General features: G+C 42.9%; 179 protein-coding genes, 2 tRNA genes, 1 other RNA gene and 4 pseudogenes (2 of these 186 running past the window's edge). 85 read left to right on the top strand and 101 right to left on the bottom strand.

Annotated elements, in window-relative coordinates; genetic code table 11:
- A protein-coding gene (locus BACHE_RS08450; RefSeq protein ID WP_013547285.1) for a Gfo/Idh/MocA family protein crosses the window boundary here: on the top strand, positions 1-368 show its 3' end. It extends 619 nt beyond the left edge of the window; only the last 368 of its 987 coding nucleotides appear in the window; its start codon lies beyond the left edge, outside the window; its stop codon occupies positions 366-368.
- A 24-nt stretch (positions 369-392) separates the two neighbouring features.
- Here BACHE_RS08450 and BACHE_RS08445 read toward each other — a convergent pair whose 3' ends face one another.
- From BACHE_RS08445 to BACHE_RS16640, 4 genes and pseudogenes are all read right to left on the bottom strand, one after another.
- The gene (locus BACHE_RS08445) at positions 393-2663 is read right to left on the bottom strand and encodes a monovalent cation:proton antiporter family protein (RefSeq protein WP_013547284.1); all 2271 of its coding nucleotides are present in this window, start codon (positions 2661-2663) and stop codon (positions 393-395) included.
- A gap of 233 nt (positions 2664-2896) precedes the next feature.
- Positions 2897-3391: an OmpA family protein gene (locus BACHE_RS17975; protein ID WP_321075683.1), complete on the bottom strand. Its 495-nt coding sequence runs from the start codon at positions 3389-3391 to the stop codon at positions 2897-2899.
- Positions 3377-4153, bottom strand: a pseudogene (locus tag BACHE_RS17970) (BT1926 family outer membrane beta-barrel protein); the annotation flags it as partial. The pseudogene BACHE_RS17970 and the gene BACHE_RS17975, both read right to left, overlap by 15 nt.
- Positions 4154-4189: 36 nt before the next feature.
- A complete protein-coding gene (locus BACHE_RS16640; RefSeq protein WP_148229826.1) occupies positions 4190-6088 on the bottom strand; it encodes a coiled-coil domain-containing protein in 1899 nt (632 codons plus the stop codon).
- Between the two features lie 886 nt (positions 6089-6974).
- Here BACHE_RS16640 and mce point away from each other — a divergent pair.
- The 7 genes from mce to BACHE_RS08400 all read left to right on the top strand — a co-directional run bounded on the left by mce (position 6975) and on the right by BACHE_RS08400 (position 15062).
- A complete protein-coding gene (mce, locus tag BACHE_RS08430; protein ID WP_013547280.1) occupies positions 6975-7391 on the top strand; it encodes a methylmalonyl-CoA epimerase in 417 nt (138 codons plus the stop codon).
- 66 nt (positions 7392-7457) lie between these two features.
- Positions 7458-9011 (top strand): acyl-CoA carboxylase subunit beta, encoded by a 1554-nt coding sequence (locus BACHE_RS08425; RefSeq protein WP_013547279.1) that lies wholly within the window; start codon positions 7458-7460, stop codon positions 9009-9011.
- Positions 9012-9037: 26 nt separating this feature from the next.
- Complete coding sequence (locus tag BACHE_RS08420) at positions 9038-9970, top strand: OadG family transporter subunit (RefSeq protein ID WP_013547278.1); 933 nt, start codon at positions 9038-9040, stop codon at positions 9968-9970.
- Between the two features lie 27 nt (positions 9971-9997).
- The gene (locus BACHE_RS08415; RefSeq protein ID WP_013547277.1) at positions 9998-10432 is read left to right on the top strand and encodes a biotin/lipoyl-containing protein; all 435 of its coding nucleotides are present in this window, start codon (positions 9998-10000) and stop codon (positions 10430-10432) included.
- A 1-nt stretch (position 10433) separates the two neighbouring features.
- Positions 10434-11594, top strand: a complete 1161-nt coding sequence (locus BACHE_RS08410) for a sodium ion-translocating decarboxylase subunit beta (RefSeq protein WP_013547276.1) — start codon at positions 10434-10436, stop codon at positions 11592-11594.
- A gap of 171 nt (positions 11595-11765) precedes the next feature.
- Positions 11766-13094: a tetratricopeptide repeat protein gene (locus BACHE_RS08405; protein WP_013547275.1), complete on the top strand. Its 1329-nt coding sequence runs from the start codon at positions 11766-11768 to the stop codon at positions 13092-13094.
- A gap of 117 nt (positions 13095-13211) precedes the next feature.
- Positions 13212-15062: a glycoside hydrolase family 13 protein gene (locus BACHE_RS08400; protein WP_013547274.1), complete on the top strand. Its 1851-nt coding sequence runs from the start codon at positions 13212-13214 to the stop codon at positions 15060-15062.
- Positions 15063-15123: 61 nt separating this feature from the next.
- On the opposite strand, the gene BACHE_RS08395 is transcribed toward BACHE_RS08400, so the two are convergent.
- Both BACHE_RS08395 and BACHE_RS08390 read right to left on the bottom strand, forming a co-directional pair.
- Positions 15124-16128, bottom strand: a complete 1005-nt coding sequence (locus BACHE_RS08395) for a class II fructose-bisphosphate aldolase (protein ID WP_013547273.1) — start codon at positions 16126-16128, stop codon at positions 15124-15126.
- A 281-nt stretch (positions 16129-16409) separates the two neighbouring features.
- Positions 16410-17420, bottom strand: coding sequence for an endonuclease/exonuclease/phosphatase family protein (locus BACHE_RS08390; protein WP_013547272.1), 1011 nt, complete (start codon positions 17418-17420; stop codon positions 16410-16412).
- A gap of 234 nt (positions 17421-17654) precedes the next feature.
- Here BACHE_RS08390 and BACHE_RS08385 point away from each other — a divergent pair, with 234 nt between their 5' ends.
- Both BACHE_RS08385 and BACHE_RS08380 read left to right on the top strand, forming a co-directional pair.
- Positions 17655-17906, top strand: a complete 252-nt coding sequence (locus BACHE_RS08385) for a type B 50S ribosomal protein L31 (RefSeq protein ID WP_013547271.1) — start codon at positions 17655-17657, stop codon at positions 17904-17906.
- Positions 17907-17996: 90 nt separating this feature from the next.
- Positions 17997-20372, top strand: a complete 2376-nt coding sequence (locus tag BACHE_RS08380; protein WP_041579751.1) for a transglycosylase domain-containing protein — start codon at positions 17997-17999, stop codon at positions 20370-20372.
- A gap of 120 nt (positions 20373-20492) precedes the next feature.
- On the opposite strand, the gene gcvT is transcribed toward BACHE_RS08380, so the two are convergent.
- The 5 genes from gcvT to BACHE_RS08355 all read right to left on the bottom strand — a co-directional run bounded on the left by gcvT (position 20493) and on the right by BACHE_RS08355 (position 29008).
- A complete protein-coding gene (gene gcvT, locus BACHE_RS08375; RefSeq protein WP_013547269.1) occupies positions 20493-21584 on the bottom strand; it encodes a glycine cleavage system aminomethyltransferase GcvT in 1092 nt (363 codons plus the stop codon).
- A 32-nt stretch (positions 21585-21616) separates the two neighbouring features.
- Positions 21617-22840 (bottom strand): peptidase T, encoded by a 1224-nt coding sequence (gene pepT / locus BACHE_RS08370; protein ID WP_013547268.1) that lies wholly within the window; start codon positions 22838-22840, stop codon positions 21617-21619.
- Between the two features lie 188 nt (positions 22841-23028).
- Positions 23029-24438 (bottom strand): amidophosphoribosyltransferase, encoded by a 1410-nt coding sequence (locus tag BACHE_RS08365; RefSeq protein WP_013547267.1) that lies wholly within the window; start codon positions 24436-24438, stop codon positions 23029-23031.
- A 94-nt stretch (positions 24439-24532) separates the two neighbouring features.
- Positions 24533-26653 carry a glycoside hydrolase family 97 protein gene (locus BACHE_RS08360; RefSeq protein ID WP_407707871.1) on the bottom strand — a complete coding sequence of 707 codons (2121 nt, stop codon included), beginning with the start codon at positions 26651-26653 and terminating at the stop codon, positions 24533-24535.
- 300 nt (positions 26654-26953) lie between these two features.
- Positions 26954-29008 carry an ATP-binding protein gene (locus BACHE_RS08355; protein ID WP_013547265.1) on the bottom strand — a complete coding sequence of 685 codons (2055 nt, stop codon included), beginning with the start codon at positions 29006-29008 and terminating at the stop codon, positions 26954-26956.
- A gap of 140 nt (positions 29009-29148) precedes the next feature.
- Here BACHE_RS08355 and crcB point away from each other — a divergent pair, with 140 nt between their 5' ends.
- Complete coding sequence (crcB, locus tag BACHE_RS08350) at positions 29149-29526, top strand: fluoride efflux transporter CrcB (RefSeq protein WP_013547264.1); 378 nt, start codon at positions 29149-29151, stop codon at positions 29524-29526.
- Between the two features lie 80 nt (positions 29527-29606).
- Positions 29607-30887, top strand: a complete 1281-nt coding sequence (gene eno, locus BACHE_RS08345) for a phosphopyruvate hydratase (RefSeq protein ID WP_013547263.1) — start codon at positions 29607-29609, stop codon at positions 30885-30887.
- Positions 30888-30954: 67 nt separating this feature from the next.
- On the opposite strand, the gene bglX is transcribed toward eno, so the two are convergent.
- The 7 genes from bglX to BACHE_RS08310 all read right to left on the bottom strand — a co-directional run bounded on the left by bglX (position 30955) and on the right by BACHE_RS08310 (position 44114).
- Positions 30955-33207 carry a beta-glucosidase BglX gene (gene bglX, locus BACHE_RS08340; protein WP_013547262.1) on the bottom strand — a complete coding sequence of 751 codons (2253 nt, stop codon included), beginning with the start codon at positions 33205-33207 and terminating at the stop codon, positions 30955-30957.
- Positions 33208-33228: 21 nt separating this feature from the next.
- On the bottom strand, positions 33229-34332 hold the full coding sequence (locus BACHE_RS08335; protein WP_013547261.1) for a family 16 glycosylhydrolase: 1104 nt from the start codon (positions 34330-34332) through the stop codon (positions 33229-33231).
- Between the two features lie 71 nt (positions 34333-34403).
- Positions 34404-35864, bottom strand: a complete 1461-nt coding sequence (locus BACHE_RS08330) for a PKD domain-containing protein (protein WP_013547260.1) — start codon at positions 35862-35864, stop codon at positions 34404-34406.
- A gap of 7 nt (positions 35865-35871) precedes the next feature.
- Complete coding sequence (locus BACHE_RS08325; RefSeq protein ID WP_013547259.1) at positions 35872-37398, bottom strand: RagB/SusD family nutrient uptake outer membrane protein; 1527 nt, start codon at positions 37396-37398, stop codon at positions 35872-35874.
- An 18-nt stretch (positions 37399-37416) separates the two neighbouring features.
- Positions 37417-40596, bottom strand: a complete 3180-nt coding sequence (locus BACHE_RS08320; protein ID WP_013547258.1) for a SusC/RagA family TonB-linked outer membrane protein — start codon at positions 40594-40596, stop codon at positions 37417-37419.
- Between the two features lie 463 nt (positions 40597-41059).
- Positions 41060-43945 carry a helix-turn-helix and ligand-binding sensor domain-containing protein gene (locus BACHE_RS08315; RefSeq protein WP_013547257.1) on the bottom strand — a complete coding sequence of 962 codons (2886 nt, stop codon included), beginning with the start codon at positions 43943-43945 and terminating at the stop codon, positions 41060-41062.
- A 95-nt stretch (positions 43946-44040) separates the two neighbouring features.
- Positions 44041-44114 (bottom strand) — tRNA-Thr (locus BACHE_RS08310).
- Between the two features lie 256 nt (positions 44115-44370).
- Here BACHE_RS08310 and BACHE_RS08305 point away from each other — a divergent pair.
- The 6 genes from BACHE_RS08305 to BACHE_RS08280 are packed head-to-tail and all read left to right on the top strand — an operon-like array spanning position 44371 to position 48770.
- Positions 44371-44913, top strand: a complete 543-nt coding sequence (locus BACHE_RS08305; protein WP_013547256.1) for a DUF4199 domain-containing protein — start codon at positions 44371-44373, stop codon at positions 44911-44913.
- A gap of 55 nt (positions 44914-44968) precedes the next feature.
- Complete coding sequence (locus BACHE_RS08300) at positions 44969-45922, top strand: glycosyltransferase family 2 protein (protein ID WP_013547255.1); 954 nt, start codon at positions 44969-44971, stop codon at positions 45920-45922.
- Positions 45923-45924: 2 nt separating this feature from the next.
- Entirely contained in the window at positions 45925-46410 is a 486-nt protein-coding gene (locus BACHE_RS08295) for a DUF6452 family protein (RefSeq protein ID WP_013547254.1), read from the top strand.
- Positions 46379-47140 (top strand): DUF6048 family protein, encoded by a 762-nt coding sequence (locus BACHE_RS08290; protein WP_013547253.1) that lies wholly within the window; start codon positions 46379-46381, stop codon positions 47138-47140. Before BACHE_RS08295 ends, BACHE_RS08290 begins: the two co-directional genes overlap by 32 nt.
- A 3-nt stretch (positions 47141-47143) precedes the next feature.
- Positions 47144-47725, top strand: a complete 582-nt coding sequence (locus BACHE_RS08285) for a manganese efflux pump MntP (RefSeq protein ID WP_013547252.1) — start codon at positions 47144-47146, stop codon at positions 47723-47725.
- 25 nt (positions 47726-47750) lie between these two features.
- Positions 47751-48770, top strand: coding sequence for an FAD:protein FMN transferase (locus BACHE_RS08280; protein WP_013547251.1), 1020 nt, complete (start codon positions 47751-47753; stop codon positions 48768-48770).
- A gap of 4 nt (positions 48771-48774) precedes the next feature.
- On the opposite strand, the gene BACHE_RS08275 is transcribed toward BACHE_RS08280, so the two are convergent.
- Both BACHE_RS08275 and BACHE_RS08270 read right to left on the bottom strand, forming a co-directional pair.
- The gene (locus tag BACHE_RS08275) at positions 48775-49143 is read right to left on the bottom strand and encodes a DMT family protein (RefSeq protein WP_013547250.1); all 369 of its coding nucleotides are present in this window, start codon (positions 49141-49143) and stop codon (positions 48775-48777) included.
- Positions 49140-49901, bottom strand: a complete 762-nt coding sequence (locus tag BACHE_RS08270; protein WP_013547249.1) for a PP-loop family protein — start codon at positions 49899-49901, stop codon at positions 49140-49142. Before BACHE_RS08270 ends, BACHE_RS08275 begins: the two co-directional genes overlap by 4 nt.
- Before the next feature lie 149 nt (positions 49902-50050).
- Here BACHE_RS08270 and BACHE_RS08265 point away from each other — a divergent pair, with 149 nt between their 5' ends.
- The 14 genes and pseudogenes from BACHE_RS08265 (at position 50051) to BACHE_RS08200 (ending at position 65768) form a co-directional block, all read left to right on the top strand.
- Complete coding sequence (locus BACHE_RS08265; RefSeq protein WP_013547248.1) at positions 50051-51481, top strand: tetratricopeptide repeat protein; 1431 nt, start codon at positions 50051-50053, stop codon at positions 51479-51481.
- A gap of 7 nt (positions 51482-51488) precedes the next feature.
- Positions 51489-51962: an NfeD family protein gene (locus BACHE_RS08260; protein WP_013547247.1), complete on the top strand. Its 474-nt coding sequence runs from the start codon at positions 51489-51491 to the stop codon at positions 51960-51962.
- A 30-nt stretch (positions 51963-51992) separates the two neighbouring features.
- Entirely contained in the window at positions 51993-52994 is a 1002-nt protein-coding gene (floA, locus tag BACHE_RS08255; RefSeq protein WP_013547246.1) for a flotillin-like protein FloA, read from the top strand.
- A gap of 98 nt (positions 52995-53092) precedes the next feature.
- On the top strand, positions 53093-53971 hold the full coding sequence (locus tag BACHE_RS08250) for a nucleoside phosphorylase (RefSeq protein WP_013547245.1): 879 nt from the start codon (positions 53093-53095) through the stop codon (positions 53969-53971).
- Positions 53972-54023: 52 nt separating this feature from the next.
- Positions 54024-55409: a tRNA uridine-5-carboxymethylaminomethyl(34) synthesis GTPase MnmE gene (gene mnmE, locus BACHE_RS08245; RefSeq protein WP_013547244.1), complete on the top strand. Its 1386-nt coding sequence runs from the start codon at positions 54024-54026 to the stop codon at positions 55407-55409.
- Positions 55410-55678: 269 nt separating this feature from the next.
- The gene (locus tag BACHE_RS08240) at positions 55679-56557 is read left to right on the top strand and encodes a helix-turn-helix domain-containing protein (protein ID WP_013547243.1); all 879 of its coding nucleotides are present in this window, start codon (positions 55679-55681) and stop codon (positions 56555-56557) included.
- Between the two features lie 115 nt (positions 56558-56672).
- Positions 56673-57788 carry a tyrosine-type recombinase/integrase gene (locus BACHE_RS08235; RefSeq protein ID WP_013547242.1) on the top strand — a complete coding sequence of 372 codons (1116 nt, stop codon included), beginning with the start codon at positions 56673-56675 and terminating at the stop codon, positions 57786-57788.
- A gap of 169 nt (positions 57789-57957) precedes the next feature.
- Positions 57958-58803 (top strand): hypothetical protein, encoded by an 846-nt coding sequence (locus BACHE_RS08230; protein ID WP_013547241.1) that lies wholly within the window; start codon positions 57958-57960, stop codon positions 58801-58803.
- Between the two features lie 87 nt (positions 58804-58890).
- A pseudogene (locus BACHE_RS08225) lies at positions 58891-59266 on the top strand (helix-turn-helix domain-containing protein).
- Positions 59267-59268: 2 nt separating this feature from the next.
- The gene (locus BACHE_RS08220; RefSeq protein WP_245530938.1) at positions 59269-60384 is read left to right on the top strand and encodes a hypothetical protein; all 1116 of its coding nucleotides are present in this window, start codon (positions 59269-59271) and stop codon (positions 60382-60384) included.
- Positions 60385-60396: 12 nt separating this feature from the next.
- Positions 60397-60924, top strand: a complete 528-nt coding sequence (locus BACHE_RS08215) for a hypothetical protein (RefSeq protein WP_013547240.1) — start codon at positions 60397-60399, stop codon at positions 60922-60924.
- Positions 60925-61051: 127 nt separating this feature from the next.
- On the top strand, positions 61052-62383 hold the full coding sequence (locus BACHE_RS08210) for an ATP-binding protein (RefSeq protein ID WP_013547239.1): 1332 nt from the start codon (positions 61052-61054) through the stop codon (positions 62381-62383).
- A 183-nt stretch (positions 62384-62566) separates the two neighbouring features.
- Positions 62567-63886, top strand: coding sequence for a DUF262 domain-containing protein (locus BACHE_RS08205; protein WP_013547238.1), 1320 nt, complete (start codon positions 62567-62569; stop codon positions 63884-63886).
- On the top strand, positions 63876-65768 hold the full coding sequence (locus BACHE_RS08200) for a DUF262 domain-containing protein (RefSeq protein WP_013547237.1): 1893 nt from the start codon (positions 63876-63878) through the stop codon (positions 65766-65768). The genes BACHE_RS08205 and BACHE_RS08200 overlap by 11 nt, the downstream gene beginning before the upstream one ends.
- Positions 65769-65829: 61 nt before the next feature.
- On the opposite strand, the pseudogene BACHE_RS08195 reads toward BACHE_RS08200, so the two are convergent.
- The 13 genes and pseudogenes from BACHE_RS08195 to BACHE_RS08135 form a co-directional block, all read right to left on the bottom strand.
- A pseudogene (locus BACHE_RS08195) lies at positions 65830-67215 on the bottom strand (virulence RhuM family protein).
- A gap of 7 nt (positions 67216-67222) precedes the next feature.
- On the bottom strand, positions 67223-68329 hold the full coding sequence (locus BACHE_RS08190) for a Fic family protein (RefSeq protein WP_013547236.1): 1107 nt from the start codon (positions 68327-68329) through the stop codon (positions 67223-67225).
- A 102-nt stretch (positions 68330-68431) separates the two neighbouring features.
- Positions 68432-68893 carry a hypothetical protein gene (locus BACHE_RS08185; protein WP_013547235.1) on the bottom strand — a complete coding sequence of 154 codons (462 nt, stop codon included), beginning with the start codon at positions 68891-68893 and terminating at the stop codon, positions 68432-68434.
- A complete protein-coding gene (locus tag BACHE_RS08180) occupies positions 68886-69746 on the bottom strand; it encodes a hypothetical protein (protein ID WP_013547234.1) in 861 nt (286 codons plus the stop codon). The genes BACHE_RS08185 and BACHE_RS08180 overlap by 8 nt, the downstream gene beginning before the upstream one ends.
- Positions 69747-69757: 11 nt before the next feature.
- The gene (locus tag BACHE_RS08175) at positions 69758-73366 is read right to left on the bottom strand and encodes a YobI family P-loop NTPase (RefSeq protein WP_013547233.1); all 3609 of its coding nucleotides are present in this window, start codon (positions 73364-73366) and stop codon (positions 69758-69760) included.
- Between the two features lie 13 nt (positions 73367-73379).
- Positions 73380-74609 carry a restriction endonuclease subunit S gene (locus tag BACHE_RS16955; protein WP_013547232.1) on the bottom strand — a complete coding sequence of 410 codons (1230 nt, stop codon included), beginning with the start codon at positions 74607-74609 and terminating at the stop codon, positions 73380-73382.
- Positions 74606-76957: a type I restriction-modification system subunit M gene (locus BACHE_RS08165; protein ID WP_013547231.1), complete on the bottom strand. Its 2352-nt coding sequence runs from the start codon at positions 76955-76957 to the stop codon at positions 74606-74608. Before BACHE_RS08165 ends, BACHE_RS16955 begins: the two co-directional genes overlap by 4 nt.
- Positions 76958-76973: 16 nt before the next feature.
- Positions 76974-80279, bottom strand: coding sequence for a type I restriction endonuclease subunit R (locus tag BACHE_RS08160; protein ID WP_013547230.1), 3306 nt, complete (start codon positions 80277-80279; stop codon positions 76974-76976).
- Positions 80280-80290: 11 nt separating this feature from the next.
- Positions 80291-80977 (bottom strand): M48 family metallopeptidase, encoded by a 687-nt coding sequence (locus tag BACHE_RS08155; RefSeq protein ID WP_013547229.1) that lies wholly within the window; start codon positions 80975-80977, stop codon positions 80291-80293.
- Between the two features lie 19 nt (positions 80978-80996).
- Complete coding sequence (locus BACHE_RS08150) at positions 80997-81203, bottom strand: helix-turn-helix transcriptional regulator (protein ID WP_013547228.1); 207 nt, start codon at positions 81201-81203, stop codon at positions 80997-80999.
- A gap of 91 nt (positions 81204-81294) precedes the next feature.
- Positions 81295-81906 (bottom strand): hypothetical protein, encoded by a 612-nt coding sequence (locus BACHE_RS08145; protein WP_013547227.1) that lies wholly within the window; start codon positions 81904-81906, stop codon positions 81295-81297.
- Between the two features lie 39 nt (positions 81907-81945).
- Positions 81946-83214 (bottom strand): type II toxin-antitoxin system HipA family toxin, encoded by a 1269-nt coding sequence (locus tag BACHE_RS08140; protein ID WP_013547226.1) that lies wholly within the window; start codon positions 83212-83214, stop codon positions 81946-81948.
- Positions 83215-83216: 2 nt separating this feature from the next.
- Positions 83217-83537 (bottom strand): helix-turn-helix domain-containing protein, encoded by a 321-nt coding sequence (locus BACHE_RS08135; RefSeq protein WP_148229824.1) that lies wholly within the window; start codon positions 83535-83537, stop codon positions 83217-83219.
- 406 nt (positions 83538-83943) lie between these two features.
- Here BACHE_RS08135 and BACHE_RS08130 point away from each other — a divergent pair, with 406 nt between their 5' ends.
- The 4 genes from BACHE_RS08130 to dsr2 all read left to right on the top strand — a co-directional run bounded on the left by BACHE_RS08130 (position 83944) and on the right by dsr2 (position 91543).
- Complete coding sequence (locus tag BACHE_RS08130) at positions 83944-85149, top strand: phage integrase SAM-like domain-containing protein (RefSeq protein ID WP_013547224.1); 1206 nt, start codon at positions 83944-83946, stop codon at positions 85147-85149.
- 224 nt (positions 85150-85373) lie between these two features.
- A complete protein-coding gene (locus BACHE_RS08125; protein WP_013547223.1) occupies positions 85374-86264 on the top strand; it encodes a site-specific integrase in 891 nt (296 codons plus the stop codon).
- Between the two features lie 304 nt (positions 86265-86568).
- Positions 86569-87834 (top strand): tyrosine-type recombinase/integrase, encoded by a 1266-nt coding sequence (locus tag BACHE_RS08120; protein WP_013547221.1) that lies wholly within the window; start codon positions 86569-86571, stop codon positions 87832-87834.
- Positions 87835-87871: 37 nt separating this feature from the next.
- The gene (gene dsr2, locus BACHE_RS08115) at positions 87872-91543 is read left to right on the top strand and encodes an anti-phage defense-associated sirtuin Dsr2 (protein ID WP_083808281.1); all 3672 of its coding nucleotides are present in this window, start codon (positions 87872-87874) and stop codon (positions 91541-91543) included.
- 923 nt (positions 91544-92466) lie between these two features.
- Here the strand turns inward: dsr2 and BACHE_RS08110 are convergent.
- The 13 genes from BACHE_RS08110 to BACHE_RS08050 form a co-directional block, all read right to left on the bottom strand.
- Positions 92467-93867: a sulfatase family protein gene (locus BACHE_RS08110; RefSeq protein WP_013547219.1), complete on the bottom strand. Its 1401-nt coding sequence runs from the start codon at positions 93865-93867 to the stop codon at positions 92467-92469.
- A 16-nt stretch (positions 93868-93883) separates the two neighbouring features.
- On the bottom strand, positions 93884-96490 hold the full coding sequence (locus BACHE_RS08105) for a DUF4962 domain-containing protein (protein ID WP_013547218.1): 2607 nt from the start codon (positions 96488-96490) through the stop codon (positions 93884-93886).
- A gap of 9 nt (positions 96491-96499) precedes the next feature.
- Positions 96500-97783 carry a sugar MFS transporter gene (locus tag BACHE_RS08100; protein ID WP_013547217.1) on the bottom strand — a complete coding sequence of 428 codons (1284 nt, stop codon included), beginning with the start codon at positions 97781-97783 and terminating at the stop codon, positions 96500-96502.
- Positions 97784-97797: 14 nt separating this feature from the next.
- The gene (locus BACHE_RS08095) at positions 97798-98727 is read right to left on the bottom strand and encodes an ROK family protein (RefSeq protein WP_013547216.1); all 930 of its coding nucleotides are present in this window, start codon (positions 98725-98727) and stop codon (positions 97798-97800) included.
- A gap of 26 nt (positions 98728-98753) precedes the next feature.
- On the bottom strand, positions 98754-100382 hold the full coding sequence (locus tag BACHE_RS08090; RefSeq protein WP_013547215.1) for a hypothetical protein: 1629 nt from the start codon (positions 100380-100382) through the stop codon (positions 98754-98756).
- Positions 100383-100397: 15 nt separating this feature from the next.
- Positions 100398-102008, bottom strand: a complete 1611-nt coding sequence (locus tag BACHE_RS08085) for a sulfatase family protein (RefSeq protein WP_013547214.1) — start codon at positions 102006-102008, stop codon at positions 100398-100400.
- A 13-nt stretch (positions 102009-102021) separates the two neighbouring features.
- Complete coding sequence (gene hepC / locus BACHE_RS08080) at positions 102022-104019, bottom strand: heparin-sulfate lyase HepC (protein WP_013547213.1); 1998 nt, start codon at positions 104017-104019, stop codon at positions 102022-102024.
- Positions 104020-104035: 16 nt separating this feature from the next.
- Positions 104036-105325 (bottom strand): DUF4995 domain-containing protein, encoded by a 1290-nt coding sequence (locus tag BACHE_RS08075; protein ID WP_013547212.1) that lies wholly within the window; start codon positions 105323-105325, stop codon positions 104036-104038.
- Positions 105326-105411: 86 nt separating this feature from the next.
- A complete protein-coding gene (locus BACHE_RS08070; RefSeq protein WP_013547211.1) occupies positions 105412-107082 on the bottom strand; it encodes a RagB/SusD family nutrient uptake outer membrane protein in 1671 nt (556 codons plus the stop codon).
- A gap of 22 nt (positions 107083-107104) precedes the next feature.
- Positions 107105-110302 carry a SusC/RagA family TonB-linked outer membrane protein gene (locus BACHE_RS08065; RefSeq protein ID WP_013547210.1) on the bottom strand — a complete coding sequence of 1066 codons (3198 nt, stop codon included), beginning with the start codon at positions 110300-110302 and terminating at the stop codon, positions 107105-107107.
- Positions 110303-110558: 256 nt separating this feature from the next.
- A complete protein-coding gene (locus BACHE_RS08060) occupies positions 110559-111002 on the bottom strand; it encodes a cupin domain-containing protein (RefSeq protein WP_013547209.1) in 444 nt (147 codons plus the stop codon).
- Between the two features lie 29 nt (positions 111003-111031).
- Positions 111032-112183, bottom strand: a complete 1152-nt coding sequence (locus tag BACHE_RS08055) for an aldose epimerase family protein (protein ID WP_407707868.1) — start codon at positions 112181-112183, stop codon at positions 111032-111034.
- Complete coding sequence (locus tag BACHE_RS08050) at positions 112170-116207, bottom strand: hybrid sensor histidine kinase/response regulator (protein WP_013547207.1); 4038 nt, start codon at positions 116205-116207, stop codon at positions 112170-112172. The genes BACHE_RS08055 and BACHE_RS08050 overlap by 14 nt, the downstream gene beginning before the upstream one ends.
- Positions 116208-116695: 488 nt before the next feature.
- On the opposite strand from BACHE_RS08050, the gene BACHE_RS08045 reads away from it, so the two are divergent.
- The 13 genes and pseudogenes from BACHE_RS08045 (at position 116696) to BACHE_RS07990 (ending at position 128629) form a co-directional block, all read left to right on the top strand.
- A complete protein-coding gene (locus BACHE_RS08045; protein WP_013547206.1) occupies positions 116696-118657 on the top strand; it encodes a sulfatase family protein in 1962 nt (653 codons plus the stop codon).
- Between the two features lie 56 nt (positions 118658-118713).
- The gene (locus BACHE_RS08040; protein ID WP_013547205.1) at positions 118714-119874 is read left to right on the top strand and encodes a heparin lyase I family protein; all 1161 of its coding nucleotides are present in this window, start codon (positions 118714-118716) and stop codon (positions 119872-119874) included.
- A 210-nt stretch (positions 119875-120084) separates the two neighbouring features.
- Entirely contained in the window at positions 120085-120270 is a 186-nt protein-coding gene (locus BACHE_RS16950) for a glycine betaine ABC transporter substrate-binding protein (RefSeq protein ID WP_321075677.1), read from the top strand.
- Positions 120271-120888: 618 nt separating this feature from the next.
- Complete coding sequence (locus BACHE_RS08035; RefSeq protein ID WP_013547203.1) at positions 120889-121692, top strand: TrmH family RNA methyltransferase; 804 nt, start codon at positions 120889-120891, stop codon at positions 121690-121692.
- A gap of 288 nt (positions 121693-121980) precedes the next feature.
- Positions 121981-123027, top strand: a complete 1047-nt coding sequence (locus BACHE_RS08030) for a beta-ketoacyl-ACP synthase III (RefSeq protein ID WP_013547202.1) — start codon at positions 121981-121983, stop codon at positions 123025-123027.
- Positions 123028-123098: 71 nt separating this feature from the next.
- Positions 123099-123569 carry a nucleoside deaminase gene (locus tag BACHE_RS08025; RefSeq protein WP_013547201.1) on the top strand — a complete coding sequence of 157 codons (471 nt, stop codon included), beginning with the start codon at positions 123099-123101 and terminating at the stop codon, positions 123567-123569.
- A 288-nt stretch (positions 123570-123857) separates the two neighbouring features.
- Entirely contained in the window at positions 123858-124649 is a 792-nt protein-coding gene (locus tag BACHE_RS08020; protein WP_013547200.1) for a M48 family metallopeptidase, read from the top strand.
- 28 nt (positions 124650-124677) lie between these two features.
- Positions 124678-125358: a glycine zipper domain-containing protein gene (locus tag BACHE_RS08015; RefSeq protein ID WP_013547199.1), complete on the top strand. Its 681-nt coding sequence runs from the start codon at positions 124678-124680 to the stop codon at positions 125356-125358.
- A 10-nt stretch (positions 125359-125368) separates the two neighbouring features.
- Positions 125369-125581, top strand: coding sequence for a hypothetical protein (locus BACHE_RS08010; RefSeq protein ID WP_013547198.1), 213 nt, complete (start codon positions 125369-125371; stop codon positions 125579-125581).
- Positions 125582-125588: 7 nt separating this feature from the next.
- The gene (locus BACHE_RS08005; RefSeq protein ID WP_013547197.1) at positions 125589-127238 is read left to right on the top strand and encodes an RluA family pseudouridine synthase; all 1650 of its coding nucleotides are present in this window, start codon (positions 125589-125591) and stop codon (positions 127236-127238) included.
- Between the two features lie 37 nt (positions 127239-127275).
- Positions 127276-127725: pseudogene (locus tag BACHE_RS17965) on the top strand (GNAT family N-acetyltransferase); the annotation flags it as partial.
- A complete protein-coding gene (locus BACHE_RS17960; RefSeq protein ID WP_041579744.1) occupies positions 127705-128274 on the top strand; it encodes a GNAT family N-acetyltransferase in 570 nt (189 codons plus the stop codon). The pseudogene BACHE_RS17965 and the gene BACHE_RS17960, both read left to right, overlap by 21 nt.
- 46 nt (positions 128275-128320) lie before the next feature.
- Positions 128321-128629 (top strand): nitrous oxide-stimulated promoter family protein, encoded by a 309-nt coding sequence (locus BACHE_RS07990; protein WP_013547195.1) that lies wholly within the window; start codon positions 128321-128323, stop codon positions 128627-128629.
- An 18-nt stretch (positions 128630-128647) separates the two neighbouring features.
- Here BACHE_RS07990 and nfo read toward each other — a convergent pair whose 3' ends face one another.
- The 3 genes from nfo to BACHE_RS07975 form a co-directional block, all read right to left on the bottom strand.
- Complete coding sequence (nfo, locus tag BACHE_RS07985) at positions 128648-129481, bottom strand: deoxyribonuclease IV (protein ID WP_013547194.1); 834 nt, start codon at positions 129479-129481, stop codon at positions 128648-128650.
- Between the two features lie 43 nt (positions 129482-129524).
- Positions 129525-129833 carry an MGMT family protein gene (locus tag BACHE_RS07980; RefSeq protein ID WP_013547193.1) on the bottom strand — a complete coding sequence of 103 codons (309 nt, stop codon included), beginning with the start codon at positions 129831-129833 and terminating at the stop codon, positions 129525-129527.
- 92 nt (positions 129834-129925) lie between these two features.
- Entirely contained in the window at positions 129926-130390 is a 465-nt protein-coding gene (locus BACHE_RS07975; RefSeq protein WP_013547192.1) for a MaoC family dehydratase, read from the bottom strand.
- 129 nt (positions 130391-130519) lie between these two features.
- Here BACHE_RS07975 and BACHE_RS07970 point away from each other — a divergent pair, with 129 nt between their 5' ends.
- Together BACHE_RS07970 and BACHE_RS07965 are read left to right on the top strand one after the other, a co-directional pair.
- Complete coding sequence (locus BACHE_RS07970) at positions 130520-131242, top strand: SDR family NAD(P)-dependent oxidoreductase (RefSeq protein WP_013547191.1); 723 nt, start codon at positions 130520-130522, stop codon at positions 131240-131242.
- 48 nt (positions 131243-131290) lie between these two features.
- Positions 131291-132271 carry a lytic transglycosylase domain-containing protein gene (locus tag BACHE_RS07965; protein WP_013547190.1) on the top strand — a complete coding sequence of 327 codons (981 nt, stop codon included), beginning with the start codon at positions 131291-131293 and terminating at the stop codon, positions 132269-132271.
- A 9-nt stretch (positions 132272-132280) separates the two neighbouring features.
- Here the strand turns inward: BACHE_RS07965 and BACHE_RS07960 are convergent, their stop codons facing one another.
- From BACHE_RS07960 to BACHE_RS07950, 3 genes are all read right to left on the bottom strand, one after another.
- Positions 132281-133054, bottom strand: coding sequence for a TIGR03915 family putative DNA repair protein (locus BACHE_RS07960; RefSeq protein ID WP_013547189.1), 774 nt, complete (start codon positions 133052-133054; stop codon positions 132281-132283).
- Between the two features lie 42 nt (positions 133055-133096).
- Positions 133097-134365: a putative DNA modification/repair radical SAM protein gene (locus BACHE_RS07955; RefSeq protein WP_013547188.1), complete on the bottom strand. Its 1269-nt coding sequence runs from the start codon at positions 134363-134365 to the stop codon at positions 133097-133099.
- Positions 134366-134460: 95 nt separating this feature from the next.
- On the bottom strand, positions 134461-134634 hold the full coding sequence (locus tag BACHE_RS07950; protein ID WP_013547187.1) for a histone H1: 174 nt from the start codon (positions 134632-134634) through the stop codon (positions 134461-134463).
- 363 nt (positions 134635-134997) lie between these two features.
- On the opposite strand from BACHE_RS07950, the gene BACHE_RS07945 reads away from it, so the two are divergent.
- Genes BACHE_RS07945 through BACHE_RS07925 form a run of 5 tightly spaced genes read left to right on the top strand, consistent with a single transcriptional unit; the run spans position 134998 to position 144511 of the window.
- Positions 134998-138045: a SusC/RagA family TonB-linked outer membrane protein gene (locus BACHE_RS07945; protein WP_041579274.1), complete on the top strand. Its 3048-nt coding sequence runs from the start codon at positions 134998-135000 to the stop codon at positions 138043-138045.
- Positions 138046-138068: 23 nt separating this feature from the next.
- Positions 138069-139511 carry a RagB/SusD family nutrient uptake outer membrane protein gene (locus BACHE_RS07940; protein ID WP_013547185.1) on the top strand — a complete coding sequence of 481 codons (1443 nt, stop codon included), beginning with the start codon at positions 138069-138071 and terminating at the stop codon, positions 139509-139511.
- A gap of 53 nt (positions 139512-139564) precedes the next feature.
- Positions 139565-140770, top strand: a complete 1206-nt coding sequence (locus tag BACHE_RS07935) for a DUF4929 domain-containing protein (RefSeq protein WP_013547184.1) — start codon at positions 139565-139567, stop codon at positions 140768-140770.
- Positions 140757-143618: a M16 family metallopeptidase gene (locus BACHE_RS07930; protein WP_041579272.1), complete on the top strand. Its 2862-nt coding sequence runs from the start codon at positions 140757-140759 to the stop codon at positions 143616-143618. The genes BACHE_RS07935 and BACHE_RS07930 overlap by 14 nt, the downstream gene beginning before the upstream one ends.
- The gene (locus tag BACHE_RS07925; protein ID WP_013547182.1) at positions 143615-144511 is read left to right on the top strand and encodes a ChaN family lipoprotein; all 897 of its coding nucleotides are present in this window, start codon (positions 143615-143617) and stop codon (positions 144509-144511) included. The genes BACHE_RS07930 and BACHE_RS07925 overlap by 4 nt, the downstream gene beginning before the upstream one ends.
- Positions 144512-144553: 42 nt before the next feature.
- Here BACHE_RS07925 and BACHE_RS07920 read toward each other — a convergent pair whose 3' ends face one another.
- Positions 144554-146230 (bottom strand): leucine-rich repeat domain-containing protein, encoded by a 1677-nt coding sequence (locus tag BACHE_RS07920; RefSeq protein ID WP_013547181.1) that lies wholly within the window; start codon positions 146228-146230, stop codon positions 144554-144556.
- A gap of 264 nt (positions 146231-146494) precedes the next feature.
- Here BACHE_RS07920 and BACHE_RS07915 point away from each other — a divergent pair, with 264 nt between their 5' ends.
- From BACHE_RS07915 to BACHE_RS07900, 4 genes are all read left to right on the top strand, one after another.
- A complete protein-coding gene (locus tag BACHE_RS07915) occupies positions 146495-147124 on the top strand; it encodes a hypothetical protein (RefSeq protein ID WP_013547180.1) in 630 nt (209 codons plus the stop codon).
- Positions 147125-147245: 121 nt separating this feature from the next.
- The gene (locus tag BACHE_RS07910) at positions 147246-149339 is read left to right on the top strand and encodes a KamA family radical SAM protein (protein ID WP_013547179.1); all 2094 of its coding nucleotides are present in this window, start codon (positions 147246-147248) and stop codon (positions 149337-149339) included.
- Positions 149340-149394: 55 nt separating this feature from the next.
- Positions 149395-149970 carry a uracil-DNA glycosylase family protein gene (locus BACHE_RS07905; protein WP_013547178.1) on the top strand — a complete coding sequence of 192 codons (576 nt, stop codon included), beginning with the start codon at positions 149395-149397 and terminating at the stop codon, positions 149968-149970.
- 75 nt (positions 149971-150045) lie between these two features.
- Positions 150046-150118: transfer RNA gene (locus BACHE_RS07900), tRNA-Trp, on the top strand.
- 66 nt (positions 150119-150184) lie between these two features.
- On the opposite strand, the gene BACHE_RS07895 is transcribed toward BACHE_RS07900, so the two are convergent.
- The 3 genes from BACHE_RS07895 to BACHE_RS07885 all read right to left on the bottom strand — a co-directional run bounded on the left by BACHE_RS07895 (position 150185) and on the right by BACHE_RS07885 (position 152081).
- Positions 150185-150730, bottom strand: coding sequence for a 7-carboxy-7-deazaguanine synthase QueE (locus BACHE_RS07895; RefSeq protein WP_013547177.1), 546 nt, complete (start codon positions 150728-150730; stop codon positions 150185-150187).
- On the bottom strand, positions 150717-151049 hold the full coding sequence (gene queD / locus BACHE_RS07890) for a 6-carboxytetrahydropterin synthase QueD (RefSeq protein ID WP_013547176.1): 333 nt from the start codon (positions 151047-151049) through the stop codon (positions 150717-150719). The genes BACHE_RS07895 and queD overlap by 14 nt, the downstream gene beginning before the upstream one ends.
- Before the next feature lie 156 nt (positions 151050-151205).
- The gene (locus BACHE_RS07885; RefSeq protein ID WP_013547175.1) at positions 151206-152081 is read right to left on the bottom strand and encodes a pyridoxamine kinase; all 876 of its coding nucleotides are present in this window, start codon (positions 152079-152081) and stop codon (positions 151206-151208) included.
- Positions 152082-152116: 35 nt separating this feature from the next.
- Between BACHE_RS07885 and BACHE_RS07880 the strand changes: the two genes are divergently transcribed.
- Entirely contained in the window at positions 152117-152476 is a 360-nt protein-coding gene (locus BACHE_RS07880; RefSeq protein WP_013547174.1) for a YbaN family protein, read from the top strand.
- A 101-nt stretch (positions 152477-152577) separates the two neighbouring features.
- Here BACHE_RS07880 and BACHE_RS07875 read toward each other — a convergent pair whose 3' ends face one another.
- The 8 genes from BACHE_RS07875 to BACHE_RS07840 form a co-directional block, all read right to left on the bottom strand.
- On the bottom strand, positions 152578-153162 hold the full coding sequence (locus BACHE_RS07875) for a 5'-methylthioadenosine/S-adenosylhomocysteine nucleosidase family protein (RefSeq protein WP_013547173.1): 585 nt from the start codon (positions 153160-153162) through the stop codon (positions 152578-152580).
- 85 nt (positions 153163-153247) lie between these two features.
- Positions 153248-153841: a hypothetical protein gene (locus tag BACHE_RS07870; protein WP_013547172.1), complete on the bottom strand. Its 594-nt coding sequence runs from the start codon at positions 153839-153841 to the stop codon at positions 153248-153250.
- Positions 153831-154301 carry an RNA polymerase sigma factor gene (locus tag BACHE_RS07865; RefSeq protein ID WP_013547171.1) on the bottom strand — a complete coding sequence of 157 codons (471 nt, stop codon included), beginning with the start codon at positions 154299-154301 and terminating at the stop codon, positions 153831-153833. Before BACHE_RS07865 ends, BACHE_RS07870 begins: the two co-directional genes overlap by 11 nt.
- The gene (locus tag BACHE_RS07860; protein WP_245530923.1) at positions 154301-155137 is read right to left on the bottom strand and encodes an alpha/beta fold hydrolase; all 837 of its coding nucleotides are present in this window, start codon (positions 155135-155137) and stop codon (positions 154301-154303) included. The genes BACHE_RS07865 and BACHE_RS07860 overlap by 1 nt, the downstream gene beginning before the upstream one ends.
- A gap of 70 nt (positions 155138-155207) precedes the next feature.
- Positions 155208-155492: a winged helix-turn-helix domain-containing protein gene (locus tag BACHE_RS07855; protein WP_013547169.1), complete on the bottom strand. Its 285-nt coding sequence runs from the start codon at positions 155490-155492 to the stop codon at positions 155208-155210.
- A 1-nt stretch (position 155493) separates the two neighbouring features.
- Entirely contained in the window at positions 155494-156066 is a 573-nt protein-coding gene (locus BACHE_RS07850; protein ID WP_245530922.1) for a hypothetical protein, read from the bottom strand.
- A gap of 218 nt (positions 156067-156284) precedes the next feature.
- Positions 156285-156896 carry a hypothetical protein gene (locus BACHE_RS07845; RefSeq protein ID WP_013547167.1) on the bottom strand — a complete coding sequence of 204 codons (612 nt, stop codon included), beginning with the start codon at positions 156894-156896 and terminating at the stop codon, positions 156285-156287.
- 59 nt (positions 156897-156955) lie between these two features.
- A complete protein-coding gene (locus BACHE_RS07840) occupies positions 156956-157330 on the bottom strand; it encodes a DUF2141 domain-containing protein (protein WP_013547166.1) in 375 nt (124 codons plus the stop codon).
- 548 nt (positions 157331-157878) lie between these two features.
- Between BACHE_RS07840 and BACHE_RS07835 the strand changes: the two genes are divergently transcribed.
- From BACHE_RS07835 to BACHE_RS07820, 4 genes are all read left to right on the top strand, one after another.
- Positions 157879-158172 carry a hypothetical protein gene (locus tag BACHE_RS07835; protein WP_041579742.1) on the top strand — a complete coding sequence of 98 codons (294 nt, stop codon included), beginning with the start codon at positions 157879-157881 and terminating at the stop codon, positions 158170-158172.
- A gap of 14 nt (positions 158173-158186) precedes the next feature.
- Positions 158187-158477 (top strand): cell division protein ZapA, encoded by a 291-nt coding sequence (locus BACHE_RS07830; RefSeq protein WP_013547164.1) that lies wholly within the window; start codon positions 158187-158189, stop codon positions 158475-158477.
- A gap of 127 nt (positions 158478-158604) precedes the next feature.
- Positions 158605-160143 carry a ribonuclease Y gene (rny, locus tag BACHE_RS07825; RefSeq protein WP_013547163.1) on the top strand — a complete coding sequence of 513 codons (1539 nt, stop codon included), beginning with the start codon at positions 158605-158607 and terminating at the stop codon, positions 160141-160143.
- 74 nt (positions 160144-160217) lie between these two features.
- The gene (locus BACHE_RS07820; protein ID WP_013547162.1) at positions 160218-160973 is read left to right on the top strand and encodes a copper homeostasis protein CutC; all 756 of its coding nucleotides are present in this window, start codon (positions 160218-160220) and stop codon (positions 160971-160973) included.
- 33 nt (positions 160974-161006) lie between these two features.
- Here BACHE_RS07820 and BACHE_RS07815 read toward each other — a convergent pair whose 3' ends face one another.
- From BACHE_RS07815 to BACHE_RS07800, 4 genes are all read right to left on the bottom strand, one after another.
- On the bottom strand, positions 161007-163685 hold the full coding sequence (locus BACHE_RS07815) for a transglutaminase family protein (RefSeq protein ID WP_013547161.1): 2679 nt from the start codon (positions 163683-163685) through the stop codon (positions 161007-161009).
- Positions 163686-163736: 51 nt separating this feature from the next.
- Positions 163737-164150, bottom strand: a complete 414-nt coding sequence (locus BACHE_RS07810) for a DUF2141 domain-containing protein (RefSeq protein WP_013547160.1) — start codon at positions 164148-164150, stop codon at positions 163737-163739.
- Between the two features lie 25 nt (positions 164151-164175).
- Positions 164176-166101 carry a TonB-dependent receptor plug domain-containing protein gene (locus BACHE_RS07805; RefSeq protein WP_013547159.1) on the bottom strand — a complete coding sequence of 642 codons (1926 nt, stop codon included), beginning with the start codon at positions 166099-166101 and terminating at the stop codon, positions 164176-164178.
- A gap of 159 nt (positions 166102-166260) precedes the next feature.
- Positions 166261-167163: a LytR/AlgR family response regulator transcription factor gene (locus BACHE_RS07800; RefSeq protein WP_013547158.1), complete on the bottom strand. Its 903-nt coding sequence runs from the start codon at positions 167161-167163 to the stop codon at positions 166261-166263.
- A gap of 301 nt (positions 167164-167464) precedes the next feature.
- Here BACHE_RS07800 and BACHE_RS17545 point away from each other — a divergent pair, with 301 nt between their 5' ends.
- Positions 167465-167605 carry a hypothetical protein gene (locus tag BACHE_RS17545; protein WP_187289293.1) on the top strand — a complete coding sequence of 47 codons (141 nt, stop codon included), beginning with the start codon at positions 167465-167467 and terminating at the stop codon, positions 167603-167605.
- 100 nt (positions 167606-167705) lie between these two features.
- Here BACHE_RS17545 and BACHE_RS07795 read toward each other — a convergent pair whose 3' ends face one another.
- From BACHE_RS07795 to BACHE_RS07775, 5 genes are all read right to left on the bottom strand, one after another.
- The gene (locus BACHE_RS07795) at positions 167706-168080 is read right to left on the bottom strand and encodes a YccF domain-containing protein (RefSeq protein ID WP_013547155.1); all 375 of its coding nucleotides are present in this window, start codon (positions 168078-168080) and stop codon (positions 167706-167708) included.
- Between the two features lie 81 nt (positions 168081-168161).
- On the bottom strand, positions 168162-169256 hold the full coding sequence (gene dinB / locus BACHE_RS07790; RefSeq protein WP_041579266.1) for a DNA polymerase IV: 1095 nt from the start codon (positions 169254-169256) through the stop codon (positions 168162-168164).
- Between the two features lie 30 nt (positions 169257-169286).
- Positions 169287-170633, bottom strand: a complete 1347-nt coding sequence (locus tag BACHE_RS07785) for an MATE family efflux transporter (RefSeq protein WP_013547153.1) — start codon at positions 170631-170633, stop codon at positions 169287-169289.
- Positions 170634-170717: 84 nt separating this feature from the next.
- The gene (locus BACHE_RS07780; RefSeq protein WP_013547152.1) at positions 170718-171431 is read right to left on the bottom strand and encodes a murein L,D-transpeptidase catalytic domain family protein; all 714 of its coding nucleotides are present in this window, start codon (positions 171429-171431) and stop codon (positions 170718-170720) included.
- An 85-nt stretch (positions 171432-171516) separates the two neighbouring features.
- The gene (locus BACHE_RS07775; RefSeq protein ID WP_013547151.1) at positions 171517-172554 is read right to left on the bottom strand and encodes a L,D-transpeptidase; all 1038 of its coding nucleotides are present in this window, start codon (positions 172552-172554) and stop codon (positions 171517-171519) included.
- Positions 172555-172717: 163 nt separating this feature from the next.
- Here BACHE_RS07775 and BACHE_RS07770 point away from each other — a divergent pair, with 163 nt between their 5' ends.
- Both BACHE_RS07770 and BACHE_RS07765 read left to right on the top strand, forming a co-directional pair.
- On the top strand, positions 172718-174676 hold the full coding sequence (locus BACHE_RS07770; RefSeq protein ID WP_013547150.1) for a heavy metal translocating P-type ATPase: 1959 nt from the start codon (positions 172718-172720) through the stop codon (positions 174674-174676).
- 9 nt (positions 174677-174685) lie between these two features.
- Positions 174686-175114: a Fur family transcriptional regulator gene (locus tag BACHE_RS07765; protein ID WP_013547149.1), complete on the top strand. Its 429-nt coding sequence runs from the start codon at positions 174686-174688 to the stop codon at positions 175112-175114.
- Positions 175115-175167: 53 nt separating this feature from the next.
- Here BACHE_RS07765 and ssrA read toward each other — a convergent pair.
- Positions 175168-175563, bottom strand: a transfer-messenger RNA (tmRNA) gene (ssrA, locus tag BACHE_RS16940).
- A gap of 307 nt (positions 175564-175870) precedes the next feature.
- Here ssrA and BACHE_RS07760 point away from each other — a divergent pair.
- From BACHE_RS07760 to BACHE_RS07750, 3 genes are all read left to right on the top strand, one after another.
- Positions 175871-178705: a glycoside hydrolase family 3 N-terminal domain-containing protein gene (locus BACHE_RS07760; RefSeq protein ID WP_013547148.1), complete on the top strand. Its 2835-nt coding sequence runs from the start codon at positions 175871-175873 to the stop codon at positions 178703-178705.
- Positions 178706-178894: 189 nt separating this feature from the next.
- Positions 178895-180004: a lactonase family protein gene (locus BACHE_RS07755; protein WP_013547147.1), complete on the top strand. Its 1110-nt coding sequence runs from the start codon at positions 178895-178897 to the stop codon at positions 180002-180004.
- 115 nt (positions 180005-180119) lie between these two features.
- Positions 180120-181172, top strand: coding sequence for a DUF4831 family protein (locus tag BACHE_RS07750; RefSeq protein WP_013547146.1), 1053 nt, complete (start codon positions 180120-180122; stop codon positions 181170-181172).
- A gap of 88 nt (positions 181173-181260) precedes the next feature.
- Here BACHE_RS07750 and BACHE_RS07745 read toward each other — a convergent pair whose 3' ends face one another.
- The 15 genes from BACHE_RS07745 to BACHE_RS07675 all read right to left on the bottom strand — a co-directional run bounded on the left by BACHE_RS07745 (position 181261) and on the right by BACHE_RS07675 (position 197091).
- Positions 181261-181614 (bottom strand): PqqD family protein, encoded by a 354-nt coding sequence (locus tag BACHE_RS07745; protein WP_041579741.1) that lies wholly within the window; start codon positions 181612-181614, stop codon positions 181261-181263.
- A gap of 23 nt (positions 181615-181637) precedes the next feature.
- Entirely contained in the window at positions 181638-183029 is a 1392-nt protein-coding gene (locus BACHE_RS07740) for an MFS transporter (RefSeq protein ID WP_013547144.1), read from the bottom strand.
- Between the two features lie 151 nt (positions 183030-183180).
- Positions 183181-183543 carry a preprotein translocase subunit SecG gene (gene secG, locus BACHE_RS07735; protein ID WP_013547143.1) on the bottom strand — a complete coding sequence of 121 codons (363 nt, stop codon included), beginning with the start codon at positions 183541-183543 and terminating at the stop codon, positions 183181-183183.
- Between the two features lie 4 nt (positions 183544-183547).
- The gene (locus BACHE_RS07730; protein ID WP_013547142.1) at positions 183548-184393 is read right to left on the bottom strand and encodes a hypothetical protein; all 846 of its coding nucleotides are present in this window, start codon (positions 184391-184393) and stop codon (positions 183548-183550) included.
- A gap of 5 nt (positions 184394-184398) precedes the next feature.
- Complete coding sequence (locus tag BACHE_RS07725) at positions 184399-184926, bottom strand: LptE family protein (protein WP_013547141.1); 528 nt, start codon at positions 184924-184926, stop codon at positions 184399-184401.
- Positions 184913-186169 carry a sigma-54 interaction domain-containing protein gene (locus tag BACHE_RS07720; RefSeq protein WP_013547140.1) on the bottom strand — a complete coding sequence of 419 codons (1257 nt, stop codon included), beginning with the start codon at positions 186167-186169 and terminating at the stop codon, positions 184913-184915. The genes BACHE_RS07725 and BACHE_RS07720 overlap by 14 nt, the downstream gene beginning before the upstream one ends.
- Before the next feature lies 1 nt (position 186170).
- A complete protein-coding gene (gene pdxA, locus BACHE_RS07715; protein WP_013547139.1) occupies positions 186171-187268 on the bottom strand; it encodes a 4-hydroxythreonine-4-phosphate dehydrogenase PdxA in 1098 nt (365 codons plus the stop codon).
- A gap of 1 nt (position 187269) precedes the next feature.
- Positions 187270-188328, bottom strand: a complete 1059-nt coding sequence (locus BACHE_RS07710; RefSeq protein WP_013547138.1) for a DUF4837 family protein — start codon at positions 188326-188328, stop codon at positions 187270-187272.
- Positions 188329-188396: 68 nt separating this feature from the next.
- Entirely contained in the window at positions 188397-189437 is a 1041-nt protein-coding gene (gene rlmN / locus BACHE_RS07705) for a dual-specificity RNA methyltransferase RlmN (protein ID WP_013547137.1), read from the bottom strand.
- A 150-nt stretch (positions 189438-189587) separates the two neighbouring features.
- Entirely contained in the window at positions 189588-191726 is a 2139-nt protein-coding gene (locus tag BACHE_RS07700; protein ID WP_013547136.1) for a SurA N-terminal domain-containing protein, read from the bottom strand.
- Between the two features lie 122 nt (positions 191727-191848).
- Positions 191849-193105, bottom strand: coding sequence for a hemolysin family protein (locus BACHE_RS07695; protein WP_013547135.1), 1257 nt, complete (start codon positions 193103-193105; stop codon positions 191849-191851).
- Positions 193106-193109: 4 nt separating this feature from the next.
- Positions 193110-193736 (bottom strand): LPS export ABC transporter periplasmic protein LptC, encoded by a 627-nt coding sequence (gene lptC, locus BACHE_RS07690; protein ID WP_013547134.1) that lies wholly within the window; start codon positions 193734-193736, stop codon positions 193110-193112.
- Positions 193737-193740: 4 nt separating this feature from the next.
- The gene (locus BACHE_RS07685) at positions 193741-195066 is read right to left on the bottom strand and encodes a tetratricopeptide repeat protein (RefSeq protein WP_013547133.1); all 1326 of its coding nucleotides are present in this window, start codon (positions 195064-195066) and stop codon (positions 193741-193743) included.
- 44 nt (positions 195067-195110) lie between these two features.
- Positions 195111-196373, bottom strand: a complete 1263-nt coding sequence (gene bamG, locus BACHE_RS07680) for a BamG family beta-barrel-assembly machinery protein (protein ID WP_013547132.1) — start codon at positions 196371-196373, stop codon at positions 195111-195113.
- Positions 196360-197091 carry a type III pantothenate kinase gene (locus BACHE_RS07675; RefSeq protein WP_041579740.1) on the bottom strand — a complete coding sequence of 244 codons (732 nt, stop codon included), beginning with the start codon at positions 197089-197091 and terminating at the stop codon, positions 196360-196362. The genes bamG and BACHE_RS07675 overlap by 14 nt, the downstream gene beginning before the upstream one ends.
- Positions 197092-197428: 337 nt before the next feature.
- Between BACHE_RS07675 and lnb the strand changes: the two genes are divergently transcribed.
- The 5 genes from lnb (at position 197429) to BACHE_RS07650 (ending at position 205465) form a co-directional block, all read left to right on the top strand.
- On the top strand, positions 197429-198649 hold the full coding sequence (lnb, locus tag BACHE_RS07670; protein WP_013547130.1) for a lipoprotein N-acyltransferase Lnb: 1221 nt from the start codon (positions 197429-197431) through the stop codon (positions 198647-198649).
- Positions 198646-200214, top strand: coding sequence for an alkaline phosphatase family protein (locus tag BACHE_RS07665; RefSeq protein WP_013547129.1), 1569 nt, complete (start codon positions 198646-198648; stop codon positions 200212-200214). The genes lnb and BACHE_RS07665 overlap by 4 nt, the downstream gene beginning before the upstream one ends.
- Positions 200215-200419: 205 nt before the next feature.
- A complete protein-coding gene (secA, locus tag BACHE_RS07660; protein WP_013547128.1) occupies positions 200420-203746 on the top strand; it encodes a preprotein translocase subunit SecA in 3327 nt (1108 codons plus the stop codon).
- Positions 203747-203829: 83 nt separating this feature from the next.
- Entirely contained in the window at positions 203830-204927 is a 1098-nt protein-coding gene (locus BACHE_RS07655) for a DUF6340 family protein (RefSeq protein ID WP_013547127.1), read from the top strand.
- A 91-nt stretch (positions 204928-205018) separates the two neighbouring features.
- Entirely contained in the window at positions 205019-205465 is a 447-nt protein-coding gene (locus BACHE_RS07650) for a hypothetical protein (RefSeq protein ID WP_013547126.1), read from the top strand.
- Between the two features lie 78 nt (positions 205466-205543).
- Here the strand turns inward: BACHE_RS07650 and BACHE_RS07645 are convergent, their stop codons facing one another.
- Complete coding sequence (locus BACHE_RS07645; RefSeq protein ID WP_013547125.1) at positions 205544-208228, bottom strand: valine--tRNA ligase; 2685 nt, start codon at positions 208226-208228, stop codon at positions 205544-205546.
- A gap of 285 nt (positions 208229-208513) precedes the next feature.
- Here BACHE_RS07645 and BACHE_RS07640 point away from each other — a divergent pair, with 285 nt between their 5' ends.
- On the top strand, positions 208514-209599 hold the full coding sequence (locus BACHE_RS07640; protein ID WP_041579739.1) for a DUF3810 domain-containing protein: 1086 nt from the start codon (positions 208514-208516) through the stop codon (positions 209597-209599).
- On the opposite strand, the gene BACHE_RS07635 is transcribed toward BACHE_RS07640, so the two are convergent.
- Positions 209560-210165 (bottom strand): DJ-1/PfpI family protein, encoded by a 606-nt coding sequence (locus BACHE_RS07635; protein ID WP_013547122.1) that lies wholly within the window; start codon positions 210163-210165, stop codon positions 209560-209562. The genes BACHE_RS07640 and BACHE_RS07635 overlap by 40 nt on opposite strands.
- Positions 210166-210358: 193 nt before the next feature.
- Between BACHE_RS07635 and mazG the strand changes: the two genes are divergently transcribed.
- Positions 210359-211150 (top strand): nucleoside triphosphate pyrophosphohydrolase, encoded by a 792-nt coding sequence (gene mazG / locus BACHE_RS07630; protein WP_013547121.1) that lies wholly within the window; start codon positions 210359-210361, stop codon positions 211148-211150.
- Between the two features lie 68 nt (positions 211151-211218).
- Here mazG and BACHE_RS07625 read toward each other — a convergent pair whose 3' ends face one another.
- From BACHE_RS07625 to BACHE_RS07595, 7 genes are all read right to left on the bottom strand, one after another.
- Positions 211219-211695, bottom strand: coding sequence for a hypothetical protein (locus tag BACHE_RS07625; RefSeq protein ID WP_013547120.1), 477 nt, complete (start codon positions 211693-211695; stop codon positions 211219-211221).
- Positions 211696-211724: 29 nt separating this feature from the next.
- Positions 211725-212090 (bottom strand): hypothetical protein, encoded by a 366-nt coding sequence (locus tag BACHE_RS07620; RefSeq protein WP_013547119.1) that lies wholly within the window; start codon positions 212088-212090, stop codon positions 211725-211727.
- A 47-nt stretch (positions 212091-212137) separates the two neighbouring features.
- Positions 212138-212692 carry an RNA polymerase sigma factor gene (locus BACHE_RS07615; protein ID WP_013547118.1) on the bottom strand — a complete coding sequence of 185 codons (555 nt, stop codon included), beginning with the start codon at positions 212690-212692 and terminating at the stop codon, positions 212138-212140.
- Between the two features lie 54 nt (positions 212693-212746).
- On the bottom strand, positions 212747-213661 hold the full coding sequence (locus BACHE_RS07610) for a ribonuclease Z (protein WP_013547117.1): 915 nt from the start codon (positions 213659-213661) through the stop codon (positions 212747-212749).
- A gap of 115 nt (positions 213662-213776) precedes the next feature.
- The gene (rpsA, locus tag BACHE_RS07605; protein ID WP_013547116.1) at positions 213777-215567 is read right to left on the bottom strand and encodes a 30S ribosomal protein S1; all 1791 of its coding nucleotides are present in this window, start codon (positions 215565-215567) and stop codon (positions 213777-213779) included.
- 136 nt (positions 215568-215703) lie between these two features.
- Positions 215704-216534 carry a type II pantothenate kinase gene (coaW, locus tag BACHE_RS07600; RefSeq protein ID WP_013547115.1) on the bottom strand — a complete coding sequence of 277 codons (831 nt, stop codon included), beginning with the start codon at positions 216532-216534 and terminating at the stop codon, positions 215704-215706.
- A gap of 62 nt (positions 216535-216596) precedes the next feature.
- Positions 216597-218846, bottom strand: a complete 2250-nt coding sequence (locus BACHE_RS07595) for a DUF5686 family protein (RefSeq protein WP_013547114.1) — start codon at positions 218844-218846, stop codon at positions 216597-216599.
- A gap of 301 nt (positions 218847-219147) precedes the next feature.
- On the opposite strand from BACHE_RS07595, the gene BACHE_RS07590 reads away from it, so the two are divergent.
- Together BACHE_RS07590 and BACHE_RS07585 are read left to right on the top strand one after the other, a co-directional pair.
- A complete protein-coding gene (locus BACHE_RS07590) occupies positions 219148-221337 on the top strand; it encodes a glutamine synthetase III family protein (protein ID WP_013547113.1) in 2190 nt (729 codons plus the stop codon).
- A 154-nt stretch (positions 221338-221491) separates the two neighbouring features.
- Positions 221492-222193: a Crp/Fnr family transcriptional regulator gene (locus BACHE_RS07585; RefSeq protein WP_041579262.1), complete on the top strand. Its 702-nt coding sequence runs from the start codon at positions 221492-221494 to the stop codon at positions 222191-222193.
- 69 nt (positions 222194-222262) lie between these two features.
- Here BACHE_RS07585 and trxB read toward each other — a convergent pair whose 3' ends face one another.
- Genes trxB through BACHE_RS07570 form a run of 3 tightly spaced genes read right to left on the bottom strand, consistent with a single transcriptional unit; the run spans position 222263 to position 226357 of the window.
- Positions 222263-223210, bottom strand: coding sequence for a thioredoxin-disulfide reductase (gene trxB, locus BACHE_RS07580; protein ID WP_013547110.1), 948 nt, complete (start codon positions 223208-223210; stop codon positions 222263-222265).
- A gap of 19 nt (positions 223211-223229) precedes the next feature.
- Positions 223230-223862 (bottom strand): outer membrane lipoprotein periplasmic chaperone LolA1, encoded by a 633-nt coding sequence (gene lolA1 / locus BACHE_RS07575; protein ID WP_013547109.1) that lies wholly within the window; start codon positions 223860-223862, stop codon positions 223230-223232.
- A gap of 20 nt (positions 223863-223882) precedes the next feature.
- Positions 223883-226357, bottom strand: a complete 2475-nt coding sequence (locus tag BACHE_RS07570; RefSeq protein WP_013547108.1) for an FtsK/SpoIIIE family DNA translocase — start codon at positions 226355-226357, stop codon at positions 223883-223885.
- 206 nt (positions 226358-226563) lie between these two features.
- Here BACHE_RS07570 and BACHE_RS07565 point away from each other — a divergent pair, with 206 nt between their 5' ends.
- The 5 genes from BACHE_RS07565 to BACHE_RS07545 form a co-directional block, all read left to right on the top strand.
- Positions 226564-227112, top strand: coding sequence for a DUF5063 domain-containing protein (locus BACHE_RS07565; RefSeq protein ID WP_013547106.1), 549 nt, complete (start codon positions 226564-226566; stop codon positions 227110-227112).
- 10 nt (positions 227113-227122) lie between these two features.
- Positions 227123-227785: a 3'-5' exonuclease gene (locus BACHE_RS07560; protein WP_013547105.1), complete on the top strand. Its 663-nt coding sequence runs from the start codon at positions 227123-227125 to the stop codon at positions 227783-227785.
- A gap of 39 nt (positions 227786-227824) precedes the next feature.
- Positions 227825-229006, top strand: coding sequence for a class I SAM-dependent rRNA methyltransferase (locus BACHE_RS07555; protein ID WP_013547104.1), 1182 nt, complete (start codon positions 227825-227827; stop codon positions 229004-229006).
- Between the two features lie 289 nt (positions 229007-229295).
- On the top strand, positions 229296-230558 hold the full coding sequence (locus BACHE_RS07550) for an MFS transporter (protein WP_013547103.1): 1263 nt from the start codon (positions 229296-229298) through the stop codon (positions 230556-230558).
- Positions 230559-230610: 52 nt separating this feature from the next.
- Positions 230611-230686, top strand: the 5' portion of a protein-coding gene (locus BACHE_RS07545) for a bifunctional nuclease family protein (protein WP_013547102.1). It continues 503 nt past the right edge of the window; only the first 76 of its 579 coding nucleotides appear in the window; it begins with the start codon at positions 230611-230613; its stop codon lies beyond the right edge, outside the window.

The raw sequence follows: 230686 nt of genomic DNA, 5'->3' as shown, positions 1-230686 counted from the left end.
GCTATAAAAGTAACCGTGGAGGGCTCTATCCGGTTGAAGACACTCTAAGCGCCTGTTTTCAGTTCGACAACGGATTGGTGGGAAGCGGCTCCTGGTGTTTTGTAGCCCACGAGTCCGCCCGTGAAGACCGCATCGAAATCATCGGCGACAAAGGAATGATCTGCTTCTCCGTCTTTACTTATGACCCCATTGCCGTGCATACGGAAAAAGGGCGAGAGGAAATTCCTGTCGAGAATCCCATATACGTCCAGCAGCCACTCATTCAAGCTGTTGTAGATCATCTTCTTGGCAAATCCATCTGTAGCTGTGACGGCGAAAGCGCCACTCTCACAAACTGGGTGATGGACAAAATACTGGGAAAGCTTTAAAACTTTCCCGAAATTGCCCGACTGTCATTTCATACCGGGCTTTTCACTTTTTTCTCCCGCCAGCCGGTACACATCGTCATTCTCTCCCACAATCCAAACCACGTCACCTTCCGTAAAAGGTTCATGCGGATCGGGAGCATGCAATGTTTCCCCTCCCCGTTCCACTCCGGCAATCAGGCAATGATATTTCTCGCGGATACCCGCTTCTTTCAAGGTTTTATTCAAGAAGGGCGAATACTCATCTATGCTGAACTGGCGCAAAATCATCTCACTTTTCTCTATCGCATCACACTCTATCACAGAAGTCTTATCCATCTCCTGTCCGAATGCGTTCAGTTCCTCATCCGTAGCAATCACCTGTATCTTGTCTTGCGGAAACAGACGGACGTCGGCTCCCGGAATATTGATCCGCCTCTTGCCGCGAAGTATGGAAACCACATGTACTCCATACTTTTTGCCAAAATTCAATTCGGCCAAGGTTCTGCCTACCCAGCCGGATTCACCGGGGATCTCAAAATCCGTCAGGTGCAGATCACGTGAAAGCAGCCTCCCCGCATATTCCGGTTTCTTCTCTCCCATATACTCGGCACGCATATCCCGATAACGCAGATTCTGAAAAAACTTTCTTTCGATAAGAATAGACTGCTTTTTCAGTTGACGCGAAAGTATCATTATGGTAACCAAAAGTACGGCCACCCCGAACACCAATCCCACGGAAAGCTGAAACAAGCCGGCTATCACAAACATGACAAATGAGACCGCCAAAAGAATGCGCAGCACAATGGTAGCCACCAAAGGGGCACGGTTGCCCCGGCTGTCGTTCCACAAAGTGACAAACTCCACCGAATGGTTTTTCTTAATCATGATGGCACGCAGGAAAGGAGCGATGCACAATATGATGAACAATGCGGTCAACAAAGCTCCCCATATACCGGGCAGGCTTTCATGGATAAAAGGTACAAGGAAGCGGAATGCCAAAGCTATGACCGCTATACAAATGATGGAATACACCACCGTAATCCGCACAAGGGCGAATATCAACTTCTTCCACAGGCTCTCGTGATTCATGGTCTGTGAGCCCGAAGCATACCGCATCAGGAATTTCCTCCACTTTTCGGGAAGGTGCGTATCTACAAAATTCGAGGCAGGCTCCGCTACACGAATCATATAAGGAGTAAGGAAGGTGGTTATCACAGATACGGCCACCACGATAGGATACAGAAAGTGGCTCGTCACATGCAGGGAGACTCCGAGTGAAGCAATGATAAAAGCAAATTCGCCAATCTGTGTCAGACTGAAACCGCATTGCATCGCCGTCTTCAGGGGTTGCCCTGCCAGCAGCACACCCAGAGTGCCGAACAAAGACTGGCCTATGACAACCGCCAACGTTATCACGACGATGGGACCGGCATATTCCATTATCATCGCCGGATCCACCATCATGCCTACCGATACGAAGAAGATAGCGCCAAACAGGTCTTTTACAGGTTTCACCAACCTTTCAATACTCTCCGCCTCCACCGTCTCGGCAAGGATGGAGCCCATGATAAATGCTCCGAAAGCCGCCGAGAAACCTGTATGCGCAGCCATAACGACCATGCCGAAGCAAAGTCCCAAGGAAACAATCAGCAGTGTTTCTTCACTCATCAACCTGCGGCAACGCTTCAACAGTCCCGGAATAAGATATATGCCCACCACGAACCACAGAATGAGGAAAAACAGCAGTTTTGCAATGCTTTCCAGCATCTCTGAGCCCTCAAAGTTATTGCTGACCGCCATAGTAGATAACATCACCATCAACACGATGGCAAGAATATCTTCCAGAATCAGCACACTGAGCACCAGCCCCGTGAACTGCTTCTTGCGCATTCCCAAATCATCAAAGGCCTTATATATAATGGTAGTGGATGACATGGCGATCATACCGCCCAAAAAGATGCAGTCCATCCGTTGCCAACCGAATCCTGTACCAACCGCCACTCCAAGCAGTATCATACAGAAGATAATGGTACATGCAGCGATGATTGCCGCCCCTCCTACCTTTACAATTTTCTTGAAACTGAATTCAAGCCCCAAAGCAAAAAGCAAAAAGATAACGCCTATATCCGCCCACGTCTGTACATTCGTAGTATCCATCACTGAAGGCGTATATGCCATGTGAGGACTGGCAAGAAATCCGGCAACTACATATCCCAATACCAGAGGTTGCTTCAGCTTCTTAAAAATCAGGGTCATGATCCCTGCGCAAATCAATATCAACGCTAAATCAGCTATAAGAGGAGCTAAATGTGACATAATACTTGTCTTTTATCATTTTCAATGACAAAGATACTACAAAAAGGCTTTCTTCATAGCGATATGCCTTCATTTCTTATAAAAAAGCGGGGATGTCCACATCCGGACATCCCCGCAACTAAAACTAACTGTGAACTAAGAGAGGTGTACCTCCTTTCCCAGTAATACGCCTACTCTTTCCATATAAACCCTCATTGAGATGAAGCAGTCAAGAAGACCGAGGGTTTCATGTATCATTCGGCAACCATAATGGTCACGCGGTTCCAGTCGCTGGTCTGGAACGGCTGCTCACCGTCCTGCATGCTCTTTACAGTCAATCGGTCACTGCTGATGCCATACTTATCCGTCAGGGTCTTCGCCACTGCCTCGGCACGTTGCCTGGCAAGGCGGAGATTGAGTTCGCGACTGCCTGTACCGGTGCTGGCATAGCCCGTCACAACTACTTCCGTTTCGGGATATTGCTTCAGATAGTCTGCCACAGCCAGAACGTTCATTTCCTGTGTGGAAGCCACCGAAGCCTGTCCGTTGCCAAAGGCCACAAAGCTCTTCAAGCCCGGAATGCTCTTGGCTACCGCAACATTCTGCTTCACATACACCGTGTCAGTCTTGTAAACCACATTGGGTTTGGACACCAGTTCGCGAAGCTCGTTGAGCTGACGGAGACATTCCTCGGAACAGCCGCCACCTACCTTTGCGCCCTTATTGCTCTTGCCGAACTTGAAGCCCATTTTCAGCGTGGGAGCCGAAAGGAGACTGAAGTTATGGCTGTCCGCGTCAAGTCTTGAAAGACCCTCCTGAGGCTTATACGCTGTCATGTTGTACGTATAGCAGAAGGGGTCTATCTGTGCACCCACGTAGAAAGCCGGCAGGATGAAGTAGTCAACACCCATGGTGAAGGCTCCGCGAAGGTTCCACGTCTCACCGGTGGACTTGCCCATGGCTTCCGGCTCGTCGTACTTCATTTCATTAAGCCCGTAGGAGACGCCCGCACGGATGCCCGTGTACCACATCATATTGGGAACATTTTTCACCTTAAAGTAACGATCGACACCTGCAAACACGTTGTACGAAAACGAGTATGCGTCGGCTACTGCACGGTAGTTGGGGATTTCTCCCATCAGATCTTCCGGAGTAGAGGTTGCTCCTGCGTCAATCGTGCCGGGAACGGCCGAATAACCGGGATTATTCGTGAAGTTCAAACCGCCACCCAAGTTAAGTTTCCACAAGTCTTTGAAGAACCACCCCGTCTCAAACCCGACCATCAGCTTTTTGTCTGACCAATCGGTAGAAAGGGCCGAAACTTCATAATCCGTCTGATAGCTCGGTAGAGCCTTGACGCTTGCGTAGCTATTGTATCCTACAGTGAAAGCTATCGTGAAGTCACCCTTCTTCGGAGTGAACTCCTTCTTTACACAGCTTTTCTCCTGTGCACTGACTGCAAGACACACCATGGGCATAACGGCGAACAGTAAAAGTCTTCTTATTTTCATATTACTTTTTTGTTTTTAATGCCGTTAATAATGGGATTATTCTTTGGGCATTGCAGCGTCCAAATCAGCCTTGGCATTGGCTACCGCAACTTCTTTTGCTTTAACTACAGCCTCTTGAGCAGTGATGCGGTTCTTCCATCCGGCAATGGTCTCTTGCTGAGAAGTTATGTTGCTGATATCTTCGTTGTCTTTCTTCAATCTGGCATTTTCTTCTTCCAGATCCTTTATATCAGAAGCAAGCTCAGAAGCGCCTTTATCACCATTATTGCCATAATAGATTGTTTGTGCAGCAGTGAGTTCAGTATAGCATGCATTATAAGCTTCACTTTTGTCCATTGATACTATCCAAGCAGCGACTTTGCTCTTATATTCCTCTACGTTCTGCTCGTTGCGCTTATCCATCTTAGCCTGAAGCACCAACTTGTTGGCATCAAACTTCTGATACATGTCCCATTGATCTTTGACACGAGAAATCAGTACATCATTATCCGCCAACCTATTTGTATAGTTATCAATCTGATTCTTCCAAAATGTTTCCTTATCCAAAGCATTCTTATAGCGCTGGTACAAATCAGCCTTTTCTGTGGCATCCGTAGCAGCATTATAAGCCGTTTTCAGATAAGCCGTGCTATCCACTGCATTTCGGCAAGCCACTGCTTCTAAATTCGAATCATACATATCCTTTGTTGCTTTCCCGTTGTATACAGCCTGATAGAGTTTCAACTGCTCTTTATTAGAAGTACTCCATCCATTAACCATATCAATATAGTCATTAACTGCATTCTCTACAACACGAATATCTGTCACAAAATCAGAGGATTTTGGGAAATCCACGCCAATAGAGTCTCCAAACGTACGCAATTGCGTGTACTCTTCACCTTTATACGAGTACCATTTACCAGATCTGGTATAATAACTTGCAGGCAAGTATTGGCCAATACAAAATTCTATAGGCTGTAAATTACCATCTGCATCCATATATTGACAATTGACAGCAAACTGATAGAATTTATCCTTTTGAATATCGTTTGTAGCTTTTGTAGAAGCCTCCACATCCACATTCATTGCATAAAAAGCATTGTTAGCTACGATATACTCGTCCCATAAACGTTCTTGTTCGGCATCGAGTTCACTAATCTTATTACTCAAAGTCGTCAAATCCTGTGTATAATTGGCATACAGTTTATACTTGGCAATCTTCATTTCATTCAGACTGATAGTATTATTATTGTCAATAATAGCCTGCTTCTTGCTTTCTTCCATTGTTACAAGATTCGCCTCTACATATACCAAATTCTGTTTATACATTGACAACATTGACTGAGCACTTATCAAATTATTCACAGTAATGCTGTAAGTAGAAGCCAGATTCTGCAACTCTTGTCTTTCTTGCAGCAGTTTGTCCTTTTCTGCCTGTGTGGCAGCTTCAGCCAATTGCTTATCATAATCCAGCAATTCCTGTTCTGCTTGCTTCAAAGCCAATTGAGATCTGAGCAACGCTGCCTGAGTTTCAGTTTCTGCCTGTTTCATGTTGGCTGCTATTTGGGCAAGTTTTTGCTCATTCGCTTTCTTTGTAACCTCCAAGTTAGACAATTGCTGTTCCAGTTCAGCCTGCTTCTTTTGATTCTCAATAGTCTGTTCTGCTTTTTGCAATTCAATAAGTTCAATCTGCTTTTTAGCAATTTCAGCCTGAGCATTGTCATAAGCAGCCTTTGCCTTTTCTGCTTCTGCCTGTGCATTTTTCAGTGCGGCATCTGCGGCAGCCAGTATGGCCTTTGCCGATGCTTCTGCATTGTTCATAGCGGCAATTGACTTCAACTGCTCCGCTTTTGCCGTACGCACCGCTGTTACCGATGCAGATTCATTGTCGTCCACGCAAGCTCCCAGAGACATAGCTCCCAGAAGCACTGCAACAATCATGAGTTTCTTTTTCATAACCATTAAATTTTGTATTAGTAAAATGTAAATGTAAAATATGATACTTCCTTTTGGGAAAGGATATCCGATAAATTAAGATAGACATCTGAATTGATACAATAGTACAAAATAAAGCCAAATAGTTCATATTATAGCAATCTTTTTTACTTGATAGTTCATTAACTTTATTTTCAGATATAAAATTCATCATTTAACTATTATTCGTTTATACGCCCACAAATATAAAAACAATAATTTAATATGCAATGAAAATATAAATAATTTATCGGTAAAAAAGTAAGTTTCATATAAAAAGCTTATTTTTTGTCACTGAAAACCATTACAAAGTCAATCAGTTTTCTTAAAAAACATTTCATAAATCAATAGATGAAACATGAAAAACAGAGAGACTAAAGCCATATTAGTATATATTTTTAAAACAGACAAACCAAATATTCAACAAGGAAAACATAGGTTATAAAATCAAAATAAATACGGATTCATCGGAATTAATAGATAAATAAAAATTACCACGAAAAGCCGTTTAATAGCGAAAACAATACAGATAATAACACAAAACGGCCGTTTAGTGCAATATTGGTTCAATAGGAAGTTGCCGGCTTTCAGCATTCCATCCGATAGATACTTGCTCCACCGAACGGGCTACCCATATAGAGACAACTTACTGCCAATATAGAGACAAGCCATTGCCCATATAGAGGTAGGCGGCTACATTATATATAATATATAAGCCGAAAGTTGAAAAATGTCAGCCACAAAGCTACAAGCGCAATCCCCAAAGAATTAATTGACGAAATATTTCTTTATTAAGGAAGATTTTTCTTTCTTTGTGCTGTTTTATGCCTTAAAAAAGGATTCTATAACAATAATAAATTATACAGTTATGAAGATTTCACACATTGAACATCTGGGCATTGCCGTCAAGAGCATTGAAGAAGCCCTGCCGTATTACGAAAACGTTTTAGGTCTGAAGTGTTATAACATCGAGACTGTTGAAGACCAGAAAGTAAGGACTGCATTTCTAAAGGTTGGCGATGTAAAGATAGAATTACTGGAGCCGACTTCTCCTGAAAGCACTATTGCCAAATTCATCGAAAAGAACAATGGAAACGGAGGGATGCACCATCTGGCATTCGCCGTTGAAGACGGAGTGGCCAATGCGCTGGCAACGATAGAAGCCGAAGGCATCCGCCTCATCGACAAAGCTCCCCGTAAAGGCGCCGAAGGGCTGAACATTGCATTCCTGCACCCGAAATCTACCCTGGGGGTATTGACGGAACTTTGCGAAAAACCGGAATAGCTCCGCACTACAAAAGGCATAATCTCTTAATACAGTAAACAGTAAATAACCAAACAGTACATAAAGATGAGTAATCAACTTGAAAAAATCAAAGAACTTATCGACCGCCGCACAGAGGCACGTATCGGTGGCGGCGAAAAAGCGATTGCCAAGCAACACGAGAAAGGAAAATATACAGCCCGCGAACGCATAGCCATGCTTCTGGACGAAGGCAGTTTTGAGGAAATGGACATGTTCGTTGAACACAGATGCACCAACTTCGGCATGGAAAAGAAACACTACCCCGGTGACGGTGTAGTGACCGGCTGCGGAACCATTGACGGTCGTTTAGTATATCTCTTTGCACAAGACTTCACCGTTTCGGCCGGCTCTCTGTCCGAAACCATGGCACTGAAAATATGTAAGATCATGGACCAGGCTATGAAGATGGGTGCTCCTTGCATCGGAATCAACGACTCGGGCGGCGCACGCATCCAGGAAGGCATCAATGCTCTGGCAGGATTTGCCGAAATCTTCCAACGCAATATCCTCGCCTCCGGCGTTATTCCACAGATTTCCGGCATCTTCGGCCCGTGCGCCGGTGGAGCCGTTTACTCTCCCGCATTGACGGATTTCACTTTGATGATGGAAGGCACTTCCTATATGTTCCTTACCGGCCCCAAAGTAGTGAAGACTGTAACCGGCGAGGACGTGTCTCAGGAAAACTTAGGCGGCGCAAGTGTACACTCCACCAAATCGGGCGTCACACACTTCACCGCTTCGACAGAAGAAGAAGCTTTGGCTTTGATTCGCAAACTCCTGAGTTACATTCCGCAAAATAATCTGGAGGAAGCTCCATACGTGGACTGCACAGACCCGATAGACCGTCTGGAAGATTCTTTGAATGAAATCATCCCCGACAATCCTAACAAGCCGTATGATATGTACGAGGTAATAGGCGCCATCGTGGACAACGGTGAATTCCTCGAAATCCAGAAAGATTATTCCAAGAACATCATTATCGGCTTTGCACGCTTCAACGGCCAGTCCGTGGGCATCGTGGCCAACCAGCCGAAATATCTGGCAGGTGTGCTCGACAGCAATGCCTCACGCAAGGCTGCACGCTTTGTTCGTTTCTGTGATGCTTTCAACATCCCCATCGTATCACTGGTGGATGTACCGGGTTTCCTCCCCGGAACAGGGCAGGAATACAACGGCGTAATTCTGCACGGAGCCAAGTTGCTGTACGCTTACGGTGAAGCCACCGTACCCAAAGTGACCGTCACCCTGCGTAAGTCATACGGTGGCTCGCACATCGTGATGAGCTGCAAGCAGCTCCGCGGTGACATGAACTACGCATGGCCAACCGCTGAAATCGCCGTAATGGGCGGTGCGGGAGCCGTAGAGGTATTGTATGCACGCGAAGCAAAGGATCAAGAAAATCCGGCTCAATTCCTCGCCGAGAAAGAAGCCGAATACACCAAATTGTTCGCCAATCCTTATAATGCAGCCAAATATGGCTACATTGACGATGTGATTGAGCCGCGCAACACGCGCTTCCGCATTATCCGCGCCTTGCAGCAGTTGCAAACCAAGAAATTGACCAATCCGGCCAAGAAGCATGGCAATATTCCTCTTTAAGAATTAAAAATCAAAATTCAAGATTTATGAATAAAACAAGAACTGGAATATTTCTTTCACTGATACTGGCGCTGGGCCTCTGTACTTCCTGCGGAGAACAGAAGTCAAACACCAAGTTATTGCTGAATGAAGTGCTGATTGATAACCAGAGCAACTTTCAGGATGACTATGGCGTGCACAGCGCATGGATTGAAATATTCAACAAATCATACGGCAGTGCCGACCTCGCAGGCTGCTATCTGAAGTTTAGCAGCCAACCGGGTGACACACTCAGCTATTTCATCCCTAAAGGTGACATTCTGACATTGGTAAAACCTCGCCAACACGCTCTGTTTTGGGCCGACGGAGAGCCGAGACGAGGCACATTCCACACCAATTTCAAACTGGATTCCTTGAATGACAACTGGATCGGCCTGTATGATTCCGGCAAGAAACTGCTCGACCAGATAACAGTACCTGCCCGTGCGCTCAAGGCCAACCAGTCTTATGCACGCGTCAGCGACGCTGCTAACGAATGGGAAGTGAAAGGCGGAAGTGCCGAAAAATATGTCACTCCAAGCACCAACAACAAGACTATTGACAGCAATGCCAAAATGGAGAAGTTCGAGGAACATGACAGTGTAGGTATCGGTATGTCCATTTCTGCCATGAGCGTAGTGTTCTGCGGATTGATACTGCTCTATATCTCATTCAAGATTGTCGGAAAGATATCTGTCAGCCTCAGCAAGCGAAACGCCATGAAAGCCAAAGGCATCACGGACAAACAGGAAGCCAAGGAAAAAGCACTCGGTGAAGCCCCCGGTGAAGTCTTTGCCGCCATCGCCATGGCCATGCATGAAATGCAGAGCGATGTGCACGATGTGGAAGATACGGTGCTCACCATCACCCGCGTAAAACGCAGCTACTCACCTTGGAGTTCAAAGATTTACACACTGCGTGAAACTCCTCACAGAAAGTAAAGTTACCCTGACTAAAAAGATAAAACGATGAAAGAATATAAATATAAGATTAACGGTAACTTATATAAGGTTACCATTGGAGATATTGAAGAAAATATCGCTCATGTGGAAGTGAACGGCACTCCGTATAATGTTGAAATGGAGCAGAAGCCCAAAGCCGCCCCCGTCAAACCGGTAGTCCGTCCGGCAGCAGCCGCACCGGCAGCCCCCGTCACTCCCGTAAGCAGACCGTCTGCCGCCCCTGCCGGGAAATCGGGCGTGAAGTCACCACTTCCGGGGGTAATCCTCGACATCAAAGTAAGTGTGGGTGACACGGTGAAGAAGGGACAGCTTGTCATCATCTTGGAGGCCATGAAGATGGAAAACAGCATCAATGCCGACAAAGACGGAAAAATCACCGCCATCAATGTAAGTAAAGGGGACTCCGTTCTCGAAGGTACTGACCTCGTAATTATTGAATAATATGGGAGATTTTATCACATTCTTAGGAAACAACCTCGCCGATTTCTGGACATATACGGGCTTCGCCAATGCAACGGTGGGACACGTAGTAATGCTGCTGGTAGGCTTGTTTTTCATATACTTGGCCGTTGCCAAGGAATTTGAGCCGATGCTACTGATTCCTATAGGTTTCGGTATGCTGATCGGCAATATTCCTTTCAATATGGAAGCCGGACTGAAAGTCGGCATCTATGAGGAAGGCTCTGTACTCAACATTTTGTATCAGGGAGTGACTTCGGGATGGTATCCGCCCCTCATCTTCCTGGGTATCGGCGCAATGACGGACTTCTCTGCCCTAATCTCGAACCCAAAGTTGATGCTGGTTGGCGCTGCCGCCCAATTCGGAATCTTCGGCGCCTATATGATAGCCCTCAAAATGGGATTCGACCCGATGCAAGCCGGTGCAATCGGCATTATCGGAGGAGCCGACGGACCGACAGCCATCTTCTTGTCGTCCAAGCTTGCCCCCAATCTGATGGGAGCCATTGCGGTATCGGCCTATTCGTACATGGCACTGGTTCCGGTAATCCAGCCCCCCATTATGCGCTGGCTCACCACAAAGCACGAACGCGTAATCCGCATGAAACCGCCGCGCGTAGTGTCTCATACGGAAAAAGTGATGTTCCCTATCATCGGCCTGCTGCTCACCACTTTCCTTGTACCCTCCGGCCTGCCGTTGCTGGGTATGCTGTTCTTCGGCAATCTGCTGAAAGAAAGCGGTGTGACACGCCGCCTGGCAAATACTGCCAGTGGTCCGCTGATTGATACTATCACCATTTTGCTCGGTCTGACCGTGGGTGCTTCCACGCAGGCATCGGAGTTCCTGACATTTGACTCGATCAAGATCTTTGCCCTCGGAGCACTGTCCTTCGTCATCGCAACAGCCTCCGGTGTAATCTTCGTCAAGATTTTCAATCTTTTCCTGAAGAAAGACAACAAGATCAACCCACTGATAGGCAATGCCGGCGTATCTGCCGTGCCCGACTCGGCCCGCATCTCACAAGTGGTAGGTCTGGAATATGATCCGACCAACTATCTGCTGATGCACGCCATGGGACCGAATGTGGCAGGCGTAATCGGCTCTGCCGTAGCAGCAGGTATTCTGTTAGGATTCCTGATGTAAACACATATATTACATACATTGGATTGAACATAGCTTCAGTCAGTTATTGCAGCCTCTTCCATGGAAGGGGCTGTTTTGTTAATCTATCCAAAACAGCTTACGATCGTTTCGTAAATACGATATTTTTAGTAACTTGCACTCAGTTTAACGACAAATAAAAGCTAATACAGTATGAGAAAACTTATTATCTCCTTATGCCTCAATGCCTGTTGCTCTTTATTGACAGCACAAAACACCAATCCTATTCAAGAAGCAATGACCAATTATGACTATGAAACAGCATTGTCACTTATTGAACAAGAAATACCGACTGTCCCCCTGCTGTATCAAAAGGGAAAAGCCTTAAAAGGACTGGGAGACAATGGTAAGGCCTTACAAGTATTCCAGGAAATTGCAATGCAAGACTCACTCAATCCACGTGCCTATATTGAGGCCGCCGAATGCTGCAAGTCTCTTGCCAAATCCAAAGAGGCACTAAGCTACTACCAAAACGCATTAAAATTAAATCCAGACAATAAATATGCACGCCTGCAATACATCAGCATGTTGATGAGCATGAAGAGATACAATGAATCCCTGCAAGAAAGCAATGCACTGGCTGAGAAAGACAGCTCTGCCTTTGTGCTGCATCTCAGGGCTGAAAGTATGGGACAAGTTTACGACAATACCCAAATTGCACAGGTAATAGAAGCTTATCAGGACATACAGAGAAGATATCCTGAAGACTATCTATCGGTTGCCAAACTCGGAAACATCTATGTTGCCGGCGGCCAATATGAAGACGCCATAGAAACGACAGAAAAATATCGTGCCATCGATTCCACCAACATACTCGTCAACCGGGTCAATGCACAAGCCTACTGCCTAAACAAAGACTATACAGAGGCAATACAGAGATATGAACACCTGCTGCAAGAAAAAGACAGCAGTTTTCAAACCTGCTTTTATGCCGGAATCAGCCACTATGCCATCGAGGACTTTTATCCGGCACATGACCTGCTGGAAAGAGCACTCAAGGATGACGATACCAATATCAACGTACTCTATTATTTGGGACGTGCCTGTTCCAAAACCTCATGGAAAAAGGAAGGCGTAAAGTATCTGGAAAATGCAGTCAATATCGCCATGCCCAGTGACAGTATCATGACACGTCTATATGTAGGATTAGTAGATTGCTACAAAATGGCAAACATGTACAAAGAGCAAGCAAATGCTATTCTGGAACAATATAAAGAATATGACCGGAACAAACACAAGCTGCTTTATGATGCCGCCTTCATCTACTATTATCGCTTGAAGAATATCCCCAAAGCCGAACAATGTCTGGAAGCCTACCTCGACACCCGCCCCAAAGAAAAGCAGGAACAAGAAGTGGACGAAGACGGTGTTCCTATTATTGGGGAAAACAACAGATATAATGCTGCCGAAACATGGCTGAACGATATCAGGAAAAAAAGAAAAGAAGAGAAGTTCTTCAAAGGTGAGACAGAAAAAGAATAGTTTATCCGGTTACAGAAAACGTTTGCATAATATAATAAGGTATAGTTAGCGGAGAAACAGCTTGTTTCTCCGCTAATTGTTTTAAATTAGCAGAAAATTAACCGTAAAGTTACTATCATGAGAAAAGTTTTTTCTATCCTTGGAGCAATTCTACTCTCCCTAAGCACTTATGCAGCTATGAATGTGAATAAAATTGACCCTCCGTTCTGGTATGCCGGGATGCAGAATCCTGAGCTTCAGCTAATGGTATATGGTGAGGGCATCGGCAATGCCACGGCATCCGTCAGCTATCCCGGCGTCTCATTAAGCAGTACAGTAAAACTGGAAAGCAACAACTACCTGCTGGTATATCTGAAACTGGACAAGAATGTGAAACCGGGAAAAATAGTCCTCACTTTCACCGAAGGCAAAAAGAAACTTGTCAGAGAATACGAGCTGAAAAAACGCGCTAAGAAAGGCTGCGAACACAAAGGCTTCGATGCTTCCGACGCATTGTATCTGCTGATGCCCGATCGCTTTGCCAACGGTAATCCCGACAACGACCAGATTGACGGAATGGCCGAATACAAAGTAGATCGTAATGATCCTAATGCACGTCACGGAGGCGATCTTGCAGGCATCGGACAGCATCTCGATTACTTTTCCGACCTCGGTGTAACAGCTCTCTGGTTCACCCCGGTACTGGAAAACAACATGACCGGAGGTTCTTATCATGGCTATGCCACCACCGATTATTACAGGGTGGACCCGCGTTTCGGAACAAATGAAGAATACAGACAACTGATTGAAAAATCTCATGCACGCGGCATCAAGATTGTAATGGACATGATATTCAACCATTGTGGCGTAGAACATGCATGGATTAAAGACATGCCATCCAAAGACTGGTTCAACAATCCGGATCATGAGAAAAACTTTGTGCAGACATCATTCAAACTCACACCACATGTCGATCCATATACTTCCAACTATGATTTCGACCAGATGAATGACGGATGGTTTGTAACAGCCATGCCCGATCTTAACCAAAAGAACCCGCATGTTTACCGTTATCTGGTTCAGAACAGCTTTTGGTGGATTGAATATGCCGACATCGACGGCATTCGTATGGATACTTATCCGTATGCAGACTATGACGCCATGAGCAACTGGATGAAAGAACTGAACGAAGAATATCCCAATTATAACACCGTAGGTGAAACCTGGGTCACAGAACCCGCCTACACTGCATGGTGGCAGAAGGATTCCGAACTATCCGCCCCCAAAAACAGCAACCTGAAAACTGTTATGGACTTCAGCTTCTTCGACAAAATCAATACTGCCAAAACAGAACAGACCGAAACTTGGTTCAAAGGGCTGGACCGCATATACAACAATTTCGTTTATGACTTCCTTTATCCCAACCCGGCTTCCGTACTGGCCTTCATCGAAAACCACGATACAGACCGTTTTCTGGGAGAAAGCGACAATCTGCCAATGCTGAAACAAGCCTCTACCTTACTGCTCACGACACGCCGCATTCCGCAACTTTACTACGGAACAGAGATCATGATGAACGGGGTGAAAAGCCAAAGTGACGGATATGTACGCAAAGACTTCCCCGGAGGATGGAGCAGCGACAAAACAACCGCCCTTACAGCCGAAGGACGCAGCAAACTGCAAAACGATTGCTACAACTTCTACAAAACAATATTGAACTGGCGCAAAGGAAATGACATCATAGCCAAAGGAAATATGATTCAATTTATGGTACAGAACGGTGTATATGCCTATGCACGCCAATATAAGGACAAAACAGTATTCGTGATGCTGAATGGTGCAGACACTGAAACAATACTGCCTCTGAAATTCTACAAAGAAATATTGAAAGATAGCAAACAGGGGAAAGACATCCTCAGCGGCAAAACCATTCTCTTCGATAAAGAACTGAAAATGGGGCCGAGAGAATCACTCGTCATTGAATTATAAAAATTTAGCCCTTGCAATATAGACTATTGCAAGGGCTAATTTATTTAGGGAAAATCTGTTCTTATTCAGCCAATTTACCGTCTGAACCAAGTACATTAACGATTTTATGTTTATACAGCTTCTCCATATTATCACGAGCCGGACCCAGATACTTGCGAGGATCGAACTCTGCCGGCTTCTCGGCAAATGTCTTGCGGATGGCAGCAGTCATAGCAAGACGAGAGTCGGAGTCAATATTGATCTTGCAAACAGCAGACTTGGCTGCTTTGCGGAGTTCTTCTTCAGGGATACCGATGGCAGCTTTCAACGCACCACCATATTTATTGATAGTTTCAACTTCCTCTTCAGGAACAGAAGATGAACCGTGAAGAACGATGGGGAATCCTGGAAGTTCTTTCATCACAGCGTCCAATACATTGAATGCCAAAGGAGGAGGAACCATTCGGCCGGTAGCGGGGTCAATATGGCATTGTTCCGGAGTAAATTTGTAAGCACCATGAGATGTACCGATAGAGATAGCCAAGCTGTCGCAACCTGTCTTTGTAACAAAGTCAACAACTTCGTCCGGTTCAGTATATGTGTGGTGGTCGGAAGAAACTTCATCTTCCACGCCTGCCAATACACCGAGTTCACCTTCTACGGTTACATCGAATTGGTGAGCATATTCAACTACTTTCTTAGTCAGAGCAACGTTTTCATCATAAGGAAGATGAGAACCATCGATCATTACTGAAGAAAAACCGGAATCAATACAAGACTTGCAGGTTTCAAAAGTATCACCATGATCAAGGTGAAGAACAATTTCGGGATGCGCACAACCTAATTCTTTAGCATATTCTACTGCACCTTGAGCCATATAACGCAACAAAGTAGCGTTTGCATACTGACGGGCGCCTTTAGAAACCTGAAGAATCACAGGAGATTTAGTTTCAACAGCAGCCTTGATGATAGCCTGCATCTGTTCCATATTGTTGAAGTTGAATGCCGGAATAGCATATCCACCTTTGATGGCCTTAGCAAACATCTCTCTTGTGTTTACCAATCCTAAATCTTTGTAATTTACCATTTTGTTTAAAGTTTATTGTTAGTGAATAAAAATTCTACGCAAAAGTAAGCATTATCCTTTAAAGTTAAGAACCTGACAGGAATAAAATATTTGCTTTACTCTATGAAATACATCCTATTTTAAAGCTGTTGGCTTCGTTTAACAGATTATTGTAATCTCCATGTTACAAATACCTTTCATATAAACAGGCTTCAAGCACTTTCTTGCGTATTCAGTTGTAGTAACAAAAAAGTCGGAAAATATGTTTGTTTCCCGACTTCTTATTACAATATATTATAGAATTACTTTCTCAGGTAAATAATAGTAGGCAAATGGTCACTATAACCGTTCAACCAGATACGTCCGCCATGCGTACGCAATGGAGCACCTTTGTATTTGCCGTCTTGCTGTATGAGATAATCACGGATAAATACCTCATTATGATCATACCGCAATCCTTTCCTTGATTTCAACAAAGGTTTTGAGACAACAATCTGATCAAACAGGTTCCACTTACCTTGATAAAGGAGAGTTCCCACCCCTTTGTCTTCCAAAGTTTCCCACCACGGATTGTAAAATTCTCCTTTCCTCACTTTTTTGGCATACTTCCGTGCTCCCAACGCCTGCATGCTTTCGTCCATCGGATCATCATTCATATCTCCCATCACAATCAGTTTCAGCTTCTTATCCTTATGCAACAGCGAGTCTTTCAATGCCTCTACCTGCCGGGCAGCATGTATCCGCACTTCTGCTTTCGCTCCACGGGAAGGCCAGTGATTGACTATGACGCAAACGCGTTCTCCCGCCAATTGACCGTCCACTATCAGGAAGCCACGAGTCAGATGCACCGTATCTCCCTTGAAAGGAACAGAAGGAACCAACTTGGAACCGGTTACACTGAACTGCTTGGGGTCATACAACAAAGCACAATCTATTCCTCTCTTGTCGGGACCTTCATAATGTATGAATTCATAATTGGAAATAGCAGGCTGCTTTACCAAATCCACCAGCACATTGCGGTTTTCCACTTCAGCCACACCGATAAAAGCAGGTCCCTCAGGAACAAGCTCTTTGGAGAGAGAGCCTAACACCTTTGACATATTCCGCAATTTGGATTGATATTTCTTTGCCGTCCATTTATAACTACCATCAGGCAAAAACTCATAATCATTTTTACCCGTATCATGAATTGTATCAAACAGGTTTTCAAGATTATAAAATGCAACGCTATACAGTTCTCTCTTCGAATTATTCTGTGCACCCAAGGTGATGGCGCAAAACCAGAATGAGAATAAAATAAGTAATTTTTTCATAAATCAACAAGATTAATACACCACAAAAATCAGAAATAAAATGAGATAAACCTATTTTTTCCTGAAACTTTTTTCTCATTAGAACCGATATGTCCTCTCATTGACACTCAAAATAAATCAAAATATATTTTGTAGTGTCTCTGACTTACACTATCTTTGCACCCGAAAAATGACCATTACACTATTTCTTACCAAAATAGTAATAGAATATAAATTTAAAAAACAAATATCGAAATGAAAAAAGGTATTCATCCAGAAAATTACCGCCCGGTAGTATTCAAAGATATGTCAAATGGTGACATGTTCTTGTCTCGTTCAACTGCAAACTCTAAAGAAACAGTAGAATTCGAAGGAGAAACTTATCCGGTGATAAAAATGGAAATTTCCAGCACTTCTCACCCGTTCTATACAGGTAAGTCTAAGTTGGTTGACACTGCCGGTCGCGTTGACAAGTTCATGAGCCGCTACGGCAACCGCAAGAAATAATTCAGTTTTTAAAGGACTGAAAAAAGGGGGTCTTATTCAAAAAGATTCCCTTTTTTGTTACACAAGACAGCCTTTATAAATGACAGCCATATGACAAAAAATGATTACCGGAAATGGAGATCACTCATAGAAAACGGATCTCATTATACGACCGATACATACCGGAAATTCAAGAAATGGTACACAAAACTCTATCACAACAAGCCCTGGTATAAGAAGGCATTGGCATCTTTCACGACTTTCATCGTTGTATTCCTCCTCTATCTGATTATGGTAGACATTAATTTCCTTTGGCTATTCGGCAAATCACCCACTTTGTCGAGCATCCACAATCCCGAACAGCCCATTGCCTCCGAAATATACAGTGCAGACGGCAAACTCATCGGCAAATATTTTCGCGAGAACCGTAGTCCTGTCAGTTATGAAGAAATCTCTCCCCTGCTCATCAAAACACTTATCAGCACCGAAGACGAACGATTCTACCAACATTTCGGTATCGACTTTCAAGGAGTATTCGCAGCCATCAAAGATATGGCAAAAGGAGATGCACGGGGAGCCAGTACCCTCACCCAACAGTTGGTGAAGAATATGTTTAAAGTCCGTTCACAATATTCTACAGGAATCATAGGCAAGATTCCCGGTTTGAAACTGCTTATCATGAAATCTAAAGAATGGATTACGGCAGTCAAAATTGAAATGTTCTATTCCAAACAAGAAATACTGACGATGTACCTCAACACCGTGGACTTCGGAAGTAACGCTTATGGCATAAAGACCGCCTGTAAAACTTACTTCCACACCACTCCCATGGAAATCACCTGCGAACAGGGAGCCACTTTAGTGGGATTACTGAAAGCCACCACTACTTACAATCCACGCCTGCACCCGGAAAACAGTATGAAACGCCGCAACGTAGTATTGGAAAATCTGTGGAAACATCACGGAATCACCCGTGCCGAATACGACTCCATCAAGCAAATTCCTATCAATCTGAACTATAATGTTGAGACAAATTATGACGGAAAAGCCCTCTACTTCCGTGAAGCCGTCGCTGATTATTTAGCTCCCTGGTGCAAAGAAAACGGAATAGACCTCTATGCCGACGGACTGAAAATATACACTACCCTTGACAGCCGCATGCAGCAATATGCCGAAGCCGCCGCAAACCGTCAAATGCGCATTGTGCAGAGAAACTTCAACAATCATTGGGGCAATCAGGCTCCCTGGCGCGACCGCAACCACAGGGAGATACCGCACTTTATAGAAGACCTGGCCAAACGTACCGCCTCCTATAAAATACTTGCCGCAAAATATCCCGCCCAACCGGACTCTATAAATTATTATCTCAATCTCCCTCACCGTCTGAAAGTATTCGATTATGATTCAGGTACTCGCGACACTACCATCAGTACAATAGATTCCATCCGTTATATGGAACACTTCATGCATTGCAGTTTCGTTGCCATGGAACCACAAACCGGCCATGTCAAAGCCTGGGTAGGTGACATCAACTTCGGTTCATGGAAATATGACAAGGTACTTTCCAAACGCCAACCCGGTTCCACCTTCAAACTGTTTGTCTATACGGCAGGATTCAATGCCGGCATGTCTCCCTGCGACTACCGCATAGACCAGCAAGATGTGTACAATGTAATAGAAGACAATAAACCTGCCAAATGGATTCCACGAAACGCCAACGGTGAATATACAGGAGACACTCTCTCACTGAAAGCAGCTTTTGCCCGATCGGTAAACACCATTGCCGTGCAAGTAGGGCAAGAAGTCGGAATACATAAAGTTGCAGAAACCGCACATGTCATGGGCATCAAAACCCCGCTTGAAGAAACGCCTGCACTCAGTCTGGGGGCATCGGATGTCTCTTTGTTGGAACTGGTCAATGCTTACAGCACCGTCATCAACGAAGGAAAGACCCATGATCCGATACTGATCATGCGCATTGAAGATGCCAACGGAAAAATCATTTATGAGGACAAGACAGAACAGAGGCAAGTGCTTCCTTATGAAACAGCATTCCTGATGACAGAAATGCTGAAAGCCGGACTGACCGAACCTTTGGGAACATCACAAGCTCTGTGGGGATATGACCTGCACCGTTACAATACCGAATTCGGTGGAAAAACAGGAACTTCTTCCAACCACTCGGACGCCTGGTTTGTAGGTGTTACTCCCAAATTAATAGGCGGCTCCTGGGTAGGCGGCGAGCACCGCAGCATCCATTTCCGCACGGGAGAATTAGGACAAGGCAGCCGCACAGCCCTACCCATATTTGCTTATTTTATGGAACAGGTACTGAAAGACAACAGCCTGAAACAATATCAAGCCCGTTTTCCGCAGGCCAAAGAAAAAATAAGCAAAGAGTACGGTTGCCGCACAATCTATCATCCGCATGACACTGACTCCATTGCCATAGACAGCATCGCATTGAAGGAAATTATAGAAGAATAGGTAATCTCCTACTACGACATAGAGAAAAAGAAGACTTTCCACCACAAAATAAACGCTCCCAAAAGTTTCTATCTGGCTTTGGGGAGCGTTTATTTCTCAATATCTCTACGGGACAGCCAATCAGTCCACTTTGCGGAAAGGCGGTTTCACAACCTGAACTTTCAGCTTTCGCCCGCGCATATCAATATAGATTTCAGTACCTGCTTTACTGTATGCCGGTTTCACATACCCCATACCGATACCTATCTTACGAGTAGGCGACATTGTTCCGGACGTAACCATACCGACAGGTTCTCCTTCTGCATTGCAAAGCTCGTAACCATGACGGGGAATACCACGGTCAATCATCTCAAAACCGACCAATTTGCGGGAAACGCCTTCAGTTTTCTGTTTCTCCAGCATAACGCGGTTAGTAAAATTCTTGCCATCCACAAATTTAGTAATCCATCCCAGTCCAGCTTCAATAGGTGAAGTAGTATCATCCAAGTCATTGCCATACAGACAAAATCCCATTTCCAGACGAAGAGTATCACGAGCTCCCAAGCCCACAGGCTTAATGCCGAACTCTGCACCTGCCTCAAATACGGCATCCCATATCTTCATGGCCGCCTCCGGATAGAAGTACAGTTCAAATCCCCCAGCACCTGTATAGCCGGTATTGGAAATAATGACGTCTTTCTCTCCGGCAAATTCCCCATGAGTAAAGGTATAATAAGGAAGTTCCGAGAGGTTGATGGAAGTCAGCTTCTGTAAAGCCAATATGGCCTTAGGCCCTTGTACGGCAAGCTGAGCCATGCGGTCGGAAGCATTTTCCAGCTCGGCTCCCTCTGTATTATGAGAGACACACCAATTCCAGTCTTTCTCAATATTGGAAGCATTCACTACAAGAAGGTACTTCTCCGGTTCATAGTGATATACAAGAAGATCATCAACAATCCCCCCTTTCTCATTAGGGAAACAAGTATATTGCACTTTTCCCGGAGTAAGGACGGCCACATTATTAGAAGTCACTTTCTGCAGAAAGTTCAGCGCGTGAGGGCCTTTCACCCAAAATTCACCCATGTGCGAAACGTCAAAAACACCGACACCCTGACAAACGGTAAGATGTTCGTCAATGATGCCCGAATATTCAATAGGCATATTATATCCCGCAAACTCGTGCATCTTTGCACCTAACGAAATGTGCTTCTCGGTAAATGGAGTAATTTTCATAAAAACAGGTATTAAATATTAGGTATTAAGTATTATTTAGCAGCAATGAGTTCCGCAATCTTCACGATGACATTCATAGCCTTTTCCATGCTCTGAACAGGCACAAACTCATAGCGCCCGTGAAAGTTGAGTCCGCCGGCAAAAATATTGGGACAAGGCAGTCCTTTGAAAGAAAGCTGTGCACCGTCTGTCCCCCCACGGATAGCTTTTACACGAGGATCAACCCCAACAGCCTTCATTGCGGCAAATGCGACATCAATAACATGCATTACCGGTTCAATTTGTTCACGCATATTATAATATTGATCATGCAGTTCAAGAGTTGCAGTACCCTCTCCGTATTCACCATTAATGAATGCTACCCAACGCTCCATCTGCTTCTTGCGGTCTTCAAAATGGGTACGATCATGGTCGCGGATAATATAGGAAACCGTAGTCTGCTCTACATCACCACCAATACCAATAAGATGGAAAAAACCTTCATAGCCTTCAGTATGTTCCGGAGTTTCGTGTGCCGGAAGCAATGTAATGAAGCGGTTGGCCACACGGACTGAATTGACCATTTTGTTCTTGGCATACCCCGGATGTACATTGCGTCCCTTGAAAGTAATCTTGGCGGAAGCAGCATTAAAATTTTCAAACTCAAGTTCTCCCACTTCACCGCCATCCATTGTGTAGGCCCATTCACAGCCGAATTGCCGGACATCAAACTTATGTGCACCCAATCCGATTTCCTCATCAGGATTGAAGCCGATACGAATTTTACCGTGCTTTATTTCAGGATGCTCTTGCAGATAGACGACGGCTGATACAATCTCGGCAATACCGGCTTTGTCATCAGCCCCAAGCAAAGTCTTGCCATTGGTTACGATCAGATCCTCCCCTTTATGATCAAGCAGTTCGGGAAATTGCGAAGGAGACAATACTATATTTTCTTCAGCACAAAGCACAATGTCCTTGCCGTCATAATTCTCTACGATACGGGGTGTCACGTCCTTGCCACTCATATCGGGACTTGTATCCATGTGTGCAATAAAGCCGACGGCAGGTAACGGTTTCTCCGTGTTTGCCGGAAGGGTGGCAAACAAATAGCCGTGTTCATCTAAGGAGATTTCCTCCAGTCCCAAGGACTCCAATTCTTCTTTCAAAAATTCCGCAAATGCCATTTGCCCCGGAGTGCTTGGAGTTACTCCACTTTCTTCACTCGACTGAGTATCGAAACTTACATACTTCAAAAAACGTTCTACTAAAGTCATACCATTCAGGATTAATGATCTATAACGCGATACTTAAAATGAAAATTAACAGCGTGTAATCCGTATATAAGAAGGAATTACGGTACAGCCTTACAAATTATCATTTAACTGCCGTAAAGGTAAAAAAAGGGGCGTGAACTGCCAAGTAATTCACACCCCTTTTTTATCCATCAACAACAATTTGTCAATTAGAAATGACTGCTGCCATCAAAACAATGTGTACATACCTTACATTTGGGTAATCCGATAGCTTCTATCAATGTTTCCAATGTATTGAACTTCAGCGAAGACAAGCCAAAACGTTCACGAATGACATCTACCATTTTCTCATATTCCGGCGAACCGGTAGTGGCATATCTGTCAAGATTCTTATTTTCATCACCTTCCAATTCCTTAATCACACGACGGGTGATTAATTCCAAATCGCTTTTAGAAGCAGTAAAACCAATAAAAGGACAACCGTAAATCAAGGGCGGACAAGCGATACGGATATGTACCTCCTTAGCACCATACTCATACAGCACCTTTACATTATCCCGCAGTTGCGTGCCACGTACGATAGAATCATCGCAGAACAGCAGACGCTTGCCTTCCAGCATGGCACGGTTGGGTATCAGTTTCATCTTTGCCACCAAGCTGCGCATTTCCTGATTGCTTGGAGTAAAACTGCGGGGCCAGGTAGGAGTATATTTTGAAATGGCACGATGATAAGGGACACCTTTTCCCTCTGCATACCCCAATGCCATACCTACGCCCGAATCGGGTATCCCACAGGCGCAGTCCACCTTCGATTCATCTTTCTGTCCCATCTTGAAACCAGATGTAAAGCGTACATCTTCCACGTTTCTACCTTCATAGCAGGAAGTGGGAAAGCCGTAATACACCCACAAAAAAGAACAAACCTGCATTTGTTCATTGGGTTTGCGCATCTGCTCTACTCCATCAGCACGCATGCGCACTATCTCCCCCGGACCGAGATAACGCTCTATCTGATAATCTAAATTCGGGAAACTGCTTGATTCACTCGTAGCAGCATAAGCGCCATTCTTCCGGCCAATCACGATGGGAGTACGCCCCCACCAGTCACGTGCAGCAATGATGCCGTCCTCCGTAAGCAACAACATGGAGCAAGAACCTTTGATATGTTTATACACATTTTCGATCCCCTCCACAAAGTTCTTACCTTGTATCAGAAGAAGGGCAATAAGCTCAGTCTGATTGGTCTTGCCTGAGCTAAGCTCCGCAAAATGCATATTCCGAGTAAGAAGTTCATTCTCCAGTTCTTGCAGATTTATGATCTTGGCCACCGTAACGATGGCAAACCGACCGAGATGAGAGTTCAATATAAGCGGCTGAGGATCTGTATCGCTGATGATTCCGATACCGGAATTTCCTTTGAATTTGCCCAATTCGTCTTCAAACTTCGTGCGGAAATAAGTGCTTTCCAAGTTATGAATAGACCGTGTAAAAACTGCCGCCTCTGCATCATACGTTGCCAATCCGCCACGTTTTGTCCCCAAATGCGAATTATAATCCGTACCGTAAAACAAGTCAGCCACACAGCTTGCCTTGGCGACCGCCCCGAAAAAACCTCCCATAAATATATCTCCTGTTAATGGTTATTAAAATTACGGACACAAAGGTACAAAAATCCCATAGAGGACACAGAAGGCATCTGCTTTTTTTAGCGATTTATTTCCATTTTCCCACAACCTTCCTGTCTGCCGGAACAGCTTCTATCAGACTCAACGCAAAACCGCCACTGCGTGCCTCTTTCACGGACATCTTCGTCTTATTGGTCACAATTCCTTTCTTTATCCGGTAAGAAGTAGGATTCTCCTTATAGTCCGCATCTTTTCCATCGGCATAAAGGGTAGCAACATATTGCTTGCCGGATTCAAGGAAATCAAGAGTAAAGTTGGCGGTACGTGCATTTTCATCAGTGATTCCTCCGACAAACCAATTTCCAGTTCCCTTTGCTTTACGAGCCACTGTAATATAATCCCCGGGCTCGGCTTCGATGTATTTGCTGTCATCCCAGTCAACAGCAACATCCTTGATGAACTGGAAAGCATCCATGTGTTTCTCATAATTTTCCACCAAATCGGCAGCCATCTGCAATGGGCTGTACAGAGTAACATACAGAGCCAACTGCTTTGCCAGCGTAGTCTGCACACGTCCGTGAGGCAGGTCACCCATAAAGTCAAGTTTGATATCAAAAATACCCGGAGTATAATCCATCGGTCCGCCGATAAGACGGTTGAAAGGAAGCAAGGTGGTATGGAACGGTTTGCTGCCGCCGAATGCCTCATATTCCGTGCCACGTGCAGATTCATTGCCGATCAGGTTCGGATAAGTACGGCACAAACCGGTGGGGCGCACGGCTTCATGCCCATTGACGCAAATCCGGTAATCAGCAGCTTTCTTCACGGCATAGAGGTAATGATTATTCATCCACTGTCCATAATGATGCTCGCCACGGGGGATGATATTTCCTACATATCCGCTTTTCACCGCATTGTAGCCATTATCCACCATAAACTGATAAGCCTTGTCCATATGGCGTTCGTAGTTTCTTACAGAAGCAGAAGTTTCATGATGCATCATCAACTTCACACCCTTGCTTTTGGCATAATCATTCAGCATCTTCACATTAAAATCAGGATATGGAGTCACGAAGTCAAACACATAATCCTTTGAGTTACCGAACCAATCTTCCCATCCTTCATTCCAGCCTTCCACCAATACCTGATCAAGACCGTTGGCAGCGGCAAAGTCAATATAACGTTTGACATTCTCGTTGTTGGCGCCGTGACGTCCGTTCGGTTTCACTTTTGAATAATCAGTCTCGCCCAACTTCACCGAAGGCAATTCATCCGTATAGGCCCAAGTACTCTTCCCTGCGATCATTTCCCACCATACACCTACATACTTCACGGGCTTTATCCATGATACATCCTCATAGGCACAAGGCTCATTCAGATTCAACGTTATCTTTGAAGCCAAAATATCGCGTGCGTCATCGCTCACGATAACTGTACGCCACGGTGACTTACAAGGAGCCTGAAGATAGCCTTTGTCACCCTGCACATCGGGAGTCAGCCAAGATTCAAAGACTAAGTTTTTGTCATCCAGATTCAGGTGCATGCAAGAATAATCCACCAGAGCCGCTTCATGCAGATTGATGTATAGACCATCGGCCGTCTTCATCTGTAAGGAAGTCTGCACACCTGTTGGCGAGAATTGAGTCTGCGATGAGTTTTCCGTAACAGCCTCTTTCATCAGTCCACGTATTTCAGAGAGTCTGGACTCCGTATAATCATACTCCTGCGTATCATAGTCACCTGGAATCCAGAATGCTTTATGATCACCGGTCATGGCAAACTGTGTATGCTCCTCTTTGATAACAAAATAATTCAGATTCTTCTGCAAGGGAAACTCGTAACGGAAACCAATACCATCATCGAAAAGCCTGAAACGGATAATGATATTGCGGTCTTGCTCCTTTTGGTTCAACGTCACGACCAGTTCATTGTAATGGTTTCGGATTTGCTTCACTTCACCCCAAACCGGTTGCCATGTTTCATCAAACGCAGAAGTTTTGGCATCAACTAATGTAAAGCCATTCATCAATCCCGGATCATTCTTCAATTCCAGTCCAAGCCTGGAGGGTTTAATCACAGCCTTTCCCTTATAAAAAAGTTCGTAAACAGGCTGTCCCTGAGCGTTTACAGTAAAATTCAATTGCAGATTACCGTTCGGGGAGCCAATGTTTTCTGCCGTTGACTGTTTGATGTCTTCAGCTTTCACCATGCCGCCCGCCAACAAAGCAAACAGCAAAAAAATCACTTTGGTACAATTCGTTCTCATGTCTCTCATGTTATGATTTACAGAATTAATTATCATGATTGCAAATATACGCAAGGAAGCAAACAAAGACAAAACAGCCGGAGAAAAAGATAAAGGACGGTAAGAACAAACGTTTGCATGGCAAACATGCAATCCATTTTATATTCCTCAAGTCACTTAAAGCACATCAGTCAGGTATTTAATGCATCCCAGTGTGTCACTTAAACCTATATTTTTTAAGAGATTGCACACATCAGTGCAGAACTACAACCGATGTGTAAATACAAACCTCGCTCCCTGTCTGTAATTTCCGTCCACTTTGACAGTTCCTCCGAATTGCTTCACAATCAGGGCGCAGATAGCCAGTCCCAAACCGGTTCCCTGCACATAATCATTCAGCTTTTCAAACCGGTTGAAGATTACTTTCTGTTTATCCTCAGGAACTCCGCATCCGGTGTCCGTCACGCTGAAGCACACGTAACCGCTTTCTTCATCCGGTTGATAAGATACATTTATCTCACCCTGTTCCGTAAATTTAGCGGCATTGGTCAGCAAGTTCATCAACACCTGCTCAAGCCTCAACTTATCCGTATTCAGCAAAAAGTGTTCCTGTGGCGGAGTGAAAGTAAGCCGCACTCCGGAAGCCACCCGGTGACGTACACTTTCCAGACAAGTGTGACAACACTCGTTGACGTCACATTCCCCAAAGTTAAAATGATAAGAATTGGCCTCCAGTTTGGATACATCGAGAATGTCGTTGATCAGATTCAGCAGTAAATCTGAATTACGAAGAATGAGGTCGGAGAAACTCTTTCGCTCATCTTCGGAGACTTCAATATCTTCGGGACTGCACAAGAGTTGCGAAAATCCCACGATCGCATTAAGCGGCGTACGGATTTCATGACTCATGTTCGCAAGAAAAAGGCTTTTCAGCCGATCGGACTCTACCGCTTTGTCTCTGGCCAGACTGAGCCGATTCTCTGATTCCATCAGTCGGTCACGTTCAATGCGCATCTTGTTACGCATACGGCGGACACGCAAAGTATAAATGACGACCACCACTAACAACGCCATAAAAAAGCAGGCACTACTCAGCAACATGATAAGCTGCCATTGTTTCCTTTTCAGAATTTCTTCATTATGAGCCTGTGTCTCCTGGCTGATATCATGCAAATGCGCCAACTGCGTCATCTGACGCATGAAAGAAGCGTCAGCCTTTTCTTTCGTTTTATGTATAGCGAGCCGGTAGCATTCGGCAGCCTCTCTGTCGCGCCCTTCCTGCATTAGAATCTCACCCTTCAGTATGAACAATTCAGTAGAATCACCTAACTTCAACACTTCATCCATATGAGCCAAGGCTGTAATATATTCATGCTTAGCCTTATAATAATACACGCAAGACAAATGGAAACGATATTTGACATAAATATCATCTACCGAAGAAGCGTATTCAGAAGCCTTGCCTATATACCGACGTGCCTCCTCCAAGTTGTTCCGAAGAATATAATAATCAGACCGAAAACAATCTGCCAGCCATCGGCAACGATCTATGGGATATTTATCCTCTCCGTATTTCCCTTTGGCGATATCCTCTGTCAAATTCTCATATTGCATTAGATATTTCTCAACCAGGTCAAGACGCTGCAGTCTGAGGGCAGCTTCCAATAATGACTCCATCATTGACTGCATGATGCTGTAATGCAAAGGCTGTATGCTCTGCACCGTCCTTATACCTTCTTCATAGTAGCTGATAGCTATACTGTCTTGCCCCATGACAACATAAGCAACTCCCATAGTTTGACAGCAAGAATATATTCCCGTCTTGTTTTTCTCTTTCTGTGCCAAATGGTAAAGCCGGATAGCCTCATTAGCACCTTCCTCATTGACATCATACCACAGAATGAACTGACAAGCCAAATTGCAGACAAAAAAATATCGGTCCGAATAGCTTCCGCGTTCTTGGGCAATACGCTTTACCTGACCACTCCAATAAACCACGCTATCCATCAAATTCTTGTTATAGTAATAACGGGTAAGAGTTACTGCCGCATATTCCTTCAAAAAAATGGAATCGACTTTACTCGCTTCCGAATAAAGCATCATACAATAATCACATTCTTCCTGCTCGTCACGATAACAGGCAGACAAATCATAAAGGACATGCAACCTTTCAACAAGAGAAGCACTTCTTGAGAGAGAGAGTTTAAGACTGTCTATCCGCTTCATTATCACCACATCACCTTTTTTAGAAGCTTTTATAGAGAAACTCCCGAAAAACAAGAATGCAAGCAGAAAACAACATATACGTTTTATCATCATCCCATTAGAATTTAAGTTGTTATAAGCTCCTCAAAGATAAGAATAATTCAATAAAAAAGATAAACTTATATAAACAAATAATATTTAATTATTCTTCACTATCTTTGCGACTCTCAAAAGAAGTATCAAGACATCACACCATGACTAAAGAACTGATATGTATTTTCCTGGGTGGCGGCATAGGCAGCGTGCTGCGCTATTGTGTACAAATGATCTTGCACAACCGCATCATCCCCTATTCTTTTCCTTGGGCAACACTCACTGTCAACATCATCGGTAGTTTCTGCATCGGATTGTTTTATGCCCTATCCGCCCGCTTCAGCCTGTCTGCCGAGACGCGCATGCTATTTACCACCGGTTTGTGCGGTGGTTTCACCACCTTCTCCACTTTCAGCAACGATGCCCTGATAATACTGCGACAAGGTTGCTACGGAACATTCCTCCTATATATCTTGCTAAGTGTTACATTGGGCATAATCGCCGCATTTGCCGGAGGAATTTCCGGACGTTACATATAACAGAATCAAGAACCGAAATACTAAACAATTTCCGGCTTTTGCTTGTTATCAATTTAGTTTATACTAAAAATTCAAAGAATATGAAAATAGAAAAAATTATCGGACGTGAGATCCTCGATTCGAGAGGAAACCCTACCGTGGAGGTCGATGTCATTCTGGAATCAGGATTTATGGGCCGAGCTTCTGTTCCTTCGGGCGCATCTACGGGGGAACACGAAGCTCTGGAACTGCGTGACGGCGACAAGAAGCGTTATAGCGGTAAAGGAGTTTTGAAGGCCGTAAACAATATCAATGATGTTATCGCTCCCAAACTGACGGGTATGTCCGCCCTTGACCAGATAGGCGTTGACCACGCCATGCTGGCGCTGGACGGAACTAAAACAAAGTCCAAATTGGGTGCGAATGCAATTCTCGGCGTATCACTTGCCGTAGCCAAAGCGGCCGCAGCTTATCTGGACATGCCTCTCTATCGGTATCTTGGCGGTACAAATACCTATATAATGCCTGTTCCGATGATGAACATCATCAACGGAGGCTCACATAGCGATGCTCCTATCGCCTTCCAGGAATTTATGATCCGCCCCGTGGGAGCCGCTTCTTTCCACGAGGGATTGCGTATGGGCGCCGAAGTGTTTCATGCCTTGAAGAAAGTGCTGAAAGATCGCGGACTCACCACGGCAGTAGGCGACGAAGGCGGCTTTGCTCCACGATTGGAAGGTACAGAAGATGCCCTGAACTCCATCATCAGTGCTATCAAGGCCTCAGGTTACGAACCGGGCAAGGACGTAAAGATTGCCATGGACTGTGCCTCTTCCGAATTTTACCACGACGGCATTTACGACTACACCAAGTTTGAAGGCGAGAAAGGCAAAAAGCGCACAGCCGATGAACAGATTGATTATCTGGAAGAACTGATTGACAAATATCCCATCGATTCTATCGAAGACGGTATGAGCGAAAATGATTGGGACGGCTGGAAGAAACTGACCGACCGTATCGGGCATCGTTGCCAATTGGTGGGCGATGACCTATTCGTCACCAACGTGGACTTCCTTGCAAAAGGCATCGAAAAGGGCTGTGCTAACTCTATTCTAATAAAGGTAAATCAAATCGGTTCTCTTACGGAAACTCTGAATGCCATTGAGATGGCTCACCGCCACGGTTATACCACCGTCACCTCCCACCGTTCCGGTGAAACGGAAGACGCAACCATTGCCGACATCGCAGTAGCCACAAACAGCGGACAGATCAAGACGGGATCATTAAGCCGTTCAGACCGCATGGCAAAATACAATCAATTACTGCGCATCGAAGAAGAACTGGAAAGCCGTGCCATTTACGGATATAAAAAGATAAAATGATTATTAAATGCGAAAGGGACAAACCATCACGGCCTGTCCCTTTCTTGTCTAACCTTAAAATCCACAATCAATCTATAACCCTAAAACCAATTTCTTCTCCTGATTGACTATCCGGCGCTACCCAGAGAGCAAAATCTCCCGGCTCTACTATCTTCATCATATCTATATTCCAGAAAGCAAGTTCACTGACCGGAAGTTCAAAAGTCACTGTTTTTTTCTCACCCGACTTCAAAGTGACACGTGTAAAGCGCTTCAGTTCCTTTACCGGACGAGTTACCGAAGCAACCTTATCTTGTACATAAAGTTGTACCACTTCAGTACCTTCATATCTGCCTGTATTCTCCAAGTCGAAGACAACAGTCAACACATCTTTGGAAGACAACTCCCTGGAAGAAATCTTCGGCTTTCCGTATTTAAAGGTGGTATAGGACAATCCGTATCCAAACGGATAAAGAGGCTGAACGCCTGCGTCCATGTAAGATGAAGAACTTCCTTCAGAAGTTTGTCCTGCCTCTACCGGGATTTCCTCCAACGGCTTATAATTAAGAGATGCCGGTCTTCCTGAATTATTGTGTGCATAATATAAAGGGATCTGCCCTACCGCTTTCAGAAAAGTGACCGGAGTCTTGCCACTCGGCACAGCCTTTCCAAACAGCAAATCAGCAATTGCCGGACCGCCCATCGTTCCCGGATGGAATGAATATAACACAGCATCAGACTCTTCCGCCTCCTTGCCGATAGTAAGCTGGCGACCCGCCATCACCACGGTAACCAACGGTTTCCCGGTTTTTGCAAGTGCAGCAATCAATTCGCTCTGTGCACCCTGCAGATTCAAGTCCGCCAAGCTATGTGCCTCACCGGACAAGATAGCTTCCTCACCTACAAAAGCAATAACAACATCGGCATGAGCCGTGACCGAAACGGCCTTTGCAATACCCGCCACATTCTTGTCGCGACTATATGTCAGGCCCGGTTCATAAACCACCTGCACCTTGTCGCCATATATTGACCTGATGGCGGCAAGTGGTGTCTGCGTATGAGATTTTTCGCCATCGAAAACCCAAGTGCCCAACTGCTCGTAGGGAGCATCTGCCATCGGTCCCACCACGGCAACCGTACGCACCGTCTCTTTCAAGGGTAATACTTCCCTCTCGTTCTTCAGCAGAATGACAGACTCTTCCGCAGCACGTTTGGCAGCAGCCAGATGAGACTCATCATACATCACGGACGGGCGTTTCTCATCCACATACGGATTATCGAACAAACCAAGACGGAATTTCACCCGCAGTATATTCTTCACGGCTTCGTCTATCACCTCTTCTTTCACCTTCCCCGACTTTATCTGTTCCGGCAGATTCTTAAAGAAAGCATAACTCACCATTTCCATATCCACACCGGCATTTACCGCCAATGTGGCTGCATCCTTATCATCGGCTGCAAATCCGTGGGCTATCATTTCGCGGGCAGAGTTCCAGTCGGTCACCACCAGTCCGTCAAATCCCCACTCACCGCGCAATACATCTTTCAGGATAAACTTGTTTCCGGTAGAAGGCACTCCGTCGTTATCATTGAACGATGTCATAAACGTAGCAACCCCCGCCTTAGCTGCTGCTTCAAAGGGTGGAAAGTAAACATTACGCAGACTACGCTCCGAAATAAAAGTAGAATTATAATCGCGTCCACCCTCCGCAGCACCATAGCCTACGAAGTGCTTGGCACACGCCGCTATCGAGGTGGGGCTGTTCAGCGAATCTCCCTGAAAGCCTTTTACCATAGCCGATCCCATCACCGAAGACAGATATACATCCTCGCCACAACTCTCGGCAATACGTCCCCAACGGGGGTCACGGGAAATATCAATCATCGGAGCAAACGTCCAGCGAACGCCTACGGACGAAGCTTCGATAGCCGCTATCCGTGCACCGTCCTTAGCCACTTCGGGGTCGAAAGTAGCCGCTTGTCCCAAGGGGATAGGAAAGATGGTCTTGAATCCGTGAATCACGTCCCGCGCCATCAGCAACGGAATGCCCAGACGGGATTCCTCCACCGCCACACGCTGCAAGGCATTCACCCGCACTGCGTCTACCTCATTCAGGATAGAACCGACTTCACCTTTCTTTATCAGTCCTATCATATCCTCGATGTTTCCATAAGAAGAAATCTGGTTCATCTGCCCCAGTTTCTCCTCCAAGGTCATATCTGACAATAAATTCTCTATTTTCCGTTCGATAACTGCATCTCCTCCAGAATTTGATACATGCGTACAAGAAGCCAAAGGAAGCATCAACAGATATATATATAAAATATTTTGTATTTTCATGGGTTCAACAATACCTATGGTTTATTTTTTCTGAAACACTCGTACATAGTCTATTTCATAAGTTGCAGGAAGTGCAGACACATCTACCCCTTGGGCTCCTCCCCAGTCACCACCCCATGCAAGATTCAACTTCAGACCGAAAGGAGTATTGAAAGGCCATGTGCTTTTATTTCCTGTTTTATCATTTTCAAAAGAAAAAAGTAGTTCGCCATCAACATAGGTTTTAATAAAATCCGCAGTCCACTCCAAAGCATATATATGGAAATCAGATTCTGCTCCTTCCAAATAACGTTCTTTTGTTTTCTGCGTTCCTATAGAATGATAGTAAGCCTTGCAATGGATAGAAGAACTCACATAATTAGGATGATACCCAACTTCCTCCATTATATCAATTTCTCCGTCGTCAGGCCAAGTCTTAAAGTTTTTAGGCATCATCCAATATGCTGGCCATGTACCTTTACCTTTCGGTAATCTCAAACGAGCCTCGAAATAGCCATAAGTCCAACTTTTGATTGTATTTAGCCGAGCAGAAATAACTTCATTGCCTTTTTTCTTTGCTATAATTTTCAAAGTACCATCTGAGATATAAGCAGTAGTATCATTATCTAACACACCAGCCACATAACGCTGAAGTTCATTATTTACCCAACCGGGAGCTGCCGTTTCATACCACCACTCATCCATATTGGGCATAGCAGCTCTACCATTTATATCACGAGAAGTCTCAAATTCATCTTGCCAAACAAGTACGTAACCGTCGGGAATTGTAATGCCAGACATCTTTTCTTGTTTAACAATAATCGTTTTCTTATAAGTACCTGCATCAAGTGTCAATTCTGCAGAACGTTCTGTTTCCTGAGAATTGCGAGCAACAGTAATACTCAACTTATTTTTCCCTTTCAGCCCTCCCTTAGGAAAACACGTACACCATTCTTTATCAGAGATAACCCCAAACTCTGCAGAAGCATCCACCTCTATTTCCACAGTTTCCTTTCCACAGCCCAATGTCAACTCTGAGGGAGTTACTACAATCATTATATCAGGAATATTCTCATTCATTTCACTGCTACTACAGGCTGAACTATTCAAGATAAATAGTATTCCTAAAAACCAGTATTTATTCATAGCACATTTATAAAAATAGCCACTCCATACATTAATTACAGAAAAGTGATAGAGTGGCTATAAATTAATTGTTATTTATCAGTTCTTTTCAATTGGTACAACCAAGAAATACCTGATTGTATAGAAGCAAGTTCCATAATAGACTTATCCTTACTAATACGTTTAATCAAGAATTTAGGAGAATCATACACTTCATCGGCTGGCATGTACGAGAAAATTGTTTTAGCAGGAAGAACCAAATAATGATTTCCACCTTCAACAACTATTTGATAAGTTGTCTTCAGCACTTCACCATCCTTTACTTTAGCTACATAATCATCTTTATCATTTGTCAAAGTAGGATCGTAAGTACATCCCTTATTGCAGAAGATAGTACCTTCTTCACCAGGATCAAACGTATAAGAATCTTCTGTAAAGGTCATCTTATCATCATACATACCAAATCCATCTTTACCCTTACTACCACATGACCACCAGCCTAAAGGATTATCAACAGTTTCACCACAGCCAAAATGACCATCTACAGTATAATTCCACATCCAAGAACCTACAATAGCATCCGCATATTTTTCAGCGCCAATATCATCTACTTCATTCTGATCTTTCGGGCAAAATACATATTTCCAAGCAATAGAACCATTGTCTGCCACCATAGCTATTTTTTTGTCAGTCAATTCCAAGACTCTGAATTTCGGAGTATTCCAAACGCCCTCATTAGCTACAAAGCCAACTTGAGTTTTCGGTGCAAATTCCAGCCAAAGTACATCTGCATCATCATAATATAATTTCCAAGTAGAAGTTTGTTTAGAGGCTTTAGCATCATAATCATTTCCATCATTCGGATTAAATGCCCCGAATGGCTCAAAAGTAACTCCTGCATTTACATAAATCAAACCATCTATACCAGGATTGTATTCATAAGTACCTTCTATGAGTGTTCCCGAAGTCTGTTCGGTTTTAAAAGTGAATGTATCATCATACATGCCAGTATCACCTTTCCCATTTGCGGCACATGACCACCAATCTAATCCGTAATTCTCCAAGGAAGGATTAGATTCTCCACAGCCAAAGTGTCCATTAGCCATAAAATTCCAATATAAGGTTTCTTTTGTCAATGAAGAAATAATAGCAGAAGGAATTAAATTTTTCTCAATATGAAATGTCTTGGTTATTACCCCTTTACTCAATCCATTTTTATTTCCAAGTTGAAAAGTTACAGTATAATCACCACGCTTGCTATAAGCCTTAGTCAAAGTTGATTTTGTAGAACTTGTCGCAGCATCCGTAGCACCAGTACCAAATGTCCATGCCGGATAGTTGCCTTTTAGAGTTGACTCATCTACCGTAAATGTTACGACATTTGTTGCTTGATCCACTGACACAGAGACCGCATTTTCCATTCCATCCAATGTCGAGATATTATTTATATCCGCATCCGAATAATCTTCCTCAGAGCAACTTCCCAACATAAAAGGAAATACTAATGCCCATAATATATTTAAGTATGACTTTTTCATGATTTCTAATTTCATTAAGTTATTAATCAGCATAAGGATTCTGAACTAAAGTACCACCAGCCGAATCTATTTCACCTTGTGGTATCGGCAACCATTTCTTCGTTTCATTCCACCCTTTCTGGCGATAAGGAGTAGAACCAGGAGCCAAAACCGTTGCAGCTTTTCCTGAACGTACCAAATCCCAATAACGTTTACCCTCACCGACAAATTCAAGATGGCGTTCCTGCAGAATATTATCAATCGTAGCAGAAATACTGGGAACACCGGCACGAGTACGAACTTGATCTAAATAACCCTGTGCGTCACCACTTGTTAAGAGAGAGAGTTCTGCAGCATTCAATAAGGTTTCAGCATAACGATAAAGACGGCAATTATTGTTATAGTTCATATCAGCAGCTCCAGAAGCACCTTCATTACCACCAACACGAGGCAAATATTTGCGAAGGAAGTTTCCAGTATCTTGATAACGTCCTACATAAGAAGCATCTGGATTTTCTATTTTATAATGTGCAAAATTCAAAATCGAAGCATCCCTACGTTTATCAGATTCATCAAACATATCATAAGCTTCTTGACGAACAGGTTCAAATCCCCAACCACCAGCATAATCAGGACTACCATTCAAGTTATTAATGCCTATCAGTTTCGGATATACAGTACCACCATCAGCAATGGCACTTCCCCAATCTCTACCACCATTTTTATTAAAATATTCAATCTCAAAGATAGATTCTTGGTTCCATTCACCAGTTGATTCTTCCCAAATATCAGCATAATTAGGAGTTAAACTATATTTACCAGAACTGATAATTTCTTTCATATAGCCCAATGCTTTAGTATAGCGAGTCTCATCTTTCTGATACATTACACAGTCTGCATACATCATATAGACGAATGCTTGTGTTACACGACCAATTTCTGTACCTTCACGACGCATTGGAAGTATATTATCAGTTATTACTTCTTCCAAAGAAGTGATAATACCATCGTACACTTGGTCAGCGGTATTCTGCTCATGCAAATAAGGATAAGTCAAATTCTCTGTGTAATAAGGGACATTTCCCCAAAACTTCCATAACCAAACATAATAGAATGTACGCAACGTCTTTGCCTCTGCAAGGTACAATTTACGATTTGCATCACTTATATCTGTCGCACCTCCCATATATTGCTGCACAATATTACTACGGTTAATTCCCGAATAGAGAGCTGACCATAAGCCACTCGCTACCTGCTGAGTAGGAGTAGCTTCAAAAATAGACTGTTTATGAAGTCCCCCTTGATCAGTAGGACCACTACCCCCTACATATACATCATCAGACATTATATCGGAAGTCATACTTAAATTCGTATATGCCCATGCGTAGTCTAACCAATTTAAAGGGTCATAAGCAGCTACTAAGGCCTCAAAAATACGTGCTTCGGAGTTATAATACTCATCCACAAACAATTGATTTGAAGACTGTACCGTCAAAAAATCATCTCCACAAGAGGTGGTTCCCAGCATAGCTGCAAGTGCCAATCCTCCTAAAGTTATATATTTTTTCATATTCTTCGTTATATTAAATTAGAAACTAATATTCAAGCCAAAAGTAAATACACGTGCTTGGGGGTAAATACCCTTATCAAGTCCCATAGAAGTACCGTTTGCTATTTCCGGATCCAAGCCATCGTACTTAGTGAAAGTCAACAGATTCTCTGCAGCAACATAAACACGAAGACGATCAACGAATACTTTTTGGGTCAGCCATTGGGGTAAAGTATAGCCTAACTGAATGTTTTTCAAACGCATATAGCTACCATCCTTAATATAAAGATCGGATGCAGAACTCCAGCTTGCATTAGGATCAGTGATTGTCATACGCGGCATATTATTAGAAGTACCTTCACCTGTCCAACGATTTTCCCATATCCATTTAGGAAGGTTAAATTCAGCAATATCACAACGGCGGGTTGCATCAAAAATATCATTACCGATAGCACCAGCAATCATCATGCTGAAATCAAAGTTTTTCCAACTTGCTTGAAAATTAATGCCATAGGTCCAATCCGGCATACCCTTTCCAATCATAGCCTTATCATTATCATCATCAATCTTACCATCGTCATTCAAATCTTTAAAACGAATATCACCAGGCTGAGCATTTGGTTGAATCAATTTTCCATCTTTAGCATAAGCATTTATTTCAGCCCAGTTTTGAAAAATACCATCTGTTACACGACCATAAAAGAACGGATAAACATAACCATTCTCCGCACGAGTAACATTGGACAAACCACCAACAAGATAATCAGACATTTCAAATCCTGAATCATTACCCAAGTTTATCAACTTATTCTTTATATAACTGGCATTTGCACCTATGCGGAAATTCCAATCGCTGACATGGAACTTATAATTGGCTTCCAATTCCCAACCACGATTTTCCATATCACCTACGTTACCTGTCGGTTTGGATTCACCAACATAAGAAGGAATAGGCATCGTCTTCAACATACCGTTAGTTTTCTTATAGAAATAATCTACTGTAAAAGTCAATGCGTTATTGAAGAAACCAAAGTCAACACCAAAATCAGTCTGTTCAGATTCCTCCCATTTTAAATCAGCATTTGAAAGCCCACTCGGTTTTGTACCAGTAATTATTTGACCTGCATCACCCTTTCCAAAATAATGATTATTCCCACTTGAAGTCAATGCTACATAGCCAAAAGCACCAATAGATTCATTACCATTCTTACCCCAAGATCCACGAACCTTTGTTGAAGTTAACCACGCAGGGCGATTTTTCATGAATGATTCATTAGTCAAGTTCCAGCCTAAAGAGACAGAAGGGAAAGTTGCCCATTTATTATTAGATCCAAAATTTGAAGAACCATCACGACGTACGGTTAACTGTAACATATAACGTTCTGCAAAATTATAGCTCAAACGACCAAAGTAAGAAGCGATTGTTGAAGGACTATTTAAGCTACCGGCAACATACATATCACCGGCTTTTTGAGTACCGGTAGTAAAATCAATATTCGCCTTATCGCCTCTCTCCTCTATCATATAACGATTGTTTCCTTTCAAATAGCGTCCTGTACTTTTTTTGGCAGATTGGCCTAATAAAACTTGGAAACTATGTTGCCCGAATGTTTTATCCCATGACAGCGTATTCTCCAACTGCCACACAGAGCCACGATGCATTTCAGAAGAAACTGAAGAATATTCCGCCTTATTTTGCTTAGACAGATAATAAACAGGGGTCCAACCATCAGTTCCCCAAAAAGCAAGATCTTGCCCATAAGAACTTTTAAACTTAATGGAATCCCACAGTGTCAATTCTGCAAAGAAATTAGCGACAAATTTATCAGAATTATTCAAAGCACCGGGCAAAGACAGATTGGCCAACGGATTGGTGATTTCATTGTATTTATCACCAGGAATGGTATAATATCTCCCGTCAGAAGCTTGCAATGGAGAAAGCACCGTACCGTCAGACAAAACCATAGACGGATTTGCTGCAATCATATCTTTCAAAGTTGTCCCTTCAGACATATAAGGGCTAAGAATAGGAGAAATCGACAATGCACTACCTAAAACAGAACCTGTTTCAGAATTAGTTCCAATAGATTTACTCTTAATGCGAGAATAAGCCAAGTTCACACCAACTGTCAACTTATTCAACCAAGAACGTTCTTTAGAAACATCAAACATCGTATAATTAGTATTAGAACGCATTGTCATACGACGATAATTTGAACGATCATAATTACCTCCTACAATACCTTCTTGTTCATAATATCCTAAAGAAAGGTAGTAATTCAACTTATCAGTAGCACCACTGGCACTCACTTGATGCTGTACAACAGGGGCATTATCATTAAAAACTTCCTTTTGCCAGTCAGTTCCCTTACCATAAGAATAAGGATCAGCATATACCATGCCAGTACCATCATTCATAGAAGCTTCATTGCGCATGATAGCATACTGAGTGGCGTCAAGCACTTCACGATGTTTCCATGGGCTTTGAAATCCCATAGAAAAGTCATAAGTAACTTTTGTTTTACCAATTTTACCTCCCTTTGTAGTTACCAGTACAACACCATTGGCAGCACGCGCACCATAAACAGCGCCAGATGCAGCATCTTTCAACACCTCAATAGACTGAATATCATTAGGATTCAAATAATCAATGCCACCATCAATAGGCATACCATCTACAATGTAAAGAGGGTCAGAGTTATTCACTGTACCAACGCCACGAATACGAATTCGAGATGCTTCACCCGGTTGACCGGAAGCAGCCGTCACTTGTACACCGGCAGCCAAACCTTTCAAAGCATTATCTACACGTACCGGAGCAGAAATAGCCAACTCATCAGCACCTACTTTGGCAATAGACGCTGTTACTACACTCTTTTTCTGAACACCATAACCTACTACCACTACTTCATCCAGTGCTTCAGAATCTTCTTGAAGAACAATCTTGAGTGTTTTTCTTCCATTCAAAGCAATGTCTTGCGGCTTAAAACCAATATAAGTAATAGAAAGTGTTGCGTTCGCAGGAACCGACACTGTGAAATTACCATCCAGGTCGGTAATTGCACCATTGGTGGCATTGCCTTTTTCCACCACATTAACACCGGGTAAAGGTTCGTTATCCGATCCGCTTACCACTGTACCTTTTACCTGTATATTTTGGGCATACACAGAAGCCAAGGTAAAGCTTAATAAAAATAAAACCGATAATAACTTTTTCATAAGTTTTACTAAATTAAGATTAACTATTCTCATTCTCGTTCACAATTGAACGGTGCAAACATACAATAAGAAGCATTCAAATATATAAAAGATAGTATTCATTAATACGTCAAATAAAGAAAATGAATACGTCAACAATACGCCATCACAACATAAACATCAGAAAATCAATATATATATAATACTTTTAGGAAATACGTCAATAGTATGTTATAAAGCACAAAAGCAGGTTTTTCTTTTATCCATGTTTAGAAAAGCACTATTTAACGCATACTCAACACTTAATATTTCAGAACTTTGAATACCTTAATTATAATCTGATATGTGCCTTATATTTTGTATTGTGATACTTTATTTGCAGTATAGTACTTCTTTATTCCTAATACAGTAGAAAAATTCTGATAATCAATCATTTGCATCAATGGATCACATCATGTATCGTTGAACAAGATTACGGCATCACTCAAAGCTTGTTATTCAAATACTCCGTCAAGTTGTCCTCGCGTTCCAGCCCGAATTTCTTGCGGAGACGGTAACGAATAGTTTCCACACCACGGATAGAAATGTTCAGCAAAGGTGAGATTTCCTTGGTAGAAAGGTTCATTTTGAGATAAGCGCACATCATGCGCTCATTATTGGAAAGGTCGGGATGCTTGGCTTGAAGACGTTTCATAAAATTATTATGAATAAGGTCAAACTGGTCTTCTATACGCTTCAGCACCTCATCACTTTGGATATTACTATCTATTTTACTGTTGATAAGTATCAACTGTTGTTTCCCTTCACGAGCCCCCTCTCCCTTCAACGTGGCGGAAACCCTGAGTATCTCCGATTTTATTTCGGTCAGCATTTCATTCTTGCGGACAAAGTTTATCATCAGGTTTGTCATTTCCTGGCTCTTGTGCTGCAAGTCATACTCAAGCTTTTCCTTTTCCAATTGGATGATCTGCTTTTCCTGACGGGCTTTCTCCTCTTCGTATTCTTTCTCCATATTATGCAGTTCCTTGTCTTTTTCCACCACTGCCTGCTGCTTCTTGCGGCTGACACGCATATCGTCCCAGCGGTAAAGATACCAAAGCGCCAATAATGCCAGAACGATATAACAAATGTAAGCCGGAGCGCTACGATACCACGGAGGAAGAATACGGAAAACAATCTCGTCCGACGAAGTAGTTCCGTCCGGAAAAACGGCTTTCACCTCGAAGACGTATTCGCCTTCGGACAAATTGCTGTATTCTTTAGTGCGCACGGTGGTGAAATCTGACCAGCCACCTTTGTTCAGCCGATACTGGAAGCAGACACCGTCACCCATCGTGAAATAGGGAAGACCATACTCTATGCGTACGGAGTTCAACGAATAGGCTATTTGGGGAACAGGCTTCTGCCCCAGGAAGTTGGCGGTATATACTAAGGAATCTTTGGGGTAAGAAAGATACATATTCTTTATATATAGGGAATGGCTGCGATCACGCCGTTCGGGGCTTTCTTGGAGACTGAACAAAGCAAAACCGTCTTCATTGGGAATGACCATAAGAGAATCGGACAAGGGAATGATGGCCTCAAAACCGGGAACCATCTCCATCAACGACTGTTGCACGGGATAAATGCCCGTATTGGATCCTCGCTTATAAGTCCCCAGATTGGCAATGCAAACTTCATGGGCGCTCAGACTGATGAGCTTGCCATGATATTCTGTCAGCCGTGTATAAGCCGACGTGCCGTTCAGCAGATTGTTCATGTCTGGGCAAGGCTCTATTATATCTTTGGGAAGATTGTATTTATACACGCCACGGGAAGTACCGAAATAGACGCGCCCTTCTATTTTAACCACGTGCATGTCTCTATCCGCAGGCAAACCGTCTTTCGCCCAATACTCCCTGCTGTTGTCCACTCTGGTCAATGCGGTATTCAATTCCAGACGGGTGACATGATCTGCATTACAAACCCATATCACACGTGCCGATTCCTGCTCAAAAAGTTGGCAAGAATCGCTCATACCTTCTATCTTGCAAAGAACACGCCACTCTCCATCCTTTCTGCCCAGCAGATAAATGCCGCTATATGCACCGACATACATCAAATTCGGCCGCCCCATCACTTGCTGGCAGTTCCACACGCCCGAAAGATCTGTGACACGCCTCATCCCCGTACCTTGAAGCAGAAAGATGCCACGGTCGTGCAGGCAGAAAAGCTCATCTCCCACTCGACACAAATTCCACACCTGCCCGCTGGAATTGGAAACAGGACGAATATCCGGCAGATTTCCATTCATTTTTACCGGATAGGATGTATAATACAGCCCACGGTTAGTTCCCAAATAAAGATACCCGTCCGATGCCGCTGCTGTATATCCGGTTCCATAAGAATAGGGATAAGAATAAAGATTGGTAAAGGGAGAAGTGAGATACACATAATCGATGCCACTGTCCAAGCCTGCCCAAAGGTTGCCCGAAGGATCAAAAGCAACAGAAAGGACCGTATTGTTGCGCAAGCCGTTGTTTTCATTGAAATATTTCAGTTCCATCGTGTTCAAATCTATCATAACCAGTCCCTTGTGTATAGTTCCCAAGGCTATCTTATCGCCCTGCGTCGCCACACAGAAAACCTCATTCTCACGCATGAAAATCTCCGCATTGGTGGACAATGGAACCGTGGTGCGTCCATCACAATAATACAACCCGTCATAAGCCGTCACCACCAACACGCCTTTCTTGTAGGGCGCAATACCCCTGATACGTTTGGAGATCAGTATATCGGCTCCCTGTAAAGGGAAAAACGTACTTCCCACCAAGAGCCACACTCCCCTGTCCGTACCGATATAAAGGACTCCATTCACCATGTTGGAACAATCAATCTTACCATCCATCTCTATGACTGAATATTTCCCGTTGATGCACTTCACCACACGGCTGTCTCCCTGGAAATATACTATATTGTCTCCTTCATGGATACCCCATACATTTCCAAGATAGCGAAACGATCCGTCAAGCGTGTCGGACATGCAATGGTAGCCTAACGCTCCGTCTGTCTCAGGTTCATAATATCCGAATTCATTGATTCCACCTACATAAATGCGTTTCTGAGTGGCCGAAGGCAGAACGGAACGCACATCCGACAAATTATTCAACGGGAGAACGCTCCAGACATTGCCGTCAAACTGCAACATGCCGTTCTTGTTGGCAAAATACACCCACTTGTCATTGTAAGGGGCAATCTGCCAAGTCTGCGCTCCCCTGCCGTACAAGCTCTTGTCGAAGTTGACAATAAAACTGTTCCAGCCGGCAGATGACTCAACAGAAGGAAGGAGAAAAAGAAGAAAAAGATAAATGTGCGCTATGTGATTTTTCATAGGTCTCAACGATTATTGTTCCTCGTACAAAATTAGTGCATATTTTTCAAGCACACAAAAAAAGCAGTTGATGTTTTCACATCAACTGCTTTTTGAGCCTCTTGTCGGATTCGAACCAACGACCCCGAGATTACAAATCACGTGCTCTGGCCAACTGAGCTAAAGAGGCGGGTGGGTAAGCTATCTACATCGCGCCGCTACAACCAACTACCTTTGCTGCGATCAAGCCCTGGAGGATTCGAAGGGAGCTGGCCGTATAGGACTTACCCATTTTTGTTTTGCGGTTGCAAAGGTAGGCATTTTTTTTAAACCTGCAATACCTTACCAAAACTTTTTTCGGACATGAGCTTTTTTCTTAAATAACATATAACTTATAACCTGAAACTCAAATTATTTATACCTTTGCACCATATTAATTAAGTGAGATGGCAGAAAATAGAGGTTACATGCAACGATACGCTATGCTATTCGGAACCTATATGGGAGGATATTGGATATTGAAGTTCACCCTCTTTCCGTTAGGCCTGATGGTTCCTTTTCTTCTTTTCCTGTTCGCAGGACTTACGGTATGTGTTCCCTTCATGGGATATTATTACACAAGAATGTACCGCAACCATATCTGTGGCGGCAATGTCAGTTTCCTGCATGCATGGCTGTTCACAACTTTTATGTATATATTCGCCGCACTTCTCACAGCCGTGGCGCATTATGTATATTTCCAATTCATCGACCACGGGTTCGTTATCAATACTTATGAAGCGATGCTGGATGGTTTCGCCCAAAACAATATACCCGGAACAGAGGCATATATCAATCAGTTGAAAGATGTGATGGCCGTGATGCAAACTCTGTCTCCCATAGACATCACAATGCAAATGATGTCACAAAATGTGATTTATGGCTCTTTGCTGGCCATTCCTACTGCATTGTTTGCAATGAGAAGAAAACAAGAAATAAACAATGTGTGAGTGACAAAGTAAACGTACCATATTATAGTAAAACAGTAAAACCGTAAAAAAGAATATGGATATTTCAGTTGTAGTACCGTTATATAATGAAGAAGAATCTCTTCCCGAACTGTTCACATGGATTGAACGGGTAATGAAAGCCAACGGTTTTTCCTACGAAGTCATTTTTGTGAACGACGGAAGTATTGACACTTCCTGGCAAGTCATCGAACAATTGAAAGCACAGAATCCGGATGCGGTGAAAGGTATCAAGTTTCGCCGCAATTACGGAAAGTCACCGGCGCTTTTTTGCGGCTTCGAACAAGCGCAAGGAGATGTGGTCATCACAATGGATGCTGACCTGCAGGATAGCCCTGACGAGATACCTGAACTCTACCGCATGATAACGGAAGAAGGCTATGATCTGGTGTCCGGATGGAAACAGAAACGTTACGATCCTCTATCTAAGACATTGCCTACCAAACTATTCAATGCAACCGCACGAAAAATTTCGGGAATCAAGAATCTGCATGATTTCAACTGTGGACTAAAAGCATATCGCAAAGAAGTAATAAAAAACATAGAAGTATATGGAGAAATGCACCGTTATATCCCCTACCTCGCCAAAAATGCCGGCTTCAAGAAAATCGGTGAAAAAGTGGTGCACCATCAAGCACGCAAATACGGTACAACCAAATTCGGGCTTAGCCGTTTCGTAAACGGCTATTTGGATCTGATTTCTCTCTGGTTCCTCTCCACTTTCGGAGTAAAGCCGATGCACTTCTTCGGACTGCTGGGATCATTGATGTTCATACTCGGCTTTGTATCCGTCATCATTGTCGGAGTCAGCAAACTGTACTACATGCACCACGGCATGCCTTACCGTCTTGTGACCGATTCTCCTTACTTCTACCTGTCACTGACGTCCATGATTATAGGTACACAACTGTTTGTGGCAGGATTCCTCGGAGAACTGATTTCACGCACAGCCCCCGAACGAAACAAATATCAAATAGAGAAAATGATTTAACAATGAAAAGCTTAGTCAGACTTATCATAGCGGGCGCAATTCTTTACCCCATAATCAGTATTGTCGTTTCTTGCTCAGAAGAAGCAGATTGCTCCCTGGCCGCACGCGCCATGATGCAATGTTATCTATATACGATAGATCCCCAAACTCGGATAGTGGAAAATGACACACTTGATTCGCTGACAGTGACGGCATATGGCACGGACTCTGTCATAATCAACAATCAAAAAAAAGTACATGACATCTCATTACCTTTGAGATACACCGTAGATTCCACCAAACTGGTATTCCGATACAGTAAAACGAAAACTGACACAATCGTCATTCATCATACCAATACACCTTATTTTCTGTCAATGGATTGCGGCTATCAAATGAAACAGGTCATTACAGGCATCCGTCATACCCGCCGCAATCTTGACTCTATTTATATATCAAACAAAGAAGCCGGTATTTATGGAAGGGAAAATATTAAATTATTCTATTAGCCTGGCAGTCTGTCTGCTGACAGCCTTCCCTCTGCGAGCACAAAACATGTTCGCCCCGCAAGGGAAAAACCCGTCTAAGACAGAAAAGAAGGATAAAAAGGAAAAAATAGAATACCCCCTCTATAACGGTCTGTCTGTCGGATTAGACCTTTGGGGATTTGGAAGTAAAGCTTTCGGTGGAGATTTTCTCAGCACGGAAATTGCCGTGAACGCAAACCTGAAAAATCGCTTCTTCCCGACCGTTGAAATAGGATATGGTTCAACCGACACATGGAGCGACAAGGGAATACATTACAGAAGTAACGCGCCCTATTTCCGTGCCGGAATAGACTACAATGCACTATTCAACAAACAACACGGGCACATGCTGCTTGTAGGTCTGCGCTATGGGGCAAGTGGCTTTAAGTATGATGTCGAAGCACTTGCCTTGAATGACCCTGCTTATGGTGGGATCGTTGGTAATCCCAACCTCGACGACGGGATATGGGGCGGAAGCTTGCCCTACAACTATAAAGACATGAAAGGTTCCATGCAATGGGCGGAGTTCTGCGTCGGCATACGTGCCCATGTATGGAAAGAATTATATATGGGATGGACTCTCCGTTTTAAGTTCAAACTCTCGGCTTCCGCCGACGAGCATGGCGACCCGTGGTATGTACCCGGTTTCGGGAAATACAACTCCAACACATTGGGAGTGACATATACAATAACCTATAAACTACCTTTCTAAACAATGACAGGACTGGAGATTTGGCTACTGGCCGTAGGACTTGCGATGGATTGTTTTGCTGTTTCTATAGCCAGTGGAATTATTCTGAAACACATGCAGTTGCGTCCTATGCTGATAATGGCTGTCTTTTTCGGCTTTTTTCAGGCACTTATGCCACTGCTCGGATGGATCGGCGCCAATTTATTCAGTCATCTGATAGAAAGTATAGACCATTGGATCGCTTTTGCCATCCTTACCTTTCTGGGAGGACGTATGGTCATGGAATCCTTCAAAGACGAAGACTGCAAACATGAATACGATCCGACCTGTTTAAAAGTGGTACTCGCATTGGCGGTAGCCACCAGCATAGACGCATTGGCGGTGGGTGTATCTTTTGCGTTTCTGGGCATCAAAAGTTTAGCCGCCATTCTCTCCTCCGTATGTGTCATAGGTCTCGTTTCATTTGTATTGTCCATGATGGGCCTGACATTCGGCATCCGGTTTGGATGCGGCATAGCCCGCAAACTAAGAGCAGAACTTTGGGGAGGTATTATTCTAATTATCATAGGAACTAAAATATTGATTGAGCACTTATTTTTCAGTTGAACATCTTCAATAACTATATACGATTATGGACAAAAAAGTACAACGGAATTTTTTATGGATCGCCCTATTAATATTGGGCACAATATGGATACTTGCCCGCCACAACCACACTATCCCCTATCAGACAGACAATGGACTGATTTTCGGAACAGTTTATAAAGTTACCTATCAATATGACAAAGATCTGAAAGAGGAAATAGAAGCCGCCCTCAAACGCTTTGACGGCTCCTTGTCTCCATTCAATGACACTGCAACCATTACCCGCATCAATCTCAATGAAGACATTGTACCCGACACATTTTTCACCAATGTATTCTGCCGCAGCATGGAAATATCCAAAGAAACCAATGGCGCATTTGACATCACCGTAGCCCCTCTGGCAAATGCATGGGGATTTGGATTTAAGAAAGGCGCTTTCCCCGATTCGGTTATGATAGACAGTCTCTTGGAAATCACCGGATATACAAAAGTCAAATTGTCCGCCGAAGGAAAAGTGGTAAAGGATGATCTTCGTATCATGCTTTCCTGCAGCGCCGTAGCCAAAGGATATGCCGTGGATGTCGTTGCACAACTTTTGGAGAAAAAAGGAATACGGAACTTCATGGTAGATATAGGCGGCGAGGTAGTAGTACATGGCGAAAATCCAAAGAAAGACCTCTGGCGCATCGGGATCAACAAGCCGATAGACGATTCGCTGGCCGTAAACCAAGAATTGCAAACGGTGTTACAAGTAACAAATTTAGGTATAGCAACATCCGGAAACTATAGGAACTATTATTACAAGGACGGAAAGAAATACGCACATACCATCGATCCGCGTACCGGCTATCCCGTACAACACAACATTTTATCCGCCACCGTCATTGCAAAGGACTGCATGAGTGCAGACGCGTACGCAACCGCATTCATGGTTATGGGACTGGAAGAAGCGGAGCATTTTGCCAACGCACATCCTGATATAGATGCCTGTTTCATATACAGTAACGATAATGGCAGTTTCAAAAGTTATTTTACAAAAGGAATGGCAAAATACATAAGCAAGTAAATTCCTACTTATAAAAAACAAAATATACCGCCAGTATCAGACAGATAAAAGCGGCAAAATGATTCCAATGCAACGATTCTCCTCTGAACAGAACCGTTGTAAACACAGTGAAAATAATCAAAGTTATCACTTCCTGAATTACTTTGAGTTGCATCAAGGAAAAAGGTCCCCCGTTACCGATAAAACCAATTCGGTTGGCGGGGACTTGGCATGAATATTCAGCCAAAGCAATTACCCATGAAAATAAAACGACTGCATACAGAGGCCAATTAGAAATAACCTTCGTCTCCTGCAGCTTCAAATGCCCATACCAGGCAAATGTCATAAAGACATTAGACACAATCAGTAATAAGATGGTATAAAACGCTTTCATAATTTATTTTTATTCTTGATAATCTGCGGCAACAATTCATCTTGTACATTCGACATACTTCCCCATAAGCTATAACGTGCCTCAGGATTCATATCCTCTAAAAGCTTCAAAATTCCTTTCATTGCACTACGGCTGGATTGGGATTCATACGGGCATTTTTTTATTTGCTTATGGAATTTCCTCATTTGCGCCAATTCTAACAAATCGACTTCATGCACCAGGCACATAGGACGAATAATGGTCATATCAAACTTTTTCATGGCAAGCCGTGGCGGCATGGAACTGAAAGCTCCCTGATAAGTGATATTCATTAACAAAGTTTCCAGAATATCATCCATGTGATGTCCTAATGCAATTTTATTGCACCCCTGCTCTTTCGCTACCGTAAACAATGCCTTGCGCCTATTCCATGAGCAAAGAAAACAAGGTGATTTACGAATATCCGTAACAGGATCAAACTCTGTCTCATACAATATAAAAGGGACTTCCCAGGACTCTGCATATTCTCGAAGATAATGCACGTCACTTTGATACGGAATATTCTTCATCACCACATGGGCAGCCACAACAGAAAATTTAGGTTTATAAATACGGGCACGCCTTGCAAGCAGTTCCACCAACGCCAAAGAGTCCTTACCACCGGAAAGTCCGATAAGGATTTTATCTCCGTCTTCAATCAATCCATATTCCACCACGCCTTTACTGAACCGTTTCTCTATACGGCGCAAAATTTTTTCTTCTTCGGTAAATTGTGCCATTCTTTTCCCATGAATAAATTAATCGGGCACAAAAGTAACAGAAAAGAACGATTTAAAGAAGAATTAACATAATAGAATGATGGAAGTCAGCATTATTCCCGATAAATTTGTATTTTTGAACTTCTGAATCTAAGTATGCATAATTAAGTATGAAGAAAAAATATATCCTGTTCTTTCTGTTCGGCTTTCTAAGTATCTCCGTCTCTGCTCAGACTTTAGCAGAAGCCAAAGCCTTGTATGAGAAAGAACAATATGAAGAAGCCAAACCTGTTTTCAGGAAATTTGTAAAGGCACAACCGGCCAATGGAAGCTATAATTTATGGTATGGAATATGCTGCCTGAAAACAGGAGAACCGGAAGAAGCATTGAAACACCTTGAAACAGCCGTAAAAAAGCGCATTCCCGGCGGACAAATCTATCTGGCACAAAATTACAATGACTTATATCGTTTTGAAGACGCCATCCGGACTTATGAGGATTATATCTCCGAATTATCCCGGAGAAAACGCCCTATGGAAGAAGCTGAAAAGTTATTGGAAAAAAGCAAAAACAATTTCCGTATGCTGAAAGGTGTGGAAGAAGTCTGCTTTATCGACAGCTTCGTTGTCGATAAAAAGAATTTTCTGGAATCTTATAAAATAAGCCCCGAATCTGGAAAATTATTCATGTATAGCACTTACTTCCAAAATCCGGGTAAGCAAGGAGGAACAGTATATGAAACGGAATTAGGTAATAAGGTTTATTATAGCGAACAACAGCCGGATGGTACTCTCAGTATTCTCTCACGCAATAAATTACTGGACAAATGGAGTCAGGGAAGTCTGCTTCCCGGAAGCATAAACGAAGCAATCAATGCAAGCTATCCTTATGTACTGACAGACGGAATCACCATTTATTATGCTGCCGATGGTGCGGGCTCTTTCGGAGGGTATGATATTTACGTAACCCGGTACAACACCAATACTGATTCTTATTTGACACCCGAAAATGTAGGCATGCCTTTCAACTCACCTTATAATGACTATATGTATGTAATTGATGAATTCAATGATCTGGGCTGGTTTGCATCCGACAGGTATCAACCGGAAGATAAAGTTTGCATCTATGTGTTCATCCCTAATCCATCCAAACAAGTGTATAACTATGAAGAGACAGATTCAAAGAGGATGATTCAATTGGCCCGGCTTCATTCCATAAAAGACACCTGGACCAATAAAGATGCTGTAAATGCAGCCAAGGAAAGACTGCAGAATATGCTCAATTCCAAACCAAAGGCAAAGAAGAACTATGACTTTGAATTCGTCATCGACGATTATACGACTTATCATCAATTAAGTGATTTCCAATCTCCTGATGCTAAAGTATTATTCGGTCAATACGGTCGGTTGGAAAAAAGCTATCGGCAACAATCCAATAAACTGGAAGAGATGCGTTCGCAGTATGCCCAAGCCGGAAAAAATGAAAAGACGAAAATGTCGGCAGCCATTCTTGATCTGGAGAAACGGGTACGGCAACTATCCATAGATATAGAACAGCTTGCCATTCAAATACGTAACTTAGAAAAACGAACCATCAAATAAGACAAATATGGATATACTCATCATTGCAGTACTGATAATTGCAGCAGTCATTCTGTTTTTAGTGGAATTATTCGTAATTCCAGGTATCAGCATTGCCGGTTTTCTGGCAGGCGGTTGCATAATTTTTGCCAACTACTACGCTTTTGTCTATATGGGGACAACGGAAGGAATTATCACTCTCATAATATCGGCAATTGCATGCATCAGTTCGCTTATTCTATTCATGCGGTCCAAAACACTCGATAAGATAGCATTGAAAAAAAATATCACCTCAAAAATAGACCGTAGTGCTGAAGAAAAAATAAAGATAGGTGATACCGGTATCACCACAACCCGCCTTGCCCTCATCGGATATGCAGAAATCAATGGGAATATCGTAGAGGTGAAATCAACCGATGGCTTTTTGAACGAAAAGACACGGATTGTTGTAAGCCGCATTATGGACGGAATAATTTTGGTAGAAAAGCAGAAAAACAATTAATATCAATTAATAATTAACATTTAAAATCACATGGATCCAAGCACAATGTATCTAACAGCCTTCCTCATCGTAGGGGGCATTATTTTCCTGGTACTGTTCTTCCATTATGTACCATTTTTCCTTTGGCTATCAGCCAAAGTTTCAGGAGTCAATATATCATTGGTCCAACTATTTCTAATGCGCATTCGTAATGTGCCGCCTTATATCATTGTACCCGGTCTGATTGAGGCACATAAAGCCGGGTTAAGCAACATCACCCGCGACGAACTGGAAGCGCATTACCTTGCAGGAGGCCATGTTGAGAAGGTAGTACATGCATTAGTATCCGCATCAAAAGCAAACATTGAGTTGCCGTTCCAGATGGCAACTGCCATTGATCTTGCCGGCCGTGATGTATTTGAAGCTGTACAGATGTCCGTAAATCCGAAAGTTATCGACACCCCTCCTGTCACAGCTGTTGCCAAAGATGGTATTCAGTTGATCGCCAAAGCACGCGTAACCGTACGCGCCAATATCCGCCAACTGGTGGGTGGAGCCGGAGAAGATACCATCCTCGCCCGTGTAGGTGAAGGCATTGTATCATCCATTGGTTCTTCCGAGAATCACAAATCTGTATTGGAAAACCCTGATTCTATCTCTAAACTGGTGCTCCGAAAAGGCTTGGACGCTGGTACTGCCTTTGAAATCTTGTCCATTGATATCGCAGATATCGATATAGGTAAGAACATTGGTGCTGCCCTGCAAATAGACCAGGCCAATGCAGACAAGAATATTGCACAGGCCAAAGCCGAGGAACGTCGCGCTATGGCGGTTGCCAGCGAACAGGAAATGAAAGCCAAAGCTCAGGAAGCTCGCGCCAAAGTTATTGAAGCGGAGGCAGAAGTACCCAAAGCTATGGCTGAGGCGTTCCGCAGCGGGAATCTGGGTATCATGGACTACTACCGAATGAAGAATATCGAGGCCGATACTTCCATGCGCGAAAATATTGCCAAACCAGCTACCGGCCCTTCCAACCAGCCACTCAGCAAATAACCGGAAAAGTAATTGACAGAGATGCCGGAACCGGTGAACAGAAACCGGATTCCGGCGTTTTCTCTTTAAATTATGAACAAACTAATAATCTTGTAACAATGAAAAAGTATTTTGCATCCTCCGAACTGATTATCAATGAAGACGGTTCTGTCTTCCATCTCCACGTAAAGCCCGAATGGCTGGCCGATAAAGTCATCTTAGTAGGCGATCCCGGACGAGTGGCAATGGTAGCCTCTCATTTCGAAAATAAAGAATGTGAAGTGGAAAGCCGCGAATTCAAAACAATAACGGGTACTTATCAAGGGAAACGCATTACCGTTATTTCCACAGGTATCGGTTGCGACAATATTGATATTGTAATGAACGAATTGGACGCCCTTGCCAACATCGACTTCCAAACCCGGGAAGAAAAACCTCAGTTGCGCCAGTTGGAACTGGTGCGTATCGGCACTTGCGGTGGTCTGCAACCTTATACTCCAGTGGGAACTTTTGTTTGCTCTGCCAAATCCATCGGTTTCGACGGCTTGCTGAACTTCTATGCCGGACGTAATTCTGTTTGCGACTTACCTTTCGAACGCGCTTTCCTCAACCACATGGGTTGGGCGGGAAATATGTGCGCACCGGCTCCTTACGTGATTGATGCAGATACCGAATTGATAGACCGCATTGCCCAAGATGATATGGTACGTGGTGTAACCATTGCTGCCGGAGGCTTCTTCGGCCCGCAAGGACGTGAACTTCGCATTCCACTGGCCGACCCTAACCAAAATGAAAAAATCGAAAAGTTTGAATATAACGGTTACCGGATCACCAACTTCGAGATGGAAAGCTCTGCCCTGGCCGGTTTAAGTAGCTTGATGGGACACAAAGCAACAACAGTGTGCATGGTCATTGCCAACCGCCTGATTAAAGAAGCCAATACCGGATATAAAAATACGATTGACACTCTAATCCGGAAAGTACTTGACCGCATCTAAGAAGGTTTACGAAAAGAAAACACTATCTTTGCTCTCAAAACAAGATGAAAAGATGAACCAAGATACCATTTGCGCCATAGCTACTGGACAAGGAGGAGCCATAGGATGTATCCGTGTTTCCGGACCAGAAGCCATTGGCATTACTTCCCGTATCTTTATTCCTGCAATGGCCGGGAAAAGACTGGAAAAAAGCAAGCCCTATACTCTTACCTTCGGGTGTGTCTATAATGATACAGAGATTGTTGACGAAGTGCTTGTAAGTCTGTTTCGTGCCCCACACTCTTACACTGGAGAAAACAGTACGGAAATAACTTGTCATGGTTCCAATTACATCCTGCAAAAAATACTGCAACTACTCATCAAGAATGGTTGTCGCATGGCAAAGCCGGGTGAATACACACAACGTGCATTCCTCAATGGAAAAATGGATTTAAGCCAGGCAGAAGCCGTTGCCGATCTCATCGCATCTTCATCTGCCGCCACCCATCGCCTTGCCATGAGTCAGATGCGTGGCGGCTTCAGCAAAGAGCTGACTTCACTGCGTGATCAATTACTACGTTTCACCTCCCTCATTGAGCTGGAACTGGATTTCAGCGATCACGAAGAACTTGAATTTGCTGACCGTGCCGAACTGTGCCGGTTAGCAGATGATATAGAAAGAGTAATTTCACAATTAGTACATTCCTTCAGTGTGGGGAATGCCATAAAGAATGGCGTACCTGTTGCCATTATCGGTGAAACAAATGCAGGCAAATCTACTTTACTGAACGTTTTGCTGAACGAAGAAAAAGCCATCGTCAGTGATATTCACGGAACGACCCGTGACGTAATAGAAGATACCGTCAACATAGATGGCATCACTTTCCGCTTTATAGATACAGCTGGTATCAGAGAGACAAATGATACTATTGAAAGTTTGGGTATTGAGCGTACTTTCCAGAAGTTAGACCAAGCTGAAATCGTGCTTTGGATGATAGATGCTACAGATGCATCCTCTCAAATCGTACAGTTATCAGAACAGATACTCCCTCGTTGCGAAGGAAAGCAACTGATTCTTGTACTCAATAAAGCCGATTTAGTACAAGACACTTCAAGTATCGCCACAACAGACTTCCCGAAAAATGTAAAGTCCATCTTCATCTCTGCCAAGAGAAGAACAAATATCGATGAGCTGCAACAGATATTAATAGCAGCCGCCAATCTGCCTACAGTCACTCAAAACGATATCATTGTCACCAATATCCGCCACTACGAGGCTTTAACCCATGCATTAGAAGCTATCCAACGTGTTCAGCAGGGTTTGGCAAATAATCTTTCCGGTGATTTTGTATCACAGGATATTCGGGAGTGTATTTTTCATCTGAGTGATATTGCGGGAGAGGTTACGAATGATATGGTATTACAGAATATATTTCAACATTTCTGCATCGGTAAATGATAGCTTGTAAACAGCCATAAGCAACCATAACCATTTAGAATAAAGTCGCTGAAATCCAGCGACTTTATTCTAAACACTTTCCAGTCCGTATTTGGAGGTAACGGTTTTTATCCATATTTTTCTATCAGATTTCTACCACGACGGAAATTCACGGTTAGCCCGAATGTCACAGTGACGCATTAGTTGACGTGTGTTGACAGTGGTTTACATGTGTTGACAAAATCCGGGAGAAATAAGGTGAAATTAGCCCCAATGTAAACAAGGAAAATATGGAAGTAAGAAAGATTTGTCAATGGTGTGGGAAACCATTTATAGCTCAAAAGACAACGACCTGTTATTGTAGTCATCAGTGTTCCAATCTTGGCTACAAAGAACGTATTCGAGAGCGTAAGCGACAGTTGAAACGGTCACAAGAATTACTGCAACCTCGACAAGCTGCCGAGGGGCAGGATTTCTTCTCTTTTGCCCAAGCAGCAAAGTTGATGGGAGTAACTCGGCAATACATTTATAAATTGATAAAGGAATCCAAGCTTCGTGCTTCAAGAATCAGCGGCAAGAAGTCTCTTATCCGTCGTGCGGATATTGAATTGATGATGAAAACCAAACCTTATGAACGTATCGTGCCCAAAGAAGATTTCGACATCTCCGAATATTATACTGCCGAAGAGATTACAGACAAATACAAAGTCAACGCCAAATGGGTATGGACTTACACCCGACAACACAAAGTGCCAAAGGTGAGAATCCGCCAGTTCAATTATTATAGCAAGAAACATATAGATGCCGCCTTTGCCAAATACGAGGTGGATTCCGACCTGACCGAATGGTACACACCCGAAGAAATTCAAGAGAAGTACGGAATGACACGTGTCGCCATCCGTTCGCAGGTCTATCGGAATAACATTCCATCCAAGAAGGAGCATGGGCAGATATTCTACTCCAAACTCCACTTCGACCTCTCAAAGAGTTCCGAACAGGAGAGCAAGGCGGAATACTACACTGTCAAGGAGGCGATGGAGAAGTTCAAACTCTCTCGTGACTCGGTTTACGGTATTCTGCAATTCCATCAAATCAACCGTGAGAAGAACGGACGTTTCGTCAGGTTCCTGAAAATAGAGTTTGACCGGGTGATGGGTGTCCGTATGTAGCCAATTATAGGCTTCCGTAAATTATTTCCAAATTAATCTCCGCTGAAGGTTGTCTGCATGGTTACATTACAGAGATTTGCCAGCGAATTAATAACAACCATAAAAATATAACGTTATGAATGACTGTAAAACAGTAACATTAAGGACACGTCCTTTGAAGAACAGGATGCTGTCGTTCTATCTGGATTATTATCCGGGCCATCGAGACAAGGAAACGATGAAAGTAATCCGTCATGAATCGCTTGGTATTTACGTCTATGCCAATCCGAGAAACAAGCGTGAGCAGAACTTCAACGAGGTAATGAGCGAGAAGGCCGAAGCCATCCGTTGCCGAAGGTTCGAGTCGGTTGTCAATGAACGGTATGATTTCTTCAATAAGTACAAACTCAAAGCGGATTTCTTAAAGTATTACCGCAAGCAGCTCCATAAACATGACCAGAAATGGGAGTTTGTCTATCTCCATTTCAGCAACTTCGTACATGGCAAATGTACCTTTAAGGAGATTGACATCGACCTCTGCAACAAGTTTCGGGAATATCTGCTTACGGCTAAGAAACTGAGACGTAACGGCCCTATTACACGAAACTCCGCATCGGGATATTGGTCTACTTTCAGAGGATTCTTGAAAATACTCTATCGTACTGGGATGATAAAGACCAATGTCAATGACTTCTTGGAAAAGATAGAGACTGAAGACACTATGAAAGAAGCCTTATCCGTTGAAGAACTGTACAAGTTGGCTGAAACGCCGTGCAAGAAGCCCATCCTGAAAATCGCATCGCTATTTTCGTGCATGACCAGTTTGCGTATCAGCGATATTCTAGCTCTATGCTGGGAAGACATCGTAGACTATTCTGCCGGAGGGAAATGCGTACATATCATTACGCAAAAGAATAAGGCAGAAGATATCATCCCTATCAGCGAGGAAGCCTTGGAGCTAATAGGTTATAGTTCCGAGAAGAAAGGTCTGGTATTCAATGGACTGATGCGCAGCTGGACACAAATACCGATGAAAGAGTGGATTCGTTCTGCCGGAATTACCAAAAACATTACATTCCACTCGTACCAGAGAACATTCGCCACACTGCAAGCTGCGACAGGAACGGATATCCGCACCATACAGAGTATCATGGCGCACAAGAGTATCACCACGACTCAAAGGTATATCAAAGTCGTGGATGCGAACAAACGAGAAGCCAGCAAGAAAATCACTCTGACACGGAAAGGCTGACAGGAGTTTGGTTCCCGGTTTTAGCGGTCAGAATATGATTTCAGGTAAAAAATCATATTCTGACCGTGATATTTAGCATGATACGTGGTAACTATCAATCTCTTTATTGCAACTATCTGGAATATCGATTATATCTTTAGCGCGAAACGATTCCAAATACTTGCAGACCATGACGAATAAAAAACAAATTCAGACTAAAAAGATAAGTTTTATCCTCGCGCTGTCCGTTATCATTTATGCGGCCATAGATACTTATCTTTTCCTTTGCCATGACATCAATATCATGCGCATAACGACTCCTGTCATCCTTGGACTGGTAATAGCTATCATATTGTGCGGACTCCTGCACAAGTTTTTCTATAAATGGCTGACAAAAAATCCCATCAACTTCTCTTATGGCGAGCAATATTCCCATGTTATAGAATCAGAGACCACCATAGAATCGATAGATGCTACTGAAACACTGCTCATCGAGCAACCTATGGATTTACCTGAACAGGAGTGTCCTCCGTCCCCACAATCGGATCAAGACACAGCGGATTCTGATTGTCTCGAAGATTCTCATTTGAATAAGTATGATTCCATATTGATGGAACTCAAAAAGAAAGAAATTGAAAGGCAAGCGGAAATCATGGATGCGGTTCGGGAATATGTAACCATCAAGACCGCCCCTTATCTCTCCAAAGAGGATATTGCCATCCTCATTTCCAATATAGAGTATATGGCTTACGATCAACCTGAGTCATATAAACCGATTCGTTCCAATATAGACAATCCGCTAAGGTCGCCGGGACTTCGCCATCTGGCATGGAATATAGGTGAACGCTTGGGAGTATCATTGGCAAAAAGAGCTGTTTTTATCAAGGATTCATTTCCATACGAGCTTGAAAAGGCGACTCTTGAATATCTCAGACTAAATTTACGGGATAATGTTCCAAGCCAGATTCCTATTGATGTACCCGATAAAGGCGATTATCGTTTCCATTTAGATACAGATAATGATGACTCACAATAAGACGAAATAATTAATCCGGTCTGTATTGTTCTGCAAGGTTTCATTGAGTTGGTTCTCAGCATGTTAAACGATTAAAAGAGTCATAATATGGAAAAAGACCAACTGACATTCAACGATCTGCCGACAGTGGTAGGCGAATTGTGCAATCGGATTGCAAGTATGGAAAATCTACTGACTGAAAAACTATCCAAGCAGCATGAAGCCAAAGAGAACACGCACGTCCCTATGGACCGTACAAGAGGCTTGCTCCTATCTCAAAATGCCGTTGTCGACCTTTTATTACAAAGTTAAAAAGGATGATATTCCGGTTATAAAACAAGGAAAGCATCTCTACATCTATCGTGACGAACTGGATAGATGGCTGGAATCTTCCCGGAAGAATCCGGCTCCGCAAAACTTCGAGGACGAGAATGAGTCCATGCTCGCCTCCCATCGCCGTAAACCGAACCCTAAAAACTGGTAGCGATAAAAAAAACGGACACTATTATTCTTTCTCCGGAAGACTTGGCCGCTTACATGGCGGAGTCTACAATTAGCATAACAAGTACATACGAACACTCCCCGGTGGTTCTGATGGTGAACGATACTGTTATCGGAACATTGGGAAACTTCAGTGCTTCCATCGGGAAAGCCAAAAGCAAGAAAACTTTCAACGTCTCAGCCATTGTCGCATCGGCATTGAATAACAGCACCGTTCTTCATTACCGCTCTACATTTCCCGAAAATAAGAGGAAGATTCTATACATAGACACAGAGCAGGGGCGGTATCATTGCCAGCAGGTATTGAAGCGCATCTTACGTTTGGATGAAGACGGCAACATCAATAACGACCACAACATTCATCTTCGTGCGCAGCGTGCTACCGAGCGAGCAGCAAAGAAGCGAGGTTGGACTACTGCTGTGCAAATCCGATACACCAATATCCATCAGGTGAATCGTGATTGCATGGATGCGCCGAAATCAATGCCTGAATGGTCTTGGGAAGAGTATAAAAATGCCCTTATACGAAAAGGCTACTCTGTGCATGAAAGAAAAGATGCAAAAAATGTTCTTCGCGGTTATGCTCTCGTACAGGGAAACACAAAATACAAGGCTTCCGAATTGGGAGTTGCCCGAAACCTGATGATTTCAAAATTTCCTAAAACATGGGACAAGCTGCATCATAAGCCACAAGTTACCGCTGTTAGCAATCAGCCTAAGGAAACTCAAACTGAGCAAATTCCTAAACTATCGGTATCAGGCAATTATACCCAATGCAATACTTACCATCCGGGAACGGTTTCCTATACGTTCAATCATGAAAGTCAGGAACACCATTTCTATATTCCTGAAAAAGTGCTTGAATGTTTCAACGATGAGTTTGACTACAGAGATACAGAGAACAGTAAGGAACTTACCGATATGGCTGTAGCTATTTTTGTCGGACTGTTTGAAACACCAAATGTTGCCACTGGAAGCGGTGGTGGAGGTTCTCAAAGCGATTTACCTTGGAGAGATAAGGACGAAGACGATTTGCAATGGGCACGAATATGCGCTCGTGTGCCGGTCGCCGGTTCGGAAAGAAACCAAAATCAGGATTAAAACGATAATCAAATGAAAAAGAAATTCGACTTTTCCACAGAAATGGCTGAAGCGGAATCCGTAAAAGCCAATTCTAAGAATGAATATTTAGAGGAAGAAAAACGCCTACTCGATATCAATGCACAAGAACTTGTCAAGCTGAATGATAACGTGTTCAAGTTGAAAACGGAAGTTGAAAATCTGTCCGGCTCTACACGAGAGTGTAAACCTATCATTTCTAAAGAAATGCAGAAGTTGGCAGTAGAATTTGGCGCAAGGCTTCTATGTGATTTTCTCAGTCAGATTGAGAGCAAATGCAAGGAAGCCGAGCGAAGAATGAAGAAATCCGGCAATGCCATCAATATTCCGGTTACCGCATTTTACATCACTATTATAATACTGGTAGCCCTATCTTCTTTTTTCGTCAGCATGATAGTGGCAAACACCGAAATAATACATTCAAGCCTGATTTGGAAAGCTGTTGCCGTCTGTGGACTTATTGCAATTTCGGGGACTGTCATGGCCATAGTTGTACCGAAGATTTTGGATAAATGGACGTAATTGAAAGTTAGCGAATCTTTAGAAAGCAATTATCATTGGCGTTTGCTTGGTCATATCAGAGATTATTTGTAATTTTGTAACCACCGTAACTGTTACGGTGGTTACTATAAATAACAGAGAATTTACTATGAAGTTTTATGATCGTACATCTGAATTGCAGGAGCTGCATCGCATTCAGAAGCTCTCATTTGACAGTCATTCACGCATGACAGTAATTACAGGTCGGCGTCGCATTGGCAAGACATCGCTTGCAGTGGAAGCCACAAAAGGTGAATACCCTACTGTGTATCTGTTTGTAAGCCGCAAGAATGAGGCTGCTCTGTGTGCGGAGTTCTCGCAACTGATTGTCTCTGTTTTAGGCTGTTATATACCGGCGGAGATAAAGAGTTTCCGCTCACTTTTCCAGATAATTATGGAATTGGCAAAGACACAAAAGTTCAATCTCATAATCGACGAGTTTCAAGAGTTCGAGAAAATAAATCCCTCGGTTTTCAGCGATGTGCAGAATATTTGGGATCAATACCGCAAAGAGACTCATGTAAATCTGATTCTGATGGGTTCGGTGTTTTCGATGATGCACCGTATTTTTGAAGGAGCAAAAGAACCGCTATTCGGTAGGGCTGACAACATAATCCGTCTTACCGGATTTGGTACTGATACCCTTAAAGAAATAATGAACGACTACCGTCCCGACTATGATAACGATGAACTGCTTGCACTATATTCAATTACCGGCGGTGTCCCGAAATATATTGAACTACTGTGTGAGAATACCGACTTGTCCATCACCGGAATGCTTGATTACATCGTGCGCGATAACTCTCCATTCACAGATGAAGGCAAGAATATCCTGATTGAAGAGTTTGGCAAGGACTATGGCATCTATTTCTCAATACTAAGTTGTATTGCCTCTGGCATAAACAATCAGTCAGATATTGAAGCTGCATTGGGAGAAATAAGTATCGGCGGACAACTCCGACGACTGATTGATGATTATTCTCTTATCACTCGTCAGCGACCGATAATGTCGAAAGAGCGCACACAAGCCATCCGCTACGAAATCAACGACAATTTCCTGAAATTCTGGTTCAGGTACTACGACAAGAACCAATCCATCGTCGAGATACGGAATTTCGTACTTCTTCGGCAGATACTCGAATCAGATTATCCCACATTCTCAGGACTGATGCTCGAACGGTATTTCCGTTTGAAGATGATAGAGAGCCATCAATATTCAGCCATCGGCTCGTGGTGGGAACGCAAGAAAGGTAAAGAAGCCAACGAGATAGACATTGTAGGCATACGAGCCGAAGGAAAAAAGGCATTGGTAGCCGAGGTTAAGCGTCAACGACGCAATTACGACCATAACCTCTTCACCGGAAAGGTCGAGCATCTCAAAAACGCCATTCTCTCAAAATACGACATCGAGACTTGCCTTTGGACTATGGAGGATATGTAACTCTATTGCGACCCCAATTCCTTACACTTTCAGATTTCTGGCGGGGTAGTAAATTATTGATTTCAGTAGCCGTAGTTCCGTATTCTGGCTACTCAAAATATGGAGTGTCTCTCAATCAAGTCAAGTTTAACGAACTACTATGGAAAGAGAAAAGCAAAAGAATAATTGACTTATAGTATTACGATGAAATTGAAAAAAGACAGGCCTCAAATATGGTCTATAGATAAATTATTAAGGAAGAATCTAATCATTCCAGATTACCAACGCCCATACAAATGGACAGACAAGAACATAACCGACCTTATTCTCGATATTCAAAAAAGCATTGAAGAAAGTCGGAAGTATGCAAATTTTAAGTATCGCATAGGTACAGTAATTCTGCATAGAAACGAAAGCGATGAGTATGAAATAGTCGATGGACAGCAACGCATACTATCTTTGCTATTATTGAAAACATACCTGACACCAGGCTTTCAGTGCAATTTATCAAATACCAAATTTTCGAATAAGATTACACAAACGAATCTACACGACAACTATATAACAATACACGAATGGTTTTCTTCTGTTGACAATGAACAGAAAAAAAATTCCAATCGAGCATTAAAAGACACACTGGAAGTTGTTGTTATCATAGTGAACAAGATTGACGAGGCTTTTCAGTTGTTTGATTCACAAAACACTCGTGGTCGTGCCTTATACCCACACGACCTGCTTAAAGCATATCATCTTAGGGAAATTCACGATAAATATGAGATGCAGAATGCTGTTGTGAAATGGGAGTCTAAAAATCCTAAAGCTATCCGAGAACTATTTGACCTTTATCTGTTCCCACTGTGGAACTGGACAAAACGTCGGAAATGTGGCAATTTTACAACAGCAGATATAGACATTTATAAAGGAATTGAAGAAAAAACGGGTTATACATACGCCCGTAGAGCGAACAAAGCAATGCCCTACTTTTTACTGACGGAACCCTTCATCTCTGGAGGCGACTTTTTTGAAATGGTTGACCATTATATGCTGATGTTGCGCAATATCAAGGAAGAAATCATTACTAATCAAAATTTCCAAGATCTAAAACTTATTCTTGCAGATGGAAGTGATGTTCAGACTATTGAAGCACTTGATAAGGCTTGCAAATCATCATCTACTGGCTTTAACTACGCTCGCAATCTATTCTTCTGTACTTTACTCTGTTACTACGATCGGTTTCATAATTTTGATGTCATGGCTATAAAGAAACTATTAACCTGGGCTATGATGATAAGAGTAGATATGCAACATTTAGGTTTTGACACCATCAATCGCTATGCTATAGGCTTAGGTGACAATGACAAATACAGTAATGCTATGCCTGTAATATCTATGATAACCTATGCTCGTAAGCACACCGAAATTTCCGGTATGCGACTTAATATGACTACAGACTTCAAAGATGCCAATGAAGAACGACAAAATTTGTATAATCAACTTCGCCAATTAAATGGATATGGATATTGATATGGTAAAAGAATTAAGGATTTTGGATGAAACAACAATTTTCGATACAAATGTTCGATACGTTATTCCCCGCTACCAACGCGCTTATGCTTGGGAGGACAAAGAAATAGAGCAGTTAATTGACGATATTTACGACATTAACCAATCCGAAAATTACTACATAGGTTCGCTTGTTGTTTCCAAAATAAAGGATAAGTCGGAAACATATGAAGTTGTAGATGGCCAACAACGCCTCACAACACTGTACCTGCTATTACAATACTTGTTTTCTGAACAGGTATTAGATGGTGAAGTTGGGCAAACGCTCTCTTTTGATTGCCGAGCCAATTCCAACTATACGCTTTCTAACATTCAAAAAGTATTGAATGGCGATGTTTACTCCGATGATGAAGAAAGAGTTGAACAGTCGATTCTTAATGGCATAAAAGTAATACGACAAAAATTCAACAATAATCAGATTATAGACAAACGCAAATTTGTCTCTCGCTTGAAGCAGGTAATTCTCTATCAAATTGAGGTGCCGGAAAACACTGACTTGAACCGATATTTCGAGATTATGAATACTCGTGGCGAACAACTAGAACAACACGATATTCTTAAAGCCCAACTTATGAGGCATCTCAATGATAGAAATGAACAAGAATTCTTTTCGAGAGTATGGAATGCTTGTAGTGATATGACCGGTTATGTTCAAATGCACTTCGCACCACAAGAGAGGCTAAACATCTTTGGAAGTGAATGGAACTATTACCCTGCCGATAATTGGAATGAATATAATGATTCTTTTTACATTACTGAAGACTCTGAAAACGATGTAACTATAAACGAAATCATCAAACACGAATTTCAGGTGAATGATGTGGACGGCACTGACGATAACGACAAGCATATTCGCTTTGACAGCATTATAGATTTCCCATACTTTTTACTTCACTCGCTGCGAGTTTTTGTTGAGCGATATAATGTATCATTGAAAAAAAACTTTGGAGAGTTGCTTGATGACAAGAAACTCATTGCCGACTTTGGAAAAGTGATAAAGCACGGGACAATGGATAATAAAGCAATAATGGACAACAAAGAAGAATTTTCTCAAATGTTCATTATCCACCTATTACAATCCCGCTTTATTTTTGACCAGTTTATTATAAAACGAGAGTACACAGGTGAAGACAAAGATGGGGTTTGGAGTCTTAAAGAACTGCATACATCCGGACAAAGTTCTAAAAAGAAAGCATACTATATAAACACGAAATTGAACTACGATAAGGAATGGGAAAAGACCTATGCTCCTCGCAACAAGGAATGCCTGATGATTCAATCTGCTCTTCGTGTGTCATATACATCGCCAAAGGTTATGCACTGGATAACAGACCTTCTCTTGTGGTTGTTTAAAAATGACGAAACTCCGGAACTAATAACCGAAGCAGAAAAGGTAGCGGTGCAAGCAACCAAAGAAAATTTCTTGGATAAGGGTGATTATAAACTTGGCATCAAGACACCTCATATAGTGTTTAATTTCTTAGACTACTTACTCTGGAAAGATGATAAGAAGAAGTATGCAGATTTTGAGTTCGAATTCCGTAATTCTGTAGAGCATTGGTATCCACAACATCCGTCTGATGGTACTTTTGATCCTTGGGACGATAAAGATACATTCGGAAACCTATGTATCATTTCCAGAAGCGTAAATTCAAAATTCTCCAACCTTTCCCCAGAATCTAAAATGAAATCATATGGCAGGATGGTTAAAAAAGGAAGTTTGAAACTTCGCATGATGGGCGATATTATACAAAATTATTCAAATGACGATTGGGTTAAAACTAAATGCCAAGAACATGAGTCTCAAATGATTGAACTTTTGGAAACAGCATGTATATGTTAGATTAAGTATATTCAAATCACGACATCAAAACTTACCTTTAGACTATGGAGGATATGTAACTCTATTGCAATCCCAACTCCTTACACTTTCGGATTTCCTTATCAAAATCCGAAAGGTATTCTTTGTCTTGGATTAAGCGAAACTTATCGTATTCAGTATATGCTTTTTCCTTAGCTTGTTCTGCGGAAATAGTTCTGGCATCATCCTATTTATCGTAATCATATAAAGTCAAAAAATCATCCAAAAATTTCTTCCAATCCTCCATTGTAGAAAGAAGTTGCTTTTGAGCACGCAATTCTGCCATGTCTATAAAAGCAGAAGATAGACGATTTAAACCAGACGCCTCACTATCAGATAAATAATTCTTGGCAGCAATCGCATCTGACCTTTGGATTCTACCATTAGGTGCATTTTTCCATGTTGTAAGCCCCATATGTGGTAGTTTTGCATCAGCTCTCAAATAAACAATTTCAGCCTCGGTCTGATGGGTAACAGCCCAATGCATGGTATCTCGTACCGATTTAAAAAATTGTTGGGTTGTCACTGATTTTGGATCATAATCGATGCTGCATTCTTCATAAATATCCGTGATTTTCTGATAATACATACGCTCCGAAGCACATATTTCTCGTATACGTTCTAACAAATCATCGAAATAATCCTTACCAAAATGTTTTCCTTGCTTGAAACGCTCATCATCCAGCACAAAGCCTTTAACTATCAGATCCTTTAATACTGATGTAGCCCAAATCCTGAATTGAGTGGCTTGATAACTGTTCACTCGATAGCCTACGGCAATAACAGCATCCAAATTGTAGAACAATGGTGTACGCTCAACATCCCTATCTCCCTCTAATTGAACTATCCCAATTTTTCGGATAGTTGCCTCTTTGGTAAGTTCACCGGATTCATAGATTTGACCGAGATGATAGTTTATGGTTCTCACATCCACCCCGAACAAATCAGCCATTCGCTTCTGCGACATCCAAAATGTTTCATTATTGAAAATCACTTCAATACGGACTTCTCCTTGCTTTGTTTTATAGAGTAAAATATTGGAAGATACATTACTATATATCAGTTCTGATATAGGTGTCTCTTGCCTGAAATACTCCCTTGCCATCTGTACTTGTGGTTTTTTCCCATCTGCATTTTCGGCAATTATAAAACAAGCCATTCGTGATAGGTAAATATTTTCCACCTTACGAAAAGCTCCTGAACCCAATTTGACCATTTCAACCATCAGGTTAAAATGCTCTGCTGCATTAAGCCCTTTAGTATTAGCTATCGCAATGGCTTTATCTATAATCCGAGAGAATTTTTGATATGTACTATAACCCAATGCGATACACAAATCCCGAGAACTCCAGAATTCAATGCCATTTTCACTTAGCCTTTTTATCTGCTCAAAATCAGAAGTGATTGGTAATATATTGTTTTCATCCATCGGCACATTATTTAGAATTATACACTGCTAATCCTTTTACAGTCAGCAAATATTTCTGACGTGGATGACGAGGTTTATCAGGATAAAGCATTGTGACAAAGCCCTCTTTTATGGCAGGATTCAGATAATTTGCCATAAAATTTTCGCGGTCTTTCAATTGCATAGCTGCAAGCATATCCTTGATTGACAGTTGTTGTTCCGCCAATACCTTAATCAACATATTTATCTCCATCAAACTTGTCGGATGCTTGTCGGATGCTTGTCGGGTACTTATCGGGGTATGTTCATCTGCCATTTCTGACGGCAAATTCACTACCATATACCTATTCTTCAATTCATTGCGCTCGTCCATCATCAAGTTTCTGAAAAAAAGATTCAAGAAACGCATATCGGGTTCTATCCCTTTACGAACATTGCGATAATTGGCACGAACCAATGCATTACGAAAGTACCAGGAGTGTTCTGCAAACAAGTCATTGTTTACGTCAAAACCTATACTTCTCAAATACTTAATAGCGAACACCGCAGTTGTCCGGGTATTGCCCTCTCCGAAAGGGTGTATCTGCCAAAGGTTTGAAACAAATTTTGCAATATGCTCTACCACTTCGTCCAAAGACAAACCCTTATACGAGAAATTTTTCTCCTGCTCCAAATCATACTCTATTGCCCGATGCAAATCCTCCGCACTGACATACAATACAGTATCCCCACGAAGCACCCATTCCTTTTTGGTAATATTGTAATCCCGGATTCGTCCGGCAAACTTAAACACCCCATCAAATATTCTTCGATGAATAGCCGTCAAGCCAGCCACAGTAAAAGCAAATGAACGCTCATTCAACAACTTGGCGATATTGGCAGAGACCTTGTCAGCTTCTTCCGTGTCGCTATCCTTTTCGGTACGAACATCTTTTGAATCGTAATAACTCTTGATAAGCTGCTGCACTTCATCAATCGTTATATCCCCTTCTATATGCTTACGAGCTGTCTCTATAAGATATTCCGAGGGCTTCAAACCATCTACCGCTTGAAGTCCTATTGCAGTTTGCCACGCATAGCCTTTCTCACGCTTTTGCGGCTCACCCTGCTGAATGTATTCATCGAAATTTATCATAAATTATTCTTCTTGTGCGTAATGGAATTTTATCAACATAATCATACAGTCGAACTTAATGCATTTTCATCTGAGGTTAGTGCATTCAACCTCATACAAAAGTTACACTATAAATTTTAATTTTTCTATGGCCGTTTTCAAATTCAAATATTCTATTCCAGAGAATAATAATTTAGATGACAATTCAGCTATTTTCATATAAGAAGTCATTGAAATTCTAAAACCAAGTTTTTGTGAACTGAGAAACGTACTAATAGAATCTATCGCAATAGCTGCCATAGAAAAAGAATTTCTAGATAACATTTCCTGCTCAGCCAAAATTAAAGCATAATCAATAGCATTATTAATATGCATATCTCGATTATTCTTTAAATTTAAAATTTCCATCTCCATTGTTTGCCTCTTCATGCGATCAGAAGAGTAAGAATAAGGATCACTGTAAGTATATTGATTGTGAATATCCAATAATTTTATCTCTAATTCTTTCTGAGAAATTTGAGCTTGCGCATTTCTTGCTAACATTAGAGAATCTGAAGAATTTGTATACAACAGGTTACTATCCATTTTTTTGTCCTCCTTCCTCTATAGATACACTATTCTTAAATTCTTCAAGAATACTATTTGCTCTAGTTACAATTCCATCCAAATCTTTTTGTTTGGCTATTGCGGAACTTATATATGTTTTAGAAAAATCCGATAATTGTTTTTCAAAACCTCTAAGTATCTCGTCTCCCTTAGTAGTTAATTTTAATTGTGTCTTTTCAAAGGCATCCTTATATTGTTTTTCTATTTGACTCCCTTCTTTTTTCAACTCTTTAATGTCATCAACTCCTTCTTTTCCTTGTTTGATAAGCTCATCCATTTTAAAAATAGAATAAAAACTGAAGACCAAAAACAATATAGTTAGAACAGCTCCCCACATAGTTATATTACTATATTCATGCTCGATTTTTCCCAAATGCAATTCAAGCATTGCTTTTGTCTGTCCTTCAAGAAGTTCCCGCTCAGTAGATAACCTCAACGAGTCTTTAGCTAATTTTTCATCATATTGTTTATGCAAAATATGACATTCCTTGTAGTGATTACTTATTATAGTTTCAAGATTCTGCCTTTGCGAAATTGATGATTTATGAGGCTTCAGTGCCTCAATTATTAATGAATCTGACAATATCGCATTTTCTATATTATTACTAGCCATAACTATATCTTTATTGTATTTGGCAATGTCACAATATAGACTATCTGCTTTTTCAATATGTTTGGCATAACTTTCTATAATTCTTTGCTGCGATTTAATTGTTACCGCGTGAGTATGACACAAATAACATATAAATGCGACAATAAATATAATCAGTACAAATAAAAATAATATACTATATCTTTGCGGTAAAGCGTTGTTATTATTCTCTTTATTCATATTCTTGATATTTAATTGTTTCGTTTATGACTTACACGAAGTTTGCCGTCATCTTCTCGATATGAGGATATATATCCGATAGTTTTAAGTTTCTCTAAAAGCATTTCATTCATTTGATTATTTTCTATGGTTGCCCTTTTTGTTCTATCTGTGATACCTTGATAGGAATTTCCTAAAGACTCAACCAACTCTGTCACAATATCAAAGTCGTTTTTATATTTCTCAATCAATGTTATCAAAAAAGCAAATCGTTCTTGCGAAGACGTGGAATGAAGCCAAATATTCTTTTCAGTTTCGTAATCAAATTGTGTAATATTGTTTTTCACAACAGGAAGAGTGATAATTGCCAGTTCATTATCCCACACAATATAAGGTAGGAAGTGTTGAACTACCTTTAGGGCTTTTTCACCAACCACTTTCTGATTCCTCATAAAATGTTTGTATAGTCCCATCGTTGTAGGCATTTCATCTATATTCTCCACACATTCATCTAAATACTTATCAACATAATATGGAAGCACATCACTATGACTATCTCTAATTGTAGTTGTATAATATATGCTATATGGAAGCATATCAGCATAAAGCAACGATTTAAGATGAGCATTGTCTATACTACTAATATCTGCATCTTCAAATGTAACCCCATTAAATATTTTAATAAGTTTATCGTACACCGAAATTTCAAAGTTAGATGTCAGCAAGGCACTATTTGCCAATAGTTCTTTCTGAGTTTCTTCTAACTCTGCAGTATCCTCCAATTCATCAATATGTTTTGCAATGAATATTCGTAATATAGAGGCTATTACGTTATTCTGATTCGTATAGAAAGCATATATCTCAGACCATGACGGTGTGACTATATCAATTTCAATAGCAAGTGTCCACAGCGAATTATTAACATCAGAAAGAGATATTTTATTCTGTTGTCCTGTTAGATATTTCCGTTTGATTTCTTCCGTTATATCCTCAGAATTAATAATTTCAATAATAATTTGTTCACACTCCTGCTTTGCTGCATCTGTAATAAATACATCATTCAGCGCAGACTCAAAATGTTCATCTATGTAAGCCGATATTGGCTTGACAGGTTCACAATTTCTCAATATTGTAACATTCAATGGATAGCTATCTAATTTCTCAATCCTCTCATTGCGACAATGAACAAATGCACACACAACATTTGTAGGAGTGAGCCTATACGCCTTGTTTTCTACAACGTATTCAAGCAAACTTCCAGATTCTGCATCTATAACTGTAAAAATCAGTTTTCCTTGTGATATTATTTGTGCAATTACGTCAAATCCTATCAGTTCAACCCTATGTGATATGAAAGCATAGTTCTTTTCCAACCAACTGCGACTCTCTTTTATAGAATGATCTAACTCAATATAGCGTAACCATGCTTCATATAATTCATCTGAATTAATTTTAACAAAGACTTTCCATAGTCCGTTCATTACATTAGCCAAATACTTAAAGAATATGCTTGGATTTTCAACAGAATTATAGTATGCAATCAAGAAGTCCCACTTTTTGCTTTTTGTAAGAGCTTGTACAATTGCATAAAGCTTTTTATTATTTGGCTCCTCGTCAAGATGCTGACAAATGTAATCCACCACCTGAATATTCAGTATACTTACATCATTGTAACATTTATCAGGAATATTCTTGACACACTGCTCTACTTTATCAATCGGATAATCATACGACAAACTATGTCGAAGCTTTAGTTCGAGAATAAAATCATGGTCATGTTTATTGATAGACTTGCCAAAGAAGAAAGATATATAGTCAAAATAGTCCTCATTGATAAACCCTTCCTTCAAAAAAGACTCAAGCATCTTGGAAACATTCAACCCGTTGAATATCTTATGATTTTGCATATCTATATCTTGCAACAACTCTTGTATAGGGGTCGCATAATGACTATTACGTGACAGTTCCAATATATTGATTTGTTCACGAATTTTATTTTCACCCTCTCGTAACGCTTCTAATCGTTCATGATATGTAAAATCTGAATTAACCATTCTCTCTATTTGGTTAAAGTTGACATTACTGCTATTATTTTCTAAACGATGAGTACCATAGTAAGAAGAATAATAGCCATAATATTTATAGTTAATATCGGAGCAAGAAATAAAGGTATTAAACAGTGTTTCATTTTCCGCTATGTCTTCTGGAACAATATAATTATTATCAATACAGAAGGATACAATATTATCAATTCCAGTCTTTAGCAATTGTCTTCGATACCCCTCCATGTACACCAATCGTAACTCCTTTTCTTGCAGAGCATGGGTTGTCTCTAAAGCATGAAGTCTTTTCTTAATCTCATCTATACGTGCATCAATTTGTTTATTACGTTCTGCCAATAATTCCTTTTTCTTATGCAGACATTCGTACACAACACCCACACCTTTATGCAGATCTGCAAAATCTTTTGGGTGATAATTTTTATATACTATCATTGCAAGAAGCTTGTCTTGATCGAGCTTCTCGTCAAGTTTTTCTCTATATTGGGCATACTCATTGACGATATTCTTAAGCAATCTCATATCATCGATGAAAAAAGCCAAGCTATCTATCACATCGTCACGAATATCTATAAATCCTTTTATCTCTAATTCCTCTTTTAGTTTGTCTGCCGAGTTTGATGAGTTGATTATAGGAATAACAGTTGTTATATAATCAAAGAACTTTGTGCGCTCTTCATCTAAGAACATATCATCTCTAACTGCATATATAAACACAATCTTACGCCCCACTGATTCGGATTGATTCAAGAGTTGATTCACCTCTCTTAGTTTTAGAAATATATCCGTATTGTTGAATCGATCTAAATCCTCTATAATCACAACATTATACTTAGTCACCTGAAAAAAGTATACGATTTCATCCATATGTTTGTTAAAAATAGATGTATCATCTTTATACTCCTTCAATTCTATCTCCCCATTTTTCAGATTTAATTTATTGAGTTTGCTATTGCTCAATGATTTGATGGTATGTTTGACAAACATAATTGTTGCCATAACTATATACGCAATAGCAATACCATCTGCCCATTTGTTCAATATCGGATTATCAAGACTTTGACAAATCCAATCTATTTTCAGAAATGACGGCTCGAATACAATAATCAAAGCAATAATATATAACATTATTGCTATTGATAAAGCATATTGAAATCCGCTTGACTTATGGTAAATCCTTTTTAGTCGTGAATTATACAGTGTCTCTTGTTTCTCCTTGTAAATCAGTTGCTGTAAAATACTGTATTCGATGCGATTGTTCATTGTATCTACGTCTATCGCATCCTTATCATTGTCCAAAGGAGATTTTAGTGTGGCAAGTGATATGGAAAGATACTTATATTGAGGAAAATCTTGTTTTAGAGAACGAAGTATAGAACTCTTACCTGAACCATAAGGACCGGTAAGTGCCATATTCAATACATCTTTCTCTTGTAATTTTTGTGCAAGATTAAGAACACTTCGATACTGCTTTTCATCGTTTTTGTTATTACGATTAAGCTTAGCAGGAGTCAATGACACCTGCTTATCATCTTTTAACGTATTATCCGCACAAACTTTCTTCCAAAATTTCCATTCCATACTCTTGCTATTCTTAATCAGTCAGACGTATTTTTCCTGTAAGTAGTTGCTGCATCATACCTTGCTTGATGCACTCGCACTTGGTGCGCTTGACCTCCCATTTGGCTATTTCCTTATCCATATCGGAAAGGATTTCTGCAATGGCAGCTTGCTCAGATAAAGAAACTGGAATATTTATTACCGTATTATTGAAATTGTCATTGTATAATCTAGCAATAGTGGTATTCTCTGTATTCCATTCAACAATGTGATACACATGATATAGAACAGCATTGAGAATTGTTTCCTCATCATGAGCAAGCCAGACTATATTCGAGTCCTGAAAATAAGCTGGTTCACCATCATAAACTACAGTGCGTCCTATGGTACCAGCCGCAGAAATAAGTATACTTCCCTTGACTGGGAATCTATACATCTGCTTAAATTTTTCATATTTAGTTGAAGATATGTATGCGTCTGCTTGCTGACCAAATGTTCCTATTTTAAAAAAAGGCACATCACCACTTTCGCTTGTTTCTTCTTGAAAAATTCTTTTACACATAGATAAATTACCAATTTCTCCCAAGCGCTTTTCCACCCACGGTTCGGAAAAACCAGTAAGACGTTTTTGACCGGTGAGTAGTTGCTGCATTGCACCCTGCTTGATGAGTTTTTTCTTTTCGATTTTCTTATTCAAGGCAGAGATTAATGCATCTATATCGCTTAATGCTGTGGCGATGCGTTGCTGTTCATAGGTATCAATAGGCAAAGGAAACTTGAAATGTACAATGTCTTTTTGATATAAATGTACTATTGTTGAACCAGCAGTTAACCTATTGATAAATTCACGAAAATAATCTGATACAAAAGCCAATGAAAAACCTTTTTGTTTTTTATCGTTTTTTGCCCTAATTACAAATACACCACTATTGAGTGTCGCAGGAAAAGGCTGGTTTCTCACTATACCTACCTTTCCAATAGTTCCGTCCTTTGAAATCAGAATATCGTTCTCTTGCACTTGGATTTTAACATCCTGCTCATAACGAAATTTACTCACAAAATAGCAAGTTTTCCAATCGATACTACCGTCAATAATATCAGTACTCGTAATTAAAGCATATTCTCCTGTTTCAAGATATTCGGAAGTGGTCAATCCTTGCCAACCAATACGAGCTTTTACTATACAATCCTTTCCGACAGAGAATACCTCCCAATCCTCAGGAATCAGCCCTATTTCCGTCTGTTTGAATTTTGTTTCAATCATAGCGAGAATCCCATTTTAGCAAGATGACTGTTTACTTTGGCTTCCAAATCGGCTACTTCGGCATCAATAGCAGAGAGGGTCTGCTCGTAACGCTCTACGATGGCAGTGATGTCGGCAGTGAGACGCTGCGTAACCTGCTGCATCTCGCTTTGAATCATGGTTATGATGGTAGCTATCCATTTCTTTTCTACTACAAGGTCTATTACCTCGGCTTCGGTAAAAGTTGCATACTTGTCTGCCACGGCTTCGGTAAGTGCGGTTTTCTTCTCTTTGAGTCGTTTATCAATAGCTTTGCGCACTTTATCCTTAGCCTTATAATCTTTGGTTTTCTTTGCCTCGTCGGTAAGAGCCTTGATTTCATCTTCATCATCTTCGGCTGCTTCTTCTATGACAGCATCAATCATGGATTGCAGTTCGGCTGCTACCTCGTCACGCTCGGCGGTAATTGCAGCTATCTCATCAAGTTCATCTGCAAAATATTCTTTTAGCACTATATCAACAGGCAAGAGGTCGCACACCATATCCTCGTAGGTGGCAGTTTTCTTTGTGCCACGCAGTAAGGTAGGCTTCCAGCCGTCGCGTGAAATGATGTAACAATCGTCCTGAAGCGTATCTAGCCAATAAATGAGCAGCTGCTGGTAAGCATCGTAGGCATCGACAAGACTTTTATCCTCTTTCATGATGTCGAGTAGCGATTGTGCCCACTCTTCTATCAATGCCTTTGGTTTGATATTCGTGGTAAGTCCACGGAACAAGGGACGCATATTGTCGCACCACGCCTTGATGGAGCGAGAAAAATGATTCTTTTGCTCGATGAAACTATGGTCGGCAGCAATGACATTGGCAATCGTTGCCTTATCTGTGCGCAGCGTGATACGTTCCGCTGTTTCATCGAACAGCGCACTGCGAAGCGATGGGCATACAGTCCAATAAGCGGAAAGCTGCTCCACATCGTGCTTGGGTATGCCGCCATGCAAGTGTGCATCGATGTCCTGACATATTTCAGTATCGGCAGGCTGGATGTACCGTGGAATATTCAGGTTGTAATCGTTTGCCTCAATGGAGTTCTCACCGCTGATAGGCACAAACTTGGCATAATTCGGCACATCATGACGAGCATTCCATGTGTCCACAATGCGCTTGATATCCTGCTCGCGCAAGCGGTTTTTGTTGCCGTCTTTCACAAATCCGTCTTTGGCATCGACAAAGAAAATGCCTTTGCGGTTGGCAGCACCTTGCTTGTTAATCAAGATAATAGAAGCCGGTATGCCTGTGCCGAAAAAGATGTTGGCAGGTAGTCCTACTATACCCTCAATCCAACCTTGACGGATAATATGCTTACGTATTTCGTATTCTGCATTGCCACGAAACAGCACGCCATGAGGCAAGATACAAGCTCCACGCCCCGTACCGGGTTTCATTGAAGCAATAAGGTGCAACAGAAAAGCATAGTCGCCACACTTGTCGGGTGGGCATAATTCGGCAGTCCAGCGATGGTAAACAGCATCGTCCTTACCGGCAGCACCCAGCCACGACTTGGTAGAAAATGGCGGATTGGCCACGCACACATCGAACGTTTTCAGCTGACCGCCCTCGGTAAATTCAGGACTGTTGATGGTGTCGCCCTGTTCGATAGTAGCCGTATCTACGCCATGCAGCAACATATTGAGAATAGCCAGTGAAGCCGTGGAGTTGTCTTTCTCCTGACCGTAAGGTGTTGCTCCGTTGGGCGTTTCGCCAATAGCACGTAACAGCAGCGAACCGGAGCCGCAAGTGGGGTCGTAAATGGTTGTGGATGGAGAAGTAAACTCCGTAAGATGAAGCATCTTAGCCATAACACGACTCACTTCGGCAGGAGTATAGAACTGACCTTTGCTCTTGCCGCTTTCGGCTGCAAAGTTTTTCATGAGATACTCATAGGCATCGCCAAGGATATCGTCGTCGGCAGTGCGGTTTTTACTAAAATCAAGGTCTTCGCTCTCGAAAGCTGCAATCAGATTGCTCAGTGTTTCGCGCATCTCTTTGGGCTTACCGAGTTTTGATGGGTCGTTGAAATTGGGCAAAGCAAGGCGATTGAGAAACATGGCATTAGCCTCTTTGATAGCTTCCAACTTCTTGTTGATCTGTTCGCCTATATGGTCATCGCCCTTCAGCAGTACAAAATCAGAAAACCGACAGCCATCGGGGATAGTGAAAATAGAATCTTCATCGCTTTCCTTGTCCGATAGATATTTTATAAAAAGTATCATCAGCACATAGTCCTTATACTGGCTGGCATCCATCGAACCGCGAAGCGCATCGCAGCTGTTCCAGAGTGTGCTGTATATCTGAGATTTTTTAATTGCCATATTGATGTGTGTCTAATTATAAGTTATTGGCAGCTATGCTGTGTACTGCATAAATCTGCTCTTCGTTACTATTCTCGCCTAAAATCTTGTTCAGCCCTTTCAGACATTTGAAGCCGGCAGGACGAGTAAGGTCTTTCCAGCCATCGAACACTTTTATCTGGAAATATTCGCTAATAGTAAGGATAAGCTCTATTGCGGCATCGTTGTCAAGTTTAGTCCAGTCGCTGCGGTTGTTCCATAACGCCTTTTCAAAGTCAGACGTCAACGATTCCGGAGTTGCGGACTTGCCGTTCATGGACTTAATGAGTTCGATAAGCTGTTTGATGGTTTCAACGGTTACTTCCGTCTCCTTCTTAATCTCATCGATGATGGTTTGCAGACGAACAGCAAACGACTCGCCTTGTGCCTTATCGCGCTGCTTCCAGTCGTTGATTACCAAGCGAGCTTTGGCTGTTATCTTTTCGGCAGCAGCCTTTTTACTTCCGGCCTCTTCCTCAGCTTTACGGGCAGCATCATCGGTATTGCTTGACGATGTGAGCAGGTCGAGAAAAGAGAAATCGGCAGTGGCAGGAATAATCGTATCTGCTTCATCGGCACGGATATAGCGGTCGAGCAATTGACGCATCTGTGGGTCGCGCATCTTGACATCGAAATCCTCGTCGGATGCCTGTTTTACCCTTTGGCGCAATGATGATGCCTCGCAAGCCGACTTGTGCAGACAATCAGCCTCTTCCTGAGTGAATCCGGCACGAATGATATAGTCGGCTATATTATGGTATGCCACTACGAAAGCCTGTGTTATTTTATAGAACAACAAGCGTCGTTCCTTTGCCGGATTGTTTTCAAAATCAGTCAGAAAATACTCCACTACCTCATCGACAGTATGTATGCCTTGACGCTCCCAATCGCTTCGCATGGCATCGTATGCCTCCTTTGCATCGTTGAGTCGTTTTTTATTTCGCGTGATGGCATCTTCGAGTAATCCCTCAATATCTTCGGAGTCATAACCCGACAGACCGCCATTGGCATCGTTGAAATTGGTAATAGCATTCTTTATATTGGAGAAAGTATGCTTAAAATCAACGATAAAGCCAAACTCCTTATGTGTGAAAATGGTCTCGGAATTTTCGTCATCGGGGTCGCGCTTCAAGTCCACTCCCAAGCGGTTCACTCGACAAATGGCTTGGAATAGATTATGATCGCGCATATCCTTGTCGATATAGAGGTAAGTAGCAGAAGGTGCATCAAAACCGGTAAGCAACTTATCTACTACGATAAGCAATTTCATACACGCCGGTTGATTTACAAACAGACGTTTGGCTTTAACCTCATATTCTTCGGCATTGCGCACGCCCAAATCTTTGTGCGACTGGGTTGCCATCTCGTTTTTGAATTTGGCTTCGTCCTGAGTGGCTTCGTCGCCATCCTCTTTTTTACGCAAATCGCCATCGTTCGGGTTATAACTGGTAACTACGGCACAGCGGTCTTTTAAAATGGTATTGTCCGCCTTATGCTGAAAATACTGATAGTATTTGTATGCCGAGTAGATGCTGTCGCACACCAACATGGCATTGCACCAATCCTGATTGAGCGGATAGCGAGCCATATCGTCGAATATGGAGTTGGCAATGCGTTCGATACGCTCCCGACTGGAATAGATTTTCTGAACAGTAGCCCAGCGGTCTTCGATATTTCTACGATTCTCTTCGGCAACGCCTTTCATCATCTCATCAAGTTTCTCATCCAGTTTGTTCTTGTCAGAGACCTCTTGTTCCACATCGCGCCCCTCGTATTGCAAGTCGAGGATAACCTTATCGTCAACGGCTTCTTTGTGCAGATATTTGTGAATGAACGGGCCAAAACGATGTTCCGATTCATTGGCCACCTTGGTATATTGGGCGTAACCGCCTTTTTTCTTCTCCTCGTGGAGTAACGGTGTGCCGGTAAAACCGATAAACATGACATCGCTGCCCATAATGGCACGCATGGCTTCGTGCAGACGACCGCCCTGTGTACGGTGGCATTCATCTACAAACACAAATTTATGTTCACCTTTGGCTTTGAAACCATTAGGATATTTTGCTTTAAGCAATGCTTGCAGCTCTTCGAGATACTTTTCTAAAGGGATGTTGGCATTATCATCGCCCACCTCTTCCTTCCCTGTTTCAGGGTTGATATGCCTGCCGAATTTATGTATCAACGAACACACAAGCCAAGACTTGTGAGAATTGTCTTTCACACGATTGGCCATTTGAAGAGCATCTAACAGGTCGTCGGCACTCTTTGCCTGATAAATACTTTCACTAACCCCCAAGAACGTGTTGTTGATTTGCACATCAAGTTCGGTTCGGTCGGTGATGACAAGTACTCGAGGATTCTTGAAATTACGGCGTATGTATTTAGCCAACCATACCATCGTCAGGCTTTTGCCTGAGCCTTGACTGTGCCATATCACACCATCTGTTTTCTCTTTCAAGCGTGGCATGGCAGCTCGCAAAGCATGGAATTGGTGTGGACGCATCACTTTCTTTCTTCCCCCATCATTGATTACTCCATAACGGAAGAGATCGAAAAATACATCTTTTCTGAAGAATTCACGAAATGCCTCTTTGTCAGTCAACTTCACACCAACAGCATGGTCGTCGCGCTTCCAATGACACCAAAATTTTTGAGGAGTTAGTATTGTAGCATACTTGAAGCCATTTTTATCGCTTGCAGCAACAGTAAATTGGGTAGTGGTAAAGAATGACGGTATCAAGTCAAGTTCATTACTTAACGACTGTTTTATACCCTCTTCGAGCGATACCGTGCTACGTTTGAGTTCAATCACACAAAGGGCTATACCATTGACATAGACAACTATATCCGGACGGCTATGCTTTCCTGTCAGAGGGTCAATATAACTCACTTCTTCTGCTATGGCAAAGTGATTGGTAAGCGGATTGTCGAAATCGAACAGCGTGACATTTTCATGTTTATGCTCCGCATCGGGTTGAATGGCTATGTGAGTAATCAGACGCTCGTAAACACTATTACTCGTATCGGATAATATTCCACGCTTTTTATCAGGCAAGCGTGTTTCTTCTTTTAATATACGAAGAGCTTCTTCAATCTGAAAATCGGTATAATGATTACTTGGCGAACTTAAAAAACGTCTTACCTCACTGTCAATAATGGGCGAGTTCTTTTCTCCATTATCAAGTGTAGTCTTGCTTTTGGCGTATTGCAGTTTACCTAAATAATCATATTTTAGTTCATCACAAAACAGTTTAACTATTTCGTTTTGATATTCTCTTTCTTTCTGATCTATATAATCGCTCATAACCGCATGATTTATGAAACATTTACAGGATATTCGTTTAATTGGTCGCGCAGCATCTTCCAGTTAGGAAAATAGGTATCAAGAAGCCTGAAGAATCTATCGGTATGCGTCCGTTCCACAAGATGTATCACCTCATGCGCAACAATATATTCAATACATTCAATCGGCTTTTTGGCAAGTTCAAGATTGAATACTATGTGCTTCTTGGCTTTATTACAGCTGCCCCATCGCTGTGGCATGGACAGAATGTCAAAGGTCGGAATCTCAGTGCCGATACGATTGCACCAACGCTCTATCAATCGAGGCAATATATCTTTAAGCTCAGATCTATACCATTCACTCAAGAGCAACTCTGCATTTTCTTTTCGACGGCATCTAACGACAATGTAATCGCCATCAATACCGACTGTTTGCTTACCACTGCTCTCAATCTCTATTTTCAATCTATATAGAGAACCCTTGAAATAGTGGGCTTCTCCGCTTACATATTCTCTCTTCGATTGATAGTTATGGCAAGTAGCCTCCTCAATTTTTTCTTTCAGCCAAATGAATTTGGACAGAATAAACATTCTTATCTGCCCATCGGTCGTATCAGTTGGTACACTGGCGTGAACCCTGCCGTCCGGTGGGTAAACAGATAGGTGAATATGCTTTATGGGCTTATATTCAATTTCTATGTCTATGCCGTTTACATTCATTTGCTACTATTTATAGAATCTATTCTTCTTTTGTATGACAAATCAATTTGTGTATATCCACATCTAATACTTCTGCTATCCGTGCCAATGTGTATAAATCGGGTTGTGTATGATTGTTGCACCACTTTGATACCGTTGCCGGATCTTTCTTCAAAGTTTTAGCAAGCCACTTACTCATAATCCCCTTTTCAGCTAAAACAGCCTTTATACAATTCAAATTCGCCATACTGTATTCAATTATAGATTGCGTCAAATGCAAAGTTACTATTTTCTACGCATACACCAAAAGAAAACAATAAAATCATTGTGATGCTTATTCAATCTTCACCATCCTCATATGAACAAGCCCAATCTTTCGTCTGAAACTCTTTTTCAAAGGCTTCCAAATCCTCATTAAGTCTCTCTTGTAAGGTATCTTCTCCGTCATCGCCACTCATCATCCAATCTATTCGCATGGCATATATTTCAGCTATACGTATCTGCTTATATGCTTCTTTCATGGTTTCTATCGTTTTGTCGGTCAATTCCAACACATCTGCATCGTCTGGATAATGATCGTAAACGCAATAATGTATAGTGTACAACACAGGGATATGCTCTTCGTCTGGAGTCTCGGCTATATATGAGTCGGTAGATTGAAATACAACATCATCTTCAAACCTACGCCTGTCAATGTATCTTTCTTCTGCTGTTACAATACCCTTACGGCTCAACAAAAAAGACTTGGCTTCTTCGTATTTATCAAAGGTCATATATCCCCATCCGCCAAAAGAGCGACATGAACATGGGCTATCGTGTTCATATATAGTCCAATAATCTTCATGTACCTTTTCAGGTTTAGGCCGTAATGCTCTCGCAATATCACGTTCAATAGAATCCGCAATCTCACCAATTGCATATATATTCCTATCAAAATATCCACCACTCATAATTATATTTTTTTGTTCAAAAACTATCTGATTTTCAAATCACAACACATCAACACCACACCGCCCATCCAATATGCCACTAAACATTTCCATCTCTCTCTTGAAGATTCCTAATCGTACTGCCAACTCTCGCCACCCTTTCACAACATTAGTAACCTCTGAAATAATCTGTTCGGCTGTTTTTCTGTTAAGCATATAATCTTCACAAGCATCAAGCAAAATACTCAGTTCTGCTCTATTAGAAGTTGCCGAAATAAGCAGACTTTGATATTCGTTCAGAGTTGGATTCATGTCGTATGCAGGAGAAAGCGTCCAGCCTTTTGCAGTCAAAAGAAAGCCATGATTGCGGAAATGGTCATCGCTGTTGCCAATGCAGATATTGAAAGCCACACGACGATAGAGTTCCTGCAAATTACGATCTACATCCGTACAGTTCTGAATGATGAAATCAACTATATCCAGATAGCCATGCCCTGTAGTCGCATTATCTCCATCATTTAGTCCCAACAGAGTCATTGCAGAAGCGAAATGAATCCGCTTTCCGTCTTGTATTCTGTCAAAACGCTCCGAAAGCAAGGTGTGATATTTTTCACCTGTGGCAATAACTTTTGTTTTTGCTGCATTTATACCGGCTTTTGTGGCAAGCAGATGGCTGAAATGTTCCCAAAGTCCGGCATCGTAATCATCCTTACGAGAAGGGAACTTGGCGACATAAAGCGTTTTATCCGTGTCTATCACACTGGCTTTCGGTCTTGCCCCACCCAATGAAGAACCAGGTTGCACAAGTTGTACAATCCACTTTCGATCAGGCAGCACGTTATCTTCTTCGCTTCTCTCAATCTCCGCACTGGCTGCAACCAATTCTCGAATATCCGTCAGAGGTGGAATTTTCAATGACTCACTTACATTTATAAATCCTCCGTCTTTTGACTCCTTAAAACGGAAAGCACCCATTCGGGAAAAATCATCAATTCCTGTCAAAAAATCGAATGAAGACAATCTTCGTACTGGCCGATTTTCTTCCATTGCTGTAAGCTGTTCACGTCGCAACAACAGAGTCCGTCCCCAACGATCAGGCAAAGCATCAGAAAAACATCCGAATATATCTTTCCCCGGCTGCGTATATTGTTGTCCCGGATAATTGTTCAAATCATCACTCAAAAACAAATCGCCGTGCTTTTTCAACCAATCATCGCTGAATGTAAAGCAATAACTGTCAGAGCCACGAAGTGATTCGTAGCCCAACTCGCCAATGAGTTCTATCTCCTTCAGCCAATCAAAATCAGCATATACATACAGTTTCTTCATCCCTATTCCTTTTTAGATGCACGTTCCCTTGTCTTCAAACTCAGATCCTGCAAAGTTTTTCCCAATTTATCTTCTTTAGCCAGCCACAGAATATCATCGTCAAGCTGTAAGGCATACAACACACGCAAGTAGATTCCGATTGCCACTGTCGATGCACCTTTCTCAATTCGGGATACGGTCAGCGGAGAACAGGTAGCACGTTCCGCAACCTGAGCCACACTCAGATCCCTTCGTAGGCGAGCCAACTTAATCTGCTCCCCCACTATTTGCATCTTTTGCTCCAATTTTCTGGGCAACTTAGTACCCATTGTATTTTTTGTCATAATCAACTCATCATATAATATGTAAAGGTAGTGCTTTTTATTTATTTAATGATGTATTACACATAGAAAAATACACATCATTGCATAATTAACCATGCACATAATCCATTTTGAGCAGAAACTCCCAGAGCTAAGTGCTATTATATTGTTTGTTGTCGGCAAATAGCTGTTTAGCATACAATATTCATGATTAAGGCGTTCAAAATGGGTGTCTTTCTTTACGAGACTTACATCAATAACTGATGTAAGTCTCTGTTTTTATGTATATTGATAGAGATTAGCATTTATAGGTTTAGCAGTAAATAAACCTTTTCTGGAGGGAAGCACTATTCCTGTGTAGTCTGCGACGGTGGGTCTTTTGACTGCCGAAGCAGTAATCCGAAACGAATGCTAAACTCTATTCTCTATGTTTACAATCAACATCAAAGGGAAGGTGAATCCCAAAGACCCGAAGATGGTCAAGCTCGAAATGATTATCTTCAAAACTGGTTATGCTCGTGTGAGCAAGGTACTACAAATATCGGGAGCAATCAAAGATTGGGAGAATCAGTCTCAATCCTTCAAGGGTAACAGCAGTGCCCTAATCTCTAAAAACAAAATTCTGTTCGACCTCAAAAATCAGTATCTCAAAGTCGCCGAGGATTGGGATTACGAGGGGCGAGTCTGGTCGCCCGTTGAGCTATCTCACTGTTTCGATGAGGTGCAAACTCGCAAAAAGGAGGTTAAATCGCTCTCGATTCTTCAGATGATAGACTCGCTGGTTGAAAAGTTCACCCACAAGGAGCGGTACAAGAATGGGCGAATCGTCACGAGTGCCAATAACGCCCATTCATATAAAGAGATTAAGAACTCTCTGACTCGATTCACGCAGGAGGTTTATAATCGCTCATTCTCTTCTTACTATTTCAAGGAGATTAACGAACGCTTCTTGCTCGACTACACACTCTACATCCAGAAAATCGGAATAGAGAACGGAAACAAAGGAGGGCTGACGCAGAAACTCCGTCGTCTGCGTGCCACTTGTCGTTATGCCGAAAAGCAAGGCATTTATGGTGTGGATATGAAAGCCTTCGAATGTTTGGGAGATAATATAAAATGGGGAGCGACTACTTCCAAAGCAACTTCCGCTGTGGTTCTTGCCAAGTTGGAAGATATCGACCGAAGTTTATTCTCGAAGAAAGAGCAGCTGCACCTCGATTTATTTCTATTCAGCTACTACACGGGCGGTATGGCAAATGTCGATGTTTGTTATCTGACTTGGGATAGTATCAAGGAGGATAAAATTATCTACGAGCGAATGAAATTCCCCAAACAAGCCAAACCTCTGCTGATTGAAAAAGCAAAGAGGATAATTGAAAAATACCGAAGTGTAGGGTCCGAGAACTATATCTTCCCTGTCTTTACACATAAGCACAATACCGATATGCAACGCACCAAGCGAATCAGCAATATTACCGTAAAGATGACACAGACTCTTGGAAAAGCCAGTCGGTTGCTCAAAATTAAGGATAAGCTGACGTGGTATTCCGCCAGGGCAAGTTTCATCACCCGAATGGTAGATGAAGGCTATTATACGTTGTGGCAGAGATGGCTGGAAATAGCCCGATGGTGATTTATAAGCACTACTACAAGAATACCAAAGCCGATGAGATGCTTGGTGAGATGAACTCTATTTTTGGGAAGTAGGCTTAATCGATATTGGGACAAAAATACGGCTAATGTTTATAAAAGCGGTAGATTCTCCCATTCTCGTAAACTTTTTCTGTCGAGACTCCCTATTCATTTATATACCGACACACAAGGTCGGTGGAGTATTCATCCATAAAGATATCTGTTATGAATAAAAATGTATCACAAGCATTTGATAAGTTGTTGTTGCAACTGTCACAAATTGAGCGGGAAAGGAACGGTCAGGTAATCATTGGTTCCCAAAGCGAGAGGAAGTTTCGTTACGTGCGAAATTGTTTGAGCAATTTTGCCAAAGAGGTAATGAAACGAAATTTAAGTACCTTGTCTTTTAATGATATAAACAAGCGGTTTCTGCAAAAGTATGTCGACCATTTGAATGGTCAAAATGTCGATGATAAACTGCAAAAACTCCGCAGGGTATTTCGTGAAGCGAGTGCCGACACCTCCGTTTTCAATAGCGTAAAGACTCCGATAAAACCAGAAAATGAACTCTTGTCGGTGAATCAGATCACAATTGAAAAGATTGAATCTATGAATCGAACTAAACTCACAGAGAAAGAGGAGCTCTATATTGATCTATTTCTATTTGGGTATTACACGGGAGGTTCGACAATCAACGAGTTGGCATCGCTTAAAATATCTTCCATAAAAAAGGGGTATTTATATTGCAAACGAAATATATCTGAAAATATCGCTGTTATTCCATTGTGTCCAGAGGCGGTGCATATAATTAACAAATACCAATCGGAATGTTTTGGCGATTATCTGCTCCCGATTTTTACTCACAAACACATTTCTTCCGAACAGCAGCTTGGTAGAATCAAACGTGTTTCGGAGCTGACGAACCAGACATTGAAGAGGATTTCAAAGATGCTTAAATTTGAGTGTGCAATTACTATGGGAATGGCAAAGTCGATATTTGTCGAACACCTACTCTTCAACGAAGTACCCTACGAAACGGTTGCGCAATATTTGGGTTGCTCGATTGAAACCATCCTCCGTTACTCTGAAAAAATGCGTCAAAATTATGGTGAATAATTTACATCTAAGACGGATTATCTGCACCGATTTTACCCACATAATAAAAGTAAGCAAACCGAGCAAAAACAACCCACCTCTCTGTATATCTAAAAATGAGATAAATAAAAAGGAATAGGGTGTCTCATCTCGGGACACCCTATTCCTTTATATACTCATTGTTGTTATTAAGTTACTTAAATACAGATGTTTGTGCATTAAAATCATACAGGCTCTACCAAATTTGCATATTTCTTCTTTTTTATCTCTTTTTTGATTGATTTCAATGACTTTTTTGAAGCTAAAAACTTCAAAAATCATTGCTATGTTTACTGTAAATATCAAAGGGAAAAGAGACCCTAAAAACATCAATTTCGTTAAACTCGAAATGGTATTCTATAAGCGAGGTTACGCTCGCGTTACAAAGGTTATCAATATCACAGGACTCTACTCGGAGTGGAATCAAAAGTCACAGCTTTTCGTCGGCAAGGACTCCTCCGAAAAGAATAAGTTTCCCCAGCAACAGAGGCTCAAATACCTGAAAATTGGTGAACGTTGGGATGCACAAGGCAAGAATTGGATTCCAGTGGAGTTATCTCACTATTACGATACCGATCCAAACTATCGAAACAAATATATCCCAATCTCGGATATTATCGAAGAACTGGCTGTGGAGTTCGAGAATCAAAAGCGATATAAAAATGGTCGTGTACTCAAAAGTCTCTCTACATCTCGCAAATACCAATATCTAAACACCTCGCTTCACCAATTTACAAAAAGCAAATATCATCAGGATTTCTCCAAGTATAGATTTCGTGACCTAACAGAGAAGTTTATTCAGGATTTTGTGGTATGGATACAAATCCAGGCAGCCAAGAACGGAACAAGTGGAGATGTAAGCGGTAAATTACGGAAACTAAGAGCAGTATGCTTGCATGCCAAGGAGCAAGGAGTGTACAATGTGAACCTACATACCTTCCAATCATTTAAAGAAAAGCTCAAGCAGCGAATAACAACGCCCAAAGGAGTTTCACCGGAAGTGATGCAACAGATTGAGACTTTCGACCGAATATTGCTTACTAATAAAGAGCAACTCTATCTCGACCTATTTTTGTTTAGCTACTATGCAGGAGGTATGTCTGCAATAGATGTTTGTCTGCTCACGCAAAATCAAATCAAAGGTGATATGATAATCTATGAGCGCACCAAATACGACAAACAAGCACGAGTGATTATTATCGACAAAGCAGTAGAGATTATCGAACGCTATCGATCAGAAGCCTATATGAATTACGTATTCCCAACGATCAAACGATGTAACCCTACTCAATCTAAGCTTTATGGTCGAGTGAAGCGAATAAATGAGAAGGTGAACCAAACCTTACAGAAGATATGCGACCACTGTGGTATTAAATCAAGAGTGACATGGGGAACCGCCCGTAGTAGCTATATCTCCAAGATGATTGACGAAGGCTTTCATCCACTCCAAGTTGCTGAACTTGCTGGTAATTCTCCGCAAACAATCTATCGCCACTACTACACCATCTATGATAAGGAGAAAATGAAGAAGAGGATGAATGAGGTATTATAAATTTTTTATATCTTTGATGAACAATACATTAATTATTATGAAAGAAAATATTCCAAATAATATAAAACATTATATAGTAGAAATAGCAGACCGGCTTTGGAATGGCCATGCTAGCATTATGATAGGAGCTGGATTTAGCAAAAATGCACAAAAAACAAATACTTCTACAAAAAGTTTTCCAACATGGAATGAGTTAGGGGATATACTTTATGAAAGATTACATGCAAGCAAACCTAATGACAACGACAAAGCATATTTAAACGTTCTGAAATTAGCAGATGAAGTTGAGGTCGCATTTGGCAAGGAATATCTTAACAATCTTATTAAGAGAGTGATTCCAGACAATGAACACATTCCATCTGGTCTTCATATAAAAATGTTGTCATTACCATGGAAGGATGTCTTTACAACTAACTATGATACTTTATTAGAGAGGAGTGCTGACTTAATCACAGAAAGAAGGTATGAAATAGTAACAAATAAACATGATCTTGTGTGGTCAACATCACCTCGTATTGTGAAATTGCATGGTAGTTTTCCATCTGAACGACCTTTTATCGTATCAGGTGAAGATTACAGACAATATCCTCAAAAATACGCACCATTTGTTAACACGGTTCAGCAATCATTATTAGAAAATACCTTATGTTTAGTAGGGTTCTCTGGTGATGATCCTAACTTTTTGAACTGGATAGGCTGGATTAGAGATAATCTTGGCAAAGAAAATTCTCCTAAGATCTATTTAATCGGCATATTGTCTCTTTCTCCAGGTCAAACTAAGCTATTAGAAGAAAGGAATATTATATCTGTTGACTTGTCGGGATATTGTTTAGATAAAGTAGATCATTATGAAGCCATAGATAAATTTATAACGAGTGTTAATTCATTAAATTCGATTAAAGCAGAAGACTGGGGTGAAAAAGATATAAGGCACAAGAAAGACAGCAATAAAGATAACTATAAAGAGGTTCTTGACCAATGGAGGAAACTTAGACAAAGTTATCCTGGATGGCTTATTCTTCCGAGCAAAAAGCGGAAGGCTTTAATTGATGTTACTGAGAGTATTTGGTTATCAAAAGAATTTATTTCTAAATTTTCTGACCCTAATGATTTGCTGTTTTTATTTGAGTTTAATTGGCGTATTGAAAAAGGGCTACACCCTTTATTGAATGATTGGGCAACTATATATGAGTCTGCAGTTGAAAAGTATAATCCGTTTCATGAAAAATTGCAGATTGAAGGAGCAATCACAAGCGAAATAAATAGCAAACTTGATTGGGAGCAAATCAAAAATGCATGGATTGTCCTTCAGTTAGCACTATTACGCCTCTACAGAGAAGAAGGATGGAGTGATAAATGGCATACGTTATCAAATCAATTTGATGAAATTATATCCGAATTATCATCGGAACAAAAGGCTCGTTATAATTATGAACGATGTTTACAGTATGCTTATAACTTTGATATAATTAAAATCAAAGAATGTCTTACTAATTGGACTCCCGATATGTCTATGCCATATTGGGAGTCTAAAAGAGCTACTTTGATTGCTGAGTTCGATTCTACTGCTGAGGCTGTCAATATTCTTGAGTCTGCATTAAAAGAGGTCAGGGCAAGATTGAACCTATCGCCGATAAAAAACAATTTAAGTTTTATATCTATGGAATCATATATAATGCTTCTACATAGATGTATATCAAGAGCAGATGAAATGCGACAGAGGTTATTTCTATTTGAGCATAACGATAATTATCAAAAACGATGGCAAAACCTAAGACTATATGATTGCGATCCTTGGGAGGAGTTAAAATACTTTGAAATTGAAATGAAATCTGTGCTAAATATTTCAAAAACAAAAGAGACAATCGCCTCCTTTGATATTGGTCGTTCAAGTACCAACTATAAATTTAGGAGTAATGAATCTTTTCGTTTAGCATGGGGATATTTTAGATTTATAGAGGAAATCGGATTGCCATACCATTTACCTTATTTGAACGTATTAGACAAAGAATGCTTTAGCAATGCCATAACTGTAATTTCTCAATGCTCACCATTCTCAGGAAATGTTGCAATGATACGGTCAGGAAATAACAAAACAGTGAGCTCTATTTACAATAGAGTTACCTTATCAACAATGAATAGAGAAATGGTGTCTGATCATATAATACGATACATTGCGCTTCTAAAACATACATGTAATGTCAATAAAGAGAAAGGGGGAAGCGATAATATGACACATTCGTTATCATCTACTTTGCCTGAAATAATATCGAGACTTTGTTGTAAATCAACCTATGAATCGCGTGTTGACATTCTTGGCATTGCAAAAGAAATTTACACATCAGGCATTATAGAATCATACACTGGCATCAATGAGTTAATTAAACGTTTGGTGGGGTCTTTTTCTGCAGAAGAACAATACTATCTTATTCCCAATCTGTTAGAATTCCCCATCTATTTTGATCGTCTTGAAAAAAGTGATTATGACCCGTTTCAATATATTATTGTTATCAATAGTTTTCGTGGTGTAGAAGTAGACAACCAAGTCGTCAGTAAATTAATTGCTCAATTGCTCGAAGACAACTACACAAGAACCATTGCATACAATAGACTAAATGTTTTGTTGAGCTATAATTTACTTAAGCCTCAGCAGATAAAAAAAATTGCTGTAAATAGCTGGAAGTTTTTGAACAAAAACGGTTTTCCAACCAAAATAGGTTACTATTACTTTGCATTCTTAGGATTACCTCATCCCGAAAATATAGATCCGATTGATATTTTGAGGAAATATATAACAAATACACCTTTCCCTATTAATTCTAAAAAGGAGGATGAGTCAATAGAATTCTTCATGGGTAATATCCCTTTGTTTAACAATATCGCAGGAACCTATGATTATCGAGACCAATATAAGTGGTCAAGTGACGAGATTAATAAACTCGTTTCTAACATAATTGAATGGTGGGATGCGGACAAGCACTATCTATTAGATAAAAAAAAGCATTTTGGACCATCTGTATCTGATAAGTTTAAGTCGAGATTTGTGTGGTTGAAAAGAATTATAACAACCATAGTATCCGTAAATTATAAATTCATCAGGGAACTCAACATAAGCTTATTGGACAAGATGGTAAAAGAAATTCCTAGTTATAATATTTATAATTTGGAAATAAAAGCATCTTTACCACGGCTATACAAAGACAAAAATGAATTACATATTAAAATCCTAAACGCAATTTCGTCAGATGACAATGATAGAATTTTAGACGGAATAAATGCTATAATAGAATTGAGTTGTGGGAAAAGTAATATATCTGATTTAATAAATGCAATAACATCAAATTTTAGATGTGGAAAGAAAGAAGGGTTGGGCTATAGCATAGATTGTATATGTCAAATACTATCTCATAGAAAAAATACATTCTCATCACTTAATATTCAAAATATTGATTTAGGCTTACTATATTTAGCATCTCACACAATTGTTAATTATGACGACACAGAAAGTGAAGCCAACGAGAAGATTGATATTAAAAGAAAAGTAGCTAGATTATTGGTCTATTATAAGAACATTATTAATCATGATTCAGAAGCATATAATAAATGGATGTTGATTATTACTGACGATGATGAATTTGCTGAAGTCAAAAATAAATATAGAAATACCGAGGTTATGTATAATCATAAAGAGGTAACTTTAAAGCGATAAATGTTCGTCCCAATAAAAAAAGCCCTAAAAAGGGCTATGTAATTGAAACAGACTGTATATCTTTGCAATCGAAATAAAACCATTATAAATTAAGTTCGTGTATGGTTACACGGTGGATTCAGTATTTTATCTCCCAACAGCTATTGATATACAGTCTGTTATCAAAGTGTTAAGGCGTTCGTAACAGAACGCCTTTTTTGTTTCATAAGCTATTACAACCACTAATAACAAAGACGATATAGCCCCATTACAAGACTCCTTTTCCCTCATGAAAAGGAGGGATAACATAGAAGATAAATTATATCTTAGCGCGCAAGATATGTATATGAAGGCGCAAGATATATATTTTAGCACGTGAGATATACATCTTACGTACTAAGATTAAGTTTTTTCAGGGACTTTGTTCATTTTAGTAAGTATGTCATACTCCCCTTGCAACGAAAGTGAGACAACTTTATCCATAACATCTTGGCAGGTAAACGATACAGTTGATTGAATAGGCAGAAAGCGTTTCCTCCTTTCTTTCGCCTTTTTATCACAGAATGTTCATATATTTGCATCTATACATATCCAACGATGAACAGAACGATGGTAGTGCTTGAAGAGAAAAAAAACAGGCAAACGTGCCTTACCCAAAAGAGTGGCAAGAACTCGTAAAAATAACAAATACTATTCATCAAAAAAGACTTCTCCCTCAATATCGTTATGCAAAGATTCTGATGACGAGGAACTCATGTTTACTGCTCCAAAGGCATCAAACAATCATAAAGATTAATTCCTGTAAAAGAAGAAATATATTTGAAACTATAATTCGGACTGCGTTAGCAGAGTTAATCATTTATATCGGCACTTCGCTAATACAGTCCAAATTATGATCACATTTTCTGATGAGTATAAATACGTAAAAAGCGGAAAGTCTGTAATTACTTATTAATATTTTTGAGTTTCTTTCCGGGAACATCGTGCAGCTTCGGACGAGTTGGACGTATATTATAGGTATTCATCCACTTTTCAAGGACATCACGAAGTTTTTGCAGTTCCTGGCTATAGGCATTTTCCATGATCAGGTTTCTCATTTCTCCTCTGTCATTCTGCATATCAAACAGTTGCTCACGATATTTTCCTTTATCATAAAGCACATATTTGTAGCGCTCAGTGCGTACTACCCAGCCTCTTGTCTTGCTGCCGTCAAACCGTGTTTCGGTGATGATGTATTCTTGATGCAAGGCCTGTGGATTACCTTCTTCCACAACTTTCCGGAAAGACTTTCCGGCTGCCCCTTCCGGCATCTTGGCATCTGCCCAGTCGCATACGGAAGCGAAGAAATCTACACCGTTACTGATAAGTTGAGGCAATACTTTGCCTGCATTCTTCTTGCCGGGCAGGGTTACGATGAGAGGAATGTTGATAACTTCTTCATATAAAGCAGATTTCTGGTTCCAATGGTGAGCCCCTATACCATCTCCGTGGTCACTGGAGAAGATCACTACTGTATTCTTCCAAAGATCGTTCTTATCAATGGCATCAATAATTTTTCCGATTTCCTTATCTACTTTTTCTACCAAACGATAATAGGTATAACGGTACATACGCCAGTCTTCGGGAGTAAAACCGGCAGTCGGATATACATTATAATTGTTTGTCCTTTCGCTTTCAATGACATCGGCATCGTAAGGATTCTTGGCGAAATTGGCAGGTACTCCCGGGCAGTCCCATATATCAGGCGTATCGATATTTCCATAAGGAAGGTTTTGGCTCCGTGCGTATTCGCAGATATTGTGTGGATTGTCATAAGAAGCTACCAGGAAAAACGGCTTTTTATGTTTGCGTGAGAGGTATTCTACGCAAGCTTCCGCCAGTCCGTCGTCACTATGTTTGTAAATGTTGTCGAAGCCGTATTCTTTGTCGGGGACATCAAGAAGAGGAAGATGCCATTTACCGCCATAAGCACAATCATATCCGGCATTCTTTATTAAAGTGCCTAATGTCTGTGTCCTGAGAGAGTCGGGTATCGGCGAACCATTGACTGACAGTCCTACCGCATCCGGATAGTGCCCCGTAAACATGGCTCCACGTGAAGGACCGCTGAGCGGAGCGGTGCAATAAGCATTATTGAACATTACACCGGCGGCTGCCAATCGGTCGAGATTGGGAGTGTGCAGGTCCGGATTTCCGGCACAACTCATGGCGCTGGCTGTCTGTTGATCCGTGAATATATAGATGATATTGGGACGTTCGGCCGCAGAAGCCGCAGAAGAGCATAGCAAAGAAAAAAATGCCAGATGCTTCATTTGAATTTGATTTACCATATTATTAGCTTTCATGATTTAATATTCGGTTTTATATTTCAGGCTTCGGCAAGGAATCAACCAGTCTTTTCTCTATTCTCTTTCCGCCTACCTGATCGACGATAGTCGTAGCACCCTTATTCGAATTATAGTTGAAGTCCAGTGAAGCACCGTTCTGCTTATTCTCTATGTGCAGGAACGCTTTGCCTTCACTATCCAGATTACATTCAATAACCCATCCTTCTACTGTAATGCGATTTCCCTGATGATTTATCACGGCATCGGCACGGTTGTTTCCATGTACATCGATTATATTGAGAAAAAACACTTTATTGCAAGGAGTTGTCGTTGCCGTAAAATGATAATGATTAGCAAGAGCCTTGCCAAGACGCTTTTTCCAGTCAAGGGCGGCCACAAAGAATGTATCCGTTTGTGCATAAGTCATCTCCTGTGAAGAATATAAATGAGCTATCGATATTCCATCCGCTTTATTCTTACCCAAGATGCGCAATCCTCCTTCTTCCTTAACCACCTCCATAGGCAGTTCCACCGTATGCAGCAGGTAGTTCCATTCTACCGGTTCTTTACCGGCCAGTTCATCGTAAACAACAAACAAACCAGAGCGTCCGAGCTGAACGATATGTCTTCGGAAGAATTCCAGTTTATTTTCATCCCAACCTTTCTCCGGTGTAAATTGAGTGCCGGACAAACGTCCGCGTTCCAGCCACAACGGAGAAACTACTTTCCCATAGGCGTTGGAGGCATCGCCTACAACGTAAGAGATTTCTTCACCTTCATAGTAGCGGGGAATCCAGCCATAGCCTTCTGTCCCTATCTTCTGACCCATACCGTTTACTAATATGGAGTTATGGGCACGGGTATTCCGGTAGGCATACATACAATGATCATCTGTAAATCCGGTACGATGCCCGCTGCTATAAAAGATAGCCCTACCCCCAAAGAAGGTGTTGAAAGCGTTTTGATTGGCCAAGGCATGGGATGTGGAACCATAAGGGCTGCTTCGGAAAGAAAGCATGGCATTGTTGGCATGATGCCCTATGTCGGTATTCATCAGAGCAGTACCTGCTTGTTTGAAGACTTTGGCTTCCGGTAGTTCCGACAGATGTTTGCTATAAGCAGGTCTTTCCTTCGAGGTTGTGCAGCGATACCAGGTCAAATCTGCCGGTTTGGCTTCGAAAGCCTTCGACAAGATGTCAGGGTCTTCCTGCATAATTTCGTGTACATAAGCAACTGCCCACGGATTGTTACATTCGCGTGCCAGGGCATCGGCATATCCTACGCGCCCTCCGTTCGGACTGCGTTGTCCTTCATGTGAGTTGCCATGACCTCCGGATTTGGAGAAGGGAGGTTGCTGATAGATAACATATAAGGCATTGTTGTTATACCACGGATCTGCAAAGAAGTTGAAGCCGGATATGCGTGAGAAAAAGGCCGGTACTTCTATCAAGGTACGTATATTTACATGGAAATAGGCATCCCCATTGTGCCAGCCACCATCCTTATGCAGCCCCGGAAGGCGTGAAATCCATTCATTATAACAGTAATCTGTCCATACGTACGCTTCCGGTATTTCACCGACCGTAGCGAATGCCGCCATCGTCAGGATACGGAAAGTCATCTGCCACACATGGTTGTCTGCAATACGGTTCTCCAGATGGTTCACGTATTCATTATAGAACTTGTCTCCAATTCTGCGGATGTTATCCAACAGCAGTTGTTTCTCTTCCGGTGACAGTAAATTATAAAATCCGTCATACGCGGATGTACTCATCGATAATAGGGTGGACAGGTTAAAGTCGCCTGCAAAGTATTTGCTTTTTTGCCAGGAAAGAATTTCACTCAAGCGGTTAATGCCTTCCCGATAATACTTCTCGTCTTTTGTCAGCAAATAAGCACGAACCAATGCTTCCACGTTGGCCTCTTCTCTATCTACAATCTTACGGCTCTCGCGGATGAGGGCCGATTCACGTTGCACAATGTTGGTCAACGTAACTACATTCGTTGTATCTATCTCTTCCTGAAGATGCTTCAACGGACGGGAAATGCATTGGGACGCCTTGTCCATATAAGCCCGGGCTTCCGGATTATTTTTATTTTTCGCTATAATCTTTTCCCAGTCAGTTGCATCCAGCAACACACGCGGGTGATGGGAAGGATATTCTGCCAAGACTTTTTCCAAAGTCGGCGGATTGAATTCCGGTGTATCTTTATCTATATAGAATTGGTAAACCGGCGACCATTCTTCAGTACCTTCGGGGGTAACATAAGCATGTTGCCAATACCATTTCCCTTGTGCCAGGCATTGGAAAGGATTGAAGAAAGCCCAGGCACGTTCACCGGTAAGGACATCTTTCCGGAAATTCTTGTCTTGGGAGATACGAATCCGGTAAACTACTTTCGGCTTTTCATCCACTTGTCCCGGAACCCCATCCAGCACCGGGCCTAAATGGGGGAATTTGTCCGGCCACATGAAACGCGGTGGATTCACCTTGACGTATGTGCCATCGGCAGGAGAGGGAGTTGCACGGACTTCATGCATCAATGTTTCTTCGGAAACCTTTATCACGGCAGGTTGCTCGGAACTGCCACATGCCATTAGCAGGCAGAGGGCCGATAAGCCCAATACTATCTTTTTCATCTCAGAATCTTATTTTTGTTTTTTGAAGGTAACCAGCTCTTTCAAGCTTACTGTCTTATTATTAACCAAAGGGTGTGCCCAGAAGCCGATAAACGTAATGTATCCCATGAAAATCAGAATAAGCAACATTCCCGTTCGCAACGAAGTGGCGTCGGATACCAGGCTGACGAGCAGCGGGCCACCTGCACCTCCCACTATTCCGGAACAAAGAATGCCTGCAAAAGAACCGTGATTCCGGGTTACTGTATTCAGGGCAAGTGAAAACACTATGGAGTACATCATGGAGATACAAAAGCCTATTGCCGGAAAAGCCCACACCGCTATTTCCGCGGAACCGAATAATGCAATTAACAGCAAACTCATGGAAAGTATGCCCGATATTTGCAGCAAACGCTTACTGTCTATCAACTTCAGCAGGAACATGCCAAACAAACATCCGACAGTCATTGAACCCCAGAAATAACTGATGCTTTGCGCACCCACGGTCTTCGGATCAATGCCATGATACTGCTCCAGAAAAGTACTCATAAAAATAGAAACTCCCTGCTCCGTACTGACATAACAAAAGATTCCCAGGAAGAAAAGCCATACGTATCTTTGACGGAACAATTTCTTGTAGGAAGCCGAAGAACCGCTGCGTTCATCATCTTTCAGTTCAATGCGCGGGAAGTGGACCAACGACACAATGAGCAGCATAATCAGCAATAACACTGTGAATACCCAATAAAGGGAAACCCAGGGAAGAGTGACCGGAGTGATGTCCGCCAAAATATCAAGCAGGAAATTCTTTCCCGGCTGATAGACTCCTGGTTCCAGCGCATGTACCAACCAAGTATAAACCAAAGGACTGATAAACGATGCTACTCCAAACACAAACTGTGCCAATTCGGCTATGAATGCGTAGTTCTCTTCTCCACCGACAACACGCTGCAAAGGATTAATTACGGTCTGCAACATGGCCATTCCCAAGCCGATAATAAAGGAAGACACCAGTAATATCGAATAAAACGGGAAGCATGCAAACAAGACGGTTCCGATAAATGGCATAAGGAAACCGGTAAACAGCACCGGCTTTTCTCCATATTTATCTATCAATATGCCTGCCGGTATCGACATGATGGCATAAGCCAGGAAGAAGGAAGTCGGGATAAATCCCGCCATTGCCAGATCCTTCAGCTCAAAGTTATGGATAATGTCAGGAATTAACGGCCCGAGAATGTTTGTAATGAATGAAATGGTAAACCAGAACATCATGATCAATGCCAGCATACCCCATTTCTTGTTATTTTTCATAATAATTCGTTTGTTTATAGAATTAGTGATGCTGCACCGATAAGACCGGCTTTATTGCCCAATTCGGCTGCTACAATCTTGGTATCCAGGGCACAGTCTGCTATTACGTGCTTTTTGACTACCGCCCTTATTTTCTCTAAATAGAAACTGCCGGATTCTGCAACACCTCCTCCTATCACAATCCGTTGGGGACTGAAGATATTGACAAAGCCGGCAATTCCTCTGCCCAAATAGTAAAAGTGTTCGTTCATGCACTCGACAGCGAGCGGGAAATTTTCATGATACAGGCGAACAATCAATTCCCCGTTTATCTCCGTATCAAAACTTAATTTCTGCTCTTTCGCCAATGCGCTGAAACGTCTTGTCAAGGCGGCAGTCGAAGCATAATGTTCCAGGCAGCCGATTGCCCCGCAGGCACAACGTTCACCGTTGGCAATCAACGGTACATGCCCCAACTCCGTACCCCGGTTAGCATATCCATTGAACAATTTACCATCAATGATGACAGCTCCGCCGATACCGGTTCCTACAGTCAGAAACACCACATGAGTGCAACCTCTTCCTGCACCATATTTCGTTTCTCCCAGTCCCATCAGATTGGCATCATTTCCAACAACTACCGGTAAACTCATCTGTTTCTCCATAAGGGAGGCTACATCTATGTTTTCCCAGCCGACAATATTTTCCGCACCTCCCAGTACGATACGGTTTGTTTCATCTACAATTCCCGGTGTACCGAGCCCTATACCCAGTACGGTCCAGTTCTGTTTTGCGGCTTCATCTTTCAGCAAGGTGGCAGCCTTTATCAGTTGTTCCATCACTTTTGCAGCCGAGACAGAAGCAAAAGAGGGTAATTTCCCCTCAAAGAAAGAATTACCCGCTTTATCTACCAAAGCATATTTTATAGATGTGCCACCTAAATCAATGCCAATTGCGTATTTCATAATTTATCACATCAAATAAGGAAACATTATGTTCTTTCCACCCATATCGGAGAACTCCATGCCCATTGCTGGTCACGTTGGCGAACTCTTACATAGTAATAATCCGTCTCTCTTTCGGGCTCTTTGTCTTCCAGGTAGTGTTCAACTACAAAGCAACTTTCCGGCATGGCACGATTGAACAGAATCGCTTCACTGAGCCATCCAATCATGAAATGAGAACGGGAGCCTTCCAAAAGTTCACCTAACGAATGCTCAAACTTCTTGCCATTGAACTCTGCGGTAATCACACCATCTTTCGGCATAGTCACATCTAAAATAACCGCTTGCATAGCAGGCGTTGTGGTATTCGGATTCTTGGAGCTATACATATCCAGTTCAGTTTCCTTGTCCGTAACAGATACAATGCGATTTACCTTCGTCTCAAACTCCGGTTCCCCGGGTTGCGGAGAGGTAAATGCAGCACCACGGAAACAAGGTTCTACAGCATTGATTGTCCCCTTATCGATAGACAATTTTCCTTGCCAATGCACATACGCCTCTTCACGGTTCCAGCCGAATTCCATCTTTACCTTGCAGCGTACCATATCTCCTTCCGGCATTTCCGGCAAAAGCGGCCCACTCAGACGGGCAATACACTTTCTATTCTTTACGACATCTATATAGTCAATGCAACTGCCTGCTTCTACATTCAAATAGATGCGGCGACTGTTTCCACGTACTACATCGCCCGGGAAAGCATCGTTCAAACGGAAATCTATATTGATTTTATCACCTGTAGCACAACATACATGGCGGTTCTTCATGGCATCCCAAATCTTGTCGCGAGTCAATGACTCTGCTAAGACACCAATACGTCCGTCACCGTAGCTACCGGGATATCCGGCATGCTGGTCGGTAGAACCCATGATACCGAACTTCTTTCCTTGTTCCAGTCCGCATTGAATAGTACCTTCCCACTGGCGGGGGCCCATATCATGCAGGTAGTTATAATCTCCCTGGTCACTCTCAGCCAATCCGTGACGGGAATACATCTCGACAAACGGAGTCTGGTCTCCTTCCGTAAAGAAGTTCCAGTTATATCCGCGGTAACCCGTCTGGTAACCCATGTGATGCGGAGTTATAAATACTTTATGTCCGCGGGCTTTTTGTTTCCAGTCTTCAATGGAAGTACACTCTACCAGAGGTGCATCCAGATCGTAATTCAATGCTACATGGTCGCCATGCTCCATGCTGTGAGCTTCATAACCTACAAAAGCCAGGAATTCACCTTCTTTATTGTATTCATTGGTCATTGCCACATATTTCTCATAGCCGCCTTCACGCAAACGCTTGAAAGCACCGGTATGATAATCAATCACCCACTTCAGGCGAGGATCATCTGCTCCCGGAATATCCGGCCACATGGCATGCGGAGTGACAGAAACAAAATCCAATTGCCCCTTGGCAGCTTCGAATGCCGAACGCATATCGCCGTGACCGTAGGTTATATTACAATGGTTATGTAAGTCTCCCCAGTAGTATTTCAGATTACTGGCAGAGGGCATCACTTTCTTTCCTGCGGCAGTTCCCTGCTGGCATGCAGACAATAAACTACCGGAAGCAGCCAGTCCGATAAAGGACCAGCCTGTATTCTTTAAAAAACTTCTTCTATCCATGGTATCAATTTAAGATTATCTATTCTTCATCAACCGTCTGTCACCTTTGAACAACTCGTTCACTTTCTCATCAGGATCATCGTCCTTATATTGCTTCTGAGTTTCTTTCAACAGTGACATCAACTCCGCTTGTTTAGCGGCGTACTCCGGTTTATCAAACACATTATTCAATTCATTAGGGTCATTCTTCATATCGTACATTTCCCATTCATCTACATCATTATAGAAATGAATCAGTTTGAAGTCCGCCGTCCGAATGCCATAATGCCGCTTCACAGAGTGTTCTGCCGGATATTCATAATAGTGGTAATAAGCAGCTTTCCGCCAATCCTCCGGCACTTTTCCGGCATCCGTCAAGATTGGTTTCAATGACTTTCCTTGAATATCGCCCGGTATATCTACTCCTGCGAAATCGAGGAAAGTAGGCGCAAAATCCACGTTCATAGCAATGGCATTCGAGGTACTTCCGGCTTTAATGGCTTTCGGATAACGGATAATCAACGGCATCCGCTGACACTCTTCATACATAAAGCGCTTATCGAACCAGCCATGTTCACCCAAGAAGAAACCTTGGTCGGAAGTATAGATAATAATCGTATTATCCAACTCACCGATTTTCTCCAGATAATTGAGCAGGCGACCGATATTCTCGTCTACAGCAACAATGGTTGCCAGATAATCGCGCATGTATTGCTGGTATTTCCAGCTAATCAATTCTTTTCCTTTCAATTTGCCGCTGCGATACTCCGAAATGCGTTGGGCATACACTGAATCCCATTTATCCTGTACATCAGCCGGCATACGTTTGTAAACCTGATAGAGACGATTGGTTGTATCTTTCAGCATTTCGTCACGAGTCAGCAACTTCAAGTCCCAATCATTGGTCAATGTATGTTCAATAGACATATCCTGTTCCCTGGCAGCGGAACCTCTTCCCTCATACGTATCGAAGAGTGTGACCGGTTCAGGAAAAACGGTATTATTGAACATACCCAAGTGGCGGGGAGCAGGCATCCAGTTACGATGCGGAGCTTTCTGGTGATACATCATGCAGAAAGGCTTGCTTTTGTCTCTGTGTTCCAGATACTCGATTGCCTTATCCGTGATAATATCGGTAGCATAGCCCTGTTCTACAATCTGCTTTCCGTTCTCATTGAAATCGGGATTATAATAATCCCCTTGTTCATGTTGTCCGGTCAAGATGCACCAATAATCAAATCCCTGAGGTTCGGTTATCAAGTGCCATTTACCAATGATCGAAGTTTGATATCCTGCCGACTGTAATAATTTGGGAAAGGTCTGTTGGTTGCCGTCAAAAGTACTGGCATTATCAGTGAATCCATTGATGTGGCTGAATTTGCCCGTCAAGATACAAGCTCTTGACGGACCGGATAAAGCATTGACCGCATAGCAATTGTCTATACGAATACCTTCATTGGCAATCCGATCCATATTGGGAGTTTGCAAGAGGCGTCCACCATAGCATGACATAGCCTGCGTAGTATGGTCGTCTGTCATCATAAAGATAATGTTCGGACGTTTCACCTCCTCTTTGGCCCTATTGGAGCTGCAAGCGGAGACTCCGATGGCAGTGAGAGGCAAAAATAAGTATGATAAGCGATTCATAATAAAAGTCTTCTTATAGTTTATACTCCAATTGACGTTTCTTTCCATCAACAGATATTTCTATCTTCACTCCATTCTCATCAAACTTCTTATTCAGGAATTTAGCCTTGAATGCAGGAAAAGAAGCTGCATTTTTCGAAGGATAGATAATGGTTATGTAACGTACAGCCTCCGAATCCTTTTTGTCCACATCAAAAGAAACCGAAGTACGGGGTACACGTACGCGATAAGCAGTTGAACGCCATCCCTCTTTTTCTCTTATCGAAGCTTTCTTTTCGGCAAAGCATTGTAGCTTCATATTGCTTGGCCCGTCGTAAGCGGTGGTCAGAATATGGCTCTTTCCATCCACATTTACAGTACCTTCACATAAATGATAGTTCAGATTCACTGTTCCTTTTGCATCTCCCACAGCCTCATCGACAATGACAAAATAAGATTGGTCTACAAAAAAGACAGAACGTCTGTGCTTCAAACCCTCATAATGAGGATTCTCTGTCACCAGGATTTGTTCATTACCTTCGGGTTGCCAAAGCTTGGTAACCGATTGTGTAGTCTGTAGATTTTTCTCGTCCAATGTCAATGTATTGTGAGAGCATGTACGACGGAACCAGTTACGGAGTTTCATTACTTCATCGTCACCGGCATAGACGTACGAGCCACTATCCGGAAAGAGATTCCGACCATTGAACCAAAGCTCAAAAGTTCCGTTATCCGGTTGACAGTGCCACTCACCTTTGGGACCGGCCTTTACCACCATTACAGTAGCATCTTGTTTCCAGCCATTTCTGAAAGTAAAGAAACCGGAAGTCAGTGCTCCGTGAGAAAGGTTGGGCAGGGGGGAACCTTCACGACCTTCAGTAGCATAATAACGAATCCAGTCGCAATCCGGAAACAGTTTGAGCCAGTCTTGATAATTACGGATTTCTGCCGGGCGGTCTCCCAGTTTTGCATCACTGAAACAAGGATTACTGTAATCCGGGAAACAGATATTAGCGTAGAACTCAATCATATTTTTCACAGTATTCACGTATTCGGCAGGAAATTCCTGACGAAAACCATTGACGTCTGCCATACGCAGGGCCTTGCAGAAGATATTGATTGCCGCTAAATGATAGTGCGGGTCCAGTTCATATTGACCGCCGTCCGGGTAAACCTGTTTTTTTATTTCACGGTTCAAAATGCTTATCCCACTCTCTCTCCATCCGGTTGCCTCTTTAAATTCAGGGAAAAATACGCCTGCATACACCATACGCTGTGCTTCGAACAACAGATGATTGCCTTGATCGGAGTAATTGTCCAGAATGTGTAAGGCATGCCGATGATAATTAATGAGGAACTCGGTCAGGAACTCCGGAGTAAAAGCCTGTGAGGGAATAAACAATAGAAATTGCAGTGTCTGATCCTGCAAACGGTTACTCACTTCCAGCGGACGCCATGCAAAGCGTACATTCTCAGCATTTCCTTTTACTTCACCTGCACTGACAAGTTCGTATTCTTCTTTCTCTACGATTGTCAGAGGATTCTTCTTAATCCAGTCCATATATTGGTATGCCCATTCTTTGGCATATTTCTCATCACCTGAGATTCTATATGCTTTTCCCATCGGGGTGAACCATTTATGGCGATGCAACTGCCAGCGCAACTCGTTGTCCTGTACCGGCCAATATTGCCAATTGATGTCTTTACCGTAATTATAGGAAGGCTGATATCCTTTGTGTACAAAAAATGTATGTTCCAAGGCATCATCCGCCCATTTTTGTTCTTTCTTTGATATTTTGATATTCTTCAGATTAATATCAGGATGTCCTATGCCGATGCGTTGGCGGTAATAGTCCAATAAAGCCTGAGCCGCTTTATCCCATTGTTGTTGGGCGCATGCGGCCTTTACTTTCTCCAAACCCGGATAATCCAGGTTCAGTAAATCAAAAGCTTCCTTCCGCAATTGCTGCGCTTCCGCACTTATGGCGACCAGCAAAAGAGTCAGACATAAAAAATACTTTGCTATTTTCATGGTATATTAATTTTGTTTAAAGCGATTTATAATCGAGTCCTTTTACCTGCATATACCGGGTCAATGCTTCCAGGTAATAATAATCGGCATAATTGATAGGAGTATCAATTTCGGAGCCATTGGGCAACGAACCTGTAGAGTGCATCAGGATAAATCCCTGATTCGTACCAACCTTTGCCAAATAAGCATCGGAAGAAAGAGATTTTAGTAGCTTTTCTGCATAATCAAAATATACTTGTCCGTCTTCTACCAAAGTGCTGAGTTCTATCAAAGCAGAAGCTGTAACAGAGGCGGCAGATGCATCACGGGGTGTTTCCGAGCTATCCGGTGCATCATAATCCCACAAGGGTATCGCATCCTCAGTCTTTACGCGAGTCATAATCAACGTTGCAATATCTTTGGCTTGCTGCAAGAAAGCCGTATCTTTGGATTCACGGTAGCAAGAGGTATATCCATATACTCCCCAGGCTTGTCCGCGTGCCCATGACGAATCGTCATTTTTTCCCTGATGGGTACATTTCATTTCTACGCTGCCATCATTATTGTAACTGACTACATGATAGGATGAATGATCTGTTCTGAAATGATTCTTCAATGTTGTCTCGGCATGTTTCAATGCGATTTCCTTATACTTGGAATCATTGGTAAGATGGCTTACGTAAAACAGCAGGTCCAGGTTCATCATGTTATCAATGATTACAGGGTAATTCCACTTCCCGAAATCCCAGGAACGAATAGAACCTATGGTCGGATCAAAACGGCTGCATAAGTTATCAGCAGTTTGCACCAATGCCTGACGAACGCTGTCGGCGGGAACCAAGCGATATGCATTGCCATAACTGCAATTCATCATAAATCCGATGTCGTGTGTACCTTTATAGTCTTTTACGGGATACAAATAATTCGTGAATTTCACGGCATCGTTCTTTAAACCTTCAATGCCGGTCAACTGATACGCATACCACAAGTTTCCGGGGAAAAAACCACTTGTCCAATCATAGATGGAAGAGCAATAGCGACGGGTTCCTATGACATCCTTCACTGGCTTAATCCGCAAAGAATCCTTAAAGGTTGCAGGATCTCTTTGCAATTGCCGGCAGAGAAAATCCATATCATATCCCGTCCAGATGGAACGGGGTAATAAGACTGAATCGCCTACATCGGCCACTGTTTCTTCCAATTGCTGTACAGAGGTGTCTATTGCATTTTTCAACCAGCCATAATCTGTATCAGGCTGACTGGACGAACAGCTACAGATCCCATGTAAAGTAGCAACCATACAACAATATAATAATATTTTTTTCATAAATACATTTTATTAGTAAAGAATATAATGGAGAGAGTATGAAAAAGTCTCTCTCCATCAATAGCCAATTCTATCATTATCCCGGTCTATTCGTAACCCGGATTATTCTGGTTATTCAAAGCCGGATTAGACTGTAGCTCTCCTAAAGGTATCGGGAAAAGTTCGTGCTTTCCCGTGATGAATTTTTCACCGGCTACATATTTGCCTTTGAGTGACTTATCCATGTGGTTCTGAAAATACTTCAGCGCATCACCCAAGATCCCCCAACGCAACAAGTCATATTTACGTTGACCTTCAAAAGCCAACTCAAAACCACGTTCCCAATAAAGAGCTGTGCGGAACTTACCGGCAGCGTCACCATCCTGAATATACGGAAGGTCATAAACTTTCGGCGCCTTCATCAGACTATTGTAGTTGGTGGCTGTAATAGGAGTTGCATTCGCACGTGTACGCACAGAGTTCAGCAAATTCCAAGCCTCCGGTGTATTACCTGTCTCATTATAGGCCTCGGCAGCCATCAACACGACATCAGCATAACGCAACGGACAATAATTCACAGATGTATTATTAGGATCTACAAATCCTCCGGGCATCCATTCTCTGCGCCATTTGCCTGGATACCAATCCGCAAGTTTTGCATTCTCCACTTTTTTATGTGTCGCTTTGTTCACATCCCATTTGTATCGATAAGTACATACCATTACATCTCTACGCTCATCATTGGCCTCAAAAAAGTCTTTCCAAGCCGGCAATACACGAAAGAAAGCATTGGCACGTCCCATTGCATCTGCCGTAGCATTTTTACCCGGCGCCTCTACTGCCGGACCATTGTAGGTTGCCCAAGTACCCGAATTGTCTTTATAACCGGATCCGGTAGGGTTGAATGCTATTTCCCACAAACTCTCTTTGGAATTCAAGATACCGGCAGAATATCCCATAAACAGTTGTTTAAAACCACCCTCATAAAAACCATGATAACCTTTACTTTGTAAGGCAGTCCACTCGGATATTACAGCATTAAAGTACTCTTTTCTTTTAGCTTCATCCGGACGAGTCAAATTGCCATCCTGTTGCAGGCTATAACCCGCGCGTTGCAGATAGACACGCATCAGCAATGCGTGAGCAGCACCTTGCGAGGGAGTTTCCGGTGAAAGTGAAGCATTTCCCTTCTGCAAATTCTCTTTGGCAAAATCCAAGTCGGCAATGATCTGATCGTAAATATCTTCACGGTTTACACGACCATTAAAAGCGCCTTCATACCCTGAAGTATAGGTCGTCTTGAACGGAACATCTCCCCAATACTTTATCAAGTCGAATGCCAGGAAGCCACGAAGGAAACGTGCCTGAGCTACTAATTCCTTCAAAACAGTACTGCTTTCATATTCCGCCATCTTCTCAATACCTGTAATGGCAAAATTAGCACGGTCTATACCCATATACTTGTATTCCCATATATCGGCAATCCAGGTATTGGTAGATTTCACCATATAGTGAGCTATGTCACGACGTGTATTGTCCGTACCCGTACCCTGTATATAGTAGGTGTCATCCGAACAAGGCATAGCCATCTCAAACTGTCCGTAATGCTTGTCTATAGCCAGACAGTCGTAAATACCTATCACAGACATCTTTGCTTGGTCTGTAGTTTTAAAATAAGTATCCTTCTCGTAATAAGAAGTAGGTTTCTCAGTCAGGTCGCAAGAGGTGAATCCTGCTACAATCAGCGCGCTAAGCGCAATCACTTTATATTTTTTCATTGTATTCTCCTTTTGAAGTTCATTAGAAAGCTAAATTAATACCGAAAACAAACGAGCGGCTCTTAGGATAAGCACCAAAGTCAACACCCGGTGTCAAGCCATTGCCCATTGTAGAAACTTCAGGATCAAAACCGGAATACTTGGTCCAAGTCAACAAGTTAGAACCTGTAGCATAAAGACGCAATTTACTGATACCGGCTTTGCTAAGCATCTTCTTGGGGAAAGTGTAACCTAAAGTAATGTTGCTCAACTTCAAGAATGAACCATCTTCCACAGCCCAAGAGTGAATATAAGTATCACCTACCTCGTTGTCATAGATAGCAGCTACCGTCTTGCCTCTGTTGATGTCTGCCATTTCTTGAGGATCAGTAATCAGTTCACCTGATTTATTAACCAATACCCAACGGTTCTTAGAATCAGCTACTGCCAAGACGTTCTTGTTCTGCAAAGCAGTTTTAGTATTAGTCAACTTGGTTGCATTGAATACGTCGTTGCCGATGCTGTAAGTAAAGAAGACACTCAAATCGAAATCTTTGTAAGTAAAGGTATTGTTGATACCACCATAAAGTTTAGGATAAGCGTTACCGATTACTGTCTTGTCAGCTTCTGTAATCTTATTGTCTTCGCTACCATCTACATTCTTAAACTTCCACATACCTGGTTTTACATTACCCTTATCACCGACATACGGAACACCGTCTTTCAATGTATAAATCTGTGTAGTGGCATCATAATCAAAGTCAGATACCTGATACAAACCTTCCGTTACATATCCGTACATCTGTCCCAAAGGTTGATTTACACCGATAATGTGTGTATTCTGGCTATAACCGAAGTTAGCTTCCCACAACTGTACTTCTTCACCGGTCAACTTCTTAACAGAATTCTTGTTGTGAGACAAAGTTACAGATGTATTCCAGCTAAAGTTCTTGTTTATGATATTGGTTGAATTGATAGTCAAGTCAATACCCTTATTTTCTGTTTCACCGGCATTAATAACCATACTGTTGTAACCAGATGAAGTAGGCAATTTAGCATTCAGCAGCAAGTTACTACTACGGTTAATGTAGAATTCAGGAGAAATGGTCAAACGTTGGTTGAAGAAACCAAAGTCAAGACCAAAGTTGAAAGTTTTATTAGCCTCCCATTTCAAGTCTGGATTAGGAATCTGCTTAGAAACATACCCAGACTGGGTAGAATCTCCATTAGGATAAGTCACAGAATTCAGCACCGCCAAACTAAGATAACTATCAATACGATTATTTCCTGCCATACCATAACCTAAACGAACTTTCAAGTCAGAGAAAATATTCAAGTCTTTGATAAACTCTTCTTCTCCCAAACGCCAAGCGGCAGAGAATGCGGGGAAGTATCCCCATTTATTATTTTTACCGAATTTAGAGGAACCATCAGCACGGGCAGAAGCAGTAAACAAATATTTATCCTTGAACCCATAATTGAAGCGAACAAAGAAGGAAAGCAGTTTATCATCATAGTTTTCGGCAGATGAAACAGCAGTCGGCAAGCCCAGTGAAAGATCGGCCAAACCTATATCATCATTCGGGAAGTTAGCGGCGGCAGCCTTGAAATTACGTCTCCAACGATCCACATACTCCTGTCCGAGCATAGCGGTCAGATCATGACCTTTGCCAGACCATTTATAATTCAATACGTTTGAAGTTTGAAAACTCCCATTTTCCAGATTCTGAATACTACCGTTGATACTGGAACGCTTTGCCGTTATTGATTTATCTCCATAAAAGATATCATTGCGACGTGTCTGGTAACGCATACCCGTTGTATTACGGAATGACAAACCTTTGAAAAGCTTCAAAGTAAAGCCTCCGTTTGCCTGAAAAGTACGATATTCACGATTGTTGATTTCTTCCGCAGCAGAAAGTAAAGGATTCTGCATCACATTACCCGAATCATCCAGGAAAATAGGATCTTCATCTTCCAACAACATATCATCGGTTCCACTGATACCTATAGTAGGACGATACTGCAAAATGTGTTGCATCTTATTAAAACGGTCACCTCCTTCGGAAGTACCCATACCGTAAATTTTCATCTGATCGTAGCTGATACGGGCATTGATGCTCAGGCGGGTGTTCAACTTATGATTCATATTGAATGAAATATTATGTTTTTTGTTTCCGCTATACACCATTGCACCATCTTCATCATAATAAGAGTATGCCAAGTTGTAGTTCAATTTATCCGTACCACCGGAAACACCTACACGATAATTTTGTGTAATCGCTGTACGTCCCAATGTCTCGTCTTGCCAATCCAGACCTTTACGATTACCATAGTTCTTTTCGAGGTCACTGTAATTGCCATAGATTTCAGTGAACTTCTTGATGTCTTTATCCCAGTCATCCGGAGTAGTAGCATCATAAACGCGACGTTCATAATCCAACATGGCAAACTCATAAGTAGAAAGTACATCCAGCTTCTTGGCGATTTTCTTGAAACCTACATAGCTGTCAAAGGTTACAGTAGCTTTTCCGTCCTTACCACCGCTCTTGGTAGTAATAACAACTACACCATTCGCACCACGGGCACCATAGATAGCCGTAGCAGAAGCATCTTTCAAAATGTCGATTGTTTCAATCTCGGCAGGGTCAAGGGTAGACATACCATCTTCACTGGGGAAACCGTCGATGATATACAAAGGTTCGTTGCTTTGGGTAATAGAGATACCACCACGAACACGAACTGAGATAGAAGCTCCGGGAGCACCTTCGCTTTGCATTACCTGCACACCTGCCATACGTCCGGCAAGAGCTTGCGTAATATCACTGGTAGGAACTTTAGAGAGTTCTTTGCTATTCACTGAAGCAACAGAACCAGTCAAGTCTTTACGTTTTACGGTTGCATAACCGATAGCTACCACTTCATCCAGCAGTACGGCATCTGCCTGCAACGTTACATTAATAACACTCTGTTTGTTGACTTTCACTTCCTGAGAAGTCATTCCCACATAAGAAAACACCAACACGTCTTTAGATGCATCATTCACTTTCAGAGTATAGTTACCATTTATGTCGGTAACAGTTCCAACACCGGCAGCACCTTTGACAGTAACACTACCTCCAACCACTTCATATCCTTCGCTATCAATCACCTTACCGGTTACCGTCAAACTTTGCGCGTATGCTACCATACTGACAAAAACGAAGACAAACATTAAAAAACTTTTTTTTAATCTGTACATAATAAATAAATCTAAGGTTTAACTTTAGAATTTTTCTGGGGACAAACATACGACAAGTGCAAAAAAAAGTGCAAAAGTATTGTTTTTGTTACTTTCACTTTTACACTTTTTCCATACTAATATTGTCCACCACACAATGTTTTTGTGCAAAAGACGCCCTCCATCCCCTACAAGAGAGGAATCATCCGATTAAACAATAGATTTATCAGCCTCGATTGCACGAAAAAACTGATTGTACAAAATCTTTTTTCAATACTTATTTCAGAAAATCCGTTCGCATCGGAGCAAAACAGTCAATCAAAAGTCCGGGTTCCAGACAAACACAGCCATGCAAGATATCCGGTTCAATATAAATACCATCTCCTGCTTCCACAATCTTCTTTTCATTGCCCACCGTAAACTCAAATTTGCCACTTGCCACGTAAGTCGTCTGCGTATGATAGTGTGTGTGAGGACTTCCTATAGCCCCTTTCTCAAATTTGACTTTAACCAACATTACTTGTCCGTCATAACCCATGATCTGTCTGGTTACACCTTCACCCACCGGCTCCCATGCATTTTCTTTCTCAATAATAAAAGTATTGCTTCTTGTTTTTTTGACGGGACTATCGGGCACTCCATTACTGGCATCCAAACCCACTACTGCAAAGAGGACTACTCCAACCATACATACACATCTCTTCCATGTTTTCATTTTCATAATTAATAAGTTTTAGTTGATTAAATATATTATTCTGATATTGTTTCAAATTTATAAATAGTAACCTGCCGATATATTTCTCCCGGCAACAAACTTGTAGCAGGGAATTGAGGATTGTTGGGAGCATCGGGGAAATGCTGCATTTCAAGGCAAAAACCATAATATTTTCCATATTTTCTTCCGGCATGTCCAACAAGATAATCCATATTTGAATTTGGAATATAAAACTGCATTCCAGGCTCAGTAGTGTATGCTTTCAGCACTCTACCGGATACAGGCTCCACCACAATTGCCGCCAACTCTAACGAATTCGGAAATTTATTCAGTTTATAATTCACATCATACCCTTTTCCCATTTTCTGTACTCTTTTTTCCACCGATTGTGAAGAAGTAAAATCATATACAGTACCCGCCACAGACATTAAGTCTCCGGTAGGAATACCCATAGAATCTACAGGAGTTATAGAATCTGCATAAATCCTATAAATATGATTCAACACGTTTCTTTTGCAACCTGCCAGATTAAAATAGCTATGATTCGTAAGGTTAACTATTGTAGGTTTATCTGTAGTAGCCGTATATTCCAGAACAATCTCATTATGATCAGTCAGTTTATAAGCCATTGAAAGTTCCAGATTGCCAGGAAATCCTCCTTCCAGATGAACACTTCTGTATTTAAAAACCACAACGGCCGTATCTTTTACAACATAGAATGTATCCGTCTTAAAGATTCGATGATTAAACCCATTTGTTCCACCATGAATGAAATGCCCTTTACTATTCTTTTCCAAATGATAAGTCTGCCCGTTCAAACGGAATTCCGCATTTTTAATTCTATTGGCGAACCTTCCTACTGTAGCTCCCAATTTAGGATGTCTTCCCAAATAACATTCCAGACTATCAAATCCCAAAACCACATGCTCAAAATGTCCTTGTTTGTCAGGAACGGAAACATCAGTCAGCGAAGCGGCATAATTCGTCACTTTAACACACATTCCGCTCGCATTGACCAACGTAAACATTTCTATAGTATCACTTCCTCTCCTGATACTACTATCTTTGGATACAGATAGCCGGCATAAAGCTGTTTGTCCGCACGAAACCAACAAACATGAAATAACTATCAATGCCCTAACAATACATACCTTCATAACCAAGTGACCAACATCATTTCTTTCCATATTCTGTAGGCAAACAACCAATGTATTTCTTGAAGCGCGCCGCAAAATAAGAAGGCGTGTTATACCCTACCATAAAACTGATTTCAGAAACGGTATATTTTCCCTCTTTCAATAATTGACATGCCCGGTTAAACCGTATCTTATGAATAAAATCAATCGCAGATCTTCCCGTTATCGCCTTTAATTTCAGATGAAGATTGGAACGGCTCATATTCATCTCATGCGCAAACTGCTCTGTAGAGAATTCTACATTGTCCATATTCCTCTCTACAACCGCAATGGCCTTCCGCAACAATTCCTCATCCATCGTATTGTTCGTAAGCTTTTCCGGTTCTACTTCCGTCATATTAGAATAACGTTCGAATATCCGATAACGTGTACGCAGCATATTCAGGATCTTGGCTTTCAATACTTCCATAGAAAATGGCTTGGCTATGTAATCGTCAGCTCCTACCTGCAAGCCTTCCAGTTGATACTTAACATCTACTTTAGCAGACAGCATGTAAACCGGAATATGACAAGTGCGCAGATTCTGTTTCATCAACTTGCATAACTTGACGCCATCCATTACAGGCATCATGACATCTGTTATAATCAAATCAACCTCCTTGTCTTTCAGAATATCCAACGCTTTCTGCCCATTCTCCGCTTCCAACATGTTAAACAGTGCAGACAGACTGCTCATCAAGTATTGCCTTAGCTCCCTATTGTCCTCCACAATCAAAACAGTACCACGTTTACCACTTTCCTCATCTGCATTATTCCCTTCCTCCAACTTTTCGTCATCACCGATATAAATGTCGTTTGCATTAGTAGAATATACACGCTGTTCTCCTGCATCTCCACTTCCTCCAAGCAATTCCTCCTGTGTATATACAGATTCATCCTGCGGCAGGTTAATCGTAAAGGTGGAGCCCTTGCCGACTTCACTCTGCAGAACAATCCGCCCATGATGCAATTCCACCAGACGCTGAACCAATGAAAGTCCAATACCGCTCCCTTTGTGTCCATTCTCCACCTGGTAGAAACGCTCAAAAATCTTTTCCTGCTTCTCCGGTGGGATGCCAATGCCTGTATCTATCACTTGCAATACAAGATCGTTATCTTCTACGTAAAGCTTCACAGTGATACTTTCGCCGATTTCAGTATATTTAAAGGCATTCGAAAGCAGATTATTCACAATTAAATCCAGATAATTCTCATCGAAAAGTACATTTTCATCCTGCAGCTCCGTATAGAAGTTATAGTCTATATCCTTCCTTTTAGATAGGCTTTCATAATTCATAAAGCAGCCTAACACCCGTTTATAAGCATTGGAGTACACGGCTCTAAGTTCAAATATGCCCAACTCAGCACGCCGGAAATCCATTAACTGATTGACCAAATGCAACAAACGGTTGGTATTCCGCTGCACATAAAGCAACTGCTCATGCTCCCAATGACCACTGATACGGCTAAGTAATTCCTGCAAAGGTGCAACAATCAAAGTCAGCGGAGTCCGTAATTCGTGCGAGATGTTAACATAAAAACGGATTTTCATCTGGCTTATTTCTTCCCGTTTTTCTTTATCAAGCCGTTCCATCCGTATTTCAGCCTGCATACTCTTGCGCAACCAGAAGAAACGCACGATACCGAATACTAACAATACAAATGACAAAGCAAACAAGGAAAGCGCCCACCAAGTGCAATACCAAACCGGTAATATACGTATGTGAAGCATGGTAGGCTCCTCATTCCATTTACCGTCATTGTTGGCCGCTTTTATGCAGAAAGTGTAATCTCCCGCCGGCAAATTAGAGTAAGAGACAAGGCTGATGTCATTTTGCTTATACCATACATCATTATATCCCTTTAGTTTGTAGGCAAACGTATTATGTTTACCTGCTATATAATTGGAAACGACAAAAGAAATGGCGAATGAATTCTGAGATGAAGATAAAGTTATATGATCCACATATGCAATACTTTCCTTTAAAATACCAGTTTCATCATCCGGCAATACTTCCTTATTATAAACAAACAGTTTATTGATTACAGGTTTGGGAGTATAAGGATTATCAATCAACGTTTCAGGACGAAATGAAGTAATACCGTTGACTCCACCAAACAACATGTAGCCATTGTCTTTCCGGCAATAAGCCCCAGCATTGAACTGATTGCCCTGCAATCCATCCATAATCGTGAAATTACGGAACTTCCCACTCTCCGGGTTCAAGCAACTCAGCCCTTGATTTGTACTTATCCATAGACGCCCGTAAGCATCTTCCAGGATTCCATAAATGACATTGCTCGGCAAACCATTTGCCGTAGTGTATTGCAAAATCTGCTTATCATTCTCTTTCAAGGCAAACAATCCGCTACGTGTCCCAATCCACATATATCCGGAAGATGTTTCATAAAAACAATTCACAAACGCCTGCTTCAACACAGAAACTGTCTGAAAATCCTTATTGGTGAGCAAAGAAGCACCTACCTGGTTGAAAACAGAAATCCCCATTTCTCCCCCGACCCATATACGTTTTTTGGAGTCACGAAACAATAGGCGGTTATATTGCTTCAATTTATGCCCGTCTCCATCTTCGTCCACGATTGTAAAATTGTGTTTATCCACATCAAAATGCAGTAAATATTCCAGCGATGCCACCCAAAGCCCTCCATGTCCGTCCGAAATAATAGAATAGATATTATTGCTTGGCAAATTGCTGTTATGACGATTATAATATTCTACATGGCCCGATTTACGATGCAAAGCCATCATTCCTCCGGCATGTGCTCCCACATATACTTTATCTTGCGTCTCATCCACATACACCGTCTTAATATCTTTGAAAGGTACATCCAGATTGCCCGAATCGAACAGATAATTCTTATATAACTGAGAAACGTTATCATAGTAATTCAAACCGCCATCGCTCGTGCCGATCCATAAATTATGCTTATTATCCTCAACAATGCAACTGATCACATTGTTACTAAGCGAATTCAGGAACGGAACATGTTTGATACGCTGGAAACGGTTACACAAAGGATGATAGTAATTCAGCCCTCCCCAATAAGTTCCCAGCCACATGCCACCTTGCGAGTCCCTGAAAATACTTCGAACCGAATTCTGTGATAAACTTCCCTCCTGAATCTCGGAACTTTTAACGGACGAGAAACTGTCCATTCCCTCCTTGTAGATATTCAACCCACCATAGGTTCCCACCCATAGGCGATTCTCTGTATCCAACGCCAAAGAACGCACATAATTTGAGTTCAATCCAGACCTTCCGTCTTCGTAGCGGTAGTTCTTCAGTTTCTTCGTTTTTATGTTGTACAAATAAAGCCCATCCCCCTCCGTAGCTAACCATATTCTATTAAACATCTGGTACAGAATGGCATGAACTCTAATACCGGCTGGCATATCCACCAATTTCTCCAAGACACCGTTAGACAAAGAATAAATATATACGCCTTCATCAGCACCTATATAGATACAATCACTCTGACGTACCAAGACATCTGGCCGCAACCCATGCAAAGAAGAGGATAATGTATCGGTCAGAAAACACTCTTTCTTTACATCAAAAAGCAGAATGCCTTCGGCAGTCCCCAACATCAACCAGTCTTTCTTTATCGGAACAATACTGGTCACAGCTACATTCAAGCCATTTTTTTTATAATAATAATTGAAGAATACATCCTTATGATGATTGTAAAGAGACAGCCCCTCACGAGTACCTACCCAAATCCGGTCTGAATCATCCACTGTGATACAACGGGATATATCGCTAGCGATACTATTGGGATCAGTATATTGATGACGATATACAGTGAAGTTATAGCCATCATATTTATTCACGCCATCATAGGTCGCAAACCATAAATTTCCCTCTTTATCCTGATTAATCGCAAAAATCGTACTATGCGACAATCCTTCCTCCAAACCAATGTGGGAAAAGTAAATATCTTCAGTTACACCGGCATTCAACATGTAGGGAAACAATACCCCCAGAAGCGCTAACAAATATTGCAGTATTTTCATAGCTATAATTTATTACGAGGCAAATAAACAAAATATATCAGCAAAAATAAATATTAATCTGTATTTTCTATCCAATACTTTCCGGCATTATCCGCAAAAGTACAAAAGAGAATCCGGGAGCCCATCCATTCCGTCAACAGCTTATTCGCCTCACTACGCAATAAATCATCAAAAAAATTCCCGTTTACATTCCGTGCTTGTCACGCTAATGATGATATACAAAACAGTACCATTATAAAAAAAATCATATCTCTTGTGTTAGATTTTAATATTCAAAATTATTCCTTTACCACCGATATCTTATACTTTTTTATCCAATATTATACAAACAGACGTTTAATCTTCCCCGCAATATTGTTGAATTGATACTAATTTTGTCGAAAACTTACCTACCAAAACAATATTGGCACACTTTTAAACATAAGAAAGTCTCCGTTAAGTACAAACGGACTACTTTAGCTGCAGGAAACAAATACCCTTAATATTTTATGAGACACTTACCTTTATTAATGTGTACCGCCTTCTACGGATTGTACTCCACACAAACAAAGGCAACAGACAGAAAAAACGAAAAGCCAAATATTCTTTGGCTCACCTTTGAGGACACTAGTGCATATGAATTCGGCTGCTACGGCAACAGAGGAGTACATACCCCCAATGCAGACAGCCTTGCCTCCCGTGGCATACAGTTCATAAACGCATGGTCTGTAGCCCCCCAGAGCTCAACCGCCCGTTCTTCACTTATCACCGGATGCTATTCGAGCACCTACGGGATGGATATCCATCCCGTACCTTATGATACACCCGCTGATATCTTCTTTCCTCAGAAATTACGCGAAGCCGGATATTATTGTACAAACAACAGCAAAACACACTATAATTCCACCACCGATAATAAAATATGCTGGAATGAATGCAGCAACAAAGCCTCATACAACAGTCCCAAACGGAGAAAGAACCAACCGTTTTTCGCTGTATTCAACACGGTAACCTCACACATGGGACGCATCCGAACTTTCCATATTGACGGACGCAGAGACTACACGCAGGAAGGCATATACCCGGCATTACTTTCATTGCCTGCCTACGTTCCCGACTTGCCGGAAGTACGTTCCGACTATGCCGGTCATTTGGAAGCGGTGCAGGATGTAGACACCTGGTTAGGCTTCTTCCTGAAAGATCTGAAGGAAAAAGGATTGGATGAAAACACAATTATATTCTTCTTCAGTGACCATGGCGGCTGTATCCCCCGCGGTAAAGGATACTTATACGAAAGCGGATTAAGAGTACCTCTGATAGCCTACTTCCCACCCAAATGGCAACACTTGGCAAATAACCGTACAGGTAAAGAATATGGATTGGTCAATTTTACAGACTTGGGTCCCACCGTGCTCAGCCTTGCAGGGGTCAAGCCCCCAAAGCATATGCAAGGCAAAGCGCTCTACGGTAAGTTCGCAAATAAAGAAAAACGCAAAATGCAATTTGCATTGGCAGCCAACCAGCTACATCATTTCATGCCCATACGTGCTGTCACCGATGGGCGTTTCAAATATATCCGCAGTTATATCCCCTACCGCCAGTTTGCCCTGCGCAATTATTATCAATGGGGAATGCCTTCCAACAAAGCATGGGATAAACTGGTATTGGGAGGGCACAATACCAACCCCGACTGGCAACAGACTTTCGAAGCCCATCCGGCAGAAATGCTGTTTGACCTTGAAAAAGATCCTGACGAACTGCACGATTTATCTGGTACTCCCGAACATGCAGAAACCTTGTCCAAAATGCGCCAAGCACTATCCAATCATATTCGCACCACCGGTGACCTGGGATTCTTCCTTCCCACTTCACGCACCGGCCATATTCTATACGACAAAGTACGCAAAGAAAAATATCCCCTGAACGAACTCTATACTCTTGTTGAAACAGCCGGAACAGCGACCGCCGCCTCTTTACCCATGTTAGAAAAAGCAATTGCCAGTCCGCTACCCGAAATGAGATTCTGGGGAGCGGTAGGATATGCCAAACTTGCTAGAGAAAAGCAAATATCTTCCTGTCCGCAAACCTTGTCGGCACTCCTTCAAGACAACAATCCCTACATTGCTTCCGAAGCTGCCTATGCTGCAGCATATTTGGGAAAAATACAGGAAAGCATTGCCCGCCTCATCACCCCTGCACAGGAAAAGGACAGAAAGATAGGGTACTCCTCACTGGAATGTTTATCTTTGGACCCCAAAATGAGAAGTTACATCCTTCCATTCCTGTCTGAACTGAAAGAAGCAGCCAAAACCTTGCCATACCTTGAGAATGAAGACGCCGGACTTATGGCACGCGGCATTCTTGTAAACTTAGGCGAAATAGATATAAAGGATCTGCATGGTCCTGAAGCCTATCAGAAAGGACTGAAACTGAATTATGGCCGCAGACCAATGGTACCCTTGCCCCATTAAAAGCAGAACCATACAGAACAGAACATTATTTGTACATCACTTAACATCAACAAAGAATGAAAACAACTGCCTCAATTGCTCTTTGTTTGCTGCTCTTGGCAGCAGCAAGCCCGGTGCATGCACAATTCGTACCACTGAAGGAACGTGTAAACGTACAGGCTGACTCTGCCCGTTCCCGCCAGATTATTGACAACTGCTGGGTAGCCGTAGGCACCAACAAACCCTATGCCATCCAACTGGACTATTCACACCTCTTTCAAGGGAAACCCTCCTATCGCTTTGAGCTAAAACAAGAGGACAACACTCTGGAAGGCTACTCCAAAGGAGAAACCAAAGGTCGTGCCGAACTTTGCTATTGCTATGCCGTATCCGACAACTTCCGCAACTATCCGGCAAATGAATACCCCAACGCCCAAAAGATGAAAACCGTCTATCATTACGGCAAGGGAAGTTGCCCGCAAAGTTCATCTATGAGCTATACATTCTCCGTTTACATTCCACATACTCTGGACAGGAACGTATCTGCCATCTTTGCCCAATGGCACGGCATGCCAAGCCGTACACTTGTATCTGACCCCAACGGTAAAGTTATGAGAATCAGCGTCAAGGAGTTCCTTGAGTTAGAAAAGAAAATGATTTTCAAGAAAAATACGGCACATGACAAAATAGTAAAAATCAACGCCCGGGGAGATACCCTCTACAAAGCCGGAAAACCGAACGGTTGGCTGATAGAACAAGGTGGCTATCCCCCGCTCGCTTTCGGCTTCTCGCAAGGTTATTTCTACATCAAAGCCAACTCTGACCGCAAATGGCTGACAGACAAGACCGACCGCTGTAACGCTAATCCTGATAAAGTAGAGGTCATGCATCCCATCACCTCTGCCTTCAAATCCTCGACAATAGCATACAAGATGCTGTTCGAGGATTTCCCGAAAGACTGCTGGATAACCTTCCAGGTAAATATAGACTGGACTGAATATGGAAAAGAAAAAGAAACCATTATCAAGCCCGGGCTTCTGGACGTAACCATGTCCTACCGGCACTCAGAGAGGGAAATGAAAAAGCATATCGTGAACAATGAAAAGATACTGATTGGCCGCAATGACGAAGAAGGGTATTACTTCAAATTCGGCATATATCGTGTCGGCAACAACACCGTTCCGGTCTGCTACAACCTTGCTGGCTATAAAGAACAGCTCCAGAACTCTGGCAAATAGAATTACCGGGCTTGTGACGTGGCAACCTTAAATTTCCGGAACTGCATCACATTCCTAAGGCTATCAGGCTGGCAAGCACATCGGACACCACGGTACAGACACCTGAAAACCAACTACCCCCGCAATGAATTTTAGTTGGCCAATTTGAATACCTCTAATCAATCTGACGTAGGATATGATTAACAAAAAAAGGAATCATACCCTTTTTCAATCCAAGAGCGAATCTATTCCATTGCCAGGAAGGGATTCAGCGAACAATACCCGTTTGCAGCCACCCTTCTGGGAAACATCCACCTGTCTGACAGAGAGATCAGCTCTCTGATGCGAGCCATAGAGAAAACTCGTGGAACCGAAATAAGAACTATATGCCGATGGATGGACGAACACAGGGATTGATAGACCGCTGGATTCCGGACAAGGAGGAATACAGCCGATGAACATCACGGTGGAATGGACTGTCAGGCTTTTTACAACAATTCTTTTAGACGACTACCTTTGTATTCGACAAGCGTTCTGTAACATCCATGTAGAAATATCCTATCATTCTGTTGTATCTGATAGCGGATATTTTGCAAAAAGGCTGAAAGAAAGCGGTACAACACGTATGTGCAGTTGCTGATGAAATATAATAATTTGCATTTGTTTCCACATTCTGTGTATTTGTAAAAACAGAGATTATACCTATTAAAATGAATTGTCACTAATGATCAGTAATGTGAAGATAACTGTATCTGCAAATAAACTTTATACAATGATTTATCTACTTTTTAATATAGCCGCCACCTTGAATAATTCCATCCAATTATTTTTCAATACCAAAATAAGCCTCTCAACCTTATCCTATGGAAATCCATGAATAATAAAGTCCCCCCCATTCACATCTCCGACTTTGACATCCTGTTTTTTTCGTAATTCCATTGCGGATATAATAGCTCCACCACAAAGATTACTTACCTTTGTATCACAATCATAAAGTAACCATACCAAACAAAATTTTAAAACATAAAAAACAATATGCCTATTATCAAAATATCATCCCTGACACACCCAGGAGTAGAAATATTCAGTACTTTGACTGAAGCTCAACTGCGTAATCGGCTTGAGTCCGACAAGGGAATATTCATAGCTGAAAGCCCCAAGGTTATCAAAGTGGCTTTAGATACAGGTTATGAACCCTTAGCTCTCTTATGTGAACAGAATCATATCACCGGTGATGCAGCCTACATCATAGGACGTTGCGGAGACATCCCCGTCTATACAGGTAGCAGAGATTTATTGACTACCTTGACTGGCTACATCCTGACGCGTGGTGTCCTTTGCGCCATGCGCCGTCCTAAACCACAAAACATCAAAGAGGTATGTCAGGACGCCAGGCGCATCGTAATCATCAACGGTGTAGTGGATACAACCAATATCGGCGCCATCTTCCGTTCAGCAGCAGCTCTCGGAATAGATGCCGTCTTACTGACACACAACTCTTGCGACCCCTTGAACCGGCGTGCAGTCAGAGTATCCATGGGATCAGTTTTTTTAGTGCCTTGGACCTGGATAGATAATTCATTAAGTGATCTGTGCGGATTAGGCTTTCGCACAGTCGCTATGGCGCTCACGGAAAACTCTATCCCCATCGATAATCCTATCCTAAGTTCCGAACCCAAGTTAGCTATTATAATGGGCACTGAAGGTGACGGGCTTCCGTATGAAGCTATTACCGAAGCCGACTATGTAGTCCGCATTCCTATGTCACACGGAGTTGATTCGCTTAATGTAGCCGCTGCATCCGCCATAGCCTTCTGGCAACTTCGTGCCAAAAAGTAATTATCCAAGCAAGTAGCTCAATAGTCATAAAGAGGCAATACATTAACAAACAATACATTATAGTTCATTACTGTTTATCACCAATAAACTTACAGTTTAAGGTTAATAAACCGCCAGTTTAAAGACAGTAAACTGATGATTTTTTACCATTAAACCATAAAATACATAAAGGATTAATGTGATTGTTCTCCAACTATTGGATTTCATTCCCTTTTATGTAAATTTGTGCCCTGCTTTACACATTAGGCTAACGAATCTATTCTAAAAATAACTAAACCAAGAATACCTATGCAAATGACCAATGCAGTAATTACAGGAGTTGGAGGCTATGTTCCCGATTACATTTTGACGAACGATGAGATTTCAAAAATGGTGGATACCACCAACGAATGGATAATGGAACGAATCGGAATAAAAGAAAGACATATTCTGAAAGACGAGGGACTTGGAACCTCATACATGGCTCGCAAAGCCGCCAAACAGTTGTTGCAACGTACTCAATCCCATCCGGACGAAATTGATCTGGTAATTGTAGCCACCACCACTCCCGACTATCTTCTACCGTCAACCGCTTCCATCTTATGTGACAAGCTGGAATTGAAGAATGCTTTTGCTTTTGACATGCAGGCTGTATGTAGCGGATTCCTCTATGCACTGGAAACCGGCGCCAATTTTATCCGTTCGGGAAAATACCAAAAAGTCATTGTGATAGGAGCAGACAAAATGTCTTCAATAGTGAATTATACCGACCGTACCACCTGTCCTATTTTTGCTGACGGTGCGGCAGCCTTCATGCTTCAACCCACTACTGAAAATATAGGTATCATGGATTCCGTCTTAAAAACAGATGGTAAAGGATTGCCTTTCCTGCACATCAAAGCAGGTGGTTCCGTGTGTGCTCCATCCTATTATACATTAGATAATCATCTGCATCATATTTACCAAGAAGGTCGTACGGTATTCAAATATGCCGTAGCCAACATGTCGGATGCTTGTGAAACGATCATTACAAGAAACAATTTGAATAAAGGCGAAATCGACTGGGTAGTCCCTCATCAAGCGAATCAAAGAATAATCAGCGCAGTAGCACAACGTCTGGAAATGCCGGCTGAAAAAGTCATGGTAAACATTGAGCGTTATGGTAATACAAGTTCCGGCACATTGCCTCTATGTATCTGGGATTTTGAAAACAAGCTCAAAAAAGGAGACAATCTGATATTTACGGCATTCGGAGCCGGATTTACCTGGGGAGCTATCTATATAAAGTGGGGTTATGACGGTTCATCCCCCAGTCAAATCAAGATTAACGACCAAATAATTTCTATGAGGAAGTAAAATAGTCTTTCCAAAAGTATTCTTTTATACCTGAAAATCCCGATATTTGTACTACCAAAAAAGATCACAATATGGCATATCAAAAAGAATTTATGGAAACCGCCATCCAATTGGCACTTGACAATATTAACCGGGGAGGGGGCCCCTTCGGTGCTGTCATCGTAAAAGACGGAAAAATTGTTGGCCAAGGTTGCAATAGTGTAACCAATCATTTAGACCCTACCGCACATGCCGAAGTTATGGCAATCCGCAATACTTGCCAGGCGCTTGATACATTCATCTTGGAAGGATGTGAAATCTATTCTTCCTGCGAGCCCTGTCCTATGTGCCTCTCAGCTATTTACTGGGCACATATAGACAGAATATATTATGCATGTACGAAATGCGATGCAGCCCAAGCAGGTTTCGATGATTCATTCATATACAAGCAACTGGATTTACCGGCTGACAAGCGCAAGATTGTTGCCGAAGAACATGACAGGAAGGCATCACAAAAGATTTTTGATTCTTGGATAAAGAAAGAAGATAAAATAGAATACTAAATATACGCCACAAAACAATAACACCTTCAACTTCAAGAATAAAAAAGAAGGCATATACATCAGAGGAGAAACGCAATGAACACGGCAAGCCTATCTACCTTGGAAAAAAGAAGCGGATCAATACTCAATCCGTTTGTTCAATGAAGGCAAAAGTATCAAAGAACTGACTGAGATATTCGAACGCAACATCGGTTCTATCCGTTCCAGACTAAAGAAGTTGGGAAAGATAGGATAACCTTTCCAATACTTTCCTTACCTTTGTATCACGAAAAACAATAGTCGAATGATATGAAGAAACAAATTGTTACGTTTACCGCTTCGCTGCTTCTATTGGCAGGATGTGGTTCTGTGCCTGTCACCGGGCGAAAACAGGTTTTATTAGTTTCAGACCAGGAAGTGCTGACTTCCAGCCTGACACAGTACAAAGACTACATGAAGACCGCCCCGAAGTCGGCGGCTGCCACCCAGTCGGCAATGGTGACACGCGTGGGCAAGAGGATTGCCGCCGCTACCGAACAGTACCTAAAGGAAAACGGACTTGCTAACGAGGTGAAAAACTTCTCCTGGGAGTTCAACTTGGTGAAAGACAGTCAGGTGAATGCCTTCTGCATGCCTGGTGGAAAGATTGTGGTATATGAAGGACTAATGAAAATCGTTTCTTCCGACGATGAACTGGCAGTAGTCATCGGTCATGAAGTGGCACATGCCGTGGCAAAGCATAGCAACGAACGCATGAGCCAGCAGATGCTGGCTCAATACGGAGCACAGATTTTGGGACAGTCACTGTCACAAAAAAGTGCTGCCGTACAGACCATCGCCAATCAGGTATATGGAATAGGCGCACAATACGGCGTAATGCTTCCTTTCTCGCGCAAGCACGAATCAGAAGCCGACTACATGGGACTTATCTTCATGCGCATGGCGGGATACAATCCGGATGTGGCAGTAAAATTCTGGCAGAAGATGTCGGCAGGCACTTCGGCAAAAGTACCTGAACTGATGAGTACGCATCCCAGCGACACACGCCGCATCAATGACATAGAGAAGGCATTACCGGAAATCAAGGCAAAATATAAATAATTACCCACATACTTAAAAGAACGAAAATATGAAAAGGTGTTTCATCGGCTTTCTGACATTGGCCACGATTTGCAGCAGTTGCAGTACCGGACAAATGGCGTCAGGCGATCCCGGCGCTATATTTACCGGAGCAGCTATCGGTGGGAATGTAGGCAGCGCCATCGGCGGACTGATAGGTGACAGTAACGGTGGTTGGCGAGGCGGCTATCGTGGCTCCGCTATCGGAACAATCATCGGAACCATTGCAGGAGCTGCCATCGGAAATGCCGTTTCTGCCCCCAAACAAGAGGAGCACGGCTACCGTATAGAAAGGACAGAATCTTATGAACCGCAAGCTGATGTCTATCCAGCCCTTTCTGTCTTCGACAATCTGAAGATACGCAATATTCGCTTCATTGACGACAGCCGTGACCAGACCATCAGCTCCGGTGAAAGCAGCAAGGTGATTTTTGAGATCATGAACGAAGGCGACCGGACCATATACAATATAGTTCCCATGGTCACGGAGACCACGGGGATGAAGCGTATCTACATCTCATCCCCCATTATGGTAGAGCAGATTGCCCCGCACAATGGTGTGAAATACACCGCCAATATCAGCGCGGGCGACCGGATAAAGACAGGAAATGTAACCATACGTGTAGCTGTGGCCGACGGAAACGGACAGCAATACGACTGGCAAGAATTCTCACTACCCACACAACGATAAACAACAAATTATGGCAGACAACTATCTGGAAAATCAATACGAACAATACCAAGCACGGAAGGTGGTTTGGGAACGGGAACGTAAATACGGAAAGAAAAAGAAGCCTGTAGCCCCACGCCCCCTACCGCAGCAAGATGTGGAAGAGGCAATGTCCGAATCGGCAGAAGACTGTGACGACATTCCTTGTATCAATACAGACAATGACAACCCGCTTGACGACTAATCCCGCCATGCTGCACAATTTCCACACCTCCACAGCGGGCATACCGCTGCCCGAAAAGTTCACCTTTCCTTTCTGCTACACGCCTCACCCACTCTGCGTGCTTGCAACGGAAGAGGTGCAGAAGTATCTCCGCGAACAGGGCCACTGGCAAGAAGAACTGGCACAAGGCAAAATGTTCGGCGTACTGGTGGTAAAGACACCGCAAGGCGAAACAGGCTACCTCGCCGCCTTCTCCGGCATCTTGGCAGGCAAGAACGTACACCCGTTTTTCGTTCCTCCGGTATATGACCTGCTGCAACCGCAGGGCTTCTTCAAGATAGAGGAAGAACAGATTTCACACATCAATGCACGCATCGGGCAACTGGAACAGGACGAAGACTACAAACGGCAGACCGGACAACTGGCAACCCTGCGGCAAACCGCCCGCGAAACATTGGAAGAAGCCCGCCGGCAGCAGAAAGCCGCCAAAGAAAGAAGAGAAGAAAGGAGAAGAAAAGCCGCCTTGTCTCCCGAACACCGGATGACCGCCGAAGAAGAGAAAGCACTGATACGCGAAAGCCAGTTCCTGAAAGCAGAATACAAGCGCATGGAACGAGCCTGGAACGAGCGCATCGCTCCTTTGCAGCAAACCGTCTCCACCCACGAAGACCGCATACAGGCATTGAAAACTGAACGTAAGACACGCTCCGCCGCCTTACAGCAAAGGCTGTTCGAGCAGTTCCGAATGCTGAACTACCGGGGAGAGGTCAAAACCCTTTGCGACATCTTTGCGCAAACCGTACACAAGACCCCGCCCGCCGGAGCCGGTGAGTGTGCCGCCCCCAAGCTACTGCAACAAGCCTATCTGCACGGTTGGAAGCCCGTTGCCATGGCAGAGTTCTGGTGGGGCGAATCTCCCAAAACGGAAATCCGCCACCACGGGCACTACTACCCCGCTTGCAAAGGCAAGTGCGAGCCGATACTGAAGCACATGTTGCAGGGACTGGAAGTGGACGAGAACCCGCTGCTGAAAGAATTGCAGTCAGCCGGAAAGGAGAAGGAACTGGAAACTGTCTATGAAGACAAATGGCTGGTAGTGGTCAGCAAGCCGGCGGGCATGCTGACCGTACCCGGCAAGGAAGAGACGGTTTCCGTTTACAGCCTGATGCGCGAACGCTATCCGGAAGCAGACGGTCCGCTGATTGTACACCGCCTGGACATGGCCACATCGGGGCTGCTCGTCATTGCCAAGACCAAGCAAGTACACCAACATCTGCAAGCGCAGTTCAAAAACCGCAGTGTAAAGAAACGGTATATCGCATTGCTGAAAGACACCGTCACCCGGGATTGGGGAACCATCGAACTGCCACTATGCCTCAATCCCCTGGACCGCCCCCGGCAAATGGTACATCCCGAACATGGGAAACCCGCCCTGACGAACTTTGAGGTACTGGAACGCAAAGGCAATCACACCCGCATCGCCTTCTATCCACGTACCGGGCGTACACATCAGCTCAGGGTGCACACCGCCCACCCGCTTGGACTGCATTGCCCCATTATCGGCGACGAACTCTATGGAGAGAAAGCCGAGCGTCTGTATCTGCACGCCGAAGTACTGGAATTCATTCATCCGATAACCGGAGAGAAAATGAAGATTAGCCGAAAAGCAGACTTTTAATTCAATGATTTAGGAATAAGTGACAATATATATCGGTATGACAATTCTTCGCCCCACTCCACAAGACTATGACGAGCTACTCACTGTATGGGAAGCCTCCGTACGAAGTACCCATCATTTCCTGACAGAAAAGGACATACAGTTCTATAAGCCATTAGTACGAAACCAATACTTCCAAGCCGTAGAACTTTACATCATTCGCAATCAAAAAGGAAGAATCGCTGCTTTTATGGGACTGAGCGACGAACTCATCGAAATGCTCTTTGTACATCCCGATGAGCAAGGAAAAGGGTATGGCAAACTGTTGATACGATACGCACTTCACGAAAGACATATATATAAGGTAGATGTCAACGAACAAAACGAGAAAGCCTGTCTGTTTTATCAACATGTAGGTTTTAATATTATCAATCGTGATGAGACCGACCCTACAGGCAATCCTTTTCCAATCCTGCATCTGCAATGGGTGCATACTCCTAAGCTCACGACCCGTCGCTTATTACTTCGACCTTTTGCAGAAGATGATTTGAATGACTTCTTTGAATGTTGCAGAAATCCCCATTTAGGTAACAATGCAGGTTGGAAACCTCACGAAACAATAGAAGAGGCAAACGAATTCCTACATACCGTATTTATAAACCAAAAGGATATTTGGGCAATAATTTATAATGAGACCAACCGCGTTATAGGTTCTATCGGATTGATGACCGATTCAAAACGAGAGAACTTCCAAGCACGCATGTTAGGATATTGGTTGAAAGAAAGCTATTGGGGACAAGGATTGATGACCGAAGCTATACAAACCATTTTGAATTATGGCTTCAGTTCACTGGGCTTAAAACTTATCACAGCCAACTGCTATCCTTTCAATCTACGTTCACAACACGTATTGGAGAGAAATGGTTTCCTCTATGAAGGAACCTTGCATCAGGCAGAACAAATATATACCGGCGAAGTATATGACCATTTATGTTATTACTTAGAATCAGGTACAAGAACACTCCCTTTGAATAAAAGTCATTTTACACAGAATTAAAACCAACACCTTTTGCCGGACAATCCCTAAAAAAACAGTAACCTCCATGAAAACGTCACGCATCAAGCAAGAACAGCAGACCGTAGAGCAGATGATACGCCTCTACTGCCGCAGGCACGAAGGAAACGAAGAACTCTGCTCGCAATGTCAAGAATTATTAGAGTATGCGCAGGCAAGATTGTCGCGATGCCCTTTCGGAGAAAAGAAAACTACTTGCAAGCTCTGCCCTGTCCATTGCTACAAGCCGGAAATGAAGGGGCGGATGCGGAAAGTGATGCGGTACGCAGGACCCCGAATGCTGCTATACCATCCCTTAGCAGTCATCCGTCACCTATGGAGAGATTTTTGGGGTTGAAGCGGTATAGAGACATGCCTATTCAAAGCTGTGCAACAGCTTGATTTCGTCCGCCCAGAGAGATTCATCCGGAGTTTCCAGAATTACAGGTATATCGTTGAAACGTTCATCTCTCATGAAGCGCTTGAAAAAGTTCATGCCTATCAGTCCTTTTCCAATGCAGTCATGGCGATCCACTTTGCTGCCCAACGCTTTTTTGGAATCATTTAAGTGAATGGCGCGCAAATAGTCAAAACCTACCGTCCCCTCAAACTCCTCAAACACCTTATCATATTCATTCACTATGTCATACCCTGCAGTATAAGTATGGCAAGTGTCCAGACAGACACCTACACGCGATTTGTCCTCCACACGGTCAATGATGTACTTCAGTTGCCAGAATTCATTTCCCACATTGCTTCCCTGACCGGCTGTATTTTCTATAACAGCCGTAACACCTCGTGTCTTGCTCAAAGTGATATTGACAGACTCCGCCACCCTATCCAGACATTCCTCTATGGAAATCTTATTCAGATGGCTCCCCGGATGGAAATTCAGCAACTTCAACCCCAATTGCTCACAACGCAGCATTTCATCCAGAAAGGCAGCGCGGCTTTTTGTCAGCCCCTCTTCCTCAGGGTGTCCCAAATTAATCAAATAACTGTCATGGGGTAGGATATAATCTGAATCAAAAGCATAGTCATCGCAATGTTTCTTAAAAAGCTCGATATTTGCAACAGACAAAGGCTTTGCTACCCATTGGCGTTGATTTCTGGTAAACAGAGCAAAAGCATTCGCCCCTATCTCATGAGCATTAACAGGAGCCGACTCAACTCCACCACTTGCCGATACGTGTGCGCCTATAAATTTCATAATATTATCATTATTGTATTTTAAGTTACGGGCTTCTATAAGGTTACTCTTTCATGAATTCCCACTGAAACACCTTCATGTCAACACACCCGTTCTTCCTGAATTTTACTCCTTCATCTTCCAACAATCTCCGTTGTTCCTTCCAAAAAGGAACCAGTCTTCCTTGACTGTTCACTACCCTATGACACGGCAAATGTAACTCTGCCGGCACATTATGCATGACATGTCCCACCATACGGGAACATTGAGGCCTGCCCACAAGATAGGCTATCTGTCCGTAAGTCACCACTCGTCCGGAAGGAACGGCAGCCACCACACTGTAAACTTCTTGCCGGAAGAGGATGTTGTCCATGGAATATTCATTTTTCAAAGACGGTTACCACGTAAGGTAAAAGCCGTTACCATATAAGGAAAAAGCAGTTACCACGTGGAAACACAACTTTATCAATTAAAATAGTACAGGAAGACAGCTACACCTTCAAGAGCCTTTTTCTTCTCGCCCTGGATCTCAATGGCAAATTTGATTTCCGCTTTCGCTACACCGCGCAGATTCGCCAAAGACTGCAATTCGGCAACGAGCCGCACGCTTTGCCCTGACAATACAGCCTGACCGAATTTCATCTTATCCATCCCATAGTTAATCATCATCTTCAAGTTATTCACTTCAATGATCTCATTCCACAGATAGGGTAGCATGGACAGGGTAAGGTATCCATGCGCTATCGTGCTCTTGAAAGGGCTTTCCACTTTGGCACGTTCCGGGTCCACATGAATCCACTGATGGTCTAATGTCGCATCTGCAAAAAGATTGATACGCTCTTGTGGAAGGTCCACATAATCCGAAACACCAATCTGCCGGCCTACCAGCTTTTCAAAATCCTCATACGAGTTGATAATCACTTTTTCCATTATTCTCTTATATTTTTGAGGCAGCAAATATCGGTTTTTTAGTTCGAAAGACAAAGATTTTGCCTCAGGATATGCCCTAAGGTCTTCTAAATTTGCTTATATTTGCGAAAATCAGAACAAAAAACACATATGAAAGCCATCATCATAGGAGCCACTTCGGGCATCGGACAAGAAGTAGCCAAACTGCTGGTACAACAGGGCTGGCACATAGGCATTGCTGGCAGGCGAACGGAAGCGCTGGAAAATTTGCAGTCATGCGCCCCCTCTCATATAGTAATTCAAAGGATAGACATAACAGAAGCATCCTCCGCCGCACAACTCCGCCAAATGATAGAGAAGTTAGGAGGCATGGATCTTTTCTTTCTCAGTTCGGGAGTAGGTTTCCAGAACAGGCATCTGAATCCGGATATGGAACTGGAGACGGCACGCACCAATGTGGAGGGTTTTACTCGCATGATAACCACGGCCTTCAACTACTTCAAGGAGAAAGGAGGCGGACACATTGCTATCATCAGTTCCATTGCCGGAACCAAGGGACTGGGCATCGCGCCGGCCTACTCTGCCACAAAGCGGTTTCAGAATACCTATATAGATGCATTGGCACAACTGTCCCGCATGCAGTGTCTCAATGTACACTTCACCGATATCCGCCCGGGATTCGTTGCCACCGACTTATTGAAGAACGGAAAATACCCGATGCTGATGCAGGCAGACCAAGTGGCAAGACAAATTGTCAGGGCCTTGAACAAAAAGAAACGGGTGCTTGTGATTGATGCCCGCTACCGTGTGTTGGTCTTTTTCTGGCTCATGATTCCACGATGGTTGTGGGAAAGGTTGCCCATAAAAAATTGATTTCGTACCTTCACACCTCGAAACATAAACTCACAATTGCTCCGATATATGAAAAGAAAATACAAACATATCGCACTCACAGCATCCGTCGCCTTCTGTGCGGGTGTCACCCTCACTTTTTTGGCCGGCAGCAGCATGCTGAACTCCGAGCGTGACTCCGTGATTTCCGAAGTGCCCTACTGCGTCACTTCTCCTGCCGTGCCGGACAAGATAGCCTTTGCCGGGCAAGACATTGACTTGCTGCGCTACGACCACCACGAGCGCATAGACCGTGAACTAATGTCCTTCACCTACATGCACACTTCCACCTTGCTCACAGTAAAACGTGCCAACCGCTACTTCCCCGTCATCGAGCCGATATTGCGCCGGAACGGTGTGCCGGACGACTTCAAATATCTGGCAGTGATAGAAAGCAGCCTCAACCCACTTGCCAAGTCGCCCTCGGGAGCAGCAGGACTGTGGCAGTTCATGCCGGTCACCGCCCGTGAGTTCGGACTGGAAGTAAACAGCAGCATCGACGAACGCTACCATATAGAAAAAGAGACGGAAGTGGCTTGCAAGTATCTGAAGCAAGCCTATCGGAAGTTCGGCAACTGGCTGTGCGTGGCTGCCGCCTACAATGCAGGGCAAGGACGCATCTCTACACAATTGCAAAAGCAAATGGTGGATCAAGCCGTAGATTTATGGCTCGTGGAGGAAACTTCACGCTACATGTTCCGCCTGCTGGCTGCAAAAGCGGTCATCAGCAATCCAAAGCAATACGGCTTCTTGCTGAAACGGGAACACCTCTATCCGCCTATCTCCTGCACAGAAATCAACATCTGCACCGGCATCGACAACCTGGCGCAATTTGCCAAAGATAAGGGTATCACCTTTGCCCAACTGAAGGATGCCAACCCGTGGCTGCGCGACACGACGCTGGTGAACAAGACCGGACAAGAATACATACTGCGGATACCTACACAGGCAGGCATGCATTACGATCCCAGGAAGACGGTGGTGCACAATAAAAATTGGGTGATTGATTAAGAAGCATCATTACCATTGCTTCTCCGTAAGATATTTCCAGTATCTCACGGGCATATCTTGTCTATGCTTTCGTGGATTGAGCCGTTCTCTGATACAAATAGCTCTGAAATAGGTTTTCCAGAGAGATTGAAACAGCTTCTCGTCCTTATCCATCAAGCTCTCGTCCAGCATCCCAGTGACAAAATGACTCTCGTGGCTACCTTCTTCAAAAGTTACCATGCGCACATCTTTCAAATCATAATAATATCCGTATGCCCGCTTTATGTCATAAATCAGCCAACGTTGGTCAGCAAAGCGGTTGCGAAAATGGTCAAGCACCAGTGGCAAGGCATTCTTCTCCGGCTCCACGGCAGCAAAGAAAGTGCCGTCTGACGCCTTCTGGAAGCGTACAAATTGAAGCAGGCGTATGCGCTCCCAGTCCACACGCTTCCACATGTGCGAGAACTCCAGCACATCAGCGTCTGAAAAGTTCGTCTCTATAGAACGGGGGGCATCTATCGCCTTGCGGATGTATCGGAAAAGCAGTAAGGGCGTCTCCAGTTCCTCAGCCAACCAACACTGAGCAAGGCAGGCAAGGGCAGACGCGGACAGCTTCTTCTGCACTCCTCTCCACACACGGGCAGCCTTCTCTTCATCAGTGGTTATCGTGAACACTTCGTCATAGAACAGTGGCAACGGCTCCTCTTCTCCCAGCAGTGCATCAGGAAAAGTATGACGGGAATAGGCTTCGAAAACAGAAGTCAACAATCCCTCAAAAGTACGGTCAAAAAAGAAAATGTTCATTCGGATTCAGACTTTTATAAAGTTCTACAAAGTGTCATAAATCTACTCTTTCTGGAATTCCAGCAGCAATTGCCCGTCATCACCCGATGTCTTACCGGACTTGGGCAACAGCAAGCTACGCACTCCCAAGGGAGTCAGTTCATTCACCGTCCGCATGGGCAGTTCGCTGCAAACAATGAAATATTGCGCCTTTTTCATCACCACTCCTATCTTTTTCAACTCATAGAAGCCCAGACGGGAGAAGCGACGGGAAGCCACAATCAGCCTCGCCGACTTCACACCAATCCCCGGCACACGGAGTAGCATCTCATAATCCACCTTGTTTACTTCCACCGGAAACAGTTCGGGATGGCGCAACGCCCATGACAATTTGGGATCAATCTCCAGATCCAGGTCAGGATAAGTCTCATCCACTATCTCCTCAACTTTGAATTGGTAGAAACGCATCAACCAATCAGCCTGATAGAGCCTGTTTTCACGCACCAGAGGAGGCTGTTTCAGTGCTGGCAGACGCTTGTCGTAAGTATTCACGGAAATATAACCGGAATAATAGACACGACGCATTGTCGTTCCCCGATAAAGTGCAGACGAAAGAAACAAAATATCTTTATCCGTCTCAGAAGTAGCCCCCACTATCATCTGTGTGCTCTGTCCGGCAGGGGCAAAACGGGGGGCGTGACGGTGCTTCTTCCGTTCTTCCGAACTTTCCAACACGCCTTGCTGAATATATTTCATGGGGGCATACACACTTTTATGATCCTTCTCCGGGGCCAGCAACTTCAGGTTCTCCTCTCTCGGAATTTCTACATTAACGCTGAGACGGTCGGCATACAGTCCAGCTTCATTCACCAGCTCACGGCTGGCTCCGGGAATGCTCTTCAAATGGATATAACCGTTGAAGCGATGGACAGTACGGAGATCCTTGGCCACACGCACCAAACGCTCCATTGTATAATCCGGATTCCGCACCACCCCGCTGCTCAGAAACAATCCCTCGATATAGTTGCGGCGGTAAAACTCCATCGTCAAATCCACAAGTTCACTGACCGAAAGCGTGGCACGAGGAAGATCGTTGCCACGGCGATTGATGCAATAGGCACAATCATAGATACAATAATTAGTGAGCATTACCTTGAGCAATGAAATGCAACGTCCGTCTTCGGCAAAACTGTGACAAATACCCCAACCACCTACAGTATTTCCCAGCATGCCCACCTTATTTGAACGCACCGTACCACTGGAAGAACAAGAGACGTCATATTTTGCCGCCTCTGCCAGTATCTTCAATTTATTGAGTACATTTTCATCCATATACTTACGCCAAATGTAGTTATTATACCATTAAAAACAAAAAAAAGACCGCCAATCATGGCAGCCTTTCACAGCATTGAATATGCCTTTTTTCTTTACTTAGCAGCTTCCAAAGATGCTTTGCGGAAAGCTTTCATTGCCTTTTCGATCTCCAAAGAAGCCTTACGAGCACGAGTTCCTGCTGCTTTGTTACCATTTTCCAACTGAGCATTTGCATCTTTTGAGAAGTCTGCATACAATGCAGCTACTTTTTCAACTAATTCTTTCATAATCCTTTTTAATTACTTCGTTAATAATGTCTGGCAAAAATACATTCTTTCTTGAAATAAATATAGAAAAACAATATTTTTTTTGAGATATTCGGCAAAATCAGTGTCCGAAAGGGCTTTTGCACATCTTTTATCCGCCATTGCAGGTATGAAAACGCCTACTGATACTACCTGCATGCACATTCCTATAGTCGAAAGATAACGACAAATACCCCGCCTGCCATCCCAAAGACAGGTTCTCTGGTATGCTACCTACATATAAGTATTTTCAAAAATAAAAACCACCATATTTTGCGATTGACAGCCGGGCACATAGCATCTACCTTTGCAAACTCTAAATGCAACTTCTTTAAAAGAACCTCAATGAAACTTAACTACATTGTTTTTTTAGCTCTGTTTTGTCTCCCTTTTTGCGCCTTTTCACAACCAAAAGGGAACGTGCTGAGAGGCACTATCACCGATCTGCAAGGTGAAGCCTTGCCGGGTGTCAATATTCGCGTTAAAGGAAGTACACTTGGCACATCGACTGATGCCTACGGACATTACACATTACGAGGACAGTGGGAAAAAGGTGATTTCATCGTTTTCTCCTTCATGGGAATGAAAGAAATATGTATGCGCTACACAGGCCAGCAAGTATATAATACAGTCATGCAGCAAGACACACGTTCGTTGAAAGAAGTCGTGATCGTAGCTCGGCAAAACATCAATGAGATGGACATACGTGCCAAATCGGGAGTAGTGCAACACGTCGATATGAAGAGGCTGAACAGCAAGCCGATGATCAGTATGTCTCTGGCACTGCAAGGCAGCATCCCGGGACTGGTGGTAACCAACACAGGCGATCTGGGGCAAAAGCCCAAAATCAGGATCCGTGGAAATTCATCTTTCCGCAAAGGTGATGCAGTCAACGAGCCCCTATATGTCAAAGATGGTCAAGTAATATCTGGTGAAACTTTCCTGACATTAAATCCGATGGAAATCAAAGAAATAAAAGTTCTTAAAGATGCAGTAGCCTGTGCTTTATATGGTGTCAAAGCTGCTAATGGAGTCATTGAAATTACTTCATTGCGAGGTAACCCCGACGGAAAAATCACCACAAACTATAGTTTCAACATGGGAATCACCACTCGTGGCCGAAGGGGAATAAAGATGATGGATACGGAAGAAAAGCTCGAACTTGAAAGACGTCTACAAAATCCCATAGCACCGGGCTACCGGTACAGTGAGGACTTCTTCAAAAAATACTATAACAATTCTCCCGACCTGGAAAAGATGATTGCCAAGGGTAAGACCATGCTTGATTCACTGAAAAACATTCATACGGACTGGTTTGACGAGCTGATACGACTCAATACTTATCAACGTCACAACCTGAGTGTACGGGGTGGAACAGAAAAAACATCCTATTCCATTTCTGCCGGTTACGCTAGACAAGGAGGAAGAATAGAAGGAAACAACACACAGCGGTTCACCACTGCCCTCAGTCTTGATCAGCAACTCGGACACCTCGGCTATCTTTCATTAAGTGCCAATGCCGGGTACGGTCGTACAGACACCCCGAACGGAACTGACGAAACACCCGCCAACCTGGTCTATAAACTCAATCCTTACGAAACAAAGAAAGGACATCTGTTTTCCTTCCCCAGAGGAGATTACACATATGATGACCTTATATACCAATACCGGAAAGAAGCAACCGACAAACGCGGGGGATTAACCGGCAGCATCAATCTGAAACCATTCGACGAACTGTCCATTGATGCAGTAGCCGGAATAGACGTGCTGCTCAGTGAAGAAATGACATTAGTACCTTCCACTGCCATCTCCGAGCGTAAAAGCTATGAGAAAGAAGAAGCATTGGGAAAACTGACCAAAAGCAAATCGGTAACAACCGATATCTCATCGAACATTCGCGCCACTTACAACAAAGTGATAGCAGGCAAACATGACTTCACGTTGGGAGCAAACATGGATTACTACATGAAAAATATTGACCAAGCAGGTATTATGGGATTTGGTGTAGGAACATTGATGTCACCGGCTGCCATCAATCATTCCCTTACTGGTTACCGACGCCCTCAAGTAAGTTCCTCCAAAGACAAAACTGCGCAGTTGGGTTTTGGAATAGTAGCAGGATATAGTTACAATGCCCTCTACGATCTGTTTGCTACATACAAGGCCGATGCTTCGTCAGTGCTTCCAAAAGAGAAACGTTGGAATGGAGCATGGGCACTTGGAATGGGCTGGACACCAAGCAACCACTCTTTCATGAACAACAACAAGACGATAACCCGCCTCAATGTCAGAGCATCTTACGGACGTATGGCCAATTTAGCCGGCGTATCGGCAGACGCCACCATCGGCACTTTTTCATATTCTACTAATTTTTATTCCACCACCCGCCTGCTGCAACTCCGAGCACTCTACAATCTCGACCTTAAACCTGAGCAAACTACCACCACAGACATAAGCTTGTCTATGGAATTGTTTAAACGTATTTCTTTGGAAGCAAACATCTACCGCCGCGAAACGAGTGATGCCCTATTAGACGTGCCTATCCCACTATCGAATGGTTTCCAAACCATGAAGCGAAATATAGGAGTGCTGCGAAACGAAGGCTATGAACTCAGTGCCTTGTTCAAAGTGTTGGACGGACAGGACTGGAAACTATCATTACGCGGTTCATTGGCCTATAACCGAAATAAAGTAGTAAACCTCTACTATACCGATCGACTTTATACCAGCGAAACCTCTCTTGTCCCCGACTATGAAGTGGGCAAAGCTTACGATATTCTTTTTGGCTTGAAATCACTTGGAATCAATCCGATTACGGGACTTCCCGTTTTTCAGGGCGCCAATGGGGAAGAGGTTCCTGCCATACAAAACATATCCAAGGAGAACATCATAGCATTGGGACATGGAACACCCCCGTACAGTGGTTCACTGAACCTCAGTCTTTCCTACCGTCATTTCGATTTTGATATGGATTTATACTATGTCTTCGGTGGAATAAGAGCTTACAACTACGCCTACATCCGTTCGTTGGACAACGCTTACTTAAATGCAGCAAAAGGACAGTTGGAAAACATGTGGTTCAAGAAAGGTGACACAGGAAAAAGTTATCATTCTCCTTTTTACAGTTCTTCTGCCATTGCTTCGCTGCAATACCCTAATACCAAAACAGTAGGCAAAAGCGATTTCATGCGCTTATCCATGCTCTCTTTACGTTACCGTGTGCCAAATGTGTTCCTGCAAAGAAATTGTAATTTTGTGAAGTATGCCAACATTTCCTTTCAGGCATCCAACCTGTTTACATTTACCCCCTATGGTGAGTCTGATCCGGAAACCGGTTCATTGGCAGGAACACTCCAACCTATATTAACACTGAACTTAAATTTGACATTTTAAATATAACATCACAATTCAAGAATATGTTTCACAAGATACACATACATACTTTCCAATGGAAAAAGATAGTTTTTACAACAGTTTTTTCAATGTGCCTCACAGCCTGTTCACTCAATATTCCATATGAAAACCAGTTTTCCGACCCTGATGCCATTTCTACACCGGCTAAGGCACGCGAACTCCTCGCCACCGCCTATATGCAATTGCCCGACGCATCTTTCGAACTGTCTATTCTGAGCGATGATTTTGAACCTACCAAGCTTTTACTCAAAAATGTAAGCCTGTCCAACCTTTATAAATGGCAACCTCTTCCCATCGAACAACTCTCACTGTCACTATGGCAAAATTATTACAGTTCAGTAACCATAGCTAATGCTGTATTGGAACGTGCCTCTCTTATCACCGGTCTGACCGCCAAAGAACATTCCTCTTTACAAGCAGTGATTACAGACGCAAAAGTAATGAAAGCCTACTGCTATTTCAATCTCCTGAGGCTGTTCGCTCCTGATTACGCTGACGGAACGGAACTTGCCGGAATTCCACTGAAAAATAAGCTCAAACTGGAATCTCTTCCTCGTGCCAATCTAAAAACATGCGCAGATACTATCCGCACATTATTGGCCGATGCCATGACAACCGACTATTCCACATCCGGAGAATATTGGCTTTCATCATATAGTGTCTGTTATCTCATGGCAGAATTAGAACTCTACACACACAACTATGAACAAGCAGCTTACTATGCGCGTAAAGTCATAGAAAACCAAGGAGGCTATGATGTCTTGGAAGAAAAAGCTTATCAATCACTGTGGAGCGATGCTCCTTGTGCCGAACGGATATTTTCTTGGTTTACCCAAAAGTATTATTACACTGATATCAACATGAATAAAGAACAGGGTGACTACGTAAGAGTTAATACTTCCCTTCTCGACCTTTATGCTTCGGAAGATATCAGACGAAACGTCACAGCCTTTCCTTTCCGGCTGGAAGATAAAACACTGTCCGATGAAGAAGCTACGGTCTTATGCTTTGGAAAATATAACCGGGAAAATAAAGAAAAACGGAATTTTCAAACTGTAAATCGATATAGAGTGTCAGGAGCCTGTTTTATACTGGCAGAAGCGTATTGCAGAAAGGGAAATGAAGCTAAATCCATCGAAGTGATGAACCAATATCTTTCTCGACGTAAAGCCCCCTTACTGCCTTTGACGGAACTAACGGGAGAAAAACTGCTTAAAGTCATTTTACAAGAAAAGTGGAAAGAATTCGTAGGAGAAGGCGAGCGTTATTATGACCTGAAACGCTTAAGAAAAACAATTTTATCCGATTGGAACAAGACAAAAACCATGACTGTAAAAGGTATAAAGCCAGACGATTATCGTTGGAATTTCCCAATACCCAAAGAAGAATATCTATACAACGAACAAATGACCCAAAATGAAGGCTGGTCCCAAATAGACCGATAGGCCGGACAGAGTTTTTTATAGAATTGCAAAAAACAGAATAAATACAAGAAAAGATGAAAAGAAAAATTATTTATGTTATACAAGCACTGCTTGTTGTACCTCTTTTACTATCGTCATGCTCAGGTGATGAAAAGAATAATAACTATGATGGAATGAACCAGATTTATCTGACTGTTACCGGAGAAGATACGCAACTTGAAGAAGGAACTATGGCTTCATTAACAATAGAAGTTAACCTGACAAACGCCATACAGAAGAAGCTCACATTGAATTTCGCAGTATTGGATGATGAGAAAGGAGTGCTTCGAATAGAAAATAATCCCGTAACCATAGAAGCCGGAAAAACCAAAGGGCAATTCACCGTATTGTCCAACCGGAAAAATATATTAATGGCAGACACTTATTTTCGGATTGGTATTTCCGAATTGCCCGAAGGGATGAAATTAAATCAAGAACTACTCATACGTGTCAAGCCAAATCCTGCATCCGCTGAACTGACCAAAGAACAGAAAAAATTGATTGCAGCATATCAGACAAAATATGGAATCGATTTAATGAAATGGATCGGTGTCATTTCCTGCCACACCAAAATAATGAGTCCGGCAAGTGAGCGTTCCATTAATTTTGCACAAGCATTCACCAGAGAAGTTGATGGACAAACAGTCATTACATTGAGCGAAAAAGCAACAGAAGATCAGCCTGTTTTAAAAATGACGGAAAATCCCTTAGGGCTGACCAACTATATGGGATGGGTATTGCAGCAGGAAACAGTATTTAATGATGAGTTTTGGTTTGCTCCCAATGCCAGCCCTGCTTATAAGGCTATTACAGAATTACTGGGATGGAACAAACAAAATCCGGGCATTTTTACAATGATGCTGGACGACATCAAATTAAAAAAAATATCAGATGGGAAAGCCTACCTCGATTTTATAAAAACTAAAATAACTGGAGGCGGGGATAATACCGCCACAATACCATTCCTATATTCTTTTTCCCCTTGGGAAAAACAGAAGCAACTAATTGCCGAAGGAAATCAACTGGCAAAAGAATTGGAACATGCAGATGGAACATCTGATCCCAATTACTATCTCATGACCTATTCCGTTGAGAAAGATGATATTGAGGATAATATAAATTTCATTTTACCAGAAGGAAAAATTGATTTCAAGAATGAGAAAATGACTTTTCAATTCTCCATGAGCCACTCTTTGGCAGATGGATATACGCGTATATATGTTACTTATGAGAAAAAATAAACAAATATTCCATCGTTCTTTAAGTATAGCAGCCACATGGATAATTGCTATGTGTTTGCATGCTGCATATCCACAATCATCAGCTATCGCATTGCCAGCAGGAACAGTAGAAGGGCATCTGAAAAATGGGTTTCACTATCTTATCCTACCCAACTCGACCCCTGCCTCCAAAGTGGAATTTCGCCTAATTATGCGTGTAGGCTCTATCCAGGAAACGGAAGAAGAAAAAGGATGCGCTCATTTCCTTGAACACATCGCTTTTGGTGGTACAACCCATTTTCCAAAACGATCATTAGTCGAATCACTCGAGAAACTGGGTATGAAATACGGACAGGACATCAATGCTCTTACAGGCTTTGACCGCACCATTTACATGTTTTCCGTACCAATTGACAAAAACAGAGAAGCGGTAATAGCAAACTCCTTGCTTATCATACGTGACTGGATGGATGGCCTGACAATTGAAGCGGAAAAAGTTGAGAATGAGAAAGGTATTATTTTAGAAGAACTACGCAGCTTTGATTCGGGAGATGATTTCTATCCGCTTAAAATAGGCAATGGACTACTCAGCCGCCGTATGCCGCTTGGAAATGCCGATGACATCAAACGCATAACTCCTGAAATACTCACCCGTTACTACCGGAAATGGTATGTTCCCTCTTTGGCTACACTTGTTGTAGTAGGAGATATCAGTCCTCAAGAAATAGAACAAAAGATAAAAGTTATGTTTGCCTCGCTGAAATGCGGTAGCTCATCAATTCTCCCCCACCCCTGTATATTGGAGTATGATACGGGTATCAGTTTATCTGAAATACGAGACAGTTTACGAAATCAAACCCGAATTGAATGCATAATCCCTCATACCTGCAATGTAGAAAGGACTTTAGACGATGTCGTACAAAAACAACGGAGACGATTACTCATTAAAGCCATCTCCTCACGTCTGCATGCCCTAAAGTTGCAATGTGAGGTTTCCGACCAATGGTATTTGGGTAATAAAAACCATTTTGTATTGAGTCTGGAAGGGAAAAACAGAAAAAAACTCCTGACACGAATGGCAAAAATCGTAACCGAACTGCATTGTCTGGCTCGCAACGGATGGGAAGCGAACGAGTGGCAGGATCTGAAAAATGATTTCCGCAGCAAATACGAAATACAAACGGTCCCCATCACCCGAAACTCTGCAGAATGGTGTGATGATTTTATAGACTATGCCATTTCTGGTGACTGTTATCTGACCGATAAAATTCAACAAAGGAAAGTCTGGAACAAAATTAGCGATACAACATGCGAAGATTTACAACAACTGTTGAATGAATGGCTTACCTGTAAACAAAACACTATGCTGGTGACATGTCTAAGCCATCCGGAGTTTGGCACTCCACTAACAAAGAGAGAAGTGGCTACCGCATGGGAAAAAGGTGAAAAAGCGAATTGTCAACCTTATAATTATGTTCGTTCGCCACAAGCTGAAACAGAAGTCCACAGCCATATACCTGCCTGCCTTGCTGTTCGCCCCACTTTTGATTCAGCATACATCGCCAATACTAAATTATATCCTTTGACAGGTATTCGAGAAGTTACATTAAAAAATGGAATCAGGCTTATTCTGAAACCAACTTTACAACCGGAAAGAAACTTTCTACTGACCTCTTTTGCGCCATTCGGACTTTCTTCCATCCCCGACAAAGATTATCCGCTACTCGAAGGCACTGCCAGCTATATGGATATGGGAGGAATTGCCAATGTTGACGGAGAAAAGCTATCTGACTATCTGTACAATCAGGGAATGTCTCTCACTACTGTGATAGAAAACCATTGGCACGGCTTTATGGGTATGTCTTCTTCAGCAAATGCACTGGAATTCTTTAATCTCATTTACGAGAAAATAATTGATCCGAAATTAAACTATAAAGATTTTGAAGAAAGCCTGAATGAATTACTGAAAACATCCGGTAAAGAAACAATGCTCGAAAAAATGTTGAAACGCGATTCCAGCCGTCTGCTTACTGCGCGCATCAATGAACTAATGGGAGAAACATTACCCGCTTCGTATCGGCAACCTACAACGGAGCAATTGCAACAACTCCGATTAGATAGCATTGCAACCTTCTACAAAGCACTTTATTCCCGTCAGGAAGGTACAACTTACATAATTTGCGGACACTTCAACGCCGATACGCTTATCAATCAGTTTGTCTCGGTATTCGGCAGAATGCCTATTTCATCAAAACAAGAACAATGGACTTACCCCAAGTTCCGGTTACCTAATATGAGAATAACAGAAGGCTTCCCCAATACGAATAAGACGCAAACATTGTTCGATTATATATTTTTCGGGCACTATCAACCGGGATTGAAAAACACATTGACACTGAAGCTTATGTGCAATGTCATACAAAACCGATTGATTTCCATCCTTAGGGAGCAGGAATCTTTAGTCTATTCACCATACGTTTCATTAAAATACGAAGGAATTCCATGGAGTACATTCTATTTTGACATCAATGCATCGACTGACAATGAAAACATGAACAAAATAGAAGCTACACTTTTAAAGCTCCTGCGACACCTGCAAGAAAAAGAAGTCAGTGAAGAAGAATTACTAAATATCAAACGGTCTTTCTTGATCGCCAAGCGAGAAACATTAAATGCAGAATCTGCATCAGCATGGCGAACAACCCTAACAAGCTTGCTGAAGAACGGCGAGACTATAGCCGATTTTGAAGATTATGAACAGCAACTTGCCGACATAACGCCCGATATATTACATAAAGCTTTCAATAAATATTTAGATATCGAGAAGTACATCCTTTTATACATCAGTAAAAACAATCTAAAAAAATGAAACAACAAATTATAAAACAATTGCTGTGTACCGCATGCTTATGCTGTATGTTGCCGATAGCCGTATCCAGTCAGGAAACAACCAAGCCTGCCTATACCTTGTTTGATAGCGAAGGAAAAGAAATCACATATGGCAAGTTAATCAAAGAACTGTCAAATTACGATGTGGTGTTCTTAGGCGAAATGCATAACTGCCCCATCACTCATTGGCTGGAATTTGAAATTACTCGTTCGCTTTACCATATTCACCACGACAAACTGACGCTTGGAGCCGAAATGTTGGAAAGTGACAACCAACTGATTTTAGACGAATACATGAATGGAAGGATTACCTCTGAACGCTTCGAAGCCGAAGCTCGTCTATGGCATAACTATAATACAGATTACGAACCATTGGTATCTTTTGCAAAAGAGCATTCCATACCATTTATCGCCACTAATGTTCCACGTCGATATGCCAACAGTGTAAAGAACTGGGGATTTGGCATACTTGACTCAATTTCGGAAAAAGCCAAGAGCTATATTGCCCCACTTCCCATTCCTTTTCATTACAATGAAAAAAACAGTGAGACCGCTTTTGGCATAATGAATATGATGGGAGGAAAGTCTAAAGCAGACAGCCGTCGGTTTGCCGAGGCACAAGCTATAAAAGATGCTACGATGGGGTGGTTTATAGCTCAAAATATGCGGCACAAATTTCTGCATGTGAACGGAAGTTACCATACGGAACAGAGAGAAGGCATCATCCCTTATCTACTCAATTACCGTCCCGGTACGAGTATCGCCACAGTAGTCTTTGTGAGACAAGAAACCGTATCTGCATTGAGTGAAGAAAACATCGGACGCGCCGATTTCTACGTTTGTGTACCTGAAGACATGGTTCACAGCTATTAAAACGTTAAGCCCATCCGATTTATCGGATGGGCTCTTTCATCATTATACCTCAATCTCCCCAATAAAATAAGGATCGGCATTACTGAAAACGTCAAATTTCCAATCCTGAAAACCTAAATCCGTACAGATGACACGATATTTTCCTTTACCTCCAAAAGTATAGATACCACCCTTCTGTACGAATTCACTCACCACAGCATCAGTCCATTGTTTACCATTGAATTTCTGTACAATGGGAGTCAGGTTCAATTCATTGATTTCTTCTGATGCGTCAATCTGTTTTTTTTGTACATCAGCACGCGCAAGCAGGCGTTGTGGTGCTATATCCCATCTTGAAAGTTCGGTAAGAGTCTTTTTAATCTCTCTCAACAATTTTGCTGTAAGATGATTATTTTTGCATTCCAACAGTTCAAAATCTTCCGCTCCCTCAGGTACTCTTAATGTTTCGAGCTTATTATCATTCACTGAAACTCTTTCAAGCAAGCTCATCCGGCTCAAGTCTAATGAATTCATAGAATTATTATTCATCGTAAGCAAGTATATGGCTGAAACCTCCTTTGGGAAAGTTATCTCAGGCAACTGATTATTGGACAAATTTATTCCGGAAAGCTTGGTGTTCTGACTCGAAAGCTTCACAGAAGTGAGTTTGGCATTATAAGCGCTCACTTTTTTCAAATTGGCAAATGAAGACAAATCCAATGCACTAACGGCCGTTTCATTCAAATCCAATACTTTCAGGGCAGGAAGAGAAAGGGAAAAGTCACTAAGTCCTTTGTTAGCAGAAGCATCAAACTCTGTCAAGGCCGGGCATCCCGATACACTGACTGACGACAATTCATTATTACTTAGAAATAATGTCTGAAGCTTCTCTAATCCTTTTATTTCGAGGCTTCCGGATAATTTATTGTTATTAAGCGTGAGTGAAACCAATTCTGGCAGTGAAGCTTGCAAAGTAAATCTTTCCAATCCCAATCCTGTAAGATAAAGGCCATTAAGACTCTTTATATCCCCTTTTAGAGTCAACTCTTTAACAGCAGTATCTTCCACTTGATTACCATCAGCATCATATCCGTTTCTGAATTTCAGATTACTCTGCTCTTGCAGTTTGGGTAAGTCTGCCAAAAGGATTTTTTCAATGGCATTACCACCTAACAGAAGTGTTGTTACATTGGGCATACCTTCAATGGTTATTTCCTTCAGAGCCTCACCACCTTGTACATTAATATCTTCCACTTGTGCCTTTCCTTCCCCATTGATACGCACAGTCTTGAGTGCAGGCTGATTAAAAACAGTAATTTCTTTAATAGTGGCAGAAACAATATCAAGGCATTGCAAACTGCTAAAAAGAATATTAGTTTTCTTACTTCCATCAAGATTCAACACAAAATCAGCGATCTCAACTCCCTCTTTGACTTGAAGTTCACTTACAGCATATTTTCCATCGACACCTTTTACCCATTTCAGATTTATCTTTTTCCATTGTCCCGGTTCATCCCCCTCAAAGAGATGGGCTTCCGGATTGGCTTTAGCAATGGCACGGAGAGCTTCAATATCTCCAGGTACACAGGCAGCAGTTGTCATCGGTACTTCTTCACTCGGTAGTGTCAGAACAACATCCGACTCGTTTTTTGAACAAGCCCCTACAGAAAGACAGAGGGAAATAGAAACAATGCAGAATAACAGACTTTTAGAGTTGAGTAACTTCTTTTTCTCTTTCATAAAAATTAATTATTTGTTAATAAATAGAACTTAGCCATAAAAATGGAATGCAAAGTTCGTATGAATAAACCTAACCGACAATAACAAAAAAAGAGGATTATCATATGAACCAATACCTATTAATAAGTAGAGTAAGAAATAAAATTCTTCATGACTGATAAATTATGAATGATACAATTATTGGTGTAAATCAACTTATTTCGTACTTTTGTAACCTCAATTGTCCCAGCAATCTTTTAATTATAAACTATTAATGATAGATATATGAGTATATTAGCCAAATTATTCAACAAGAATACTGAAGAAGTATCTTCAAAAAACGTGGAAGATTTCGTTTCGTTGACACGCGTCTATTTTCAAGCTGTAATAGCTGCCAATCTGGGCATCACCAACATTCGCTTTGTGCCTGATGTAGCCAACTTTAAACGTCTGTTCAAGATCCCCACCCAAGGAGGGAGACTTGGACAAGCCGAAAAGGCTGCATCACGCAAAATGCTGATACAAGATTATGGAATCAGTGAAAACTTCTTCAAGGAAATCGATGCATCCGTAAAAAAACATTGCCGGACGCAAAATGATGTACAAGGTTACCTGTTCATGTATCAAGGATTTTCTAACGATTTGATGATGCTGATGGGAAACTTAATGCAATGGAAGTTCCGCATGCCTTCCATTTTTAAGAAGGCTTTGCGCAGTATGACCGAAAAGACCGTACACGATGTTTGTACCAAAAGCATTTGGAAGAAAGACGATGTACACAAAACAGCTATGAACGTACGCCAATACAAGGAGCGTTTAGGATATTCCGAACAATGGATGTCCGAGTATGTTTATAATGTAATAATATTGGCAAAAAAAGAATCAAAAAAGAAAAGCGATAAATCGGCGGAGTGACAATTCTTTCTTTGTTACCAAAAGAAAAAGAACTTTAAAGAATTTCATAAGAAAGTAGACAAGGAATAAATTCCTCGTCTACTTTTGTTATTTTTAGCAAAACATTAAAATATAACTGCTTATGAAACAAAAGAAAATGCTTGCACTCACTCTTTCACAATTGGAACAACTTTATCGGCACGAGCTTCCCGAACTGGTAAATATTGCCACGCAAAGTGACAATACAGAAACATTCAAAACCAGACTTTTGGAATATATTGCCGGGCATCCGGAAGTGGAAAACGAAGCCAGTAAGCAAATTCGACTTTTGATTGAATTTGACGGACGGGAAGTACATGAACTTTCCACAGGAAAACAACTGTCCATATCAACTCTATCAATGTTATACTCCTTCCTGACCGGACAATGGATAGACGATACTGAAACCGACTTATTCATTGATTTGTTTCAACAGTTCAAACGCCTCCGGCAACCCATACCATCCATACCTTCCGCACAGAAAATAAAGGCTCTGACCAAACGCTGGCCTACCGGACTTGACGAAGAAGTACAACAAATTCAGATCAAGAACAAAGAACGAATCCTGCATGCACTGATACAGAAAATTGAGCATCGAAAGCATCCGACTTCACATTTTCATTTTGAAGAGGGTATTAGCTATGAAGAAAAGTATCGCCTTGTCAATGAATGGTGGAATGATTTCCGTTTTCATCTTGCCATGGCAATCAAAAGTCCGACAGAATTAAACCGTTTTCTCGGCAACTCCCTCTCTGCCGAAACCATGTACCTGCTCTCCAAAGCACGTAAGAAAGGAATGCCCTTCTTTGCCACCCCTTATTATCTCTCATTGCTAAACTGTACCCCTAATGGATACGACGACGAAGCCTTACGTAGCTACATCCTTTATTCTCCCCAATTAGTAGAAACCTACGGGCAAATTCATGCATGGGAACGGGAAGATATAGTAGAAGAAGGTAAACCCAATGCCGCCGGTTGGCTTCTGCCAGACGGACATAACATCCATCGCCGTTATCCGGAGGTTGCCATTCTCATCCCCGATACCATGGGGCGTGCTTGTGGGGGGCTATGTGCATCTTGCCAGCGTATGTACGATTTTCAGAGCAAACGGCTTAACTTTGAATTCGATACTTTGCATCCTAAGGAAAGTTGGGAAAAGAAGCTGCGGCGCCTGATGAACTATTTTGAAGAAGATGCGCAATTGCGTGATATTCTCATCACAGGCGGTGATGCTCTGATGAGTCAAAATAAAACATTGCGCAATATCTTGGATGCAGTTTATCGCATGGCTGCACGCAAGCGCAAAGCTAACGAAGAACGCCCTGAAGGAGAAAAATATGCAGAATTACAGCGTATTCGCCTTGGTTCCCGACTTCCGGCCTACCTGCCTATGCGGATCAATGATGAATTGGTCGAAATTCTAAAGAAATTCAAAGAAAAAGCCTCAACCATCGGAATCCGGCAATTCATTATTCAAACTCACTTCCAGACACCACTCGAAGTAACCCCCGAAGCAGCCAAAGGAATACACAAATTACTATCGGCAGGTTGGCTGATCGACAATCAACTGGTATATAATGTAGCCGCATCCCGCCGGGGACATACTGCCCGTTTACGTCAGATACTCAACCAGCTTGGAGTAGTCTGTTATTACACTTTCTCCGTAAAAGGCTTTGAAGAAAACAATGCGGTATTCACCCCGAACAGCCGTTCTGTACAAGAACAACAGGAAGAAAAATATTTTGGTAAACTATCCAAAGAAGATGCCCGTAACCTGTCCGCATCACTTGAGACAAGTCATGATCCGGCCACATGCATCCGTCACTTCCTGAAAACACATCATCTGCCATTCCTGGCTACCGACCGCAATGTACTCAACCTACCGGCTATCGGGAAAAGCATGACTTTCAAGATGGTAGGTATTACAGATGAAGGAAAACGCATCCTGTGCTTCGATCACGATAACACCCGCCGTCACAGCCCTATCATCAATCGGATGGGGCAAGTTTACATCGTGGAAAACAAATCCATAGCTTCCTATTTGCGCCAATTACAATATATGGGAGAAGATGCGGAAGAATATGCTACTATCTGGAATTATACTGAAGGTAAAACCGAATACCGCTTCAGTCTTTATGAATACCCGGATTTTCCTTTTCAGATCACTGAAAAGATGACTAATCTGGAAATAGCCTAATAGCATCTCCAAAATAATCTGTACTTTTGCAGACGAAATAACGAATAAGGAAAATATGGAAATAGAACAGCATCCTTTAGAACCTTTTCTCCCTGGCAATGCCCGTCTGTTGATGTTAGGGAGTTTTCCACCGCAAAAAAAACGATGGTCTATGGACTTTTACTACCCAAATTGGAACAATGACATGTGGCGGATAACAGGATTCCTTTTTTTCAATGACAAAGACTATTTTGTTGATAAAACAAGGAAATCATTCTACAAAGATCAACTGGTCAGCTTCTTACAAGAAAGAGGTATCGCTTTATTCGACACAGCTTCTGCCATACGTCGGTTACAAGATAATGCTTCAGACAAATTTTTGGAAATAGTACAATCTACAAATATCCCTGTCCTGCTGCAACAATTGCCACGATGCAAATCTATTGTTACCACAGGCGAGAAAGCGACCGATACCTTTTGCGCACAATTCTCCATTGAAAAGCCCAAGGTAGGCGACTTTACAGAATTCATTTTCGAAGACAGACCGATGCGTCTCTATCGAATGCCATCTTCATCAAGAGCCTATCCTATGCCTTTAGAAAAAAAAGCCACTGCATATCGCATTATGTATCAGGACTTGCAAATGTTATAAGCGTCTTTCTGCATAAAATAGTAGGTCGGGATACTTGTATATTTGAAAGATTCCACTACCTTTGCAGCCGCAAACACGGGAGTAGCTCAGTTGGTAGAGCACCGGTCTCCAAAACCGGGTGTCGGGAGTTCGAGCCTCTCCTCCCGTGCAAAAAAGCTGTAAGCCCCCCTTACAGCTTTTTTATTTTGGCACAGGAATAATTATTTACCAGGTCCTATCGGATGTCTATCAGCTTATGCGTCTGTAAACTCAATCTCCACTTTGGATGATGCATCACACAATCCACCGTTTCACCAATATTATTACAAGAACAAGGTTGAAGAAAAAAATGTCCGGCAGGCAACTGTTCATAGACAGTAATATCTTGCCCTTCATAAACTACTTTCACTTCATCCATACCGGTAATCCTCAAGTTTCCCCCAAGTTTCGGTGAACAAGTCACCCAATCTATATTGTCGGGTAAAGGATGAGTTCCATTGGTTTCAATACAGACATACTTACCTGCCCGGTGCAGACGGTCAACAAATTCACTGTCAATCCAAAGAGAAGGTTCCCCACCCGTCAGAATCACAGTTGCAGCAGGATATTTCCTCACCTCCTCCATTATCTCGTCATCCGACATCAAACGCCCTTCTTCGTGGTGAGTGTCGCAAAAAGAACATTTCAGGTTACAACCGGAGAAGCGGATAAAAACCGCCGGAATACCCGTATGATATCCTTCTCCTTGCAAACTATAAAATATTTCGTTAATCTTTCTCATAAATGGCAGTATTTGACTCGGACTCCTGTACCTCGACTTTAAAACAAGAGGGTATCCGGTCACATACCCAACGGGCTATATTCTCGGCAGTAGGATTGAAAGGAAAAACATCATTCAGATTTCTATGGTCCATCTGCTCTTTTACCACCTTTTTAATGTGGCTGAAGTCTATGACCATTCCATCCGCATTCAGTTCCTTGGAACGGCAATAAACAGTGATAATCCAGTTGTGACCATGCAGATTTTCACATTTACTGCGATAGGAAAGTTGCAGGCTATGGGCAGCCGACACCTCCATACGTTTAATGACTGTATACATACTCTTAATACGCTAATTAATATACTATTTATATAAGTTACCGCACCTAATGTCACCTCGATGCGGCAACAAAAGTACAAAAAACTTAGAACTTATCCGCCAGCTTTTCTTCACTTATTCATATATATAGTTACCGAATCTCATCGCACAGGCATATCAATCAATCAGTTCATAACTGCAAACCTGAATAGGCATATCAAGATTATGTAATACTTTCTCAAGCTGAATGCCCTCCCGATTATCATATTCATAACCGAAGGTAGCACGAATACCCTGCAAAATAAACTGTGTGGCACGATCCAGAGCAATGGGCAGGCTGTCTCCCTGCAACAAGGCTCCGGTTACGACGCTGGTAAACGTGTCTCCTGTACCGGGATAATGGGCAGGCAGATAAGGGCAGGTTACTTTCCAATAACGGTCACCGTTACGGTTGTAAGCATATACAGAGGTCTTGTGTCTATCTCCCAACACCGGTACACTGGTGATAATCACTATCTCAGGACCACAATCAGAAAGCATGTGGAGGTATGATTTCAATTCCTCATCCGTATTCTGCTCTTTGTAAGGAATATCCAATAAGTAGAAAAGCTCCGTCAGATTCGGTGTTATCACATCTGCTTTGGTAATGAGATGCTTCATTTCGTCAATCATCGCATCCTTAAAGTTGGCATACAGTTTCCCATTGTCTCCCAATACAGGATCTACGACAACCAGCCCGTCCGGTTGACGGAAATCATCTATGAAACCAGAGACGACATGTATCTGGCGGGGAGAACCTAAATAGCCGGTATAAAAAGCATCGAACTGTACTTCCAGCTTTTTCCATTCAGAAATAATCTTCGGCATCTCGTCTGTCAGGTCGAGGAAAGAGAACTCCGGGTACTGGGTGTGGCTGGACAATACCGCTGTGGGTAACGGACACACCTGAAAGCCCATTGATGAAAGAATGGGAATGACCACTGTCAAAGAAACCCGCCCCACTCCCGAAAGGTCGTGAACGGCAACAACCTTCTTTACTTTATTCGCATACATATTATCTATATTATTATTTTTCCTACATTTGCCACATGAAAATCACCTGTATCATCTTAGGAACGGTCTCGCTGACGCTCGGCATCATCGGTATATTTCTGCCCCTGCTGCCCACCACGCCTTTTCTGCTGCTTACGGCTGCACTTTATTTCAGAGGCTCTCCCCGGCTATACCAATGGCTGCTGCACCATAGATACCTCGGCTCCTACATCCGCAATTACCGTGAAAACAAAGCTATTCCGTTACAGGCAAAAATCACTTCCCTGTTGCTGATGTGGGTAACCATGATTTACTGTATCTTCTTTCTGATTCCATTGGTATGGGTGAAGGCAGTGATGTTCCTCGTAGCGGCGGGAGTGAGCTGGCATATCCTGTCATTCAAGACGCTGAAGTGAATGGAGGTCCGCAGGACCCTTCAATAGCCAGCCTACCCCACTGATACAGAGAACCTCTCATCAGTCATACATCGTTCCATCCTGCATCAGCCTGCAAATTATCATTCAACGGCTCCTCCCAATCTCTCGAAGAACTCTCCCAAAGCCTTCCTTGCATCGGTCAGCTTGTCCTCCCAGTGCTTCACGGAGTTCTGCCCGATGATATCCGTCACGTACTTCACGGAAATGAACGGAACTTCCTTGGCACGACATACCAAGGCCTGGGCATATGCTTCCATGTCCACCACATCACCTTGCACATCCGAGAGTTCCGTCAGGAAAGTGTCTCCCGTATTGCATACCCCCTCACCTTGCCAATGCAGGCAGTAACCTTTCTCAGCCAGCAGTCCGGCAGAGTCAATCTCATATTCCATTCCCAGGTCGGTCAGCTTCTGCATATCGCGGTCTATAAAATGACGGCATACAAAAATATCTCCCACCCGGTGGCTGACAGTCCCCGCCGTGCCTACATTCACCACCAAATCGGGCTGTGCACGGTTAATGGCTTCTGCCAGATAAAAGGCCGACTTCACCTTTCCCACTCCTGTACGAAGATAGCCTATCTGCACTTCATCCTCACCTATCAGACCGGAAAACTTCAATTCCGTAAATTCGCCTTGAACGGCGTAAGTAACCAAGATTCTCATATTGTATTTTTTGAATGGGGTAAATGTACAACTCTTTTTCTGAATATCCGAAAACCGAAACAAGATTCGCAACTGCACCTCCCGACTAAGACTCCTCCATTTGCGATTTGATTCTTTCGACTTGCTTTATCAAAGCGTCCAACTTACGCCGGCTTCTCTCGCTCATTACCGGACGCAGGACAAACCAATTGACCGCCACCCACAAGAATAAGACAGAATATGCCATCACCCTAAACGCCAATGTCCAGCCAAGCGTATATTCATACATATAAAGAACAATTCCCACGGAAAGTAAGATGACATAAAGCCCCATGACTTTAGTCTGCATGAAGCTTTCTTTTTCTTTCAGCACAAGCAGATTATTCAAATAATCCCTATTCGTCTGTTTTTGATCCAACGCCTTATACAAAGAAATCATCTTTCGGTTGAACATCACAACGATACACATCGGCAATATGCCTATGATGATTCCTATTTTGGTACTCAGCAGATCCGGATTGAAATAAATCCAGATAAAAATCATGAAGACAATCGTCAACAATAGGATGAGATGGAGAAACACACTCTTTTTAAATCCATTCTTCCTGAAACGTCTTATCTGCTTCAGCAGTTCGGCTCGGTCGGCAGGCGGAACAACCTGCTTCTTCCACAATTCCTTTATATCGAAATCACTCTCCATATTCTTCAAATTTTCTTGTTAACAAAAGCTTTATACGATGGATGCGTACGCGTACATTGCCCTCGGACAATCCTACAATCCGGGCTATATCCACTTGCCGGACATCTTCCAGCTCCAATGAAATGATGATACGGTCTATTTCCGGCAGTTCGGAGATAAATTTATAAAGCAGTTCAATCCGGGGCTCCATCGCCGGAGTGTCCTCTTCAACCAAATTGACAGGAAAGGGTACTGACAGAGTTTTATCCTCTCGCTCCAGTTGTCGCAGGCAACGATTGGTAGCGATACGGAATATCCACGTATCGATGTTGGACTCATGCCTGAATGAAGGCAAACATTGCCAGACTTTGATGAAAGTTTCCTGGGCCATGTCCTGGGCAAGTGCATAGTCGTTCACATATCCCATACATAAACGGAATATCTTGTTCCAATACCTTTTATATATATCTTCAAACTCCACTACCGTTCTGTTATAAATGCACGAATCTGACTCAGAAACCATTCCTTGTCATCAAACATGATGAAGTGCAGCCCTTTATCCGCATATTTTATTTGTGCTCCGGACAGATTCTTATACTGTTCTTTAATCATCGTATCCAGATTTCTAAATGAGGGTTCCAACAAGATGAGAGAAGGGACAGTAATATATCTGATGCACTCCCTTAAGTCCGTATTCGAAAAATCACAAAACAATTCGGCATACGTCTTTCTGTCGGACGCCAACCCCCAATTTACGATTTCGGTACATTTCAGCGAGTCGGTAGTGAGCGTTGCCGCACCCATTCTTTGCATCTGTGCAAACCGGGAATCATCCATGGAAACAATCCTGTTCACCACCTCCCTGCAATGATTGTCGGAAGATGGTTTGAAACCGGGAACAGTCAATGCCTGCAAACAGGGCAAAGCATCTACCACTACCACTTTCTGTACCAGTTCGGGAAACTCGGCCGCAATGGCAAGCGCCAGGCCTCCTCCCATGCTATGTCCCATCAGAACGGGGCGTTCCATCCGCTTGTCCTTGATGAATTCGGCTATCTGCGTTTTCCATCTCCCGAATGACGGATGTTCCTCGGGGGCAGTACCGGCAAAACCGGCAAAAGTCAGTACATAACAGGTGCAATCGTCTTTCAAAGCCTCGACCGTCTCTGTCCAGACATCTCCCGAACATGCAAAACCGGGAATCAATATAACCGCTTGCTCTCCCGTTCCCGATTCAACAATCGAAAAAGGATAATCTTGTGCAAAGGCCAAAGCACAGGCCCCTAATACCATCAGTGTCCAAAGTAATCTTTTCATTGCCATACATTTTTCAGGTTTTACTCTTTAGATACGGAGCACTTCAAAATGTTACAAGAAAAGAAAGAAATCATTTTATTATGTAACTTTTCAATGCCTCTACGTACTCTTCGAAAGCATCGATCCCTTTCGGTGTAATCTTGCAAATAGTACATGGCATTTTTCCTTTAAATGTCTTTGTCACCTCCACATAGCCGGCTGTACTTAGCTTATCAATCTGTACACTGAGATTTCCTGCCGTAGCTCCGGTCTGCTGACGAATATAGACAAAGTCCGCTTCCTCAACACTGATAAGCAACGACATCACCGCAAGCCGCAGTTCGGAGTGGAGCAAAGGGTTCAGTTCTTTAAACATATCAACTCTTTTTCTTCTTTATACTAACCAACAACGCATATAGAGACATCCCCACTAAGGGTAAATGATAAAGTCCCAAATAAAATCCTGCATCGGTAGCGAAATTCCCCATATTGTAACAACCGATAATGAATCCTACAACTGCCGTTACCCGCAACAAAGTTACATCAATATCTCCTTTACTCAATATAAGCAGGGTAAGAAAAATCGGTGTCATCGGACAAAATGCCAAGGCGGAACCTCCGGTAAAGAGATGTATCACATTCCAGTCCGGAGTTGCTCCTTGTGTCATATCCATAGGCCACCACAAGCAAAAGAATGCCACAGGAATAGTCCAGCCCGTCTTCCAATTCAGATTGCTGAAAGTAAAATGACAATTTCCAAGCAATGCTCCCCTGAACCATAAGAAAGCAACCATCATCATCATCAATACATTAATAGTAACGATGCTAAGACCATACTTTTCCGTTAAAGCTACATTCTGTATAATAGTATATAGCGTGAAGCAACAGCCGGCATAGAACATAAACCAACGTGACACCTTCTCCTTCCGAATCACAAGTAGCAATATCATACCAATTGCCAATATTTGGAAAATCCAGGCATACGGATACATATTTTGTATAAATGCACTTGACAATGTGCCGATAATTATGCCTCCAATATTTTCCCATTGAAACCCCTTCGTTGCAATTGGGGGTAAAATGATTTGCATAACAATTATCAATACAATAAATTTCCATGATAGCAGAAATTTATCCAACGTATTATTGATTGTTTTCATATGGTTCCTCACTTCCTATTCTTTATTTCTTTCCGAACTTTATTATTTAATATATGCCCCGGAATAATCATCGAAAAAATAACAACTAAAGCAAATTCCAACAAAATAAAATATGAAGCGGTCTTATCCCAAACATCGAAAAACATATTCATGCCCAGCACCACTCCTAAACCTGGTAATGCAAAGAACGATGTCTGGCGAATAACCGCCCCCGTAAATATACTGCCCACCGACAACAATATAGCACAAAGCGGCAAGATTGTTTCAAAAGTATTTGTATAAGTAGCGCCAACGACGAATACCATACACAAGACTCCCAAGTATTTCCAAGCATCAGCCAACACTTTATCAACATAAGTTCTCACAGGTTTCTGTTGTTTCCACAATAAAAAATAACTTAACGTGTAACCAACAACGGGAATTCCCCAGAATCCCCACATCCAAACCGGATTTTTCGTAAAATAGACTCCTGCAAAAACAACCAAAGCAATCAATGCAGATACATATCCCCACAACAGAAACATATTGCCACTACCTGCATCAAGGTTTTTACGCGTATTCTGTATCATTTGAGCGATAAGTTCCAAACTCTCTTTCTCATTCAATCTCTTGTCTTCCATAATTCGTTTTTTTTATAAAATTCCATTCTTCTGATAATGCCTCAACAGTCGCTAAGTTGTCAATCTTGCATCTTTTTTCGTACATCCGCCAGTTCCACATCTACCATCGTTGTATCTGCTTTTACATCCAAATCGACTATTGCACAGTGTTCCACCGGAACTCCATCTTCCTTATCCAACCGATAGTTGCCGTTTTCATCGTGATAGACGTACAGTTTGCACTTACCCGCAGGCACTCCTTTCAGCTCCAATACCACATCACCTTCTTTGGCATCTACCATATTATGTTGCCCTTTGTCAGTAGCAATCATCACCTTTCCCTTAGAAGAAGGGATATTTGTCACCTTCACCGTCAGGTCACTCTGCGCAACCGCCGTAAATGTACACAGACTAAAAACGGCAAACACAATCCATTTATAACCGATCGCTTTCATAATAATATTCAGTTTAATGTCACTTAAATAAAACACTTTCGGGCTCGAACTCCACCGCAAATATACATGGTTTATATTATAAACCAAATTATATTATAAATTATTTTATGAGATTATTGATTTCTACTCCCCGGCAACTACATACTACTCCAATTGTGCCGAAGCAGTAGTACAGAAGACGGCAAAAAGTAATGTCCGCATTACTAAGAATTAATCGTCCGACATATATATTGTTATCGTCCTACTACTGTTTAATTATCGTCCGACAGATGTCGGACGATAATTAAACAGTAGTGGGACGATAAGTTCTTAGTAAGGGAAAAACTAATCGCCTGAAAGAAAAAAAATAAAACTTCATTATAGAACAAACAGTTTCCGCCTATCCATATATTATGGAAAAAGATTTCTCCAAAACACCAAATCCAGCACTTAGAAACAGCCTTGCAAGCATATTTACAGTTATTTCGACGCTTTTATAACATTTTCTTCCGAAAAGTTTTTGTAATCTACAAGTAAATCGTATTTTTGTGTACAATTTTGGTGTAGTAATGACAGACGAAGAAAAGAAGCTATTAAGTACCTTTGAGGCCAGGCTGCGACATTTAATCTATCTTCATGATGAATTAAAACGTGAAAATGCCGAGCTAAAGCAACTTCTCGAAACCAAAGAAGAAGAATATGAGAAGATACAAGCCGACTATAACGAACTGGAACTTAGCTACACTGACCTAAAAACAGCTACGACAATCAGCCTTAACGGCAGTGACGTAAAAGAGACGAAACTGCGATTGTCCAAATTAGTGCGTGAAGTCGATAAATGCATCGCTTTGTTGAATGAATAAAGAAAAGAGGATGTATGAACGATAAGATAAAGATAAATCTGCAAATGGCAGGCGCCTCCTATCCCCTCACCATCAACCGCGAGGATGAAGAAATGGTAAGAGAAGCCGCCAAACAGGTAGATATCCGGTTCAATGCGTATAGGGAACATTATCAGAATGTATCTCCTGAAAGGATTATAGCCATGGTGGCCTATCAGTTCTCTCTGGAAAACCTTCAGATGAAGGATCGTAACGATACCGAACCTTATACCACAAAAATAAAAGAACTGACAGAAGTATTGGAAGCCTATTTCAAAGAACAATAAGCAACTATTCTTCTGCCCGTTCGGAAAAGAAAGAGAATATTCGCGCACTGTACAAAAGCCTGTCCCTCAACAAGAACAGACCTTTATGCAGTGCTTTTTTATTTATATACTTAAACAAATTTATAAAATGACAGTAGTTACAATAGTAGTGTCCATTGCCTGCTTCATCGTAGGGGGATTTGCTTCGTACATGTTCTTCAAGCACGGACTGAAGTCCAAATACGACAACATCCTCAAAGATGCCGAAACGGAAGCAGAAGTAATTAAAAAGAATAAGTTGCTGGAAGTGAAGGAGAAATTCCTGAACAAAAAGGCCGACTTGGAAAAAGAAGTAGCCATCCGCAACCAAAAGATACAGCAGGCGGAAAACAAACTGAAACAACGTGAACTGGTGCTGAACCAACGTCAGGAAGAAATTCAACGCAAGAAAACGGAAGCCGAAGCTGTGAAGGAAAACCTGGAAGCTCAGTTGGCTATCGTTGACAAGAAAAAGGAAGAATTGGACAGCATGCAACGCCAGGAGATTGAGAAACTGGAAACCATTTCGGGCCTTTCTGCCGAAGAAGCCAAAGAACGCATGATCGAATCTTTGAAGGAAGAAGCCAAGACACAGGCTCAATCATTCATCAATGACATCATGGACGATGCCAAGCTGACGGCAAGCAAAGAGGCAAAGCGCATTGTGATACAATCCATACAGCGTGTGGCCACTGAAACGGCTATCGAGAACTCTGTTACCGTATTCCATATCGAATCGGACGAAATCAAAGGACGTATTATCGGTCGTGAAGGCCGCAACATCCGTGCCCTCGAAGCTGCCACCGGTGTGGAAATCGTTGTGGACGATACTCCGGAAGCCATTGTATTGTCAGCCTTCGATCCGGTTCGCCGCGAAGTGGCCCGCTTGGCACTGCACCAATTAGTGACAGACGGACGTATCCATCCGGCACGTATCGAAGAGGTAGTTGCCAAAGTACGCAAGCAAGTTGAAGAAGAAATTATTGAAACCGGTAAACGCACCACCATCGACCTCGGCATTCACGGCCTGCATCCTGAACTGATCCGCATCATCGGTAAGATGAAATACCGTTCTTCATACGGTCAGAACTTATTGCAGCATGCCCGTGAAACAGCCAACCTCTGTGCAGTCATGGCATCTGAATTGGGACTGAATCCGAAGAAGGCAAAACGTGCCGGACTGCTGCATGACATCGGCAAAGTGCCCGATGAGGAGCCTGAATTGCCACACGCACTCTATGGTATGAAACTGGCAGAAAAGTTCAAGGAAAAGCCGGACATTTGCAACGCCATCGGCGCACACCACGATGAAGTAGAAATGAATACCCTGCTGGCTCCTATCGTACAAGTATGCGACGCCATTTCAGGCGCACGTCCGGGAGCCCGCCGCGAAATCGTGGAAGCTTATATCAAACGTCTGAACGACCTTGAACAATTGGCAATGTCTTATCCGGGAGTCACCAAGACCTATGCCATCCAAGCAGGACGCGAGTTGCGCGTAATCGTAGGAGCAGACAAGATCGACGATAAGGCAACGGAAAACCTTTCCGGTGAAATAGCCAAGAAAATACAGGATGAGATGACTTATCCGGGACAGGTGAAGATTACCGTAATCCGCGAAACACGTGCGGTAAGCTATGCCAAGTAAAAAAGAAAAAGAGAAAATAAAAACGGGAAGGGTGAATGTATGTTCACCCTTTTTCATTCAAAAGCAACATAAAGATGAAACAGTTTCAATTTGAGGTCTGCGCCAATTCAGTGGAAAGCTGCCTTGCCGCACAGAAAGGAGGAGCACACCGGGTAGAATTATGTGCCGGTATCCCCGAAGGCGGCACTACTCCTTCTTATGGTGACATAGTCATAGCGCGCGAAGCATTGCAGAGAACCAAACTGCATATCATCATCCGTCCGCGCGGCGGTGATTTCCTCTACTCTCCGGTTGAACAGCGCATCATGCTGAAAGACATAGACAATGCCCGCCAGTTGGGGGCAGACGGGGTGGTGCTCGGATGTCTCACGACAGACGGAGACATTGACATCTCTCTGATGAAACAATTGATGGAAGCCGCACAAGGCATGTCGGTCACTTTCCACCGTGCTTTCGATGTTTGCCGCAATCCACAAAAAGCGCTCGAAGATATCATCAGTTTAGGGTGTGACCGTATCCTGACTTCCGGAGGACAAGCAACTGCAGAGCAAGGCATCCCATTACTAAAGGAACTGCATAGACAGGCTGCCGGCCGCATCATCCTATTGGCCGGATGCGGGGTGAACGAAACGAATATTGCCCGCATTGCCCAAGAAACAGACATCCGTGAATTTCATTTTTCAGCAAGGGAAAGCTTAAGAAGTGACATGACTTACCGCAACGAAACTGTTTCCATGGGAGGAACAGTACATATTGACGAGTACTTACGCCCTGTAACTACCGTAGAAAGAGTAGAAAAAACAATCAGAAGCCTCATCCCTATGCGATAAGGCTTCTGATTGCCCAATATAATACATACTTTATCAAATCTTGTGTATAACCTTCATCAATTGTTCACCCAATCCAATGGTATAACCTTGCGAAACAAAGACTACACGGTTGAAGGTATCTGCTATAATAAATATCGGCAGCGTGTCTTTATGCTTCAGCTTCATCGCATCGGCTATTTGTGCGGCAATACCGTCGGTATCTATGCCATATATGATAGTAGAAGGTAATCCGGGAAAAGCCTCCTTCACAAACTTCTCCGATTGAGCCTTATCTGGAAAGAGCAACACGATTTTGCGTCCCCACTTCTCTAAGTCGGCCTTAAAGGTGGCAATGTCACGCAAAGCATGGTTGGTAGGTTCTTGATTGACACCCAATATACCAACCACGAAATAGCCACGGCCACATGCCTGCAACAAGCTTTTTGCAGACAGATCGTCCGGTGTGAAGCCATTGTCATACAACGGAGTGAAATGAGATTCCGAATTGAAATTTCCGATAACTTGTACTTCATCCTCGTTTGCACGCATAACCAACTGCACGGTTGTTGTCTGCCCCGGAGTTATGCTAAATGACGTGGCTTCGGTAAGCACTGCACCGCTTGCCAAACGAGTACCTGTCACAAGAACATAGTTTCCGGCATCCAGCGCAGTTCCCTCCTTCAAAAGATTGCTCCATGTAGCACCACCGCCCATATCAATATCACCCTCGTCATAAGACAGCAATTGCAGATTGCCTTGTGGCGTTATTTTAGAAATAGTGAAATGAGAATAATATTTCGGATCATCCAATCCTTTGACCGGTGAGTATCCGGCAATGAGCTTGCCTTTCCGGGCAGAAGCCTGCCCGGACGTCCCGAAGTTCACATCTACGGCTCCCTCATCTGTAACCAACTGCACCTTGCCCGTTACCTCGTCGATTCGTGCAGGAATTCCCATGCTACGTGCCATGGAAACGAAGAAAATGTCACGGCTATGAGCATCTGCCATGCGTGCTTTCCATACACCTTCGGGCGAAATTGGAGATCCCCCTAAATTACAATCTTTGTTCACCCGGATCTTTTCTGCAACCCAAGTCACCAATTTTCCCGGATCTGCCACATAAGTTTCAACATCCTCTTTCGGAATCACTTTGCCGAAGAAGGCTTTGTACGGAGTCAGCGTTTCATTGCTGACACGCGGATTACGCACATATTTACGATAATATTCTGCATTCGTGCGCACAGTGGATTGCATGTGGTCAATCAACACCTCCAGTCTGACATCACGAAGATCTTTGGCAGAAACTTGCTGCAACAGGTCAAGACCACCTTTCTTTGACTTATCAGAACGCAAACGGGCCATGAAGTTACAAATAGTCTTATAGTTGCCACGAGAGGCAACCAAAATTCCGGATGCCACATCCGCATCCAATTTATATCGTTCCGCAAAATTCCGTGCCGACTCCTCTGTCATGAATGTTGCCACATAAGCATTGCGTACAGAATCTTCCTGCGCCAGCCTCCTGTCATTCTCAGCACGTTGTTCCGGAGTTACTTCAGGAAGGTTCGCATTTTCCACAGGAGGCACGATATTGATATCCTCCGTAAAGTTCTCCCCTTCTTTCCTGTCGAGTACCACCGTCAATTCCTGCTGCTTCCCGAAAGAAAGTTTGGCAAAACCAAAACTACCGTCTTTCGATGCCCACACCAGCATATCTCCTCTGCCGGCAGTCAGGCTGCAAGTACCCGAATCATCAGTCTGCTTGGCAGCCACCGTATAAAACTCTGCGTAATTGTAGAGCTTGAATTCCACACGGGCGTCAGCAACAGCCCTTCCTTGTTCATCTTTTACCGACACAATCGCCTTGGCTGTCGGCGCATAATTATCTATCACATTAATCTCTGTATAACAGGGAGCAACAGACATCGTTTCCTCTTTACCCTCATAACGTCCAAATACCTTGGTATGCATCAGCATTCCCCGGCTGGCAGGGGCATTAAACCATCCCAAGTCGAGCACCGGTTCCGGCTCACAAGCTCCGAGAAAATGCCACTTTCCATCCGCCCATGCCTCTACCCAAGCATGATTGTCGTCCGTATGTGCCCAACGCGGCGTATATACCTGACGTGCAGGAATACCTACCGAGCGCAAGGCTGCAACCAGCAGTGTGGATTCTTCACCGCAACGGCCATAGGCGGTACGCACCGTCGCCAAAGGAGAACTGGTACGGGCATCGGAAGGTGTATAGACAGCTTTTTCATGACACCAATGATTCACTTCCAGAATGGCATCATAGATGGATAATGTTTTCACCCGGTCTTTCAGTTCCTTATAGAACACCACACGGGCGCTGTCCAAAGGCTCATTATTTACTCGAACCGGAAGAACAAAATGGCGGTACAAATCTTCCGGAATGTTTTTCCCCCAAGGCATCTCTTTTTCAGCCTGCTGCGAAGCACGCACATTCATCAGATGAAATTCACCGGAATAATCGGCAATATCCGCCAAAGGCATATAGGCATAAAGGAATTCCAACGCTTCCCGTTCGTAAGTAGTCAGCTCCCCATCGAATATGGAAAACATTTCTCCTTGTGTAATCAAGTTCTTTTTCTGTTCGAAATCTTGTTCCACGCGCTGACGGTAAGCAGCATCCGTCATGAAATGTGAATTGCCGCAAGCGACAAACAAACACGTCAGCCCGATTATTCCAAGAAATTGTGTAGCACGTCTCATATTGCACATTATTAAGGTTGAGCCACAAAAATAAGGATTATATTTGGATTTCTATTTCAAATGTATCACCAAAGTCATATCTTCATTAAAAGAAAAACGGCATTTGTCAAAAGAAGGTACTCCCATTACACCTTCGGCATCATTACTAAAACCGAACTTTTCCGTAGGAATACCGAAAGCCCCAGTGTCCAGTTTTCCATTTCCATTCTCATCCTGATAGAGAGAAATAGCATATGTACCGGCAGGCAATCCCTTACAAGGTATAGAAAGTACTTTGTCCTTTACGTCGACCCGGAAACCTGCCAATGGCTTCTTCATAAATGTCTCTTGAGAGTTGTAGATGGCTACGTAGAGATAACCTTCCGTTTTCTCTATATCACGCACTTCAATAGTTAAGTTCTGTGCAAATAATAACTGAGCTGCACCTTGCAATACAAATACTAAAAAGATAATCATTGCTTTCATTTTCGTTGAGTTTAAAAAGTTAATATTAGAAATTAGATACATCGTAAGCAGCCTTCTTACCAAGGGTTATATATACTCCTATGTAGAAGAAATGGTCACTGGACGCCAATATGGCTTTATTGTCTACCTTCCCGAATTCATTCTTCCGGCACAAGATATTGGTTGCGGAAGCATGGATAATCACCTTCTTGTTAACCAAATAAGTTAGTCCCAAATCCAAACTGTTATAGGGTTTCACCTCATCGTTCATCAAGCCTGGTAAAGTAGGGTTATGGTAAGGACGACCACTACTGAAACGATTGGTTACACCGATAATGGTATGTAAACTCGGTAAAGAGTATTTTACTACCAAGGCAGCATTATGTCGGGTAGCATACTGAGGTGTGGTCACTTCGGTATACTCTTGGTATTTACGTTTGGATATATTATAGGTATAAGAAAGCTGGTATTCCAGATTTTTAAGCAAAGCCTGGTCACGGAAGAAAAGATCGATACCTTTGCTATGTCCATATCCATTAGATGTCAAGAAGATAGCTTCAGGGGAAGCATTTACTTCAGTCAATGCCAAGCGATCATAATTCTTATAATAGAATTCGGCTTTGTAAAAGCGTCCACCGTTACCGTACTGGATACCCAGATTATATTGCAAACACGCTTCAGACTTCAAATCAGGCTGGCGAACCAAATATTCATTCTCCGGTAATTGTGTATAGCGCCCTATGGTTCCTGAAAACATGACATCTCCCCAATGATAGTTCAATGCTAACCGCGGAGAGAAATTCACTTTTCGGTTTAGTGAAGTATACTCCGTACGAAAAGAAAGTTCGGCTTTAAGTTGCTCTACAGGATAATAAGTAGCCGAAAAGAATCCTGCACTAACCGTGGGCGACATACTATTACTATCATCAATTTCGGAAAGCAGATAATGATTCTTATAAGAACGGATATAGCTCTCCAATCCCATATCCAAGCGAAAAGTCGATGACAAACGTTTAAAAACTTTAGTTTTCAGATGCAACTCTTGTTGACGCTCCAACCAATCGTCACTTGCCAAAACAGCACCATTTATCTTCTGCTCATTGAACGAATAGGCTGCACCCGCAAACCAATTCCATCCACCCGACATGCGACGGCGAAAAGTTGCATTGATATAAGCATTATCCTCACCCAAACCAAATAATCTACGTTCTTCTCCTTCATAGGTAGAAAGATCCGTACGGTCATACTGGGCATATATCTTTAAAGTAGTAGCCTCATCAGGAGTATACCGGAACTGAGCGGCCCCTGAAAACATCCGATAGGGTTTTGAGAACTCTTTACGGCCGGAATAAATCTTATCATATAATCCCAAATTCTGATAGTTCAAATCCACCGACAAAGAGCCTTTATCAAAGACGTGTGTACCTCCGCCTCCTACCCCGACAACCGAAGCATTCACTCCCACTTTATTAACCCGACTATAATCTTTTGTCTCCAAAGGCAGTACGGCAGAGAGCGCTTCTCCATATTCTTGTGAAGCACCACCGGAAGCAAGGTTCACCCCGCTAAACATAAAAGTGGAATAACGGCTTCGAGCCGGTGTATTGATACCATTTGAAGTATAAGGATTCAATACATGCATACCATCTATATAGGTTTGTGTCTCACTACTACTGCCGCCGCGTACCAGCAGTTCACCGGTTTCACCTTGCACCTGCGTACCGGGCAATGTTTGCAATGCTTTGTATAAATCACCGTTTGCGCCGCCCACCGTAACCAGTTCTACCGGATGCATATCACTCCAACGACTATTAGCAGCAGGAGTTTTACGTCCTTTCACTACGACTTCTTCCAATCCGACACTATCGATATTGAATTTAATTTGTATCGTATCTGTTATTACCTTTTGTGCTATAGATGGATGCACAAAGAATAAAATACTTAAAGCTAAAAGAATAATTTTCCGTTTCATATCTCTATGTTTATTTTCGATTACCAACATGCAATTTGCTTTCGCTGTTGCAAACATAGAGGAAGATTTCAGAGCAAAAAAATATCCGGGACAGACAGCCCGGATATGTGACTAATGGCAATCATCCTGTGACGAATGACGTATTTCTGTGACGAATAATTAGCTTGCTACCTCATTCTCTATCAACATTTTCACCTCTTTGGCGTATGCTCTTGAAACAGGAACTTCTTCTTCACAGCCTTCCAATCGCAAGCGATACCCCTGTGAGTTTCCTTCTACTTTTACTACCTTTCGGACATTCACCAGAAAAGCGCGGTGACAACGAATTATATAAGAGTAACCGGCTATCGTTTCTTCCGCCTGCTTCATCGTGACTCGCAATAATTTTCGGATAGTACCCTGGCCTTTTACAGAATAATAAACCACTTTTACATAATTTCCCTCCGCCTCTGCATAAAGAAAATCACGGACTGACACTTCCAATCTTTCTTTTACTCCACCAGAAAAAAACAACCATTCCCCGCTACTTTCTTTTTCTTTGGCCAAAGGACTCCTATCTTCCTCAGAAAGCTTCCTTGAAAGATAAAAGTTCATTTCAGTCGCAGCCTTCAAATTACGAGTCAGCAATAGATTCCGATTCCACATCAAGAAGAAAGTGACAGGGAAAAGAGCCAGTATCATCACCCAAGACAAAGCCATAAAAAACAATCGCCCATTCAGCCAAACTCCCATCAACCATGACAGATAAATCCAGACTCCGACAGCTATCAACAAAAGAAACAGAAGCATATTCAAGACGTATTTACCCAAAGTCCAATTTTGTTCTTTATAATAGGAAGGAAACAAAATTGGCAACAAATACGTAAAAATACCCGATGCTCCTGCAGCAATGAATGCAGAACCAGCTACAATCCAAAATTTATTTTCTTCTATCCGCGAAATACCAAATGGTTGCAATATATAAAGTATCAAGAAAATGATTACCGGAGGTATCACTACAGATTTCCAGCGCCGATAAAGCGTAGGGTAAGGGCTTCGTAAAAGCTCCATCAGTTTATTCATCATATCCTTCTCTTTATAAAATTAAACCCATACTTGAATTCTTTGAACAAAAGTACTTGATTCAAGCTGCAAATCCAAGTAAAAGGAAGAAAGAAAAGGTAAGATCAATGTCACATATTTGTAATATCAGGTTGGCAAAAAAGCGCTTTTTCATCTCCAAAACATAGATTTTATGAATATTTTTATGTTGTAGAACATGTTTTTCAGAAATTATTCGTATCTTTGCAGCGTTGATAAGAGAAAATAAGAAAGATGTAAAACCCGCTTTCCGAAACGCGGAAGGCACAAAAAGAAGATGATTATGAAAAAGAATGAAAATGAAATTTTAATGTTACAGTACCGTATCAAACGCTATCAAGCAATGGGAAACGGAACTATGTGCCAGACTTTAAATGGCAAACTCCAAAAACTGCTCGCAAAGCAGTCACATATTACCATGTAAACAACACCTTTAAATACAATGAATGAGGGCGGAGAACTTAAAAGTTCCCCGCCCTTTTCTTTCAGTCCATTTTATCTGCTGGCATAAGAATACGAGAAAATCAGGCTACCACTATGTCTTTTCCGAAAGGTGTCAAGGCCAATCCAGCCAATTTAAAATGCTGTATTCCAAAAGGGATACCTATAATTGTTATACACAGCAATAATCCGAATACTAAATGCGACAGACTTATCCAGATACCTCCTAATAATATCCAAAGCACATTCATAAGTACATAAAGACAACCACCCGAACGTTCTCCATTACGCACTTCTTTACCGAAAGGCCATAAAGCAAGCCCTGCCATTTTCATGGTCTGCATACCAAAAGGAATACCTACTATCGTTATCATTAACAGCAGGCTGGCAACAACATACTCAATAGCGGTGAAAATGCCTCCAAGTAGCAGCCACAAAACATTCATTAAACACCCCATACTTCTCTTTTTTTAATACAAACGCAAATATAATATTATTTATTTAAGATTTTGCAGACTCATAATAAAGTAATAAGAAAGTTACCATTGCCAATCGCTGAATTCAAAACTCAGTTGCTCCCAAACATTACTTCTCCTCTCCCCTTCTTCACAAGGATTAGATACAGACAATCCTATCAGACGAATGGGATGCCGTTCATACTCCACTTCTTGTAATAACTGTTTGGCCAAAGGCAAAATCACGTCAAGGGCAGTCAGTTCCTTAAGCTGAGTCATACTACGGGTTATCTGGCTGAAATCATGAAACTTGATTTTTAGGGTAAGCGTATTTCCACGGAAGTTTTTATGTTCCAAACGTCCAACCAGTTCCACAGCAACATGATACAGTTCAATGATAACAGAAGAACGCTCACTGATGTCTTTCTCCAAAGTATGCTCACATCCTATGGATTTACGGACATGCACCGCCTCTACCGGACGTCGATCTATTCCCCTTGCGAAGTCATAATAAACAATACCCACCTTACCGAATTCACGAGTCAGCATATCTTGAGAACAACTGCGCAGATCTTCTCCTTTATGAATTCCCAGAAGATGCATTTTCTTTGCTGTAACCGGACCTACTCCCCAAAAGTTTTCAATCGGCAAGCCTGCTATAAACTTTAATGCCTGATCCGGATGAATTGTACACAACCCGTCAGGCTTGCGATAATCAGAGGCTATCTTGGCAAGGAACTTATTATATGACACACCGGCAGAGGCAATCAAGTGCAGCCTGTCCTTTATCTTCAGCTTTATTTCTTTGGCGATATCCACAGCCAACGAGATGCTGAGCTTATTTTGCGTCACATCCAAAAAAGCCTCATCAAGAGAAATAGGTTCGATAATATCAGTATATTCATGGAAGATCTCATGTATCTGGCAAGAAACAGCCTTATATACTTCCATCCTTCCCGGCACAAAGATAAGTTGGGGACAGAGACGCCTCGCCTTCTGCGACGACATGGCCGAACGCACTCCAAAACGCCGTGCCTCGTAACTGGCTGCTGCTACCACACCCCGTTCTTCCGAATGTCCCACTGCAATCGGCTTGCCCCGCAGTCCCGGATTGTCGCGCTGCTCTACTGAGGCATAGAATGCATCCATGTCAATATGAATAATCTTTTGTCCGGTCATTGTCATAATAACTCCCGATACAAAGATACACTAATTTTTCTTCACTTGTAATATCCGACGATAGACATAAACAAAAGCAGGTATCAGAAAAGCATCGGCAAATATCCATGCTGTAGGATCACCGAAGCATACCGCCATATAGCCGAAAGCTGGCACTGCCAGCAAACTGACTGATATACGCGCAATCATCTCTGAAACGCCCGAAAGCATGGCAAAGTTCGTAAATCCGACTCCCTGGATAGTATAGCGCAAGATACAGAGTAACCCCAAAACCGGAAAGAACGAAACCGATATATGCAGGAACAATTCCGTATCTCTCAGTATTTCCTGTTCTGAAGCCTCCACAAAAAGCAAAGCAAATATTCCGGCTCCCGACATCAATATACAAAAAGTAAATGCCCAATAGATTATCATCATCAAAACGCTTGCTTTCACTCCCATCCAGATACGTTCGGATTTACCTGCACCATAATTCTGCCCACTGTAAGTGGCCATCGCCATCCCTAAACTTTCAAAAGGACACATAAAGAACATCTTTATTCGCATGGCAGCGGTAAATGCCGCAACGCAAGCAGTTCCCAAAGCGTTATTGGCACTTTGCAACATAATGCTGCCAACGGCTGTAATGGAGAATTGCAATCCCATCGGTACACCGATATACATTAATGTACGGGCCAAGGCTCCGTTGAATTTCCTTTCTGCGGAAGTTGCTTTCAGTATATCAAAATGCCGCATCATATAAAAATAGCACAGCACAGCCGATACACCCTGTGAAAAAACTGTGGCAACAGCAGCTCCTGCCACTTCCCAGTCCAATACAAGTATACAAAACAAATCAAGCAGAATATTCAGTACTGTCGAAAAAAGCAAGAACCAAAACGGGGTTTTGCTGTCTCCTAAAGCACGGATGATGCTGGACAGCAAATTATAGGAGAAAGTACAGGGAACACCGATAAAGGTAATCAGCAAGTAACGATAGGCTCCCTTAAATATACTTTCCGGAGTACTCATTGCACGCAGAATATCGGCGCAAAGCAAGCTCGTAATCACGGCAATAACCAGCGACATTACCCCCGCCAACCTCAGGCTGACAGCCACATAACGACGCATCGTACTATAATCTCTCGCACCGAACTTCTGAGCCACCGGAATGCCGAAACCGCCACAACATCCGTTGCAAAAGCCCAAAATAAGGAAAATGACCGAGGTGCTTGCCCCAACCGAAGCCAGAGCATCAATACCCAGAAAACGACCTACAATCGCTGCATCTACCAGCGAATAAGTCTGTTGCAGCAGGTTGCCGAGCAACAAGGGCAAAGTAAAGTTGAAAATCAACGGGAGCGCTTTGCCCTCCGTCATCTCTCCGGATGTAGCCATATAAATCTGATATCCGCTAAAATCGGATACAAAAGTAGTAAAAGATATGATTGCCGGAATTGATAAACATCAAAAGATTACTCTTTACAGCAGCAGGCTGGCATCTTTCAAGACAGAACTGTGAACCAGATAATCAGGAGTCTCGGCATAAATGTATATCACACTTCCTCCCTTGATGGTATCAATGATGGGACGGGAAAGTTTTTGCGGTACGGCAGGACAGCCGAAACTTCTGCCTAAACGCCCTCCCTTACCCACAGCCGAAGGATCGGCATAAGCAGCCCCGTGCATTACGATGGCACGCTCGCGAGCACGGTCATTGATACCTTTTTCAAGACCGTTCAGAACAAGCGAGTACCCGTTCTTTCCTTGATAAGTGGATTCCGTAAGATAAAATCCCAACGAACTTTTGTAAGAACCATATTCGTTGGAAAAAGAAGTGGCATAATTCTCCCCACTGTTCTTCCCGTGAGAAACAACCGATGAAAAAAGCATCTTGCGCTGTTTCATATCAAAGACATAGAGCCGTTCCTCGGTAGAAGGACGGGAAAAGTCGATCAGTGTCAGAATATCCCGTTTTCTGTTTTCTATTTTATCATATCCCACCACTGCTTGCCGAAAGGCTCTCCAGTTTACCATCCCTTCCAAACCCATGGAACGATAAAGTTCGGCACAGGCTGTAATCCCGGCAAATGTCCCGGAGGAATTTCCTTCTGCCACACCATCCAACGGCTCGCCTTCCAAAAACAGAGAGCAAGGAACAAACGCGAGTAAAAAGAACAATATAAATCTCTGCATAATTCTTCTGACCGGAAAAGAACGGGGACAAAGTTAGAACTTTTTCTCCATACATCTATCACACAGATAGTTAAAAATAGCATACCTATTCAATGACAACCACCAAAGCACGTTCGACGGGAGCCCAATCGAAGATGAATCTGGCATGTGAAGTGGCATTGCGCACACACATATGCGAACGGGGGGTAGTGCCCAAAGACCCGCTATATTCAATCATGGATGTACGAGGTACATTGACCGGTACTCCATGTATATAAGCACCGTTTGTGAAACGGCTTGCATAAGGTGCATAGCCTCCCGTTGCGGCAGACCCATCCTTCAGAAAGACCATACGCGTTTTCTTCTGCTGAAGCAGATACATGCCCAATGGGGTTTCCTGAGCATAGGGAGGAGCATGACGCCCGGTAGTGGCCGGATTCATGCTGCGTATCTTCCATTCACCCTTACCGGTACATTCCAAAGCAGTAATATTCTGATCCAGACGATCCACAAAAACAACATGATTAAAGACGGCAGTATCACCTAAAAGTTTCAAATAACGACGGGGAGCCAGCCACTCATCTTCAAGGGTGACGGGACGTATCCTGCAAAAACTCCCTTCTTCTCCTATCAGATGCGCCAGAGTCCCATCTCTTCCATAGCGTTCGGGAACCACTGTGTCGGCAAACAAATATAGTGGAACAGACTGATAACGTTCCACACCAAAAGTGTCCGCCACACGATGATAGGCATCTCTGACAAATCGTCGAACCAACGGGGCTTCATTGTTCAGGTTCTTATAGTTCTGCAGCACCACCCACTTTGCAGTGTCACGCTGCATATTTTCAATATAAGCCAGACAATTACGAATCACTTCCCATTTAAAGGAACGCACCGTATCTTTATATGGATAAGAGTCCTCCAAAGTATATTTGTCATAAAGCAACTCTTTGACAAGAGTTATATCAGAAGCCGCCAGCAACTTTTCCTCAAAAGGTAATTCCACGACTATCGTATCGGCAGAAGCCGAATCGGCAAGAACGGCATCCGGCACTACTATGAATACAGGTCCATCTTTCCGGTTGCCACATCCGACAAAAAGAAAGTTCACAGCCAGACAGGTAAAAAGGAAAAAATGCCTCATTATGATAAAAGTTATTTCAACAAAGATATAATTTATTTAAATTAAATAACGACAATCCTCCGATAATTGTTGCATAACCCAGCATTTTATGCAAAAGATATACCTTTGCAACTTGGTTGCATCCTCCTTTACTTAACTTTGCATCCGAAATAAAAACAATAATATGGGACATCATAATTGTAAATGCTGCGCTCATGACAGTGCACAGAGTCAAAAAGTTCCGGTAAACTCGAATGCTTTAAAAGATTACCGGAAGATTATATTGTCGGCATTACTGCTTTTCGGCGGCATCATCATGGATATGATGGATATTACTTTTTTCCGTGAAAAATATGTAGCTCTTATATGGTATATATCGGCATATCTGCCGGTAGGACTACCGGTCATGAAGGAGGCTTGGAAAAGCATTGTGGAAAAAGATGTTTTCAGCGAATTCACGCTTATGACCATTGCCACTTTAGGAGCTTTTTATATTAGAGAGTATCCGGAAGGTGTGGCTGTCATGCTGTTCTACTCTTTGGGAGAACTCTTTCAGGGCAAGGCAGTGGATAGAGCGAAACGCAATATCAGCACTCTGCTCGATGTACGTCCAGAAACAGCGACGGTAATCAAAGAGAATGAGCCCGTAGTTGAAACTCCTCAAAAAGTACAAGTCGGAGAAATCATAGAGGTAAAAGCAGGAGAACGGGTTCCTCTGGATGGTGTAATGCAGAGTGAAGCCGCAGCATTCAATACATCTGCACTGACCGGAGAGAGCCGTCCGCGCAGCATACGAAGGGGTGAGGAAGTGCTTGCCGGAATGATAGTGACGGATAAAGTGACCAGAATACAAGTTACAAGACCCTTTGAGAATAGTGCCCTATCAAGAATACTGGAACTTGTCCAGAATGCCTCCGAACGAAAAGCTCCAGCAGAATTGTTCATCCGAAAATTTGCCCGTATTTACACACCGATCGTCACAGTGCTGGCAGTATTGACCGTGCTTCTTCCTTTTATCTATTCACTGATCAATGTCCAGTTCACTTTTGTATTTGACGACTGGCTTTACAAAGCATTGGTATTTCTGGTTATTTCTTGTCCGTGTGCCTTGGTAGTCAGCATTCCACTGGGATATTTCGGAGGCATAGGCGCAGCATCCCGCCTCGGCGTTTTGTTTAAGGGTGGAAATTACCTGGATGCCATCACCCAAGTCAACACAGTGGTCTTTGACAAGACAGGCACACTGACGAAAGGAACTTTCAACGTGCAGTCCTGCGAAACACAACCGGGCATATCCGAAGAAAAGCTGATACAACTGGCAGCTTCGGTAGAACGGAATAGTACACACCCGATTGCAAAAGCCATTGTCAGCTATGCCAGAGAGCGTAATATAGCACTCGAACCTACTACCGAGGTTACGGAAATCGCCGGTCACGGATTGGTAACAACTATTGGAGGAAAACGCATTTTGGCAGGAAATATCCGTCTATTGTCCAAATATCAAATAAACTATCCCGAAGAACTATCACTCATCTCCGACACAATTGTGGCATGTGCCATGGGAACAGAATACACCGGCTACCTGCTATTAGCTGATACACTGAAAGAAGATGCCGTCCAGGCGGTCAATGAATTAAAAGCTTTAAATATAAATAATATTCAGATACTTTCGGGAGACAAGCAAGCCATTGTGACTAACTTTGCGCAAAAGTTAGGAGTCAGGGAAGCATACGGCGACCTGCTGCCCGACGGTAAAGTAAAACACATTGAGGAACTACGTCAACATGCCGGAAACCGAATTGCTTTTGTAGGTGATGGCATCAACGACGCACCAGTTCTCGCCCTCAGTAATATAGGCATTGCCATGGGAGGATTGGGTAGTGACGCAGCCATCGAAACGGCAGATGTGGTAATACAAACCGACCAGCCATCGAAAGTGGCAACCGCCATCCGGGTGGCAAAACATACCCGCCGGATTATCTGGCAGAACATATCTCTGGCTTTCGGGGTAAAACTGCTTGTATTGGTTTTGGGCGCCGGCGGGCTGGCCACACTGTGGGAAGCTGTATTTGCGGATGTAGGCGTCGCACTCATTGCAATAGTAAATGCTATACGAATACAGAAATTCATTAAAATAGAATAATGAAGGATTATGGAAGAAAATTTATATTTAGACCTGCTGGCAAAAAGAGGGATACAGCCCACCGCCATACGCATACTGGTATTGCAAGCCATGCTGAAGACAAGGCGTTCCGTCTCGTTGCTCGATCTGGAGAACATACTGGACACCGTGGATAAATCCACCATTTTCCGCACCATCACTTTATTTTTATCCCACCACCTTATACACAGCATTGATGATGGAACCGGCTCATTCAAATATGCCGTGTGCAGTGCAAGTTGTTCTTGCGAAGTAAACGACCTGCACACTCACTTTCATTGTGAGAGGTGCAACAAGACATTCTGTTTCAAGAACATCCCCACACCGGTGGTGAACCTGCCCGAAGGATTTACGCTGAATAGTATCAACTATGTACTGAAAGGGCTTTGTCCTGAGTGTGCGGCAAAGGTTTTAAAATAACGGAAAGGAGGCGGCATCTATTAAGTGCCGCCTCCTTTCCATCGCCTTCCGGCACGTGGACCTGGAGGGAATCGAACCCTCGTCCAAACGAGGAAATCATAAGCTTTCTACATGCTTATCTTTGCCTAAGTTTTCGTGTGGCGGCAGAACCAAAGCCATCAACCGTCACCTTATCCTCTAAATTTCATTCGCACTTCAAGGCAAGTGCAAACTATCCCCGATGTAACTGCACCACTTTACCGGAATGCTTCGGAGCAACAGCTTCCGAGTGATGTCCCGTCCCAGCACCTTGTGCCGGGATTAAGCTAATCTACTGTGATTCGATTAAGCAGCAAGAGCGTAATTGTTTTCGCCAGATAAAATTTTGAAGACTGAGATTTAAGTGCAAATCAACAACGCACTGCATGCTTACTTACCATTTCTGCCCGCTGTCAAATCCAGTCAAGCCCATGTTCTTATAACTTACAGGAAACCAGCAAGGAAGGAGGCATTCATTTAATATTGAGTAGCAAATGAAGGCATCCTATCTGCCAATAATCTTGCTTTATCTGCCGCAAAGATAGGAAATCTTTTATTATCATGCTTTATTTCTTAGCAATTATTATCAAGTTTACAGTTTACAATGGAAGCAGGAAGCATGTATGCCACTCCCGCAAAACAGACGTCCGGAAAATATAAGAGGAAAATATGGACTATTTTAGCCACCCCGTTACGGAGCAATGCCCTACTTTTGCATTAAAAGAAAAATAAACCGTCATGAGAAAACTGATTGTAGCCGTTTTGCTGCTGGGCAACGGTGCTTTGCTCTCAGCACAGAAAACGATGAAAATACCGGCAATATACAAGCCGGTGAAAAGTGAAATGTATCGTAAAGGTTGGATTGATTTCAACAAAAACGGCATTATGGACATATACGAAGATCCCACAGCCGCCATTGATGCCCGCATTGAAGATTTACTAAAACAGATGAGCCTGGAAGAGAAAACCTGCCAGATGGTTACCCTTTACGGCTACAAACGAGTATTGAAAGATGACCTCCCCACTCCCGAATGGAAACAAATGTTGTGGAAAGACGGAATAGGAGCCATTGACGAACACCTGAATGGCTTTCGGCAATGGGGGCTTCCTCCTTCGGACAATGAGAACGTCTGGCCTGCTTCCCGCCACGCATGGGCACTGAACGAAGTACAGCGTTTCTTTGTGGAAGAAACCCGCCTCGGAATCCCAGTAGATTTCACTAACGAAGGCATCCGGGGTGTGGAAAGCTACAAGGCAACCAACTTTCCCACCCAACTGGGCTTAGGGCACACCTGGAACCGTGAACTGATCCATAAGATAGGATTTATCACCGGACGCGAGGCGCGTATGTTGGGCTATACCAATGTATATGCCCCCATTCTTGATGTAGGACGCGACCAGCGCTGGGGACGCTATGAAGAAGTATATGGCGAATCACCCTACCTTGTAGCTGAGCTGGGCATTGAGATGGTACGCGGCATGCAGTACAATCACCAGGTGGCGGCCACCGGAAAACATTTCGCCGCTTACAGCAACAACAAAGGTGCCCGTGAAGGAATGTCGCGTGTGGATCCGCAGATCTCACCGCGAGAAGTGGAAAATATCCACATTTATCCCTTCAGACGGGTAATCAGGGAAGCCGGACTGCTCGGCGTAATGAGTTCGTACAATGACTATGATGGCATTCCCATACAAGGAAGCCACTACTGGCTGACTACCCGCCTGCGCGGCGAAATAGGTTTCCGTGGCTATGTGGTATCGGACAGTGACGCCGTAGAATACCTCTACACCAAGCACGGTACTGCCAAAGACATGAAAGAGGCAATACGCCAAAGTGTAGAAGCCGGGCTGAACATACGCTGCACTTTCCGTTCTCCGGATTCTTTCGTGCTCCCCCTCCGCGAATTGGTAAAAGAGGGAGGACTGAGTGAAGAAATCATCAATGATCGTGTGCGTGACATTCTCCGCGTAAAATTCCTTACCGGATTATTTGACACTCCTTACCAATCCGACCTTGCCGGAGCCGACAGAGAAGTAGAAAAAGAAGAAAACGGAAGCATTGCCCTACAGGCGTCCCGCGAGTCCATCGTTCTGCTAAAAAACGAGAATAACATGCTGCCTCTGGATCTCAGTACGGTAAAAAGGATTGCCGTATGCGGCCCCAATGCCGATGAAAAGAATTACGCACTCACTCATTATGGCCCCCTTGCCGTAGAAGTCATCACTGTGCTGAAAGGGATTCAGGACAAAGTAAGCGGCAAAGCCGAAGTGCTCTACACCAAAGGTTGCGACCTGGTGGATGCCAACTGGCCCGAAAGTGAGATCATAAATCATCCTCTAACCGCCGACGAACAGGCTGAAATAAACAAAGCCGCGGAAAATGCCCGCCAATCAGATGTGGCAGTAGTCGTATTGGGGGGTGGCCAACGAACATGCGGTGAAAATAAGTCACGTAGCAGTCTGGATCTACCTGGCCGCCAATTACAACTGCTCCAGGCCATACAAGCTACGGGAAAGCCCGTAATATTGGTACTCATCAACGGACGTCCGTTATCCGTGAATTGGGCGGACAAGTATGTCCCCGCCATTCTCGAAGCATGGTATCCGGGAGCAAAAGGCGGCATAGCCCTTGCCGACGTTCTGTTTGGGGACTATAATCCGGGGGGCAAACTGACCGTGACTTTCCCGAAAACCGTCGGGCAGATCCCGTTCAACTTCCCCTATAAGCCTGCCTCACAAATTGACGGTGGCAAAAATCCCGGACCGGAAGGCAATATGTCGCGCATCAATGGCGCACTCTACCCCTTTGGTTACGGATTGAGCTACACGACCTTCGAGTATTCCGACCTTGAAATCACTCCCAAAGTCATTACTCCCAACGAAGAAGCAACGGTACGTCTGAAAGTGACCAATACCGGAAAACGTGCAGGAGATGAAGTAGTACAGCTCTATATCAGAGATGTGGTAAGCAGTGTCATCACGTATGAGAAAAATCTGGCAGGATTTGAACGTGTCCACCTTGAACCGGGAGAAACTAAAGAAGTAGTCTTCACCCTTGGCCGCAAACATCTGGAACTCCTTGATGCCAACATGCAGTGGGTGGTAGAACCGGGAGACTTCACCATCATGGCGGCCGCTTCTTCCGAAGACATCCGCCTGAACGGGCTATTGACCGTAGAGGACTACCAAATGCGAGCCAAGGCAATTGAAACCAGTAAACCAGCCGAACGTGTGAGTGCCAGCGCCAATCGGGAAAATGCGTGCAATGCGACCGATGGAAGAATCGACACGGCATGGCAAGGCAACAAAGGTGATTACATCACCTTTGCTTTGGGCAACGGAATCCAAACAAACAAGGTTTCCATCGCTTTCATGCGCGACAACAATCTACCTGCCGATTTCGATATCCAACTTTCAGGTGGCGGAGGACAGTTCCTGACCGTATATTCAGGTGTTGTCAGCGAATACGGAAAAATGATTTCCTATTCTTTCAAAGGCACTACTGCCAGTGATCTGCGCATTGTCTTGAATGACGACCATGTAGGAATAGCAGAAGTGAAACTGACAGAATGATACGTCCCCCGATCACTCAACTCTTTCAGGCGAAGATTATACGGAGTCTCACAAATCAGGTTCAAAATCTCTCCTATTCTCCATGTAATCTGCGCCTAATCTTTTTTAATCTGCAAATTTCCATTACTTTTGCACTGAACTGCGTAGTTTTCCTCCAGTTTATAATGAAAACTTATAGTATATAGCATAATGAAAGCACTTCTCTATTGTATGCTTGGCCTAAGCGTAGCCGCCTGCACACCCCGAAAGGCAGTAAACAAAACCTCGGATGAACTCGCCATGCTGGTGGGTACTTATACCAACGGAACAAGCAAGGGAATCTATACCTTCCGCTTTAATCAGGAGACGGGTACAGCCATTCCTCTCAGTACTATGGAATTACCCAATCCCTCATACCTCATCCCATCCGAAGACGGGAAATTTGTATATGCTGTCAGCGAAATGAATGACAGCACGGCCGCCCTCAGTTCCTTCGCATTTGATAAATCAACAGGTATCCTGCGCCTGCTGAATACCGAACCTACCCTCGGCGCCGACCCCTGCTATGTGGCCACCAACGGGAAAGAAGCACTAACCGCCAATTATAGTGGCGGAAGCATGTCTGTCTTCCCTCTTCGCAAGGACGGTACTTTAGGACCTGTGGATACTCTGTTTATAGGCAGTGCCACCGGAACCGACACCATACGGCAGATTACAGCCCATATCCACTGCACCGTTTTCTCACCGGACGGAAAGTACATATTTGCCACAGACTTTAGTGCCGACCGCATTTTGCGTTTCGTCTTGCATCCTAAAGATATCATCCCCCATCTTTCAGCCGAAACCACAGACATTGCTCCAGGTTCCGGACCGCGCCACTTGACATTCAGTCCCAACGGAAAGTATGCTTACCTTATTACCGAATTATCAGGAAAAGTCATCGCTTTCAGCTATGACAATGGCAAACTGGAACAGATACAGACTATTACCGCCGACACCATAGCTGCCCGTGGCAGTGCCGATATCCATCTTAGCCCGGATGGAAAGTACCTCTATGCCAGCAATCGTCTCCGGGAAGACGGTATCGCCATCTTTGCCGTCAGTCCGGATAATGGCACTCTGGCCAAAGCAGGCTACCAGCCGACAGGTATCCATCCGCGCCACTTCAATATTACCCCGAACGGCAAATACCTGCTTGCCGCATGCCGTGACAGCAATACCATCCAAATATATGAACGCAACGCAACAACAGGATTGTTGAAAGATACCCATCGGAATATCACAGTTGACAAACCTGTCTGCATACAGTTTGTACAATAAATGGCTGTCTATGAAAGTACCTATTAGTTAATCTTTCGTAAACGACAACCCGGGAACAAGAGAACTTAGTTAACTTTGTTATCTAAATTCATGTAATATAAACAGACTCAACGATATGAAAAAGAAATTGTTATGGATCTCTGCCTTACTGATCGCCACCGGTGTCCATGCGCAGACAGAAGTCACGACAGGGGTAATGCGTGGCAAAGAGTACGGAGTAACTTACTTGTTGCCCAAAACAGAAATAGAAATTGTATTGCAAATCACCAAACACACATATACCCCCGGAGAATTCTGCAAATACGCCGACCGCTATCTGCGCCTCGGTAACGTATCAGCCGAACCGGAAGCATATTGGACTTTGGACAAGATACAACCCCGCATAGCAGGCATACCGGACAAGGACAATGTATATTTCGTCAAACTGAAAGATAAAACCGTAGCTCCGCTTATGGAACTTACCGAAGACGGAATTGTACGCTCCATCAACATGCCCCTCAGCGGACAAAAGCCCGACAAAGCCGTGAAGACCATCGGAAGCCCTGAAAACAGCATTGATCCACGCAGTTTTCTGACAGAAGAAATTCTTATGTCCAATTCAAGTGCAAAAATGGCTGAACTGGTCGCCAAAGAAATCTATAATATCCGCGAAAGCAAGAATGCCTTGCTGCGTGGCGAAGCGGACAACATGCCCAAAGATGGCACACAACTCAAACTCATGCTTGACAATCTGAACTTGCAAGAACTTGCCATGACTGAAATGTTCTCAGGCACAGTAAAATCAGAGTCCGGCACATTTACCATCCGTATCACCCCGAAGGAAATGAAAGACGAAATTGCTTTCCGCTTCTCCAAGAAACTGGGCATAGTAGCCAACAATGATTTTGCCGGTGAGCCATATTACATCAGCATAACCGATCTCAAAACACCCGATACGTCCGGCACAGAGGAAAGTAAAAAGAAAACAGAAGGTATTGCTTACAATGTACCGGGCAGGGCAAAAGTCACTTTGGTACAGAAAAACAAGAAACTGTTTGAGGAGGAATTCCCTATCACCCAATTCGGCATCATAGAATATCTTGCCCCGGTCTTATTCAACAAGAACTCCACGATCAAAGTTTTGTTCGACACGGCAACAGGAGGATTAATAAAAGTAGATAGGGAATAGACAAGAATCATAATAAAAAGGCTGCGCAATCAGAGAAATGGCTCATCATGACATTGCGCAGCCTTTATTATTTAAATACAACTCCTTTTCAGCCTTTCCTTACTGTCAGCCGGATAAATCCGTCTCTCCTTAATTGCATCACATAAGTGGTAACACGTGACTCATAATTGTCTTCACCTTCAAAATGCCCTGCAAGCAACGAAATTATCTGCCTAACCGTACGATGCCCGTCAATCAGATTCCATACGGCAGTGCCATGTTCTTCCAATTTCACATAAATATCAGGCGACATCCCTTTAGGCAACAGGAAACGGCGCATCCATTCGTACTTGAAACGAGGATAGGACAACACGACGCATTCGCCTTCCCATTCAGTCCCAATATGTCCGCAACGAACCGGAACAGCATCCAACAAGCTGACTTTTCCTTCGAGTGTTTCCATATTATATACGTCCGTTCGCAGATTCACTCTTTGATATTCGGTTCTTCCAGCTTATAACCGTATTTTTTATCTGCCTTTTTCAATAACAGAGCAATAATAAGAGATAAACAAGCTATTCCTGTAAAGATACACATCGGTATTGTATAATCATAGATACTCGTTCCGTCAGGATTCTTACCTGTTATACAATATACATCAAGAACCTTACCAATTAACGTAGGAATACCCCATAGACCAATATTTTGAATAAAGAAAATCAAAGCATAAGCTGTACCTAACTGGCTAACCGGAAATATCTTAGCTACTGCAGGCCACATTGCTGACGGAACCAATGAGAAAGCAATACCCAGAACAATCATCAGTACAATAGCTACCAACCAGAATTGAATAAACGGAATTGCGTATATAAAGTGTACACAAATCAACATAGCTGATCCCAACAGCATAATAGAAGCTGATTTTCCACGTTTATCAATAAAGCCACCAAAAACAGGAGTCAAAATCAGTGCCCCCAAAGCCGGCAATCCGGCAAAAGCACCTGCTACATTTTCACCAATACCATATTTTAGAATCATCAATTCAGAAGCAAATTTTTGGAAAGGGAATACACATGAATAAAACAAGACACACAGCAAAGCTATCAGCCAAAATCCCGGATTACCAAGAATATTCCTCACATCCTTAAATGAGAATTTTTCTTCTTCGTTTTCTGTACCTGCTGCTATAGCAGCAGCTTCCATCTGTTTATCCAACTTCTTATCCATTACTGAGAAGACAAAGAAAGCGACCATACCTCCTAAAAGCAATATCAAGCCTAACAACACCGGAGAAGAGATCCCCAAGGCACGTGCCATAGGAATGGCTACAGCATAACCAGCCTGCGAACCGATACGAGCCAAGGCAACCTGTACCCCCATAGCAGTAGCCAATTCTTTGCCCTTAAACCACTTTGCTATGATTTTAGAAACAGTGATTCCCGCAACTTCAGCTCCCACCCCAAATATAGAATATCCGGCAAAAGCAATAAACACACCTGTTTTATATCCCAGAATCTCTTTTATCCCAAAGATTGTTGCATCTGCATCGGCAAGCGCGGTCATTGCATAATATTCTAAAGCCGTACCTCCTACCATCAGGATAGTTGCTAACTTTCCGGTAAAACGAATGCCAAAGCGATCCAGTATTAATCCGCCCCAAATCAGCATCAAAAAAAACACATTCAGAAAGCTGTATCCTCCTGTAAAGAAACCAAAGTCAGTACTCGTCCAAGCCAAGTCTGTCTCCAACATTGTTTTCAATGGAGCCACTACATCGTTTACATAATAGGCCGCCATCATAGTGAAGGCTACAATCACCAACGCTCCCCAACGAGTTGCCTTGGAGTCGTTCAATTTAAGTTTAAGTTGTTCTGTCATTATATTTATGAATTTAATAATCAAATTGCATTATTCTCGGCAAAGGTAAACAAATCCTTGTTCAAAAGAAAAAAGGCTGATACCTCTTCGGATATCAACCTTTCTTTTTTTTCATTGAGCAAGAGTTCTCTGAACCGCATTCTTCACTACCTTATTCACCAACCGGCTGTTCAGTAGGAGCAGCAGGAGCTTCAGTCTGCGGAGCAGCCGTACCCACAGGCATGTTATAAGGATTAGTTTTTTCTTCTTGCTGTGCCTGCTCCATAATCACATCCCCACTCTTGGCCGAAGAAGAAGGAATAGTGTAAGCCGAAGCAATACTGAAAACTACCATGACTGCAGCCAGAGTCCATGTTGCTTTTTCCAGGAAGTCAGTAGTCTTGCGCACGCCCATGATCTGATTGGACGATGAGAAGCCTGATGCCAGACCACCTCCTTTAGAATTCTGAATCAACACAATGAAGCACATCAACACAGATGCAATCACCATTAAGATAATTAATAATAAGTACATTTTGTTATTTCGATTTAGCGTTAATAATCAATTTCTCCAAAAATCTGATTTGGTCTGCAAAGTAAGCATTTTTTTTTGGATAATTCAAACTTAATTTTTTAATAATTTCAAGTGCCTTGTCATATCTATGCTGTTTAATATAGATTTTGGCCAACGTCTCTGTAAAACAACTATCATCCGAGTCTCCTACGACGTGAGATTCCGCAGGAGTTTCATCCTCCATCGCCTCTTTCATTTCAGAAGCCTCTGTTTCCTCATCCCGCACTTCCCCCACATTAGTTCCTGCCGGATGCTCTTCTTCAATATCCGGTTTCATCTCAAGCAGACGCATATCCGCTGCCTCGCTTTTCAGTAGGAAACCATCTATTAACTCATGTCCGCGCAACTTGGGTATCTCCACCGCTTCCGCACAAACTTCCAATTGTCCGTCCGTTTCTTCCTCCTGCATCAGATAAGATGTATAGTCCATCGCATAATCCAATTCCATATTTCGAGGATGTTCTTCAGGAACCGTAGCAAGAAAAGCATCTATCAAGGAAAGGGTACGATCTACGCTGGGTTCGTCTTCTATCACTCTGGAAAAAAGTAGAGAGGATTTCTGAGACTTTAAAGTATAACGGTCACCTTCTATGAGATAAAACAGCATACGACGGTCTGCCACATACAATACAGCTTTACGCAATTCAGCACCAAAGTTAATGTCATGCAACAAATAAAGATTTTTGAGATAAAGCAGACGAAGCGATTGGAAATACGGATAGCGTGTCACCAAAGTACGAAGTTCGTATAAGGAATCTCTATCCAATGTTTCAGGATGCTGAATCCATTGTTGCAAATGGGCAGATGTCATTTTAATTACCAGTTAGCTACAGTTGCGTTAAATATCTGTTCTGTAATATCTTTCACCATCAAGGTTATCAGATTGTCTTGTACCGCTGTTAGCAGTTGTGAAGAATCATAAGTCTGGAAAGCGGAAAATTGCTGGTCCGTAAAATCATCTTTATGATCTGCATTGTTAACATAAGTAACCTTGACTGTCAATGTCAGCTTCACTTTAGAAGAATAGCCACTGGCATCTACCGCCTCATTATATTGATTATAACCGGTTATTTCACCACTAATCTCAAGATCACCGCCTGAATCCACTAACCGTAGACGGGTCTGCTGTATGAACATATCTTTCAGTTTCTGATTAAACTCCGTAGCCAACGGTGCATATACATACTCTGCACGATTCTGAAAATCAGCGATAGAAATAGTCTTTACTTTAGTATAGTCAATAGAGCTAATCGGAGCAAGTCCCATAGAAATCCTGCAGGAACATACCACAAAGCCCAAAATTACCAAGAAGACAACCGGCGTTGTTTTTTTAATCCAATCCATATTCTTTTATCTTTCTGTATAAGGTGCGCTCGGAAATATTCAAATCCTGTGCCGCACTTTTACGTTTACCATGATGCTTTTCAAGCGCTTTACGTATCATCTCTTTTTCTACTTCATCCAACGAGAGAGATTCTTCCACATACTCTTCCGTATCCTGAATGTCATCATCCACAGCAGAAGTCGGTTTTACAGCAGGATGTATAATGGTAGGCATGCCGGAAGTTACCGGAGGCGTAACTGCCGGAGCATTCGGTGCATAATAAGTAGAAGGAGTGACTGCTGGAGCGCTTACGACTCCCCTCCCCTGTTCGGTCATAATCTCATGCACCAACTTCTTTAATTCCGTTACATCCTGACGCATATCAAAGAGTACCTGATACAATATCTCTCTTTCACTCTCAAAACCCTTGGTATCCTTTACACCAAACAATGCAGGCAGGCGCTGCATATTGCTTTGCTCAGGCAAATATCCTTTTAAAATAGTCGAATTTATTTCACGGTTCGTCTCAATAATGGAGATTTGTTCCGTGATATTCTTCAGTTGGCGTACATTGCCCGGCCATGAATAGGACAATAATATTTGTTTGGCGTCCTCTGTCAACTGAATGGCAGGCATACGATATTTTTCCGCAAAATCCGATGCAAATTTACGGAACAACAACACAACATCCTCTCCACGTTCACGCAGAGGTGGAATTTGAATAGGAACAGTATTCAAACGATAATACAAATCCTCACGAAAACGCCCGTCAGCAATAGCTTGTGTCAAATTCACATTGGTAGCAGCAACAATACGTACATCTGTTTTCTCTACTTTGGAAGATCCAACCTTGATAAACTCACCGCTTTCAAGTACACGAAGTAGGCGTGCTTGGGTAGGCAAAGGTAACTCACCGACTTCATCCAAAAAAATAGTACCTCCATTCGCTTCACCAAAATAGCCTTTCCTTTCTCCGATAGCTCCGGTAAAAGCCCCTTTCTCATGACCGAACAATTCAGAATCTATGGTTCCTTCCGGAATGGCTCCACAGTTCACGGCAATGTATTGTCCATGTTTTCGCCGGCTATATTGATGGATAATTTGCGGAAAGCTTTCTTTTCCCACACCGCTTTCACCGGTAATCAGCACAGACAAGTCGGTAGGCGCCACCTGAATGGCAATATCAATTGCGCGTAACAACGCCTCATTGTTACCAATGATACCAAAACGCAATTTCACTTGTTGTATTTCCGCTTTCGTCATACTATAAATCTTCTTCTACACTGTCAAGCTTCAATTTATCGCTGTCGTCACGTTTCTCATAATATTGTTTGCGCAAAGGATTGGTACGAGCCGCCTTGTCACGCTGGCGATTGCGGTACACGTCAATAGCAACATAAACAGCCTGCCTGAAAGAATCTTCTGAGGCAAGCCCTTTACCCGCAATGTCATAAGCCGTGCCATGAGCAGGCGAAGTACGTACAACGGGAAGTCCCGCTGTATAATTAACTCCTTCATCCATAGCCAAAGCCTTGAACGGAGACAAACCTTGATCATGATACATTGCCAACACACCGTCGAAATGAGTAAAGTTACCCGATCCCATAAATCCATCCGCCGCATAAGGGCCATAACAAAGCATACCCTTTGCCGCCATTTCATTCAAGGCAGGAATAATGATCTCCTGTTCTTCCATTCCCAGCAAGCCTTCGTCTCCTGCATGCGGATTCAAAGACAACACAGCAATACGTGGAGCACTAATACCGAAGTCCTGCTTCAAAGAACGATTGAAGATAGACAGTTTTTCCTGTATCAACTCTTTAGTGACAGTAGATGCAATCTGACTTACCGGAATATGTCCCGTTACCAATGCCACCCTGAAATCATCCTTCATCAAGATCATAAGAGCCTTTTCACCATTGCCCAGTTTCTGCTCAATGTATTCGGTATGTCCCGGAAAAGAGAATTCATCGGACTGGATGGTATGCTTATTGATAGGAGCCGTAACAATCACATCTATCAATCCTTCCTTGTATTCTTCGATAGCTTTCTCCAATGCGCCGAATGCAGCTTTCCCAGCTTCGGGATCAGGCTTGGAAAACTCTACTTTCACTTCATCATCTGTGCAATTCACCACACTCAAGCGATTGTAGGCTGCCTCCGAAGCTGAATTTACAATACTGAAATTAGTAGGCAAATCAAGAGATTTACGATGATAAGCAGCCACTTTGGGCGAACCGTAAATAATCGGGGTACATAATTCCAACATCACCGGATCCGAAAATGTTTTCAGAATCACTTCATATCCCACCCCATTGATGTCACCTTGCGTAATGCCTACTCTTATTTTATTGTCTTCCATTTTATTTCTTGTTATTAATAGAATCTTTTGAAGCTACGTTCACCGGAATTTCCGCACTTTCCTGTTTGTTGTCAGGCAACTTCAAGGTATAGAGCGAAGCCTCCATCTGCCGAACCAAATTACGTTTCATTTTATCCGGTGAATAAATAAATATTTCAGATACGATGATGCGCTGGTTTGCTTTGTCCAAACGAGTGTGAGAAACAAACGGACCACCCATGAAGTCTCCCTTCACACGCCACAATCCTCTGGCTTCCAATGCATAGTCACCCTGCACACTGATAGGGTGTACATCCGTCATCAAGGAATCCGTCATCATATACATGCCTTCACGGGCTCCCGGAATATTTTCTTTCATCACAGAATCACGCTTGTGTATAAAATATTCTTTAGTAAATGTGTTCCTGTCCGTATAGGGATAAGAATAGATTACGAAATTCTGATCGCCCGTAGCCGAGTTCGTACCCGCCCAAAAGAAATTCTTGCCTTCCTTAGTGGCAGTCAGTTCACCCGGTATCCACACATCACAACCAAACAGACCTTTCACTTTTGTAGATACATAATCGCTATGCTTGTCTTTCAACACCGCAATCTGACGGTTCATTTCCGCATGAGTAAAGAAATCAATGACCACTTGAGTGTTTTCCTCAACAAACTTCTCAAAAGAAGCTTCATCAGGCGCCTGAATGGTCAATATAGATTGTGGAGCGGCATATACATCCTTAGCATATTTAAATTTAGGTTGAGTATAAAGATCCTTGTTTATATCTACGATAATAATATTACGAATCAGTTTTAATGTAGCATCGTAATTGGAAGGAGCTGTGTACATGATACGAAACGACCGTTCAGACTGAGGAAGACCCGGAACATCAGAATCAAGCACATCAAACAAAGCTCTGCCTGCAGGACGTTCCCACACTCCGGGAGTAACCACTACCAGGATTTCATATGCACGACCACTTGAAGTCGGAGTAAACACACCCTTTTTTCCGTTACTGCATCCGGCAAAAAGCGCCAGTACGAGAGTCATACCTAAATAAAACAAGTGCTTTTTCATATCTCTATATTTTTAGTTTTCACAAAGCTACGAAGAATGCGTATATCCTCCATACTAAAGTTAATAATTTATATTAATTCTTGTTTATCATCTTCCTGTTTAGCTGTGGAAAGCATGCCGCATGCGGCAAAGATATCTTCTCCTCGGGACGAACGTATTGTGGTGAATAATCCATGTGCGGTAAGATAATCCCGTAATGCAGTCATAGTCTCCATATCAGCCCCTTCCAAGTCAACCTCCGGTATGGCATGAAAACGGATCAGATTTATTCTGCAATCAAGACCGCGCAACAACTTCAACAATTCTTTAGCATAGAGCAAAGAATCATTCACTCCCTTAAAAACGATATATTCGAAAGACAGCCTGCGTTGTTTACTGAAATCATAGTTTCTTAACAACTCTACAATTTCCGTTATGGAAAAAGCTTTTTCGGCAGGCATCAGTTCACGGCGTTGAAGAGGAACAGGAGTATGCAGGCTAATGGCAAGATGACAATCAGATTCCTCTATAAAGCGCTGCAATCCTTTCCGCAATCCAACAGAAGACAGTGTAATGCGCTTAGGGCTCCAGGAATAACCATAAGACGCTGTCATTACTTCCAAAGCTTTCAACACCTCGTCCAGATTATCCAAAGGTTCCCCCATACCCATCATCACCACATTTGTCAGCTTATCACGTTCGGGCAACGAACTGATCTGGTTTATAATCTGATTAGCGGTAAGATTAGCTGTAAATCCTTGCTTACCAGTCATGCAAAATTTACAGTTCATTTTACAACCCACTTGGGATGAGACACAAAGTGTGGCACGATCGTCATCCGGTATATATACCGCTTCTACAAAATGCCCCTCTCCGGCACGATAAAGATATTTCACCGTACCATCCACAGAACGCATAGCATCTACAGGAATCTCAGCACCGACCTCATAAAGTTCTTTCAGCAATTCCCTATGTCTCAATGACAAATTACTCATCTCGTCGATAGAAAGCACTTTTTTATCATAGAGCCACGAAGCGATCTGTTTGGCGGCAAAGCCGGGCATTCCCAAATTCTTTACTACATTCTGCAGTTCAGAAAGCGTTAAGCCCAAAAGAGGTTGTTTTTGCATTATCTAACTCTAAATTATCATTTATTCGTGCAAAGGTAAAAATAAAGTTGCACAAAGGCAATGACACAAGCCGAAAATGAACCATACAGATAACGAAAAAAAGCCGTCCGGCAATTTTACCGGACGGCTTTTCTTATACCTGTTTCCCTTTTAGAAGAATAAATAACGTTTATCTTTCACATCGGCCTTTAAATACAAGTCACTCATGAACTGACTTGCCATACGGGCATGCATATTAGCTAAAGTCGTTTCTTCAGTTTCACGATTGAATGTTTCGTTCAACTTTTCTTTTGCATAAGGCTGAAGAACGAATACACCGCCATTACCCTTGATCGGAGCACTAAGTTTGTTCAGGTCAGCCATGGCAGCATAAGCACTTACCAAAGGCTCACTGGTACGTAAAGCCGGAACGTATGCAGAAGCTGCAAAAGTGACATGTTTTACAGAGTCGCTAACAGCATTTGCCATATTCTTGTATTGGTCAAATGAAGTTGCGTTAGCAGCTTTCATATCAGCCATAATCTTTTCAGCTTTCTTATCACGAATAATTTCAAATTTCAACTGATCCTTCACCAAAGCCAAAGGACGGTAACCTTCGGGAACAATGCTTGCTACGCCAACAACCAGCATACGGTCGCTTTCACCACACTCATACAATCCGGAAACTTCACCGGCTTTCGCCTCAAACGCCCATTTCAAAGCATCTTTAGTACCCTTCACACCACCTATGCCGTGTTCAGAACTATACAAGTCGGTTTTATCCAAAAGTCTATACCCGGCATCTTCTGCATTGGCCACCATTTTTTCCAATGTATTATTAGCAGCAATAAACTGACTGAAGTCATTATATGCCTTACTGTAAGTCTCCTTGCTGAATTCAACCGGACGCTTGATGACAGCCACTTTATACTTGTCCTTGTTAGCTTTCTTATCGGTGACTTGCAAGATAACATTTGCCTGTCCCAACGGAAGATTCATCAATTCATTCTGCCCCAAAGTAGTGATCGCTGTAATGTATTTCAAGTTATCACCATCAATCTGTGCACCTTCATAGTTGGCAGAAGATATCCATGTAGGCTCACCGGTCTGTCCATATTTCTTAGCAACATCGGCAAAGTTCGCTCCTCCTTTGATTGCATTATAGATACTGTCCGCCAAAGATTTAGTCTTACCAGCATCTTCTGCCGTAACTTGAATCTGACGGAATTCTATAGAGTCAGCCATTGTAACGGATGCCAATTTTTTGAAAGAATTGATTGTATTGTCAGTTACATTATAGTAAGGGCCATATACACCACCCACCGATACTGAATCCAGACGGGCTGCAATATCAGCAGGCAAAGATTTGGATGTATAATACAAATCTACATAAGGAACAGTAGAGCCGGTGGAACGGACAAAAGTCGTATAATCGGAGGGAGTTCCAGCCAACTGAGTCGTATATTCCTCCATCTCTTTCTGAATGGCAGCCTTATCTTCCGGGCTTGCAGTAACCTGCACATCTATGAACTTTATATTGCGAGCCTCGACATATTGCCTAAACTGTTCTTTCTTCTTATCATAAGCAGCTTTTAATTCCCCTTCTGTCACCGTAATTGTAGAATCTACAATAGAAGAATAAGGAATAGCAGTCAGCAACAAATCGGATTGATTCACCCTTGCATCAAAAGCATCCTGTGCTTCCACCGGATTGGAGAACAGAGACTTGGTAATCAAAGCCTGATATTTTTCCTGCAGACGAGCCTGTACAAGCGACTTCTCTATAAAAGACCAAAACTTATACATGGAATCGTAGTATTCGGCATATTGAGAAGGCATTTGAGCTTTGTTCATCTTAGAATAATCCACCAAGAACTTTTTCAACATGTCCTTGTCAAAAGCGCCGGTCTGCGGATTGCGGAACGGAGTCTGCTGCAACATCGGATGTACACCGGCATCAATAATAGCCTGAAGTTCAGCTTTAGATACCGTCAAGCCCAGTTTCTTAGCTTCCTTTTCAACCAACTTGTTTTCCACGTATCTTCTCCATACTTCATCTTTGATCTGGTTTGTCTGTTCATCGCTCAATGCACTCACGCCACTGGAAAATTTCACAACTTCCGTATATTCCTCTACCATTGTCTGATAATCCTGGGCGGAAACAGTCTCCCCGTTCACTTCACCTACGTCTTGCGATTGGTGTGGCTGAAGCACTTTCCACGCATCGCCTGCGATGAAAGCAAACAGCGCCAAACCAATAACAATCACCAATAAGGGTCCTTTAGACCGAATGTTTTGTAATGTTGCCATTTTAGTTAATATAATTTATTTGTTCATTATTATTTTCTTTTCATATTCATTTTAGCGCACGAAGATACAAAAAATGCTAATACGCATCCATTTATTATCTAAAAAATTACATCTAAACGAGATTATTCGACAACTTTCAAGCGTACCAGCTCTATTTTAGTAGCCGTAACCTTAATTATCTTGAATTGATAACTGCCGACAGCTATTTCTTCATGCAGTTTAGGAAAACTTTGATAACGGTTCAAAATCAAGCCGCCTACTGTCAGATAGTCATCCGACTCAGGCAAATCCAAATCAAATGTCTCATTCACTTTCTCTATTTCCAAACGAGCTGAAAGTACATATTCATGCTCTCCAATCTGCTTGCATATATATGATGTATTGTCATGTTCGTCTTCGATATCACCAAAGATCTCCTCAACCAAATCTTCCAATGAAACGATACCTGCCGTACCACCAAACTCATCCACTACTACTGCAATCGTTTTCTTCTGCTGCATAAACAGTTTCATCAGTTTATGAGCCGCCATTGTTTCAGGAACAATAGGCACTTCTTTTACATTATTCCGCCAGTCTGCAGGGTTACGAAACATCTCAGAAGAATGAATATATCCCACTACATTGTCTATATTCCCATCAAACACGATAATTTTAGAGATGCCGGATTCAACGAACAAGCTTCTCAAATCTTCCAAAGATGTCGTCAGATCGACTGCAACCACTTCTGTACGGGGTACAATGCAATCACGTATCTTAATATTCGAGAAATCAAGAGCATTCTGGAATATCTTAACTTCAGTATCCAGTTCCTCCTGACTGTCAGCATTTTCTATGCTTGACTGAATAAAATAATCCAGATCCACCTTTCCAAAAGCCCTGGCAGAAGCCTCCTTGTTTATTTTCAAGCCAAATATTCGCAAAAACAGATAAGACATTCCAGAAGCCAGTTTAGATACGGGAAACAGAACTATATAACAAATGAATAAAGGCACTGCACACACTCTCAACATCAGATTCGGATTAATCTTGAATAGAGTTTTAGGCAAAAACTCACCGGTCACTAAAATAACAAGAGTAGAAATAACAGTTTGCACAAGTACCATTATAAAATGGTTGGAAATCACTCCGGCCAAAAAATTCACCTCAATGATCTGGGCCATAAGGATACCATAAATTACAAGTGCAATATTATTCCCTACCAGCATAGTAGAGATAAAATTATTAGGATTACGCAAAAAATAAGCCAGGATACCAGATGCAATTCCAGGCCTCCTTTCCATTTCAAAGCGCAGCTTATCAACAGAGACAAAAGCTATCTCCATCCCTGAAAAGAAGGCGGAGAAAAGCATGGTTATCAATAAATATACAACGGTACTCATATTATCAATTGACGGTATCAGTTTTAAGGCTATCAACAGTGGCAGCTTCCTCATCCACATAAAAAATGCCTTCCGGCTGATGAATAGTATAAACAGTCATTTGCTGATTGGATTCAAAGCCACGTCCGGTTATAATGCGATCCGGTTGTTCTATCCGTATAAACCTGTCCGAATAAACTTTCTGCTTCCTTTGGTCCCAATATAACAATTCTGTATTAAAGCGTTCTCCTTTCAAATTCTTTATATCTACATTACCCATCAACTTCCATAATTCCTCCTTATTATAGAAGTAAGCGGTGTCGGCCTTAATGCTCGCTTCCACCCGAAACAAAGAATCAAACTTTTCCAGATAGACTCCCTTCTCAAATGCCCAATAAGGAGGATTCTTACGATCAAAAACCAGCCACTCCTCCGTCTTGATGCGATAACGAGTAATTCCGGAATCTGAAACCAAAGTAGTTACTCCGCGGGTATCCATCACGGGCAAAGAATCACGTTCGGTGATAGCGGCTCCCAATTCTTTCTTACGTCCTGAGCAGGCAGAAAATAAAAGAAGCATAACCATTGCCCCAAGGGCAATGGTTATGCTTATATGTCTGTAAAAAATAACGTTAATGGGTTTTAACGACATAATGTTATCTAATGGTTGTAGATTCACCTATCCAACCGCCAATAGTGATACGGTCACCGGCTTTATAGCCCAACATGAAAAGATCTTTAGCCTGCGGAGTATGCCGTGCATAGGTTGCAATAAGTTCATTAGCCTTGCTTGCCACACTTGGATCTACTGCCTTTGCACGTTGCAGCTTATCTATAACAACAAAGTAAGTACACTTATTCAATGCCGGTTCATCACTCCAATTAGGGCTTGAGCCATACATTTGCGCCAAAAGGATATAAGGTTCACCATAATTCTCATTATAACTGATAGCCTTCTGACAATAATTTCTTGCCTGTGACAATTTCTTGGCCTGCATCAAAGCAGCCGCAGTGATATATGCCATTTCGGCTTTCTTGGCAGAATCTGTTTCCTTAGTCAAAGCCTCGTCAAAATACTTCACAGCATTATTATAGTCGCTTTTCTTATAATACATGTATGCTACCCCTACGGCTGCATCTGCGGTCGGATTAATTCTGTACATATATTCAGAAGCCTTGAAGTAAGCTTCGCTCTCATTACACTTCATCATCTTCAAAATAGAGATGGTCTTCTTCAAGAATACAGAATCTGTTTTATTCTCTTCAACCTTAGGACCATAGATATTCTGCAAAGACTCACAGTCAGCAACACCACTGTTGACAAACATGGCAACTAAATTATCTTTTATAGCTTGCAGATTAGTCTTTTTACCTTCATCTGTTTCCGCAGCTATCGCATCGTCCGCATACTTAGAGGCATCGATGTAATCTTGAAAAAACTGATCCGTATGATTATTGTCAGCTTTTACCTTTTCCATTGAAGTCTGCAAAAAATAATGAAGAACAGCGGCAGAACTTTCACTCTTGGAACCATCAACGGACTCTTTCAGCCAAGCGTATGCCATATTAAGATCCGGAGCAGGCGCATATTGCAAATAATCAACCGCCTTTGTTCCTAAAGCATCAGCCGGAGTAGGTATTCCGCTTTTATACTTTTTAGAAAACTCAGGCAAATACTGCATTCTCACGTCATACACATTCATCAACTCATCGAAATACTTCTTATAATCAGCAGAATTACGATCTTTAATTTCTTGCATGAAGTGCGTCAGAATGAGAATTGCATCCTTAAAAGTATAATATCGCAAAGTCGGGCAATCTTTCAGCACCGCCATACACGGAACATAAGCATCTTTAAAGTTACCTGCTTTTACGGCTTCGTGCGAAATGCTACTGTTTGAATTACAATTTTCACTTTGTGCGAAAGTACTGGTCACTCCACCCGAAAGGAGCAAAACAGCCACAAGCGTTTTAATTTTCATTGTATTTAAATTTTAGTTGTTATATTTCTGTCTATTCCCTATCATCAATCGACTTTACGTTTGTGAAACCAACGTTCATTGAAAGTTACTCCAACACAGATACGTAATGTATTCTCATTCAAGAATGCAGCTTGTTTTCCCTGTGTTCTTACGTATTGTGCCGAAAGGCTCAAAACCGAACGGGTTCTCGGTATCGGTAAACCGAATCCGGCTGTCAGACCATATTCATCGGCAGCACGCTCACCACGTATCTTATAATAAGGTTTGGAGTAATAAGCTCCCAAACGATATTTCACATGAGAGAAATAACTTCTTCCCGTCGGATTCGGAAGATATTCCGCACCAACCGCTATTTTTCCACGTTTAGACAATGCACCTTTCTGGTTCATGAAAGTTATATCAGCCCAATCCTGCAACATAGCATCAATCCCCACCATCAAACGATTATCATATATATACGTCGCACCAACGCCAAAAGTTGTGGGCAAGCCCGTAGTAACAATTGAGTCCCTTGTGCTGACAGAGGCTCCTGTGGTGGAATTTCCCGTCTGATCCTGAACATAAGAGTCATTGCCCAAGTTGTGCCCCGGAGAAAACACGACACCTAAAGTCGCTGTATGTTTCTTTCCGAACTGATGCGTATATTGTGCCCCAAAATCGAGCTTGTAGCTTTTAATCGCAACATTAAAAACTTTCGTAAAAGGCATAACGGATGTGTTCGAGGGAAAGCTTTCATACGTAGTCCTCGTCACATCCCCCCAAAGATACGAAAAATTCGCACCAATAGAAAAGTTTTTAATTATTTTAAAGCCTGCTCCTAAGAAAAGTTGATGCAGACCGCCTTCTCCCGAATAAGTAACAACACTGGAATTAGAGGATACTTCCGCGTTTTCCACAGTTTTTGCCATATTGTATCCCACATTCGAATAAGGCAACAAGCCCAAACTGATTGCAGTCCATTTATTCGCACGAAATTGCATGGTAATATAATCAAAACTTGAATTTTTAGCATTCTGCTTCACTGCGCCATTGCTAAAATTCACATTTTGTAAAGAGATACCACCGTCAAAAATAAAAGTAAGTGAATCTACCGCTGTATAGGATGCCGGATTAACGAAGTTGGTTTGATACTTATCGCGTAATCCATAGGCAATGCCACCCATAGCTTTGCTATTACCCGAACCTTGATCCGCCAACTGCCCATATCCATATCTCGTATAGGGGGAATTTGTATTATTTTGAGCGACTGCCACCCCGGATAATATCGTGAGTAAGAGCACCAAAAGTGTTTGTCTATATCCTATCATTATTATAGTTTAAAATTCTATTTAATCCTTTCAACACTAAAAATCTGTCTGCAAAGATGATACTTTTTAAGTTTGTATCAAAAGAAAAATCATCCCCGCCCGTTAAAAAAACCAAAAGTTCAGGATATTTATGTTTCATAGCCATAATGTAGCCTGCCATTTCATATTCAATGCCCTTCAACACTCCGGCACGAATTGCCGTATCGGTATCTTTCCCCATAAACAATTTCCGTCCTTCAAAAGAAACCAGCGGCAACTTCCCGGTGAACCGATGAAGAGCCTCAAACCGCATCCTCATGCCGGGAGAGATGTTTCCACCGTGATAACGGCCGGCCGCATCAATAAATTCGTAAGTAATGCAAGTACCGGCATCAATTACCAATATATCCCTGCCCGGAGACTGCTCATAAGCTCCAATCACCGCTGCCATACGGTCATATCCCAATGTTTGAGGTGTTTCGTAGAGATTTTTCACCGGGAGCGGCGTATTTTCATCCAGCCACAACACCGGGATGGACAACTGGCCTATCCTTGCCAGAACTTGTTGGCTCAAAGTGACAACCGTAGTAAAAACAGCCTTTTCAAGCATGTATTTACGGCACATTTCATCCAGATGCTCTAAGGTTTGGTTGGAATCATATACCACCTCTACCATATTCTGCCCATCGAATACCGCTATCTTAGCAACCGTATTTCCTATATCAACAACGAGATTCACTGCTTCGCACTTTTCCATTTTAACGGCGCAAAGGTACGACTTTATTTCATTCACAAAGTTCTTTTTTAAAGAAATTACCTTCCGTCACTCCCCAGGGGCTTCAATGCTCCTCAAAAAAAGAAACACCTCTTCACCCTATCTCAGACCTATTATCTCCATGGCTCCTCCGTAGTTTCACTGTGCAAAGTACCATAAATGCGGAGAAATTACGGTGAAACTACGGAGGAGCCATGGAGATAACATACAGTTGATACTAAACAATGCCCCTTCAATTAGGAATTTCATTATTATCCTGTCTTCTTTGTAACATAATTAGTTTTTTTGTAAGTTTGCAGCCATGAAACAGAACTGGTTTGTTATCTTATGCAACATTATTTTATTCTTCAGCCCTTGCGCAACTATCGCCCAAACGCAAGCACCGCAGAAGGATATCCCCGATTCCATACGCATCAGTCTGTTGACATGTGCCCCGGGCGGTGAAATCTATTATCTTTTCGGACATACTGCAATACGCTACGAAAACTTCACACATGGCATTGACGCCGTTTTCAATTACGGGATATTCGATTTCAACGCACCCTACTTCATCTTTCGCTTTGCCCTGGGAAGCACCGACTATCAATTGGGAGCCACAAACTATAAGCACTTTGCTTCCGAATATTATGCTTTGGGACGTGACGTCTGGCAACAGACGTTGAATCTCACACAAGATGAGAAAGAGAGACTTATAAGTCAGTTGGAGGACAACTATCAACCTGAGAACCGGGTGTATCGTTACAACTTTTTTTACGACAATTGCGCCACCCGTCCGCGCGACCAAATAGAGAGAGCTATTGATGGCACACTGCAATACGCTGACAACATGACTGATAGTAGTACGGGAATCACCTACCGAGACTTATTACACAAATATAGCGAAGGTCACTTATGGTCACGTTTAGGCATGGACCTGTGCATGGGAAGCAAAGCAGACAGGCCCATCAGCCGGAGAGAAATGATGTTCGTTCCCTTCAATGTGCAGGAGTATTTTAATGCCGCCCATATCATTGACAAGGAAGGAAAAGCCCGCCCATTGGTCACCTCTGAAGAGAAAATCGTGGTAACAGGAAAAACCGCCGCAGACTTCCAGACCGGAGGAATCACACCAGTGCAATCAGCCCTCTTATTATTGCTACTTGTCATCATCGCTACTTATTATGGGATTAGTCGAGGAAAAACACTGTGGGGAATTGATGCTATATTATTTGCCACCGCCGGAGCAGCAGGATGCATATTGGCTTTTCTAACTTTCTTCTCAGAGCATCCGGCAGTGAGCCCCAACTACCTGCTGTTCGTATTCCATCCACTACACATCTTCTGCCTTCCTTGCATGCTGAACAGAGTGCGAAAAAGAAAATTAAGCCGCTACATGCTGGGCAATCTTGTAACTTTAACTCTTTTTATAAGTTTTTGGGCGATAATTCCACAGAAATTCCCGATAGCCGTGCTACCTTTGGCACTGTGTTTGCTGATACGTTCTACAAGCAACCTTGTTCTCACATACAAACAAAAAGAATGAAAAAAGGACTGGTAACTTCCATACTTGCATTGACATTTATCGGTCTGCATGCTCAGCCACAGCCGGTACTGCCCAAGTTGATGGTAATGCTCACCATCGACCAACTGCGCACAGACTATATGGAAGCATTCTCGTCTCTTTACGGAGAAAAAGGATTCAAACGGCTGATGCATGAAGGCAGAGTATTCCGCCAGATAGAATTTCCATTCTGCGGAATAGACCGCGCTTCCGCCATTGCAGCCATCTACACAGGAAGTACGCCTTCCATCAACGGAATCATTGCCGAAAATTGGCTGGATGCCAACACACTGCGCCCGGTGAACTGCGTGGACGATTCCGGTTTTATGGGCAACTATACCGACGAAAGCAGCGCCCCTTCACAACTGCTGACCTCTACCCTGGCCGATGAACTGAAAATAGCCACGCGCAACAAGGGCTTGGTTTATGCCATCGCCCCTTTTCGTGACGCTGCTATCCTAAGCGCAGGACATGCCGGCAACGGAGCTTTCTGGCTCAATGAGAAAACAGGTAAGTGGTGTAGTACCACTTACTACAATGAGTTTCCTTGGTGGCTGAATCAATATAACGACAGGAAATCGCCCGACTACCGCATCAAAGACATGGTGTGGGTTCCGACACACCCCATCACCAGCTATACATTCCTACCAGAATGGAGAACGGAGCCCTTTAAATATAAGTTGGACAGCGAACGGAATAATAAATACCGGCGTCTGATTACAAGTCCCTTCATCAATGAAGAGGTCAATCTGCTCACTGAAGAACTGATAAACAAGAGCACCATAGGCCAGGATGAAACGCCCGACTTGCTGTCACTGACCTATTATGCCGGAAATTACAACCACCACAGCACACAAGAATGCGCTATGGAAATGCAAGATACCTATGTGCGGCTGGATCGCAGTATTTCCTCCTTACTGGACCTCATAGACCGTAAGATAGGTCTGCACAACGTACTCTTCTGCGTCACTTCCACCGGCTATACCGACCCGGAAGCTGCCGACCCGAATGTTTACCGCGTGCCCGGAGGAGAATTCCACATGAACCGTTGCTCCACCTTGCTGAATATGTATCTCATGGCGACTTATGGCGAAGGGCAGTATGTGGAGGCTTATTATAACCAACAGATTTACCTCAATCATAAACTCATTGAAAACAAGCAACTGAATCTCGCCGAGATACAAGAGAAAGCCGCAGGATTCCTCGTACAATTCAGTGGCGTGAATGAAGTATATTCCGCACAACGCTTGCTTTTGGGTCCTTGGTCACCTCAAACAGAACGCATACGTAACGGCTTCCACCGCAAACGTTCCGGTGACTTGCTGATTGAAGTGTTGCCGGGATGGACCATCATGCAGGAAAACAGCAATGACAACCGAATAATACGAACTGCTGATATTCCCGCCCCTCTCATCCTGATAGGCGGCGGCATAAAGGCAGAAACCATCCGCATACCTGTCAGCGTCAGTTGCATTGCTCCCACTCTGGCAAGTGTGATGCGCATCCGTGCCCCAAATGCCAGCACAGCCTCCCCTCTTAAATTCTAAGAAGAAGTTTCTCTTTTGCAGGTACAAATTACGCGGTTGCCATACATAGATCAAAACCTCAAACTGTGCTCATCCACGTAATACATGCCTGAAGATTCATAACCGGATCTGTAAAATAATCATTGTTAATTGTGTTATCTGCTGCAAAATCAGTAAATTTGCGCACAAAATCAAATCAGTAAATAATAATAAAAACTAATATATAATGGGATTCAATGAATTTTTAAGCTCGATTTTCGGCAATAAATCCACACGCGACATGAAAGAGATACAGCCGTGGGTGGAAAAAATCAAAGCCGCTTTTCCGGAAGTGGCCAAACTTGATAATGACGCTCTACGCGCCAAGACAGAAGAACTGAAAGCTTATATCCGCGATTCGGCCACCGAACAGCGAGCCAAAGTAGAGGAACTGAAAGCAAGTGTCGAAAACACCGAACTGGAACAGCGTGAAGATATCTTTAACCAGATTGACAAAATAGAAAAAGATATTCTGGAGATTTACGAAAAAGCATTGGACGAGGTACTCCCCGTAGCTTTCTCTATCGTAAAAGAAACAGCCAAACGCTTTGCCGAGAATGAAGAAGTGACTGTTACCGCCACAGAATTTGACCGCCAGCTTGCCGCAACCAAAGATTTCGTACGCATCGAGGACGACAAGGCTATCTACCGGAACCACTGGGTTGCCGGAGGCAACGACACGGTATGGAACATGATACATTACGATGTACAGTTATTCGGTGGCGTGGTATTGCATAAAGGTAAAATCGCAGAAATGGCGACAGGTGAAGGAAAGACACTGGTAGCTACCCTGCCGGTATTCCTGAATGCCCTCACCGGAAACGGTGTACACGTGGTGACAGTGAACGACTACCTGGCAAAACGTGACTCCGAATGGATGGGGCCTCTCTATATGTTCCACGGGCTGAGCGTGGATTGCATCGACAAGCATCAACCTAACTCCGATGCCCGCCGCAAAGCTTATATGGCCGACATCACTTTCGGTACAAACAATGAATTCGGCTTCGATTACCTTCGCGACAACATGGCTATCAGTCCGAAAGACTTGGTACAACGCCAGCACAACTATGCCATTGTCGATGAGGTGGACTCTGTATTGATTGACGATGCACGTACTCCGCTGATTATTTCCGGACCTGTTCCCAAAGGCGACGACCAACTCTTTGAGCAACTTCGCCCCCAGGTTGAACGTCTGGTAGAAGCCCAAAAAAAGCTGGCTACCCAATACCTTGCTGACGCCAAACGCCTGATTGTTTCAAACGACAAAAAAGAGGTGGAAGAAGGCTTCCTTGCCTTGTACCGCAGCCACAAATGCTTGCCAAAAAACAAAGCGTTAATCAAGTTCCTCAGTGAGCAAGGCATCAAAGCCGGCATGCTGAAGACTGAGGAAATCTACATGGAGCAGAACAACAAGCGTATGCACGAAGTGACAGACCCTCTGTTCTTCGTCATCGACGAAAAACTGAACAGTGTGGACTTGACGGACAAAGGTGTGGATCTGATAAGCGGCAACGCGGAAGATCCTACATTCTTCGTATTACCTGATATCACTGCCCAACTTTCTGAGCTGGAAAATGAAAAAGACCTGACAGATGAACAGCGCCTCGAAAAGAAAGATGCACTGATGACCAACTATGCTATCAAGAGCGAACGCGTACACACCATTAACCAGTTGCTGAAAGCTTACACTATGTTTGAGAAAGATGACGAATATGTAGTCATCGATGGGCAGGTGAAAATTGTGGATGAGCAAACCGGACGTATCATGGAAGGCCGCCGCTACTCCGATGGTCTGCATCAGGCTATCGAGGCCAAAGAAGGTGTAAAAGTAGAAGCCGCCACACAAACTTTTGCAACTATCACATTGCAGAACTACTTCCGTATGTATCACAAGCTGTCCGGTATGACCGGTACTGCCGAAACGGAAGCCGGCGAACTATGGGACATCTACAAACTGGATGTCGTGGTAATTCCGACTAACCGTCCGATAGCCCGTAATGACATGAATGACCGCGTTTATAAGACCAAGCGCGAAAAGTATAAGGCCGTTATCGAAGAAATAGAAAAGATGGTAGAAGCCGGACGTCCCGTCCTGGTAGGTACTACTTCCGTAGAGATCTCCGAAATGCTGAGCAAGATGCTGACTATGCGCAAAATAGAGCATAGTGTACTGAATGCCAAATTACACCAGAAAGAGGCGGATATTGTAGCCAAGGCCGGTCTGAGTTGCGCCGTAACCATTGCCACCAACATGGCAGGTCGTGGAACCGACATCAAACTGAGTCCGGAAGTGAAAGCTGCCGGCGGTCTTGCCATCATCGGTACAGAACGCCATGAAAGCCGTCGTGTGGACCGCCAGTTGCGTGGTCGTGCCGGACGTCAAGGAGATCCCGGATCTTCTGTATTTTTCGTATCGCTGGAAGACAATCTGATGCGTCTGTTTGCTTCTGACCGAATTGCCAGTGTAATGGATAAGCTCGGATTTAAGGAAGGAGAAATGATTGAAGCCAACATGATTTCCAAGTCCATCGAACGTGCCCAAAAGAAAGTGGAGGAAAATAACTTTGGTATCCGTAAACGTCTGCTGGAATACGATGATGTAATGAACAAACAGCGTACAGTAGTCTATACCAAACGTCGTCACGCCCTGATGGGTGAACGCATCGGCATGGATATTGTAAATATGATTTGGGATCGTTGTGCTGCCGCCATTGAGGCTCCCGATTATGAAAACTGCAAGATGGATCTGTTGCAAAACATTGCAATGGAAGCTCCTTTTACCGAAGAAGAATTCAGGAACGAAAAGAAAGAGAACCTTGCTGAAAAAACATTTGATGCCGCTATGGAACTCTTCAAACGCAAGACAGAGCGCATGGCACAGGTTGCCTATCCGGTAATCAAGCAAGTGTATGAAACTCAAGGCCACATGTATGAGAATATCCTTATTCCCATCACGGACGGTAAACGTATGTACAATATTTCTTGCAGCCTGAAAGCTGCTTACGAAAGCCAATGCAAGGAAGTTGTCAAATCGTTTGAGAAGTCTATCCTGCTGCACGTCATCGACGAGGCATGGAAAGAGAACCTGCGTGAACTGGATGATCTGAAACATTCCGTACAGAATGCAAGCTACGAACAGAAAGATCCGTTGCTGATTTACAAACTGGAATCCGTGAACCTTTTCGATGCGATGGTTGACAAAATCAACAACCAGACCATCTCTATCCTGATGCGCGGACAAATCCCGGTACAAGAGGCTCCGGCTGAAGCGCCTCAGGCTCCCCGTCAGGTAGAAGTTCGTCAGGCTGCCCCCGAACAGCGTCAGGACATGAGCAAGTATCATGAACAAAAAACCGATCTGAACGATCCGAACCAACAGGCTGCCGCTGCACAAGATACCAGAGAACAGCCCAAACGTGAACCGATCCGTGCAGAAAAGACAGTAGGGCGCAACGATCCTTGTCCTTGCGGAAGTGGCAAAAAGTATAAGAATTGCCACGGGAAAAATGCATAGATAAAGCAATGATATAATAAAGTGATAAAGTGACAGAGTGGCAACACTTATCACTTTATCACATTTTTTTAAAGTAAGAAACTATGGGCAAACATCACTATTGTCTGTTTTTGACAAGCATGCTGCTTTTGGGTAGTTGCCAAAGCGTAGAGCAACTGTCTATAGACTACATGCTTCCGGCAGAGGTCAGTTTTCCGTCTGCCCTGAAACGGGTAGCTGTCGTCAATAATATGCCGGAAACTCCCGACAACAAGATTATTATCAGCCAACAAGAAAAGAAAAAGAGTGAAAATGAGATAGCCCGACTCACCAATTATTACAACGGAAACGCAAAAGTAACAACCGAGGCTCTGGCAGAATCCTTAGCTAAGGAAAATTACTTTGATGAAGTAGTGATTTGTGATTCAGCTCTCCGCAGTAAAGACATTATTCCACGAGAAAGCACACTGAACCAAGAAGAAGTAGATGAACTTATCCGAAATCTGGGTGCAGACTTCCTTATAGCACTGGAAAATATACAGATGCGTGCTACCCGTAAAATCAGTTATATACCAGATTGGGGAGCTTTCCATGGAACAGTAGATGTAAAGGTATATCCCACTGTAAAAGTATATTTACCCAATCGTAAGGGAGCTATGGTCACTATAAACTGTAATGACAGTATCTTTTGGGAAGAAGTGGAAAGTGGAGAAGCATCCGTACGTGCCCGCCTTATCAGCGAAAGCAATATGATAAAGCAAGCCTCCGAATTTGCTGGAACTGTACCTGTAAAGTATCTCCTTCCTCACTGGAAAACAGCCAACCGTTACTTTTTCAGGGGAGGCTCCATAAACATGCGTGATGCTGCCGTATATGTCAAAGAAGGAAATTGGGCCGAAGCCATCAAACTGTGGAAAAAGGATATTGGGACAAAGAAAAAGAAACAGACAATGTACGCTGCCTATAACATAGCTTTGGGCTATGAAATGCAGGACAGTATAAATACAGCCACGGAGTGGGCACTCAAAGCACAAGCCATCGCCCACGAAATAGACAAAATTGACGAAAAGCAAAGCAAGGGAATCACTCTTGAATCTGTTCCCAATTATCTTTTCACAACCCTATTTGTAAACGAATTACAAGAAAGAAAAGAGGGCTTAATGCGCTTGAATGCCCAAATGAACCGATTCAAGGAGGACTAAATAAACGACGTTCTCCATTTTTTTCACTATTAATGTTTCGTTATTAATTATTTTCCCTACCTTTGAACAACTATTAAGAAAAAAAGACATTATGAAGCTCAGTCAATCGTCATTATCCCTCCTTGAGAGAACCATTAAGAAAGCAATCAGCAAATATACCTGTGGTTGTGAACAAACTATCGTAACGGACATTCATTTGCAACCTAACCAGAATTCCGGTGAATTGTCCATCTTCGACGATGAAGATGAGGAGCTGGCAAACGTAACAATTGAGGAATGGACTACATATGAAGGCGAAGACTTTTATGAAGATATAGAGCGAATCTTCTCTACTTTGCTTTGCAGCATGAAGAATGCAGGAGATTTCGAGAAGCTTACTATCCTGAAGCCATTCTCATTTGTATTGGTAGATGATGAAAAAGAAACACTTGCCGAACTTCTGTTGATAGATGATGACACTTTATTCTTGAATGACGAACTGCTGCAAGGACTGAATGAAGAATTGGATACTTTCCTGAAAGATTTGCTGGAGAAATAAAATCCTGAAAAAAGGATTTAAGCGAAGAAAGCTCCGGAACAAATGTTCCGGAGCTTTCTTTTCATATCATACTGCTATTTACGCCTTCCTCAGCGCAGCAATGCTTTCTTTCAGTGAGTTGATGATACTTTCTGCGTCCGCCTGCTTCTTACGTTCCATTTCGAGCACATTGGCAGGAGCGTTGTTCACAAACTTCTCGTTACCCAGTTTCTTCAGAACTCCTTGCAAGAAGCCTTCCTTATGTTTCAGCTCGGCCTCCATACGGGCTATTTCGACTTCCACATCAATCATGTTGCCCAGAGGCACGGCATATTCCGTTGTACCTACCATAAAGGCGGCAGCACCGTCAGCCTTAGCCTCAACTGCGGTTACGGCAGAAAGGTTACACATCTTCATAATGACAGCGTCGAAAGCCGCTACCGGATTCTCACCGACAACCTGCAGTTCCAATGCCTCTTTCTGGGCAATGTTCTTCTGCAAACGAATGGAGCGTACGTTACTGATAACTTCCTTCACCACTTCAAACTGCTGTACAAAGGCTTCATCCACTTCCGTCGACATGGAAATAGGACTTACCATAAGGCTCTCTCCGTCTTTACGGTCAACAATGTGCTGCCACAATTCTTCGGTGATGAACGGCATGAACGGATGCAACAGGTGCAACAGATTATCGAAGAAACCGATAGTCGTGTCATACACCTTCTTGTTGATAGGCTGACCGTAAGCAGGCTTAATCATTTCCAGATACCAGGAAGAGAACTCATCCCAGAAGAGTTTGTACACGGCCATTAACGCCTCGCTCAAACGATACTTGCCGAACAAGTCCGCCACTTCGGCAGCTACGACGTTCTGTTTGGAGTCGAACCAACGCATTGCCAGTTCGGCAGCTTCCGGCATAGCCACCTCGGAACTTACTTCCCAACCCTTAATAAGACGGAAAGCGTTCCATATCTTGTTGTTGAAGTTACGTCCCTGTTCGCAAAGCGCATCGTCAAAGAGGATGTCATTGCCGGCAGGAGCCGAAAGCATCATACCCATACGTACACCGTCGGCGCCGTAGGTGGCTATCAAATCCAGCGGGTCGGGCGAGTTGCCGAGTGACTTGGACATCTTGCGTCCCAGCTTGTCACGAACGATACCCGTGAAGTAAACGTTCTTGAACGGCATCTTGCCTTCATACTCATACCCCGCCATAATCATGCGCGCCACCCAGAAGAAGATGATGTCCGGCCCCGTCACGAGGTCGCTGGTGGGATAATAATAGTTGATTTCTTCGTTGCCCGGATTCAGGATGCCGTCGAACAAAGAGATGGGCCACAACCAAGAAGAGAACCAAGTGTCGAGGCAGTCCTCGTCCTGACGCAAATCCTCCGGTTTAAGGGCAGGATTTCCGGTCTTTTCCCGAGCCAGCTTCAAAGCCTCTTCGGGAGTGGCGGCTACCACATATCCGCCTTCCGGCAGGAAGTAAGCAGGAATACGGTGTCCCCACCACAACTGGCGGCTGATGCACCAGTCTTTGATGTTCTCCAACCAGTTCTTATACGTGTTCTTATATTTGGCAGGATAGAATTTCAACTCATCGTTCATTACCGGAGGCAGGGCCATATCGGCAAAGTGCTGCATCTTGAGGAACCATTGCATAGAGAGCTTCGGCTCGATTGCTACGCTGGTACGCTCGGAGAAGCCCACTTTGTTGGTATAGGCTTCCACTTTCTCCAGCAATCCGGCGTCCTGCAAGTCCTTCTCTATCTGCTCGCGCACATCGAAACGATCCATGCCGACATAGAGTCCGGCAGCTTCGCTCAGTGTACCGTTGTCATTGAAAATGTCGATAGTGGGCAGGTTGTATTTCTCGCCCAGCATATAGTCATTGACGTCGTGTGCAGGAGTCACCTTCAGACAGCCCGTACCGAATTCCACATCTACATAATCGTCCTGAATAACGGGAATAATGCGGTTCACCAATGGAACAATCACTTTCTTGCCCTTCAACCACTGGTTCTTCGGGTCGGCAGGATTGATACACATCGCCGTGTCACCCATGATTGTTTCGGGACGTGTAGTAGCCACTACAGCATAACGCTTGCCGGAAGCATCGCGGTGAACAACTTCGCCTTCGGCTCCCGTCTCGCCGGACATGTCATCATCGGCAACGTAATATCTCAGGTAGTACAGCTTACTGTGTTCTTCCTTGTAGATGACTTCTTCGTCGCTGAGGGCGGTGAGTGCTTTCGGATCCCAGTTCACCATACGCACGCCACGATAAATCAAGCCCTTGTTGTAAAGATCCACAAATACTTTGAGCACGCTTTCGCTGCGTTTCTCGTCCATGGTAAAGGCAGTACGATCCCAGTCGCAGGATGCACCCAGCTTGCGGAGCTGCTTTAGGATGATACCGCCGTGCTCGTCCGTCCACTCCCAGGCATGCTTCAAGAATTCGTCGCGTGTGAGGTCGGTCTTCTTGATGCCCTGCGCGGCAAGCTTATTCACCACCTTGGCCTCTGTGGCAATAGAGGCGTGGTCCGTGCCCGGAACCCAGCAGGCATTCTTACCCTCCATACGGGCGCGGCGCACCAAGATATCCTGAATGGTATTATTAAGCATGTGTCCCATGTGAAGCACACCTGTGACGTTGGGAGGCGGAATGACGACGGTGTAGGGTTCACGACCATCGGGTTTCGAACTGAATAATTTGTGGTCCAACCAATACTGATACCACTTTCCCTCCACGTCAGCGGGATTGTACTTACTTGCTAATTCCATGTTTCTAAAAGTCTATAATTTTGTTATAATGGGCGCAAAATTAATAAATTAATAGCTTTTTACGGCAAAAGCAATGAAAAGAATTATATACCTTTGCTCTACAAAAGCATTTTCCACAAGAAGAAAGCATAGTTTCTCCGGGAGGTAACGAGATTTACCTCTGAGGGTAACGAAATTTACCATAGGAGGAAAAGCTATTTAGAAAGGGGCGGAAAAGTATTTACCACAAAAGGGAAAGTGTTTACCACAGGAGGGAAAAGACAAAACAAAGGTATAGAGCTTATGATGAAACCGGATATTAGGATAATTGGAAGAAGGTTCAAAGGCGGTTTGCCGCTTCTGATATTTTTTTTGCTGCTTGTGTGGTTGGTGCAGACAGTACCCGGCTGGGGAGACAGCTATGCACAGCATGCGTATCCGTTCATCGCGCAAATTCTTTCGTCTTTCTCGCGCCTCATCCCTTTTGCCGTCGGCGACTTGTTCATTGCACTGAGCATTGCCGGCATACTGCTTTACCCCATCTATGCCCGTCTTTGCTTGAAAAGGAAGTGGAAGCGCATCTTGCTGAATAACGCCAAATATCTGGCGTGGGTGTATGTATGGTTCTATGCAGCATGGGGGCTGAACTATTCGCAAAAGAACTTTTACGAAAGAACCGGCATTCCCTACTCTGCCTATACGCCTGAAAGTTTTCAACGATTTGCAGACAACTATGTCAAGAAGCTGAATGCCTCTTATGCCAATGTCACGTCCATCAACGAGGCATTGGTTTGCCGAGAGAGCATACGGGGCTACAACCAAATCAGTTCTTCATTGGGTGTACATCGTCCCTTTCATCCCTCTCCCCGTGTAAAGACCATGCTTTTCACGCCACTCATCTCTATGGTGGGGGTCACAGGCAGTATGGGGCCCTTCTTCTGCGAGTTTACGCTGAACGGTGACTTGCTCCCCACACAATATCCGGCGACTTATGCCCACGAGCTTGCCCATCTGCTGGGCATCACCAGCGAGGCTGAAGCCAATTTCTATGCTTATCAGGTCTGCACCCGTTCGCAGTCACGCGGCATCCGCTTCAGCGGCTACTTTTCTGTCTTATCGCATGTACTCGGCAATGCCCGCCGACTGATGGACGAGAAAGAATATACAGCACTACTCGACCGCATCCGACCGGAAATCATCGAATTGGCAAGAAAGAACAGCGAATACTGGATGTCAAAATACAATCCTCTTATCGGAGATATTCAGGACCGGATATACGACCTCTATCTGAAAGGCAACCGGATAGAAAGCGGACGCAAGAATTACTCGGAAGTGGTGGGGCTGCTGATTTCTTACGAGAACAGTTGTACAAATCCTTGCTTATTGAACTGATAATACATTTCAATGCGTTCTTCCGTATCGTTCTCCAACAGAATTAAAAGTTCGCGTGCAAATTCCAATGTGGCGGAACCGTTGGCTGTCACTATACGCCCGTCGCTCACAGCCTGTTTGTTGACGTAACCGGCCTCATTGGTATAGTTTCCTCCACCCCACAGTTTTAGTTGTTCCACTCCATTGCCCGTGTGCTTTATATGGTTGAGGAAACCATGCTGAGCCATAAATGACGCACCATTGCAAATTGCACCGACTATAATTCCTTTGGCCATTGCTTTCTGCACAATGGGAACCACCGCCTCGGCAACTTCTGTCTTCCAGCCGTAGCCTCCAATCAGCACCAATGCCGCATAGTCTTCGGGCATGGTCTCCAGCGAATAATCGGGCAAAGTCCGGAATCCTCCGATAGACCGGACAGGCCGCATGGTAGCAGCCACTACCTTATTAATGTACTTGGGATGCTGCTTCATTGCCACCTCATCCGAGCTGATGGCCTGTGACAGATAAACAGCTTCGTGTGCGGCATATTCGTCAAGCAACACGTACAATACTTCGTTCTTCATCTTTCTATTTTCCTTATGGATAAAGTTATTTATGCAGATGCAAAGGTAATGCATTTAGCTCTTACTTCTTTCCGCATGAAGCTTTATTCCATCTCCTCTTCACAGTAATTGCACTACGGAAGTGCAGAATTTTCCATTTTTCTGCACTTCCGTAGTGCAATTATCCTATTTTTGCAGACAAATTCAATAGACCATGCATTCAAGAAAAGAACAAATGGAAGCCTTCGGACGCTTCCTCGACATACTCGACGAACTGCGAGTAAAATGTCCGTGGGACAGAAAACAGACCAACGAGAGCCTGCGCCCAAACACCATTGAAGAAACATACGAACTGTGTGACGCCCTGATGCGTGATGACAAGAACGATATCTGCAAAGAATTGGGCGATGTATTGTTACATGTAGCTTTCTATGCAAAGATAGGCAGCGAGACGGAAGACTTCGACATCAAGGATGTGTGCGACCACCTCTGCGAAAAACTGATTTACCGTCATCCGCACGTGTTCGGAGACGTGAAGGCAGAAACCGCCGGACAGGTGTCCGAAAATTGGGAGCAACTGAAGCTAAAGGAGAAGGATGGCAACAAGACTGTGCTAAGTGGTGTACCTGCCGCCCTGCCCTCACTCATCAAGGCTTATCGCATTCAAGACAAAGCACGCAATGTAGGCTTCGACTGGGAAGAGCGCGAGCAAGTGTGGGATAAAGTGAAAGAAGAAATTCAGGAGTTTCAGACCGAAGTGGCCAATATGGACAAGGAAAAAGCGGAAGCCGAATTCGGTGACGTAATGTTCAGCCTCATCAATGCCGCACGCCTCTATAAAATCAACCCAGACAATGCACTGGAATGCACCAACCAGAAGTTTATCCGCCGCTTCAACTATGTGGAGGCACACAGTATCAAGGAAGGAAAGAACCTGCACGACATGACTTTGGAAGAAATGGACAAGCTATGGAATGAGGCCAAAGCGCTGGAGCAAAAAAAATAGACCATCCAAACAGATGGTCCGTGCAACCTCAACAAGCGATCTGTTTTGTGCAAACAGACCATCTGTTTTTATTTTTCAACCGATTGTTTCCTTTCCGGTCCTCCTTTTCCCCTCGGTTGCATATTTCTCAGTAATTCACGATGAAACTTCATTTCTGCCTTCTGTATCAGATAAATCTTCTTGAAGGAAAGCATCTTCTTGAATTTATCAAAATAAGTCTTGTCCAGACGGTCGGAAGCCATGCGGGCATCATAGACGCCTTCCATTATCTCCTCATACTGAGCTTCGGTAGTGCTCTCATTCTTTCCTTTACGAATCAGCCCCCATGCCTCATCATTCAGTTGTTTCTTCCGATCCTGCAACTCAAAATAAAGCGGGAAAAATTTAGCGGCCTCCTCTTTCGTCAAACCTGCCTTCTCAGTGATATAGGCTTTCTGCTTAGCGCGAAATTCATCCTGCGTCAGACGCTGGTCACATCCGTCGGAAGCCCAAAGCAAGGGCATGACACCGCATACCATAATAAATAAAACGATCAGCTTTTTCATTGTTCTTTTCTTTCAGTTTAGTTCTTATCTTACTCTCCGTCAACATCTGCAAGATAAACGTATAGAGAATAGTCATCCATCATCGAATTATCCAGGGCCGTATTGATATATTCCACTTCCATATCCGTATCATCATTGGCCACACGATTCACAGCCGGAGTACGGTTCGAAGAGGCCATGCGGATAATCAACGCCGCACCGATAAACATGGCAGTCATATACAGCCACGGCCTTACTTTGGCCCACATTGCAGATTCTTTCTTCAGGACGGTAGGTTTTTCTTTCTCAGGAAGACGGTTCATCACCTCCGAAGCAAGTCCTTCAAAATAACCGTCAGGAATCCGGAAAGGGTTCTCCGTTCCTACCTTTTTCAGTATGTTATCCTCATCTTTCATAAGCGTTCTCCTTTCTGTTTGGTTAGACACTGTTTCATTGCAAAGGTTTAATACTCCTCACCCAAAAACTTCTCGATTTTTTTCACAGCATGGTGATAGGAAGCTTTCAAAGCCCCCACAGAGGTTCCAAAAATATCCGACATCTCCTCATACTTCATCTCCTGATAGTATTTCAGGTTGAATACCATCCGCTGTTTCTCCGGCAAAGAAAGCAGAGCTTTCTGCAAAGTCATCTGAGCCTTGTCTCCCGAAAAATAAGGATCGCTTTCCAATTTCTGAATCACGTCGGCTTCAGGATCATCCAATGACACCGTAGCCGCAGCTCGCTGCTTGTTTAGGAAAGTAAGGCATTCATTCAGGGCAATACGATAGAGCCACGTAGAAAGTTTAGCTTCCGCCCGGAAATAATCAATATTCATCCATGCCTTAATGAAAGTATTCTGAAGTAAATCATCAGCGTCTTCATGAGAAAGTACCATACGGCGGATTTGCCAATAAAGCTGTTCGCTATACCGGGCGACAATCATCTCAAATCCCCGCTTTTGTGTACTTTCGTCCTGCAAAAGGGCCAATACTTCACGTTCATTATAGGAAGGGTTCATATATTTTCTATACGCATTTGTTTATTAGACTGACAAAGATACTGAAAGTTTAATTTATATCGTCACACAAAGCGTTTCTTTGGCAAGTTGCGTATCTGCAAAGATGGAAGAAGCTTCTTGCAGCAGTGCACTTTCATCATCGTAGCGGGCAGAGAAATGCCCTATCAACAACTTCTTCACTCCGGCATCACGAGCTATCTGCGCTGCTTGGGCAGCCGTGGTATGAAAGGTTTCCTTGGCGCGGGATGCGTCTTCATTGGCAAAAGTAGCTTCGTGGAACAGTAAATCGACACCTCTTATCTGATCTGCAATAGAGGGCAAGTAAATGGTGTCCGAGCAATAGGCATAGCTGCGAGGCTGCTCCGAAGGGATTGTCAAACGATTATTAGGAATTGTTTCTCCTCCAGGCGTCACGTAGTCGGCCCCATTCTTTATGCGGTTCAGCTCATATACCGGCACTTGATAAAAATCCACCATCTCACGCAATATATGATTAGAGCGCCTCTTTTCTTCAAACAGGAAACCACAGCACGGCATACGATGACGTAAAGGGATGGTAGTCACCGTCAGCGAACGGTCTTCATAAATCATGGCAGGTTCTCTTGTATCAAACTCATGGAAAAGCACCTTATATGTCATCTGACGATTGAAGAAAGCCAACATTGGAACAAATAATGCTTCCAGCCCCTTCGGCGAATGAATATGCAATTCTGCCGTACGTCCCAAAAGATTGAGCGTGGAAATCAGTCCCGGCAACCCGAAGCAATGGTCACCATGCAAATGAGAAATAAAAATGTGAGTCAGCCGTGAGAACTTGAGGTGTGTTTTGCGAAATTGCAACTGTGCCCCCTCACCGCAATCTATCATAAACAATTTGTCGCGTACGTTCACTATCTGTGAAGTAGGGAAATGACGGGTAGTGGGCAATGCCGATCCGCAGCCGAGTATGTGTAAGTCAAATTTTTCCATGACAGCGCAAAGGTAGTATTTTTCTTCTTAATCCAATCTGTTCAAGAAGGGAAAAGAAAAGGACACCTGTTTACACAAGTGCCCTTCACCTTTTATTTATAGATAGAAGTTTGGATTACTTCTTTCCGGCTTCCATCTGTTCTTTCAAAGCAGCCAAAGCATCAATGTCACCCAAAGTGGTAGAAGCTGCCTGATTCTGAATGGAAGGAGTTTCTTCTCTCTTCGGAGAAGACTTCTTGGATGCCTTCTTCTCAGCTCTTTCCTCTGCCTTAGCTACATCTTCGAAGATGCGGCTGTGGGAAAGGATGATGCGCTTAGCGTCCTTGTTGAACTCGATAACTTTGAATTCGAGTTTCTCGTCCAACTGAGCTTGTGAACCATCTTCCTTAACCAAGTGCTTCGGAGTTGCAAAACCTTCTACACCGTAAGGCAGAGCTACAACAGCACCCTTATCCAGCATTTCGATGATAGTACCTTCGTGTACCGAACCTACTGTGAATACAGTTTCGAATACATCCCAGGGATTTTCTTCGAGTTGCTTGTGGCCGAGGCTCAAACGACGGTTTTCCTTATCGATTTCCAATACCTGTACGTCGATGTCTGCACCTATCTGAGTGAATTCTGAAGGATGTTTCACCTTCTTAGTCCAAGACAGGTCGGAGATATGAATCAAGCCATCTACACCTTCTTCGATTTCTACGAATACACCGAAGTTAGTGAAGTTGCGCACCTTAGCTGTGTGCTTAGAGCCAAGAGGATATTTCTCTTCGATAGTTTCCCAGGGGTCAGCCTTCAGTTGCTTGATGCCAAGAGACATCTTACGTTCTTCGCGGTCCAAAGTCAGAACTACTGCTTCAACTTCGTCACCTACCTTCATGAAGTCTTGTGCAGAGCGCAAATGTTGGCTCCAGGACATTTCTGATACGTGAATCAAGCCTTCAACACCTGCTGCGATTTCGATGAATGCACCGTAGTCAGCCATAACGACTACTTTACCCTTCACGTGGTCGCCTACCTTCAAGTTAGGATCGAGGGCATCCCACGGATGCGGAGTAAGTTGTTTCAAGCCCAGAGCGATACGCTTCTTCTCGTCGTCAAAATCAAGGATAACAACGTTGAGTTTCTGATCGAGTTCAACCACTTCTTTCGGATCGCTGACACGTCCCCAAGAAAGGTCTGTGATGTGAATCAAACCGTCTACGCCGCCCAGGTCGATAAATACACCATAGGAAGTGATATTCTTAACAGTACCTTCGAGGACTTGTCCTTTTTCGAGTTTACCGATGATTTCTTTTTTCTGCTGCTCCAATTCAGCTTCGATAAGAGCTTTATGGGATACAACAACATTCTTGAATTCCTGATTGATCTTGACAACCTTGAATTCCATAGTTTTGCCAACGAATACATCATAGTCACGGATAGGCTTAACGTCTATTTGAGAACCCGGCAAGAATGCTTCGATACCGAATACGTCAACAATCATACCACCCTTAGTGCGGCACTTAATGTAACCCTTGATAATTTCTTCATTTTCCAAAGCTGCGTTAACGCGATCCCAAGAACGGGTGGCACGAGCTTTGCGATGAGACAGGACCAACTGTCCTTTCTTGTCTTCCTGATTTTCAATATATACCTCTACGGTATCACCTACTTTCAGATCCGGATTGTAACGGAACTCACTCATCGGAATGATACCGTCTGATTTGTAACCGATGTTCACAACTACTTCACGCTTGTTCATTGCAATTACGGTTCCGTCAACTACCTCGCGGTCGTTAACTTTGTTCAGCGTAGTGTCATACGCTTTTTCCAAGTCTTCATGACTTGTGCTTGCTACGGATTCACCGTTCTCATAAGCATCCCAGTTGAAGTCTTCAATAGGAGCCACATTCTTTAAATTTTCCATTAATAATAATTTGTTTAACTCGTTAATTAAGTGAGACTTTATATTGATTCACATTAAATCGGGCGCAAAGATAAAAGTAATTTCTTGAAGTACAAAACAAAACAGCCAATCTTTCTATCATCCTTCTTTCTGAAATTCAGCCTTCATCACGATTGACATATGCCAGAGCCGCACCTATCGCTGTCCTGTATTCTGCATAAGGCGGTATATGAAAATGTACATGGTAAATGCTTTCCATTTTGGTAAATACTTCACGGCATTGCGGAAGCAGTGTAAGATTTCCAATCAGCACAAAATCTTTGACAGGACTATTCAAAGCCGCAAGCACGGCAGCTCCTCCAATTGTCTGAAGTACAGTATATATAATGCCGCAAGCAATATCTTCCGGCAAAGCATTGCTGTCTGCCTTACCGAATAAAGAGGCAGTGGCATTTACCGGCAAATCGGGCAACGCCGTATTACAAATATCACCGATCTGCAAATTTACACGAGTCACATCTCCCTTTACCGCCAAATCGGATATCTGATGAATATCATGAGTCTTTAACAATAAACGTGAAAGCCCCTGCAAAGTTCCACCGCCAATACCCATACCGCCGATATGCTCTATCTTGCCTCCGTCAATCCTCACGAAAGAAGTTCCCGTTCCCATACTGACCACAATCATCCGGTCTATATCCATGGCATACTGAGCCCCCAATCCATTAGCAAGAAATTCATCTGTTTTACAAGTAGGCAGACCGTACAAAGGTGAATTCACAAAAGCGCTCCCCACACCGGTCAGCATCACCTGTTCAATATCCGAGAGCTGAATGCCATTATCGTATATATACTTTCCGAATGCTCCAAACAAGGAAGTCACCGGATCAGTAGCAGTGATAAACATTGGAGATTTTATTTCTTCTCCACTGATCCCAACTATTTTTGTAGTGCTTCCACCGACATCTATTCCTATTACTATACCCATGATTTATTATAATATTTTGAAGTGCAAAGATAGAAATAAAAATATCATTTGTAAAAAAGAGTTTATCTGTTAAACAGCTCGAACGTGAACTTACAACCGATTTCCTGATATTTCCAATTGGCAAAACTGGCAAACAATCCAAAGTCAAAGACGTGTGTACCTATACCATATCCAACTTCAATGTAAGGCTTCAAATGAGGAACAGCCAAAGCATTCAGATACAAACGTTCATTCAGTACATATTGAGTATATTTCATCAAATGCCGTAACAAAAGGAAAGGAGCCTCATAAGTGAGATGTCCACGCAAATATTTACGGGAAGAATTATACCAACGTCCATCGAGTAACTGAAACACTCCTCCGATGTCATCATTCCATCCCATAGGCAGATTAGAACGGCGTAAGTTAGCGAAATCCACGAAATAAAGTTCCTTTTGATTGGTAAATGCCCCCCAGCCGAAACGCCAGTAAAGGTCACGCATCAATCCCAAAGGAATCTGATGTTGTAAATCCACTTCTATTCGCTCATACGAACCACTACTATGAAACACTCCACTTATGCCCCGTTCCCAATCCACAGAAATAGAGGGATACTTAGAATGCAAGTTCACCTTACGGTTCCCTTTCATATAATAATACTGCCCCGGAGTCCATGAAACGGTGACACGAGGTGCAAAACTATTATATGTATGACGGAACTTATTCAAGATATTAGGATCAAAATTAGGAAAGAACAAAGATCCGCCATCAGAAGTCAGTGTCGATTTCGTTGGTGGCATGACTGGATAATTCGGAACAAACTTGGAACGTTCCACTTCCGTACGTCTGTGCATAGAAAGTCCGACCTCCACAGTCAAACCGTTAACAATCTCCCAGCTATGACGAACATTCAGGTACAAATCTTTGAAATAGTCCAAATGTATCTGATTGAAGTCGAAAAGACTGTCAGGAATGGCTTTCAGGTCATCCAGCACATCACTGCTATAAATACGGTTGCCGTTACCGAAATCAATATGCAGAGCTGCCCGCTTACGGGGCCAATAATCAAAATCGACACCCACCTGCCAATAGAACTCCCTTTCTTTAAAATCATAGCCAATCCTGGGAACAACACGCAGCAGACGGTCACCCCTAAACAAACGATTATACTTAAACTCTTGCCGGTATGAAAAACCGCCTCCGCTATAACTCAGCAAAAACGGATTTACCAACGGTGAACACCGCACGCTTCCCATCTTTGCAAGATCCACCGTATAACGGCTGATAAGCGCATCACCAACCTGCCCCCAAAACTCCAGATTCTTGTTCTTCGGTTTTTTTTTCACCAAAAGAGTATCACGCCGCAGAAAAAAATCCTGATATAAAGTATCTTCATGAGAAGACAAGGGAATAGGACGTATTTCATTAAAATAAGCAGTATCACGGAGTAGAGCATTTGTATCGCTGCGCAATGTATAAGAATCTGATAAATCGTATTTTTTTTTCTCTCTCCCCTCCCGTGCCTGAGAGAGATTTCTCTGGTGTATGCTTTTATAATCAAGCACTGCCGTATAGTTGCCATTTATCAAATTACCCAAAAAACGGAAAGAGGCATCTACATCATAATGTACAGGAAGAAACTCATCCGACTCACCCACATTTCCCATTTGCACCAAATTATTGAATCGTAATATTTCATTGCGTCCGGCGAACCTCATCTCCCTGATACTCCATACATTATCACTGACCACCATATACCCTCCCACGAGCTGAAAGCTTTTATTTTTCGGCATAAAACGGATTTTATAACGAAGATCGTGTTTTTCTCCCATCACTGTATCAATGCGATAAGTATAATATTTCTTTGCATTGGGAGCCAATGGAGAAAGCAGCTTATCATATAATAAGGTAGCCGAATAGATGTTTATATGAAAATATTCAGGAAGCCGTCCGTCCAATTCCCAAAATTCGGAAGCAGTACCGACACTTGCCTTAATCTTCTGGTCATAAATATTAGGAGACGTAAAATGCAGATCACTATAAGTCTCCATCATATATTCTCTCACTCCTTTACGGATACGAAACATAGAAGGAATGAAACGAAGTATATGATTTTTCTTCCGGATATTTACCCTACCTTTTATATATAATTCCGCTTTGTAATTATCTATGATACGTTCATAAAAAGGAGCATAAAAAATAACTTTGTCCATTATCGAATCAGCCGAACGCACCTGTATATCCTTAGGATAGGATACACATGCCGCACCTACCTCTTGCCATACCGGCAAGAGGTAACAAATCCAAATCCATATAAACAAGAGACGTTCCAACCGTAATATTTCTTTTATAGCTTGGGGCAAATATAAGAAAAAATGAGTATTACTTCATTCTACAATTAACTTATGTTTTGCAGTGCCTGTTTTTTATTAATCAGGTAGAAATATCACGGATAGTTTCAACAAAGAACACACTCTTATTCAAAAAACAAAAAAATAGGCCAATACCTCATTTTCAGAGGGGGTATTCCAAGAAAAACAATATATTTTTTCAATAATACCCCCATAAAACAAGGGGTAATTCAGAAAAAACATATAATTTTGCGCCCAACAACCAATAAAAGAAGAGACTCATATGTCAAAAATGCGATTTTTTGCTTTACAGGAGCTTGCCAATAGGCGACCTCTTGAAGTCACTACCCCTTCAAACAAATTGTCCGACTACTATGGCAGTCATGTTTTCGACCGTAAAAAGATGCAAGAATATCTGCCTAAGGAGGCCTACAAAGCCGTGACAGACGCCATCGAAAAAGGAACTCCCATTAATCGTGAAATTGCAGACTTGATAGCCAACGGCATGAAAAGCTGGGCTAAATCACTCAATGTAACCCACTACACTCACTGGTTTCAACCTTTAACAGACGGAACCGCCGAAAAGCATGACGGCTTCATCGAATTCGGTGAAGGTATGGAAATCATCGAACGCTTTTCCGGCAAATTACTTATCCAACAAGAACCGGACGCATCTTCGTTTCCTAACGGAGGTATAAGAAACACATTCGAAGCCAGAGGATATACGGCATGGGATGTTTCCTCTCCGGCTTTCGTAGTAGAGAGTACCCTCTGTATCCCCACTATCTTTATTTCTTATACAGGTGAGGCGCTCGATTATAAAACGCCACTACTCAAAGCCTTGGCCGCCGTGGATAGAGCCGCAACAGACGTATGCCAGTTATTTGATAAAAATATAACGCGTGTCTATACTAACTTAGGCTGGGAACAAGAATATTTTCTGGTTGACTCAGCTCTATATAATGCTCGCCCTGACCTTTGCCTTACAGGACGTACCTTAATGGGACACTCTTCCGCTAAGGATCAACAACTGGAAGACCATTATTTTGGTTCCATCCCTCCACGTGTGACAGCTTTCATGAAAGAATTGGAAATTGAATGCCATAAATTGGGTATTCCGGTCAAGACGCGCCATAATGAAGTAGCACCCAATCAATTTGAACTGGCTCCTATTTTTGAAAACGCAAACCTCGCCAATGATCACAACCAGTTGGTAATGGATTTAATGAAACGTATCGCCCGCAAACATAATTTTGCAGTATTGCTACACGAAAAACCTTATAGCGGAGTAAATGGTTCGGGTAAACACAATAATTGGTCGCTTTGCACCGACACAGGCATCAATCTTTTTGCCCCAGGCAAGAATCCGAAAGGGAATATGCTGTTCCTCACTTTCCTCGTAAATGTCCTAATGATGGTTTATAAAAACCAAGATTTACTTCGCGCATCTATTGTCAGCGCCGGAAACAGCCACCGTTTAGGCGCCAATGAAGCCCCGCCTGCCATCTTGTCCATATTCTTAGGCAAACAATTGTCTTCCATTCTCGACGAAATAGCGCGTCAGGTAAGCAACAGTAAAATGACTGCTGAAGAAAAGACTACACTGAAGTTAGGTATCGGACGAATTCCGGAAATTTTACTCGACACTACCGATCGCAACCGTACATCACCGTTTGCATTTACCGGCAATCGCTTTGAATTCCGCGCCGCCGGCTCATCCGCCAATTGCGCTGCCGCCATGATTGCCATTAATGCCTCCATGGCCAATCAGTTGAACGAATTCAAGATTGCCGTTGACAAACTGATGGAAGAAGGAGTGGGAAAGGATGAAGCCATTTTCCGCATACTCAAAGAAACAATCCTTAATTCCGAACCTATCCGTTTTGAAGGTGACGGCTACTCAGAACAATGGAAAGAAGAGGCTGCCCGCCGCGGACTGACCAACATATGCCATGTCCCTGAAGCCTTGATGCATTACATGGATAATCAGTCACGTTCCGTACTGATCGGCGAACACATCTTCAATGACACGGAACTTGCCTGCCGTCTGGAAGTAGAATTGGAGAAATACACAATGAAAGTACAAATTGAAAGCCGCGTATTGGGTGACCTTGCCATCAATCATATTGTGCCGACTGCCGTTATTTATCAAAATCGTCTATTGGACAATTTGCGCGGCTTACGTGAAACCTTTTCTCCTGAAGAATATGACATACTCAGCGCTGACCGCAAAGAACTCATCCGTGAAATTTCTCGACGGGTTACAGCCATAAAGATATTAGTACATGACATGACCGAAGCCCGCAAAGTAGCCAACCACATGGATAACTACAAGGACAAAGCATTCGCTTATGAAGAAAACGTCCGCCCATTCCTGGAAAGCATACGTGACCATATAGATCACCTTGAGATGGAAATAGACGATGAAATCTGGCCCTTGCCCAAATACAGGGAATTGCTATTCACTAAATGAAAATTTGGCGACAGAGAATCGATAGAGCCTCTTCCCTTATAAGGGAAGACGGCTCTACTTAAATATCCATTTCCTATATCTTTTTGACACATTTGTGTAATATTTAATTTTTTCTTTTTACATTTGTGCTGTATAACACAGTTTTGCAGCATTTATGGTAAAAATAAACATGTCTGATATCAATGTTCCGGAGTTGATTGCCGATATATGGGCCCCTTTAAACGAAGAACAAAGGGAGTTCCTTGCCAACCATTTCGCACTTCAGAACTATAAAAAAAACGAGGTTATCCATTGTGAAGGCGAAACGCCTACCCATTTGATGTGCCTGTTGAACGGAAAAGTCAAAATTTACAAAGACGGTGTAGGTGGAAGAAGCCAAATTATCCGCATGATTAAACCTGTGGAATATTTCGGCTACCGTCCATATTTTGCAAAAACAGATTATGTTACCGCAGCATCAGCATTCGAACCTTCCCTCGTCTGTCAAATACCTATGACCGCCCTCATGACATTGCTGACGCAAAACAATGACCTGGCCATGTTCTTCATTAAACAACTGTCCATTGATTTGGGTATCGCAGATGAACGTACCGTGAACCTAACTCAAAAGCACATTCGCGGGAGATTGGCCGAATCCCTAATTTTTCTCAAAGAAAGCTACGGACTGGAAGAAGACGGTTCTACCCTAAGCATTTATCTTTCCCGTGAAGATTTAGCCAATTTGTCGAACATGACAACGTCCAATGCTATCCGTACACTATCGCAATTCGCCACAGAACGGTTAATAACTATTGATGGACGTAAAATCAAAATCATTGATGAAGAAAAACTAAAGAAAATAAGCAAAATAGGATAAAAAGACAAGGATTAAGGATTAATAGGCTGCACTATTAGCGCAAAATACAATCTCTTAATCCTTAATTCTTTAAATTTCACCTTTCGCGGACAAATATCTTTCAGCTTCAATAGCAGCTTTGCAACCGCTACCCGCAGCAGTAATTGCCTGACGATAATGAGGGTCAGCCACGTCTCCGGCAGCAAATACACCGGGAAGCTTAGTACGCGGAGTGTCCGGTTCAGTAATGATGTATCCCACCTCGTCCGTATCTATATAAGGCTTAAAGATGTCCGAATTAGGTTTGTGCCCGATAGCCAAAAAGAAACCGTCAATAGCCAAATCATAATATTCCTCATCCGCTTCACCCGCACGTTTCACCAAATGCACCCCTTCCACTCCATCATCCCCATACAGACCTACGGCATTGTGCTCAAACAAGACTTCAATCTTATCATGGTTCATCACACGTTCCTGCATAATTTTAGAAGCACGCAGGAAAGGCTTACGAACTATCAGATAAACTTTTGACGCCAGCCCTGCAAGATAGACCGCCTCTTCACAAGCAGTATCTCCGCCACCAACAACAGCTACTGTTTTCTTGCGATAGAAAAAGCCGTCACAAGTGGCACAGGCACTAACTCCCATGCCCGCATATTTTTTTTCATCATCGAGTCCCAGATATTTTGCAGCAGCGCCTGTAGCAATGATAAGTGTTTCTGTTTCAATCACCTTTTCATCATCAATCGTTATCTTATAAGGCATCTGGCCAAGGTCGGCAGCCGTGGCAACACCATAGCGCAAATCTGCGCCGAAACGTTCCGCTTGCTTGCGTAAATCCTCCATCAATTCCGATCCCCCGATACCGACCGGATATCCGGGAAAGTTTTCTACATCAGTAGTGGTAGTCAACTGACCACCAGGCTGCAATCCTGCATAAAGCACCGGTGAAAGATTGGCACGACCAGCATAAATAGCGGCTGTATAACCTGCAGGACCGGAACCTATAATCAAACATTTTACTTTTTCTATTTCCATATTCAATGATTTTATAAATTTATCTCAAATCAATAATTTCCGCTGCCGGGTAATCCTTCTTATCAAACACAAAAAGGCCATCCGGATAAGCCAATCCCGTCTGATAAGAATTGATGATTATAACTATGGCTTCACCTCCCCGTCTCGCCATACTGACACGCACAGGATAAAGTGAATCTTTTGTTACATATAGAATAATGCATTGCAAATCCTGTTTTCGTCCTGTGGCAGTAAACACCATCTTATAGAGAGAATTATCCTGAACATTATCTATTTTCCCTAATTTCAGTTTATATCCCTGCTCATCAAGAGATAAAAAGGCATAAGGATTGATATTTTGCAATTCTTCGGGAGTAGGTTCAGATATATTTACCTCTTTGCCGGAAGAAAGATAGCTCCACTGCGTATGTCCGTCAAACCAAGTAGTCACTCCGTCAGTTTCCAAAAGAAATTTATCTCCCTTCAGGCGAATAGTACCGGTAGTAGCCCCCCCGGAAGTACGAACCGTAAAAACGGCCTTTATTCCTCCCGCTTCACGGAACTTACGTGTGGTACGTTCCAATATATCTTTGGCTTCCGGTTTCTGCGCCAATACCGGCAAAGACAAGGACAGCAACAAGACACACAATAAAATTCTATCAAATTTCAACATACTACATCGTATTAAAAAGATTAATTCAAATTGTTCAGACGCATTTCCAAATCATTTTCGTCCACACAGAATACCTCACGCGGCTTGCTTCCCTGTGCCGGCCCCACAATTCCGGCTTTCTCCAACTGATCCATGATGCGTCCCGCACGATTATAACCTATTGCAAATTTACGTTGTATAAGTGATGTGGAACCTTGCTGATGGATAACTACCAAACGGGCGGCATCCTCAAATAAAGGATCCAGACGTCCCATATCCACATCTCCCAAGTCACCTCCCGCGTTTTCATCTACATATTCAGGCAGATAGAAGGCTGTAGGATATCCCGGCTGCCGGGCAATATATTTGGTTATTTCCGCAACTTCCGGCGTATCGATAAAAGCGCACTGCACGCGAACCGGATCAGCTCCCTGCAAGAATAACATATCACCACGACCAATCAGTTGATTAGCTCCCGGACGATCGAGAATAGTCCGAGAATCTACCATCGCCGATACACGGAAAGCAATGCGGGCAGGGAAGTTTGCCTTTATCGTACCTGTAATAATATTGGTAGTAGGCCGTTGCGTAGCGATAATCATATGAATACCCACAGCACGTGCCAACTGGGCAATACGGGCAATAGGCAACTCAACATCTTTACCGGCAGTCATTATCAAATCACCAAACTCATCAATAACCACCACGATATACGGCATAAACTTATGCCCCTTCTCCGGATTCAAACGACGATTCACAAACTTCTCATTATATTCCTTGATGTTACGTACATGGGCAGCTTTCAGCAAATCATAACGCGTATCCATTTCCACACAAATAGAATTCAGGGTTTGCACTACTTTGGTAACGTCCGTAATGATCGGCTCTCCCCCATCAGGCAATTTGGCAAGAAAATGATGTTCTATCACGGAATAAATACTAAACTCCACCTTCTTCGGATCCACCAATACGAATTTCAATTCCGCTGGATGCTTCTTATATAATAAGGAGGTAATAATCGCATTCAGCCCCACAGACTTACCTTGACCAGTAGCACCGGCAACAAGCACATGCGGCATCTTGCACAAATCTACCATAAACACCTCATTAGTAATGGTCTTTCCCAAAGCGACAGGTAAATCATAAGTAGATTCCTGAAATTTCTTACTACCAATAATACTCTGACCGGACACTATCTTAGGATTGGAATTCGGCACTTCGATACCGATAGTTCCCTTGCCGGGAATAGGGGCAATAATACGAATGCCCAAAGCAGAAAGACTCAAAGCAATATCATCCTCCAATCCTCGAATTTTGGAAATACGCACTCCCTGTTCAGGAGTTATTTCGTATAGCGTCACCGTAGGTCCCACAGTGGCTTTGATCGTACTGATTTCGATACCAAAACTGCGCAGGGTATTAATAATCTTATCCTTGTTTGCATTCTGCTCCTCCATATCAATAGTCGGGCCATTGTCATCGTAATGCTTCATCAAATCTACCGTAGGATAATGATAATTCTCCAGATCAAGACGTGGATTATAAGGCTCCTTTTCAACACCCTGATATTCTTCATCTACGTTTGTTTCAACTTCAAAGTCCGGTTCTTTCGCTTCTGGCTGTGTCCGGAAAGAAGGCAGAGGATCCGGCACAGGAGTTTCAATAGTCATTGTAACCTCATCCTCTTGCCTGACTTTTTTTTCTTTGTCTGTACCGCCCAGGTCAAGAGTTATTTCATGTACGAGATTGTCTTCATCGCTGGATTCGGCAAGCATATTCTTGTCTTGTTCCACCTTCTGCTGTACAGAGGCCTTACCCGCAGCAGTCCATGAATCAGTAAATTCTTCGGGAGTCTCTCCTTTCTCCTTTTCGGCCTTTTCCTTACGTTTCAAGAATTTAAGAGTAAATAAATCTCTCAGCCACACCACGGTACGCGCACTCAGGTAAATAAGAAAACAGACGGCAGTAATCAATAAAATCATCCATACTCCGGGTACACCGACCTGTGACACCAGCCAATTACCGGCATTATATCCATGCATACCTCCCAAATAGAGGAAAGAGTCTTTATATTGATCAACAAACACAAAGCCGAAAAACACAGAGAACCAGACGAGCAAAAGCGAGCAACCTATAAACCACTTCCATAAACGTACCACACGTACTTTCATCAACTTCAATCCCGATACAGCGAGGAATACGAGTATAAAGAAAGAAGACACCCCAAAACAATCGTTTATCAGATAGCTTGCCAACTGCGCACCACGGGAACCGGCATAATTCTTCACTCCATTATTGGTAGAAGCCAGCTCTTGAGCGTTGCCACTGTCAATAATGCTCTGATCTGCTGCTCCCGTAAAGAAGAATGATGAAAAGGCGAGTAACAGATAAACAGAAAAGATAACAAGTACCAAGCCGATCACAAAATGGATGGTTTCATTTTTGAATATAGCTGCCACTTTTCCGAAAAATGAAGGCGACAGTTCTCTATCTTTGATGGTATTCTTCTTTGCCATGTATAAATCTCCTTTGATTAGATTGGTGCAAAAGTAATAAAAAAACTAACGCAAGGAAATATGTCTTCAAACAAAAGCAGCCGTGCTTTCCAAACCTTTTTCATACTTTTGTTCTGCAAAAGCAGACCGTATCTCAGCAAAATGCAAATAAATTTGCTTGTGCTTTTGGTTTACACTATCTTTGCGTTTCAAATCAAAAAAGGATTATGAAAAAAGAAAGCCAAGTGATATTCGACCGTAACGTGGTGGAGTTCGTTACCGTAGCTGCCGAATTCTGCAAATTTCTGGAACAGGCAGAAGGCATGAAACGTTCCGTCTTTGTCGATACATCTTTAAAAATACTTCCACTGCTTTATCTCAAAACGTCCATGTTGCCGGAATGCGAGGCAATAGGCGAAGAAGCTCCCGAAACTTACGTAACAGAAGAAACTTATGAAATTCTCCGTATGAACCTTGCAGGTGTCCTTGCCGAACAAGATGACTATCTGGACGTATTTGTATCTGACATGAAGTACAGTGACCAGCCCATTACAAGATATATTTCAGAAGATTTAGCGGATATATACCAGGATATCAAGGATTTCATCTTTGTCTTCCAATTAGGACTGAATGAAACGATGAACGATTCTCTTGCTATTTGCCAAGGAAATTTCCGTCTTTATTGGGGGCAGAAACTTGTCAACACCCTACGTGCCCTGCACGATGTAAGATATGCGCAAGGAGCCGATGACAATGCGGAAGAAGAAGGCGAATAAACATCAAGTTATGATTATCAAAAGAACCATAGAGAAAGAAATACTGAAAGACTTGCCCAAAGCGACTTTCCCCGGACAAATACATGTTGTACAAACACCTTGGGAAGCGGAAAAGGCAGTAGCCTACCTGAAAAGCTGTACCTTGCTTGGCATTGACAGCGAGACTCGCCCCTCATTCACCAAAGGGCAATCACACAAAGTGGCCTTGCTTCAAGTATCTTCAGAGGAACATTGTTTTCTGTTTCGCCTAAACCTTACCGGACTAACTCTCCCCGTCATCACACTGTTGGAAAATCCTAATGTAACCAAAGTAGGCCTTTCCTTGCGGGACGACTTTATGATGCTTCATAAACGTGCCCCTTTTGAACAACACGCCTGCATTGAATTGCAAGAATATGTCCGTGCCTTTGGCATCCAAGACAAAAGTCTACAAAAAATATACGGCATCCTGTTCGGAGAGAAAATCTCGAAAAGCCAACGTCTTTCCAACTGGGAAGCCGATATGTTGAGCGAATCTCAGAAACAATATGCAGCAACTGATGCCTGGGCATGCCTCAATATATACAACCGATTGCAAGAACTGAAGCGTACCGGTGATTTTGAAATAGCCCCGGAAGAAGGAAAAGAGCAAGAAGAACAAATAGATAAAACGGCGACTGTTACAGAAAAGTGAAAATTGCCTGTCGCATTTCATAAAACAACATATATAACTATGTATAAAGTATATCTCAAATCTGGTAAGGAAGAGTCTTTAAAACGTTTCCACCCGTGGGTATTTTCCGGTGCAATCGCACATTTTGACGGCGAGCCCGAAGAAGGGGAAGTGGTTGAAATCTACACCTCCAAGAAGGACTTCATAGCCAAAGGGCACTTCCAGATTGGTAGTATTGCCGTGCGTGTATTGACCTTCTGCCAGAATGAAGACATCAATGCCGATTTCTGGAAACGTAAACTGGCCATCGCCTACGATATGCGCCGCAGCATCGGTGTTGCCGAAAATCCGGTCAACAATACCTACCGTCTGGTACACGGAGAGGGTGACAATCTTCCCGGACTTGTAATCGACATCTATGCCCGCACTGCCGTCATGCAAGCACATTCTGCCGGTATGCATCTCGACCGCATGGCTATCGCCGAAGCACTTGCCGAAGTAATGGGCAACAAAATAGACAACATCTATTATAAATCGGAAACAACCCTTCCATTCAAAGCAGATTTATATCCCGAAAACGGCTTTCTGAAAGGTGGAGGTACAGACAATGTTGCCATAGAATACGGTCTGAAGTTCCACATTGACTGGCTGAAAGGGCAAAAGACCGGCTTCTTTGTGGACCAACGGGAGAACCGTTCCCTACTCGAACGTTATGCCAAAGGACACAGTGTACTGAACATGTTTTGCTATACCGGAGGTTTTTCCGTTTATGCCATGCGCGGTGATGCCAAGTTGGTACATTCCGTAGATAGTTCCGCCAAAGCCATAGACTTGACAAACAAAAACATCGAGCTCAATTTTCCCGGCGACAACCGTCATGCCGCCTATGCAGAAGATGCTTTCAAATACTTAGATCGTATGGGTGACCAATACGACCTCATCATACTCGACCCGCCTGCATTCGCCAAACATCGCGATGCTTTGCGAAACGCTTTACAGGGTTACCGGAAACTGAATGTGAAAGCTTTCGAAAAAATCAAGCCAGGCGGCCTCCTGTTCACTTTCTCATGTTCGCAAGCCGTCAGCAAAGAAAATTTCCGTACCGCCGTATTTACTGCCGCTGCCATGTCAGGGCGTAATGTCCGCATCCTGCATCAACTGACACAGCCTGCCGACCATCCGGTTAATATCTATCATCCCGAAGGGGAATATCTGAAAGGATTGGTGCTCTACGTAGAATAAATCTGTTGTTTTATGTATTCATCTCGCAAATTTCTTAAATAGAGTTAATAAAAAGAAGAAATACAGAGAAATACCATGTTGTATAACATAAACTCTATATCTTTGCACTGTGTTTTTCATGGTATTAGATTTAAGGTTAATAAAGATTGGGTGTCTGGGATAGATACCCTTCTTTTTTTTATATACTTCCGAATATGCTTTTTTCCTCTCTATTCATCGCCCTTTTCAAGAAAATCCCTACATTTGCGCCAATGTATATATAAGAAAAACACATAATAGAAAAAGAATTATGAGTATAAAAGTTCGCTTAATCATCATGAACTTCCTCCAGTTTGCCGTGTGGGGAGCATATCTCACATCCATGGGCAGTTATCTGGTGAACGTAGGTCTTGCCGCCCACATCGGTATGTTCTATGCCATGCAAGGTATCGTATCATTATTCATGCCCGCCATCCTCGGCATTATTGCCGACCGTTGGATACCTGCACAAAAACTGTTAAGCTTCAGCCACTTCACTTCAGCCTTATTTATGGCTATTGCCGGGTACTACGGTATGATCAAAGGTACAGATGTGAATTTCGGCACATTGTTCACATTCTATTCATTAAGTGTCGCATTTTATATGCCCACTTTAGCCCTGTCCAACTCGGTAGCATACACTGCTTTGGATAAGGCCGGTCTGGATACCATCAAGACCTTTCCGCCCATCCGTATTTTCGGAACCATCGGCTTCATCTGCTCCATGTGGATAGTCGATCTACTGGGATTGCAGAATAACTACGGACAATTTTTTGCCTGTGCCATTATCGGTATTATTTACGGAGGCTATGCGCTGACATTGCCACACTGTCCCATCAGCAAGGGAGGACAGGCAAAATCGGTGATAGAGGCATTAGGATTGCGCGCTTTCACACTGTTCAAACAAAAGAAGATGGCCATTTTCTTTATCTTCTCCATGCTGCTGGGTGTTTCTTTACAGATTACCAACGGATTCGCCAACCCGTATATCAGCAGCTTCGGAAGCATCCCCGAATATGCCGAAACCTTCGGTGTACAACATGCCAATATACTTATTTCTTTATCCCAGATATCCGAAACTTTGTGTATCCTACTGATACCATTCTTCTTGAAACGTTTCGGGATTAAGCAAGTTATGTTAATCGCAATGCTTGCATGGGTCTTGCGGTTTGGCCTGTTCGGAGCAGGTAATCCGGGCAGTGGCGTATGGATGTTCGTACTCTCCATGATTGTTTATGGAGTCGCATTTGACTTCTTCAACATATCCGGTTCACTATTTGTTGACAGAGAGACAGACAAAAGGATCCGTTCCAGCGCACAAGGATTGTTTGTTATCATGACAAACGGCTTCGGTGCTACCATCGGCACTTTGGGAGCACAGGCCGTAGTAAACCATTTCGTTGATTTCAGCAGCAAAACACCCCAGACTCTGCAATGGCAATCGGCCTGGTACACATTCTCGGCCTATGCACTGGTTGTAGCTGTTGTATTTGCATTTGTATTCAAGTACAAGCACCAGCCGGAAAAAGAATGAAGAAATGACAGCACAACAGGATGATAATCCCGCCGTCTTATAACCTGAACTTATGAACAAAAAGAAAATAGAACTGCAAGTATTGAATATCTCCAACAGTCAGGCGCAGGCAGGCGCCTACGCTCTGA

This window comes from Bacteroides helcogenes P 36-108 (genome assembly GCF_000186225.1).
Classification (GTDB): Bacteria; Bacteroidota; Bacteroidia; order Bacteroidales; family Bacteroidaceae; genus Bacteroides; species Bacteroides helcogenes.
The sequence above is the reverse complement of the archived record's forward strand: the minus strand, read 5'-3'. Positions and strand labels throughout refer to the sequence as shown.

Bases quoted from the DNA above. Each gene is read 5' to 3' on its own strand.
- BACHE_RS08445 (WP_013547284.1), bottom strand. From the start codon at position 2,663: ATGTCACATTTAGCTCCTCTTATAGCTGATTTAGCGTTGATATTGATT.
- BACHE_RS17975 (WP_321075683.1), bottom strand. From the start codon at position 3,391: ATGGGCTTCAAGTTCGGCAAGAGCAATAAGGGCGCAAAGGTAGGTGGC.
- BACHE_RS16640 (WP_148229826.1), bottom strand. From the start codon at position 6,088: ATGAAAAAGAAACTCATGATTGTTGCAGTGCTTCTGGGAGCTATGTCT.
- mce (WP_013547280.1), top strand. From the start codon at position 6,975: ATGAAGATTTCACACATTGAACATCTGGGCATTGCCGTCAAGAGCATT.
- BACHE_RS08425 (WP_013547279.1), top strand. From the start codon at position 7,458: ATGAGTAATCAACTTGAAAAAATCAAAGAACTTATCGACCGCCGCACA.
- BACHE_RS08420 (WP_013547278.1), top strand. From the start codon at position 9,038: ATGAATAAAACAAGAACTGGAATATTTCTTTCACTGATACTGGCGCTG.
- BACHE_RS08415 (WP_013547277.1), top strand. From the start codon at position 9,998: ATGAAAGAATATAAATATAAGATTAACGGTAACTTATATAAGGTTACC.
- BACHE_RS08410 (WP_013547276.1), top strand. From the start codon at position 10,434: ATGGGAGATTTTATCACATTCTTAGGAAACAACCTCGCCGATTTCTGG.
- BACHE_RS08405 (WP_013547275.1), top strand. From the start codon at position 11,766: ATGAGAAAACTTATTATCTCCTTATGCCTCAATGCCTGTTGCTCTTTA.
- BACHE_RS08400 (WP_013547274.1), top strand. From the start codon at position 13,212: ATGAGAAAAGTTTTTTCTATCCTTGGAGCAATTCTACTCTCCCTAAGC.
- BACHE_RS08395 (WP_013547273.1), bottom strand. From the start codon at position 16,128: ATGGTAAATTACAAAGATTTAGGATTGGTAAACACAAGAGAGATGTTT.
- BACHE_RS08390 (WP_013547272.1), bottom strand. From the start codon at position 17,420: ATGAAAAAATTACTTATTTTATTCTCATTCTGGTTTTGCGCCATCACC.
- BACHE_RS08385 (WP_013547271.1), top strand. From the start codon at position 17,655: ATGAAAAAAGGTATTCATCCAGAAAATTACCGCCCGGTAGTATTCAAA.
- BACHE_RS08380 (WP_041579751.1), top strand. From the start codon at position 17,997: ATGACAAAAAATGATTACCGGAAATGGAGATCACTCATAGAAAACGGA.
- gcvT (WP_013547269.1), bottom strand. From the start codon at position 21,584: ATGAAAATTACTCCATTTACCGAGAAGCACATTTCGTTAGGTGCAAAG.
- pepT (WP_013547268.1), bottom strand. From the start codon at position 22,840: ATGACTTTAGTAGAACGTTTTTTGAAGTATGTAAGTTTCGATACTCAG.
- BACHE_RS08365 (WP_013547267.1), bottom strand. From the start codon at position 24,438: ATGGGAGGTTTTTTCGGGGCGGTCGCCAAGGCAAGCTGTGTGGCTGAC.
- BACHE_RS08360 (WP_407707871.1), bottom strand. From the start codon at position 26,653: ATGGTGAAAGCTGAAGACATCAAACAGTCAACGGCAGAAAACATTGGC.
- BACHE_RS08355 (WP_013547265.1), bottom strand. From the start codon at position 29,008: ATGATGATAAAACGTATATGTTGTTTTCTGCTTGCATTCTTGTTTTTC.
- crcB (WP_013547264.1), top strand. From the start codon at position 29,149: ATGACTAAAGAACTGATATGTATTTTCCTGGGTGGCGGCATAGGCAGC.
- eno (WP_013547263.1), top strand. From the start codon at position 29,607: ATGAAAATAGAAAAAATTATCGGACGTGAGATCCTCGATTCGAGAGGA.
- bglX (WP_013547262.1), bottom strand. From the start codon at position 33,207: ATGAAAATACAAAATATTTTATATATATATCTGTTGATGCTTCCTTTG.
- BACHE_RS08335 (WP_013547261.1), bottom strand. From the start codon at position 34,332: ATGAATAAATACTGGTTTTTAGGAATACTATTTATCTTGAATAGTTCA.
- BACHE_RS08330 (WP_013547260.1), bottom strand. From the start codon at position 35,864: ATGAAATTAGAAATCATGAAAAAGTCATACTTAAATATATTATGGGCA.
- BACHE_RS08325 (WP_013547259.1), bottom strand. From the start codon at position 37,398: ATGAAAAAATATATAACTTTAGGAGGATTGGCACTTGCAGCTATGCTG.
- BACHE_RS08320 (WP_013547258.1), bottom strand. From the start codon at position 40,596: ATGAAAAAGTTATTATCGGTTTTATTTTTATTAAGCTTTACCTTGGCT.
- BACHE_RS08315 (WP_013547257.1), bottom strand. From the start codon at position 43,945: ATGAAAAATCACATAGCGCACATTTATCTTTTTCTTCTTTTTCTCCTT.
- BACHE_RS08305 (WP_013547256.1), top strand. From the start codon at position 44,371: ATGGCAGAAAATAGAGGTTACATGCAACGATACGCTATGCTATTCGGA.
- BACHE_RS08300 (WP_013547255.1), top strand. From the start codon at position 44,969: ATGGATATTTCAGTTGTAGTACCGTTATATAATGAAGAAGAATCTCTT.
- BACHE_RS08295 (WP_013547254.1), top strand. From the start codon at position 45,925: ATGAAAAGCTTAGTCAGACTTATCATAGCGGGCGCAATTCTTTACCCC.
- BACHE_RS08290 (WP_013547253.1), top strand. From the start codon at position 46,379: ATGGAAGGGAAAATATTAAATTATTCTATTAGCCTGGCAGTCTGTCTG.
- BACHE_RS08285 (WP_013547252.1), top strand. From the start codon at position 47,144: ATGACAGGACTGGAGATTTGGCTACTGGCCGTAGGACTTGCGATGGAT.
- BACHE_RS08280 (WP_013547251.1), top strand. From the start codon at position 47,751: ATGGACAAAAAAGTACAACGGAATTTTTTATGGATCGCCCTATTAATA.
- BACHE_RS08275 (WP_013547250.1), bottom strand. From the start codon at position 49,143: ATGAAAGCGTTTTATACCATCTTATTACTGATTGTGTCTAATGTCTTT.
- BACHE_RS08270 (WP_013547249.1), bottom strand. From the start codon at position 49,901: ATGGCACAATTTACCGAAGAAGAAAAAATTTTGCGCCGTATAGAGAAA.
- BACHE_RS08265 (WP_013547248.1), top strand. From the start codon at position 50,051: ATGAAGAAAAAATATATCCTGTTCTTTCTGTTCGGCTTTCTAAGTATC.
- BACHE_RS08260 (WP_013547247.1), top strand. From the start codon at position 51,489: ATGGATATACTCATCATTGCAGTACTGATAATTGCAGCAGTCATTCTG.
- floA (WP_013547246.1), top strand. From the start codon at position 51,993: ATGGATCCAAGCACAATGTATCTAACAGCCTTCCTCATCGTAGGGGGC.
- BACHE_RS08250 (WP_013547245.1), top strand. From the start codon at position 53,093: ATGAAAAAGTATTTTGCATCCTCCGAACTGATTATCAATGAAGACGGT.
- mnmE (WP_013547244.1), top strand. From the start codon at position 54,024: ATGAACCAAGATACCATTTGCGCCATAGCTACTGGACAAGGAGGAGCC.
- BACHE_RS08240 (WP_013547243.1), top strand. From the start codon at position 55,679: ATGGAAGTAAGAAAGATTTGTCAATGGTGTGGGAAACCATTTATAGCT.
- BACHE_RS08235 (WP_013547242.1), top strand. From the start codon at position 56,673: ATGAATGACTGTAAAACAGTAACATTAAGGACACGTCCTTTGAAGAAC.
- BACHE_RS08230 (WP_013547241.1), top strand. From the start codon at position 57,958: ATGACGAATAAAAAACAAATTCAGACTAAAAAGATAAGTTTTATCCTC.
- BACHE_RS08215 (WP_013547240.1), top strand. From the start codon at position 60,397: ATGAAAAAGAAATTCGACTTTTCCACAGAAATGGCTGAAGCGGAATCC.
- BACHE_RS08210 (WP_013547239.1), top strand. From the start codon at position 61,052: ATGAAGTTTTATGATCGTACATCTGAATTGCAGGAGCTGCATCGCATT.
- BACHE_RS08205 (WP_013547238.1), top strand. From the start codon at position 62,567: ATGAAATTGAAAAAAGACAGGCCTCAAATATGGTCTATAGATAAATTA.
- BACHE_RS08200 (WP_013547237.1), top strand. From the start codon at position 63,876: ATGGATATTGATATGGTAAAAGAATTAAGGATTTTGGATGAAACAACA.
- BACHE_RS08190 (WP_013547236.1), bottom strand. From the start codon at position 68,329: ATGATAAATTTCGATGAATACATTCAGCAGGGTGAGCCGCAAAAGCGT.
- BACHE_RS08185 (WP_013547235.1), bottom strand. From the start codon at position 68,893: ATGGATAGTAACCTGTTGTATACAAATTCTTCAGATTCTCTAATGTTA.
- BACHE_RS08180 (WP_013547234.1), bottom strand. From the start codon at position 69,746: ATGAATAAAGAGAATAATAACAACGCTTTACCGCAAAGATATAGTATA.
- BACHE_RS08175 (WP_013547233.1), bottom strand. From the start codon at position 73,366: ATGGAATGGAAATTTTGGAAGAAAGTTTGTGCGGATAATACGTTAAAA.
- BACHE_RS16955 (WP_013547232.1), bottom strand. From the start codon at position 74,609: ATGATTGAAACAAAATTCAAACAGACGGAAATAGGGCTGATTCCTGAG.
- BACHE_RS08165 (WP_013547231.1), bottom strand. From the start codon at position 76,957: ATGGCAATTAAAAAATCTCAGATATACAGCACACTCTGGAACAGCTGC.
- BACHE_RS08160 (WP_013547230.1), bottom strand. From the start codon at position 80,279: ATGAGCGATTATATAGATCAGAAAGAAAGAGAATATCAAAACGAAATA.
- BACHE_RS08155 (WP_013547229.1), bottom strand. From the start codon at position 80,977: ATGAATGTAAACGGCATAGACATAGAAATTGAATATAAGCCCATAAAG.
- BACHE_RS08150 (WP_013547228.1), bottom strand. From the start codon at position 81,203: ATGGCGAATTTGAATTGTATAAAGGCTGTTTTAGCTGAAAAGGGGATT.
- BACHE_RS08145 (WP_013547227.1), bottom strand. From the start codon at position 81,906: ATGAGTGGTGGATATTTTGATAGGAATATATATGCAATTGGTGAGATT.
- BACHE_RS08140 (WP_013547226.1), bottom strand. From the start codon at position 83,214: ATGAAGAAACTGTATGTATATGCTGATTTTGATTGGCTGAAGGAGATA.
- BACHE_RS08135 (WP_148229824.1), bottom strand. From the start codon at position 83,537: ATGACAAAAAATACAATGGGTACTAAGTTGCCCAGAAAATTGGAGCAA.
- BACHE_RS08130 (WP_013547224.1), top strand. From the start codon at position 83,944: ATGTTTACAATCAACATCAAAGGGAAGGTGAATCCCAAAGACCCGAAG.
- BACHE_RS08125 (WP_013547223.1), top strand. From the start codon at position 85,374: ATGAATAAAAATGTATCACAAGCATTTGATAAGTTGTTGTTGCAACTG.
- BACHE_RS08120 (WP_013547221.1), top strand. From the start codon at position 86,569: ATGTTTACTGTAAATATCAAAGGGAAAAGAGACCCTAAAAACATCAAT.
- dsr2 (WP_083808281.1), top strand. From the start codon at position 87,872: ATGAAAGAAAATATTCCAAATAATATAAAACATTATATAGTAGAAATA.
- BACHE_RS08110 (WP_013547219.1), bottom strand. From the start codon at position 93,867: ATGAAAGCTAATAATATGGTAAATCAAATTCAAATGAAGCATCTGGCA.
- BACHE_RS08105 (WP_013547218.1), bottom strand. From the start codon at position 96,490: ATGAAAAAGATAGTATTGGGCTTATCGGCCCTCTGCCTGCTAATGGCA.
- BACHE_RS08100 (WP_013547217.1), bottom strand. From the start codon at position 97,783: ATGAAAAATAACAAGAAATGGGGTATGCTGGCATTGATCATGATGTTC.
- BACHE_RS08095 (WP_013547216.1), bottom strand. From the start codon at position 98,727: ATGAAATACGCAATTGGCATTGATTTAGGTGGCACATCTATAAAATAT.
- BACHE_RS08090 (WP_013547215.1), bottom strand. From the start codon at position 100,382: ATGGATAGAAGAAGTTTTTTAAAGAATACAGGCTGGTCCTTTATCGGA.
- BACHE_RS08085 (WP_013547214.1), bottom strand. From the start codon at position 102,008: ATGAATCGCTTATCATACTTATTTTTGCCTCTCACTGCCATCGGAGTC.
- hepC (WP_013547213.1), bottom strand. From the start codon at position 104,019: ATGAAAATAGCAAAGTATTTTTTATGTCTGACTCTTTTGCTGGTCGCC.
- BACHE_RS08075 (WP_013547212.1), bottom strand. From the start codon at position 105,325: ATGAAAAAAATATTATTATATTGTTGTATGGTTGCTACTTTACATGGG.
- BACHE_RS08070 (WP_013547211.1), bottom strand. From the start codon at position 107,082: ATGAAAAAATATAAAGTGATTGCGCTTAGCGCGCTGATTGTAGCAGGA.
- BACHE_RS08065 (WP_013547210.1), bottom strand. From the start codon at position 110,302: ATGTACAGATTAAAAAAAAGTTTTTTAATGTTTGTCTTCGTTTTTGTC.
- BACHE_RS08060 (WP_013547209.1), bottom strand. From the start codon at position 111,002: ATGAAAATGAAAACATGGAAGAGATGTGTATGTATGGTTGGAGTAGTC.
- BACHE_RS08055 (WP_407707868.1), bottom strand. From the start codon at position 112,183: ATGGAAAGAAATGATGTTGGTCACTTGGTTATGAAGGTATGTATTGTT.
- BACHE_RS08050 (WP_013547207.1), bottom strand. From the start codon at position 116,207: ATGAAAATACTGCAATATTTGTTAGCGCTTCTGGGGGTATTGTTTCCC.
- BACHE_RS08045 (WP_013547206.1), top strand. From the start codon at position 116,696: ATGAGACACTTACCTTTATTAATGTGTACCGCCTTCTACGGATTGTAC.
- BACHE_RS08040 (WP_013547205.1), top strand. From the start codon at position 118,714: ATGAAAACAACTGCCTCAATTGCTCTTTGTTTGCTGCTCTTGGCAGCA.
- BACHE_RS08035 (WP_013547203.1), top strand. From the start codon at position 120,889: ATGCCTATTATCAAAATATCATCCCTGACACACCCAGGAGTAGAAATA.
- BACHE_RS08030 (WP_013547202.1), top strand. From the start codon at position 121,981: ATGCAAATGACCAATGCAGTAATTACAGGAGTTGGAGGCTATGTTCCC.
- BACHE_RS08025 (WP_013547201.1), top strand. From the start codon at position 123,099: ATGGCATATCAAAAAGAATTTATGGAAACCGCCATCCAATTGGCACTT.
- BACHE_RS08020 (WP_013547200.1), top strand. From the start codon at position 123,858: ATGAAGAAACAAATTGTTACGTTTACCGCTTCGCTGCTTCTATTGGCA.
- BACHE_RS08015 (WP_013547199.1), top strand. From the start codon at position 124,678: ATGAAAAGGTGTTTCATCGGCTTTCTGACATTGGCCACGATTTGCAGC.
- BACHE_RS08010 (WP_013547198.1), top strand. From the start codon at position 125,369: ATGGCAGACAACTATCTGGAAAATCAATACGAACAATACCAAGCACGG.
- BACHE_RS08005 (WP_013547197.1), top strand. From the start codon at position 125,589: ATGCTGCACAATTTCCACACCTCCACAGCGGGCATACCGCTGCCCGAA.
- BACHE_RS07990 (WP_013547195.1), top strand. From the start codon at position 128,321: ATGAAAACGTCACGCATCAAGCAAGAACAGCAGACCGTAGAGCAGATG.
- nfo (WP_013547194.1), bottom strand. From the start codon at position 129,481: ATGAAATTTATAGGCGCACACGTATCGGCAAGTGGTGGAGTTGAGTCG.
- BACHE_RS07980 (WP_013547193.1), bottom strand. From the start codon at position 129,833: ATGGACAACATCCTCTTCCGGCAAGAAGTTTACAGTGTGGTGGCTGCC.
- BACHE_RS07975 (WP_013547192.1), bottom strand. From the start codon at position 130,390: ATGGAAAAAGTGATTATCAACTCGTATGAGGATTTTGAAAAGCTGGTA.
- BACHE_RS07970 (WP_013547191.1), top strand. From the start codon at position 130,520: ATGAAAGCCATCATCATAGGAGCCACTTCGGGCATCGGACAAGAAGTA.
- BACHE_RS07965 (WP_013547190.1), top strand. From the start codon at position 131,291: ATGAAAAGAAAATACAAACATATCGCACTCACAGCATCCGTCGCCTTC.
- BACHE_RS07960 (WP_013547189.1), bottom strand. From the start codon at position 133,054: ATGAACATTTTCTTTTTTGACCGTACTTTTGAGGGATTGTTGACTTCT.
- BACHE_RS07955 (WP_013547188.1), bottom strand. From the start codon at position 134,365: ATGGATGAAAATGTACTCAATAAATTGAAGATACTGGCAGAGGCGGCA.
- BACHE_RS07950 (WP_013547187.1), bottom strand. From the start codon at position 134,634: ATGAAAGAATTAGTTGAAAAAGTAGCTGCATTGTATGCAGACTTCTCA.
- BACHE_RS07945 (WP_041579274.1), top strand. From the start codon at position 134,998: ATGAAACTTAACTACATTGTTTTTTTAGCTCTGTTTTGTCTCCCTTTT.
- BACHE_RS07940 (WP_013547185.1), top strand. From the start codon at position 138,069: ATGTTTCACAAGATACACATACATACTTTCCAATGGAAAAAGATAGTT.
- BACHE_RS07935 (WP_013547184.1), top strand. From the start codon at position 139,565: ATGAAAAGAAAAATTATTTATGTTATACAAGCACTGCTTGTTGTACCT.
- BACHE_RS07930 (WP_041579272.1), top strand. From the start codon at position 140,757: ATGAGAAAAAATAAACAAATATTCCATCGTTCTTTAAGTATAGCAGCC.
- BACHE_RS07925 (WP_013547182.1), top strand. From the start codon at position 143,615: ATGAAACAACAAATTATAAAACAATTGCTGTGTACCGCATGCTTATGC.
- BACHE_RS07920 (WP_013547181.1), bottom strand. From the start codon at position 146,230: ATGAAAGAGAAAAAGAAGTTACTCAACTCTAAAAGTCTGTTATTCTGC.
- BACHE_RS07915 (WP_013547180.1), top strand. From the start codon at position 146,495: ATGAGTATATTAGCCAAATTATTCAACAAGAATACTGAAGAAGTATCT.
- BACHE_RS07910 (WP_013547179.1), top strand. From the start codon at position 147,246: ATGAAACAAAAGAAAATGCTTGCACTCACTCTTTCACAATTGGAACAA.
- BACHE_RS07905 (WP_013547178.1), top strand. From the start codon at position 149,395: ATGGAAATAGAACAGCATCCTTTAGAACCTTTTCTCCCTGGCAATGCC.
- BACHE_RS07895 (WP_013547177.1), bottom strand. From the start codon at position 150,730: ATGAGAAAGATTAACGAAATATTTTATAGTTTGCAAGGAGAAGGATAT.
- queD (WP_013547176.1), bottom strand. From the start codon at position 151,049: ATGTATACAGTCATTAAACGTATGGAGGTGTCGGCTGCCCATAGCCTG.
- BACHE_RS07885 (WP_013547175.1), bottom strand. From the start codon at position 152,081: ATGTATGCGAATAAAGTAAAGAAGGTTGTTGCCGTTCACGACCTTTCG.
- BACHE_RS07880 (WP_013547174.1), top strand. From the start codon at position 152,117: ATGAAAATCACCTGTATCATCTTAGGAACGGTCTCGCTGACGCTCGGC.
- BACHE_RS07875 (WP_013547173.1), bottom strand. From the start codon at position 153,162: ATGAGAATCTTGGTTACTTACGCCGTTCAAGGCGAATTTACGGAATTG.
- BACHE_RS07870 (WP_013547172.1), bottom strand. From the start codon at position 153,841: ATGGAGAGTGATTTCGATATAAAGGAATTGTGGAAGAAGCAGGTTGTT.
- BACHE_RS07860 (WP_245530923.1), bottom strand. From the start codon at position 155,137: ATGAAAAGATTACTTTGGACACTGATGGTATTAGGGGCCTGTGCTTTG.
- BACHE_RS07855 (WP_013547169.1), bottom strand. From the start codon at position 155,492: ATGTTTAAAGAACTGAACCCTTTGCTCCACTCCGAACTGCGGCTTGCG.
- BACHE_RS07850 (WP_245530922.1), bottom strand. From the start codon at position 156,066: ATGATATTGCTACTTGTGATTCGGAAGGAGAAGGTGTCACGTTGGTTT.
- BACHE_RS07845 (WP_013547167.1), bottom strand. From the start codon at position 156,896: ATGGAAGACAAGAGATTGAATGAGAAAGAGAGTTTGGAACTTATCGCT.
- BACHE_RS07840 (WP_013547166.1), bottom strand. From the start codon at position 157,330: ATGAAAGCGATCGGTTATAAATGGATTGTGTTTGCCGTTTTTAGTCTG.
- BACHE_RS07835 (WP_041579742.1), top strand. From the start codon at position 157,879: ATGACAGACGAAGAAAAGAAGCTATTAAGTACCTTTGAGGCCAGGCTG.
- BACHE_RS07830 (WP_013547164.1), top strand. From the start codon at position 158,187: ATGAACGATAAGATAAAGATAAATCTGCAAATGGCAGGCGCCTCCTAT.
- rny (WP_013547163.1), top strand. From the start codon at position 158,605: ATGACAGTAGTTACAATAGTAGTGTCCATTGCCTGCTTCATCGTAGGG.
- BACHE_RS07820 (WP_013547162.1), top strand. From the start codon at position 160,218: ATGAAACAGTTTCAATTTGAGGTCTGCGCCAATTCAGTGGAAAGCTGC.
- BACHE_RS07815 (WP_013547161.1), bottom strand. From the start codon at position 163,685: ATGAGACGTGCTACACAATTTCTTGGAATAATCGGGCTGACGTGTTTG.
- BACHE_RS07810 (WP_013547160.1), bottom strand. From the start codon at position 164,150: ATGAAAGCAATGATTATCTTTTTAGTATTTGTATTGCAAGGTGCAGCT.
- BACHE_RS07805 (WP_013547159.1), bottom strand. From the start codon at position 166,101: ATGAAACGGAAAATTATTCTTTTAGCTTTAAGTATTTTATTCTTTGTG.
- BACHE_RS07800 (WP_013547158.1), bottom strand. From the start codon at position 167,163: ATGAATAAACTGATGGAGCTTTTACGAAGCCCTTACCCTACGCTTTAT.
- BACHE_RS17545 (WP_187289293.1), top strand. From the start codon at position 167,465: ATGAAAAAGAATGAAAATGAAATTTTAATGTTACAGTACCGTATCAAA.
- BACHE_RS07795 (WP_013547155.1), bottom strand. From the start codon at position 168,080: ATGGGGTGTTTAATGAATGTTTTGTGGCTGCTACTTGGAGGCATTTTC.
- dinB (WP_041579266.1), bottom strand. From the start codon at position 169,256: ATGACCGGACAAAAGATTATTCATATTGACATGGATGCATTCTATGCC.
- BACHE_RS07785 (WP_013547153.1), bottom strand. From the start codon at position 170,633: ATGGCTACATCCGGAGAGATGACGGAGGGCAAAGCGCTCCCGTTGATT.
- BACHE_RS07780 (WP_013547152.1), bottom strand. From the start codon at position 171,431: ATGCAGAGATTTATATTGTTCTTTTTACTCGCGTTTGTTCCTTGCTCT.
- BACHE_RS07775 (WP_013547151.1), bottom strand. From the start codon at position 172,554: ATGAGGCATTTTTTCCTTTTTACCTGTCTGGCTGTGAACTTTCTTTTT.
- BACHE_RS07770 (WP_013547150.1), top strand. From the start codon at position 172,718: ATGGGACATCATAATTGTAAATGCTGCGCTCATGACAGTGCACAGAGT.
- BACHE_RS07765 (WP_013547149.1), top strand. From the start codon at position 174,686: ATGGAAGAAAATTTATATTTAGACCTGCTGGCAAAAAGAGGGATACAG.
- BACHE_RS07760 (WP_013547148.1), top strand. From the start codon at position 175,871: ATGAGAAAACTGATTGTAGCCGTTTTGCTGCTGGGCAACGGTGCTTTG.
- BACHE_RS07755 (WP_013547147.1), top strand. From the start codon at position 178,895: ATGAAAGCACTTCTCTATTGTATGCTTGGCCTAAGCGTAGCCGCCTGC.
- BACHE_RS07750 (WP_013547146.1), top strand. From the start codon at position 180,120: ATGAAAAAGAAATTGTTATGGATCTCTGCCTTACTGATCGCCACCGGT.
- BACHE_RS07745 (WP_041579741.1), bottom strand. From the start codon at position 181,614: ATGGAAACACTCGAAGGAAAAGTCAGCTTGTTGGATGCTGTTCCGGTT.
- BACHE_RS07740 (WP_013547144.1), bottom strand. From the start codon at position 183,029: ATGACAGAACAACTTAAACTTAAATTGAACGACTCCAAGGCAACTCGT.
- secG (WP_013547143.1), bottom strand. From the start codon at position 183,543: ATGTACTTATTATTAATTATCTTAATGGTGATTGCATCTGTGTTGATG.
- BACHE_RS07730 (WP_013547142.1), bottom strand. From the start codon at position 184,393: ATGACATCTGCCCATTTGCAACAATGGATTCAGCATCCTGAAACATTG.
- BACHE_RS07725 (WP_013547141.1), bottom strand. From the start codon at position 184,926: ATGGATTGGATTAAAAAAACAACGCCGGTTGTCTTCTTGGTAATTTTG.
- BACHE_RS07720 (WP_013547140.1), bottom strand. From the start codon at position 186,169: ATGACGAAAGCGGAAATACAACAAGTGAAATTGCGTTTTGGTATCATT.
- pdxA (WP_013547139.1), bottom strand. From the start codon at position 187,268: ATGGAAGACAATAAAATAAGAGTAGGCATTACGCAAGGTGACATCAAT.
- BACHE_RS07710 (WP_013547138.1), bottom strand. From the start codon at position 188,328: ATGAAAAAGCACTTGTTTTATTTAGGTATGACTCTCGTACTGGCGCTT.
- rlmN (WP_013547137.1), bottom strand. From the start codon at position 189,437: ATGCAAAAACAACCTCTTTTGGGCTTAACGCTTTCTGAACTGCAGAAT.
- BACHE_RS07700 (WP_013547136.1), bottom strand. From the start codon at position 191,726: ATGGCAACATTACAAAACATTCGGTCTAAAGGACCCTTATTGGTGATT.
- BACHE_RS07695 (WP_013547135.1), bottom strand. From the start codon at position 193,105: ATGAGTACCGTTGTATATTTATTGATAACCATGCTTTTCTCCGCCTTC.
- lptC (WP_013547134.1), bottom strand. From the start codon at position 193,736: ATGTCGTTAAAACCCATTAACGTTATTTTTTACAGACATATAAGCATA.
- BACHE_RS07685 (WP_013547133.1), bottom strand. From the start codon at position 195,066: ATGAAAATTAAAACGCTTGTGGCTGTTTTGCTCCTTTCGGGTGGAGTG.
- bamG (WP_013547132.1), bottom strand. From the start codon at position 196,373: ATGATAGGATATAGACAAACACTTTTGGTGCTCTTACTCACGATATTA.
- lnb (WP_013547130.1), top strand. From the start codon at position 197,429: ATGAAACAGAACTGGTTTGTTATCTTATGCAACATTATTTTATTCTTC.
- BACHE_RS07665 (WP_013547129.1), top strand. From the start codon at position 198,646: ATGAAAAAAGGACTGGTAACTTCCATACTTGCATTGACATTTATCGGT.
- secA (WP_013547128.1), top strand. From the start codon at position 200,420: ATGGGATTCAATGAATTTTTAAGCTCGATTTTCGGCAATAAATCCACA.
- BACHE_RS07655 (WP_013547127.1), top strand. From the start codon at position 203,830: ATGGGCAAACATCACTATTGTCTGTTTTTGACAAGCATGCTGCTTTTG.
- BACHE_RS07650 (WP_013547126.1), top strand. From the start codon at position 205,019: ATGAAGCTCAGTCAATCGTCATTATCCCTCCTTGAGAGAACCATTAAG.
- BACHE_RS07645 (WP_013547125.1), bottom strand. From the start codon at position 208,228: ATGGAATTAGCAAGTAAGTACAATCCCGCTGACGTGGAGGGAAAGTGG.
- BACHE_RS07640 (WP_041579739.1), top strand. From the start codon at position 208,514: ATGAAACCGGATATTAGGATAATTGGAAGAAGGTTCAAAGGCGGTTTG.
- BACHE_RS07635 (WP_013547122.1), bottom strand. From the start codon at position 210,165: ATGAAGAACGAAGTATTGTACGTGTTGCTTGACGAATATGCCGCACAC.
- mazG (WP_013547121.1), top strand. From the start codon at position 210,359: ATGCATTCAAGAAAAGAACAAATGGAAGCCTTCGGACGCTTCCTCGAC.
- BACHE_RS07625 (WP_013547120.1), bottom strand. From the start codon at position 211,695: ATGAAAAAGCTGATCGTTTTATTTATTATGGTATGCGGTGTCATGCCC.
- BACHE_RS07620 (WP_013547119.1), bottom strand. From the start codon at position 212,090: ATGAAAGATGAGGATAACATACTGAAAAAGGTAGGAACGGAGAACCCT.
- BACHE_RS07615 (WP_013547118.1), bottom strand. From the start codon at position 212,692: ATGAACCCTTCCTATAATGAACGTGAAGTATTGGCCCTTTTGCAGGAC.
- BACHE_RS07610 (WP_013547117.1), bottom strand. From the start codon at position 213,661: ATGGAAAAATTTGACTTACACATACTCGGCTGCGGATCGGCATTGCCC.
- rpsA (WP_013547116.1), bottom strand. From the start codon at position 215,567: ATGGAAAATTTAAAGAATGTGGCTCCTATTGAAGACTTCAACTGGGAT.
- coaW (WP_013547115.1), bottom strand. From the start codon at position 216,534: ATGGGTATAGTAATAGGAATAGATGTCGGTGGAAGCACTACAAAAATA.
- BACHE_RS07590 (WP_013547113.1), top strand. From the start codon at position 219,148: ATGTCAAAAATGCGATTTTTTGCTTTACAGGAGCTTGCCAATAGGCGA.
- BACHE_RS07585 (WP_041579262.1), top strand. From the start codon at position 221,492: ATGGTAAAAATAAACATGTCTGATATCAATGTTCCGGAGTTGATTGCC.
- trxB (WP_013547110.1), bottom strand. From the start codon at position 223,210: ATGGAAATAGAAAAAGTAAAATGTTTGATTATAGGTTCCGGTCCTGCA.
- lolA1 (WP_013547109.1), bottom strand. From the start codon at position 223,862: ATGTTGAAATTTGATAGAATTTTATTGTGTGTCTTGTTGCTGTCCTTG.
- BACHE_RS07570 (WP_013547108.1), bottom strand. From the start codon at position 226,357: ATGGCAAAGAAGAATACCATCAAAGATAGAGAACTGTCGCCTTCATTT.
- BACHE_RS07565 (WP_013547106.1), top strand. From the start codon at position 226,564: ATGAAAAAAGAAAGCCAAGTGATATTCGACCGTAACGTGGTGGAGTTC.
- BACHE_RS07560 (WP_013547105.1), top strand. From the start codon at position 227,123: ATGATTATCAAAAGAACCATAGAGAAAGAAATACTGAAAGACTTGCCC.
- BACHE_RS07555 (WP_013547104.1), top strand. From the start codon at position 227,825: ATGTATAAAGTATATCTCAAATCTGGTAAGGAAGAGTCTTTAAAACGT.
- BACHE_RS07550 (WP_013547103.1), top strand. From the start codon at position 229,296: ATGAGTATAAAAGTTCGCTTAATCATCATGAACTTCCTCCAGTTTGCC.